The organism is Pedobacter aquatilis (genome assembly GCF_032678405.1).
In the GTDB taxonomy this organism is placed as follows: Bacteria; Bacteroidota; Bacteroidia; order Sphingobacteriales; family Sphingobacteriaceae; genus Pedobacter; species Pedobacter aquatilis_A.
The window spans coordinates 519,043-749,728 of the sequence record NZ_JAVTSJ010000002.1 but is presented as its reverse complement, the minus strand read 5'-3'; the positions used below and the strand labels follow the sequence as shown (position 1 = coordinate 749,728).

The 230,686-nt window shown below is 37.7% G+C and carries 218 protein-coding genes and 2 tRNA genes (2 of these 220 running past the window's edge); 103 read left to right on the top strand and 117 right to left on the bottom strand.

Going from position 1 to position 230,686, the window contains the following annotated elements:
- Nucleotides 1–1,188, bottom strand: partial view of a TonB-dependent receptor gene (locus tag R2R71_RS08800; RefSeq protein ID WP_316830893.1) — the 5' end (the start) only. Its footprint begins 1,767 nt before the window's first position; the window shows 1,188 of its 2,955 coding nt (coding positions 1–1,188); the start codon lies at nt 1,186–1,188; its stop codon lies beyond the left edge, outside the window.
- A 423-nt stretch (nt 1,189–1,611) separates the two neighbouring features.
- Nucleotides 1,612–2,637, bottom strand: a complete 1,026-nt coding sequence (locus R2R71_RS08795; protein ID WP_316830892.1) for a LacI family DNA-binding transcriptional regulator — start codon at nt 2,635–2,637, stop codon at nt 1,612–1,614.
- Between the two features lie 265 nt (nt 2,638–2,902).
- Between R2R71_RS08795 and R2R71_RS08790 the strand changes: the two genes are divergently transcribed.
- On the top strand, nt 2,903–3,262 hold the full coding sequence (locus tag R2R71_RS08790) for a response regulator transcription factor (RefSeq protein ID WP_316830891.1): 360 nt from the start codon (nt 2,903–2,905) through the stop codon (nt 3,260–3,262).
- A gap of 2 nt (nt 3,263–3,264) precedes the next feature.
- Here the strand turns inward: R2R71_RS08790 and R2R71_RS08785 are convergent, their stop codons facing one another.
- Nucleotides 3,265–3,621 carry a DUF6717 family protein gene (locus R2R71_RS08785; protein ID WP_316830890.1) on the bottom strand — a complete coding sequence of 119 codons (357 nt, stop codon included), beginning with the start codon at nt 3,619–3,621 and terminating at the stop codon, nt 3,265–3,267.
- A 62-nt stretch (nt 3,622–3,683) separates the two neighbouring features.
- Here R2R71_RS08785 and dinB point away from each other — a divergent pair, with 62 nt between their 5' ends.
- The 4 genes from dinB to R2R71_RS08765 all read left to right on the top strand — a co-directional run bounded on the left by dinB (nt 3,684) and on the right by R2R71_RS08765 (nt 7,152).
- A complete protein-coding gene (dinB, locus tag R2R71_RS08780; protein ID WP_316830889.1) occupies nt 3,684–4,784 on the top strand; it encodes a DNA polymerase IV in 1,101 nt (366 codons plus the stop codon).
- Between the two features lie 76 nt (nt 4,785–4,860).
- Nucleotides 4,861–5,613: a 5'-nucleotidase C-terminal domain-containing protein gene (locus tag R2R71_RS08775; protein WP_316830888.1), complete on the top strand. Its 753-nt coding sequence runs from the start codon at nt 4,861–4,863 to the stop codon at nt 5,611–5,613.
- Nucleotides 5,591–6,529, top strand: a complete 939-nt coding sequence (locus tag R2R71_RS08770; RefSeq protein ID WP_316830887.1) for a metallophosphoesterase — start codon at nt 5,591–5,593, stop codon at nt 6,527–6,529. Before R2R71_RS08775 ends, R2R71_RS08770 begins: the two co-directional genes overlap by 23 nt.
- Before the next feature lie 47 nt (nt 6,530–6,576).
- Entirely contained in the window at nt 6,577–7,152 is a 576-nt protein-coding gene (locus tag R2R71_RS08765; protein ID WP_316830886.1) for a hypothetical protein, read from the top strand.
- Nucleotide 7,153: 1 nt separating this feature from the next.
- Here the strand turns inward: R2R71_RS08765 and R2R71_RS08760 are convergent, their stop codons facing one another.
- Nucleotides 7,154–8,044 (bottom strand): winged helix-turn-helix domain-containing protein, encoded by an 891-nt coding sequence (locus R2R71_RS08760; protein WP_316830885.1) that lies wholly within the window; start codon nt 8,042–8,044, stop codon nt 7,154–7,156.
- 138 nt (nt 8,045–8,182) lie between these two features.
- Here R2R71_RS08760 and R2R71_RS08755 point away from each other — a divergent pair, with 138 nt between their 5' ends.
- Nucleotides 8,183–9,331: a two-component regulator propeller domain-containing protein gene (locus R2R71_RS08755; protein WP_316830884.1), complete on the top strand. Its 1,149-nt coding sequence runs from the start codon at nt 8,183–8,185 to the stop codon at nt 9,329–9,331.
- Between the two features lie 44 nt (nt 9,332–9,375).
- Here the strand turns inward: R2R71_RS08755 and R2R71_RS08750 are convergent, their stop codons facing one another.
- Entirely contained in the window at nt 9,376–10,023 is a 648-nt protein-coding gene (locus R2R71_RS08750) for a DUF1349 domain-containing protein (RefSeq protein WP_316830883.1), read from the bottom strand.
- A 115-nt stretch (nt 10,024–10,138) separates the two neighbouring features.
- On the opposite strand from R2R71_RS08750, the gene R2R71_RS08745 reads away from it, so the two are divergent.
- Nucleotides 10,139–10,891 carry a response regulator transcription factor gene (locus R2R71_RS08745; protein WP_316830882.1) on the top strand — a complete coding sequence of 251 codons (753 nt, stop codon included), beginning with the start codon at nt 10,139–10,141 and terminating at the stop codon, nt 10,889–10,891.
- On the opposite strand, the gene R2R71_RS08740 is transcribed toward R2R71_RS08745, so the two are convergent.
- The 3 genes from R2R71_RS08740 to R2R71_RS08730 all read right to left on the bottom strand — a co-directional run bounded on the left by R2R71_RS08740 (nt 10,888) and on the right by R2R71_RS08730 (nt 12,182).
- Complete coding sequence (locus R2R71_RS08740; protein WP_316830881.1) at nt 10,888–11,802, bottom strand: VOC family protein; 915 nt, start codon at nt 11,800–11,802, stop codon at nt 10,888–10,890. The genes R2R71_RS08745 and R2R71_RS08740 overlap by 4 nt on opposite strands.
- 143 nt (nt 11,803–11,945) lie before the next feature.
- Nucleotides 11,946–12,019 (bottom strand) — tRNA-Asn (locus tag R2R71_RS08735).
- An 89-nt stretch (nt 12,020–12,108) separates the two neighbouring features.
- A tRNA-Asn gene (locus R2R71_RS08730) sits at nt 12,109–12,182 on the bottom strand.
- 144 nt (nt 12,183–12,326) lie between these two features.
- On the opposite strand from R2R71_RS08730, the gene R2R71_RS08725 reads away from it, so the two are divergent.
- Nucleotides 12,327–13,247: a PfkB family carbohydrate kinase gene (locus R2R71_RS08725; protein WP_316830880.1), complete on the top strand. Its 921-nt coding sequence runs from the start codon at nt 12,327–12,329 to the stop codon at nt 13,245–13,247.
- Nucleotides 13,248–13,323: 76 nt separating this feature from the next.
- Here the strand turns inward: R2R71_RS08725 and R2R71_RS08720 are convergent, their stop codons facing one another.
- From R2R71_RS08720 to R2R71_RS08710, 3 genes are read right to left on the bottom strand one after another with little or no spacing between them, the layout of a single operon-like run.
- Complete coding sequence (locus R2R71_RS08720; RefSeq protein ID WP_316830879.1) at nt 13,324–14,919, bottom strand: MFS transporter; 1,596 nt, start codon at nt 14,917–14,919, stop codon at nt 13,324–13,326.
- A complete protein-coding gene (locus R2R71_RS08715; protein ID WP_316830878.1) occupies nt 14,912–15,970 on the bottom strand; it encodes an HlyD family secretion protein in 1,059 nt (352 codons plus the stop codon). The genes R2R71_RS08720 and R2R71_RS08715 overlap by 8 nt, the downstream gene beginning before the upstream one ends.
- A 1-nt stretch (nt 15,971) precedes the next feature.
- Nucleotides 15,972–17,306: a TolC family protein gene (locus R2R71_RS08710; protein WP_316830877.1), complete on the bottom strand. Its 1,335-nt coding sequence runs from the start codon at nt 17,304–17,306 to the stop codon at nt 15,972–15,974.
- A gap of 85 nt (nt 17,307–17,391) precedes the next feature.
- Between R2R71_RS08710 and R2R71_RS08705 the strand changes: the two genes are divergently transcribed.
- Nucleotides 17,392–18,219, top strand: a complete 828-nt coding sequence (locus R2R71_RS08705) for an AraC family transcriptional regulator (protein ID WP_316830876.1) — start codon at nt 17,392–17,394, stop codon at nt 18,217–18,219.
- On the opposite strand, the gene R2R71_RS08700 is transcribed toward R2R71_RS08705, so the two are convergent.
- The 3 genes from R2R71_RS08700 to R2R71_RS08690 all read right to left on the bottom strand — a co-directional run bounded on the left by R2R71_RS08700 (nt 18,200) and on the right by R2R71_RS08690 (nt 19,959).
- Nucleotides 18,200–18,448, bottom strand: a complete 249-nt coding sequence (locus tag R2R71_RS08700; RefSeq protein ID WP_316830875.1) for a cytochrome b5 domain-containing protein — start codon at nt 18,446–18,448, stop codon at nt 18,200–18,202. The two genes, R2R71_RS08705 and R2R71_RS08700, sit on opposite strands and share 20 nt — an antisense overlap.
- A 289-nt stretch (nt 18,449–18,737) precedes the next feature.
- The gene (locus tag R2R71_RS08695; RefSeq protein ID WP_316830874.1) at nt 18,738–19,430 is read right to left on the bottom strand and encodes a lycopene cyclase domain-containing protein; all 693 of its coding nucleotides are present in this window, start codon (nt 19,428–19,430) and stop codon (nt 18,738–18,740) included.
- Nucleotide 19,431: 1 nt separating this feature from the next.
- Entirely contained in the window at nt 19,432–19,959 is a 528-nt protein-coding gene (locus R2R71_RS08690; protein WP_316830873.1) for a hypothetical protein, read from the bottom strand.
- A 146-nt stretch (nt 19,960–20,105) separates the two neighbouring features.
- Here R2R71_RS08690 and R2R71_RS08685 point away from each other — a divergent pair, with 146 nt between their 5' ends.
- A complete protein-coding gene (locus R2R71_RS08685; protein ID WP_316830872.1) occupies nt 20,106–21,587 on the top strand; it encodes a phytoene desaturase family protein in 1,482 nt (493 codons plus the stop codon).
- A 300-nt stretch (nt 21,588–21,887) separates the two neighbouring features.
- Here R2R71_RS08685 and R2R71_RS08680 read toward each other — a convergent pair whose 3' ends face one another.
- From R2R71_RS08680 to R2R71_RS08665, 4 genes are all read right to left on the bottom strand, one after another.
- On the bottom strand, nt 21,888–22,418 hold the full coding sequence (locus R2R71_RS08680; protein ID WP_316830871.1) for an RNA polymerase sigma factor: 531 nt from the start codon (nt 22,416–22,418) through the stop codon (nt 21,888–21,890).
- A 132-nt stretch (nt 22,419–22,550) separates the two neighbouring features.
- Entirely contained in the window at nt 22,551–23,567 is a 1,017-nt protein-coding gene (gene murB, locus R2R71_RS08675) for a UDP-N-acetylmuramate dehydrogenase (protein WP_316830870.1), read from the bottom strand.
- 48 nt (nt 23,568–23,615) lie between these two features.
- Nucleotides 23,616–24,062 (bottom strand): hypothetical protein, encoded by a 447-nt coding sequence (locus R2R71_RS08670; protein ID WP_316830869.1) that lies wholly within the window; start codon nt 24,060–24,062, stop codon nt 23,616–23,618.
- A gap of 59 nt (nt 24,063–24,121) precedes the next feature.
- Nucleotides 24,122–24,565, bottom strand: a complete 444-nt coding sequence (locus R2R71_RS08665; protein ID WP_316830868.1) for a sterol desaturase family protein — start codon at nt 24,563–24,565, stop codon at nt 24,122–24,124.
- A 164-nt stretch (nt 24,566–24,729) separates the two neighbouring features.
- Between R2R71_RS08665 and R2R71_RS08660 the strand changes: the two genes are divergently transcribed.
- The 5 genes from R2R71_RS08660 (at nt 24,730) to R2R71_RS08640 (ending at nt 32,198) form a co-directional block, all read left to right on the top strand.
- Nucleotides 24,730–25,335 (top strand): TetR/AcrR family transcriptional regulator, encoded by a 606-nt coding sequence (locus tag R2R71_RS08660; RefSeq protein ID WP_316830867.1) that lies wholly within the window; start codon nt 24,730–24,732, stop codon nt 25,333–25,335.
- Between the two features lie 93 nt (nt 25,336–25,428).
- Nucleotides 25,429–26,769, top strand: a complete 1,341-nt coding sequence (locus R2R71_RS08655) for a TolC family protein (protein WP_316830866.1) — start codon at nt 25,429–25,431, stop codon at nt 26,767–26,769.
- Nucleotides 26,770–26,772: 3 nt separating this feature from the next.
- The gene (locus R2R71_RS08650; protein WP_316830865.1) at nt 26,773–27,837 is read left to right on the top strand and encodes an efflux RND transporter periplasmic adaptor subunit; all 1,065 of its coding nucleotides are present in this window, start codon (nt 26,773–26,775) and stop codon (nt 27,835–27,837) included.
- A 75-nt stretch (nt 27,838–27,912) separates the two neighbouring features.
- Nucleotides 27,913–31,089, top strand: coding sequence for an efflux RND transporter permease subunit (locus tag R2R71_RS08645; RefSeq protein ID WP_316830864.1), 3,177 nt, complete (start codon nt 27,913–27,915; stop codon nt 31,087–31,089).
- Between the two features lie 302 nt (nt 31,090–31,391).
- Nucleotides 31,392–32,198, top strand: coding sequence for a hypothetical protein (locus R2R71_RS08640; protein WP_316830863.1), 807 nt, complete (start codon nt 31,392–31,394; stop codon nt 32,196–32,198).
- 8 nt (nt 32,199–32,206) lie between these two features.
- Here R2R71_RS08640 and R2R71_RS08635 read toward each other — a convergent pair whose 3' ends face one another.
- The 3 genes from R2R71_RS08635 to R2R71_RS08625 all read right to left on the bottom strand — a co-directional run bounded on the left by R2R71_RS08635 (nt 32,207) and on the right by R2R71_RS08625 (nt 35,616).
- Nucleotides 32,207–33,406 (bottom strand): MFS transporter, encoded by a 1,200-nt coding sequence (locus tag R2R71_RS08635; protein WP_316830862.1) that lies wholly within the window; start codon nt 33,404–33,406, stop codon nt 32,207–32,209.
- A 175-nt stretch (nt 33,407–33,581) separates the two neighbouring features.
- Nucleotides 33,582–34,988: a dihydrolipoyl dehydrogenase gene (gene lpdA, locus R2R71_RS08630; RefSeq protein WP_316830861.1), complete on the bottom strand. Its 1,407-nt coding sequence runs from the start codon at nt 34,986–34,988 to the stop codon at nt 33,582–33,584.
- Nucleotides 34,989–35,217: 229 nt separating this feature from the next.
- Entirely contained in the window at nt 35,218–35,616 is a 399-nt protein-coding gene (locus R2R71_RS08625) for a hypothetical protein (protein WP_316830860.1), read from the bottom strand.
- A 146-nt stretch (nt 35,617–35,762) separates the two neighbouring features.
- Here R2R71_RS08625 and R2R71_RS08620 point away from each other — a divergent pair, with 146 nt between their 5' ends.
- Both R2R71_RS08620 and R2R71_RS08615 read left to right on the top strand, forming a co-directional pair.
- On the top strand, nt 35,763–37,778 hold the full coding sequence (locus tag R2R71_RS08620; RefSeq protein ID WP_316830859.1) for a sensor histidine kinase: 2,016 nt from the start codon (nt 35,763–35,765) through the stop codon (nt 37,776–37,778).
- Nucleotides 37,771–38,403 carry a response regulator transcription factor gene (locus tag R2R71_RS08615; RefSeq protein WP_316830858.1) on the top strand — a complete coding sequence of 211 codons (633 nt, stop codon included), beginning with the start codon at nt 37,771–37,773 and terminating at the stop codon, nt 38,401–38,403. The genes R2R71_RS08620 and R2R71_RS08615 overlap by 8 nt, the downstream gene beginning before the upstream one ends.
- A gap of 2 nt (nt 38,404–38,405) precedes the next feature.
- Here R2R71_RS08615 and R2R71_RS08610 read toward each other — a convergent pair whose 3' ends face one another.
- The gene (locus tag R2R71_RS08610) at nt 38,406–39,572 is read right to left on the bottom strand and encodes an esterase-like activity of phytase family protein (protein ID WP_316830857.1); all 1,167 of its coding nucleotides are present in this window, start codon (nt 39,570–39,572) and stop codon (nt 38,406–38,408) included.
- A 91-nt stretch (nt 39,573–39,663) separates the two neighbouring features.
- The gene (locus R2R71_RS08605; RefSeq protein ID WP_316830856.1) at nt 39,664–40,518 is read right to left on the bottom strand and encodes a DUF6515 family protein; all 855 of its coding nucleotides are present in this window, start codon (nt 40,516–40,518) and stop codon (nt 39,664–39,666) included.
- 197 nt (nt 40,519–40,715) lie between these two features.
- On the opposite strand from R2R71_RS08605, the gene R2R71_RS08600 reads away from it, so the two are divergent.
- The 5 genes from R2R71_RS08600 to R2R71_RS08580 all read left to right on the top strand — a co-directional run bounded on the left by R2R71_RS08600 (nt 40,716) and on the right by R2R71_RS08580 (nt 47,692).
- Nucleotides 40,716–42,584 (top strand): CocE/NonD family hydrolase, encoded by a 1,869-nt coding sequence (locus R2R71_RS08600; RefSeq protein WP_316830855.1) that lies wholly within the window; start codon nt 40,716–40,718, stop codon nt 42,582–42,584.
- Between the two features lie 6 nt (nt 42,585–42,590).
- A complete protein-coding gene (locus R2R71_RS08595; protein ID WP_316830854.1) occupies nt 42,591–44,465 on the top strand; it encodes a CocE/NonD family hydrolase in 1,875 nt (624 codons plus the stop codon).
- A gap of 100 nt (nt 44,466–44,565) precedes the next feature.
- A complete protein-coding gene (locus tag R2R71_RS08590) occupies nt 44,566–46,224 on the top strand; it encodes a M1 family metallopeptidase (protein ID WP_316830853.1) in 1,659 nt (552 codons plus the stop codon).
- Between the two features lie 169 nt (nt 46,225–46,393).
- Nucleotides 46,394–47,125, top strand: a complete 732-nt coding sequence (locus R2R71_RS08585; RefSeq protein WP_316830852.1) for a head GIN domain-containing protein — start codon at nt 46,394–46,396, stop codon at nt 47,123–47,125.
- Between the two features lie 120 nt (nt 47,126–47,245).
- On the top strand, nt 47,246–47,692 hold the full coding sequence (locus tag R2R71_RS08580) for a DUF1572 family protein (protein ID WP_316830851.1): 447 nt from the start codon (nt 47,246–47,248) through the stop codon (nt 47,690–47,692).
- Between the two features lie 6 nt (nt 47,693–47,698).
- Here R2R71_RS08580 and R2R71_RS08575 read toward each other — a convergent pair whose 3' ends face one another.
- Together R2R71_RS08575 and R2R71_RS08570 are read right to left on the bottom strand one after the other, a co-directional pair.
- Nucleotides 47,699–48,589, bottom strand: coding sequence for a hypothetical protein (locus R2R71_RS08575; RefSeq protein WP_316830850.1), 891 nt, complete (start codon nt 48,587–48,589; stop codon nt 47,699–47,701).
- 97 nt (nt 48,590–48,686) lie between these two features.
- Nucleotides 48,687–49,391: a DUF2490 domain-containing protein gene (locus R2R71_RS08570; RefSeq protein ID WP_316830849.1), complete on the bottom strand. Its 705-nt coding sequence runs from the start codon at nt 49,389–49,391 to the stop codon at nt 48,687–48,689.
- 242 nt (nt 49,392–49,633) lie between these two features.
- Here R2R71_RS08570 and fabV point away from each other — a divergent pair, with 242 nt between their 5' ends.
- From fabV to R2R71_RS08540, 6 genes are all read left to right on the top strand, one after another.
- On the top strand, nt 49,634–50,827 hold the full coding sequence (gene fabV / locus R2R71_RS08565) for an enoyl-ACP reductase FabV (protein WP_316830848.1): 1,194 nt from the start codon (nt 49,634–49,636) through the stop codon (nt 50,825–50,827).
- Nucleotides 50,828–50,900: 73 nt separating this feature from the next.
- Nucleotides 50,901–51,440: a GNAT family N-acetyltransferase gene (locus tag R2R71_RS08560; protein ID WP_316830847.1), complete on the top strand. Its 540-nt coding sequence runs from the start codon at nt 50,901–50,903 to the stop codon at nt 51,438–51,440.
- Nucleotides 51,441–51,662: 222 nt separating this feature from the next.
- Nucleotides 51,663–52,115 (top strand): cold shock domain-containing protein, encoded by a 453-nt coding sequence (locus R2R71_RS08555; protein ID WP_316830846.1) that lies wholly within the window; start codon nt 51,663–51,665, stop codon nt 52,113–52,115.
- Between the two features lie 264 nt (nt 52,116–52,379).
- The gene (locus tag R2R71_RS08550; protein WP_316830845.1) at nt 52,380–52,502 is read left to right on the top strand and encodes a hypothetical protein; all 123 of its coding nucleotides are present in this window, start codon (nt 52,380–52,382) and stop codon (nt 52,500–52,502) included.
- A 73-nt stretch (nt 52,503–52,575) separates the two neighbouring features.
- On the top strand, nt 52,576–53,262 hold the full coding sequence (locus R2R71_RS08545; RefSeq protein ID WP_316830844.1) for an SIMPL domain-containing protein: 687 nt from the start codon (nt 52,576–52,578) through the stop codon (nt 53,260–53,262).
- Between the two features lie 97 nt (nt 53,263–53,359).
- On the top strand, nt 53,360–53,674 hold the full coding sequence (locus tag R2R71_RS08540; protein ID WP_316830843.1) for a hypothetical protein: 315 nt from the start codon (nt 53,360–53,362) through the stop codon (nt 53,672–53,674).
- A gap of 162 nt (nt 53,675–53,836) precedes the next feature.
- Here R2R71_RS08540 and serS read toward each other — a convergent pair whose 3' ends face one another.
- A complete protein-coding gene (gene serS, locus R2R71_RS08535) occupies nt 53,837–55,108 on the bottom strand; it encodes a serine--tRNA ligase (RefSeq protein WP_316830842.1) in 1,272 nt (423 codons plus the stop codon).
- A gap of 115 nt (nt 55,109–55,223) precedes the next feature.
- Here serS and rsmI point away from each other — a divergent pair, with 115 nt between their 5' ends.
- The 7 genes from rsmI to R2R71_RS08500 all read left to right on the top strand — a co-directional run bounded on the left by rsmI (nt 55,224) and on the right by R2R71_RS08500 (nt 60,184).
- Nucleotides 55,224–55,937, top strand: a complete 714-nt coding sequence (rsmI, locus tag R2R71_RS08530) for a 16S rRNA (cytidine(1402)-2'-O)-methyltransferase (RefSeq protein WP_316830841.1) — start codon at nt 55,224–55,226, stop codon at nt 55,935–55,937.
- Between the two features lie 33 nt (nt 55,938–55,970).
- Nucleotides 55,971–56,615 (top strand): PH domain-containing protein, encoded by a 645-nt coding sequence (locus tag R2R71_RS08525; RefSeq protein WP_316830840.1) that lies wholly within the window; start codon nt 55,971–55,973, stop codon nt 56,613–56,615.
- Nucleotides 56,616–56,681: 66 nt separating this feature from the next.
- Nucleotides 56,682–56,975, top strand: a complete 294-nt coding sequence (locus tag R2R71_RS08520) for a GIY-YIG nuclease family protein (protein ID WP_316830839.1) — start codon at nt 56,682–56,684, stop codon at nt 56,973–56,975.
- A 72-nt stretch (nt 56,976–57,047) separates the two neighbouring features.
- A complete protein-coding gene (gene lnt, locus R2R71_RS08515) occupies nt 57,048–58,673 on the top strand; it encodes an apolipoprotein N-acyltransferase (RefSeq protein WP_316830838.1) in 1,626 nt (541 codons plus the stop codon).
- A gap of 4 nt (nt 58,674–58,677) precedes the next feature.
- Nucleotides 58,678–59,139: a DinB family protein gene (locus R2R71_RS08510; RefSeq protein ID WP_316830837.1), complete on the top strand. Its 462-nt coding sequence runs from the start codon at nt 58,678–58,680 to the stop codon at nt 59,137–59,139.
- Between the two features lie 14 nt (nt 59,140–59,153).
- Complete coding sequence (gene lspA, locus R2R71_RS08505; RefSeq protein WP_316830836.1) at nt 59,154–59,669, top strand: signal peptidase II; 516 nt, start codon at nt 59,154–59,156, stop codon at nt 59,667–59,669.
- Between the two features lie 98 nt (nt 59,670–59,767).
- Complete coding sequence (locus R2R71_RS08500) at nt 59,768–60,184, top strand: OsmC family protein (RefSeq protein WP_316830835.1); 417 nt, start codon at nt 59,768–59,770, stop codon at nt 60,182–60,184.
- Between the two features lie 58 nt (nt 60,185–60,242).
- On the opposite strand, the gene R2R71_RS08495 is transcribed toward R2R71_RS08500, so the two are convergent.
- From R2R71_RS08495 to R2R71_RS08485, 3 genes are all read right to left on the bottom strand, one after another.
- Complete coding sequence (locus R2R71_RS08495; protein ID WP_316830834.1) at nt 60,243–60,920, bottom strand: helix-turn-helix transcriptional regulator; 678 nt, start codon at nt 60,918–60,920, stop codon at nt 60,243–60,245.
- Nucleotides 60,921–60,995: 75 nt separating this feature from the next.
- Nucleotides 60,996–62,636, bottom strand: a complete 1,641-nt coding sequence (locus tag R2R71_RS08490) for an NAD+ synthase (protein WP_316830833.1) — start codon at nt 62,634–62,636, stop codon at nt 60,996–60,998.
- A 44-nt stretch (nt 62,637–62,680) separates the two neighbouring features.
- Nucleotides 62,681–63,355: a porin family protein gene (locus R2R71_RS08485; protein ID WP_316830832.1), complete on the bottom strand. Its 675-nt coding sequence runs from the start codon at nt 63,353–63,355 to the stop codon at nt 62,681–62,683.
- 27 nt (nt 63,356–63,382) lie between these two features.
- On the opposite strand from R2R71_RS08485, the gene gldB reads away from it, so the two are divergent.
- Together gldB and R2R71_RS08475 are read left to right on the top strand one after the other, a co-directional pair.
- A complete protein-coding gene (gldB, locus tag R2R71_RS08480) occupies nt 63,383–64,417 on the top strand; it encodes a gliding motility lipoprotein GldB (protein WP_316830831.1) in 1,035 nt (344 codons plus the stop codon).
- A 95-nt stretch (nt 64,418–64,512) separates the two neighbouring features.
- Nucleotides 64,513–65,283, top strand: a complete 771-nt coding sequence (locus tag R2R71_RS08475) for a patatin-like phospholipase family protein (protein ID WP_316830830.1) — start codon at nt 64,513–64,515, stop codon at nt 65,281–65,283.
- Between the two features lie 134 nt (nt 65,284–65,417).
- Here R2R71_RS08475 and R2R71_RS08470 read toward each other — a convergent pair whose 3' ends face one another.
- Both R2R71_RS08470 and gcvT read right to left on the bottom strand, forming a co-directional pair.
- Entirely contained in the window at nt 65,418–66,134 is a 717-nt protein-coding gene (locus R2R71_RS08470; RefSeq protein WP_316830829.1) for a 2-phosphosulfolactate phosphatase, read from the bottom strand.
- A gap of 66 nt (nt 66,135–66,200) precedes the next feature.
- Nucleotides 66,201–67,280, bottom strand: a complete 1,080-nt coding sequence (gcvT, locus tag R2R71_RS08465; protein ID WP_316831001.1) for a glycine cleavage system aminomethyltransferase GcvT — start codon at nt 67,278–67,280, stop codon at nt 66,201–66,203.
- Between the two features lie 132 nt (nt 67,281–67,412).
- Here gcvT and R2R71_RS08460 point away from each other — a divergent pair, with 132 nt between their 5' ends.
- A complete protein-coding gene (locus tag R2R71_RS08460) occupies nt 67,413–68,474 on the top strand; it encodes a DUF4932 domain-containing protein (RefSeq protein WP_316830828.1) in 1,062 nt (353 codons plus the stop codon).
- Here the strand turns inward: R2R71_RS08460 and R2R71_RS08455 are convergent.
- The gene (locus R2R71_RS08455) at nt 68,471–69,673 is read right to left on the bottom strand and encodes a glycosyltransferase family 4 protein (RefSeq protein ID WP_316830827.1); all 1,203 of its coding nucleotides are present in this window, start codon (nt 69,671–69,673) and stop codon (nt 68,471–68,473) included. The two genes, R2R71_RS08460 and R2R71_RS08455, sit on opposite strands and share 4 nt — an antisense overlap.
- 21 nt (nt 69,674–69,694) lie before the next feature.
- Nucleotides 69,695–70,303, bottom strand: a complete 609-nt coding sequence (locus R2R71_RS08450) for a ribonuclease HII (protein ID WP_316830826.1) — start codon at nt 70,301–70,303, stop codon at nt 69,695–69,697.
- Between the two features lie 78 nt (nt 70,304–70,381).
- Between R2R71_RS08450 and R2R71_RS08445 the strand changes: the two genes are divergently transcribed.
- Entirely contained in the window at nt 70,382–70,729 is a 348-nt protein-coding gene (locus R2R71_RS08445) for a TfoX/Sxy family protein (protein ID WP_316830825.1), read from the top strand.
- Here R2R71_RS08445 and R2R71_RS08440 read toward each other — a convergent pair.
- The 3 genes from R2R71_RS08440 to R2R71_RS08430 are packed head-to-tail and all read right to left on the bottom strand — an operon-like array spanning nt 70,719 to nt 73,949.
- Nucleotides 70,719–71,858, bottom strand: coding sequence for an ABC transporter permease (locus R2R71_RS08440; RefSeq protein ID WP_316830824.1), 1,140 nt, complete (start codon nt 71,856–71,858; stop codon nt 70,719–70,721). The genes R2R71_RS08445 and R2R71_RS08440 overlap by 11 nt on opposite strands.
- The gene (locus R2R71_RS08435; protein WP_316830823.1) at nt 71,858–72,994 is read right to left on the bottom strand and encodes a glycosyltransferase family 2 protein; all 1,137 of its coding nucleotides are present in this window, start codon (nt 72,992–72,994) and stop codon (nt 71,858–71,860) included. Before R2R71_RS08435 ends, R2R71_RS08440 begins: the two co-directional genes overlap by 1 nt.
- Nucleotides 72,972–73,949: a hypothetical protein gene (locus R2R71_RS08430; protein ID WP_316830822.1), complete on the bottom strand. Its 978-nt coding sequence runs from the start codon at nt 73,947–73,949 to the stop codon at nt 72,972–72,974. The genes R2R71_RS08435 and R2R71_RS08430 overlap by 23 nt, the downstream gene beginning before the upstream one ends.
- Before the next feature lie 41 nt (nt 73,950–73,990).
- Here R2R71_RS08430 and ruvC point away from each other — a divergent pair, with 41 nt between their 5' ends.
- A complete protein-coding gene (gene ruvC, locus R2R71_RS08425) occupies nt 73,991–74,575 on the top strand; it encodes a crossover junction endodeoxyribonuclease RuvC (RefSeq protein ID WP_316830821.1) in 585 nt (194 codons plus the stop codon).
- Between the two features lie 98 nt (nt 74,576–74,673).
- On the opposite strand, the gene R2R71_RS08420 is transcribed toward ruvC, so the two are convergent.
- The 3 genes from R2R71_RS08420 to R2R71_RS08410 all read right to left on the bottom strand — a co-directional run bounded on the left by R2R71_RS08420 (nt 74,674) and on the right by R2R71_RS08410 (nt 77,122).
- Complete coding sequence (locus tag R2R71_RS08420; protein ID WP_316830820.1) at nt 74,674–75,522, bottom strand: DUF4349 domain-containing protein; 849 nt, start codon at nt 75,520–75,522, stop codon at nt 74,674–74,676.
- A gap of 558 nt (nt 75,523–76,080) precedes the next feature.
- Nucleotides 76,081–76,299 carry a hypothetical protein gene (locus tag R2R71_RS08415; RefSeq protein WP_056087881.1) on the bottom strand — a complete coding sequence of 73 codons (219 nt, stop codon included), beginning with the start codon at nt 76,297–76,299 and terminating at the stop codon, nt 76,081–76,083.
- Nucleotides 76,300–76,357: 58 nt separating this feature from the next.
- Nucleotides 76,358–77,122 carry a 5'-nucleotidase, lipoprotein e(P4) family gene (locus R2R71_RS08410; protein WP_316830819.1) on the bottom strand — a complete coding sequence of 255 codons (765 nt, stop codon included), beginning with the start codon at nt 77,120–77,122 and terminating at the stop codon, nt 76,358–76,360.
- A gap of 188 nt (nt 77,123–77,310) precedes the next feature.
- Here R2R71_RS08410 and R2R71_RS08405 point away from each other — a divergent pair, with 188 nt between their 5' ends.
- Complete coding sequence (locus tag R2R71_RS08405; protein ID WP_316830818.1) at nt 77,311–78,018, top strand: hypothetical protein; 708 nt, start codon at nt 77,311–77,313, stop codon at nt 78,016–78,018.
- Between the two features lie 82 nt (nt 78,019–78,100).
- Here the strand turns inward: R2R71_RS08405 and atpG are convergent, their stop codons facing one another.
- The 8 genes from atpG to R2R71_RS08365 all read right to left on the bottom strand — a co-directional run bounded on the left by atpG (nt 78,101) and on the right by R2R71_RS08365 (nt 84,213).
- Nucleotides 78,101–78,985, bottom strand: coding sequence for an ATP synthase F1 subunit gamma (atpG, locus tag R2R71_RS08400; RefSeq protein WP_316830817.1), 885 nt, complete (start codon nt 78,983–78,985; stop codon nt 78,101–78,103).
- A gap of 87 nt (nt 78,986–79,072) precedes the next feature.
- Entirely contained in the window at nt 79,073–80,647 is a 1,575-nt protein-coding gene (gene atpA / locus R2R71_RS08395) for a F0F1 ATP synthase subunit alpha (RefSeq protein ID WP_316830816.1), read from the bottom strand.
- A 137-nt stretch (nt 80,648–80,784) separates the two neighbouring features.
- Nucleotides 80,785–81,324, bottom strand: a complete 540-nt coding sequence (gene atpH / locus R2R71_RS08390; RefSeq protein WP_316830815.1) for an ATP synthase F1 subunit delta — start codon at nt 81,322–81,324, stop codon at nt 80,785–80,787.
- 92 nt (nt 81,325–81,416) lie between these two features.
- Nucleotides 81,417–81,911 carry a F0F1 ATP synthase subunit B gene (locus R2R71_RS08385; RefSeq protein ID WP_316830814.1) on the bottom strand — a complete coding sequence of 165 codons (495 nt, stop codon included), beginning with the start codon at nt 81,909–81,911 and terminating at the stop codon, nt 81,417–81,419.
- Nucleotides 81,912–81,997: 86 nt separating this feature from the next.
- Nucleotides 81,998–82,210 (bottom strand): ATP synthase F0 subunit C, encoded by a 213-nt coding sequence (gene atpE / locus R2R71_RS08380; RefSeq protein ID WP_025144011.1) that lies wholly within the window; start codon nt 82,208–82,210, stop codon nt 81,998–82,000.
- Between the two features lie 42 nt (nt 82,211–82,252).
- The gene (gene atpB / locus R2R71_RS08375; RefSeq protein WP_316830813.1) at nt 82,253–83,383 is read right to left on the bottom strand and encodes a F0F1 ATP synthase subunit A; all 1,131 of its coding nucleotides are present in this window, start codon (nt 83,381–83,383) and stop codon (nt 82,253–82,255) included.
- Nucleotides 83,384–83,397: 14 nt separating this feature from the next.
- Entirely contained in the window at nt 83,398–83,787 is a 390-nt protein-coding gene (locus R2R71_RS08370) for a hypothetical protein (RefSeq protein WP_316830812.1), read from the bottom strand.
- Nucleotides 83,788–83,988: 201 nt separating this feature from the next.
- Nucleotides 83,989–84,213 (bottom strand): AtpZ/AtpI family protein, encoded by a 225-nt coding sequence (locus tag R2R71_RS08365; protein WP_316830811.1) that lies wholly within the window; start codon nt 84,211–84,213, stop codon nt 83,989–83,991.
- A 106-nt stretch (nt 84,214–84,319) separates the two neighbouring features.
- On the opposite strand from R2R71_RS08365, the gene R2R71_RS08360 reads away from it, so the two are divergent.
- The 3 genes from R2R71_RS08360 to uvrC all read left to right on the top strand — a co-directional run bounded on the left by R2R71_RS08360 (nt 84,320) and on the right by uvrC (nt 91,252).
- Nucleotides 84,320–87,091: a gliding motility protein gene (locus R2R71_RS08360; RefSeq protein ID WP_316830810.1), complete on the top strand. Its 2,772-nt coding sequence runs from the start codon at nt 84,320–84,322 to the stop codon at nt 87,089–87,091.
- 1 nt (nt 87,092) lies between these two features.
- Nucleotides 87,093–89,333 carry a transglycosylase domain-containing protein gene (locus R2R71_RS08355; protein WP_316830809.1) on the top strand — a complete coding sequence of 747 codons (2,241 nt, stop codon included), beginning with the start codon at nt 87,093–87,095 and terminating at the stop codon, nt 89,331–89,333.
- A 116-nt stretch (nt 89,334–89,449) separates the two neighbouring features.
- A complete protein-coding gene (gene uvrC / locus R2R71_RS08350) occupies nt 89,450–91,252 on the top strand; it encodes an excinuclease ABC subunit UvrC (RefSeq protein WP_316830808.1) in 1,803 nt (600 codons plus the stop codon).
- A gap of 66 nt (nt 91,253–91,318) precedes the next feature.
- On the opposite strand, the gene gldN is transcribed toward uvrC, so the two are convergent.
- The 7 genes from gldN to R2R71_RS08315 form a co-directional block, all read right to left on the bottom strand.
- Entirely contained in the window at nt 91,319–92,236 is a 918-nt protein-coding gene (gene gldN / locus R2R71_RS08345) for a gliding motility protein GldN (protein ID WP_316830807.1), read from the bottom strand.
- Nucleotides 92,237–92,243: 7 nt separating this feature from the next.
- Nucleotides 92,244–93,779: a gliding motility protein GldM gene (gldM, locus tag R2R71_RS08340; protein ID WP_316830806.1), complete on the bottom strand. Its 1,536-nt coding sequence runs from the start codon at nt 93,777–93,779 to the stop codon at nt 92,244–92,246.
- A 40-nt stretch (nt 93,780–93,819) separates the two neighbouring features.
- A complete protein-coding gene (gldL, locus tag R2R71_RS08335; protein ID WP_316830805.1) occupies nt 93,820–94,626 on the bottom strand; it encodes a gliding motility protein GldL in 807 nt (268 codons plus the stop codon).
- A gap of 54 nt (nt 94,627–94,680) precedes the next feature.
- Nucleotides 94,681–96,009: an SUMF1/EgtB/PvdO family nonheme iron enzyme gene (locus tag R2R71_RS08330; protein WP_316830804.1), complete on the bottom strand. Its 1,329-nt coding sequence runs from the start codon at nt 96,007–96,009 to the stop codon at nt 94,681–94,683.
- 223 nt (nt 96,010–96,232) lie between these two features.
- On the bottom strand, nt 96,233–97,003 hold the full coding sequence (locus R2R71_RS08325; protein ID WP_316830803.1) for a uroporphyrinogen-III synthase: 771 nt from the start codon (nt 97,001–97,003) through the stop codon (nt 96,233–96,235).
- A gap of 14 nt (nt 97,004–97,017) precedes the next feature.
- Nucleotides 97,018–97,968 (bottom strand): DUF4271 domain-containing protein, encoded by a 951-nt coding sequence (locus R2R71_RS08320; RefSeq protein ID WP_316831000.1) that lies wholly within the window; start codon nt 97,966–97,968, stop codon nt 97,018–97,020.
- 143 nt (nt 97,969–98,111) lie between these two features.
- The gene (locus R2R71_RS08315) at nt 98,112–98,489 is read right to left on the bottom strand and encodes a helix-turn-helix domain-containing protein (RefSeq protein WP_316830802.1); all 378 of its coding nucleotides are present in this window, start codon (nt 98,487–98,489) and stop codon (nt 98,112–98,114) included.
- A gap of 108 nt (nt 98,490–98,597) precedes the next feature.
- Here R2R71_RS08315 and R2R71_RS08310 point away from each other — a divergent pair, with 108 nt between their 5' ends.
- Nucleotides 98,598–99,200, top strand: a complete 603-nt coding sequence (locus R2R71_RS08310) for an FMN-dependent NADH-azoreductase (RefSeq protein ID WP_316830801.1) — start codon at nt 98,598–98,600, stop codon at nt 99,198–99,200.
- Nucleotides 99,201–99,243: 43 nt separating this feature from the next.
- Here R2R71_RS08310 and R2R71_RS08305 read toward each other — a convergent pair whose 3' ends face one another.
- A complete protein-coding gene (locus tag R2R71_RS08305) occupies nt 99,244–99,759 on the bottom strand; it encodes a DinB family protein (protein ID WP_316830800.1) in 516 nt (171 codons plus the stop codon).
- A gap of 437 nt (nt 99,760–100,196) precedes the next feature.
- Here R2R71_RS08305 and R2R71_RS08300 point away from each other — a divergent pair, with 437 nt between their 5' ends.
- A complete protein-coding gene (locus R2R71_RS08300) occupies nt 100,197–100,979 on the top strand; it encodes an alpha/beta hydrolase (protein WP_316830799.1) in 783 nt (260 codons plus the stop codon).
- Nucleotides 100,980–101,024: 45 nt separating this feature from the next.
- Here R2R71_RS08300 and R2R71_RS08295 read toward each other — a convergent pair whose 3' ends face one another.
- Entirely contained in the window at nt 101,025–101,597 is a 573-nt protein-coding gene (locus R2R71_RS08295) for a hypothetical protein (RefSeq protein ID WP_316830798.1), read from the bottom strand.
- A 218-nt stretch (nt 101,598–101,815) separates the two neighbouring features.
- Between R2R71_RS08295 and R2R71_RS08290 the strand changes: the two genes are divergently transcribed.
- The gene (locus tag R2R71_RS08290; protein ID WP_316830797.1) at nt 101,816–104,326 is read left to right on the top strand and encodes a zinc-dependent metalloprotease; all 2,511 of its coding nucleotides are present in this window, start codon (nt 101,816–101,818) and stop codon (nt 104,324–104,326) included.
- 51 nt (nt 104,327–104,377) lie between these two features.
- Here R2R71_RS08290 and tssD read toward each other — a convergent pair whose 3' ends face one another.
- Nucleotides 104,378–104,875, bottom strand: coding sequence for a type VI secretion system tube protein TssD (tssD, locus tag R2R71_RS08285; protein WP_316830796.1), 498 nt, complete (start codon nt 104,873–104,875; stop codon nt 104,378–104,380).
- A gap of 169 nt (nt 104,876–105,044) precedes the next feature.
- Here tssD and R2R71_RS08280 point away from each other — a divergent pair, with 169 nt between their 5' ends.
- Nucleotides 105,045–105,269: a CDGSH iron-sulfur domain-containing protein gene (locus R2R71_RS08280; RefSeq protein WP_056087622.1), complete on the top strand. Its 225-nt coding sequence runs from the start codon at nt 105,045–105,047 to the stop codon at nt 105,267–105,269.
- Between the two features lie 52 nt (nt 105,270–105,321).
- On the opposite strand, the gene R2R71_RS08275 is transcribed toward R2R71_RS08280, so the two are convergent.
- Complete coding sequence (locus tag R2R71_RS08275; protein WP_316830795.1) at nt 105,322–106,161, bottom strand: AraC family transcriptional regulator; 840 nt, start codon at nt 106,159–106,161, stop codon at nt 105,322–105,324.
- A gap of 85 nt (nt 106,162–106,246) precedes the next feature.
- Here R2R71_RS08275 and R2R71_RS08270 point away from each other — a divergent pair, with 85 nt between their 5' ends.
- Nucleotides 106,247–107,188 (top strand): NADP-dependent oxidoreductase, encoded by a 942-nt coding sequence (locus R2R71_RS08270; RefSeq protein WP_316830794.1) that lies wholly within the window; start codon nt 106,247–106,249, stop codon nt 107,186–107,188.
- 62 nt (nt 107,189–107,250) lie between these two features.
- Here the strand turns inward: R2R71_RS08270 and R2R71_RS08265 are convergent, their stop codons facing one another.
- The gene (locus tag R2R71_RS08265; protein ID WP_316830793.1) at nt 107,251–107,547 is read right to left on the bottom strand and encodes a Dabb family protein; all 297 of its coding nucleotides are present in this window, start codon (nt 107,545–107,547) and stop codon (nt 107,251–107,253) included.
- Nucleotides 107,548–107,727: 180 nt separating this feature from the next.
- On the opposite strand from R2R71_RS08265, the gene R2R71_RS08260 reads away from it, so the two are divergent.
- Nucleotides 107,728–109,653, top strand: a complete 1,926-nt coding sequence (locus R2R71_RS08260) for a carbohydrate-binding domain-containing protein (RefSeq protein WP_316830792.1) — start codon at nt 107,728–107,730, stop codon at nt 109,651–109,653.
- 54 nt (nt 109,654–109,707) lie between these two features.
- Here R2R71_RS08260 and R2R71_RS08255 read toward each other — a convergent pair whose 3' ends face one another.
- Complete coding sequence (locus R2R71_RS08255; protein WP_316830791.1) at nt 109,708–110,511, bottom strand: AraC family transcriptional regulator; 804 nt, start codon at nt 110,509–110,511, stop codon at nt 109,708–109,710.
- A 128-nt stretch (nt 110,512–110,639) separates the two neighbouring features.
- Nucleotides 110,640–111,515, bottom strand: a complete 876-nt coding sequence (locus tag R2R71_RS08250) for an oxidoreductase (RefSeq protein WP_316830790.1) — start codon at nt 111,513–111,515, stop codon at nt 110,640–110,642.
- Nucleotides 111,516–111,671: 156 nt separating this feature from the next.
- On the opposite strand from R2R71_RS08250, the gene R2R71_RS08245 reads away from it, so the two are divergent.
- The 4 genes from R2R71_RS08245 to R2R71_RS08230 all read left to right on the top strand — a co-directional run bounded on the left by R2R71_RS08245 (nt 111,672) and on the right by R2R71_RS08230 (nt 114,258).
- Nucleotides 111,672–111,869, top strand: a complete 198-nt coding sequence (locus tag R2R71_RS08245; protein ID WP_316830789.1) for a hypothetical protein — start codon at nt 111,672–111,674, stop codon at nt 111,867–111,869.
- A 117-nt stretch (nt 111,870–111,986) separates the two neighbouring features.
- Entirely contained in the window at nt 111,987–112,421 is a 435-nt protein-coding gene (locus tag R2R71_RS08240; protein WP_316830788.1) for a MarR family winged helix-turn-helix transcriptional regulator, read from the top strand.
- 17 nt (nt 112,422–112,438) lie between these two features.
- A complete protein-coding gene (locus R2R71_RS08235; protein WP_316830787.1) occupies nt 112,439–113,698 on the top strand; it encodes an MFS transporter in 1,260 nt (419 codons plus the stop codon).
- A gap of 2 nt (nt 113,699–113,700) precedes the next feature.
- Nucleotides 113,701–114,258 carry an isochorismatase family protein gene (locus R2R71_RS08230; protein ID WP_316830786.1) on the top strand — a complete coding sequence of 186 codons (558 nt, stop codon included), beginning with the start codon at nt 113,701–113,703 and terminating at the stop codon, nt 114,256–114,258.
- Between the two features lie 70 nt (nt 114,259–114,328).
- On the opposite strand, the gene R2R71_RS08225 is transcribed toward R2R71_RS08230, so the two are convergent.
- Nucleotides 114,329–114,706, bottom strand: coding sequence for a DoxX family protein (locus R2R71_RS08225; RefSeq protein WP_316830785.1), 378 nt, complete (start codon nt 114,704–114,706; stop codon nt 114,329–114,331).
- Between the two features lie 100 nt (nt 114,707–114,806).
- Here R2R71_RS08225 and R2R71_RS08220 point away from each other — a divergent pair, with 100 nt between their 5' ends.
- Complete coding sequence (locus tag R2R71_RS08220; RefSeq protein ID WP_316830784.1) at nt 114,807–115,202, top strand: helix-turn-helix domain-containing protein; 396 nt, start codon at nt 114,807–114,809, stop codon at nt 115,200–115,202.
- A gap of 74 nt (nt 115,203–115,276) precedes the next feature.
- A complete protein-coding gene (locus R2R71_RS08215) occupies nt 115,277–115,726 on the top strand; it encodes a hypothetical protein (protein ID WP_316830783.1) in 450 nt (149 codons plus the stop codon).
- A 188-nt stretch (nt 115,727–115,914) separates the two neighbouring features.
- Here the strand turns inward: R2R71_RS08215 and R2R71_RS08210 are convergent, their stop codons facing one another.
- The 6 genes from R2R71_RS08210 to R2R71_RS08185 form a co-directional block, all read right to left on the bottom strand.
- The gene (locus R2R71_RS08210) at nt 115,915–116,799 is read right to left on the bottom strand and encodes a glycoside hydrolase family 16 protein (RefSeq protein ID WP_316830782.1); all 885 of its coding nucleotides are present in this window, start codon (nt 116,797–116,799) and stop codon (nt 115,915–115,917) included.
- Nucleotides 116,800–116,853: 54 nt separating this feature from the next.
- Nucleotides 116,854–118,275, bottom strand: a complete 1,422-nt coding sequence (locus R2R71_RS08205; RefSeq protein ID WP_316830781.1) for a PKD domain-containing protein — start codon at nt 118,273–118,275, stop codon at nt 116,854–116,856.
- A gap of 11 nt (nt 118,276–118,286) precedes the next feature.
- The gene (locus R2R71_RS08200) at nt 118,287–119,795 is read right to left on the bottom strand and encodes a RagB/SusD family nutrient uptake outer membrane protein (protein ID WP_316830780.1); all 1,509 of its coding nucleotides are present in this window, start codon (nt 119,793–119,795) and stop codon (nt 118,287–118,289) included.
- Nucleotides 119,796–119,807: 12 nt separating this feature from the next.
- Complete coding sequence (locus R2R71_RS08195; RefSeq protein WP_316830779.1) at nt 119,808–123,164, bottom strand: TonB-dependent receptor; 3,357 nt, start codon at nt 123,162–123,164, stop codon at nt 119,808–119,810.
- Nucleotides 123,165–123,379: 215 nt separating this feature from the next.
- On the bottom strand, nt 123,380–124,552 hold the full coding sequence (locus R2R71_RS08190; protein WP_316830778.1) for a FecR family protein: 1,173 nt from the start codon (nt 124,550–124,552) through the stop codon (nt 123,380–123,382).
- A gap of 153 nt (nt 124,553–124,705) precedes the next feature.
- The gene (locus R2R71_RS08185; protein ID WP_316830777.1) at nt 124,706–125,284 is read right to left on the bottom strand and encodes an RNA polymerase sigma-70 factor; all 579 of its coding nucleotides are present in this window, start codon (nt 125,282–125,284) and stop codon (nt 124,706–124,708) included.
- Between the two features lie 173 nt (nt 125,285–125,457).
- Between R2R71_RS08185 and R2R71_RS08180 the strand changes: the two genes are divergently transcribed.
- The 3 genes from R2R71_RS08180 to R2R71_RS08170 all read left to right on the top strand — a co-directional run bounded on the left by R2R71_RS08180 (nt 125,458) and on the right by R2R71_RS08170 (nt 127,895).
- The gene (locus tag R2R71_RS08180; protein WP_316830776.1) at nt 125,458–125,760 is read left to right on the top strand and encodes a helix-turn-helix transcriptional regulator; all 303 of its coding nucleotides are present in this window, start codon (nt 125,458–125,460) and stop codon (nt 125,758–125,760) included.
- An 11-nt stretch (nt 125,761–125,771) separates the two neighbouring features.
- Entirely contained in the window at nt 125,772–126,872 is a 1,101-nt protein-coding gene (locus R2R71_RS08175; RefSeq protein ID WP_316830775.1) for an NADH:flavin oxidoreductase, read from the top strand.
- Nucleotides 126,873–127,007: 135 nt separating this feature from the next.
- On the top strand, nt 127,008–127,895 hold the full coding sequence (locus R2R71_RS08170) for a pirin family protein (protein WP_316830774.1): 888 nt from the start codon (nt 127,008–127,010) through the stop codon (nt 127,893–127,895).
- On the opposite strand, the gene R2R71_RS08165 is transcribed toward R2R71_RS08170, so the two are convergent.
- Both R2R71_RS08165 and R2R71_RS08160 read right to left on the bottom strand, forming a co-directional pair.
- Nucleotides 127,892–129,085 (bottom strand): hypothetical protein, encoded by a 1,194-nt coding sequence (locus tag R2R71_RS08165; protein ID WP_316830773.1) that lies wholly within the window; start codon nt 129,083–129,085, stop codon nt 127,892–127,894. The genes R2R71_RS08170 and R2R71_RS08165 overlap by 4 nt on opposite strands.
- Nucleotides 129,082–129,705, bottom strand: a complete 624-nt coding sequence (locus R2R71_RS08160; RefSeq protein WP_316830772.1) for a sigma-70 family RNA polymerase sigma factor — start codon at nt 129,703–129,705, stop codon at nt 129,082–129,084. Before R2R71_RS08160 ends, R2R71_RS08165 begins: the two co-directional genes overlap by 4 nt.
- A 175-nt stretch (nt 129,706–129,880) precedes the next feature.
- Here R2R71_RS08160 and R2R71_RS08155 point away from each other — a divergent pair, with 175 nt between their 5' ends.
- On the top strand, nt 129,881–130,729 hold the full coding sequence (locus R2R71_RS08155) for a hypothetical protein (RefSeq protein WP_316830771.1): 849 nt from the start codon (nt 129,881–129,883) through the stop codon (nt 130,727–130,729).
- A 65-nt stretch (nt 130,730–130,794) separates the two neighbouring features.
- Here R2R71_RS08155 and R2R71_RS08150 read toward each other — a convergent pair whose 3' ends face one another.
- Nucleotides 130,795–131,193 carry an HIT family protein gene (locus tag R2R71_RS08150; RefSeq protein WP_316830770.1) on the bottom strand — a complete coding sequence of 133 codons (399 nt, stop codon included), beginning with the start codon at nt 131,191–131,193 and terminating at the stop codon, nt 130,795–130,797.
- An 86-nt stretch (nt 131,194–131,279) separates the two neighbouring features.
- Nucleotides 131,280–131,753 (bottom strand): transcription elongation factor GreA, encoded by a 474-nt coding sequence (greA, locus tag R2R71_RS08145; RefSeq protein WP_316830769.1) that lies wholly within the window; start codon nt 131,751–131,753, stop codon nt 131,280–131,282.
- Nucleotides 131,754–132,030: 277 nt separating this feature from the next.
- Here greA and R2R71_RS08140 point away from each other — a divergent pair, with 277 nt between their 5' ends.
- A complete protein-coding gene (locus tag R2R71_RS08140) occupies nt 132,031–133,908 on the top strand; it encodes a M1 family metallopeptidase (RefSeq protein WP_316830768.1) in 1,878 nt (625 codons plus the stop codon).
- 55 nt (nt 133,909–133,963) lie between these two features.
- Here the strand turns inward: R2R71_RS08140 and R2R71_RS08135 are convergent, their stop codons facing one another.
- Nucleotides 133,964–134,440, bottom strand: a complete 477-nt coding sequence (locus R2R71_RS08135; RefSeq protein WP_316830767.1) for an OsmC family protein — start codon at nt 134,438–134,440, stop codon at nt 133,964–133,966.
- Between the two features lie 188 nt (nt 134,441–134,628).
- Nucleotides 134,629–135,558 (bottom strand): NAD(P)-dependent oxidoreductase, encoded by a 930-nt coding sequence (locus R2R71_RS08130; RefSeq protein ID WP_316830766.1) that lies wholly within the window; start codon nt 135,556–135,558, stop codon nt 134,629–134,631.
- A 219-nt stretch (nt 135,559–135,777) separates the two neighbouring features.
- Here R2R71_RS08130 and R2R71_RS08125 point away from each other — a divergent pair, with 219 nt between their 5' ends.
- The 3 genes from R2R71_RS08125 to R2R71_RS08115 all read left to right on the top strand — a co-directional run bounded on the left by R2R71_RS08125 (nt 135,778) and on the right by R2R71_RS08115 (nt 139,714).
- Nucleotides 135,778–138,270, top strand: a complete 2,493-nt coding sequence (locus tag R2R71_RS08125) for a TonB-dependent receptor domain-containing protein (protein WP_316830765.1) — start codon at nt 135,778–135,780, stop codon at nt 138,268–138,270.
- 89 nt (nt 138,271–138,359) lie between these two features.
- Entirely contained in the window at nt 138,360–138,914 is a 555-nt protein-coding gene (locus tag R2R71_RS08120) for an NUDIX hydrolase (RefSeq protein ID WP_316830764.1), read from the top strand.
- A gap of 56 nt (nt 138,915–138,970) precedes the next feature.
- Nucleotides 138,971–139,714, top strand: a complete 744-nt coding sequence (locus R2R71_RS08115) for a lysophospholipid acyltransferase family protein (protein ID WP_316830763.1) — start codon at nt 138,971–138,973, stop codon at nt 139,712–139,714.
- Nucleotides 139,715–139,718: 4 nt separating this feature from the next.
- On the opposite strand, the gene R2R71_RS08110 is transcribed toward R2R71_RS08115, so the two are convergent.
- Together R2R71_RS08110 and R2R71_RS08105 are read right to left on the bottom strand one after the other, a co-directional pair.
- Nucleotides 139,719–140,468, bottom strand: a complete 750-nt coding sequence (locus R2R71_RS08110) for a LytTR family DNA-binding domain-containing protein (protein ID WP_316830762.1) — start codon at nt 140,466–140,468, stop codon at nt 139,719–139,721.
- A gap of 61 nt (nt 140,469–140,529) precedes the next feature.
- On the bottom strand, nt 140,530–141,561 hold the full coding sequence (locus R2R71_RS08105; protein WP_316830761.1) for a sensor histidine kinase: 1,032 nt from the start codon (nt 141,559–141,561) through the stop codon (nt 140,530–140,532).
- Nucleotides 141,562–141,805: 244 nt separating this feature from the next.
- On the opposite strand from R2R71_RS08105, the gene R2R71_RS08100 reads away from it, so the two are divergent.
- From R2R71_RS08100 to R2R71_RS08045, 12 genes are all read left to right on the top strand, one after another.
- Nucleotides 141,806–141,979: a hypothetical protein gene (locus R2R71_RS08100; RefSeq protein WP_316830760.1), complete on the top strand. Its 174-nt coding sequence runs from the start codon at nt 141,806–141,808 to the stop codon at nt 141,977–141,979.
- Between the two features lie 5 nt (nt 141,980–141,984).
- Nucleotides 141,985–142,893, top strand: a complete 909-nt coding sequence (locus tag R2R71_RS08095; RefSeq protein ID WP_316830759.1) for an ABC transporter ATP-binding protein — start codon at nt 141,985–141,987, stop codon at nt 142,891–142,893.
- A 2-nt stretch (nt 142,894–142,895) separates the two neighbouring features.
- Nucleotides 142,896–143,693 carry an ABC transporter permease gene (locus R2R71_RS08090; protein ID WP_316830758.1) on the top strand — a complete coding sequence of 266 codons (798 nt, stop codon included), beginning with the start codon at nt 142,896–142,898 and terminating at the stop codon, nt 143,691–143,693.
- Between the two features lie 188 nt (nt 143,694–143,881).
- On the top strand, nt 143,882–145,474 hold the full coding sequence (locus R2R71_RS08085) for a M28 family metallopeptidase (RefSeq protein WP_316830757.1): 1,593 nt from the start codon (nt 143,882–143,884) through the stop codon (nt 145,472–145,474).
- Between the two features lie 592 nt (nt 145,475–146,066).
- A complete protein-coding gene (locus R2R71_RS08080; RefSeq protein ID WP_316830756.1) occupies nt 146,067–146,579 on the top strand; it encodes a hypothetical protein in 513 nt (170 codons plus the stop codon).
- A gap of 32 nt (nt 146,580–146,611) precedes the next feature.
- Nucleotides 146,612–147,265, top strand: a complete 654-nt coding sequence (locus R2R71_RS08075) for a hypothetical protein (RefSeq protein ID WP_316830755.1) — start codon at nt 146,612–146,614, stop codon at nt 147,263–147,265.
- 29 nt (nt 147,266–147,294) lie between these two features.
- Entirely contained in the window at nt 147,295–148,023 is a 729-nt protein-coding gene (locus tag R2R71_RS08070; RefSeq protein ID WP_316830754.1) for a sensor histidine kinase, read from the top strand.
- Nucleotides 148,024–148,026: 3 nt separating this feature from the next.
- Complete coding sequence (locus tag R2R71_RS08065) at nt 148,027–148,668, top strand: response regulator transcription factor (protein ID WP_316830753.1); 642 nt, start codon at nt 148,027–148,029, stop codon at nt 148,666–148,668.
- 108 nt (nt 148,669–148,776) lie between these two features.
- Nucleotides 148,777–149,154 carry a BlaI/MecI/CopY family transcriptional regulator gene (locus R2R71_RS08060; RefSeq protein ID WP_316830752.1) on the top strand — a complete coding sequence of 126 codons (378 nt, stop codon included), beginning with the start codon at nt 148,777–148,779 and terminating at the stop codon, nt 149,152–149,154.
- Complete coding sequence (locus tag R2R71_RS08055) at nt 149,151–151,154, top strand: TonB family protein (protein WP_316830751.1); 2,004 nt, start codon at nt 149,151–149,153, stop codon at nt 151,152–151,154. Before R2R71_RS08060 ends, R2R71_RS08055 begins: the two co-directional genes overlap by 4 nt.
- Before the next feature lie 5 nt (nt 151,155–151,159).
- A complete protein-coding gene (locus R2R71_RS08050; protein ID WP_316830750.1) occupies nt 151,160–151,525 on the top strand; it encodes a TonB-dependent receptor plug domain-containing protein in 366 nt (121 codons plus the stop codon).
- A gap of 120 nt (nt 151,526–151,645) precedes the next feature.
- On the top strand, nt 151,646–152,380 hold the full coding sequence (locus R2R71_RS08045) for an energy transducer TonB (RefSeq protein ID WP_316830749.1): 735 nt from the start codon (nt 151,646–151,648) through the stop codon (nt 152,378–152,380).
- A gap of 345 nt (nt 152,381–152,725) precedes the next feature.
- Here R2R71_RS08045 and R2R71_RS08040 read toward each other — a convergent pair whose 3' ends face one another.
- The 3 genes from R2R71_RS08040 to R2R71_RS08030 all read right to left on the bottom strand — a co-directional run bounded on the left by R2R71_RS08040 (nt 152,726) and on the right by R2R71_RS08030 (nt 156,264).
- Nucleotides 152,726–153,496: a succinate dehydrogenase/fumarate reductase iron-sulfur subunit gene (locus R2R71_RS08040; protein ID WP_316830748.1), complete on the bottom strand. Its 771-nt coding sequence runs from the start codon at nt 153,494–153,496 to the stop codon at nt 152,726–152,728.
- An 88-nt stretch (nt 153,497–153,584) separates the two neighbouring features.
- Nucleotides 153,585–155,564: a fumarate reductase/succinate dehydrogenase flavoprotein subunit gene (locus R2R71_RS08035; RefSeq protein WP_316830747.1), complete on the bottom strand. Its 1,980-nt coding sequence runs from the start codon at nt 155,562–155,564 to the stop codon at nt 153,585–153,587.
- Nucleotides 155,565–155,583: 19 nt separating this feature from the next.
- A complete protein-coding gene (locus R2R71_RS08030; RefSeq protein WP_316830746.1) occupies nt 155,584–156,264 on the bottom strand; it encodes a succinate dehydrogenase cytochrome b subunit in 681 nt (226 codons plus the stop codon).
- 323 nt (nt 156,265–156,587) lie between these two features.
- On the opposite strand from R2R71_RS08030, the gene R2R71_RS08025 reads away from it, so the two are divergent.
- Complete coding sequence (locus R2R71_RS08025; RefSeq protein WP_316830745.1) at nt 156,588–157,703, top strand: thioredoxin family protein; 1,116 nt, start codon at nt 156,588–156,590, stop codon at nt 157,701–157,703.
- A 66-nt stretch (nt 157,704–157,769) separates the two neighbouring features.
- Here the strand turns inward: R2R71_RS08025 and R2R71_RS08020 are convergent, their stop codons facing one another.
- The 10 genes from R2R71_RS08020 to R2R71_RS07975 form a co-directional block, all read right to left on the bottom strand.
- Entirely contained in the window at nt 157,770–157,961 is a 192-nt protein-coding gene (locus R2R71_RS08020; RefSeq protein ID WP_090984599.1) for a cold-shock protein, read from the bottom strand.
- 112 nt (nt 157,962–158,073) lie between these two features.
- Nucleotides 158,074–158,697, bottom strand: coding sequence for a tetratricopeptide repeat protein (locus R2R71_RS08015; protein ID WP_316830744.1), 624 nt, complete (start codon nt 158,695–158,697; stop codon nt 158,074–158,076).
- Entirely contained in the window at nt 158,685–159,830 is a 1,146-nt protein-coding gene (locus R2R71_RS08010; protein WP_316830743.1) for a hypothetical protein, read from the bottom strand. The genes R2R71_RS08015 and R2R71_RS08010 overlap by 13 nt, the downstream gene beginning before the upstream one ends.
- Nucleotides 159,809–161,962, bottom strand: a complete 2,154-nt coding sequence (locus R2R71_RS08005; RefSeq protein ID WP_316830742.1) for an urea transporter — start codon at nt 161,960–161,962, stop codon at nt 159,809–159,811. Before R2R71_RS08005 ends, R2R71_RS08010 begins: the two co-directional genes overlap by 22 nt.
- Nucleotides 161,963–161,966: 4 nt before the next feature.
- Complete coding sequence (locus R2R71_RS08000; RefSeq protein WP_316830741.1) at nt 161,967–163,310, bottom strand: hypothetical protein; 1,344 nt, start codon at nt 163,308–163,310, stop codon at nt 161,967–161,969.
- Nucleotides 163,311–163,360: 50 nt separating this feature from the next.
- Entirely contained in the window at nt 163,361–164,428 is a 1,068-nt protein-coding gene (locus R2R71_RS07995; protein ID WP_316830740.1) for an ATP-grasp domain-containing protein, read from the bottom strand.
- A gap of 21 nt (nt 164,429–164,449) precedes the next feature.
- Nucleotides 164,450–164,692, bottom strand: coding sequence for a PqqD family protein (locus R2R71_RS07990; protein ID WP_316830739.1), 243 nt, complete (start codon nt 164,690–164,692; stop codon nt 164,450–164,452).
- A complete protein-coding gene (locus R2R71_RS07985; RefSeq protein WP_316830738.1) occupies nt 164,689–165,390 on the bottom strand; it encodes a LytTR family DNA-binding domain-containing protein in 702 nt (233 codons plus the stop codon). The genes R2R71_RS07990 and R2R71_RS07985 overlap by 4 nt, the downstream gene beginning before the upstream one ends.
- 15 nt (nt 165,391–165,405) lie before the next feature.
- Nucleotides 165,406–166,593, bottom strand: a complete 1,188-nt coding sequence (locus R2R71_RS07980; protein ID WP_316830737.1) for a sensor histidine kinase — start codon at nt 166,591–166,593, stop codon at nt 165,406–165,408.
- 46 nt (nt 166,594–166,639) lie between these two features.
- Nucleotides 166,640–167,149, bottom strand: a complete 510-nt coding sequence (locus R2R71_RS07975; protein ID WP_316830736.1) for a hypothetical protein — start codon at nt 167,147–167,149, stop codon at nt 166,640–166,642.
- Between the two features lie 321 nt (nt 167,150–167,470).
- Between R2R71_RS07975 and R2R71_RS07970 the strand changes: the two genes are divergently transcribed.
- The gene (locus R2R71_RS07970) at nt 167,471–167,815 is read left to right on the top strand and encodes a four-helix bundle copper-binding protein (protein ID WP_316830735.1); all 345 of its coding nucleotides are present in this window, start codon (nt 167,471–167,473) and stop codon (nt 167,813–167,815) included.
- Between the two features lie 58 nt (nt 167,816–167,873).
- Here R2R71_RS07970 and R2R71_RS07965 read toward each other — a convergent pair whose 3' ends face one another.
- Complete coding sequence (locus R2R71_RS07965) at nt 167,874–169,433, bottom strand: S1C family serine protease (RefSeq protein ID WP_316830734.1); 1,560 nt, start codon at nt 169,431–169,433, stop codon at nt 167,874–167,876.
- Nucleotides 169,434–169,745: 312 nt separating this feature from the next.
- Between R2R71_RS07965 and dapF the strand changes: the two genes are divergently transcribed.
- The 7 genes from dapF to R2R71_RS07930 all read left to right on the top strand — a co-directional run bounded on the left by dapF (nt 169,746) and on the right by R2R71_RS07930 (nt 181,104).
- Complete coding sequence (gene dapF / locus R2R71_RS07960) at nt 169,746–170,528, top strand: diaminopimelate epimerase (protein ID WP_316830733.1); 783 nt, start codon at nt 169,746–169,748, stop codon at nt 170,526–170,528.
- Between the two features lie 396 nt (nt 170,529–170,924).
- Complete coding sequence (locus R2R71_RS07955; protein WP_316830732.1) at nt 170,925–172,094, top strand: efflux RND transporter periplasmic adaptor subunit; 1,170 nt, start codon at nt 170,925–170,927, stop codon at nt 172,092–172,094.
- A 41-nt stretch (nt 172,095–172,135) separates the two neighbouring features.
- Nucleotides 172,136–175,315 carry an efflux RND transporter permease subunit gene (locus R2R71_RS07950; RefSeq protein ID WP_316830731.1) on the top strand — a complete coding sequence of 1,060 codons (3,180 nt, stop codon included), beginning with the start codon at nt 172,136–172,138 and terminating at the stop codon, nt 175,313–175,315.
- Nucleotides 175,316–175,326: 11 nt separating this feature from the next.
- Entirely contained in the window at nt 175,327–176,727 is a 1,401-nt protein-coding gene (locus R2R71_RS07945) for an efflux transporter outer membrane subunit (protein WP_316830730.1), read from the top strand.
- Nucleotides 176,728–176,926: 199 nt separating this feature from the next.
- The gene (locus tag R2R71_RS07940; RefSeq protein WP_316830729.1) at nt 176,927–179,818 is read left to right on the top strand and encodes a DEAD/DEAH box helicase; all 2,892 of its coding nucleotides are present in this window, start codon (nt 176,927–176,929) and stop codon (nt 179,816–179,818) included.
- Between the two features lie 120 nt (nt 179,819–179,938).
- A complete protein-coding gene (locus R2R71_RS07935; RefSeq protein WP_316830728.1) occupies nt 179,939–180,256 on the top strand; it encodes a DUF2892 domain-containing protein in 318 nt (105 codons plus the stop codon).
- Nucleotides 180,257–180,321: 65 nt separating this feature from the next.
- The gene (locus tag R2R71_RS07930; RefSeq protein WP_316830727.1) at nt 180,322–181,104 is read left to right on the top strand and encodes a DUF1080 domain-containing protein; all 783 of its coding nucleotides are present in this window, start codon (nt 180,322–180,324) and stop codon (nt 181,102–181,104) included.
- A 72-nt stretch (nt 181,105–181,176) separates the two neighbouring features.
- On the opposite strand, the gene aat is transcribed toward R2R71_RS07930, so the two are convergent.
- Nucleotides 181,177–181,809 carry a leucyl/phenylalanyl-tRNA--protein transferase gene (gene aat, locus R2R71_RS07925; protein WP_316830726.1) on the bottom strand — a complete coding sequence of 211 codons (633 nt, stop codon included), beginning with the start codon at nt 181,807–181,809 and terminating at the stop codon, nt 181,177–181,179.
- Between the two features lie 73 nt (nt 181,810–181,882).
- Here aat and R2R71_RS07920 point away from each other — a divergent pair, with 73 nt between their 5' ends.
- Nucleotides 181,883–183,325, top strand: coding sequence for a DUF1800 domain-containing protein (locus R2R71_RS07920; RefSeq protein ID WP_316830725.1), 1,443 nt, complete (start codon nt 181,883–181,885; stop codon nt 183,323–183,325).
- A gap of 51 nt (nt 183,326–183,376) precedes the next feature.
- A complete protein-coding gene (locus R2R71_RS07915) occupies nt 183,377–184,576 on the top strand; it encodes a DUF1501 domain-containing protein (RefSeq protein ID WP_316830724.1) in 1,200 nt (399 codons plus the stop codon).
- 44 nt (nt 184,577–184,620) lie between these two features.
- Here R2R71_RS07915 and R2R71_RS07910 read toward each other — a convergent pair whose 3' ends face one another.
- Nucleotides 184,621–184,974: a hypothetical protein gene (locus R2R71_RS07910; RefSeq protein ID WP_316830723.1), complete on the bottom strand. Its 354-nt coding sequence runs from the start codon at nt 184,972–184,974 to the stop codon at nt 184,621–184,623.
- Between the two features lie 107 nt (nt 184,975–185,081).
- Between R2R71_RS07910 and R2R71_RS07905 the strand changes: the two genes are divergently transcribed.
- Entirely contained in the window at nt 185,082–185,450 is a 369-nt protein-coding gene (locus R2R71_RS07905) for a YccF domain-containing protein (protein WP_316830722.1), read from the top strand.
- Here R2R71_RS07905 and R2R71_RS07900 read toward each other — a convergent pair.
- Nucleotides 185,447–186,424, bottom strand: a complete 978-nt coding sequence (locus R2R71_RS07900) for an App1 family protein (protein WP_316830721.1) — start codon at nt 186,422–186,424, stop codon at nt 185,447–185,449. The two genes, R2R71_RS07905 and R2R71_RS07900, sit on opposite strands and share 4 nt — an antisense overlap.
- Before the next feature lie 59 nt (nt 186,425–186,483).
- On the opposite strand from R2R71_RS07900, the gene R2R71_RS07895 reads away from it, so the two are divergent.
- Nucleotides 186,484–187,338: a diacylglycerol/lipid kinase family protein gene (locus tag R2R71_RS07895; protein ID WP_316830720.1), complete on the top strand. Its 855-nt coding sequence runs from the start codon at nt 186,484–186,486 to the stop codon at nt 187,336–187,338.
- On the opposite strand, the gene R2R71_RS07890 is transcribed toward R2R71_RS07895, so the two are convergent.
- The 9 genes from R2R71_RS07890 to R2R71_RS07850 all read right to left on the bottom strand — a co-directional run bounded on the left by R2R71_RS07890 (nt 187,335) and on the right by R2R71_RS07850 (nt 194,558).
- On the bottom strand, nt 187,335–187,724 hold the full coding sequence (locus R2R71_RS07890) for a hypothetical protein (RefSeq protein ID WP_316830719.1): 390 nt from the start codon (nt 187,722–187,724) through the stop codon (nt 187,335–187,337). The genes R2R71_RS07895 and R2R71_RS07890 overlap by 4 nt on opposite strands.
- On the bottom strand, nt 187,724–188,377 hold the full coding sequence (locus R2R71_RS07885) for a TonB family protein (protein ID WP_316830718.1): 654 nt from the start codon (nt 188,375–188,377) through the stop codon (nt 187,724–187,726). Before R2R71_RS07885 ends, R2R71_RS07890 begins: the two co-directional genes overlap by 1 nt.
- 29 nt (nt 188,378–188,406) lie before the next feature.
- Nucleotides 188,407–189,093 carry a peptidoglycan DD-metalloendopeptidase family protein gene (locus R2R71_RS07880; protein WP_316830717.1) on the bottom strand — a complete coding sequence of 229 codons (687 nt, stop codon included), beginning with the start codon at nt 189,091–189,093 and terminating at the stop codon, nt 188,407–188,409.
- Nucleotides 189,093–189,725 carry a PAQR family membrane homeostasis protein TrhA gene (trhA, locus tag R2R71_RS07875; RefSeq protein WP_316830716.1) on the bottom strand — a complete coding sequence of 211 codons (633 nt, stop codon included), beginning with the start codon at nt 189,723–189,725 and terminating at the stop codon, nt 189,093–189,095. The genes R2R71_RS07880 and trhA overlap by 1 nt, the downstream gene beginning before the upstream one ends.
- Nucleotides 189,726–189,731: 6 nt before the next feature.
- A complete protein-coding gene (gene rbfA / locus R2R71_RS07870) occupies nt 189,732–190,109 on the bottom strand; it encodes a 30S ribosome-binding factor RbfA (protein WP_316830715.1) in 378 nt (125 codons plus the stop codon).
- A 107-nt stretch (nt 190,110–190,216) separates the two neighbouring features.
- Nucleotides 190,217–191,404 (bottom strand): GTPase HflX, encoded by a 1,188-nt coding sequence (gene hflX / locus R2R71_RS07865; RefSeq protein WP_316830714.1) that lies wholly within the window; start codon nt 191,402–191,404, stop codon nt 190,217–190,219.
- Nucleotides 191,405–191,680: 276 nt separating this feature from the next.
- A complete protein-coding gene (gene trpC, locus R2R71_RS07860; RefSeq protein WP_316830713.1) occupies nt 191,681–192,463 on the bottom strand; it encodes an indole-3-glycerol phosphate synthase TrpC in 783 nt (260 codons plus the stop codon).
- 86 nt (nt 192,464–192,549) lie between these two features.
- Complete coding sequence (locus R2R71_RS07855) at nt 192,550–193,131, bottom strand: aminodeoxychorismate/anthranilate synthase component II (protein ID WP_316830712.1); 582 nt, start codon at nt 193,129–193,131, stop codon at nt 192,550–192,552.
- Between the two features lie 29 nt (nt 193,132–193,160).
- Complete coding sequence (locus R2R71_RS07850) at nt 193,161–194,558, bottom strand: anthranilate synthase component I family protein (protein ID WP_316830711.1); 1,398 nt, start codon at nt 194,556–194,558, stop codon at nt 193,161–193,163.
- Nucleotides 194,559–195,067: 509 nt separating this feature from the next.
- Between R2R71_RS07850 and R2R71_RS07845 the strand changes: the two genes are divergently transcribed.
- Nucleotides 195,068–195,280 (top strand): helix-turn-helix transcriptional regulator, encoded by a 213-nt coding sequence (locus R2R71_RS07845; RefSeq protein WP_316830710.1) that lies wholly within the window; start codon nt 195,068–195,070, stop codon nt 195,278–195,280.
- Here the strand turns inward: R2R71_RS07845 and R2R71_RS07840 are convergent.
- Entirely contained in the window at nt 195,277–195,720 is a 444-nt protein-coding gene (locus R2R71_RS07840; protein ID WP_316830709.1) for a cytochrome B, read from the bottom strand. The two genes, R2R71_RS07845 and R2R71_RS07840, sit on opposite strands and share 4 nt — an antisense overlap.
- A gap of 113 nt (nt 195,721–195,833) precedes the next feature.
- Here R2R71_RS07840 and R2R71_RS07835 point away from each other — a divergent pair, with 113 nt between their 5' ends.
- The 5 genes from R2R71_RS07835 (at nt 195,834) to R2R71_RS07815 (ending at nt 205,700) form a co-directional block, all read left to right on the top strand.
- Entirely contained in the window at nt 195,834–198,863 is a 3,030-nt protein-coding gene (locus tag R2R71_RS07835) for an amidohydrolase family protein (RefSeq protein WP_316830708.1), read from the top strand.
- A complete protein-coding gene (locus R2R71_RS07830; RefSeq protein ID WP_316830707.1) occupies nt 198,853–200,175 on the top strand; it encodes an amidohydrolase family protein in 1,323 nt (440 codons plus the stop codon). The genes R2R71_RS07835 and R2R71_RS07830 overlap by 11 nt, the downstream gene beginning before the upstream one ends.
- A gap of 254 nt (nt 200,176–200,429) precedes the next feature.
- Nucleotides 200,430–203,612: a TonB-dependent receptor gene (locus R2R71_RS07825; RefSeq protein WP_316830706.1), complete on the top strand. Its 3,183-nt coding sequence runs from the start codon at nt 200,430–200,432 to the stop codon at nt 203,610–203,612.
- 105 nt (nt 203,613–203,717) lie between these two features.
- On the top strand, nt 203,718–205,472 hold the full coding sequence (locus R2R71_RS07820) for an ABC transporter ATP-binding protein (protein ID WP_316830705.1): 1,755 nt from the start codon (nt 203,718–203,720) through the stop codon (nt 205,470–205,472).
- A gap of 12 nt (nt 205,473–205,484) precedes the next feature.
- Nucleotides 205,485–205,700, top strand: a complete 216-nt coding sequence (locus R2R71_RS07815) for a PLDc N-terminal domain-containing protein (RefSeq protein WP_316830704.1) — start codon at nt 205,485–205,487, stop codon at nt 205,698–205,700.
- Between the two features lie 245 nt (nt 205,701–205,945).
- Here the strand turns inward: R2R71_RS07815 and R2R71_RS07810 are convergent, their stop codons facing one another.
- The 6 genes from R2R71_RS07810 to R2R71_RS07785 all read right to left on the bottom strand — a co-directional run bounded on the left by R2R71_RS07810 (nt 205,946) and on the right by R2R71_RS07785 (nt 212,407).
- Complete coding sequence (locus R2R71_RS07810; protein WP_316830703.1) at nt 205,946–207,229, bottom strand: MFS transporter; 1,284 nt, start codon at nt 207,227–207,229, stop codon at nt 205,946–205,948.
- A gap of 93 nt (nt 207,230–207,322) precedes the next feature.
- Entirely contained in the window at nt 207,323–209,428 is a 2,106-nt protein-coding gene (recG, locus tag R2R71_RS07805; protein WP_316830702.1) for an ATP-dependent DNA helicase RecG, read from the bottom strand.
- Nucleotides 209,429–209,433: 5 nt separating this feature from the next.
- A complete protein-coding gene (locus R2R71_RS07800) occupies nt 209,434–210,336 on the bottom strand; it encodes an EamA family transporter (protein ID WP_316830701.1) in 903 nt (300 codons plus the stop codon).
- A gap of 2 nt (nt 210,337–210,338) precedes the next feature.
- Nucleotides 210,339–210,719, bottom strand: a complete 381-nt coding sequence (locus R2R71_RS07795; protein ID WP_316830700.1) for a RidA family protein — start codon at nt 210,717–210,719, stop codon at nt 210,339–210,341.
- 91 nt (nt 210,720–210,810) lie between these two features.
- Complete coding sequence (locus R2R71_RS07790) at nt 210,811–210,948, bottom strand: DUF6728 family protein (protein WP_231729815.1); 138 nt, start codon at nt 210,946–210,948, stop codon at nt 210,811–210,813.
- A gap of 97 nt (nt 210,949–211,045) precedes the next feature.
- Nucleotides 211,046–212,407, bottom strand: a complete 1,362-nt coding sequence (locus R2R71_RS07785; protein WP_316830699.1) for an OmpA family protein — start codon at nt 212,405–212,407, stop codon at nt 211,046–211,048.
- Between the two features lie 172 nt (nt 212,408–212,579).
- On the opposite strand from R2R71_RS07785, the gene R2R71_RS07780 reads away from it, so the two are divergent.
- Nucleotides 212,580–213,869 carry a Xaa-Pro aminopeptidase gene (locus R2R71_RS07780; protein ID WP_316830698.1) on the top strand — a complete coding sequence of 430 codons (1,290 nt, stop codon included), beginning with the start codon at nt 212,580–212,582 and terminating at the stop codon, nt 213,867–213,869.
- Between the two features lie 68 nt (nt 213,870–213,937).
- Here the strand turns inward: R2R71_RS07780 and meaB are convergent, their stop codons facing one another.
- Nucleotides 213,938–214,843 carry a methylmalonyl Co-A mutase-associated GTPase MeaB gene (gene meaB / locus R2R71_RS07775; protein WP_316830697.1) on the bottom strand — a complete coding sequence of 302 codons (906 nt, stop codon included), beginning with the start codon at nt 214,841–214,843 and terminating at the stop codon, nt 213,938–213,940.
- A 71-nt stretch (nt 214,844–214,914) separates the two neighbouring features.
- Here meaB and R2R71_RS07770 point away from each other — a divergent pair, with 71 nt between their 5' ends.
- From R2R71_RS07770 to R2R71_RS07745, 6 genes are all read left to right on the top strand, one after another.
- The gene (locus R2R71_RS07770) at nt 214,915–215,793 is read left to right on the top strand and encodes a glycosyltransferase family 2 protein (RefSeq protein ID WP_316830696.1); all 879 of its coding nucleotides are present in this window, start codon (nt 214,915–214,917) and stop codon (nt 215,791–215,793) included.
- Nucleotides 215,794–215,865: 72 nt separating this feature from the next.
- Nucleotides 215,866–216,924 carry a glycosyltransferase family 1 protein gene (locus R2R71_RS07765; protein WP_316830695.1) on the top strand — a complete coding sequence of 353 codons (1,059 nt, stop codon included), beginning with the start codon at nt 215,866–215,868 and terminating at the stop codon, nt 216,922–216,924.
- A gap of 43 nt (nt 216,925–216,967) precedes the next feature.
- Nucleotides 216,968–217,768 (top strand): DUF5672 family protein, encoded by an 801-nt coding sequence (locus R2R71_RS07760; RefSeq protein ID WP_316830694.1) that lies wholly within the window; start codon nt 216,968–216,970, stop codon nt 217,766–217,768.
- A 172-nt stretch (nt 217,769–217,940) separates the two neighbouring features.
- Nucleotides 217,941–219,782, top strand: coding sequence for an ABC transporter ATP-binding protein (locus R2R71_RS07755; RefSeq protein WP_316830693.1), 1,842 nt, complete (start codon nt 217,941–217,943; stop codon nt 219,780–219,782).
- Between the two features lie 5 nt (nt 219,783–219,787).
- Nucleotides 219,788–220,705, top strand: coding sequence for a glycosyltransferase (locus R2R71_RS07750; RefSeq protein ID WP_316830692.1), 918 nt, complete (start codon nt 219,788–219,790; stop codon nt 220,703–220,705).
- A 132-nt stretch (nt 220,706–220,837) separates the two neighbouring features.
- A complete protein-coding gene (locus tag R2R71_RS07745; protein WP_316830691.1) occupies nt 220,838–221,935 on the top strand; it encodes an acyltransferase family protein in 1,098 nt (365 codons plus the stop codon).
- A 165-nt stretch (nt 221,936–222,100) separates the two neighbouring features.
- Here the strand turns inward: R2R71_RS07745 and infB are convergent, their stop codons facing one another.
- The 4 genes from infB to R2R71_RS07725 all read right to left on the bottom strand — a co-directional run bounded on the left by infB (nt 222,101) and on the right by R2R71_RS07725 (nt 227,450).
- Nucleotides 222,101–225,130, bottom strand: coding sequence for a translation initiation factor IF-2 (gene infB, locus R2R71_RS07740; RefSeq protein WP_316830690.1), 3,030 nt, complete (start codon nt 225,128–225,130; stop codon nt 222,101–222,103).
- A 59-nt stretch (nt 225,131–225,189) separates the two neighbouring features.
- On the bottom strand, nt 225,190–226,434 hold the full coding sequence (nusA, locus tag R2R71_RS07735) for a transcription termination factor NusA (protein ID WP_316830689.1): 1,245 nt from the start codon (nt 226,432–226,434) through the stop codon (nt 225,190–225,192).
- A 2-nt stretch (nt 226,435–226,436) separates the two neighbouring features.
- A complete protein-coding gene (rimP, locus tag R2R71_RS07730) occupies nt 226,437–226,901 on the bottom strand; it encodes a ribosome assembly cofactor RimP (protein WP_316830688.1) in 465 nt (154 codons plus the stop codon).
- 120 nt (nt 226,902–227,021) lie between these two features.
- The gene (locus R2R71_RS07725) at nt 227,022–227,450 is read right to left on the bottom strand and encodes a hypothetical protein (protein ID WP_316830687.1); all 429 of its coding nucleotides are present in this window, start codon (nt 227,448–227,450) and stop codon (nt 227,022–227,024) included.
- Nucleotides 227,451–227,468: 18 nt separating this feature from the next.
- Here R2R71_RS07725 and R2R71_RS07720 point away from each other — a divergent pair, with 18 nt between their 5' ends.
- Entirely contained in the window at nt 227,469–227,813 is a 345-nt protein-coding gene (locus R2R71_RS07720) for a phage holin family protein (protein WP_316830686.1), read from the top strand.
- 129 nt (nt 227,814–227,942) lie between these two features.
- On the opposite strand, the gene R2R71_RS07715 is transcribed toward R2R71_RS07720, so the two are convergent.
- From R2R71_RS07715 to panD, 3 genes are all read right to left on the bottom strand, one after another.
- Nucleotides 227,943–229,082, bottom strand: coding sequence for an acyl-CoA dehydrogenase (locus R2R71_RS07715; protein ID WP_316830685.1), 1,140 nt, complete (start codon nt 229,080–229,082; stop codon nt 227,943–227,945).
- Nucleotides 229,083–229,416: 334 nt separating this feature from the next.
- Complete coding sequence (locus R2R71_RS07710) at nt 229,417–230,391, bottom strand: lysylphosphatidylglycerol synthase transmembrane domain-containing protein (RefSeq protein ID WP_316830684.1); 975 nt, start codon at nt 230,389–230,391, stop codon at nt 229,417–229,419.
- Nucleotides 230,392–230,395: 4 nt separating this feature from the next.
- Nucleotides 230,396–230,686, bottom strand: partial view of an aspartate 1-decarboxylase gene (gene panD, locus R2R71_RS07705; RefSeq protein WP_316830683.1) — the 3' portion only. 60 nt of this gene lie beyond the right edge of the window; only the last 291 of its 351 coding nucleotides appear in the window; the start codon falls outside the window, past its right edge; it ends in the stop codon at nt 230,396–230,398.

Sequence of the window (230,686 nt, the reverse complement as noted above, 5' to 3'; positions counted from 1 at the left end):
ATTTGCAGCATATACAGGCTTAGTTGGATCAAATTGAATCGCTGCACCAATAGCACCATCATTTGGATATTGAGATTCTGTTAGTGAACCTTTTAGGTTTAAATCGATTTTTAGATGATCGGTAAACAATCTTGGAGATAATGTTAATGCACCAGTTGCTCTTTTCAAATCGCTTCTGATTACAACCCCTTGCTGATCTAAATAACCGGCAGAAACACGGTAAGGAACACCTTTGAATGAACCTGCAATACCTAAGTTATTATCAGTTGTAAAAGCTGTACGATAAATTTCATCCTGCCAGTCGGTACTAGCGGTACCTAATAAAGCTTTTTGTGCAGCACTACCATTTGCGTTTACGTAAGCACGAACCTGATCGGCCGAAAGTACTTCAACCTTTTTGGCAACTGTTCCAATAGAGTTATTTGTGCTGAAGTTAATTTGCGGTGCACCAGAACCACCTTTTTTAGTAGTAATTAAAATTACACCATTCGAGGCTCTTGAACCGTAAATTGCTGTAGCATTTGCATCCTTTAAAACCGTGAAGGTTTCAATATCATTTGGATTGATTAATGACAGCGGACTTGGTGCATTACCGATAGAGTTACCACTGAACGGGACACCATCAACTACGATTAGGGGATCGTTACTTGCGTTTAACGAAGCACCACCACGAATGCGGATTGTGCTACCACCACCTGGAGAACCACCACCTGAAGTAATGTTAACACCAGCTACTTTACCCTGAATTAACTGTTCAGGTGTAGTAATGGTACCTTTTTGAAAATCTTTTGAGCTAACTGTGGTAATTGACCCTGTTAAGTTTTTCTTTTCTGCTGTACCGTAACCGATAACAACTACTTCATTTAATTTTTGTGCATCAGGAACCAGTTGAAAAGTTGCTGTTGCATTTGCTGTAACATTAACGGTTTTATCTAAAGTTTGGTAACCGATAAAACTTGCTGATAATGTTAGGGAGCCATTTGTTAAACCTGCCAGTTTAAAATTACCATCACCATCAGTTGATGTACTTCTGGTTGTTCCTTTTACATAAATGGAAGCACCAGGTAATGGTTGGCCGGTCTCATCAAGCACTTTTCCGGAAACAGATCCAGTTTGTGCTTTTACGATTAATGCTGAGAAAACTAACAGCATCAAAAGCCCCTGTTTTAACAGGTAAAATACTTTCATATTCGAAGCTCGTTTAAGTATAAAAATTTGGTTAAATATTATAGTGATTTACACACTGGACTAATTTACAGAGCGAAATGATAAATCAAAATTTATTTAAAAAATATATTTTGAGGTAAAAACAGCGGCATTATTTTAGACAAAAAAGTTGTCTTTTTTAAACTTTTAATTTTCACATAAATTAACATTGAATTTTACATTAAATTGAATATCAATTAATTACAAATGTTAAATTTTAAAATAAAGTGTAATTTTTACACTAAGCTATTTTTGAAGCTATTTCCGGGAACGTTCCCGATTTTTTCAAGGTCTTCACCTCTGTTTTTTCGGGAACGTTCCCGAAAAAACCACAGAATTCTGCGTAAAATACACTAAGTGAGGATTTTTTTTGATCAAAAACAGCTCTGAAAAAGAGGCTGTTTTTTAGTGTTTTTTTGGTGAATTTGAGGTCGAATTTCTCATGATAATTTTCGACTGTAAAACCTGCTCAGATGGCAGCTTTTTGTCCCCTTTTGAATCAAGAATTTTGAATAACATTTTCGCAGCTTCGGTACCAATTTCGGTAGCCGGCTGGGTTATGGTTGTGAGCGAGGGGTTTAATAACGGAGCGATTTCCAGGCTCGAAAAACTAATCACCTTTAAATCTTCCGGAATAGTGATCCCCAAATCATAACAGGCATAATAGGTGGCAAAAGCCAAACGTTCTACTGATGTAAAAACGCCATCGGGCTTTAACTGGGTTAATGCATTTTTTATGATAATACTGTTTTCTTCGTAACTGTTGCTACAATCAACAATCAATTGCTCATCGAAAGGTATATTATGCTTGGCTAAAGCATCAATATATCCTTGCATACGTGTTTTACCAATGGATAAACTTTTGTTTACAACCAGATACCCTATCCGCCTACAACCTTGTTCAATTAAATGTTCAGTTGCCAGAAAGCTGCTGTCATAGTCATTGGTTATCACCCTTGGTGTTTCAATATCTTCGTAAATCCTATCGAAAAAAACCAATGGCAATCTTTTTGCACCAAATTTATTAAGGTAATTATGATCGTTTGCTTCACCAGAAACCGACATAATGATACCATCAGCCCTGCCGTTATGCAAGTGACGGATGAAGTTTACTTCTTTATTGTAATCATCATCGGTTACATAAATCAAAATATGATACCCATTTTCACGGGCAACACGTTCGATACCATGAATAGCCTGCGAGAAATAATTGTTCGCGAGTTCAGGAACAATTACCGCTATGGTTTTACTTTTCTGCTCTCTTAAGTTACTGGCGTAATGATTAGGCTGATAGTTTAATTCTTTGGCTTTTGCCAAAATGAGCGCTTTAGTCGCAGCGTTAATATCACTGTTATCCCTAAATGCCCTCGAAATAGTAGAAGTAGATAAGTTTAGGGCTTCCGCTAATTTCTTTATATTAATACTATCCATCTGGGATTAAAAGCTAAATATGACTAAAACAACGCCGTAAATATAAAATATTAATAAACGAATGCATCGATATTTTTACAAATCAACCTTAAAATTAAAATGCCCCTTAGGTAGTATGGAAACTCATACTAGCATGTCTGCTACAGGCAGGTTAAAAAATAATCTATATTTATAAAACAAAACTGAAGGTTTAAACATTAATACTGTAAATTATCAAAAAATGTCTTTATTTCAAGAGACAACATAGGGCACTACGAATTAATCAATGGAAAATAAACGAATACTTATTGCAGATGATGATGAAGGTATAGTTGATGCGGTAATTATGATACTGGAAGTAATGGGCTACAATGTAGATTACACCTATGATGGAGGTGCTGTATTGGATGCTGTAAAGAAAAAACCAGATCTGATTCTACTCGATATCTGGATGAGTGGCCATGATGGACGCGACATTTGCAAACAACTTAAAAGCGACCCGGAATATAAAGAGATTCCGATTTTAATGATTTCTGCCAGCCGGGATATCAGACAATCTGCATTAGATGCCGGTGCTAATGATTTTATGGAAAAACCATTTGAAATGGATTCTTTACTAAATAAGGTTACGCATTTGATTAACTAAGTCTACTTTTTCAATTCTTTAAAATAAATAACTTCAGGTAGTTGCCTGAAAACAAATTCGGTTACATGGCATAGCAAGAGTTTGTGGTTAATATAATTTCCTCTAAAATTCTCCAACATATAATCACCACCGCCGCCTAAATTTTCTTCGCGGGCGTAAACCAGGTTTAAAATTTCAGCATCTGGCAAATGTTGGTCAGCCATTAGCAGCTTACATTCATTTCCTGAACTTGCAATCCAATCCAATAGCTGGTCAGCACCTTCTACCATTTGCAAATCGGCGATATTCCCTCCCCATTCCGGGATATCAGCATACCATTCGCCCTTTGTATTTTTATAAAACCTGATGGTTCTTTCCATATTTTGTAAAGAAAAAAAATCTAACGGAATAATCAGGATAAAATCCCGAATTTTAAAAATCCATGTCCGAAGAAAGTCCAGCCATCGTCAGAAAGATTATCCATATAGACATGGATGCTTTTTATGCATCCGTGGAGCAGCGTGATTTTCCGGAATACCGTGGCAAAGCTCTTGTGGTTGGTGGTAAACCCGACAGCCGTGGTGTTGTAGCGACGGCAAGTTACGAAGCCCGGCAGTATGGGATCCGTTCGGCTATGTCATGTAGTAAAGCTTATCAGCTGTGTCCCACGGCAATTTTTGTGTACCCGCGGTTTGATGCCTACACTGCTGTTTCTAAAGCAATCAGGGAAATATTTAGCCGATACACAGATATTATCGAACCGCTTTCGCTGGATGAAGCCTACCTCGATGTTACTGAGGATAAATTAGGTATTGGCTCCGCAATTGATATCGCCAGATCAATAAAAGACGCCATTAAGAACGAGTTGAATTTAACTGCTTCGGCAGGTGTTTCGGTAAATAAATTTATTGCCAAAATTGCATCAGACATGAACAAGCCTGATGGCCTAACTTTTATTGGCCCTTCTAAAATTAAGGGTTTTATGGAAAAACTTCCGGTTGAGAAATTTTTCGGTGTTGGTAAAGTTACCGCCGCCCGAATGAAAGCCATGCAAATTATAACAGGCGCCGACTTAAAAAAACTATCCGAGCAACAGCTCATTGCCCAATTCGGCAAAACAGGTAAATTCTATTACAAGGTTGTACGCGGTATAGATGAACGCCCGGTACAAGCCCACCGTGAAACAAAATCTGTTGGGGCCGAAGATACTTTAGCCGAAGACACTAATGAAGATTCAGTAATGCATTCTTTGCTGCAACAGATTAGCGTAACGGTAGCTAATCGATTGGAGAAATATAATCTCAAAGGCAAAACTGTAACCCTTAAAATAAAGTTCGGGGATTTTAAACAGATTACCCGAAGTCGCTCTTTTTTAAACCCACTTTATAAAGCCGCAGATATTTATACGGAAGCCATTAAACTGCTTCAGGAAGCTGAAATTGGCTTAACGAAAGTACGCTTGCTGGGGATAACGCTTTCTAGATTTTATGATGATGTGAGTCTTGATCAATCAAAAGACAATCAACTCGAATTTGAATTTTAGCGATAAAGAATATCAATTTTGCTACACAAGAACTGTGATTACTTTATTAATATATATTTATCGCAGATTTTCATACATGATTAAAAACTTCTACTTTAAATCATTCTTTATTGCCGCAATGGCTTTGCTGTTTTCCTGCAAATCGCACTTCGATTTGGTTAGGGCAAATAGAAATCAATATGCCATCAACAGTGCGGTACCTGCAGATTCTGCCGTTATCAAAACCTATCTGCCCTACAAATTAAAAATGGATGAGCAGATGAATGCTGTTATTGGCCGAACAGACAGTGCCCTGGTTAAAACCCGAGGCCCTGAATCAAGGCTTGGTAATTTCTTTGCTGATGCATGCCTATCAGAAGCTAAAAAAATTGATAACACAATTGATTTTGCGATGCCCAGCACAACCGGCGGTTTACGAAATAGCTTGCCAAAAGGCGACATCAAACTATCGAATGTTTTCGAATTAATGCCATTTGAAAATGAACTGCTTGTGCTGAAATTAAAAGGGAAAGACGTGCTGGATTTATGTAAATTCATCGCCCAAACTGGAGGTCAGCCGGTTTCAGCACTAAAATTAAAAATTGAAAATAAAGCCCCTGTCGAAATTCTGATAAACGGAAAAGCTTTTGATGTATCCAAAACTTATAATGTTTTAACATCCGATTACATTGCGGGAGGTGGCGACGATTCTTTTGGAATGGCCAATCCACTTGAAAAGAAAGTGCTGAAACTGAAAGTTCGTGATGCGCTAATTCAGTATATTAAAAATCAGACTTCGGCAGGAAAAACTATAACAGCCCAACTAGATGGAAGAATCGTTGCTAATTAACAGAAGAGGCTTTATTAAAGCCGGCGGAATTGCTACAGCAGCAATGGTTGTTGGTAATCCGTTTAATTCGTTTGCAGCAGGCGATGTTAAAAAACTAACTATTCTGCACACGAATGATGTACATAGCCGAATAGAACCGTTCCCCATGGATGGTGGCAGAAATCAAGGCCTTGGTGGCGTTGCCCGCCGTTCGGCTTTAATTAAGAAAATACGTGCGGAAGAGGAACAGATATTATTGCTCGATGCGGGAGATATTTTTCAGGGCACACCTTATTTCAATATGTATGGTGGTGAGCTTGAAATTAAACTGATGAGCCAGATGGGCTATGATGCCGCAACCATGGGGAACCATGATTTTGATAACGGCATCCATGGTTTCTACAAACAATTGCCTAACGCAAACTTTCCGATACTAATCAGCAATTACGATTTATCAAATACCATAATGAATAAATCGACAATGCCTTATAAAATCTTCAAAAAAGGCGGTTTAAAAATTGGAGTTTTCGGTGTAGGGATTGAACTCGAAGGTTTGGTTAACAAGGTAAATTACGGTGATACAGTTTACTTAGAACCTATCCAAAAATCAAACGAAATAGCTTCACTTTTAAAAAATGATTTGAAATGCGACCTTGTAATTTGCCTTTCTCATTTAGGCTACAGCTATCGCGATAAAAAAGTTTCTGATAAGATATTGGCCGCAAGCACAAGGAATATCGATTTAATCATCGGTGGCCACACCCATACTTTTATGGAAGTACCTGAAGACATCAAAAATCTCGATGGCAAAATTACAACCATAAACCAGGTTGGATGGGCAGGTATAAACTTAGGCCGTATCGACTACTATTTCGAGAAGAAAAAAGACACAATCAGCAAAGAATCAACACAATACCAGATAAACAATACAATTTAATTCAAAAAAATACTTAACTTACCTTGTCAGAATTAAAACAAGCTTTCATGAAAGGCATCATCGCAAAAAACGCACATGCACTAACGCAGGAGTTAGACTGGCTGGCGGAAGTTATTGATACAAGTATTAAATTGTATTTCGGACAAGAAAGCCGATACAAAAGCATTTTCGACATTCAGCCACCGGATATGACTTTCGATGAATCTTTTTATGCCGAAATAATTAAAAGGGATCAGACTTCGTTATCAGAAAGAATTGTTTTGTTATTGGCGTTGGCTCCACATGTCAGGCCAGAAATGCTCGACGTATTTTTAATCAGGAATAAAGAACTGGATAGTAACTACACTATATTTGGCGGCGTAAAGGATAATAAATGCAATGGATTTATCCCGACCGGCGAAACCGCTGCTTTTATTTTAGCAATGCATGATCTGGAAAGCAGGTTTGATTTGTTTAACCTTTTCTGTGAAGATCATTATTTCAGCAAAAGAAATATTTTAACCATTGTAAAACCTAAAACTTTCGAACCTTACCTATCAGGCGCATTAATTATTTCATTGGAATATTTGAGTTACTTAACTGTGGGCTTATCTAAATTTACAGCCGTACATGCTGATTATTAAGCTAAACAAGCTCCAGTTTATACCCCTTACCGTGTATATTAACCAGCTGAACAGATGAGTCTTGTTCTAATTTTTTGCGGAGTTTTGAGATAAACATGTCCAGGCTTCGCCCTACAATCACGCCTTCATCTTCCCATATTTCTTTCTGTAACTGGCTCCGTTCAATAATCGTATTAGGCGATTTTGCAAAGATCAGCAACAACTTACTCTCTTTACCTGTAAGCTCAATCGTTTTTTGTGCACCGATCAGCAAGCGTTTTGAAACATCGAATTTTAATGTACCAACACTTAATAAATCATTTTTTTTACCGGGTACTGAAACCTTTTTTCCTTTAAACGATCTGGAAATGAGAAGCCCGAGGAAAGCAATCAGTGGTATTCCCCCGCCAAGCAAATAACCTTTCTGAACCGGTGTAATTCCATTGCCTTTAAATATTAAATCAATACGATAGCAGCTAACTGGCTGTTTTCTACCCGAGCATGGAACAAGATTATCTTTTTCATTTTTCGACATCGAATACCCATATACAACCGCCTTATCCGAGCAGTTTAAAACATTAACGATATAATCATCCGTAAGGTTATTGTTTGCCAGTGTTGCACTTACTATTTTTACGAGCGAATCAGGATGGAAAGTAAAATCCTTTTCAAACCTGATTTGATAATCCGTTTCAGAAACCCTTTTTACAGGAAGTACCCTTGATGTACTGTCGCCAGACTGCAACAGGATTTCGTGCCCGATTTTCCTTAATATAATTTCTCGCTTTGCTAGGTCAAATTCACTTTCGCCGGTAAAACTGAATGCGGCACAACCTATACTGATTAATGCTAAACCTAATGCTGCAATCAGGTATTTACCTTTACTGTTTAAGGATAACATATTACACTTCATTTTGCCGGTATGATTTTACAAAGTTTACAATTTATTTTACAATAATAAAGAAAGCTAACTTACTATTGATGAATAAGTTTGCAAGCAGATATCATTCACAGATTACAATACGGTTTTCCAGTAATGATTAACCCGAATATGAACAATAATTATTTATATCAGAAATTACTGTGCTTTTTACTGCTTTCGCTTTTAACTTCTGCATTAGCTGCACAAACGGCTCCTAAAATTGCTATCGGCGTGAAAAGTATGAAGCTAATCATGCCAAAAGGTACAAATCCTTACACAAATATCCGATTCAGTTTTCAAAGTAAAAATGGCGACATGTGGTTTGCCACAACTGGTGCGGGTGTATACAAGTATGATGGTAAGGTTTTTACAAATTTCACTAAAAAAGATGGCCTTACAGATAACGTAGTGTATTCAATTTACGAAAGCAAAAACGGAAAAATCTGGTTCGGAACCAATAATGGCGTATGTATTTATGATGGAATAAAATTTACCGCATTTCATCTGCCGGGCATGAATAACAAAAGCTTTCTGCCAGATAAAAAATGGTCAGATCTTAAACCCTCTTTAAACTCGCTTAAAGTATTAAAAACTGTTTTGAGCATAGTAGGCGACAAAAACGGAAACATTTGGCTTGGAACCGAAAACATGGGACTATATCGTTACAATGGAAAAACATTTGCAAATTTTAAATACAATGGTAAAAACTGGAATGCCACACCAAATGACAGCTTAATGTACAACGATGGAAATTATCTTAATGGCATACAAACAATTTTGGCAGATAAAGAAGGAAATGTCTGGTTCTCTACTATCGGCAAGGGAGGTATCTTTCGTTTTGATGGTAAGACTTTTAAAGATTTCGCTGAAAGCAAAGACTTAAATAAAGCAGGTGCATTTTGCATGTTAGAAGATAGAAATAACAACATCTGGTTTGGAACAGAACAAAATGGTGTGTTTAAATATGATGGTAAAACAATTACAAACTTTAATGAACAAGATGGTTTTTGCTTTAAAAACATTACCTGCATAACAAAAGATAAGGCGGGCAATATTTGGTTTGGAAGCACACAATTTAATGATTCAGGCAGAAAAGAAGGTTGCATAACCATCTACAATGGCAAAATATTTAAGCGTTTAAATACGAATAAATTAAGTAATACCTCTATATGGAGTATTTATGAAGATAAATCTGGTTATATCTGGTTGGGGATGAGGGCTGCGCAGCTCTACCGTTACGACGGCAAAACTTTCATAAATCTTTCGCAGGCAAATTAAAATATCCTATTCTTGCCGTTAATCTGCAGGAATAGGATACTTTTCTATTGATGCGCTTTAAGCCATTCGAGCCTACGCTGGTCGGGCAGGTGTTTAACCTTAAAGTTTTCGAATTTGGCCTCGAATCCATTACCATCAGGGCTTGCTGCCATTAAGCCAATGCTTACCGGAGCGTTATCTTGCAAAGGCGCATTTCTGGTCATGATATAATTTTTATCATCAAGTGAATAAAAAATTTCAACTGCGTCAAGCCTCCGAACTACCTTAATCCATATAAACGGAGGAGCCTTTTCAAGAGGAAGAACACTCCAGTCGCTCTTCTCATGTGTAACAACCGTACTCACATTAAACTTTCCGTCAACAAACTCCACTCCTGTCTTAATATAATTTTTGTAGTCCGTACGAATCATTAAGCCCATTTGGTCGAATCGGGCTTTGTAAGCACCGGTTAGTTTTACCTTAGCTTCAAATTCACCTCCATAAGTCGTGTAATAAAACGGAGCATCATCCACCGTAAAGCCATAATGCGCTATCCGCCAGTAATCACTGTTTGGTGTAACCTGCATTATTAAACTGTTATTTTTTATTTGCCATTGCTCGGGTTCATTAAACCATTGCATTTTTTCGAGACTTTGAGCCATCAATTTATTCATACTGAAAATCAGCACCAAAGCCAAAAGGATTTTTTTCATATTGATTATTTAAAAGGTTAAGTTAATTCATCATCCTAATTAGTAAGTTCGCAAAGTTATTCACCATTTAAACTCGATTCAATGGTAAAAAATAACCATAGCACAGCCAGAAATTATGCGTGATCTGCTCGATATAAAATTATTTTCTCAGCCATTTAATGTTGACGTTAATCCTGAAGCCAAACTCGATACCGGTAAATACATCGCCCGGATGTATAGCGAACTGGAAAATTGCATTAGTGTACTCAGTGATTTAAAATCGAGAAAAAGCTATATGTATTATGGTGCATTTGCAGAAACATTAGGCCTTAATCAAACGGTAGAAGAAATTAAATCGATATGGGAAGATGAATTACTTAATAAAGTTCATCCCGAAGACTTACAAAAAAAGTATCGCCTCGAATTTCAGTTTTTTCAGTTACTAAACGACATTGAATCAGCGGAAAGAATGGATTATGAGGTTATCACAAAACTTCGTATTAAAAACAGTGATGGAAAGTATATCCAGGTGAAACATCGGTTGCTTTATATAGGCAATTCGGTTGATGGGACTACCTGGCTTGCCTTATGCCTTTACAATCCGATTTATGATCATCCGGAATTTGAAATACCACAGGGATTGATTATTAACAAAAAATCAGGAAAGATTATTAATCACGACCTCGAAAAATTTTCCTCTATTTTATCTGAACGGGAAAAAGAAATCCTCCAGCTCATAAAACATGGTAAACGAAGCAAAGAAATAGCTACTAAACTATCGCTGAGCATTAATACGGTAAATCGTCACAGGCAAAATATATTTCAGAAATTAAATGTTACCAATGCTATGGAAGCTTGCCGGGTGGCCGAAACAACAGGTCTGTTTTAATATTTTTCAGTGCCACTATAAGCATCGGCGATAATTTTTAAATCAAACCTTTTCATGGGCAAATAAGCTTTGGTAACACGTTCAATTTGAGAGGCCGTTCCATTTTTCAGCACTTCTTCCATCAGGGTTGAGCTAATCTGCCAGCTGAGGCCGAACTTATCTTTTACCCAGCCACATTGCTCAGCACCTGGATCTGCAGATAAAAGATCTGAATAATGATTAATTTCCTCCTGATTTTCGCAGGGAACCATAAAAGATACCGCTTCATTAAAAACGAATCCATGCGGATGAGCACTATCCATTGCCGCCAGCCAGGTTTGATTGATATAACAATCGCCATACAATAACGTACCTTTCTTGTCTTCTCCCATATCTTCCGGGCGGGGAGCGATATTGCCCCGTCTGCCATCAGTAAAAACAGAACAATAAAAATCGATGGCTTCGAGTGCCCTTCCGGCAACTTCACCTGTAAATAACAACGAAGGGATAACAACAGGACGATCTTCGCCTTGCGGATTACTTAATATCAGTTGCCAGGATAACCCAAACCGATCCTGAACCCAACCATAATGTTTGCTAAACGGATATTTATCCAGCGGCATCAAAACCTTACCACCATCAGCAAGTTTATTCCAAACTTCATCGAGTTGATCCGCAGCTTTATCATCCTTTGACGGGTCGAAATTAAGAAAAAGAGAAATTGAAGGATTAAATTTAAAATGTGGCCCTGCACTGATTGCCATGAAAGGTTGGCCGGCAATTTCAAAATCTACAATATCGCAATCACCTGATGGTGTATTTTGTATCTGACTAATGAAATTGATTTTAGAATGAGGAAGCAGCGAGGTATAAAATGCTGCAGCCTCTTTTGCCTGGTTATCAAACCATAAATGTATCTTGATAGGTAACATAATATCAGGTATTTATTTAATAAACAGCTAATTAATTTTTTTGTTTATAAAGAATGGTTAATCCTGGATAAAGCAAGATACAAAACAGACAAAATAAAAAAAGCCCCACTCGGACGGAGTGAGGCTTTGCTTGAATTATCAAGCTCCTTCTGCTGGGCTCGAACCAGCGACCCTCTGATTAACAGTCAGATGCTCTAACCGGCTGAGCTAAGAAGGAATTTTTATTCCGGTTATTATATTAAGTTTCGCCAAAATCATTTGACAATTTTTTCATAAAAAATCCCCACATTGCTGTGAGGATTTTTGCTCCTTCTGCTGGGCTCGAACCAGCGACCCTCTGATTAACAGTCAGATGCTCTAACCGGCTGAGCTAAGAAGGAATCCGGCTTTCCATCAAAACGAGGTTTATTAAGCCTTTCAGCAAACATGCCCTTGTTCGTTTTGGGAATGCAATATTAGGGCTTTTAAATTATTTATGCAATATTTGCAGTGAAAAATTTTAAAAAAAATTAAACAAGATTTATATGAGCTTGATAATCATAGGTACTGTAGCTTTTGATGCTATTGAAACTCCTTTCGGAAAAACGGATAAAATTGTTGGTGGAGCAGCAACTTACGCAAGTTTAGCCGCATCTTACTTTTATAATAAGGCAAAAATTGTTGCTGTTGTGGGCGAAGATTTCCACAAAGCCGATATTAATACCTTTACCGAACACGGAATTGATACCGAAGGATTACAAATCAAAGCTGGTGAGAAATCATTCTTTTGGTCGGGAAAATACCACAACGACATGAACAGTCGCGATACTTTGATCACAGAATTAAATGTGTTGGAGAATTTCGACCCGATTATTCCGGATAGCTACCAGGATTGCGAATACCTGATGTTAGGTAACCTGACACCACAAGTGCAACAAACGGTTATTAAACGTCTTAAAAACCGCCCAAAATTAATCGTAATGGATACGATGAACTTTTGGATGGATATAATGATGGACGATTTGCTAGAAACCATTAAATTGGTTGATGTTTTAACAATTAACGATGCTGAAGCCCGTCAATTATCTGGCGAATACTCATTAGTTAAAGCAGCCCAGAAAATCCTTTCTATGGGACCAAAATACCTGATCATTAAAAAAGGTGAGCATGGTGCATTACTATTCCACGAAGATCAGATTTTCTCAGCTCCGGCATTACCATTAGCCGAAGTTTTCGACCCAACAGGCGCCGGCGATACTTTTGCAGGTGGTTTTATCGGATATCTGGCAAAAGTTGGCACAATCAACTTTAACAATATGAAAAATGCTATTATTTATGGCTCTGCCTTAGCATCTTTCTGTGTAGAAAAATTTGGTACAGAAAAATTATTGAACCTTACTGAAGATGAAGTTTCTGCAAGGATTCAGCAGTTTGTAAACCTAAGTTCATTTACAATAGAACTTTAGTTTTATATTTATTGTCACTTTGAGCTTGTTGTAAGTTAAAATGGACTTCAACAAACTCAAAGTGATAATCTATTCTCTAGAAACCCACCGCTGCCGGCTGCTTATTCCTTAAGTTAATTACGGTCCTGCTGATTACAGGCTGAAAAGCAATCAGCACAATAGAAATGAAGCAAAGAACAGCGATCCATTCATAATAACTCACACAGAATTCCAAAAAAGTTTGCTTTTGTAAAGCTTTATTCAATAAGCCAACAGCGGCTTTGCCTGCTTCGTCTTTTGGCATTCCCCTACTAAGTAAAGCCGACTGATATATTTGTAATCGTTCAGAGAGGCTATAATCAATCATCGAAAGGTTTGCACGCAAGCCATCACTATGCTTCCCCTTGAAATACAACTGAAAGAAATTGATTAAGGCCAGGCTTAAACTGAATGTAGAGAAACGTACAAAAATACCCACTGAGGCTGCCGACCGACTACTCTTATCAGGGACAGAAGACATGATAAACATTACAATCGGCGACATTACCATGCCTGCACCTACACCCTGAAGAAATAAAGGGATGTAGAAATTATTCGTTCCAGCTTCAGCAGCGAACAATAAACACATCCAAAGAAAAAAAGCAAGAAGCAATGTGAAACCAGCAATCCATAAAACCCTTAGATGCTTTTGCTTCGTCAAGAAACGGATAGCTATTAACGAACCCGCTACCACACCGGCAATGTTGAAAATCATAATTTCATTGGCATGCAGTGAATCCATTCCAAGTACATTGATGAAATAGGATGAAGTAAGCGAAAATGCTCCGCGGATAATGTACAAAATCACCAGAAACACAATACCAATGGCAAAGTTTCGCGATTTAAAAACACTTAAATCAACTGCCGGCCGCTTCAAGGTTTTCTGCCTTGCAAGCGAAACTGCAAACAGGAATAAAATAGAAGCAATTGAAAAAACAATACTAGAATCATCGAGCCAATCACGCTCCTGACCATAAATCAGCACGTAAGCAATTAAAACCAGCATGATAGAAAACAACACAAAACTCATCCAATCAATTTTGTATAGCGGCACTTTTCTTTGAACGTGTACGCGGTTCATCACGCTAAAAAGCAAAACGGCACTTGGTAAAAAACAGAAAATAATGGCTTTATAAATCACATTATATTCAAAATTCTCTACAATTGGCACAGAGAACAAAGCCGTAATTGGTGATACACAAAGAATCATTCCATAGAAAATGGTGTAGCCAGTTTCCTTTGCATGTTCGGATTTTAAACGACTAAACAGCAGGTTTAACGATATACTTGTTAAGCCACAGTTTACAATCCCCTGTAAGAAACGTAAAGCGAAAATCAACCACATTTCACGTACATGATAGCACCAATAAGCAATTGCTATTTCCAGTATAATACAAATCAAAAGGTAATCTTTAGTGACTACACGAGCAAAAAACCTACGTTCCACAACTGCAAAACTAGCTACGGCCGCATAAAACATTAATAATGAAAACTGAACATCAGATGGTTCAGCGCCGTAATAACCAGATGCGGCCAAACCATCGGCAGTAGACAATGCAAAAAGCAATACCGATGAGAGCAAAACAGCAAAAACACTGGTGATAACAAACCACTCCGGCACCCTTGCTTTAAAAATTGGCAAAGTATTAGTCATTACGTTTTACTTTAACACTTGCACTCATTCCTGCACTTAGTAGTGTAAAATCTTTATCTGTTTTTTCCAAACGAATACGAACAGGGATACGCTGTGCAATTTTCACGAAATTACCAGTAGAGTTATCTGGAGGCAATAAAGAAAATCTTGAACCAGTTGCGCCAGAAAGTGATTCGATCTTGCCAGTAAATAATTCGTTAGGAAAAGCGTCAACCGCTACATCTACCTTCTCACCTACATGCATTTTAGCGATTTGTGTTTCCTTAAAATTAGCAACAACCCATTTCCCAGCGCTGCGGTCTACAATATAAGCAATGGTCTGTCCGGTTTGCACCAACTGACCAGCCTGAATGGTTCTACGCCCCATTTTACCATCATACGGCGCTACAATTACCGTGTATGAAGTATTTAAGTTATTCCTTTTCACAACCGCTTCTCGTCTTTTAATTTCCGATTGCAACACATCGGTTTGTGCTTTAATATCGTTGGTTTTTGATATCGCAGTTAAATAATCTTCCTTAGCCGCATTATATTCAGCTTGTGCAACTTGTAGCGCACTTTCAATAGTTTCAAGCTGTTGGCGGGTAGCCGACTCTGCATCATACAATTTTTTATAACGGGCGTAATCGCTCTGAACTTTCCAAAGTTTGGCTTTAGCTGCTGCAATTTTAGCTTCTGTAACTGCAGCTGTACTCTGTGCTGTTTTAACATTACTTTGCTGAACAGCAACCTGTGCCTTTGCATTCATTAAAGATGCAGCTGCTTCATCCTGCTGAACCGTATAATCATCATCATCAATCAATACAAGGGTATCGCCTTTTTTAACTTCCTGATTTTCTTCAAATTTTACCGCTTTGATATAACCACTGACACGTGCAGTTACCGGATTAATGTATTCATCCACCTGTGCATCATTGGTTTCTTCATATTTCATATAGCCCAATAACGTTTTACCTCCCCAGATTAACAATACAACGAGCACAATTAATGCTATTATTGTGGTGATTCTGCTGATGATTTTATCGGCCTTACTTTGTGTTTGTGTGTTCATTTTATAGATTTCCTACGGCTTTTTGTAATTGATAATATTGGATTTTGGCATTCACCTTGGCTGTTGTTAACTCGAACTTCGATTGCAGAACCTGGGTTTCTGCATCAAGCAAATCGGTTAACAGTGATAGTTGGTTGAAATAGGTATTTTGCACAATACGATAACTTTCACTTGCCTGTTTAATGTTTTCTTCGGCAACTGTAATTCGCTGCAACGATTCCTTATACCTAATGTAATTTTCCTCTACCTCCTGATAGATCTTATCTTTCACATCCTCATCTTCAACAAGCTGTTGCTTTAAGCGAATCTGTGCTTCCTTAACTTTATGTTGATTGGTGTACCACGAAGAAATGGGGATTTTTAACTTTAAGCCCATCATTCCATTGCTATAAAGTGATAAGGCATATGGATAAAACTGGATTTGCGGGTAAGCATAAGCATATTCGCCAAAAAAGCCCAGTGTTGGCAAAGTATTCGACTTAACACTTTTCAATTTCAGCTTGGCAAGCTCATGTTCTTTTTCCGAAGCTTCCAATTTAAAAGATGAGCTATGTGCATCATTTAAATAATCTCCTAATTGTTTCAATGCAATTGCATTAGTTTCGTTATCGCTAATTTCAGGAACTAATAACAAGTTGCTTTCCCTTCCAATTAAAATATTTAGTTTCTGATTAGCAATCCTGATGCTATTTTTAATTTCGGTAAGCATCATTTTCTGTTTCGACAAACGTAGCTCAGCCCTTAAAACATCGCTTTTTAAAACCGTACCATTTTTATAGAGTTGATTAATTTCTGCCAACTGCTTTTCTCGGTCGCGAATGTCTTGTTCTAACAAATCGCTATAAGCATTATTCCGGTAAACATCATAAAAATAAACCGCAGCAGTGTAGTGAATTTCCTGCTTACTTTCATTTTTAAGTACCTGACTTAGCTCAGCTTCCACCTTGGATGCTGCGATTTCAGTATTGGTTTTGCCTCCGTTGTAAAGATTCATGTAGGCTTCTGCACCAGCTTTATAATAGGTAGAAACCACAGGAAACTGCGATGGTGTATGGAACAAACCGTTTTCGTAAATCGGCAAAGGAAACACATAAGCATAAGTTCCACCCGCAGAAACTTCCGGCAACCGCTCAGCCTTACTCACATTTACATGTGCATCAGCAGCCTGAACATTTAAACCCTGTATTTTTAGCTTTTTACTATTACTATCGGCCATTTCCCAGATTTGATTAATGGTAAAATGGTTGTTATCGGCATTTTGTGCATAGGTAAAAATAGATGACAGAAGAAAGGTTATGCACAACCAAAATGTTCTTCTATGCTTTATAAAATTCATATCCGTTAATTAATGATGCAAATTTCGATAGAGATTTGTTTCTTTGTTTTATCTAAACCGACAGATATTTATTCAAACCAGCCAAATGATAAAAGTTAGCAACGAAGATCTTTTATTTGCAATCGACGAAAAACCAGAGACCATGTACGTTTGGCATAGCAGGTTCGAAGACCGATTTCAAGACCACACACATTTAAAAGGACAGCTTACTTATGTTGAGGGTGGCATTATTTTTTTGTACACTAAAGAGAAATCTTACTTTTTGCCAGCAAGGCATTATGTATGGATACCTGCAGGCGTAGAACACCATTTACAACATCGCTACCAGGCAGCAATTGTGCGGAATATTTATTTCGATACAACAACCGACGAAGAAAACCCTTTCTACAACCAGATTGGCATTTACCCCGTTAATAATTTGTTGCTCGAAATGTTTTTGTTCTCTGAAAGGTGGAATGGAAATATCGAACCTAAAACAAAGGAATACGATTTCCTCAACACACTTAAAAACATTCTGCCGGTGGTAAGCGAACACCCTTTGCCTATTGCATTGCCAACTACCGAAAACCAGCGGTTGCGCCCTATACTTAAACATATTATCGATCATTTATCCAACGATACTTTAAGCCTGGAAAGTGTTGGCAAGGCCATGGGATTTAGCGAACGTACCTTATCACGTCTATTTCAATCGGCAATGGATATTTCATTTTTCCAATACCTGAAACTGGCGAGAATGATAAAAGCAATGGAAAAATTACTGGAAAGCGACGCTACCATAAGTGAAATCGCTTACGCGGTTGGTTACAATAGCATTTCATCGTTTAGTAACACCTTTTACAAAATGGTGGGGAAAAGACCGTCCGAGTTTAAGGAGCTTAAGCAGGCAACCTTAACTAAAATAAATTTGGTGTAGACAGTACAGCTATCGGGCTAAATTTTTCAAAAACTGCTTCAGTATGTGGTGCATCAGGCAATTCGTCGGTTAAATCCTGCCCTGCCCAATGCTCGTAATGTTTACCATTTCGCCATAACCGGCTCTCGGTCATATCGTAAATAAAACCTTTGTAAGCCACCCAAATTTGTGGTTTATCCTGTCCGTTTCTTAAAGCAAGTTGTTGTTTGGTGTAAACCGGTAAATCCATTAAAGTTATTTTTTCATCAGTAGCGCAGAGCCTGTACAAAAGTAATAACTTCTTCCCGCTTTTTGCTTTTACGCTTCGCTTACTCGTTCCTCGTTGCTGCAGGGTAACGCTTCAATCGGGGCTAATTTGCCCTGGCAGTATTTCATTTTAACGGTTTGCAGGGCGCAGAAACCGATGTTTATAAACCTGATTGTAATGGAAAGCACGCAAACGAGGTACGAGTGCGGACTTGTAACGAAAAGCAGGACCATAGGCCGCCATAAGCCTTACCCATTCTTTTTCAAAAAAATTATATCGAAGAACTTTTTATCGCCTTACGTTTAAAAACCTCGTATAAGTAAATATTCATTAATAGAAGCCCCATGAGGTAAAAATGGTCTTCGAAAGGAATTGTACCAACTCTGAAACCTAAGTTCTCCTTGTCGTTATACAGCACAACTGGTATCGACGTTAAAAATCCGTTTACAAGGTAAAAAGGAATCAGTGAGACAAAATAAGCCCGGTAAAACTTGTACATAAACCGATGCTCGGTATTGATGTATTCTATATAAACCAGTAAAACGAACAAAAAACCAAAGTTAATTACCGTGTACCACCGGTTATGGGCAAAAAATAAAATGGCTATGCAAAGCCCCAGAAACAAGTTACTTAATGAAAAGCTGAATTTCTGCAAATCGTTTTTAGGGAAGTAAACATTAAGGCATTCGTAAATAAAAATACAAGCATAAGGAACAGTAAGGAAAAAGAGAATTTCTTCTAAAGGCAGGCCGAGCAGCTTAATTCCAACAATATAATCAGGATTAAAGGACCAGACATTTAGCTTAACAAATAATAAATCCCAAACTAAAAAAACCAGACCTGTTAACAGTATTGCCGGCAAAACAAATTTCCATTTACTAAAAAAGTGAACTTTTTTATCGAAAGATAAAACCAGTGGAAAGAAGATTACGCCAATATTAATAAGCAGGTAGATGTAATTCATTTTAGCTAAACTTTTTTAAAATCTTTATTTCTTCAGAGGTACAACGTTTGCTATCAATCATGAACCTGGCAACGTTCTTTATTAATTCTTCATCGGCCAACCCAAAATTACGGTTTTCGTAATGTTTAATAATTTCTTTTCTGTCTACCGGTAAATCTTTGCTAAAACCTAAAAAACCGGGTGTGTAATGCTCTATAGAAAAGCGCATAAACCGGATTTCCATATTCTCTTTATCCATATCAATGGCCTTTTGCATGGTTCTCAACGAAACCTTAACATACTTAATTTTATTGTAAGGATTCCAGGAATGTTTGGCTTTTAAGGCTTCTAATGTACCGCAATAAGCTGTAATTAGCGCTGTTTTATTTGGCAGCTTATTAAGTTTGGTATAAACAGAATCGGTAAGCTTTGAGCTTTCAACAGCTTTAATCAAATCTGTTTTTAGAACTGAAATTTCTTTTGGCGATAGTTGCGCCTTACAGATTTGCATGGAAACAAGCAGGAAAAATAAAATGCGTAGGTTATTCATCTGTTAAAACAAAGGTATGAAAAGAGAATTGGTTTCCTTAATCTACGCTCTTGTTTGGCTGCACATAAAGTAAATGAGTGGGAACAGAAAAGTATGAATCGAAAAATGCCTGAAACAAATCGCTAAAAAATCGCTTTATTTACGCAATGGATAAAAAACCGAAAGTTACCATCATCGGCGCTGGTTTTGCAGGTTTAGCGGCGGCTGCGGTTTTGGCTGCTGATGGTTTTGATGTTGCTGTTCTGGAAAAAAACGAAATGGCGGGTGGAAGAGCCAGAACCTGGGAAAAAGATGGCTTTACTTTCGACATGGGGCCAAGCTGGTACTGGATGCCCGATATTTTCGAAAACTTCTACCAGCAATTTGGCAAAACGACATCTGATTTTTATGAGCTAAAGCGCTTAAATCCTTCTTACCGTATCTATTTTGGGAAAAATGATACCTTAAATGTTCCGGCTACGCTTGAAGATTTATATAAATGCTTCGAAGAACTAGAGCCCGGCAGCAGCAATAACCTCGATACTTTTTTGGAACAAGCCAAATATAAATACGATGTAGGCATGAACGAATATGTTTTCAAACCTTCTCATAGCGTTATGGAGTATTTCGACCCAAGATTAGCCATTAGCGGAATTAAGCTGCAGCTACTGGGTAATATGAGGAAACATGTTCATCAGTTATTTAAAAATGAAAAGCTGAGAAAATTGTTAGAATTTCCGGTTTTATTTTTAGGGGCAACACCACAAAACACACCTGCATTGTATAGTTTAATGAACTATGCCGACCTGGTTTTAGGTACCTGGTATCCAATTGGAGGCATGCATAAAGTTGTTTCTGCTATGCAAAACATTGCAGAGGCTCAAGGTGTAAAATTTTATTTCGATACAGAAGCAGAAAAAATAGAAGTAAAAGATAAGGTAGCTACGGAAATCGTTACCAATAAAGGCAGTTTTAAAACCGATTTTATTATTGGCAATGCCGATTATCATCATATTGAGCAACAACTTTTAGCAAAAGAGAATCGCAGGTACACCAAAAAATATTGGGAAGGCCGAACAATGGCGCCATCATGCTTGCTTTTTTATATTGGGTTAAATAAAAAACTAAAAAACATACTCCATCACAACTTATTCTTCGATGAAAATTTCGACGCACATGCCGAAGAAATTTATACTGAAGCAAAATGGCCGTCAAAACCATTATTTTATGCCTGCTGCCCTTCAGTAACCGATACTACTGTTGCGCCTGATGGCTGTGAAAACCTTTTCCTTTTAGTTCCACTGGCGCCCGGATTGAAAGATAACGAAAGCAAAAGAGAAGAATACTTTAATATATTGGTTAAAAGATTTGAAGAACTTACCCAAAACGACATTAGTGATAGCATTTTATTTAAGAGAAGTTATGCCATGAACGATTTCGTTGAAGACTACAATGCATTTAAAGGAAATGCGTATGGTTTAGCAAACACTTTGAAACAGACAGCGTTTCTAAAACCAAAGATGAAAAGTAAAGTAACAAATTTTTTATATACTGGTCAATTAACTGTTCCAGGACCGGGAGTACCCCCTGCAATCATTTCAGGACAGGTTGCGGCAAAAGAAATAAAAAAAAAGTTAAAAAAAGCTTGACAAACTTAAAATTTCCCTTATCTTTATAACCACAAAACAAAAACACTGCAAAATAACCATTAAACACGTATTTATTCGGTGTTTGCAATTGTTTCGAAATTAGAGAGAAGGAATACTGTTGAAATAAAACATAAGAATCAACTAACCAAATATATGATAAGCAAAAAGGCCCGGATTTATTCCAGGCCTTTTGCTTTTACGGCTTTTTGTGAAGATTTATTTTCAATATCACAAGAATAAGCCATGGAAATAAAAAAGGCCCAGATATCTCTGAGCCCTTCATTTTTCATTAGATGTGTTTTAAGCCATTTCTGAAATAGCAATATCTTTTGAATATGTTTTTAAATATTTTTTCAAAATACCCCTTGCAACGTGGATACGTGTTTTAACTGTTCCAATTGGAATATTCAACATATCTGCTATTTCGTGGTATTTGTATCCTTCAAAATAACGAATAAATGGAACATAATACTCTTCAGGAAGCTGCGCCAATGCTTTATCAATATCCCCCAACACAAACTTACTTTCTGCCTGGTTTTTAGCGGCACTATAAGATAAATTAGCAGAAGAGATGTCTTCACTCTGTGTAATTAAAGTGTTTGTTTTAACCAAACGACGGTAATTATTGATAAAAGTGTTTTTCATGATCGTAAATAACCATCCTTTTAAATTCGTACCCTCTTTAAACTTGTTGTAATAAGTTATTGCTTTCAACATGGTATCCTGAACCAGGTCATTTGCGTCTTCAGCATCTTTTGTAAAATTTAAAGCGTACGATCTAAGTGATACAGAGTGATGGTTAACCAGATGATTGAATTCAAATTTTGTCATGATATTTAGCTTTAGGTAAGATTTAAAAAACAAATGATTTGTGTTCTATTCTGTTATTACCTAAACAAACTTAATACCAAAAATTTCTGGCACGGTGCCAAAATCTTGTTATTTAATGCAATCGGGTTTTCGTCACAGGATATTTACTTCCCGCTCTAAAGTAACACCAAAAGTACTTTTAACACTGTCTATTATCTGTGAAGAAAAATCGTACACTTCTTTGCCTGAGGCATTTCCATGGTTAACTAAAACCAAAGCCTGGTTTTTCCAGGTTCCTGTATTCCCGGCGATCTTACCTTTCCAGCCACATTGCTCGATCAACCATCCGGCAGCGAGCTTAATTTTATCGTCAGCTGTAGGGTAATGTACCACATCGGGGTGTTTAGAAACAACTTCGGCAAATTCGTACTTTTCTATAACCGGGTTTTTGAAAAAACTACCGGCGTTACCGATTGTAGATGGATCAGGCAATTTACTTACCCGTATATGTGAAACCGCGGCAGAAACATCTGCAATACCAGGAATTTCAATCCCTCTTTTTTCGAGCTCAGCCTCAATAGCACCATATGAAGTATTTACCTTTGCCTCGGCTTTTAAATTAAAGGTTACCGAAGTAATGATGTATTGCCCTTTTAAAGCACCTTTAAATATGCTTTCGCGATAACCAAAATGGCAATCGGCATAAGAAAAAGTTTTTATAAGGCCGGTTTTGATTTCGAAAGCGGTACAACTTTCAAAAACATCCTTTAACTCTACACCATAAGCACCAATGTTTTGTATAGGCGATGCGCCAACCGTGCCGGGTATTAAACTCAGGTTCTCGACCCCTGCATAATGATGTTCTACACAATAATTCACAAAATCATTCCATACCACACCAGCACCTGCTGTAACTTTTATTATATCAGCTTCAACTTCTGAGCTTATCCCTTCAATGCTCATTTTTATTACAAGTCCATCATAGTCTTGTGTAAATAAAATATTGCTTCCCCCGCCAATGATTAAAAGCTTGTTACTTTTTACCAGGGGGTTTCCGAATAACGTTTTTAAATCCAATTCGTTAAATATTTCAGCAAAGAATGCAGTTTTAACATCAATACCAAATGTATTGTAAGGTTTAAGCGAAATATTCTGTTGAATTTGAAGCATGTTATTTTGTGTTGTGCACAAAAGTAAGAATTATGGATAGAAAATCAGTTAAGGCATTATCTTAGTTATCGCCTTATCAAAATTAACGCTTAATGTTTCGGCCTGATTACCCTCTATTTTAACTCCTGTTAACTTCCAGCCAATAAATTCGGGTTTCTTTTTTGCCAAATCAAGCAACTGATACCTTTGCTTAGTTAAAGCAGCACTAATCTGCCCAACACTATCAGACTCCTTTTGGCTTAAATGTTCTATCTGACTTTCTAGGACAGCAAGAACAGAATCAAGCTCCTTTCCTCTCTTTATACTATCAGCATAAGCTTTTGGTGAGATATTATACAAACTATCGAGATTGGATTGGTCAAAATTGAGTTTTTGTACAGCATTTTCATATTTGGCTTCCACTAAATCGATAGCCTTATCTTTATCTGTTTTCCTGACGCAAGAAGACAATACTGCTAGCATTAAACCAAATAGCAGCTTTTTTATTTTTATCATATATTAAATTAACGGATAAACTAAAAGTAAAGAGAGAGAACAATGACTTCCTTTATTAACTATAATTTATCGAGTGTTTTCTTATTTACAAACAATAACCCAAAGGCTTTACTATTGTTTTTACCTATATTTTTATGGTGAATTTTGTGTGCCTTTCTTATTGAACTCAGATACCTGTTATTACTTTTAAAGGTTTTGAAACGTCGGTGAATAAACCAATCGTGAATAACAAAATAAATCAGTCCGTAAAGGGTAATTCCGAGGCCAATAAAAAAACGATAGCCAAACACTTCTCTATCGATATACATCAGGTAGAGCGAAATTCCGGCAAATAACAACGCAAATAAATCATTCCATTCAAATAAAGATTTTGTTGGCTGGTGGTGACTTTTATGCATAAACCACAGCACGCCATGAAACAAATATTTATGAATAAACCACGATAAGCACTCCATCAAAAAGATAGTAAACAGGACGATTGAAAGGTAAATTAAGGACAGCAAATTTTCAGGATTAAATTCATAAAGATATATAAACCAACGAAAAGCATTTTAAATGTCATTAAATTGTAACGATATGACAATTTATTAATCGGTTGATTAACTATTAAAATTTTAGCATTATTTTTGACTAAAATATTAAAAAAGTCAGAAAGTAGAAAAGTAAAATGATTGTAGCCGATAAAAAGCGAGAACAAATTATTGAAGGAGCTATAAAACGCTTTATTCATTTCGGAATTGGTAAAACAACAATGAATGATATTGCGGAAGATTTGTCTGTTTCAAAACCATCTCTTTATTATTATTTCCCTGATAAAAGAAGCCTTATTGTTGGGGTTATTGAGAAGGTTTTTACAGATTACTTTGATTTATTAAAAAAGAAATACAATCCGGATGATTCGCTGGAAAACATTTTATTTCAAACGATAGACATTCGCAATACTTTTTTCATGAAGTATTTTATGTTAAGAATATCTGAAGGTTTACCAGATATTTTTAATGATGATGCCATGAAAAAGAAACTTACTACGCTTAAGGATTCGGAAAAAGTATTCTACGCACAAATTTTCGAAAAAGCACAGGAAAAAGGCGAAATAAAACACCCAAACATGGGGCATGTTGCTGAGCTCTACCTGGAAAGTTTAATGGGATTAACAAACATGTGTATCATGGAAATTGGAAAAGATTTACTTCCTGATAAGAAAGCAGTGAACAAAATGGCTCAAAAGCAGAAAGATCTTTCAACTATTTTTACAAAAGGACTAAAAGATTAAAACAAAAAACGATAGCAGAAAAGAAACGTAACAATTTACATAAATCTGCCATCTCATATTAAATAAGAACCCAAAAACAAAAAACAATACATTATGCTTAGAGTAAAACTGGTAAAATTAATGCTCATACTGATTACCGGCATGGCTTTACCTCAGTTGGTTGCCGCACAACAACGGCTAACCTTAAAGGAGGCACTAAACTTTGCACTCCAGAACAATGCTAAAATCCGTAAAGCGAAATTAGATATCGAAGGAGGAAGGTACAAGGTACAGGAAGTTAGAGCGCAGGCATTACCTCAAATTTCTGGTACTGCAGGCTTAACTTACAACCCCATTATCGGACAACTGGTTGCTAACTTCGGCGGACAAACCCAGGCTATTAAATTAGGTCAGAACTGGAATTCATCTGCAGGCGTTCAGCTTTCGCAACAATTGTTTAATCAACAGGTATTTACTGGCTTGCAGGCTGCCCGTTCGAGCGAAGAGTATTATAATTTAACTTCGCAACTTACCGAAGAACAAATTATTGAATTAGTAGCCAACAACTATTACCAGGTTTTGGTTAACAGAGAACAGCTCAATGTAATCGATACCAATATCAAAAATGTGAAAACTGTTGAGAAAGTAATTTCAAATCAATTCAAAAACGGTTTAGCCCGAAAAATCGACGTTGACCGGATCAGTGTAAATTTAACCAACCTCAACACACAACGCGATCAGGTGGTTAATGCGATAACGCTATTAGAAAATCAGCTCAAGTTCTCTATGGGAATGCCGGTTTCTACACCAATAGAACTTCCAGCTGCAGAACTTACGCAGGTTTCACAACTGCCTGTTTTTACGGACTCGGTTGACCTGGCGAACAGAACGGAAGTTAAATTACTCAACAACCAGGACAAGCTATTAAACCTTCAGCGCAAAGCTTATCTGGCAGAGTATTATCCATCACTATCATTAACCGGAAATTATACGTATTCAAGCCAGAGCGACGGTTTCGATTTCTTAAAATCAAATGCAGCAGCAATTGGTTATGGTGCATCGGCGGTTGGTTTAACCCTAAAAGTTCCAATCTTCAACGGCTTTTTAACGCGTTCGAAAGTTCGCCAGGCTAATGTCGATATCTTAAAAGCAAAAGAAGACCGCAAAGAATCAGTTAATTCCCTGAACCTTGCTTATGAGAATGCTAAAATCCAGTTACGTGATAATTTAAACACGATAAATGCACAACGTAAAAATGTTGATTTAGCACAGGAGATTTACAAAAGCACACAAAACAATTATAACAACGGCTTAGCTACATTAACCGATTTACTGGATACTGAAAATTCGCTAACCGCATCGCAAAACAGCTATACACAAGCATTATTAAACTATAAAATAGCTGAAATACAATTAATAAAATCAAACGGAAATATTAAATCGCTAGTACAATAAAAAATGAAAAGAGTAATTACCATCGTAATAGTTGTTGCAGCAGTATTAGGCCTTATTGCCTATATATTAACCAACAACAAGAAAAAAGCGGAAGAAACAACTGCATTTATTGCCAAAGGCAGTGGCGCGGTTGCCGTTAAATCGGCTCCTGTTGAGCGTAAAGAGATCAATTTGGATTTTACCGCAAACGGAACCTTTGCTGCTAACCAGGAGTTAAACTTCATGGCAGAAAACTCTGGCCGTGTTAGCAAAATTTTTGTTGAAGAAGGTAGTCGGGTGAGTAAAGGAACTGTATTAGCAAGAATTGATGCAGAAATTTTAAATACCGACAGAGAAACAGCAGAAGCTACTTATCAGAATGCTGTGAAAGATTTAGCCAGGTATGAAAGCTCATTCAAAACCGGTGGTGTTACACAACAGCAAGTAGACCAGGCTCGTTTAAACACCCAGAACGCTAAGCTTAAGTTACAACAACAACAACGCAAGTTAAATGATGCGAATATCAGATCATCAATTAACGGTGTTGTGAATAAGAAAATGATTGAAGTTGGCGCTGTAGTAGCTCCCGGAACGCAATTATTTGAATTAGTTGATGTTTCTAAGTTAAAGTTAAAAGTAAACGTAAACGAAAGCCAGGTTGCTAATTTAAAAATTGGCGATGCTGTTCAGATTCAGTCTTCGGTTTTTCCTGATGATAAATTTACAGGTAAAGTAACGTTTATTGCAGCAAAAGCTGATGAAACCTTAAACTTTCCAATCGAAGTTGAAGTAACCAACAATGTTAAAAACAGCTTAAGGGCTGGTATGTATGGAACTGCATTATTCAAATTCCCGAAACAAGCACCTGCCATTCTGGTTCCTCGTACAGCTTTCGTTGGTAGTGTAAGCAGCAACGAGGTTTATGTTTTAGATAAAGTGAAAAATACTGCTCAAACACGTAAAGTTGTTTCCGGACGTATTTTAGGTGAGAATGTTGAAATTTTAGATGGCTTAAAAGAAGGTGAAACAGTAATTACCAGCGGACAGATTAACCTGAATGATGGTACACCTGTTACAATTATCAAATAAGCTAACAGCGTAGCACCTACATAATACTAATTACGCAATACAGACGGGCAATTGTCCGTCTCTAAAAAAAAGAAAATGAAAATTACAGACATATCCATAAAACGACCGTCGTTGGTAATTGTGGTTTTTACCGCACTAACCTTGATGGGTTTATTGAGTTATTTCTCATTGGGATACGAGCTTTTACCTAAGTTCTCTCCAAATGTTGTATCTATCTCAACTATATATCCTGGTGCTTCGCCAAATGAGGTAGAAAGTACAGTAACTAAGAAAATTGAGGATGCGGTTTCTTCGATGGAGAACATCAAAAAAATCAATGCAAATTCATATGAAAGTTTATCGGTTGTTATTATTACGCTTACCGATAAAGCTGAAATTGATATAGCATTGAATGATGCGCAAAGGAAGGTTAATGCCATTCTTGCTGATTTACCTGATGATGTAAAACAACCCTCATTGAGTAAATTCTCATTAGATGATTTCCCGGTAATTACCATGTCCGCTTCAGGAAACATGGACGATATTTCGTTCTATGATTTGATGGACAAGCGTATTGCACCAATCATTTCCCGTGTTCCGGGTGTTGCCCAGGTGAACTTAATTGGTGGTTCAGAACGTGAAATCAAAGTATCATTGGATGCTAAAAAGATGCAGGGTTACGGCTTATCTGTTCCTGCGGTTCAACAGGCAATTTTAGCTTCCAATTTAGATTTCCCTACCGGAAGTGTAAAAACCAAAGCGCAAGACATCCTGGTTCGTTTATCTGGTAAATACGCTAACGTAGCCGAAATGCGTAACCTGGTAGTAAGCACCAGCAAAGATGGCGCTCAGATTCGTTTAGGCGACATTGCTGATGTTCAGGATACACAAAAAGAAACAGAGAAAATTGCCCGTATTAACCGTGCCAATTCCATTGCTTTACAAATTATTAAACAGAGTGATGCAAATGCGGTAACAGTAAGTGAGGGAACTAAAAAAACCATCGAGCAACTTAAAGCCGACTATAAAAACATTGGCTTAGACATTAAGATTGTTAACGATAGTTCAGTTTATACTTTGGAATCAGCTGATGCCGTAATTCACGATTTAATGCTGGCGGTTGTACTCGTTGCAGTGGTAATGCTTTTCTTCCTGCATAGTTTACGTAACGCCGTAATTGTAATGATTTCGATTCCGGCATCCTTAATTGCAACCTTTATCGGTATCGCTCTATTTGGCTATACATTAAACCTGATGTCGCTACTGGGTTTATCCCTCGTTGTAGGTATTCTCGTGGATGATGCCATTGTGGTTCTGGAGAATATTCAGCGCCATATGGAGATGGGTAAAAACAAAGTAAGAGCTGCTTCTGATGCGACCCGCGAAATAGGCTTTACGGTTGTTTCCATCACTTTCGTAATCGTGGTAGTGTTCTTCCCTATTGCTGTAAGTACGGGTATGGTAGCCAACATTCTGCGCCAGTTCTGTGTGGTGGTAATTATCTCAACTTTATTATCGCTGGTAGCTTCATTTACCATAGTACCACTAATTTTCTCTCGTTTTGGTAAATTGGAACGTATAGAAGGTAAAAATTTGTTCGGCCGTTTTATTTTATGGTTTGAAAAACAATTGCACCGTTTTACAAAATGGATCACCGGTTTACTTGAATGGACATTAAAACACAAGGCACTTACTTTGGTAATGATGGTTGTGATGTTCTTCTCTTCATGTGGTTTATTGGCTGGCGGATACATTGGTTTTGAGTTTTTCCCGAAATCGGATAAAGGTGAGTTCTTGTTGCAAATAGAAATGCCTAAAGACGTTTCATTAGAGCAGACCAACTTCTACACACAAAAAGCCGAGGATTACTTAAGCAAACAAAAAGATGTTATCCAAACCATTACAACGGTTGGTCAATCGAGTGAGGGTATGGGTGCAAGTACATCTACTGCTTACAAATCGGAAATTAACGTTAAGCTGAAGGATAAGAAAGAAAGAGGCAACATCTCTTCTGATATTATTTCAACAACATATACCCGTGAGTTAGAAAAAATACTGGTTGGAGCAAAAATTAAAACCGTTCCGATTGGTATCTTAGGAACTGCAGATGATGCCCCGATCCAGTTTGTGGTAATGGGTTCTGAATTAGATAGTGTTTTGGCTTTCGCACAGAAAGCGGAAAAAGTATTGGCTAAAGTTCCGGGAGCAACACAGACCAAGCTATCAGTTGAGAAAGGAACACCGGAAATTAACGTTAAGGTTGATCGTGATAAAATGTCGGCCTTAGGTTTAAACCTTCAAACTGTCGGGGCAACCATGCAAACTGCCTTCGCAGGGAATACAGATGGTAAATTCCGTCAGGGCGAATATGAATACGATATTAATATTCAATACCAGGATTTCGACCGTAAAGACATCGATGATGTACGTAACCTTATCTTCACTAATCAGGCAGGCCAGCAAATTAAACTTTCGCAGTTTGCCGAAATTAAAGAAGGCTCGGGACCAAGTTTATTGGAACGTTTAAATAAATCGACATCAGTAACGGTGAAAGCACAAACAGTAGGTGTGCCTACCGGAACAGTTGTTACCAATTTCCAGAAAGAATTGGATAAAATGAAAAAACCTGCCGGCATCAGCTTCTATTGGGCTGGTGATCAGGAAAACCAGAGTGAGGGTTTTGGTACATTGGGTATTGCTTTATTAGCGGCTATTGTATTGGTTTATTTAATCATGGTTGCCCTTTATGATAGTTTTGTTTATCCATTGGTAGTTATGTTCTCTTTACCACTGGCCTTAATCGGGGCTTTGCTTGCCTTAGCCTTAACCAATAACGCCTTAGGTATCTTTACCATTCTAGGTTTCATTATGCTGATGGGCTTGGTAGCAAAAAATGCGATTATCCTTGTCGATTTTACCAACCAGATGAAAGCGCAGGGCAAATCTACACACGAAGCTTTAATCCTTGCTAACCACGCACGTTTACGCCCGATTTTAATGACAACTATTGCCATGGTAATTGGTATGTTGCCTATTGCATTGGCCAGTGGTGCCGGTGCCGATTGGAAAAACGGCTTGGCCTGGGTAATTATTGGTGGTTTAACCAGTTCATTATTCTTAACTCTTGTGGTGGTACCAGTTATGTACCAGATTTTCGACAACATGCTTCATAGATTTGGATTCGATAAAAAAGGTAAATCAATTGACGAATTAATGGTTGAACCTTATGACCATAAAGATGTTAATGAATACGATTTAGATCACGGACATTAATATAAAAACATCAAGATTAACAATCAAACCCGGAGCTGCCTCCCAAAAGGCAGCTCTTTTTTTATATCATATTTTTTTTGAAAAGAAGGGCTTGCATTTCATAGTTTACTGTAGCCGGGCTGTTCGCTAAATCTTTTTTGCTCGAGAGCAACTCACGAAGTCCGCATAAAAATTAAAAGTAAACTTCGCAAGTCTTATTATTGAGCAAAAAAGAATATCGCTTCCATCCCGTTTATGCACACGGTATCCTGCAAAAACCCTGAAACAAAACAAAATATTATATCCATTTGTATATTAGTGATATGCTTAAAATCATCCTCAGCGCATTACTTGTAAATTTTGCACTAATCGCTTACGCTCAGCACCCTCCGGTTTTCGACGCAATGACCTCCGATTCTTCTTTCATTAAGATTTACGATTTAAACATCAACCTGGTTAAATACAGCTACAAACCTAACGGCATCAGGTTCCTAGTTGTTCACGACAATGAAGATACGGGTGTAAAGGCAGGTTTTGAGTATATCCGCTGGAGCGGTGGAGAATTGGTAGATAGTCAATACGGTGGTGTTCGCGATTATAACTTCAGTTTCATGGATGATATATATCGGATCGACCCGAATGCGATCTACACCGAACGCGGCATTAATACGAGGTTAAAGAAGGATGAATTCAGCTCCAGCGAAGTGGAACAAGCATTAAACGCTGCCGGAAAACAGATTATAAATTTTTATGATCCTACATCATTAGGCTATATTTTAACCCTGCATAATAATGCCGATGGTGGCTTTGGTATATCTTCTTATCTACCCGGATATGAATTATCCAGCGCAGCTGATTCTGTGTATATTAATTTTGAGATGGACCCCGATGATTTACTATATGTAACCGATTTGAGGCTTTTTAACAGTTTAAAAAAGGCAAATGTTAATGTTATGCTCCAATCTAAATTTGTAGAAAACGATGGCTCATTATCTGTTTACGCCATGCAAAATAACATCCCCTACATTAACGTTGAAGTACAGCATGGTCATTTTGATGAAAATTTAAGGTTAATCGAACTTGCAATAGCTGCTTTAAAAGAACATAACCTTATAAAAAAGCCCGACTGATCTTTTTATTATGCTATAGCCTTAATTTTGGCAACTAAAAAGCTAACAAACAAACCAAAACAACCAATAACCGCATAAGAATATTGCAGGCTTGATAAGGCAGAAATATAACCAATCAGCGGGGGCCCCATCAGAAAGCCCAGGTAACTTACGCTGGAAACCATGGCAATCGCAATACCAGGGGCTACTTTTCCATTTTTCCCTGCAACACTATAAACCGTTGGCACAATGCTCGATACACCCAATCCGACAAGCATAAACCCAATAGTAGCCGGAATAATATAGGGCAGAAATACAGAAAGAAACATACCACTTGATATTATTAAGCCACTTATTTGAATTGTCTTTTTTCTTCCAACCTTTTCAATAATTTTATCACCAACGAAACGTCCGGTTGCCATCATCACCATGAAAGATGCATAGCCCAGAACCACTAGCGATGAAGGTGCTTTAACAATTTCCTTAAAATAAACACCACTCCAATCGAACATGGCGCCTTCGGTGGCCATACTGCAAAATCCTATTACACCAAGTTGCAGCAATGCACCTTCTGGCATGGTAAATAACTTTGGTTTTCGCTCAGTTTTGGCACCCTTACCAGGTACCAGGTGTTTGTAGTTTAACAACACATTGATCCAGATTAAGCCGACGATAATCCAGAAATGATAATATGGATTAATGTGAAGATTAATCATCAGCAACCCCACCAATGCCCCGGCAAAACCGGCAATACTCCAGGCACCATGAAATGAAGTCATAATTGGCCGCCCAAATAATTTCTCAGCCTCCGAACCTTGAGTATTTACTGCAATATTGCACATGTTACCAACTATACCGAATAATAGCAGAAAGCAGGCGAGTTGCCACTGCGCCGTTGCCAGCCCGAGATTGCTTAGCGCTAAAACATATAATGGTGCCGTAATGGTTAAGATTTTTTTACTCCCATATTTGGTTACCAACCTGCCTGAAACCGGCATCGTTACCAGTTGTCCTAGCGGCAAAGCAAGTAAAATACTACCTAATTCACCATCCGATAAATTTAAGCTATGCTTAATATCAGGAATCCGGCTTGCCCATGATGCGAAAGCAATTCCCTGCCCGAAATAAAATAAAGAAACCGCAAGACGAATGCGGTTTGGAGAGCTTTGTACTACAGGTTTTATTTCTGTTTGATTAGTTATTTCCTGATTTGTGTTTACTTCTTCCAAAATACAATTTTAAATGTGAGCGGGATTACGATGCAAAGGTCTTTAAATCATTTGTAAATCGGAAAAATTTTACCATTTATAACACATCTTTTTGCCAACAAAAAAGCCGGCTAAAATGCCGGCTTTTGTATTTGAAAAGTAATACTAAAACAAGGTTAGTATACCCTACTTTACATTAAATATGTATCGCTCTGTTATCGGTTGCAGCTAGGGCAGCTTCTTTTAACGCTTCAGTGTATGTTGGGTGAGCGTGGCAGGTACGTGCAATATCCTCAGCAGATGCGCGGAATTCCATTGCAATGACCGCTTCAGCAATCATATCTGCGGCACGCGGGCCAATCATGTGTACACCTAAAACCTCATCAGTTGCAGCATCAGCCAACACTTTAATAAAACCGTCGGTATCCATACTTGCTTTCGCACGGCCACTTGCTTTAAAAGGGAAAGAGCCCGCTTTATATTTTGTTCCTTTTTCTTTCAATTGTTCTTCGGTTAAACCCACAGAAGCAACTTCTGGCCAGGTGTAAACAACACCCGGAATCAGGTTGTAATTAATATGAGGTTTTTGTCCGGCAATGGTTTCCGCAACATAGGTTCCTTCATCTTCTGCTTTGTGGGCTAACATTGCACCCGTAATAACATCACCGATAGCATAAACACCTTTAACCGAAGTTTCTAAGTGTTCGTTAACAGGAATTTTCTTTCCTCGTTCTTCAACTGTAATGCCAATTTTATCTAATCCTAAACCTTCAGTATAAGCCGTACGACCGACTGCTACGATGCAATAATCAGCTTCTAAAGAAATGGTTTCACCTTTTGGTGTTTCAGCAGTAACGGTTACTACCTTACCTTTTGTAGTTGCGCCAGTAACTTTATGTCCCATGTAAAATTCCATCCCTAAAGATTTCTTTAAAACACGCTGAAGTTCTTTACCTAAACCGGCATCCATTGTACCAATAATTGACGGTAAAAATTCAACTACTGAAACTTTGGTTCCTAAACGGGCATAAACCGATCCCAATTCTAAACCAATTACACCACCACCGATAACAACCATCGATTTTGGCACTTCTTTAATATTTAAGGCTTCTGTTGAAGTAATGATACGTTTTTTATCGATTGGTAAAAATGGCAATGCTGTTGGTTTAGAACCTGTAGCAATAATTACATTTTTGGCTGATAAGGTTTCTGTTGAACCATCACTTTTAGTAACAAGGATAGTATTTTTATCCACGAATGAGCCAACGCCTTCAAACGAGTCGATCTTATTTTTCTTAAACAAATAGGTGATACCAGCCGTATTTTGCGCTACAACATCATCTTTACGGGCGATCATTTGTTTCATATCAACTTTAAGATCTTTTAAGTTGATACCGTGAGTAGTAAAAGTGTGTGCAGCATTGTGAAAGTGCTCTGATGAATCTAACAAAGCTTTTGACGGAATACAGCCAACGTTTAAGCAGGTACCTCCAAAAGTTTTATATTTTTCTATAACTGCAGTTTTTAAACCTAACTGAGCACAACGGATTGCGCCTACATAACCGCCCGGCCCAGAACCGATAACAACGACATCGTATTGCATAATTTCTTTAGAATTTTGATTGTTCAAATGTAGGGAAAAAAGCCCGAAAGCTGAAAATACAAAAGCTTAAAGCATAAGGCTAAAAGCATAATTTCTCGTAAAAACTGTTTAAAATCTGACAATTCTAATTTCGTTATAATATGAGCTTGGTTACAACGAAAACAGGCTTCGAATTATCGAAGCCTGTTCCTTACTCATTTTTTAAAAATTTTGAGGCGATCGTTTAAATTTAAAATTGGTATGAGGCAGATGCACTTAATATGGCACCGCTAGAAGTTCCTTCTTTCTTTAATTCCCCATCAACATAAATTTGCGCTTTAAGCGTTGAATTCGCATTTGCACCTGTAGCACCCGACGCAATATTCAGCGTGATAGTTCCTGCGGGAACTGTAATTTCAGGACTAGTCCAACTAGTACCACTTAAACTTGTTGACGTTGTCGCATTTGAATCATAGCCATAAACAACGGTTGAGATACTGCTTCCAGCTGATGCTTCGAGTTTAAACACAACTTTATGCGATGTTTTAGACGGACCTACTTCGTTATCTTTTTTACATGCGAATAAGCTCGTTACCATTACAAAGGCGACAAATGAAAGCACCCAGGTTTTAATTTTTCTGTTTTTCATAATTAGATTTCAATAATAGATACGCAAATAAACGAAGACACGTTCTACCATACAATAACCTTAAATTGGCATTTTTTTCTACCTGCTTTCAGGTATATTTTTGTCCAAATTTCTATTTAAGAAATAAACCTTGCATTTTTATTTGAATGAGAAATCACATCTTCCTACTCCTTCTTTTTATCAGCATTAGTTATAGCGGCAAAGCACAACTCAGTAAAAGTGATCAAAAATATGTAGACAGCTTAAATAAAGTGTTAATCGGAAATCTTCCGGATAGCGCTAAAGCTGCTGCCAGTTTTAACTTGGTAAGTTTTTGGGCTGACACCGATAGCTTGAAAGCTGTTACAGCATTAAATAAAGGACGCAAATTTGGCGGAAAGGACCCTTTACTATCTGCAAAATCATTCTGGTTTGAATCAATGGTATATCAGGATCGTGATTACGAAAAGGCACAAAAGCTATTGATAAAGGCAGATGCTCAGCTACAAAAATTTGAAAACAAGAAAATCTACAAAACCAGATCAATGGTGTGGCATAACTACAGCCTGATTTTGCAACATAAAGATGATATGAAAGGTATGATTGATATCTTAATCCATCGGGTTATACCATTATCAAAAAAGGCCGGCGATAAGGTATTTCTTGGTACGGAATACATTTCTGTGGGAACCGTCTTTTCAAACCTGGGGCAATTCGAAAAAGCAATTCCTTATTTTAATCAGGGTATTAACCTCTTAAAAAATGTTCCGCCAGGGCAACGTTACCTGCTCATTAATGCCTATATCTCTATTTCAGACAATTATTGCCAAATCAAAAACTATAAGTTAACCAATTACTACCTCAACCTTACTAAAACTACATTACAGGAATCAGAAGGCAGTGAATTCGGATCAACACTCGACATATTTTGGCTTGAATACTACAAAGGATTAACGCGTTATTCGGTTGCGACAAAAAAATATACCGAAGCTTTAGCGAGTGCGCAAAAAGCAATTGAACTCGCAACAAAAACAAAAGATAATTACTCTTTACAGGAAACACTTTTTGAAAAATACAAAGTTTTCTTCGCCCTAAAAAAATATTCTGAAGCAAAAAACATACTACTTCAAATTATCGACAAAGCCGAATTTAACTCATTGGCCACGAATTCACAAGCGCTAAAACAATCAATGGCTGAAGTAAATTTTGCTACGCACGACTTTAAGGAAGCTTATTTATGGCTAAAGAAAAGCAACGACTTAAAAGACAGCTTGGATGAAAATAAATTGAAAGAAGATATTAATGCACTTGAGCTTAGGTATAAGGAAAAAGAAAATCGACAAGAAATTGCAAACCTAAATATAGATAAGGCACAAAACGCTTTAATAATAAAGAAGAGCAAAACAACAACATTATTACTAATTGCGGCCTCCTTTTTTCTATTAGTCATTATTATCTTATTACTTATATACTATCGCAACTACAAAAAACTTGCAGAACAACGAGCCATAAACTTCCAACAACAAGTAGCCGATTTGGAGCAGAAGCAACAGCTAGAAATTGGCAGGGCAATGCTTAATGCTGAAGAAAAAGAACGAAATCGGGTTGCTCAGGATTTACATGATGGTTTGGGCGGAATGCTCTCAGGTTTAAAAATAAATTTATCTAACTGGGCAAAACAGCGGGAAACGGAACTACCTGATGTAGAATTACAGCGTATTGTTAAACAATTGGATGGCTCTGTTACAGAACTTCGCCATATTGCCCGAAATATGATGCCTCAAACCTTGCTTAAGTTTGGCCTGGAAGTCGCCTTAAAAGACCTTTCAGAATCGGCAATGAGCAATGAAGTTCATGTCGATTTTCAGGCTTTAAACATCTCAAAAAACATTGCACTCGAAGAACAGATTATTATTTATAGAATCGTACAGGAAATGCTTACCAACACGTTGAAACATGCTAAAGCCAGCGAAGTAGTATTGCAATGCAGTGAGAATGAACATTATTTTTATATAACAATTGAAGATAATGGTATTGGTTTTGACACCGCTATCTATAAAAAAGGCCTGGGACTGGAAAACATTAAAAATCGTGTAGCCTACTTAAGAGGTTCATTCGAAATTGATTCTCAACTGGAAAATGGCACTACAATAAACATAGAAATTCCGATACGTTATGAGTGATAAAATTAGATTGGCCATCGTTGATGATCACCCTATTGTGATTCAGGGAATAGTTTCCCTCATTAATAATCTGGAAAACATGAATGTGGCTGGCAGTTTTGAATCTGGCGCAGCGCTCATCGATTTCTTAACAACCAACAAATTAGATATAATTTTATTAGATATCATGTTGCCGGATATTAATGGTATTGAATTATGTGCCCAGATAAAAAAAATATCGCCGGAAACGGCAGTTATTGCGATTAGCAACCATACGGAGCGAAGCATCATCATGCAAATCCTGCAAAACGGCGCTAGTGGATATATTCTTAAAAATGCATCTGTAGAAGAACTTCAGGCTTGTATGGAATCTGTCTTAAAGGGTGAAATTGCCTTTAGCAAGGAAGTAATCGAAATTATTGCAAAACCATCGGTTAATGATTTAAAAGGACGGCCCAAGTTTACTAAAAGGGAAAAACAAATACTTCAGCTAATTGCACAGGGAAAAACTACCCCTATTATAGCTGAAGAATTATTTTTAAGTCCACTTACTGTAGAAACTCATCGAAGAAATATGATGCAGAAACTCGATGTTAAAAATTCTATTGAACTAATAAACATTGCTACCGAGCAATTGCTGATTTAACTTTAAGGTATTACTTCAAAAAGAAAAAACTGCTGTGTTTGGGTTTTAGAGAAGTTGTTATCTACACAAAAAATTAAGCTATCATGTCCATTAGGTAATTTTGGCCCAAAGGTTATACCCTCGAAATTATCAATATGCATATTTAAGGTATCGAAATCGAAGAGTAATTTCTTATTCAATGGTTTTGGTGGATTCTTAACGAATGACTCATTATTGATTTCATTTTCAGCATCCTTTAAATCAACAAGATAAAGTTTTATAAAGGTATGATCGTCATGCCCTTTAGCCCAGGCCCTTTCCATTACTAACAAAGTATGCTTATTAACGGCAAGGATTTCTGAAATGCCGTTAATATTCCAATCGCTTTCAACAGTTGGGTTTACCGGCAATTCGCCAAGGTTATAGGCATACTGGGCTACATTTTGCTTTCTTGCAACATCAAATTTCAAAATACGCGTTAAAGCTTTATCGTAACCAAATGCTGCCTGCCGGCCATCCTGGTATAAGGGTTCTTCTAAACTTGCATACAAACTTTTATAATTATCAGCATAGCTTAATCCTTCAAAAAAGGCATTTTTGCGTACACCAAAAGCCTTTTTTGTGATCTGAAAGCCCTTAGGCATTGGCACGGTATCTAAAAATTTGCCATCAACCGAGATAAAAGTTAAAGCGGGCTGAACAATTGTAGTATCAGTAGGACGATATAATCTTTCACCTTCATTACTCCAAACTAATCTGTTCCGCGTTGGATCGAACCTTACCGACTCTGCATCGGCTTTCGAATTTTTACCGTACTGATATTTTGGATATTCCTCCCCATTCTTTTGTAAGATAAATTTAACACCCGTTAACTGGACAGTGTCTATCTTATTATCTTTAATCTCAATTTTTGCAGTATAAATTCTTGCCGGGCTAAATTGCGATGGGTCATCACTAATTAAAAAATATTGGTTGCTTTTCACATCATAATCAATTCCCGATAAACCACCAACCAAAGTATTTTGAAAGTTTTGGTTAAGTGGCATTACATAATCGCTCAGGAATTTTATTGATGATATAGTAGTTTCTTTTTGAGTAGCTATGTTTTTATTAACAGAGCAAGAGGTCAGCGATAAGCAAAAAATGATATAAACAAGCTGAATGCTAAAGGATAGTCTTTTCAATTTCATTCGTTTTAAGCTGTAAAAATATAGATTTTGATTAAATAAAAAACCGCTTCGATATTAAATCGAAGCGGTTTGAAATTATAATTAATACTTATTAAAAAAGCTTTCCTATTACACGGTAAGTTGTTGTATTACCATTAATTACTTCTTCATAATAAACATCATCAGGAGAAACATAATATTTTTCATTTTTAATAGTCACCTCCCTGCACCCTTCTGGCAGCACATTAATGATATCACCAATCTGATGTGTGTCTATCGGGCCATCGGTCGTATTTAACACCCCGTCTTTTCCGGCAACAATATAAACTGCCTTACCGTCTTTGTTAGTACCTTGTGTGTAGTAAACACCTTTATATTCGTAATAATCAACACCATCAATGGTTACCAGATTTGCATCTGAAGGCAGGTTTGGTACTTCTGCACCAACTGGTGGTACAACCACCTGGTAATTATCATCAAACTGGCGGTAAAATAAACCACCTGAATAATAATACTGGTCTGGCCCGTAGTAAAAAGGATAATAGCCGAATGGCAATACATTTAAACGGAAACCGATAAATGGCCTGTAATAATTATAATAGCCATAATATGCTCTGCCTCTGAACCCCGGGCGATAGCCATAACCCGGGCGATAGCCATAGCCAGGTCTGAAACCCGGATTTGGCCGGTATCCGGGGCGTTCAGGTCTTCCGGGGTTAGGCCTTCCTATACCTGGGCCGTAACTACCGCGGTTTGGTGCCTGGGCAATCCGGTTTCCTGAAGGTGCCTGCATAGATGGCTGCCTTGAACCACCGCCCCTTGATGGTGCAACCGAACCTGAGCGGCCACCACCATCACTGCTTCCTCCTCTACTTGGTCTTTGAGCACTTGCATGTTCAATGCTTAAAGTTGTCACCATCGCTGCTACAGCGAAAACAACCAATCCTTTATTTAATAAGCTCTTCATTTTATTATGTTTAAATCAATTGTATATATGACGATGAAAATTTGCAAAAGATTATCGCTTAACAATATTTAACTAAATTCTGATAATGGAATGACGAATCTATTATTTCACATCCTAACAAACCTTTTACGGGATGTTTTTTCTAATCAACTTTGATTAATCCTATATTTAAATTTTATTCCAAAAACCTAAACAAAATGAACTTCAGCAGAATTTTCGGCCTCTTAATTTGTTTGTTTTTATCAAATGAATTATTGGCCCAACAATCCGATTCGGCATTTGTAAGAGAGAACTATACCAAAATAGAACGTCAGATACCCATGCGTGATGGTGTTAAACTTTTCACCTCAATTTATATACCCAAAAATCAAACCAAAAAATACCCTTTTCTGATTAACAGAACACCTTATACTGTTGCGCCATATGGCGAGGATAAGTACAAACTTAGTTTAGGTAATTTCCCGGCAATGATGCATGAAGGATTTATTTTTGTTTACCAGGATGTTCGCGGTAGATGGATGAGCCAAGGAACTTTCGAGGATATTCGTCCGCAAGCATTAACCAAAGGAAAAAATGCAATCGATGAAAGTACCGACACTTATGATACAATAGATTGGTTGGTAAAAAACATTAAAAACAACAATGGCAATGCCGGTATTTATGGCATTTCGTATCCAGGGTTTTATTCAACAACATCATTGCCAAATGCACACCCGGCGCTTAAAGCGGTTTCTCCACAGGCACCTGTTACCGATTGGTTTATCGGTGACGATTTTCACCATGGAGGCGCATTATTTTTAATGGATGCTTTTAGTTTTATGAGTGGTTTTGGTGTTCCAAGGCCGAAACCTATTACGCCTGATAAAGGCCCTAAAGGCTTTCAATTCCCCATTCAGGACAATTATCGTTTTTATCTGGAATCAGGTTCAGTTAAGAACTTAAAAGACAAATATTTTGCCGACAGCATCAAATTCTGGAATAACTTATTTAAACATCCAAACCTTGATACTTTTTGGAAAGCCCGCTACATCCTTCCGCATTTAAAAAATGTGAAACCTGCAGTAATGGTAGTAGGAGGTTTTTTTGACGCAGAGGATGCTTATGGAACATTTGCAACCTATAAAGCCATCGAGAAGCAGAATCCTGGAGCAAACAACATATTAGTTGCAGGCCCATGGTTTCATGGCGGATGGGTTCGTAGCGATGGTTCCTTTCTGGGTGATATTAAATTCGGAAAAACAACCAGTATTGATTACCAGCAACAATACGAATTGCCTTTTTTTAAACATTATTTAAAAGGTGAGGGTGATTTTAATGCCGCTGAAGCAAACATTTTTGTAACCGGAAGCAACGAATGGAAAAAATTCAGCGCCTGGCCACCTAAAGACGTGGAAACAAAAAATCTTTACTTACAGCCAAATGGAAAACTGGCTTTTGAAAAAGTAGGAAGAACCGATAGCTGGGATGAATATGTAAGCGACCCAAATAATCCGGTGCCATACCAGGACGGTGTACAGGCAAAACGTACCCGAGAATACATGATTGACGACCAGCGCTTTGCAGCCCGCAGGCCCGATGTAAAAACTTACCAAACAGCTGTTCTAACCGAGGACATTACCTTTACCGGCCCTGTTTTGGCCAATCTCGTGGTATCGACAACAGGAACTGATGCAGACTATGTAGTGAAGTTAATTGACGTTTATCCTGAAGATGAACCAAATCCGACTCCAAACCCGGAAAACCTTATTATGGGTGGTTATGAAATGCTTGTTCGTGGCGAAATTTTACGTGGTAAGTACCGTAACAGCTTCGAAAAACCTGAGGCTTTTGTTCCGGGAGCAATTACAAAAGTAAACTATGCATTGCCTGATGTGGCCCATACTTTTAAAAAGGGACACAAAATCATGATTCAGATTCAAAATTCGTGGTTTCCTTTAGCAGATAGAAATCCACAGAAATTCATGGATATCTATCAGGCTGAACCTTCAGATTTTCAAAAAGCAACACATCGCATTTTCCATGATGTTTCCAATAGTTCTTATATAAGTGTATCTGTTTTAAAATAATAAACAATGAAATATATCCGTTTAATCATCTCCGTTCTGGTTATATCAGCTTCAGCAAGCTTTGCTCAAACCAACGGCAATTACCCTAAAGAAAACTTTACAAAAAAAGAAGTTTACATAACCATGCGTGATGGTGTAAAACTATTTACCGCTATTTATACACCTAAGGATGCAGCTAAGGATAAGAAATATCCGATGATTATGCAACGCACCTGTTATAGTATAGCGCCATATGGCGAAGACAAGTTTCCTGCCCGCTTAGGCCCGTCAGAGCTAATGATGAAAGAAGGATATATTGTAGTAATGCAGGATGTTCGCGGACGTTACAAAAGTGAAGGCACTTTTACCAATATGACACCTGTTATCGATAACAAAAAAGCAAAAACTGATATTGATGAAGGCTCAGACACTTACGACACCATTGACTGGCTCGTAAAAAACATACCAAATAATAACGGTAGAGTTGGTCAGTGGGGAATTTCCTACCCGGGATTTTACACCGCAGCAGGTATTTTAAGTAACCACCCTGCACTTAAAGCCTCATCGCCACAAGCGCCGATTTCTGATTTTTTCTTTGACGATTTTCACCATAACGGCTCATTTCTTCAAAGTTACTTTTTTACATTTCCAACATTTGGCGTACAAAAAACAGGACCAGAAACTTCATCATGGTTCAACAACCAAACTATTAAGCCTAATACAAAAGATGGCTACCAGTTTGCCCTTGATTTAGGCCCGCTTAGCAACGCAGATAAGTATTATAAGGATAATTTTTTCTGGCAGGAAACAGTAAATCATCCAAATTATGATGAGTTCTGGCAGAAAAGAGGCCTGTTAAAACACTATAATAATACGGTTAAACCTGCAGTTATGGTTGTAGGTGGCTGGTACGATGCGGAGGATTTGTCAGGCCCGTTGAATATCTATAAATCGATTGAGAAGAAAAATCCCAATGCATATAATACCATCGTAATGGGGCCTTTTGGTCATGGAAGATGGAGCCGGGAAACCGGACACACGATGCATAGCAATGTTTACTTTGGCGATAGTATAGCTACCTTCTATCAGAAAAACATTGAAGCTAAATTCTTCAACCATTTCTTAAAAGGTAATGGCGATAAAAATTCAGGATTACCTGAAGCATATATGTATGATACCGGTAAAAAAGGTTGGGAAACTTTTGATAAATGGCCTACGGAAAAAGCCAGCAAACAAAAACTTTATTTAAGCGCCCATGGAAAATTAACGATGAGTGCTCCCTCAACTGCTGGTTCCGTTAATTACATCAGCGACCCTTTAAAACCAGTTCCATATACGGAAGATATTACAACAACCCTTGGATTCACACCCCATAATTACATGAGTGAAGATCAGCGTTTCGCCGGACGCAGGCCAGATGTTTTAGTATTTCAGACTGATATTCTGGAAAATGATATCACCCTAGGTGGCGAAATTATGTCGCACCTAAAAATTGCCACAACAGGCACAGATGCTGATTTCATCGTAAAACTGATTGACGTTTATCCTCCTGATGAACCGAATAATCCTTATATGCCGAACAAAAACATTACCTTAAGTAACTACTGGCAAATGGTACGTTCGGAAGTTATGCCTGCTCGTTTCAGGAATAGCTTTGAAAAACCCGAAGCGTTGGTTGCTAACCAGAAAACAGATGTAAATTTCCGTCTTCAGGATGTATTGCACACTTTCAAAAAGGGGCACAGAATTATGGTTCAGGTTCAAAGTACGGCCTTTCCTTTATTTGCCCGTAATCCGCAAAAATTTGTAGATAACCCTTATAAAGCTACAGAAGCTGATTACATCAAAGCAACGCAAACTGTTTTTAACGACAGTTTTATCGAAGTTGATGTGATTAAGTAAATAACATCCAACATTGTGAGGCACGAAGCAATCTGAAACAAGAGATTGTTGTAAAAATAAGATTGCTTCATGCCTCACAATGACGAAAATGAAAATCAAAATGAAAAAACTGCTTATTATAATTGCATTTGCCTTAGGCATAACTACCTCCAATGCCCAAATGCTTGGAAAAAACCAGGTAAATTCCAGGGCCGACAGCCTTCGCGGCTTTCTCAGCCCCTTACGTACCTGTTATGATATCAATTATTACCACCTTGATGTTAAAATAGATATCGACCAGAAATCAGTTAGCGGAAGTAATGAATTTAAGTTCACGGCAACTCAGGATTTCACTAAACTTCAATTTGATCTGTTTTCCAACCTAAAAGTTGAAAAGGTAATCTATAATGGTGCCGAACTCCCTACAACAAGAGAATATAACGCTGTTTTTGTAACCTTTCCTAAAACAATAAAGAAAGGCAGCAAAGATAAATTTACTGTTTTCTATTCTGGCAACCCAACAGTTGCCCGCAATGCACCATGGGATGGTGGCTTCATTTTCAAAAAAGACGCTGCAGGGAATCCCTTTGTTTCGGTTGCCTGTCAAGGTTTAGGCGCCAGTGTATGGTGGCCAAACAAAGACCACCAGAGCGATGAAGTAGACAGCATGTTAATCAGCATAAGCGTACCGAAAGAACTGCAGGAAATTTCGAATGGCAGACTTAGAAATGTAGTCGATAAACCAGATGGTTACAAACAATACAACTGGTTTGTGAATAACCCAATTAACAATTATGATGTTACTTTTTATATCGGCAAATACGCACACTGGACAGATAGTTTTGATGGTGAAGCCGGAAAATTAAGCTTAGATTTCTGGGCTTTACAAGTAGATAGCGCTAAAGCCCGCCCGCACTGGGATGCTGATGTGAAGCCTATGCTTAAGTGCTTCGAATATTGGTTTGGACCTTATCCCTGGTATAAAGATGGGTATAAATTGGTTCAGGCACCTCATTTAGGCATGGAACACCAAAGTGCAGTTGCGTATGGCAATCAGTTTAAAAAAGGCTATCTCGGACGTGATTTAAGTAAAACCGGGCATGGTTTAAACTGGGATTTTATTACCATACACGAGAGTGGTCACGAATGGTTTGGAAATAGCATCACCTCAAAGGATATTGCCGATATGTGGATTCATGAAGGATTCACCAATTATTCGGAAGTTTTATTTGTAGAGTGCAGCGAAAACAAAGCAGCAGCAGATGAATATGCGATCGGGCTTCAAAAAATAATTCGCAATGATATCCCTGTAATCGGCCCTTATGGCGTAAATAAGGAAGGTTCAGGCGATATGTATCCTAAAGGCGCAAATTTAATACACACCATTCGCCAGTTAATTAATAATGATGAAAAATTCAGGCAAATTCTCCGTGGATTAGGAAAAACTTTCTACCATAAAACCGTTACTACTGCAGAAATTGAAAACTATATTTCGAAACAGAGTGGCTTAAAATTGGATAAAGTTTTCGACCAGTATTTACGCTACACTAAAATCCCTGTTTTAGAGTATAAAATCGACAAAGATGTTCTTTCTTATCGCTGGATTACTGATGTAAAAAGTTTTGATATGCCTGTAAGGGTTACGCTTAAAGCGGGCGCATATACCTTAATTAAACCTACAAACAGCTGGAAAACAATTAAAATTGATGCCAGCGTTACGGCTGATAATTTCAATAATGATCCGCTGTTTTATGTTGGCTTAAAAAAAGCCACCGAATAAGCTAAAAGCTTTATATCTTAAAACCCACTGCTAAATGCAATGGGTTTTATTTTTTAGTAAGATTTTTCTAAGAGAGTGCAACTTTTTAAAAACGCTGTCGTCTTATAATAAAAACCTAATCACATACACGCCTTAGATTTTCAAAAACGAAGGCTTAATTTCTACAACAATGAAAAAAATATTCTCAATTTTATTTGTGGCGGTATTGTTCACAACTAGCTTCAGTGCAATAGCAAACTTTCCTGTAACCACTAGCACATCAAAACTTTCGGGCGATGAGCGTGATGTTAAAAATTTTAGCGGCGTAGCTGCCGGCGGCCCAATTAATGTTGTAATTACGTTAGGAAGCACAGAGAGCTGCCGTTTTGAAGGTGATGAAGATGCCATCTCAACCTTAATTACAGAGGTAAAAGGAAACGTTTTGATTATCCGTCCACAAAACAGCTGGACAAGCTGGGAGCATAAATACGAAAACAAAAAAATTACAGCTTATGTAACTGCAAAAACCATAACCAGCTTAACGATGAGTGGTTCAGGAAACATGAGTGTTAAAGGAAATGTTAATTCAAAAACACTTTCTGCAACATTAAGTGGTTCAGGTTCGATTACTACAAGTGCTAACGTTGATGATTTTAACGGTGTAATCAGCGGCTCTGGAAAACTAAACATTAACGGTTCTGCAGATGATGCAAAAGTAGTAATCAGCGGTTCAGGTAATTTTTCCGGTAAAGGATTATCGGTAAATAACCTTTCTACAACAGTTAGTGGCTCCGGAACAATCGATATCAAGGCCGAACAAACCATCAGAGCGGTTATCAGCGGTTCGGGAAATGTTAATTACACAGGGAACGCTACAGTTGAAAAAACAGTTATCGGCTCAGGAAGAGTAAGAAAAATATAAATCAATTAAAAAAGATTTTTCAAACCCTCGAAATAACTTTCGGGGGTTTTTTATTGTTTTTTATCCCGTTACGAATAGAATTGCCATGCTTATAATTAACTTGGCAATAAATTCTTCGTCATGCTAACGGAAACATTAATTACCCTTTTTAAGAGAGATCTCAACAGACTTAAATATGAAATTGAATTATATAAAAACGAAGCCAATATTTGGATAGTTGATGGTGACATTTCAAATTCAGCCGGCAATTTATGCCTTCATTTGATTGGAAATTTAAACACCTATATCGGTGCTACTTTGGGCGGAACAGATTACATCAGAAATCGTCCACTTGAGTTTTCACTAAAAAATATTGCGCAGCAAGAACTGATCAGCAGAATAGAAGAAACAATAATTGTTATTGAAGGATCTTTAGAAAAAGTAACTCAAACAGAAATTGAAGAGGAATATCCTATGCTTGTGCTAGAACAAAAAACATCTACTGCATTTTTTCTCGTTCATTTGGCAACACATTTAGGGTATCACCTTGGCCAGGTTAATTATCACCGAAGGTTATTAGATAAATAGTCTTGGTTAAAAATGAACCCCGATTGTCCAAAGGTTTTCCAGGTAATTAATTTTTTGACTTGCTTTATCATATTCATCCCAACCTGTGGTGTGTACATTGGTTAGATTTGTTGCACCAACCTTAGTTGTATTTTGAAGATAAACATTTTTCCAGACGTAGAATTTCAAACCAACTTTAGCCGAAATGCCGTAACCAGAAATGCTAAAATGGTTATTCCTGCCGAGTCCAAAAAGGCGAACATCAGAACGTGGAACCATTAAACCGCCACCTATACCTGTTTCTAGTGTTAGTGAAGTATTTCCTCCTGGCGCAACCCAGATATCATCATAGCGTTCAATTTCAATATTTGCGTAATTAAAGCCATCGGTATGCTCGTAAGTAAGCATGGCTTCTTTTACATTAATCAACTCTCCATTATAATCGCCTGCCAAGGCACCCGTTGACACTTTTTCTGGAGAAATATTTGTACCAATGTGGCCGGTAATAGCAACCGTTTGAGGAATATCCATCACATACTTCATGTGATCCCAGCCAATTGAAATACTGTAATTGTCTTTTATAAAATAGCCTAAGCGGATATTGTACTGAGGAACTGTAATTAAACCTGGATTTAGGTAATCCCAGCTTAACTTAGATTGTCTGTCGTGGGCGACAACGTCTTTTAAAGTAAAATCATAATTCGGCCCCTGGAATCTGATATCACTTTTGCCATACCATGAGCTATTGTAGCCCCAGTGGAAATAAAAATCACCTTTCCTGGAATCTTTTCTCCGATGTTCCGGATTGAACAGACTTTTGGAAGTTGGTGTAATATCTCTAGTTGTTGTTTTAACTTCCTGGGCTTGCATCCGCTTGCCAAACAATAATGCCAAAAATAGGATCGAAAATCTTTTCACGAGGCAAATTGAACAAAAAGCCACAACTATTACAAATGCTTTAACGTTTTTGTAATCACTGCAATACGAAAAATGACTTTAAATCATTAAAACGATATTAAAATCTTGTATAAACAGCCAGCTGAATTATACTATTGTTCGTATGGTTTGAGGTATTTTTAACGGCCTGATTCATATAGCCAGCCTCTAGGTCAATCTTCTTAGAAAAACGATAACCAGCGGCCAGGTACAAACGATTTTGGTCAAATACACTGTTATTAATTTTTGCATTATTCTGCAGGTTTAAAAATAACTCATTTTGAAGTGCAAGGAAAGGTCCGTTTGTAAAGCTTGCTTCTTTTTTTTGCAGTGGCTGAATTAGCCTGAAAAAATACCTGAACCTTTGCGAAAACACATCTTCATTTGCACGTTCAATAAACCGTTGTTCGACCCTGAACCTATGACTTGCAAAAACAGAGCCCAGTTTATGTGTGTAGATATATTGTTCGAAAATGCGATGCTCGTGTAAAAAAGTATTGGGGCTGCCATTAAACTGGTTTTGCGTAGTTTGCCATAAATAACCTAAGGCAACATTATGCTTATCGTTAATAAAATACTGAACTGCCGGCCTTACCAAAGTGTTGCGTACATATTTCCAGTCGTCGGCTGAACGAACTTGTAAATCGAATTGCAAGCCCCACTTTTTATTAAACTTTGTGTTGTTTAAAAACATAAACCAGCCCGTATTCTGGTATTGTGTTTGGGCAGAAAGCTTTCCTAATGCCATGATGGAAATCAAGGCCAGCAATAATATTTTTCTCATAAAAAGATAATCCGGTTTATCTGTTAACCGCTAAATTAACAGAAAATAGAGAAAGCTAAACATTAACTTAAATTTAATATCAAAACAACATTTAACCTTTTGTATTTATAAGGTAACGAATGTGTTTATTTAAATTTCATTTAGCTGAAAGCAATTAAAAGATTTATCTTCGTTAAAGATTTGGCTTTTATTATGTTTTATAAAGGCTGGTTTTAAATTACAAAACGTAAAATAAGAACAAAATGATTATTGAACCGAGAATGAGGGGCTTTATCTGTTTAACAGCACATCCAGATGGTTGCGCTCAAAACGTAAAGAACCAAATTGAATATGTAAAATCGAAAGGTGCTATAAACGGGCCTAAAAAAGTATTGGTAATTGGTGCTTCAACCGGATTCGGCCTGGCATCACGTATTGCTGCAGCTTATGGTTCTGACGCAGCTACAATCGGTGTATTTTTCGAAAAAGCACCATCGGCTGGCAAAACGGCTTCTCCGGGCTGGTACAATAGTGCGGCTTTTGAAAAAGAAGCACATGCTGCAGGTCTTTATGCAAAAAGCATTAATGGCGATGCTTTCTCGAAAGAAATCAAAACAAAAACAATTGAATTGATTAAAGCCGATTTAGGCCAGGTTGATTTAGTAATTTATAGTCTGGCTTCTCCGGTTAGAAAACATCCTGACACCGAAGTTTTACATCGCTCAACATTAAAACCAATAGGCACAACCTATACCAATAAAACGGTCGATTTCCACACCGGCAATGTAACAGAGGTTTCTATTGAGCCGGCTACACAAGAAGACATTGAGAATACTGTTGCCGTAATGGGTGGTGAAGATTGGGCAATGTGGATTGATGCTTTAAAGGCAGAAAATTTATTAGCAGATGGCGCCACTACTGTGGCATACTCTTACATTGGTCCTGCGCTAACAGAACCTGTTTACCGTAAAGGAACCATTGGCCGTGCTAAAGATGATTTAGAAGCTACAGCTTTTACAATTGCCGATAAATTAAAAGATATTAATGGAAAAGCTTACGTTTCGGTAAACAAAGCATTGGTAACACAAGCCAGTTCTGCAATTCCTGTTATTCCTTTATACATTTCGCTGCTTTACAAAATCATGAAAGCAGAAGGCATACACGAAGGTACAATAGAGCAAATCCAACGCTTGTACGCCGATAGATTATATACCGGTGGTGATGTTCCTGTTGATGAAAAAGGAAGAATCAGAATCGATGATTGGGAAATGCGTGATGAGGTGCAGGCGAAAGTTGCAAAACTTTGGGAAGAAGCAACCACCGATACTTTACCCGCAATTGGCGATTTAGCTGGCTATCGGTCTGATTTCTTAAGCTTATTTGGCTTCGAAATTGATAAAGTAGATTATCAGAAAGACGCTAACGAAGTAGTAGAGATTGAAGGGCTGGTAGAATAAGCTACCGAATTAGATTATATTGCTAAAAATTTATACGGCTGGCTTTTTAGCCGGCCGTTTTTATACCTGAAAGATGAACTTTGATTTACAACCCACATTAACAAACGACCTGCTAAAAGTTGTTCCGCTGAAAATGGAAGATTTTGAAAAACTTTTTAGTGTTGCATCCGATCCCCTAATATGGGAGCAGCACCCAAACAAAGACCGTTATAAACGTGAAGTTTTTGAGAATTTTTTCAAAGGCGCCATTGAATCCAAAGGTGCTTTTATTGTTTATGATAAAGCTAGCGGTAGTGTTGTGGGTAGCTCAAGGTATTATGATTTAGATGAGGAAAATAATTCCGTAGCAGTAGGCTACACTTTTATTGGCCGTGATTTTTGGGGTAAAGGGCATAATGCTGCGTTGAAAAAACTGATGCTCGACCATGCTTTTCAGTTTGTAAATAAAGTTATTCTTCATATTGGCGCTACTAATTTCCGATCGCAAAAAGCTACCGAAAAATTGGGAGCAACCAAAGTTGGCGAACTAGAAGTTGCTTATTATGGCGAACCTGTTAAATGGAATTTTGTATATGAAGTGGAGAAAGAGAAGTGGGAGAAAAAAAATAGTTAAGTAGATACCACCGAAGTAGTTCATCAAATTCAAGATTAGCTTTACCCCTCTTATTTCCACAGTAACCATCGTGATAAGAAATGTGCACAAAATAGTATATCCGAATATTTTATAGCATTTCATGTAGTGCCTGACGGAATAAAATCGTGTTTTCGTTTTAGTATTGCTATCTTTGTATAATTCTCCCTTTAACTCATCTTTCAAAAAAACAAAAACATCAATATGGCGAAATCGCAGGCAAGCTACAGTAAAAATGAGAACGAGAAGAAACGATTGCAAAAGCAAAAGGAAAAACAGGAGAAAAAAGCTGAACGCCAGGCAAATGCAAAAAAAGGGTTAGCACTGGAAGACATGATGGCTTATGTTGATGAAAACGGAAACATTTCATCTACTCCACCGGATCCTAAAAAGATGAAAGTTATCAATACTGAAGATATACAGATTGGCATTTCCAGACAAGAAGATATTATTGATGAAAACCCGGTAAAAAAAGGAACCGTAACTTTCTTTAACGATAGTAAAGGTTATGGTTTTATCAAAAATACGGATACACAAGAAAGCATATTTGTTCATGCTAATGGCTGTTTAACGCAAATAAAAGAAGGCGACAAGGTTACTTTCGAAGTAGAAATGGGCCAAAAAGGACCAACTGCCGTTAAAGTTTCAAAAGCTTAGTTCAATTTCAATTATTCCGTAAGCTGGAAGAATTTATACAAAGTTTCTGTTGCACAGGGTTTAATAATCACTTATATTTCCGAATATTTAAACATAAACCTAACGCATTTTTTCACTTACCCTCTGTAAATCTTCAATTTCATATCCACTTAATGGCTTTTCTTAGCCATTAAAGGACGCGTTTAGCTTCTTTAATAGCAGCACTTTTTTTTAAAACCGAACAGAAAATACTTTTTTTTTAGCAGTAATCCTGAATATGCTGTCATGCTGAGGCACGAAGCATCTGCAACCTATGAAACAGATTCTTCGTACCTCAGCATGACAGATGCAAATGACGGGATTGAATACTTCCAAATGCTGAGAACGGTTCATTTTCAAAAAAAATAAATATTTTTAAAATATCGGTGTGGAATTTGTGTAGTTATAACATCATTATAACACACACAAAGAAAATACAATTATGAAAAAGTTAATAGCAATTGCACTGGTTACATTTTTAGGTTTATCATCAGCGATGGCCCAGCAAGTAGATTTACGCAGAAAAATTAATGTTAGTGGTTCTGCAGAAACAGAAGTTACACCTGATATTATTTACATCAGTATTTCGTTGAAGGAATACCTGAATGGCAAAAAGAAAGTAGAAATTACAGAACTGGAAAAGCAACTTTATGCAGCAGTACAAAAAGCTGGTATCGCAAAAGAAAACTTAACCATTAGTAATTTAAGCAGCTGGAATTATGCTACTGAGAAAAAGAAAAATCCTGATTTTTTAGCGAGTAAACAATACCGTTTAAAAGTAAGCGATTTGAACAAGTTTAATGCTTTACTTGAGGGAATCGATGCTAAGGGAATTGCCAGCACCAACATTGAAAGCTACGATTACTCAAAAATTGAGAACCTGAAAAAAGAATTAAAAATTAAAGCATTGTTAGCTGCAAAGGAAAAAGCAGCCTACATGGTTGAAGCCTTGGGAGATAAACTGGGTGGTGTAATTGAAATACAGGATGGTGGCGACAATGTTATACAGCCTGTTTACAGAAATTATATGATGAAAGCTGAAGCTGCTGATGCTGGTAGTGCCCCGGAGATAGATTTTAAAAAAATTAAGTTAAACTTCACTGTAAATGCTGTTTTTGAGATTAAATAGTGTGTTTAACAATTAAATTAACGCTTTAAAAAACCTACCAGAACATTTTGGTAGGTTTTTTGTTAGGATAGACATTGAACACTAAAAATTTAATATTATGAAAAAATTCATTTACACATTAGCCCTTATTTTTTCTTTAGGCGTTAGCTTTAACTCAGTACAGGCTGCTGAAACAAAAGCAAAAAATCCTTCTGAATTAACCACTGAACAATCTGCACAATTGGAAAAAATTAAAACCCGTGTAGAGGAAATCAGAGAGATGGACAAATCTAACTTAACTAAAGCTGAACGTAAGGCTTTACGTAAAGAGCTGAAAGAAATGAAAAACCAGGCTCGTGCAATTTCTGGTGGTGTTTACCTTTCAGTAGGTGCAATTATCATCATTATCTTGTTATTGATTTTGATTTTATAAGCGAAAAAATTCATCTATCCTATATAAAACAAAAAGCTTTGCATTACTGCAAAGCTTTTTTTATTAGGCGTATGTTGTTGCGAATTGGCACAATGAACCCATCTTACCCTCTTTCGCACATATTCATCATTTTAGTCCTTATAATGATGAATAATCAAAAAGTTAATCAATTATATCAAAGCCTGTATATTTCACCAAGGCCTCCGGAATCCTGATCCCATTTTCTGTTTGATAGTTCTCCAGAATCGAAGCTACAATACGTGGCAATGCTAAGGCACTACCATTTAACGAATGTGCCAGTTGCGCTTTCCCTTCTTTTCCTTTGAAACGGAGTTTTAAACGGTTAGTTTGATAAGTTTCGAAATTTGAAACCGAAGAAACTTCCAGCCAACGTTCTTGTGCAGCACTCCAAACTTCCATATCGTAAGTCATGGCAGAGGTAAAACCCATATCGCCACCACATAGGCGCAATACACGATAATGTAATCCTAGCGCTTGCAATAAAGATTGAACATATTTGCTCATATCTTCCAAAGTTTCGTAAGACTTATCAGGATGTGTAATTTGAACAACCTCAACCTTATCAAACTGGTGCAAACGGTTTAAACCACGAACATGTGCTCCGTATGAACCCGCTTCTCTACGGAAACAAGGCGTATAAGCCGTATTTTTAACTGGCAAGTCTTCTTCTTTTATAATTACATCGCGGTATAAATTGGTTACCGGAACCTCGGCAGTTGGGATTAAATATAAATCATCAACGGTAGAGTGATACATCTGTCCTTCTTTGTCAGGCAGCTGACCTGTTCCAAAACCAGAAGCAGCATTTACCAGGTGCGGCACCTGCATTTCTTTATAACCTGCAGCAGTAGCATGATCTAAAAAGAAATTAATTAAAGCACGCTGTAATCTGGCACCTTTACCCTTGTAAACCGGAAAACCTGCACCAGTAATTTTCACACCTAACTCAAAATCTATAATATCATATTTTGCGGCAAGTTCCCAGTGCGGGAGCGCTTTAGTAGGCAGCTCGGCCGGTGCCCCATGTAAATAAACAACTTCATTTTCCTCTGCAGTTGAGCCCTTTGGCACCAGGTTGTAGGGCAAATTAGGTAACTGAACAACCAGATTAAACTGTGCTGTTTCCAGCTCTGTTAATTTTTCAGTAAGATTTTTAATGCTTTCTTTATGTGTTGCGGTTTGTGTCTTAATGGCTTCTGCCTCATCTTTTTTACCGCTACGCATCAAATCGCCAATTTGTTTGGCAGCTGCGTTCGCTTCAGCGGAAATGTTATCAAGAGCAGTTTGAGTGGAACGACGCTCCTCATCAATTTTGATGATTTCATCGACCAATTCAGGTTGTTTAAAATTACGTATACTTAAACGTTCTAAAACTTTCTCTCTATTTTCGCGGATATAGTTAACTTGCAGCATTATTTAATTTTTTTCACAAAGATAATAATTAAGTCGTCATTGCGAACGTAGTGCGGCAATCTCTCTCAAAAGATTGCTTTGTTATTTTACTCGTAATGACAGTGAATTTTAAAATATGGATGGCAAACTATTCCTCGTACCCACGCCGATAGGCAATCTGGAAGACATGACTTTTAGGGCGATCCGAATTTTAAAGGAATGCGATTTAATTCTGGCAGAAGATACCCGAACAAGCGCACCAATGCTTAAACATTTCGGCATTGATAAACGTGTATTTTCCCATCACCAGCATAATGAGCATAAGGCTACATCAGAAATTATAAAGTTTTTAAACGAAGGGCAAAAAATAGCCTTAATTTCCGATGCTGGCACACCTGCGATTTCGGACCCTGGCTTTTTCCTTGTCCGCGAAGCCATTAAAAATGATATTGCTGTTGAATGTTTACCCGGTGCAACGGCTTTTGTTCCAGCTTTGGTAAACTCGGGCTTGCCTGCTGATGCTTTTTCTTTTGAAGGTTTTCTACCGGTAAAAAAGGGCCGCCAAACCAAGTTCAAAAAACTTGCTGAAGAAGAACGCACCATTATACTTTATGAAAGTCCGCATCGTTTATTGAAAACGCTTGAAGAATTTGCACAGTACCTTGGCGAAGACAGACAGGCATCGGTTAGCAGGGAATTAACAAAAATGTTTGAAGAAACAGTTCGCGGAACATTAACAGAAATAAAATCACATTTCGAGAACAATACTTTAAAAGGAGAATTTGTAATTTGCATAGCAGGGAAACCGGCAACAAAAAACAAAAACAAGTATGATGATGCAGAAGATTAGCATCGACAAATTAACAATCAATTTAAAAAAATTATGATTAGCATAGATAGATTCCTTAGTGACGAGCAAGACCCGAAGGCGGTTGAAAAAGTTATTGGAAAATTAAACGACCTGTTAACATCGGGTGAGGAGATTTTATACTTAGGCGTACAGAAGAAACCTGCGGTTAACCTATTACCTGATAGCATTGCCATCACCAATAAACGTATATTTTATTGCGAACCAGGTAATCTTGGCTTAACCATGAATTTTAAAGATATTTCGTGGAAAAGCGTGAAGGAAGTATCCTTTAAAGAAGAATTTTTCGGTTCGAAATTTATCTGTGTGCCGCAGCATGGGGAAAATATTGTTACAGAATTTATTCCCAAAGTTCAGGCACGAAAATTACATCAGGCAGCAAACCAGCAGTTAGAAGCTTATAAAGAACTTTTACATCAGCAAAAGCTTGAAGAAAACAGGGCCATGGCATCTCCAATCAGTTTCTCAGCACAACCTTTTGCTGATACAACTCCTGTTGAAACACCTGCACCCGAACCAATTCAACTGGCAGAAGTTGTAGAAGAACCTGAAGATGAAACAACTTTAAAACTACGTAAGCTAAAAACCCTTTATGATAAGCATTTGATTACACAAGAAGAGTACGAAGCTAAGAAAGCTGCTATTTTAGATAGTTTGTAACTCAAATTGCATATGGCCTTCGTCACCCTGAATTTATTTCAGGGTCTGGCGTAAAATAACTAACTCATGGAAAGAGGTGGCTGCGTTTACATTTTAACAAATAAAGCTTGCAAAGTTTTATATATCGGAGTTACCTCAGAATTATTATTTCGAATTAAAGAGCATAAAGAAAAATACTATCCAGGTTCGTTCACAGCGAAATATAATTGTGACAGACTAGTTTATTTTGAACAATTTAGTACCATAGAAGAAGCTATCGCTAAAGAAAAGCAATTTAAAAACTGGAAAAGAGCATGGAAAATTAATCTGATAAATAGTTTTAATCCTTTATGGGATGATTTATTTAACAATCTAGAATAAAATAATACAATTTCTTGAAAAGATGCTGAAATGAATTCAGCATAACGAAAAGAGAAGGAGTTAGCCGAACAAATGAAATCCAAACAAACTTACCTGCTTGCTTTATTAAGCGCATTTTTACTTTGGCTGGCCTGGCCACCAATACCGTTTACAACACCATTGCTCCTTATTGCCCTGGTTCCATTATTCATTGCATTAGAAAACATTGCTAATAAAGGATTAAAAAAAACAGGCAAAAGGATATTCTTAACCGCGGGCTTAACCTTTTTACTCTGGAATACCGCATCAACTTATTGGGTTTATAATGCAATAAGTGCTTACAATACAGGTTTTATTGGAACAATAGTGTCTTTTGTTGTCTCTTTAATCCCTTATGGTTTAGGCGCCTTATTAATGACTTTTGCTTTCTGGCTTTTCTACCGCTTAAGCAGGTATTCCAATAAGAACATCGCTTATCTAGGCCTGATTTCATTTTATATCGCCTTAGAATATTTACAGCAAACCTGGGATTTGGCATTCCCCTGGATGACTTTAGGAAATGGTTTTGCAGGCATGCACCAACTGGCGCAATGGTACGATTATACAGGCGTTTATGGTGGCTCGTTCTGGATTTTACTCAGCAATATCCTTGCTTTCGAAGCTTATAAAAAACTGAGAACGCAGAGCGGTTACGTAAAGTTTCGTGCATTAGCAATATGGATATTAGTGGTTATTATTCCTGTCGGAATTTCATTAACAAAGTATTTCAACTTCGAAGAAAAGGGTACGCCAAGCAATGTTGTAGTTGTTCAGCCAAATATAGATCCCTATCAGAAACTGGAAAACATTCCGCCTGCAGAACAAATTAAGATATTGACCCACTTGTCAGATTCAGTTGGACAAACCAACACAGAATATTTTATATGGCCCGAAACGGCTGTACCAAATTATGCTGATGAAGACCGAATACGGACCAATCCTGATTTTATAACGTTGCAAAACTTTCTAAGTAAATACAAAAACGGAAGCTTAATTACCGGAATAGAAAGCATGAAGTTTTACCCTGATAAGCGTAATATTTTTACAAAATATAGTCCGGATCTGGGTTTCTTCGATAATTACAATACTGCCATGCAGGTAGAAAATTCTGCTAATGTTCAGTTCTATCATAAATCGAAACTGGTTCCTGGTGCAGAAAAGATGCCGTTTCCGAAAGTATTTTCTTTCATGGATGGCATATTTGCAGAGCTTGGTGGAAGTGTTGGTGGCTGGGGCTGGCAGGATAAACCAAGTGTTTTATATGCACAAAGTGGTATTGGTGCAGCTCCTGTTGTTTGTTACGAAAGTTTGTGGGGCGATTGGATTGGGCAGCAGGTTAAAGATGGTGCTCAGTTTATTGCTATTATTACAAATGACGGCTGGTGGGGAAATACTTCAGGGAAATCACAACATGAAATGTATGCCAAGTTAAGGGCTATTGAAACCCATAGAGCCGTTGCCCGTTCAGCCAATACCGGAATTTCATGCTTCATTAATCAACGCGGTGATATAACTAAGCACACTAAATGGTGGACCAGAACTGCAATTAAATCGGACATTTATTTAAACGATGAAATAACTTTTTATGTTAAAAATGGCGATGTGCTAGCGAAATTATTAAGCGCCATCGCAGTTATACTTGCATTAATTATTCCGTACAAAAAATGGATTAAAAAATAAGCTCATGCTTAAACAACAATACGAATTTGTACTAATGTCCAGAAATACAATGATGGAATATGTTGAAACCATTTCCGAAGAAGACTTTCTTCGTGAAAACAGTTCATTTGGACGGGGTTCAATTCGTAATTTGCTGGTACATATTTGCGATACCTACGCTTCATGGATTGGCGAAAGGGCATTGAAAAAAGAAATCAGCTACAAACCATTTAATGCTTATCAAAATTTTAACGATTGCCGGGCATATTTCGAAATCATTGATAATTATATTAGTGAATTCCTAAGTAAATTTAGTGCCGATTATATAAGTGCGCTATCTATTAGCAGGAACGAAAAAATAATCGGGTTAAGTCCGTTAAAACTTTTCACTCATGTAATCACTCAGGAATTTCATCACAAAGGACAAATCATGACGTTAAGCAGGCATTTAGGTTATATTCCTGTCGATGCTGATATTATCCGCTAAACAAATTTTAAGCATTGAAACATTCTATTAAAATTATATTATTAACCTTTTTTCTACTCCTGAATATTGGATGCGATCAGGTTTCGAAAATTATAGTAAGGCAAAAAATCAGCGACTATGAGCGGATCACTATTATTAAAGATCGGTTTACTATCCTTAAAGTAGAAAATAGCGGTGCATTTTTAAGTCTTGGCGATCAGTTGCCCTACGCATTTCGCCTGATTGTCTTAAGCGGACTATCTGTTTTATTTCTTGGTTATGGTTTATATTTTCTATTTAGTAAACGTAACCTGCAAAGCAGTGTACAAATTGCACTATGTTTTTTAATTGGCGGAGGGATTGGCAATCTTTATGATCGGATTGTTCATGGCTCGGTAACTGATTTCATGCACATGGACTTTTATTTTTTCGAAACCGGAATTTTTAATTTCGCTGATATTTCTATTATGATTGGTATCGGGATTTTACTTATCCAATCCATAAAATCAAAAGCAAAGCCCATGAGACATACAGCGGCAGATTTAAATTGAGTTGCATAAAACCTTAATATTTAATTGCATTTTTTAAACAAACATATAATTATCTTTAGGTGTTTAGAAACTAAAAAATCAACCAAAAATAAAATCCAATGAAAAGAAATGCAACAGCCGTTTGGCAAGGTTCAATTAAGGAAGGTGCGGGCAATATTACCACACAAAGTACAACCTTAAACAATACTCAATATTCATTCAATTCGCGTTTTGCCGAAGGAGTTGGTACAAACCCTGAAGAATTAATTGCTGCAGCGCATGCCGGTTGCTTTACCATGAAGCTTTCAGCTAATTTAGGCGAGGCTGGTTTTACTGCCGATAAATTAGAAACTAAATGCGAAATCAATTTAGATCCATCAAAAGGTGAGATTGTTGAGTCGCATTTAACATTAACAGCTACTGTACCTGGATTATCAAAAGAAAAATTTGACGAGCTTGTTGCTGATGCAGAAAAAAACTGCCCGATTTCGAAACTATTGAATACATCAATTTCAGTTGATGCGACTTTAGTATAAAAACATTTAAGCTGAACTTGTTCTACATTAAAAACAAGTTCAGCTTATTTTAACTCAATTAAATTAAATCAAAAGCCCTGGCATATTGAGAAATCTCGAAAGAAGATTTTATGCCAAGTTTATCTCTGATATTCCTCCTGTGCGTATCAACAGTGGTAGATGAAATATGTAACTCTTCAGCTATTTCTATCGAGCTTTTACCCAAGGCAATTTCTTTCAATATTGTTTTTTCACGTTTGCTTAATTTTGAAAAGTTTGTATAATTTTTCCGAAGGAAATCATTTTCCTTTAAAAGCCTGTCGGCCTTTGCTGCCATGTGGTGCATCGCATCTATTGGAATGGAAATCGTAATCGAAACCAATGGCTGTCCAGCCTTATCTCGTAAAAATATTTTAGTGCTCGATAAATGCCAATGCCAATTATCTTTACCAGGAAATTTTAACTGCTGGTAATAACTCAAAGAATCTTCATGATGATTACCATGCATAAAAGCGGCAATTTTAGGCACATAATCTTTAGCATCTTCTTCGTTAAAAAACCGGCTATAATATTGAGCGTTTGTAAGGTTACAAACTTCATCAAGCGTTAGCCCCAGTTGTTTTAAGCCTTTATCACTCATGTAAACAACCGTCCAGTTTGATGTTTCGTGTAAAATTACAACACCTGGAATCTGGTTAAATGAATCAACATGTTTATTAATTAAGTTACGTATTTCTGCACTTAGCTTGTTCACCATGACCTGAGGAGTTAATGACAGCAACTAAAATACTGAAAGTTAACTACATAACAACACCAAATTACGCAATAATAATTAGGCCAGATATTTCCCCACTATTGGCATTCTTCGGCCCATTCCAAAAGCCTTAGGCGATACCCGAAGAATTGGCGGCGTTTGATAACGTTTAAACTCTGCAACGTTTACCATTTTTAAAATCCTTTTTACCAATGCTTCATCAAATCCGTCAGCAATTAACCTGGCCGAACCTTTTTTTAATTCGATATGTCCGTATAAAATCTTGTCGAGGATATCATATTCAGGGAGAGAATCTGAATCCTTCTGATCGGGCCTAAGCTCAGCCGATGGTGGTTTAACGATGGTATTGATTGGAATAATTTCCTTTTCTTTATTAATATATCTCGCCAGCTGGAACACCTGCGTCTTATAAACATCGCCAATTACACCTATCGCACCACACATATCCCCGTATAAAGTGCCGTAACCAACAGCACATTCACTTTTATTGGATGTGTTTAGCAGAATGTAACCAAATTTATTGCTCATTGCCATCACTACGGTTCCGCGAATCCTGGCCTGAATATTTTCTTCGGTTAAATTAAAAGGTAATCCTTTAAACGCTGGAGCCAGCATACTATCGAAAGCTTCAGCAGCATCTTTAATCGGAACAATTTCATGCATACAACCAATGTTATTGGCTAAATCCAATGCATCCTGAACAGAATGGTCAGAAGAAAATTTCGACGGCATTAAAACAGCCATAACATTCTCCGCACCCAAGGCCCTGCAGGCTAAAGCGCAAACCACAGCCGAATCTATTCCGCCTGACAAGCCTAAAACTGCTTTGGTAAAGCCCGATTTTTTAAAGTAATCCTGTATACCAAGTATTAAGGCATCATGAATTTGTTCGATATCTGTTGAACGTTCAGGTTTCGGATATTTGTTACGGACGCTTTCAACTTCTGTCAAATCAAAAACTTGTAAATCTTCTTCAAAGTATTTCATTTCGGCTTTTGTTTCGCCATCAGCATCGAAAACTAAAGAACCGCCATCGAAAATGATTTCAGTTTGTGCACCAACCTGGTTTACATAAAAAACAGGTAACCTATACTTTTTCGCATTATCAGAAAGTACTTTTATGCGTTCATCATCATGCGTGTAAGAAAAAGGTGAAGCTGCGATATTAATCATCACATCAGGTTGCTGCTTAATCAGTTCATCCATTGGATTAGATACGTATAATGGATTATCGTTAATATTCCATAAATCCTCGCAAATGGTTAATGCAATTTTTTTGCCTTTGAAATCAATACAATTAAATGTAGTAGCTGGTTCGAAATAGCGATACTCATCAAATACGTCGTAAGTTGGCAGTAAAGCCTTTTTTGTTACAGCTTTTACTTTTCCATCCTCAATAAAATAAGCGGCATTAAATAAATCTTTACCTTGTAAAACATCGTTACGAACAGGCAAGCCAACAATACATGCTATATCTGTACAATGTTTCGCAATTTCTTGTGCAGCGCTTTCACAAAGTGAAATAAACTCATCAAATTCCAGGAAATCTCTCGGCGGATAGCCACAGATAGCAAGTTCGGCAAAAACAACGAGTTCGGCTCCTTTACTTTTAGCCAGTTGAATATTACTGATAATTTTAGCTGTATTGGCTTCAAAGTTGCCAATGTGGTAATTGAGTTGCGCTAAGGCTATTTTCATTTTTGTTGAATCAATTAGTTTGTAAAGCGTAGCATTTCTAATACTTAGAAAAACACGCCAAAATTTAGGGCCAGGTAATGGTTTTTGGTATCTCTGCCCGAATTACTTGTAATATTAGTAAAACCATTGTTAAAGGTTAGGCCTGCAAGAATACTGGTATTACCCGAAATATCAAATTCACCGCCACCCCCAATAACCAGGCCTGCACGGTAAAATCTTGTCCAGTCCGAAATATTCTGGTTATCGCCAACTTTAGCGCCATTTCTTACAGCATCTTGCTTTGCACTTATATTAAATGCGTTTGATAAACCAAACTGGCCATACCATCGTTTTCCATCAGTTTTAAGCGTTTTAAGTTTTACGGTAAGTGGTAATTCAATATATTGTAATTTATATTTTAAATCGTATGTTACCGGATTAGTTGAACTGCTGGTTGCATTGTAAGGGAGTACATTTACTTCAGTACTTTTCCCGTTAATTGTAGTTATTGTTAATGCTGTTGAAAAACTATAATTGGGTGCGAAATTAAAATCACCCATTATACCATAAGAAAAACCCAGTCCAACGCCTTCTGTTTTACCCTGTTCAGGTTTAATCCACCCGATGGTTGGTGTAGCAGTTAGCCCTAACCTGAAACCATAGCCAGGTCCGCTGAAATTTTGTGCCCAAACACCAATACTTAAAAAAGATAAAATTAAAATTGTTGAGATTCTTTTCATAGTTATGTCTTTATATATTTGTTATAAATGAAGTATAACGTAAAACACACGCAAATTTATCTATTTTTTCTTTTTGCACTTGCATTTATTTCCTGCAAGCAAAGCAACAGACCAGATGTAAGCGATATTAAGGTTGACATTAAGATCGACAGATTTGACAATGAATTACTTGCAGGAAAAGGTAAAGATATTGAACAAACGAATAATATACTTGCGAAAAAGTACGGTTTCTTTTACGATGACTACATCCATAAAATGGTTGGAACGCCAGAATATGCCGGGCCTGAGATTATTGCCACACTTTACAAAGACCCTGCGTATAATGATCTAATGAAAGAAGTTGATAGTGTTTACACCACGTTAAAGCCACAGGAAGAAGGATTAACAGAAACTTTTAAATACATTAAATATTACTACCCAAAAATAAAAGTACCACGTTTCATCACTTTTGTTTCGGGGTTTTCATATCCAACACCCATTGGTGAGGGTTATCTGGGAATAGGCTTAGATACTTTTTTAGGCAAGGACAGCAAGTTTTACAGGGGAATTATTGAGAGTGTTCCATTATATATGTCCAGACGGTTTACGCCTGAAAACATCGTTCCACGGGTTGCTGAAACTTTTGCACATGAAGAACTTTTTCCAGAACCAGATGCAAACCGAACCCTCTTATCGAAAATGATTTTTCAGGGTAAAATACTTTATTTCCTGGATCAGGTTTTACCAGAAAACATTACTGATTCTACAAAGATTGGCTACACCAGCGACCAGCTTGGCTGGGCACAGAATTTCGAGCAGGATATATGGGCATATTTTTTAGAAAACAATACACTTTACGAAACCGATTACCAGAAAATTCAGGTTTATTTATCTGATGGCCCCTTTACGCCAGGTTTAGGCGAAAACAGGGAGTCGGCGCCAAAATTAGGTGTATGGACAGGATGGCAAATTGTTAGAAAGTACATGAAAGAAAATCCAAAGGTTACATTACAGGAGCTCATGGCAGATAATGATGCACAAAAGATTTTGAATAAATCGAAGTACAAGCCCAAAAGAAAATAGTTTGCAGATTTTAAATTGCCAGGAGTAAAAATTATTTTTCTGCAACAATTCTGCAAATTAACCATCTAACCATAAATCAACAGTTAATCAGCATTATGAAAGTCGGTATAGTTTTATCAGGGGGAGGAATAAGAGGCATTGCCCACTTAGGCGTACTTAAAGCATTTAGCAATTTAGGCATTACGTTCAGCCACATCAGCGGTACAAGTGCAGGTGCAATTGCCGGTGCTTTTTTTGCCGCAGGTATCGATCCTGAAGAAGGGCTGAATATCTTCCTTAAAACAAAACTATGGCGTTTTGTAAGGCCCGCTGTTGGCTCACTGGGCTTAATTAATATTGAAAACACTGCCTTAATATTAAAAGAATATTTCCCTGAGGATTCGATTAAGAAATTAAAAATTCCACTAACCATTGCTGCTGTAAATTTTAGTGAAGGCCGTTTGGTTTACTTTAAAAAAGGGCCTTTAATCCGCTCGATACATGCATCGAGCTGTATACCTGGTATTTTTAAACCCATTATGATTGACGGGCAAATGTATGTTGATGGCGGAATTTTAAATAATTTCCCTGTTGAACCTTTGATGGAGAATTGTGATTTTATCATCGGTTCATCCTGTAATCACCTTAAACCTGTGGATAAAATTACGGGAATCACCAATTTAATGGGCCGTGCAGGCGTTATGTCCATCAACCATGATATGGAACGTAAAGCCAAATTCTGTAATGTAATGATTGAACCAAAAGGTTTGGGTGCCATTAGTACATTTGACATGAAACGTGCTGAAGATATTTATTGGCTGGCGCACGAAGAAGCATTAATTACAATAAAGAACAGCCCTACGATTTCGGAATTGATAACGAAATGATAAACAGAAGCTATTTTTATAACCAAGCTTGTCATTTTGAGGAAAGTCGAGAAATCTTAATCAATTGAAGAACCTTCTTTCAGCTTATTACGTGATAATAAGCTTAGATATCCAAGGATAATTAGTTGATTTATCTATGGTTTCAAAGCGACTAATCTTTCTCCTTCCAAAACAGGAATTGCCGAGCATACATTTAACTGAAGGCAAAAAACAACATCCTCTTCAATGTTCAATTGTGCCAAACGATGACTATGGGAAGATTTGTGTAAGTATTTTCTTAAATCATCTTTTGCCAATAAGTACAAATCTTCAGCAGCTACGCTTGAGTCATCGAAATGTTCGAAGTTTTTTCTCAGCCTATTTACAACGGCACCAGCAAACAAGGTATCCTCCAGATTAAACTGGTCTTTCCAACCGGCACACAACAGAAGTACATTTTTATCTTGCGAGGCTAAATAATCACAAAGTGAATCGAGATTTAAGAAGGCCCCAATCACTACCTGGTAAGCGCTTTTATTTGCCAAATGCAATGCTTTGGTTCCGTTGGTTGTAGTTAATACGATTGTTTTGCCCTCAACTTTTTCTTTGGTGTAAGAGAAAGGGGAATTCCCAAAATCATAGCCTTCTACCACCTCACCATTTCGCTCTGCAGCAAGTAGATAACCTTTATCGGCATAAGCTAAACAATCATCAACATTGGCTACAGGAATAATAGCTTCTGCACCGTTTTCGATGCCATAAGTTATCGATGAAGTTGCCCTTAAAATATCAATGACAACAACAATGCTCTGATCGATATCGTATAAGTCAATCAATGCGGGCGTTAAACAAACTTCAATTTTTTTTGACACGGAAAAAAAGTTAAAGGTAAAGGTTAAAGGTCTGAGCAATTATACTGAACCTTTAACCCTTAAACCCTATTTATAAAAAGGGAACTTAACTACTTTTGCTTTAATTGGCGTATTTCGGATATTAATAAATACTTCGGTGCCTTCTTTAGCAAAATCTTTAGCTACATAGCCCATTCCAATTGCCTTTTGCAAAGAAGGTGCTTGTGTTCCTGAAGTTACTTTACCAATGATATTTCCAGAGGCGTCAGCAATTTCGTAATCGTGACGAGGGATACCCCTGTCTATCATTTCGAAACCAACCAGTTTTTTCTGAACGCCAGCTTCTTTTTGTGCTTGTAAAGCTTCAGAATTGGTGAAGGTTTTAGCAAATTTGGTAATCCAGCCTAAACCTGCTTCAATTGGTGAAGTAGTATCATCTATATCATTTCCGTATAAACAGAAACCCATTTCTAAACGTAAAGTGTCGCGGGCACCAAGACCAATTGGCTTAATATTGTAAGCTTTACCAGCTTCAAAAATGGCATCCCATATTTTATCAGCATGTTCGTTTTCGAAATAAATCTCAAAACCACCAGCACCTGTGTAACCTGTAGCAGAAATTACAACATTTTCAACACCTGCAAAAGTACATTTTACAAAAGTGTAGTATTCCATTGAAGCCAAATCTACATCCGTTAAGGTCTGTAAAGCATCAGCAGCTTTAGGCCCCTGAATGGCCAATAAAGAAGTTTTATCCGAAATATTGTGCATTTCAACAGCCTTATCATTAAACTGCTGAATCCAGTTCCAGTCTTTTTCTATGTTCGATGCATTTACAACCAGCATGTAGGTTTTTTCATCGATACGGTAAACTAAAAGATCGTCTACAATACCACCATCCTTATTAGGGAGGCAAGAATATTGCACTTTACCATCATAAAGTTTCGAGGCATCGTTACTGGTTACACGTTGAATTAAATCCAAAGCATCATCACCCTTTAAAATAAATTCGCCCATGTGGCTAACATCAAAAACGCCAACGCCATTACGCACTGTTGCATGTTCTGCATTAATACCCTCATAGGTTACGGGCATATTATAGCCTGCAAATGGAACCATTTTAGCGCCTAAAGCGATGTGTTTTTCTGTTAAAGCGGTGTTTTTCATCATATGTAATTCTTGCGGGCAAAAGTACTAAGAAAATGGTAAAATTATACGTTAAAGTTTAAAGCTTTAGCCTGAACTTTATATATTGCGAAACACCAGATAAACTTAGCCGTAACTTAAACTCAGAAGCTTATGCCTCAACAAATCCGTTTTAGAAGAACGTTCCTGATCATTTTTCTGATAGGCTGCTCGCTGCATTCCTTTGGTCAAAAGCTTTTTTCGGTAAAAATTGATCCAAGAGTTGAAGCTGCAAGTATATTCTTTACACTTGCAACTGTTGATACCGTTGATGTAAAACCAACACCCTCAACTTACTTTAAGGCTGTAAAAGATTTCTTTAAGGTTTATAATCACCATCCATCACTTAACTGGTATAGAAAATTAGATACCTGGGATGGGCCCGACATGGCTTCAATCGGGCTTTTTCTTACAGATAAATATCCTTTTAAATTAAAGGTAAAACCTGATGTAAACTATATCAGAAGTGCACCAATTGATACCTTTTTGTTGTATTTCAATAGATTTTATAAAGAATGTAAGGTTGCTGACTTTCTCTCTAAACATCACAATGAATATCACTCGATTTGCACACATGGTGAAAAGGTTATCGGCGATAGCAAGATATTGGACTATGTGAAAACTTTTTTTACCTCAAAACAAAATGGCGAATTTATTATTTATGCCGATGTACTAAACAACCATGGTTCGAATGCAATAATATCCGAAAATGAAGGCTTTGAGGGAAAAATAATTTCCAAAGCCGGGTATATTAATGATGCATCAAAAAAATTATCTGAAAATAGCCCGGTTATTTTTGAACCGGCGCTAAATGTTGTAGCACACGAATGCAGCCACATTTACCTGAATAACTTTACAAAGTTGTACTTCGACAGGCTTGTAAAAATTAAAAATCATTTTCTCACCTTAAGCTCCGGCAAGGTATTGAATGAATTGCAATGGGAAAATGAAATGAATGAACTCCTTGTTAGGGTTGCTGTAGCCAAAATACTGGAGGATAAATTTGATCAGGAAACGGCAACGAAAGAGATAAACAATCAGTCAATTCATTTTAAATGGGCAAAAGATTTATATAGTTTCTTTAACAATTATACTTCAAATCGTAAGAAGTATAAAAGTATCGAAGATTTTTACCCGGAAATTATAACCTTTCTGGAAACTAAAGCCGGAAGTTAAACAGCGGCTAGTGTTTCATATATCTTTAGCATATTGCCGGCAACCAAATCAACGGCATGATCTTTTTCTACAGTATTTCGGGCATTTTCGCCAATTTCCATCCAGCGTTTTGGGTTAATGATACATTGCAAAATAGAACGGTAAAATTCATCAGCAGTATCGGCAATTAAAATATCATGACCATGCCTGCAGTTTATTCCCTCAGCAGCGGTAGTTGTGGCGATAATACATTTCTTCATTGCCATACCTTCAATAATTTTCACCCGCATTCCCGTTCCTGAAATTAGAGGAACAATCATTATGGCTTTGGAATTCATGAATTCTACAGCATCAAAAACTTCGCCTTCAACAATCAGGTTATCCGAATCATACTCAAAAAAATGCTTTTGCATATTTTTACCGGCGATATAAAAACGAAGATCCTTATTTAATTTCTCGATATCCGGCCAGATATCATCGAGAAACCATTCGAGTCCTTCCTGATTTGGCCTCCAGTCCATCGCTCCTAAATGAAAAAGCGTAGGGAAACTGGTTTTTGATTTATCGACTTTATATCGCGTTAAATCAATTGCCACGGGAAAAACCGTCATTGGAATTTCGCAGCCAAATTTGATAATACTCTGCCTGTCTGGTTCGCTGATTGCAAAAATGTGATGGAAGCGGTTAATTTGTTCGGTTTCGTAAGCTTTTAGCCTTTGGGCTAAAAACGCCAGGTATTTCCGGCGTATCAGGAAGCTTTCTGAATAGGAAAGTCGCTCCCACATGGTAAATTCAATATTGTGTGCCCGGTAAATCAACTTGGCACTGCTGTTGGCCTTTACTACATCGAGGTATGGAACTACAAAAAGTCCTTCGAACTGAATGATATCGAATGTGTTTTCCCTTAATAAATTTTCGAGCTGCCGGGCGGCATCTTCGGTAAAATACCTCGAAACATTGTACGATTCATTGGTAAAAATGTTAAAGAACGCCGACCACATATTTACGCCGGTATCTATATCCTGGCTATAAGTTTTAACTTGTTCAAAAACGGGGTCGGAAATATCTTCTAAATCAATTCTTACATTTAAAGGATTTAAACTAAACAAAGTGATATCTGCACCAAGTTGCAGCAATCCTTTCATGGTGTTATAAACCACAATTGGATAACCACTGTTTGGCGGGAAGGGAATCCGCTTAGTAATTAACAGAATTTTCACAGTGTGGTGAAAATACGAAATTTAGACTGTTTTAGAAAACAAATCGAGTTGCGGATTACTTACGTTAAAGGTTTTTCTGTGAAAAGGAGACAAGCCAATTTCAATTACTGCCTTGCGATGTGCGATGGTTGGATAGCCTTTGTTTTGCTGCCAGTTGTAATGCGGATAGTCTACATGAAGTTTACTCATGTACTCATCGCGATGTGTTTTTGCAAGAATTGAAGCTGCCGCAATATTCAGGTATTTACCGTCGCCTTTTACAATGCAACTGTGCGGAATCTGCGGGTAAGCCTTAAATCGGTTTCCATCTATAACCAGGTATTGAGGTTTTGTACGAAGTTGTTCGATCGCCCTGTGCATTGCTAAAAACGATGCATTAAGAATATTAATCCTGTCGATTTCTTCATGATCACAAGAAGCCACCGCCCAGGCTAACGCTTCGCGTTCTATAACGGGCCTGAGTAAATCCCGCTGCTCGTGAGATAACTGTTTTGAATCGTTCAAACCTTCGAGCACAAAGCCTTTAGGTAAAATTACAGCCGCTGCAAAAACAGGTCCAGCCAGGCAACCCCTTCCGGCTTCATCGCAGCCCGCTTCTATAAATTCTTCCTGATAACAGTTTAATAACATTAACGCAAATTTAATTATTAACGGACAAATTTTGTTAAACGGACATCGATTGAGTAAATTAGTTTTAAACAATTGATCATGCCTTACAACGAAAACTTGGCAAACCGCATTGCCGAAAAATTAATCCACCTCCCCGATGTTGAAGAAAAGGAAATGTTTAGTGGTTTGGTTTTTATGGTTAATGGGAAAATGTGTATTGGTGTGATGAAAGATAAAATAATGCTTAGAATCAATCCGGAAAGCCTGGACTCTTTAACCAATGTAGACGGCTGGGAGCAAATGACCATGGGTAGCAAATTGATGAACGGTTACATTTTGGTTACGGAAGATGTTATAAACCAAAACATGGCACTGGATTTCTGGATTAAATTAGCTTTGGATTTTAATCCGCTGGCTAAAGCTTCAAAGAAAAAAACTAAACGCTAACGTTTTGCCCTTTTACATCGAATGCATCTCTTAAACCGATGGCCAGAACGTTAAATGCATAAACAGTTAACATAATTGCCAGACCCGGCAAAACGGCCAGGTAAGCAGCATCCATAATAATATAACCGTAATGTTCTTTAATCATACTTCCCCAGCTCGGCATAGGGGGTTGTGCGCCAAAGCCCAAAAAGCTTAAGCCTGTTTCGAGCAAAATAGCAGAGGCAAAGTTCGACGAGGCCACAACGAGTATCGGGCCAGCGATATTTGGCAATATGTGCTTAACAATGGTTCTTGAAGTACTAAAACCGAGCGCTTTAGCCGCCTCAACAAATTCAACTTCTTTTAGCGCCATTACCTGTCCGCGAACCAGCCGGGCTACATCCACCCAGGTTGATAAACCCACAGCAATAAAGATTTGCCAGAAACCTTTACCTAAAGCAAATGAAATTGCAATAACCAGTAATAAAGAAGGTAATGACCAAACCACATTCATAAACCAGCTTATTGCGGCATCAGTTTTGCCACCGAAATATCCCGCAATGGCGCCTAAACTAACGCCAATAAACAATGATATTAAAACGGCTATTAAGCCAACCGATAACGAAACACGTATTCCTAAAATTAAACGGCTCAGCAAATCACGTCCGTAAATATCGGTACCAAGCAAAAAGGTTTTCTTATAAATATTGTTCTTTTTGAATAAGGCTTCCGGTGTTTCATTTTTTGAGGTAATTACACATTCCGGACATAAGTTTTTCAACTCGTACCTGGTTTCCTTTGCTTGTTCTTCGCCAATAAATTCAGTCGCAAACACATCATCACCAGAAATCCTGAAAGAAGTAATTGGAATACTTTTGAAAAGGGGCTTCTGCCCGTTTAACATTCTTTCGAAAAAACCAACTTTATCAATATGGTCGTATCGTTCAATAATCATAAATGTAAACGTGGTGCCAGGTTTTTCCTTAGCAATCTGAACCTTTTGATTGTTTGCATTTGGTGAATCATCCGGCATTATTAAATAACCCAAAATGCCCATAAACATCAGCAAGGAAATAAAAATAAGACCTATTAAGGCAAGTTTATTTCGCCTGAACTTTAACCAGACTTTCTTTGATGGGCTATTATCCATTACCTAACCATTCTGCCTTTCCAATTGTATTTTCCACTGTTTCCAGCAATGCCGATATAGATAATGTAGAGGATGTGCAACACATTTAAAATAGGGATTAATATCATCAGGCTTCGCCTTTTGGCAAAACCAGTTACGTTCCATAAAAATAAGCTTTCTAAAAACATTTTAACCAATAACTGGTAAAATGTGACGGTTAAAAAGCCAGGAAGAAATAACCCACTTATAAAATTAACGAGAATGCTTAGGTTAAATACCCATACAAAAACACCTAAAACAATTATCGCCTTATTTTTATAGCGTGTGCTTTTCGAAGCCCAGCGCTTTCTTTGCTGAATAAAAGCGCTCAGGTTTTCTTTTGCATGTGTATAAACAATAGCTTCACGGCTTTTTAAAAAACCGATCCTGTCAGGATATTTGGCGGCAATTTTATGTAGTAACAACTCATCATCACCCGATGCAAGGTCATCAATTCCGCTAAAACCACCTACTTCATAGAATGTAGTTTTCTCATAAGCTAAATTCGCTCCATTACAGGTTGATGGCGACTTATTTCCAATTGTTGATGCACCTAAACCAATGAGGTATAAAAATTCAAGCGATTGTAAACGTTCAAATAAGTTTCTCTCCTGAAAATAAGCCACGGGCGAAGAAATCATCTTATAACCTTTTTCTTCGTATAACCCAACAATAGTTTTCAGCCAGTTTTCGCCCATCCGGCAATCGGCATCGGTAGTAATAATTAAATCGCCCGAGCAGGTCCCTATTGCCGTTTGTATCGCTTTCTTTTTGTAAGAATTTAGCGCCCTATCTTCATTTAACCGAATCAACCTGACATTTCTATCAGCATAACTCAAAACGATTTCTGCTGTTTTATCTGTAGAGTGGTCGTCGATAATAATAATTTCTGTTAATTTTTTTGGGTAACGCTGCGTTAAAAGATCATCTATGGTTTTACCTATATTTTGCTCTTCATCACGGGCTGCTACAATAATGGATACTTTCGTTTGAGCGGCTATTTCTCTAGGATTAAAATAGTTTAGTTTTTGCCACCCCCGGATAAAAGTTAAAACCAGGGCTCCATAAACCAGGGTGAGCAAAGCAGAAAATAGATTAATTAGATTTAGGTGTTCCAAAAAAATTGAGTTTAAAAACGAAATAAGTGCCTAATATAGCAGGAATAATAATATTTATTAACCAAATACTTGCCGTACACGCGATAACTGCAATATCGTGGTGTGTGATATAACCAAAAAAGTACGATGCAGTTATACTTCGTATACCAACATCAAACAAATCCAAAGATGGTAGCGTAGATTGAACAAAAAATAAGATACTGATCATCATCAGAATATCGGTATAATGCAATCCGGGGATAAGCCAGATAAAAAGGATGAAATACTGTGAACTAAACACTATATACCGGGCAAGGCAAAACATTAATATTTTAAATAATTCGCCTTTTTTATAGCGGCCTAAAATGCTGTAAAACTTTTTGTATTTCCTGGTGAATTTAAAGGATAACAGCATCCCGTTTAGCCATTGGATATTGAAATAGAAAACTGCAAAAAACAAACAGAAGACAACTACAACAACCTGGATGGCAAAAAAAAGACGGTAATCTAAATCGATAAATTTGTAGATAAATACACTCAATGCAATTGCCCCAAAAATATTGGTTAATACCAGCTGACCGATATTTCCAACGGCCATCGCAACTACACCGACTATACGCCGTTTAGGAGACAAAAAGAAAACCCGTCCGCCGTATTCGCCCAAACGGTTTGGTGTAAAAATGGCCAAGGTTAAACCGCAGAAAACAGACTCTATAGCTTTGTAAAAACTAATACTTTCTATCCGGGCCATTAGATGTTTCCATTTTGCGGCTTCCAGAAACCAGTTTACAAACATCAGCAGAAAAACAAAACCGATTACACCTATAATCTCTGCCTGAGGAAGCCCGTTTAATAGTGACTCGAAATTTTTCAGGTTTTTATTTGCGGCAATTTTATGGTAGATAAACCAGAATGCAAAGACTACAATTGCTGCTTTAATAACGAATGATAATATTTTTTTATTCCTTGCTGTCAAGTTTATCTTATTAGTTTGCAAATATGCTTAATATTGCTGTAATGTTAGCTGAAAAAAAGGAACGGATAATTATGGGCATCGACCCGGGTACAGCGGTGATGGGTTATGGCATAATTTTAGAAAAAGGGAACAAAACAGAACTAATTAGTTTGGGTATTGTGAAAATGACACACCTCGATGATCCTTTCTTAAAACTCCAGCGGATTTTCGAAAAAACGGTTGTACTTATTGACCAGTATAAACCGGATGTTTTGGCGATTGAAGCACCTTTTTATGGAAAGAATGTTCAAGTACTATTAAAACTGGGCAGGGCACAAGGCATTGCAATTGCCGCTGCTCTTTCAAGAAATATTCCGGTAACAGAATACTCACCACGAAAAATAAAACAATCGATAACGGGTAATGGCAGCGCCACTAAAGAACAAGTTGCGGCCATGCTACAACGTTTATTAAATTTTAAGGAAACACCAGAGTTTTTAGATGCAACAGATGGTTTGGCCGTTGCGGTTTGCCATTCTTTTCAAAAAATAACTGCGGGAGGAAAATCTAAAACCTATTCTGGCTGGGAATCATTTGTTAGCGACAACAAGAGTAAAGTTAAAGGTTTGGTGGTGAAAAAGAAGTAATTTACATTTTTCGAATCTGCTAACAAAGTCGTCATTGCGAGGCACGAAGCAATCTCTTTTGCGAGAAAGATTGCTTCGTGCCTCGCAATGACGAAGCTTCAAACTCTTCTTGCTTTATAATATTTAAATGCAATAACTCCTAAAACTGCTGCCAAAATTAACATCCACAAATTTGACAGGGCTAAAACAAATTCCATAAAAATACTCCAGCCATTTAAAATATTTAACCATAAACGGGTTGCAAAAGCGGGTTTGTAATCTGACAAGGTATCATTAGCTACTACCATTGTTTTTACAGTATTGTCTTGATAAAAATTCAGTGTAATATTACTGTATTTCACCTTGCTATCAATCAGCATATTTTCTATTTTTTTATCAATTAAATCATCTTTAATCAGCATCGATGTTTCTACATTCGGGCTCTTTTTTGTGGCTAGTTTATTGATTCTGCTAACTGCTTCAATACGATTTTCGGCCTTTAATTTATTAGCCAGATAAGCAATGCTCTGGTCATCTAATTTTAACGATTGATTATCAACAAACACCGCCATTTTTGCTACTGTATTCGTAAATTCATCTAATTTATCTGATGGCACTTTTGCAACTAAATATCCTTCAGTTCTATACGAGGTTATTTCTTTTAACGAATCTGTAGATTGTTTTACCTTATCAGTTTCTTGTACTACACTTTGAATGGAAAACTCGGCTACAGTGCCACCTTCGGCCTTAATAGCTTTACTTAGTTTCTCTTTAGTATTTTGAACATCCTTTACACGAAACCGCATATCGGCAGTTTTTATAATTTTTTCAGCATTTCCCTGGTTGGCAACAGAAATACTGTCTGCAGCTATGGCGGCAGTTGGTGCGACAGATTCATATTTTTTTTCTGCATTCTGGCAGCCAAACAAGCCTAAAATTATGGCTATAGCAATAATATTCCTTTTCATGATTCGATGATTTTAAGTTTTTAATCATTTTAAAATATTACCTAATGGCCATTAGATATTTTTGACGTTCTGGTTAGTTTAATCGTCTTTTTCCCTTTATACAAAAAAGCGATTTAGGTAACCCATTTTGTTATGATAACCGAATAATGAAAATGGAATTCAGTTTTTTTTAGGAAAGCAAATGTAGTTTTGCATTGGTTAAAGCAGTCCCGCCATACATTCCAATCTTTTAAAAAAACTCCTGTACTGCTGAGGCACGAAGCATCTGCAAGAAATAGAACAGATGCTTCGTACCTCAGCATGACAGGATATTAAAGGTTGCTGCTATTTTAAAAGTATTTTCATTGCTGTCGGGTTTAAAACAGATAGGTTTACCTAAGTAACCTAAACCTGATAAAAGCGACAGCCCCGAAATGCAATGAGGGCTACAGCGTTTAGCAGGGCTATCGGTACAAAAGTGTGCAGCACCTTGCTTTTCTAAAAATAATACTCATAAAAAACAAAAAAGCCAATTACGTAACTAACATAATTGGCTCTTGTATTTAGAGAGAAAATATTTTATGCGTCTAAAATTTTGAATACACCTTTAATGCTGATTATTGCACCGATGAAAAGAATAATCCATGACACCAAAGATAAAACCCAAGAATCGAATGCAAAACGTGCATAAGTACCAACCATACAAACCAGTACTCCAAAAATCATCATTTTATAAATTCCTGGCTGGTTAGCCGTTTTCATACTTTCTGTATTGTGCTTTAATTCGCTGTTCTCCATAATGTTTATTTTTATGATGCAGCAAAAGTAATACTTATTGCTGAATATATTATAAAGTTTAGTAACTTTTTAATTGTTCTAAACGTTGTTTTGCTTTTTCTTTATCACTTAAATTTTCACCTTTATATAAGGGTTTTTCCCAATCGCCATACATTGGGTTTGGAAGTACAATAAATTGGGTACCGAAAAGCTGCTGATGCTGGTTAACCTGCTCTATTGTATTTTTTTGTTCGCGATAAAAAACATTCGAAAAATCACTTAAATTATCGCCGCAAAGCATGAGAATATTATACCTTTCTGCAATTTTTTGCCTGCGTGGCTCTTTATTTGAAGTTCCCTGAGAAACCAATAAGTGAGCTTCATCTGCATAAGGAAATCCAAAAGTCTGTAAATTTTTAAGAGTGGCAGCATGATCCTTTTCATCGCGATTGCTGAGGTAAAATGTTTCGATATTTTTTGTTGCCGCAAATTTTAAAAATGCCAGGGCACCTGGCACTGTATCTGCTTTTGCAAGATTTGTCCATTCCGTCCAATCAGCCGGATTATAACTTAAGCCTTTTTTTATTTCATGTCCCTGAAAAGGTGAATTGTCTAAAACAGTTTCATCAATATCAACGATTACACAATTTGGCTTTTTACTTGTATCTGCCCATAAAGCTTCCTTTAAAGATAAGCGTGCAAAATTATAGGCTTGAAAACATAAGGCCGTGTACTCGCCTGATGTTTGTTGCCAGAGTACGGCATTGGTATAATCTCTTGCCGGCGACTGTGCTTTAAGCACAAATGGAAGGCAGCTTAGTGCAATAATTATGTACTTCTTCATATTTTCAAATTAGTATACAAAGATATTAAACTCCTTTTGAAGCATAAGCTACCATGGCGGTACAAATACATTTAATTATCAATGCATTAACAAAACACCACAAATAATTTACAGTAAAACACATAAGTATTAATTTCTTAGTTGAAGGATTTTCTTACTTTTAAGAACACACAAATAAAATCATTACTATGAAACCAAAAAATTTACTAGGGCTTGGAATAGCCTTACTTTGCCTTTCTGCATGCAAGAAAGAAAATCCATCCGTTGAGCCACCTATTGTGAAGCCTGATGAAACTGAAATAATCAGAGATAGTGCTTCTTATTTAATGGACGGGAAGCTTTATACTGCTTCGAGGTATTCCAGTGGCTGGAAAGCTTCTAATCTTCAACCAAATGCTAAAGTTGATTCTATTGTAAAAGGTGCTTATTACATATCCGGAGATAAAGACTCGGTGATGTATTCAAAAAATTATGCAATTTATAACAACACGCAGAAAATTGAGTTTATCTTCATCAAAAAGTATAAAAAAACAATGACTAATGGCTTTTTATTTGAGCCAAATAATATTAAAGATTTTTATGCCGCTGGTATACGAAATTATGCATTGGATTATGAGCGAACCAACAGCCAGAATGGTATAGCTATTATTGTATCCAATCAGGGATCGTATAAAACATATGGTTCTGATTCATTTCGAACCCCACCTACCTTAAGTGCCGATGCTCAAAAAAACTCGAAATTTGAAATCGTAAGTATTAAAAAATTAAAATCGGGTTTATATATTTTAGAGGCCAAATTTAATGCAACCGTTTACGATAGTAATAACGCCAGTAAAGCTATAGACGAAGGATATCTGAAGATAAATTTAGGATTATTAGACGAGTATTATAAATAACAAAAAAAGCCCATTTCAATTAAGAAATGGGCTTTCATATTTTAAGGAACTTAAGACTTTCGACTCAAGGCTCCAAACTATTTTATCCATTCAATGCTGCTGCACCACTTACAATCTCCGTTAACTCAGTTGTAATTGCTGCCTGACGAGCCTGGTTGTAAGAAAGTTTTAAGGCTTTCAATAACTCACCTGCATTTTCAGTTGCTTTATCCATTGATGTCATACGTGCGCCATGTTCAGATGCGTGAGAATCCAACACCGCTTTGTATAATTGAATTTTAATCGATTTCGGAATTAACTGTTCCACGATTTCTTCCTGCGAAGGTTCCAGAATGTAATCTACATTCGTAGCTTTAGCATCAGTAGTTGCTGCTTCTGCCTTAGGTAAAGGCAACAATTGTTCGGTAGTAATAAACTGAACTGCAGCATTTCTGAAACGGTTGTAAACCACTTCTACTTTATCAAAATCACCTTTAACAAAACCAGCCATAATAGCATCGGTAATTTTGGTTACGTTTTCAAAAGTTAAAGCAGAATACACTTCGTTATTGTTACCAATTACATTGTACTTACGTTTTTCGTAAAAATCCTGTGTTTTTTTACCAATAGAAATAATGCTTACGTTACCGTTTTTCAACTGTTCGCTATATTTCTCAGCAATTAAATTATTGGCCGCTTTAATTACGTTCATGTTAAATGCACCAGCTAAACCACGGTTAGATGATACAGTAACAATTAAAACCTTATTGGGCTCACGCTCTTGGATAAAAGGCGATGAAGATCCCTCTAAACTTGCCGAAAGATTCTCTAAAATTTCCTTCAGTTTCGTTGCATAAGGACGCAAAGCGATAATTGCATTTGTAGCACGTTTCAACTTAGCCGCCGAAACCATTTTCATAGCTTTGGTGATCTGCTGTGTTGATTGTACCGATGCAATCCGGTTTCTTACTTCTTTTAAATTAGCCATTCTTTATTTAGATGTGAGATGTGAGATGTAAGATGTGCGACGTTTAAGTCTACATCTCATATCTCAAATCTCATGTCTCAAATCCTATTAATATTTACTTGAAATTTCTTTTGCTACTGTATCTAAAACTCCGGTAATGTTGTCATCAAATTTACCAGCTTTTAAGGATGCTAAAGTTTCAGCATGACGTAGCTCTAATTGAGTTAAGAATTCATTTTCAAATTCTTTTACTTTATTAATCGGAACATTACGCATTAAGTTTTTAGTACCTGCATAAACAATTGCAACTTGTTTCTCTACAGTAAATGGAGAGAACTGCGCTTGTTTTAACATTTCTACGTTACGTGCACCTTTATCCAAAACCGATTTTGTAGCTGCATCTAAATCAGAACCGAATTTAGAGAAAGCCTCTAATTCACGGTATTGAGCCTGATCTAACTTTAAAGTACCTGCAACTTTTTTCATCGATTTAATCTGAGCATTACCACCCACACGTGATACCGAGATACCTACGTTAATTGCCGGACGGATACCTGAGTTGAATAAGTTCGACTCTAAGAAAATCTGGCCATCAGTAATCGAAATTACGTTGGTTGGAATATAAGCTGATACGTCACCTGCTTGTGTTTCGATAATTGGAAGTGCAGTTAATGAACCACCACCTTTAACGATATGTTTAATCGACTCAGGTAAATCGTTCATGTTTTTAGCGATATCATCGTTAGCGTTGATTTTCGCAGCTCTTTCCAATAAACGACTGTGTAAGTAGAAAACGTCTCCAGGATAAGCTTCACGGCCCGGTGGACGACGAAGTAATAAAGATACCTCACGGTAAGCAACAGCCTGTTTAGATAAATCATCATAAACAATTAATGCTGGTCTTCCTGTATCACGGAAAAATTCGCCAATTGCTGCACCTGCAAATGGAGCATAGAACTGCATTGGAGCAGGATCTGAAGCCGAAGCAGCAACAACAACTGTATATGGTAAAGCACCGTTTTCTTCCAAAGTACGTACAATGTTAGCTACGGTAGAGTTTTTCTGACCAATAGCAACATAAATACAGAACACTGGCTGGCCTGCTTCATAAAACTCTTTTTGGTTGATAATGGTATCGATACAAACGGCAGTTTTACCAATCTGGCGATCGCCAATAACCAACTCACGCTGACCACGACCGATTGGAATCATCGCATCGATTGCTTTAATACCAGTTTGTAAAGGTTCATTTACCGGCTGACGAAAAACTACACCTGGTGCTTTACGCTCCAAAGGCATTTCGTAAGTATCGCCAAGGATTGGACCTTTACCATCTAAAGGCTCTCCTAATGTATTAACTACACGGCCAAGCATACCTTCACCAACATTAATAGAGGCAATTTTTTTGGTACGTTTAATTGTATCACCTTCTTTGATCTCGTCTGAAGCACCCAAAAGTACCACACCAACGTTATCTTCTTCAAGGTTTAATACAATACCTTGTAAACCGTTTGCAAATTCAACCAACTCACCCGATTGAACTTTAGTTAAACCGTAAACACGGGCAATACCGTCGCCCACTTGCAACACGGTACCAACTTCTTCCAGTTCGGTTTCTGATTTGAAGCCCGCCAATTGCTGTCTGATAATTGCCGATACTTCGTCTGGTCTTACCTCTACCATAATTTTAATTTATATCTTTTTATAAATGTTTAGTGCTTAGCGCATGGCGCTTGGCGTTTTCCCTGCCATACGCTTATCGCAATATTTTTATTAGCTTTTAACACAGGGCATTTTATACCATGCATTACTGCCATGCGCTATTGCGCAAATTCTTTTTTAAGTTTAGTTAATCCGCTGGCAATACTTGCATCAAATTGCTTATCACCAACTTTTAATATGAAACCGCCAATTAGTTTTTCGTTAACCTTTTCATCAACGATAACCTCATTAGCGCCTAATTCCTTTTTAACAATAGCTACAATTTGCTCTTTAGCTGCAGCACTTAATACCGTTGCTGTAGTTACATCAGCAGTGACAATTCCTTTAATGGCATTGTATTGTTGTACAAACTGTTTTGCTGTAGCAAATAAGATAGCAGAACGACCTTTGGTTACCACAACCTTAAAGAAAGATAATGTTAACTTACCAACCTTATCTGCAAAAAGACCATTTAAAATACCAGTTTTTTTATCTAAAGGTACAATCGGGTTCTTTAATATTGCCTCTAGTTCAGGGGTTTGATCAACCACTTTTTCAAAAAGAACCATATCATTATAAGAAGCCTCTAACGCGTTATTTTCAACGGCTAAGTCTATTAATGATTTGGCATATCTACTTGCAACTTTAATTTCTGACATATTTTTAGGTGTGAGATGTGAGATGTGAGATGGAAGATTTGAGAATAAGTCTCGTATCTAATATCTAATGTCTCAAATCTATTTTCTCAAAACTAGTTTAATTCAACGTCCTTTAACAAGTTAGCCACTAAAGCTTCTTGTTTTGTTTTATCATCTAACTGGGTACGTAAAACACGTTCAGCAATTTCTAACGATAACGTAGATACCTGATCTTTAACTTCAGCAAGGGCAGCTTTCTTTTGGTTTTCGATTTCAATTTTTGCTTTCTCAATTAATTTCGAACCTTCAGTTTGCGCTTGGTTCTTAGCCTCGTTTAAGATATTATCTTTTAAGGTTTTAGCTTCCTTTAAAATTTCATCACGCTCAGCACGGGCTTGTTGCATTAAATCCTGGTTCTGGCTGGTTAAACGGGCCATCTCCTGTTTTGCCAATTCAGCTTTGTTTAATGCTTCATCAATACTTTGCTCACGCTCGTGTATAGCACCTAAAATAGGTTTCCATGCAAACTTTCTAAGTATAATCAATAAACAGATGAATGCTATCGAAGTCCAAAAAACCAATCCTATGCTTGGGGTTACTAATTCCATTTTATCTAATTTTTAAATACAATCTTTTAATAAGGTCGGGTAAAGAACCAATCGTTAATTACCCAACCTAATTTTTTCAGTGATTATTAACCGTTTAAGCCTAATAATGCAACTACCACACCGAATAAAGCAGCACCCTCGATAAGGGCAGCAGCGATAATCATTGCAGTCTGAATTTTTGATGCAGCTTCTGGTTGACGAGCAATACCTTCCATTGCTTTACCACCTACTTGACCGATACCGATACCTGCACCGATTACTGCTAAACCGGCACCGATTGCCGCGATTGAACCTACCATAACTAATTTAATTTATATTAATTTGTAAAAAATAGTTTTCTATTAATGATGTTCTTCTACTGCCATACCAATAAACAAGGCAGTAAGTAATGTAAAAATAAAGGCCTGTAAAAACGCTACTAGTAACTCTAACACATCCATAAACAATACGAATGCAACTGAAACCGGGGCGATAGCCAATGTTTCGAAAATAAATATTAACGATATTAAACTTAATACGATAATGTGACCTGCGGTAATGTTCGCAAACAAACGAACCATTAAAGCGAAAGGTTTAGAAATAATACCAATAACCTCTACCACAACCATTAAAGGCCACAACCAGAAAGGAACATCAGGTAAAAGAATGTGTTTCCAGTAGTATTTGTTACCATTGATATTTACAATAATCAAAGTACCCAAAGCCATAACGAAAGTTAAAGCAATATTACCCGTTACGTTAGCACCTCCCGGGAAGATTGGAACTAAACCCAATAAATTGTTAAACCAGATAAAGAAAAACACCGTTAACAAATAAGGCATAAATTTATTGTACTTATGTCCGATGTTCGGTTTAGCGATATCATCCCTCACAAAAACAATAATAGGTTCGATTAAAGACTGTAAACCTTTAGGTGCTTTACCAACACGTTTTCTATATGAACCAGCTACCGAGATAAACACAATAAGAATTAACAAGATTGCAACAAACATAGCCGCAACATTCTTAGTAATAGAGAAATCAAGAACTGATTTACTTGCTTCTTCATTAATTTTACCGTCAGTCCCAACCACTTTAACATGATCTTCTTCTAAGCGATATGTATTATATTTTCCAGCATAATCATGCTCACCATGATGAAAATTACCAGAAGAAAAAACCTCTAAACCCTGAGAAGTATATAAAATTACCGGAAGTGGCAATGATGTGTGTCCCCATAGATGCCACATGTGTGAATCAGCAATGTGCTCCATGATTACTTTTGTAGGCTCGAATTTTTCTTTTCCGTGCGCTACAGCTTCATGCTCACCAGAAACAGCTTCAGCAGTTTTAGCAACAGCACTATCAACAGGAACAACAGCACTATCAGCTTGAGCGAAAGTATCAATTTTGATAGATAAAAACGCGACTAAAAGCGTAAAAACAACAATTACCTTCTTAACTTTTGATACTAAAACTTGGTTACAATCCATTTATTGGCAGATTTTTACTTTAAATTTTGGTGGCGCAAGTTACGTAACAAACAGTATATTTCAAAGACTGAAAACAATAAATATAAAGAAAAAAAATTTAGGAGAAATACAAGCCCAATTCCCTTCTCTTTTATACTGTAAATCAACACAAAAGCCATACAAAAAATCATCTTCACCGCAATCGATCCCATAATCGCCATAATTCCAACTTCGGGATCTTTTTTTATGCCAATATCAACAAGCATATAAGCGATATAAGTTATACCTGCAAGGAAACCAAACAGGAGCCAAAAATTGTTAACGAAAAGTTTTGCGTCAGGAAATACCATAGGCAGAATTGCAATGATGCCTATTAATAATCCAACAAATATCAAATAGGAACTGGTAAATTTGGCTAGACTCAATGGAATATATTCTTTGCAAATGAAAACTTTGGCAAAGATAAGGTTTTTAGTATCAAGTAACTAGTAAGGATGGGTAAATATTGCGTGGGAGGTTTATTGCTTAAATGTTTAAAGCGGTTAATCGGTTAATTGCATCAATAGCGTAAATATATGAGTATTATTGAATTGCCAAATTGTTAGTTTAACTAAAAAAACTAGAAACTAATTTCTTGTTACTTGCTTAATGGCTTGGTAGAGCGCAATCCCCACCCCTGCTAATGCAAAAGCCGCTGTTATTAAATTGGTCTTGCTGTTTCTGTGCTCATCAATTTTATAACCTATAAAAGTTAAAAGACCAATGGTTGCAATCATCTGAAAACCTATGGCCGAATATTTTGCAGCAGCATTAACTTTTTTTTCACTATTTTCATCTTTAGGCTTTTCCATTTGTTAATGCAATAATTAAGTTAACTTTGAATAATTAAATTTGTTCTGGGTAAAATATTTTTACCCAAATTTTGTTAATTGGATATAACTAACGCAATTTTTATAGTTGAAAAAATACGCCGGCAAAACCTTACATCTTTTAGTATTATTTTTCAGTGCTTTCTTTATATATGGCTGTGTTGCCAATAAAGATACTGCCGTTGACCGTAAGATGCAAAATCTAACGGCAAGGTATAACTATATCTATAACTCAAATGTTCTTCTAACAGAATATAACGAGGGTTTGTTACAAACTTATTCTGATAATTATGAGAAAATTCTACCGGTTTACTTAGATCCAGAGCCGCAGGTAAACTTAACATTATCGCCAGATGTGCCCAACAAATCTTTAGATGAAGTAATTTTTAAAGGCCAGACCATTATTAATGAAAAGAGCTTCAGCAATTATATTGATGACGCTTATATGCTTTTAGGTAAAGCCAATTATTTAAAAGGTAATTACTTTATCGCTTCCGAATATTTCGATTACACGGCTAAAACATATAAGAGCAACTTAAAAACTTTCATTATGGCCATGAACTGGAAAGCCAGAAGCCAGATGGAGTTAAATAATATGGTATATGCTGATAAGATTTTAGACACCATGTTGCGTGCCGCAGATGAGTTGAAAAAAGACTTACCAGAGCCACTGGCAACAACGGCGCAAATGCGTATCTACCAGAAAAGAAATAAGGAAGCTATTTTATTACTACAGGAAGCAATAAGAACAGCGAACGAAAAACAATTAAGAATCCGTTGGCAGTATATCCTTGCTCAGTTGCAGGAAAAAGAAAATGATTTGCAGAATGCCTTTATCAATTACACAAAAGTTGAGAACAGTAATGCGCCTTTCGAAATATATTTCCATGCGAATTTACAACGTATTAAGCTAAAGGCATTAATTAGCGGTTATAAAGTAAATGAAGATAAGGCCTTGCTTGCGCTACTAAAGGATGATAAAAACTTTGACTACACCGACCAGATTTATTATCAGGTTGGTGAATTATTTTCGAAGGAAGGAAACTTTATAAAGGCTGAAGAAAACTATCAGAAATCGGCTCAAAAAAGCACCAAAAACCAAAATCAAAAAGCTCTATCTTATTTACGCATTGCGGATTTAAACTTTAACGAATTCAAAAACTACATTAAGGCTAAAGTTTATTACGATAGCACTGTAATGATTTTACCCAAAAATTTTCCCGATTACGATAACATCGTAAAAAAAGCCGCGAACCTCCAGTACCTGGCCGACAGGTATAATTTAATATCAAGAGAGGATACATTGCAAGCCATTGCAAAGCTCCCCGAAAGTGAAAGGGCGGCGAAAATAAAAGATTACCTGAGACCAAAGGTTGAGGTTTCGAGTATTCCGAACACAAACGTACAATCTTTAAATAATTCGGGTTTCCCAACACAAAATGTGAGTGTTTCAGCTAACAGCGGAACCACCAATACCTTTTACTTTAACAACAATGCGGCAATAAGTGCTGGTTTTAATGATTTCAAAAAGCGTTGGGGAAATAGGGCTTTGGAGGACAACTGGCGCCAGAGTATTCGTAGCTCCGCACAGGAAACAAACCAAATACTGGCCGGAGGAAAGGTGGCAAATTCGGCTAACCAGGTTAGCGATCCGAATGCACAGGCAAATGCAGAGCAAACTTCGTTAGAACAGCAGTTTACAAGTGCTTTACCGCTTAGTCAGGCAATGGTAACGGCATCCAACCAAAAAATTATCGATGCCTACTTTGAAATCGCAAGTTTTTATCAGCAGGAATTAAATGATAAAGCAGAAGCAAATAAAGTATACCTCGAACTACTGAGACGTTTTCCCGACAACAATCACCTTGCCGCAGTTTATTACAGTTTGTACCTGAACTATAAAGGAAACGACGAAGGAAAAGCAAACGAATACAGGCAGTTGGTTTTAACAAAATTTCCTGAATCAAATTTCGCTAAAACCATTCTAGATCCATCATATTCTGCCAAGCAAGATGCATTGGAAAACAGTATCCATCAAAGTTATAATTTAACCTTTGATGCCTATGCTAAAAAAGACTATCCCAACGTGATTAAGCAGGTTAACGAAAATATTGCCGCTTATCCAGCTAGTGACTTAGCGCCTCAATATGCCTATCTGAAGGCTATTGCGATAGGAAGAACCAATAAAGTTGATGCGCTTTTAACGGAATTTAACCTGATCACAACACTTTATCCCAACGATTTAATTATTACACCACTCGTAAGAGATCATTTAAAATACATAGAGGCAAACTTAGAAGAGTTTAAACAAAGGCCCGTTGCGCTTATCTATTTTGATGCAAATGAACCAAGGTTTGTAAGCCAGGCAAAACCTGCTGATACAAAGCCAAAACCAATTGAAAATATTAATGCAGCTGTTACAGTTAAAACCAATGAAGTGGTAACTAAAACAGTTGAAAAACCAACTGAAAATAAAGCAGATGCACCAAAAATTACCAGTATATTTAGTACTGCAACTTCAAATACTTACTATTATGTTATAGATGTTGCAGATGCTTCCTTAACTTTGAGCTCTTCCAGGTTTGGAATTGGTCAGTTTAACCGTGGGAATTATCCTGACAACGATTTGGCCCATAAATTGGTAGAGTTAGATGATGACCAGCTTATTTATGTAACCAGTTTTGTTGATCTGGAAGATGCCAAAATCTACGAAGAAAGTATTAAAGGCCAATTGAAGAACATAATGAAAGTGCCTTTAAACAAATACAAAAGCTTCATCATCAGTAAAGAAAATTTCGAAAAACTAACAGATAGAATTCGGATTAACGAATATCTGGAGTTTTACAAAAACAATTATTAAAATGAATAAATCTCTTTCTGCGAATAAATCCCTTTCAGCAGCCGATATTAAAAGGTACAACCTTCGAATCTGGAAAATAGTTATTGGTGGCATTGCAATATTCGCCATTTTTATTTCCATGATGGGCTTTGGTCTTTTCGGAAGTTTACCCTCCTTCAGAGATATTGAACACCCTAAGAGTAACCAGGCATCTGAAATTATAGCAGAAGATGGCAGAACGCTTGGGACTTATTTCGTACAAAACCGTTCTAACGTTAGTTATAAAGAAATCTCGCCTAACGTAATTAATGCCCTTATTGCTACAGAAGATACTCGTTTTAAAGAACATTCGGGCATTGATTTTCAGCGTACTTTTACCATCATTGGGTATAATTTAATCGGTAGAAAGCAGGGAGGCAGTACCATTACGCAGCAACTCGCCTTAAACCTTTTTTCAGAAGAAGGCAGAGAGCGCAACTTTTTTAAACGTGTTATGCAAAAGTTTAAAGAGTGGGTTGTTGCGGTAAAACTCGAAAGAAATTATACCAAGGAAGAAATCATAACAATGTATTTAAATACAGTTGATTTCGGTAATCAGGCCTATGGGATTAAATCGGCAGCCAGGGTTTATTTTAATACAACACCCGATAAACTTACTGTACCGCAAGCAGCTACACTTGTAGGAATGCAGAAGGGAATTACCATGTACTCGCCTACCCGCAACCCTGAGCGTTCAAAGGCACGAAGAAATACCGTAATGTCGATGATGGTTAAGTCTGATTTCTTAACACAACAACAATTTGATGAAGAGAAAGGAACGGATTTAAACCTTCATTTTAATGCAGCTACAGTAAATGATGGCATTGCACCTTATTTCAGGTCGGTGCTAAAAAATGATATCAAAGGCATTTTTGAAGAACAAGGTATTACCAAACCCGATGGAACACCTTATGACCTCGATCGTGATGGTTTAAAAATTTATACAACGCTTAATTATGATATGCAGCAATATGCTGAGGATGCCCAAAAGGAATACATGAAAGTACTTCAGGAGCAATTTATCAAGAGCTGGAAAGGCAGAAACCCATTCAAAGATAAAGCTTTACAAATTGAGCAGGGCATAAAACGATCTGACCGATATAAGGCAGCCAAGCTGGAGGGCAAAACCGATGAAGAAATTACTACTGAATTCAATACCCCGACTGACCTGACTATTTTTACGTGGAAAGGAAATTTAGATACCACGATGAAGCCAATTGATTCGGTTCGTTATTATAAAATGCTCTTACGTAATGCGATGATGAGTATGGACCCAACAACAGGTTATGTTAAGGCATGGGTTGGTGGCATCAATTACGAGCATTTTAAATACGATCAGGTTAAAATGGGAACACGTCAGGTTGGTTCAACAGCCAAACCATTTACCTACACTGTGGCAGTAGAAAATGGCATTTCGCCATGTTTAACTGTTCCGAATGTGCCGGTAACGATTGAAGGTTACGGAGAACCATGGACACCGAAATCTTCGGGTACACCACTTGCCGGTTCCATTACTTTACAAAAAGCACTCGCATATTCGCAAAACTACGTTACGGCCTATGTAATGAAAGAGGTAGGGCCAGTCGCCGTATCGAGCCTGGCAACCAAAATGGGGATACCAAATGTTCCGCCATATCCATCTATCGCATTAGGTACTTTCGATGCTTCAGTATACAATATGGTTGGGGCTTACGGAACTTTTGCTAATAAAGGTGTTTACACCAAACCCGTTTATTTGCTTAGAATTGAAGATAAAAACGGAGTTGTTTTATACTCACAAAAAGCAATACCTAAACCTGTTATGAGTGAAGAGGTGGCTTACGTTATGACCAGGATGCTCAAAGGTGTTGTAACAGGCGGTACCGGATACAGGCTTATAGGTAAGTATAAAGTTAATGCACCAGTTGGCGGAAAAACCGGTACAACCCAAAACAATTCAGATGGTTGGTTCATGGCAATAACGCCTCAGCTGGTAACCGGTGTTTGGACTGGCTGTGAGGATAGGGCATTCCACTTTTTAAGCACAAGCCAGGGTGAAGGTGCCAATACAGCACTGCCAATTTTCGCCGGTTTCATAAAAAGAGTTTATGCAAATCCTAAGTTAAAGATAAGCCATGCCGATTTTGAAGCACCAAAATCTGGTATATCCATTGTATACGATTGTAATCAATATCAGAAACAAGAAGAAGGTACAAACGAGCTGGATGAAAAATTAGGCTTTTAATTAAGCATATGCATTGGTCATCAATTAACGATGAGCCAGGTTTATTATCAAAACAAAATTAATTGTAAGTTTTCCTGTAGAGAGCCTTTCAATTTCGAACCCTATTTTGCATTTAAATGAGCAGTTTCGACCATAAAACAGCATTAACGGCTATTCCCCATAAACCGGGTGTATACCAATACTGGGATGCAGATGGAAAGTTAATGTACATTGGGAAAGCGAAAGATTTACGAAACCGTGTTAGCTCTTATTTCAACAGTGATAAAAATCAATTCAATGGTAAAACACGCGTTCTGGTTTCCAAAATCAGGAAAATAACATTTACCATAGTTGATACCGAGATTGATGCCTGGCTACTTGAGAACAGTCTAATTAAAAAGCACCAGCCAAAGTTCAATATCAACTTAAAGGATGATAAAACTTATCCCTGGATTATCGTTAAAAATGAACATTACCCAAGAATTTACTGGACCAGAAAGGTTATAAAAGATGGCTCTACCTATTTTGGCCCTTATGGTTCTATAGGTATGATGCATACCATATTAGATTTAATAAAGGAAACTTATCCTTTACGAACCTGTTCCTTGCCATTAAATGATAAAAATATTGCTGAAGGTAAATTTAAAGTTTGCCTTGAATATCAGATAGGCAATTGCAAAGGACCTTGTCAGGCATATCAGGCTGAAAGTGATTATGATAAGAATATTGGCGAAATTAAAGAGATCCTGAATGGTAAAATAGGGAATGTTATACGTGAGGTTAAAAGTGTAATCAAAAATGCTTCTGAAGAGCTAAATTTCGAGCTGGCCCATCAGTATTCGCGAAGATTGCAGGTTTTAGAAAAATACCAAAGCAAATCGACCGTTGTAAATAGTGCAATTACAAATGTGGATGTAGTAAGCATTGCTTCGGATGACCGCTATGCCTTTGTGAATTACCTCAAAGTAATGAACGGTACAATTATCCAGACCCAAACCATCGAAGTAAAAAAGCAGCTTGATGAAAGTGACGATGAAATTTTAACACTTGCTTTGCTTGATTTCAGGACCAAATTCAGCAGCACATCAAAGGAGATTATTGTTCCATTCGAACCTTCTCTTGAAGATGAAAGTTTAAAGTTTACCGTTCCGAAATTGGGGGAGAAAAAGAAGCTTTTAGAATTATCACAAAAGAATGTACTGTTTTTTAAGAAAGAAAAGTTAAACCAGTACGAAAAACTAAATCCCGATTTACGTACCGACCGTATTCTAAGCACTATGCAAAAGGATTTACGTTTAACACAACTTCCACAGCACATCGAATGTTTCGATAACTCGAACTTTCAGGGTAAATATCCGGTTTCGGCTATAGTAGTTTTTAAAGATGCTAAACCATCAAAGAAAGACTACCGCCATTTTAATGTTAAAACTGTAGAGGGGCCCAATGATTTTGCCACAATGGAAGAAGCGGTTTTCCGCAGGTATAAACGTATGCTTGAAGAAAACCAACCATTACCTCAACTTATTATCATTGATGGCGGTAAAGGTCAGCTTTCATCGGCCATGAAGAGTTTAAAGAGCTTAGGCATTGATAAGAAGGTAACAGTAATCGGCATTGCCAAAAGATTGGAAGAATTATTTTATCCCGGAGATTCTTACCCCCTTTATCTTGATAAAAAATCGGAAACACTTAAAGTAATTCAGCAACTTCGCGATGAAGCGCACCGTTTTGGCATTACGTTCCACAGGAAAAAAAGAGATCAGGGAACATTAAAAACAGAACTCGAGCAGATTCCTGCTATTGGAAAAACCACTGCCGACAAACTTTTAACGCATTTTAAATCAGTTAAGAAAATTAAAGAAGCAACTGAAAAAGAATTAAGTGAAGTGCTGAACAAAAAACAGGTGAATACTTTATTAGCTTATTTTAAAAAGGAATAGTCACATTCTTTTTTCAGGAAATTTCCAATGAACAAAAAAGGCTTCGAAAATTCGAAGCCTTTTTTGTTAGTATTCCCAGAGTCCTTGTTCGTAATCAAGAACTGATTTTTTAATTCTTTCAGATTCCATTAACCGCTCTCTTGGATCGGTAATAATATCCCTTAACTTGTTATCCCCAGGATTAGATTCCTTAACAATATAGCTGCTAAATAAACGACGGATGAAAAAATCGTCAAAGCTTAAAGTAGAAGCATCGTTATTTGTATTAATTAACCTTTTGTGGGCAATAATCGGTCTTAATTCGTCATAATTAATCCAGAACACAGGTTGCCACTGCTTAGAAGACTCCACAAATTTCATTGGAGCAATACCAACAATTCGTGGTTCGAATATCGAACGCTTAACGTCGAAAATCCAGTCTTCTTTGATTCTGAATTTCAAGAAAGACTCCGGATTAAGATCATTTGCAACAGTTTTTACTGTACCCGCTTTTGAATCAGTAACCTCAACAGTTCCTGCCGCCTGCATAAGTGCAGTATCAGCAGTTAAAGGGTTTGTAAAAGCATCGTCTTCGTTATTTAAGGTATCGAAAGGCGAATAGGCGGTAAGTTCTTCAGACTTTACAGCTGCAATCAAAACATCAATTAATCTTGATTTAGGAGATTTAAGAGAAGAGTTCACAGTATCACGAAGATCAATTTCTCTCCAGATACGTTTTGCATAGAAAACATCCTCTTCGCGTACATCTGCTAATGGAACCATTACGGTACTATCAATATCTTTACGGGCATAGAAACCATCTCTTGGTGGTACTTTCAGCTTTTTCTTTACTGTTAATTTCTTAGCGCTATCTACTGGCGCAGCAGTACTAACAGTCGATTTAGGAGTAGTAGTAGTTGCAGTAGCCTTCTTTTTAAGAGGGGTTTGTGCAAATACAAATCCTGTTGATAAAACTAATACAGCAATGCTTAAAATCCTTTTCATCTTATACTTATTTTACTGTAAATGCTAATGAAGGCAATACATTCTGACGGCCATCAGGGCCAACAGATACGATATCTTCGAAAAACACTCTTGTTCCCGGAGTTATTGAATTTATAGCAGCCTTCACAGGTCCTGCAAATCCGCCGCCACTACCCGAAATGGTAATCGCATCCGAACGTGGTTTTATAATTGTTAATTTATAACGCTGAATTTTGAACTTAACATCAAAAGGGAAGTCTTCTAAATCAGCTTCAATTTCCGATTCGCTTTTCAACTGAACAGAAGCAATGTCACCTCCAGCTCTTCCTCCAACTTTAGCAGTTGGTTTAGGAATAGCTTTCACCCGGAATTTCTGTGAACCAAGGCTAATGGTTTTACCCGCATTTGATGCAGAAACATTGATAGAAACTTCTGAACCAACTTGCGAACCACTTGCCAACACATTATATTTTCCGGCACCGGCTTTACTTATCGATGCACCTGAAGCACTTGCATTTACACTTTCAAGCGGAAAACCTGCTGCCGATACTGAAAACGGATTCGGAATACCAGCATAAATAACATTCATTTTATCTGATGATACGCTAGCAGATGGTTTCGCAACCTGATAAGTTTGTTCAGGTGTTTTATATTCTTTAATCTGTCCATCAGTTTGGCGCACACGAACGGTACCTACCCATTTGAAAACACCTACACTTCCTGTACTACCTGTATAAGTTCCCTTACCATCTTTAACAGCTAATTTTCCACCACCAACTGTAATATCAGGATTAGACCTTGAATCACTTGCTGTTAAAAATACTTCAGCAGTATACGGTTGCCCTTGAATAACATATGATGTTGGTGCAACTGCAACAGCCGCAAACTTATCAATGTTAACAACAGCCTTATCCATGTTACCGAATAGCTTTTTAATTACTTCAGCCTCTGCATTTTTTGTATCAGCTTGTAGCTTGGTTAAATTAGTCATTGCAGCTGTTAAGGGGGTTCCTTCACCAAAGTTCACTTCTTTCCAATCACCCTTACCTTTTCTAATAGGGTCTTTAGCTTCTAATGAAAATGAAACTCCACCTTTGTCTGCCGGATCTAATAAAGCAATTAGTTTCTGACGGGTTTCATTAATTTTCGCTTTTAATTTATCGCCCTGGCCCTGGTTAATCATAATACCAGTAGCGATATCCATGTTTTCTCTACGCTTTAAATCGCCAGTTAAAGTATCAATGCCGTCGCCAGCCTCAGTAAACTGCTTTTTAATTCCTTCAATAAAGTTATTCAAGTCATCAGCAACAGCCCTGGCCTGCTTTGCACGCTCGTATATTGGTTGAGCACGTGCAGGTTCCTCTTTTAACTTTGAATTTTCAAATGCTGAAAAAAGTTGATTTATACTTAAATTAACATTATCACGGGAAGTAGCTAAACTATCGTTAATGTTTTTAAAAGCATTCAATATTGTATCTGATACGTTTAAGGCCAGCATAGCTAACAATACCAAATACATGATATTGATCATTCGCTGCCTGGTTGTTTCTTTTCCGCCTGCCATTTTTTATGTAGCTTTCTATTTAAATTAAAAACTAAATAAACTATACGCGTGGACTGTTCATAGCCGATAGCATATTACCATAAATCGCGTTTAGCGATGATAAGTTTTTAGCCAACTTATTAACTTCTTCTTTAAACTGTTTAGAATCTTCCATCGACTCATTAAAGTTTTGCATCGTAAGTGATAAGTTAGAATAGAATTTATTCATCGATTTCAAGTGTGCACTCGAATCCTGTAATTCCAATTCGTAAACCGCATTTAATGCTGATAAGTTTTTAGCTAAATTAGTTACCTGATCATGATAAGCCTGAGAATCTACATTACTATCGCCCATTGCTTTTAAATTAGCTGTGGCTTTTTCGAAAGAAGCGCTCAAATTATCGAAACCAGCTGATGCTGTTTTTACCTTACCTGTAAATTCATTTGTAGCCAAAGATGCATCTGCAACATTCGAGATAGAAGCTACCTTATCGCCAAAAGTACGTAAACCATTACCTAAACTTTCAATTAATTCAGGACCTACTTTAGCGTCTGATAACATTTTATCTAAAGCTGCTGTATTTGGAGAAGCCACTGCCGCAACTGGTCTGGCCGACGCGGTAGGTAGTTCACCAGCAAAATCTGTTCTTAATTCAGGATACACTCTTTCCCATGCTGGTTCTGGTTCAGGTGGGAAGAAACCTGTCAGGAAGAATAAAAAAGCCTCTACTCCAAGTCCAACGCCAATGGCGATGTTACCAAAAATTCCACCGATGTGCAGAATTTTAAATAATGCCCCGATAATTACAATACTCGCTCCCCATGAAATCGCTACGTGTAACCAACTTGGTTGTTTCTTTGCTGCCATAAAATTTTGTTAATGTTTTTCTTTTAGTTTTTAGTTTTAGTTTGTTTGGTCTGTTTAGCTTTTGTTTCTTAAATCTGTACCATATAATGATGATACACATCTGAAACCGATATAAGATCTTTGCTGGTCCTGATATTCATATGTAGATACTGCATTCTGAAGAAAATAGCCGGTATCTTTCCATGAACCACCTTTAACCACTTTACGCTTTAAATATTTGCTATCGTCTTTACCTGCAACATAAGTGAAGTTCGGACTTAAATCGTGTAACAATGGAGCAGCAGATTTATTATATGCTGTTTGTGTCCACTCAGCAACGTTACCCGACATGTTATATAATCCATAATCGTTCGGGAAATAAGAACGTACGCCTACAGTGTATATACCTCCGTCGCTTGAATAATCTCCGCGACCTGGTTTAAAGTTAGCCTGTAAACAACCTTTAGTATTTCTGATGTAAGGGCCACCCCAAGGATATTTTGTTTTAGTATTACCACCTCTTGCTGCATACTCAAACTCCGACTCAGAAGGTAATCTGTAATCAGCCCTGGCATTAGCAGGCATTTTTCTGGCAGAAGCTACACCTTGATAAAGTTGTGTACGCCAGTGAGAGAAAGCCTGGGTTTGTTCCCAGCTTACACCAACAACAGGATAATCATCATAAGATGGGTGGTTGAAATAACCACGAACCATTGGGTCGTTTTGAGAATAAGAGTAATCTGTTTTCCATACCATTGTATCAGGATAAACAGCAATGGTATATCGGTCTATATAATCCTGACGTTTGCTGTTTGGATCCTTATGACCCAAGGCAGCTTTATCAAAATTCAGGATGCCATAAGTATATTCTAATTTACGAACATCAATCTCTTTTTTGCCTGGTAAAGCATCAAGCCCAGAATAATACATGTTATCCAACTGACTTGCATTAGCGGCATTTGCACCTTTACCTTTTCCACTCCAGATACCCGATCCATTACCTACTTTTCTCCAGTCGATATACTTCTCACCTCCAAGCGCTCCGGCTGCAGCACCTTTTTGAGTCATCATATATTGCTGAGGGTATCCCATCATAACAATTGCAATTGAATCACGCACCCACTTGGTGAACTGGCGATACTCTGCATTTGAAATCTCTGTCTGATCCATAAAAAATGCAGGGATCGTAGTCATTCTGCTTGGCCCGGATTGCGAAAACGTAATATCTTCATCCGATCCACCTAGTGGCGTATGCCCAGGGGGAATATAGACCATGCCCAACGGAATGCGTTGGTTTTTAAATTTTCGGTTGTAAGAGCCTACAAGCTCACCCTGGCCACCATGACCACAGCTTGCGAGTAATACAGATACGCCCATTATAGCTAGAAAGTAAATTTTCTTCATATAGTAATTATAGTGTACAAAACACAATTAGCAATTGTATCAAAAATGGGTTAAATAAACAACAAAAAATAAAATTTTACACGAAAGTACCTTTATTAGGGTATAAGAATGTTTTTTTAACATATTAAACCTAATATTTTCGTTACAATTCGCGGCATTATCTTGCTATAACTCAAAAAGTTGCAGTTTATTGTCGCTTAATAATAAAATTTAGAGGGAATCCTTACTTATTAGATACTTTGATGTAATTCTCAATAGCCATAGTCATTGATGGCACACCTGGTGTAGGTGCAGCAATATCAACAATTAAGCCCATATCCGTTACAGCCTTACTTGTATTTACTCCAAACGCTGCAATTCGAGTATTATTTTGTTTAAAGTCAGGAAAATTTTTAAACAGCGATTGAATGCTTGATGGGCTAAAGAAAGCAATTACATCATAAAACACTTCTGCAAGGTCAGAAAGATCACTTACAACCGTTCTGAATAATACCGCAGGAGTAAAGTTATAACCACTTTTTTCTAAGAACTTCATGGTATCCTCAGTAGCTACATCAGAACATGGATATAAAAACTTTTCGTTTGCATGTTTTTTTAACACTTCAGCAAGATCGGCAGCCGTTTGTTTACCAAAGAAAATTTTACGTTTTCTATACTGTATGTATTTTTGGAGATACAATGCTATTGTTTCAGAAAGACAGAAATATTTTAATTCTGCAGGAACATCATAACGCATTTCCTCACATATCCTGAAGAAGTGATCGGCAGCATTTCTGCTTGTAAAAATAACTGCAGTAAAATCAGCTAAATTGATTTTATCCTTTCTGAAATCCCTTGCAGGCACACCTTCTACGTGAATGAAAGATCTGAAATCAACTTTAAGGTTATGCTTTTTAGCTAAATCGTAGTAGGGAGATTTTTCTGTTTCAGGCTTCGGCAAAGTAACCAAAATACTTTTCACTTTACGGATTCTAGAGTCGTTCTTTTCTTGCATTTTCCTTTTTTCTGTTACAATCCTATCGTTTTAATTAGTATTAAAATAGGGCATAATTCGAGGGCGCAAAAGTACAGAATTAAATGCATTTTAGAAAACTTATTATTAGAAAGTATCGTAATACCGGCTCTTAATAATTGAAATGCAAAAATAATCACTAAAAGCAAGATAGCCAACGCGATATAAACAACACCATACTTTAAAGGTGACAGTGCGAATGCAACAACTAATGGAATAAAAAGCAATGAAGCATTAAAATAACTCAGATAAAGTATCGAAATATACTCATTTACAGGTCTTTGCACATTAAACAGAAATCCAAGAAATCTTAGAATAATTAATTTCAATGCATAAAACAAAATAATTGTAACAGAAATACTGAAGAAAAACCTAAAACCATCCTTAGCCTGATACATATCATAATATTGAGCAACAAGGAAGAAAAACATTCCTAAAATGAATCCGAATTGTATAAACAATAGCAAAAATGGCCAAGAGCTAAACAAATTATCTTCTTTATTGATATTGTTTAGAATTCGATTGCTAAAAAAGGACTGAACAATTGCAGAAAGCTGTTTGGAAAACGCATTTTTTAATATCGCAAATACAACAAGCATAATAAAAATAAACCCCAATAGCCAGGCATTCCCTTTTGGAATAGCATGCCCTAACTGATAAGGGTTTTCCTTCTTTTTTAAATGCTGATATTTTTTATGCCATGCATTTAAATCTAAAACAGGAAAAACATATTCTTTTTCAATACTATCAAGTAAAGCGTTTTTATTAATCAAACTATCAGGCAAAACCCAAGAATGTCTGATGATAGAATCGGTAACAATTTGCTGCCGAACCAGTGTTGCCGAATCTGGCCTATATCTTTTGTACTGATATTTTACAACCGAATTGGAATCAATTTTAACAGGAGTTTGCTGTGCAGCAAGAAATTTTGCAGGCAACAAAAACATTAATAAAATGAAAATAAATCTCGGCATGCTTTAAATCAAATCTTAATCCTGCAAAAGTAGTCGAATAATCATTGTTTACCTAAAGAAAAGTAGGGATTTAGCATATGTATAAACATGCAGTGTGATAATTTCCATTAACTCATTCAAGATTGCTTTCTCATGCTTTGCTTAACCTTTTCTCTATGTTGTGCTCCCCAACTACTTAATTCGGCTAAAACATTTTTTAAAGTATGACTATAATCTGTCGCTTCATAAATAATAGTAACCGGTGTGGTTGGATAAACATTTCGTTTAATAAAATCATTAAGCTCCAGGTCTTTTAACTCATTAGCCAACACTTTAGAAGAAATTCCGGAGACTTCATGCTGGATTTCATTAAAGCGTTTAGCAGATTGTACTAAAGAGAGAATCAAAGCCAGTTTCCATTTACCATTTAATACATATAGAGCATCGAGTACATTTTTAAGGGAGTCACCGCATTCAGCTTTGCTCGGGAGTAATTGGTTTTTAACGACTTTCATGTCAACAAAGATAATCACTTACCTTAATGTAAGCGCTTACCTTTTGGTAACGAGTAACTTTTTATCAGCAACCAGCCCTAGCTTTGCTTTTGTAAAATAATTAAAAACATGAAACACATCCTTCATTTAAAATCGAGTATACAGGGCGCCACATCTTATAGCATAAAATTAGGCGAAGCCATTGTTAAAGAGATTGAGCATAAATATCCTGGCAGCACGCTTGAAGAGCTAAACCTTGTCGATATCGAAATCCCTCATCTTAGCCAGGAAGTTCTTCGAACATTTTTTATCCCAACAGATCAGCTTAATGTTAATGAAAAAGAGTCTATCAAGCTATCAGATCAATTAGTTAAACAATTATTTAAGGCTGATATTATTGTAATCGGCGCTCCTTTAATTAATTTCACGATACATTCTTCGTTAAAAGCCTGGATTGACCACATTACCAGGGCAGGGATAACATTTGGATATAGTGAAAACGGACCAGTTGGCATGGTACAAGGGAAGAAAATTTATGTGGCCATGTCTTCAGGCGGTATTTATTCAGAAGGCCCAGGCAAAGCGAACGATTTCGTGGCCCCTTACTTAAAAGCTTTTTTAGGTTTTCTAGGAATGACCGACCTTACCGTATTTCGTGCCGAGGGATTAAAAGTACCCGGAATTAAAGACACTGCATTTGCTAAGGCTGTTGAAAGTATAGTGATAGATTAATAAACTTAGTGTTTGCGCATTAGCTTAATTACTGGTGCGCAAATTAAACTCCGTTATTTTTTACTACCGCAGCTGTAACCATCAATTGCCCTACATGGCGCATGGTATGTTCGGCAGCGTGAACAAGCAATCCGATAACTGTTGATGGCAGTCCGGCACGACCTATACCTCTGAAATCTGCAAGTGTCGATTCATCGGTTATTTTTATTTGTGCTAAAGCAACATCAACCTGGTTATTAAACCGATTCACCAAATCCTGTACGGTATAACCATTTACTGAATCTTTACCCTCTTCCGCGAGCTGTTCAAATTGAAATTCAGAAAGTTTTTCGTTTCTAGCATAGGTAAAAACCCGGTCTAAAACGCCACTTAAATGTTGTAAGTGAAACCCAGTTGAGGCCATCCCCGCAGGACGAACCCAAAGCAATTCGACTGGGAACTCAAACATATATTCATTTACTTCTTCCCTTGCCTGTAATAGTGCGTGGGCAACAGGCTGTAATAATGCAAGTATTTCGGGTAATGGACCGCGTTGCCAAACTTCTAACTTTTGCGACATCTTATCTTCAGATTTTCTTTAAAGATATATTGATTTTAACCAAAAATTAAAGTTAAACAGAATATCAAGATTAGCCATAAGATCAAAATACCTACAAATAAAGGCTTCATCCTGCTTTTATTATTCTTCGCTGCAACTACCGAGGTCAATCCGAATAAAAACTCTAATGCTATTTCTATCATAATCAGCAATTTAAACTAAGATACAAAATAGCAAACAGTTGTTACAACTTAACTTATTTAATTGTCTTGTTCCGTCCCCTACTTTGTCTCAACTAAACCTTTTTTTGATCTTTAGTTTCACCTAAATTTGATTAACCGAAAATTGTTATGGCGACAAAAAGGAAAAAATTATCCAACCTAATCGTTATTTTTATGTTAGTTGAATCACTTTTATTTTTATGGTCTACGCCCGCGGTGGCGAAGAGAAGTAATAACATGAATAAAAATATTATTACCGGTTATGCGCCAGTAAACGGCATAAAATTGTACTATGAAATCCGTGGCGAGGGCAACATACCTTTGGTGTTAATACATGGGGGTGGCTCGACTATTGAAACTTCCTTTGGAAATCTTTTGCCACTACTTTCTGATTATGGTAAAATCATAGCTGTAGAATTACAGGCCCATGGACGAACAAGCGATAGAAACCAACCTGAAACTTTTGAGCAAGATGCTGATGATGTTGCAGCCTTACTTAAGTACCTTAAAATAGAAAAGGTGAACATCCTGGGCTTTAGCAATGGCGGAACGACAACTTTACAAATCGCAATCAGACATCCAAAAATCGTAAATAAAATAATACCCGTTTCGGCAAGTTATAAACGCGATGGACTAATAGCAGGCTTCTTTGATGGCATGCAAAATGCTTCTTTGGACAATATGCCCGAACCATTGAAAAAAGCTTATCTCAAAGTAAATCCAAGTGAAAAAGGATTACAAACAATGTTTGAGAAAGATAAAAACCGAATGCTAAATTTTAAAGATTATGCTGACGAATCTATGAAATCGATTAAGGCAAAGACTTTACTCATTGTTGCCGATAAAGATGTAATTACTGTGCAGCACACGATAAAAATGTCGGAGTTAATTCCTGAGGCAAAATTGATTGTTTTACCAGGCGTTCATGGCGAATGTATTGGCGAAATTTGCACAACGGTAAAAGGAAGTATTCAGCCAAAAGCTACAGCAATGCTGATTAAAGAATTCTTAAAAGCATAAATATTCGAAATCCTACATAGACTTCGAATATTTATTGATAAGGCATTATCGTATTTTAACAGATTTCACTAAATATCCGTTGCTCCTGTTATTAGGGTCGTGCACAACAGTTGCATCAATTAAAACTTTTGCCGCGTACCCCGAATCCGTTTCAAATTTCTGCCGAAGTGCCAAAACATCTTCGAGTTGTTTTTTAACTGCATCATTTTCCGGTCTGAGAATGTAATTACCGTAGTAAAAAACCTGGTTGTCCAAACGGAAAGCAATTGTTGTAGCGAAAATATTGTTTGTTTTTAATGATATATCGAATGGTTCTGTCCCCGTATAAATATCCTTGCTAATTACCTTAACAAATTTATACCACCTGCTTGGGCCATCCATCGGTGCAACATCAGGTATATAAACCGTTGCCCTAACTTTGTAGGTATAACCCAGTTCTCGTTCATCAAATCCTTCAAGATAAGTTGATGCCAATGTTTTTTCTGGTAAAGTGTAAATCATTTGCTGCCCCGACACCGCATAATGATCAACAAATAGCTCAACAACCTTTCCGTTTTCAGCACCTTTCTTGCATCCAAAGGATAATAACGTTAAAAGTAGTAATGGTAAATAGCGCATGTTTTCAGAAATTTTAGTACTCTTTTAAAGATAAACGTTATTTAGTTTAAAAACGCTACTCCGAAACTCAAAAAATCACCAAAAATTAATTTGACTGCGCCATCAAAAAGTTACGGAGCTAAGCAACTGTTAATCATCCTTTAAATTATATTTGTTATGCAAATCGTTGTAATTCCAATAATAGTATTTGTATCCTTCGAACCAAACAACTATCCCATATGACTAAAAAACTTTACGCTTTGGCACTTATTGTGCCCTTATTTTCTTACCATCCATTGCAGGCACAAACTGCTCCCACGGGCGAAAGGGCGCAATCGCCAGCCCCTGCAACTAATATTGCTGCTTTTACAAAAGATTTCAAAAAACAGGAAGGCTATTTTAACTTCTATTATGATGAAAAAACCGGAAAGGTTTTTCTTGAGCTAGATCAGTTTGACAAAGACTTTCTTTACTTCAGCTCATTAACTGATGGAGCGGGCAGAAATGCTGAGCGTGGCGGTGCTTCAACAAACGTTGCACGCTTTATTAAAGTTGGCCCTAAAGTTTTTCTACTTGAGCCTAATCTTGCTTATCGTGCCGGCAATGGGAATCCTGATGAGATAAAAACTGTTGAAGGTTCATTTGCAAAATCGGTAATCTGGGGTTTCGCTCCCGTTGCTACTGAGGGCAATAAAACCTTAATCGATTTGACCCCTTTTATTATCCGTGACAGCCAGAATATTGGTGGAATTATGGGTGCACCTGCTTCTTCGGGAGGCGCAGGTGGAAGAGGTGCTGCAGCAGGAGGCGGGACCTATCGTGTAGATGAAACCAGGTCGGCAGTTTACCTGCCGAACACTAAAAATTTCCCAAAAAACACCGAATTTGAAGCCATGCTTACTTTTACTGGAGGTGCACCAGGCGGAAGAGGAAATCTGGCACCCGATGCGAATGCAGTTACGGTTAGGATGCATCAGTCTTTTGTAGAGTTACCTGATGATAATTTTAAACAACGGAAATTCGACCCTCGTTCGAGTTACCAGCTTTTTAGCTATACTGATTTTTCCGCACCAATGTCCGAACCCTTGATAAAGCGTTTCACACGCAGACATCGGCTGGCGAAAAAAGATCCAAACGCCAAAGTAAGCGAAGCGGTAAAACCGATTGTTTATTATATCGACAGAGGCGCTCCTGCACCGATAAAAAAAGCGTTAATTGAAGGTGGTGCATTCTGGAATGAAGCTTTTGAAGCCGCCGGATACAAAGATGCTTTTCAGGTGAAAGAACTCCCGGAAGGCGCCGATCCAATGGATATCCGTTATAACATAGTAAACTGGATTACCCGGGCCGGAAGCCCAAGGGCTTTTTCTTATGGCTCATCTTACAGCGATCCAAGAACAGGTGAAATTATAAAAGGAGTGGTAACCTTAGGTTCCGACCGCCATCGCCAGGATTATTTAATTGCCGAGGGTTTGCTTCAACCTTATACCGACGGCAAACCTGTAAGCAAAGCTATGGAAGAAATGGCAATTGCCAGAATAAGGCAATTATCGGCACATGAAATTGGCCATACGCTCGGTTTAAACCACAATTTTGCAGCAAGCCCTAAAGAACGTGCTTCGGTAATGGATTACCCCTTTCCTAGAATAAAGCAAAGAGCTGATGGCAGTATTGATTTATCTGATGCTTATGCAAAAGGCATAGGCAGCTGGGATAAAAGGGCTATTATATGGGGTTATAGTGATTTCCCTAAAGGAGCTGATGAAAATACAGAGCTGGATAAAATCATGAACGAGACCTTAAAACAAGGCTTCCAATATATTCCCGATATTGGCGGATATACCCATCCAAATGCGAACCAATGGGAAGATGGAGAAAATACCATTACAGAGCTAAACAGGCTGATGAAAATCAGGAGGCAGGTTCTCGATAATTTCTCAGAAAAGGCAATTGTTAAAGATGCCCCAATGGCAACGCTTGAAGAAGTTTTAGTACCGATTTATTTACTTCATCGTTATGAAATAGAGGCGGTTGCAAAAAATATTGGTGGACTTTACTTTACACATGCAGTTAAAAATGATGGTCAGAAAGCGACTAAAATGGTTGAACCTGCACAACAGTGGGCGGCTTTTGACGCATTACTTGCAACAGTTAGTCCCGAAGCTTTAGCTCTACCTGAAAGCTTAATTCAAAAAATTCCTCCACGCCCTTCGGGTTATCCTGCATCTGCAGAAACCTTTAGTGGTTACACCGGTCCAACCTTCGACCCGATTGCTACCTCAGAAGCCGCTGCAAATGAAACGATTTCTTCTTTATTAAACGCCGAACGTGCATCCCGTTTGGTAGAATATAACTCACGCGATTCGGAACAACCTGGATTAATGGCTGTAATTGAAAAACTGGTTGCAAAAACGTGGAAAGCAGAACCGGTATCAGGCTACAAAGGGCAGTTACAGGTTATGGTGAATAACCTTACGTTAAAATACCTGTTGCAACTGGCTGCAAACAGCCGTGCTTCTGAAAGTGTTCGAGGTGAAGCCCTTTTGGAGATTGCGGAGCTAAAATCGTGGATGAACGGAAGGCTAAGAGAAGCTCAACCAAAACAAAAAGCCAACATTCTTTATGGCTTATCGCAAATTAAAGAATTTGAAGAATCACCTTCAAAATTCCAGCCTGAACCTGCACAGGTAATGCCTCCAGGTGCACCAATAGGTATGGGAGGCATGGATTTTATCGACGACTGGAAATAAAAGCATTGTGCAATAAAAGCATCAATCGAGAATGATTGATGCTTTTATTTTCTAAACCGACTTCAAATCATCAGCTGCCGTTATTCCGCCATCTACCCAAAGCCATTCTATTTTCTCGTAGGTAAATGATACTTCTTCATACTCTACATATTTTACCAACTCAGGGTCTTTAACGTTAGGCATAACAAAATGAATATTGGTTATTCTGACATTTGTTAGCCGAACGGTATATTTTTGCACTTCAGTACCAACACCCGTAGCAGCTTTAGCCTGTGGCCCCCAGAATTCAAGCTTCCATTCGGTAATAAAATCATTTGTAGTAAGGGCGCTGTATAATAACGGGCTCGATTTGTCGAGCTCTTTGGTAATAATAAATGGCGAATGAACTCTTCTGCCAATAGCTGCTCCTGATGCCGGATTTGTTGGAGTGCTGACCTGATGGCTGGCCGCAATGACCAGAATTTTATTTTCTTTTCCCTTTTGTATAACCGAGCCTTTAATTTCACCCGTTCTTTTTCCTTTTAGAGATAAATAAGCGTTAAGTGCCATAATCGTTCTGATTAGTTTTAAAATGATTAGCTAATTTAAATATACTGATTACTAGATTATTAAGCAAACAGAAACTATCTGAAACAGCGACAAGAGAACGGTTCTAAATTAAAATGAAATTACATTCCCGGCTTTAATTGTTCTAATTTTGAGGCAAACAAAACATAATATGTCTAAGACAAAGCTTACAATTAACAATAACGGTTCAGTTAAAATAGAAGGCGATTTCGAAATCGTAGATAGAAACGGAAACGAATATGGCTTACAGGGAAGAACGGTTCTTTCAATTTGCAGATGCGGCCTATCTAAAAATAAACCATTTTGTGACGGCGCACATAACGGCCATTTTGAGCACGAAGCAATTGCATTTGATCTTCCTCCAAAAAAAGTTTAATCTTTCACATTTCATCATGCCGGATAGCATTTGGCATGATGAAATGATTTTTCTACATCCTCACCAACCTTCGGTATTCTTTCGGGCTACTCACCTTTTGCCTCCTGAAAAACTTATTAAAATGGCTCTCGTCAGTAAAGCCAAATTCGCTAGCAATTTCATTCAGGCGCTTATCGCTAAATTGAAGCCTGTGTTCAATAAGCTTCGTTTTATAATTGGTAATGTATTGCTGCAATGTTTCATTGGCATGTTTTTTAAAGTATTTACCGAGGTACGATTCAGATAGCTGAAATTTATCGCTTATCGCTTCTGCTTTTAATTTTTCGGGGTAATAAATATTATGTTGTATGTATTGCAGAATATCCATCGCCTTTTCTTCTACCCCAACATTAACCTGCTCAGGCAAATATTTAGCAATATTACGGGCAACAACAATAATTAATGTATTAATGAGCTGTTGAATCAGTTCCTGGTTGTAAACATCTTTCTGTTCATATTCTTCTTTAATAGAAGCCACAATTGATGAAACAAGTTTTTTATCGCGTTGATTTTTTAAAATACAACCTGGCTGGTGGTTGGCATTTTGTAAAATAAATTCCAGCCTTTTCACATTTTCACTTAAAAGACCACTGTTTTTCAGGTAGATATCGGTAAACTTCAGAAAGAAAAATGCAGTTGTTTCTTCCACCTCAAAAGAGTGGCAGTCTTCTGGTGTAAGCAGAAACATGTGTTCGGCATGATAAGAAAATTTACTTTGGTTAATACATTGCCTACCCTTACCCGATTGAATGTACACCAGTTCAAAAAAATTATGTTTATGCTCTAACTTAGGGCAGCTATCCAGTGTTTGATAAACTATAGAATAAGGTTCGTATAAATTTTCTCTTGCCATAGTTGCAAAAATACCAAATTAAAGAAAACATATACCAATTAATTAATTTTTATTGGTATAATTTTGATTAATAAATTTTAGAAAAATGAAAGCATTAATTTTAAATGAATTCGGAGGTGTAGATAATCTCATCCCAACCGATATAGAAATTCCAGCTATAAATGATGATCAGGTATTGATCAAAGTGAAATCAATCAGTATAAATCCTGTTGATGCGAAAACAAGAGCAGGTAAGGGTATGGCTGCAAGGATACAAGATAAACTGCCTGTAATTCTGGGATGGGATATTTCAGGCGAGATTACCAAAACAGGCACGGCAATTACTGAATATAAAATTGGCGATGAGGTTTTTGGGATGCTTGCTTTTCCCGAACTGGGAAACGCATATGCCGAATATGTGGTTGCCAATCCATCAGACATTACCTTAAAACCAAAAAACATCAGCCATAATGAAGCTGCTGCTGCAACGCTGGCACCCTTAACCGCATGGCAGGCTTTAACTGTTCATGGCAATGTTAAAGCTGGCGACCGGGTATTTATACATGCAGGATCTGGTGGCGTTGGCCATTATGCCATACAACTTGCCAAACATTTAGGAGCTTATGTTATTGCCAGTTCATCTGCGGCCAACAGGGACTTCGTTTTATCAATAGGTGCAGATGAACACATCGATTACCAGGCGAAGCATTTTGAAGAAGTTGTTAGCAACATCGACTTCGTTCTGGATACTTTTAGTGGCGACTACATTGACCGTTCATTAAAAATCTTGAAGAAAGGCGGGTTAATTGTGAGTATTGTTTCAAGCTTAAATCAGGATGTTGCTGAAAAAGCAGCAGCCCTTGGTATTACCGGAAAAAACATGTTGGTATATGCCAGTGGCGATGAAATGAAAACGCTTGCGGCCTTATTGGAAAAGGGAATACTAAAATCTCATGTATCAAAAACCTATTCATTTGATCAGATACCAGAGGCGCATCTTCAGATAGAAAGTGGAAGAACAGTAGGGAAAATTGTTATCGAACTTTAAAGACAGATAAAAAATTAGCCTGTAGAAATTAAAAAATCTACAGGCTATAGCGATGCTAATTATTATTCAGCATCGTAAATAATTACTTTCTCAAACAAGCTGCGGAATTCTTCTAAGAATGCTTTATGCAAATCGTGTACCTGATAAACATCGTGTGCAGCTAAATCTTCGAAAAACAATATCAGGCTGAAGGTATAAGTTGTATCAACAACAGCCCTTTCAATAGGTGCTGGTGTTCCAACATGGAAAGTTTTAACCACTTCAATTTTTTCAAGGCTTTCCAAACCTTTACGGAAAGCGGCCTTTTGTTCATCAGTGGTGTCGGCTTTTAGCCAGAATAATACGTGGTGTGCGATCATGAATTTAATTTTTTTCAAATATAAGGATATGCCACAAGCAGCCTGTTTCTAAATGTAAAATTATGCCTTAACTATATTTTAACACTTTAATCGATTCAATTCAGCCTTTCGTAGAGTCTTAACATTTTCATTCAGCAGCTAATTATAGTTTAGTAATCATATATAAACTGTAACCTGAAGATGAAACCATCTAAACTCCTTTTGCTTTCAGCATTTGCTGTCACTTTGATCTTTGCATTTTCGTCATGCAAAAAGTCATCTGACGATGAAACAACTACCACCACTACCGATACCTATGCCACAATAGAAACCAATACAAAAGATACCACAGTTACAAACGCGGTAGTGATTAGTTATGCCAGCAATGTAGCAACCGTTACAAATCCTTATGCTTCATCGGGTGTAACAATAACAAATACAAACGGAAAGGTAATTATTACTTCAACAATCCCTTCTACTGAGGTTAATTATGTTATTTCAGGTACTACCACAAGTGGTTCGGTAAAAATATACAGTGATTACAAATTTGGTGTGGTTTTAAATGGGGCCGATATTATTAGTACCGATGGCCCGGCTTTGAACATACAATCCAGTAAAAAAGCAACGGTTACACTGGTAGGCGAAACTGCCAACAGGCTAATTGATGGCAGTACTTATACCGCAAGCGGGACTGAAGATATGAAAGGCACTTTCTTTAGTAACGGACAATTGGTTATCTCAGGAAATGGACGTTTAATTGTAAAGGGAAATTATAAACATGCAATCTGCAGTGATGATTACATCGACATTAAAGGAGGGGTGATAAGTATAACAGGCGCCGTATCTGACGGAATTCATGTGAATGATTATTTTCAGATGGAGGGAGGTTCTTTAAATATAACATCTTCAGGCGATGGAATTGAAGCGGAAGAAGGTTACATTCAAATTGATAAAGGAATTTTAACTGTTTCAAGTGTTGATGATGGCCTTGCTGCCACTTATGATGGTACAGATTCATCAATAGATCCTTCCGTAAAAATCAATGGCGGAACAATTACCATCACAACGACCGGACAAAGCGGCGACGGGATAAAAAGCGAAGGTGCTTTAACCATTAACAGCACTGATGCTATAAAATTAAGTATCTCTGGGAGCGGAGCCAAAGGTTTTCATACCGGAAAAGACTTAACCATTACCAATACAAATACCACCATTGTAACCAGCGGTGCAGCATTTTACGACACAACCGATAAGGACATTTCATCAGCTTCTGGTATAAAAGCCGGTGGTAATTTTAAAATGGATAAAGGTACATTAGCCATTACCAGTTCAGGAAGTGGCGGCAAAGGTATAAGTGCTGATGGAACACTGACCATTAACGATGGTACGATTACAGTGAACACTACAGGTGCCAAATTTACTTACGGAAGCGATGACACTGCTGCCAAAGGAATTAAAAGTGATGGAAATTTAACCATTAACAATGGTACAGTTACCGTACGTACAACCGGTACCGGCGCAGAGGGTTTAGAAAGTGGCGCAATTTTAGCCATTAATGGTGGAACAGTAGAAGCTGTAGCCTATGATGATGGCCTGAATGCTGCTTCGCAAATTGTTATCAACGGAGGAACCATTTATGCCTATAGTACATTAAATGATGGTATTGATAGTAACGGTACCATTACTGTTACCGGAGGATTAATTGTTTCATCGGGTTACACAAGCCCTGAAGAAGGCTTTGATTGCGATAATAATACTTTTAAAATAACCGGTGGTACATTAATTGGTATTGGTGGCGCCTCGAGCACACCTACGGCAAGCGTGAGCACGCAACCATCGGTTTTATTTACCAGTACAGCATCGGCTGATCAGTTAATCCATGTAGAAAATGCGGCAGGTACAGATTTGTTTACTTTCAAAGTTCCAAGATCTTACGCCTCGAAAATGACGTTGTTATTTAGCATGCCAGGGCTAGCATCCAATACAACATATAATATTTATACTTCCGGTAGTGTTACTGGCGGAACAACAATATACAGGGGTTTGTACTTAGGATCGACCTATACAAAGGGTACTTTACTAACAAGTTTCACCACCAATTCTATGGTTACTTCGGCAAGTAAATAAGATTTTTTCATAGTGGTTTTTACGGGCATCAACCAGAAGTGGTTGGTGCTTTTTTTATGCCGTTAACTTTGACGGTGCAATTCCGTACGCTTTTTTAAATGCAAAGGAAAAATGCGAAAAATCCTTAAAACCAACTTCCATATAAACATCAGCTGTTCTCCAGCCTTTTTCTTTTAACAGATAATGCGCATCCGCAAGCCTTTTTTGCTGAATCCATCTATTTGGTGACGTATTAAAAATTTTTTCAAAATCTCTTTTGAAAGTTGCTAAACTTCTCCCGGTTAAATAGGCAAACCTCGAAATATCAACGTTAAATTTATAATGCTCATTCATATAAGCTTCCAGGTCTATTTTGCCGGGTTCGGTAAAATCAAACAAAACATCCTTTAATTCCGGATTGGTTTGCAACAAAATCAGTATCGCTTCCTTAACTTTTAATGTTACAAGTGCCTGGTTTAAAGTGCTGTCTTTTTCCAGATAAGGTTTAATCGAGTCCATATAATTAACCAGCAATTTTTTTGGTTCTAAACCCAATCCGAAAATAGTATTATCGGGGTGTTCCATCTGCAAACGATATTCGGCACTGACAGCTTTCAGATTCTCCTGATCGAGAATAATTGATACTGATTTATATTCGCCGTTGGCCGATGGGTACTTGGTATATTTTGCCAGCTGGTTTCGCCTGAAAAACCTGAAATCTCCCTCTTTAAAAACATGTTTTTTACCCCCAATAAATATCTCTGATGAGCCAGAAATAATATATCCGAAAGTATGATTAGGAATAAACTGCTCACCCTCACTGCTTTTTTGCTGGTAACAGGAGTAAAGAATTCCGGTACGTTCTATATGATTTGCCATGAGGCTAAAATAAGGTTTAGAATTTCAGTAGTTTCTAATTTTAAGTCAAATTTTAAAATCAATTAGAGCCTGTTGAAGATGCTTAAACAGGATCTAACTGATTTTGTTTTCCAGTAAGAAAAAAACAGTTACCGTTTAATAAAGGATTTGCCCAAATCGGTATCGAAAAAATTTGTGGATTCATCGTGGTCGGTTGACAAACTCACCTCCATCCATTTTTCCATTTCAGCAGTTCTTACTTCATCAGCGTGTTTTAACATTCCAATTGCCTCGCTACCTAAAACCAGATGAACTGGCGGTGCTGGGTGTTCTGCCAGATTAAGCATAACTAATGCTGCTTTTTGCGGATCGCCAGTTGGCACAAAATTTCCACTTTGAAAGAGTTCAGTTCGTTTATCAACCAATTCATAACCCTCAATTCTTGGTGCATAAGTCATAGAGTCGCCAGCCCAATCGGTACGAAAACCTCCTGGTTCTACACTCGTAACCAAAATACCTAAAGCAGCAACCTCTTTTGCAAGTACTTCACTAAAACCACTTAAGCCAAATTTTGCTGCCTGGTAAATGCTCACACCAGGATTACCTACACGCCCGCCAATTGATGAAATTTGCAAAATCCGTCCTGATTTCTGTTTGCGCATATGGGGTAAAACAGCCCTGGTAATTTCAATTGGTGCATATAAATTTGTTTCCAGCTGACTTCGAACCTGCTCATCTGTAAATGCTTCTGTAGCACCAACAATTCCAAAACCAGCGTTATTAACCAAAACATCTATTCTTCCAAAGTGCCCAACAGCAGCTTCAATTACCAGATGAACCTGATCATAATCGGTAACATCTAAAGTCAGCGGCAACAACTGTTCTTTATATTTTTCAGCCAAATCCTTTAAGGCGTCTATATTTCTGGCGGTAGCTGCCACTTTATCTCCTTTTGCTAAAACTGCTTCTGTAAGGCTTCTTCCCAATCCGCGGGAACTGCCTGTTATAAACCAAACTTTTTCCATTGTTATATTTTTTGTTTAAGTCAAAGTTACAGTGGTTAGTAAAACAAAATTTTGCCAAAAAGCTCAATTAATTTTGTTAAAAAGCTCACGCTCCTGTGCAGCAAAAACTAAGCCCTGGTATTTAATGTTTGATAAAAGATTAATTGAATATGCCTTATGGGAAAAAAGAAAGCTGCAAGTAAAAAAGGTGGCAAAAAGAAGAATAAAGGGACTAAAAAAAATAAACTCGGCGTTAAAAATTCGCTGGTAAATAACATCAATGCTCGAAAAAAGAAAGGTAAATCGCGATCAAAAAAGAAATCGAAAATCAGTAAAAAGGCCTATAAGAAAATGCAGGAAGGCTGGAAAAAGTAGCTTTATCTAATACTATCAGCTTTAAATCTTTTTAATGTCAAATAGTATAAACATCAGGAATCAATTAAAATTTTGCATTACCTTTGTAAGGTAAACTTATAAGTTTTACTTACAAATATGAGCACAGAAAAAAGTAACCTAATTGCTTCAGAACTTCGCCCGGTTTTAGCCAGATTAAACCGGAAACTGCGTAAGTTATCTCCATCAAATACGGTTCTGTCTCAAACAGAACGTTCGGTTTTAGTTTTGCTCGAGCAACATGATTATTTATTATCGGCAGAACTAGCGGTGCTTGAGAAAATCACGCCCCAATCTATGGGAGCATTACTAAATCATCTTGCCGAGCTTAATTTAATTTCCAAAACAGCATCCGAAAGTGATAAGCGAAAAGTACATATATCGCTTTCTGCTACCGGAAAAGAAATGCTCGAACAGGTAAGGCACGAACGCGACGAATGGTTAGGTAAAGCTATTGCAGAAGTTTGCACAGAACAGGAACAGTTAATTTTAAAAGAAGCTATAGGTCCTTTAACAAAACTGGTTAATTATTAATCAGATGGCCTTAAATTATGAACATCAGTACATTCAATGCATTTAAAAGTCGAAATTACCGCCTTTATTTTGGTGGTCAGTCCATCTCTCTAATCGGAACATGGATGCAAAAAACAGCCGTAAGCTGGGTGGTTTACGAGCAAACACATTCTAACTTCATGCTTGGGCTCACGCTCTTCGCCAGTTTATTCCCATCTTTTATTTTCTCCTTCATAGGCGGTGTCGCATCCGACCGCTACGACAGGTACAAGCTCTTGTTAATTACCCAAATCGCTTCAATGATCCAGGCAATCCTGATGACGGTTTTAATCTTCACTAAACATTATGAAATGTGGCAGATTATTGCCTTAAGTGCATTGCTTGGCTTAATCAACGCGTTTGATGTTCCGGCAAGGCAATCGCTTGTTTATGAAATGGTTGACAACAAAGAGGACTTACCCAATGCACTGGCTTTAAACTCATCGATGGTTAATTTATCAAGATTAATCGGCCCCGGTTTGGCAGGCCTGGCATTAGAAAAACTTGGTGACGATGTTTGTTTCGGACTTAACGCAGTAAGTTTTATAGCTGTTATCGGTTCTTTATTAATGATGCGACTGCCGAAATATGTTTCCAAACCACATACTAAAAATATAATGGGCGAACTAAAAGAAGGTTTCGCCTATATAAAAGAAACACCATCAATAGCCTATATTTTAATTATGCTGGCGCTGATTAGCTTATTTGTTTTGCCATTCAGCACTTTAATTCCAGTTTACGCAAAAGATATTTTTCAGGGAACGGCCTCAACATTTGGTGTTATTGATAGTGTAATTGGCCTGGGCGCTTTCTCTGGGGCTATATTTCTAGCTTCATTAAAGCCAGGCAAAAATCTTCGGAAAATATTGGCAATCAATACACTGATATTTGGTGCAGGCCTGGCTTTATTTTCCCACACTACCTTTTATCCTGCTGCATTAATTTTTGCAACCATTTCAGGTTTCGGTATGATGTCTCAGATAACCATTAGCAATACATTAATTCAAACCACCGTCGATCCGAATATGAGAGGCCGCGTTATTAGTTTCTATGCCATGGCTTTCTTTGGGATGCAACCCTTAGGTGGCTTGTTAATTGGTAGTATATCACAGTTAATCGGCACACAAAACACCGTACTTTTTCAGGGAGCGATAGCTGTGCTGATGGGTTGCTTATCGTACAGAAGGTTATATAAAGGCGAAATTAAAAACAGACAAACCGTTAAACCCGTTAGTGAACTTGTACTAGAAAAAATATAGATATGATTACAGAGATAGATAAAAATACCGCGCTGGTTTTAATTGATTTGCAAAACGGAATTACTGCGATGCCGGTTATTCATAAGGTTGAGCATATTTTACAAAACGCAGCAACATTGGTTGACGCGTTCAGGGCTGCACAACTGCCAATTGTAGTGGTTAACGTAAACCCTGCAAGTACTATTTTAAGAAAAGATGCCAAACAAAACTCTTTCGAGCCAACAACTGAATGGCTGCAAATTGCTGAACAGATTAAAACAAAACCTGAAGATATATTCATTACCAAACAAACCTGGAATGCATTTACCAATCCACTCCTTAATCAAGAATTAAAGCAAAGAAAGATAACAGGAATTGTTTTAGCGGGAATTTCTACAAGTATTGGTGTAGAAGGAACTGCCCGGAATGCGAATGAGCTAGGCTATAACCTTACTTTCGCGGAAGATGCAATGACAGATTTATTCGCAGATGCACATGAACATAGCCTGAAACGAATTTTTCCAAGAATTGGCGAGGTTGGCAAAACAGAAGATATCGTTCAGCTGTTAAAAAATCTTTAATTCCCACAGAAAACCAAGATTTCCGCAGGTTATCACATCAATATCCTGCGGAAAATCGTTTGGAGAAAAATTAAGGCTTCGTTACTACTCTTAGTCGGCAATAAGTAAAATAAGACAATAAAAGCACCGCTAAAAATACCACCGGTCCAAACCGGTTCGCAATTGGATCGCCTGATGCAGTGTGTGCGATAAAAGCAGAAACAAACACAATGGCAAAACCAGCATAGGCCCACTCCTTTATTTGTCCCTTAACCGGTGCTAATAAAATCAGTGCACCTAAAATTTTTGCTATGCCCAGCTCAATCCTAAAATAATCTGGAAAACCTAAATGTTGAAAGCCCTTTTTTACCTCAGGATTACTGAAATAAGAATAAGCCGAAAAAATCATCATCAGTGATACTAAAACTGTTGATATCCAATAAATAATGTTAACTGTTTTTGAGTTCATGTTCTTTTTTTGCTGCAAACATATTTACTTTTGCTATCAAAAGGATACTACTTTCCCAAAGGATAGCGGTATCGTTTATGAAAGCTATTACCTTTGAGCTATGTCTTTTAAAAAAGGAAATCATACAAAAGAGAGTTGCAGCGCCAGCTTAAACGCGGTGAAAGATGCACTCTATGTTTTAAATGGGAAGTGGAAATTGCCTTTAATTTTAAGTTTAAAGGATGGTCCGATGCGTTTTAACGAAATCCAAAAATCACTAGGAGAAATTACACCGAAAATCCTATCTAAGGAACTGAAAGAATTAGAGTTAAATGAATTTGTGGTACGTAAAGTTTTCTCAACAACTCCGGTAACAGTTACTTATGAACTTACTGAATATAGCGCCACTTTGGATAAAGTAATTGATGAATTGAGAAACTGGGGCATGCAACACCGTGAAAGATTGGTAACGCACAGAAAGGCTGATTATGTTTTGGAAGAAGCAGAGGCCTCTTAATTGTAAACAAAGTTTAAATAAGGGAATTACATGATTATTTGTAATATCGGCTATCTTTGCATAAAATAAAAGCAATGGCGGTATTACATAGAAAAGAAGAAAAAATTCAGGCAGTATTGGGTAGGTTGCCTAAAAAATATACTGAGGAACAATTTGTAGAGATGTTTATCAGACTTTATTCTAAAGATTGGGGGAAAATCAAATCAGCTTATATCAAACAATCTCAAGATAAAGAGCCAGGAACAGTAATTAACATGCCAAAGCCTGAAATTTATTTAAAACAGGTGTTAGCTAATTATTTGCAACAAGCTGATGCTCCTAAAGCTGAAGAAATTAAAGAAGAAGTGATTGCTGAGCCGAAGAAAAAAGTTGCTGCAAAAAAAGTGGTAGTAACGGAAGAATCGGCTATAGATGTTAAAAAAACCAAGGCTCCTGCTAAGAAAAAAGCAGAAGTTACTGAAGAAATCTCTGCGGTGGAAAAGAAACCGAAGGCCACAGGGAAAAAGCCAGCAGCAAAAAAGTAAAAATATTTTAAGGCATATATAATAAATCGCCTTTTTGGTTGTTTATATATTTGAGAGCGTTAATTTAGATGACGGGGATAGGTCGGTATGATTTATCCCCGTTCCTTTTTTAGGACTTTTCTCAAGGCTATCCATAAAAAAAGCCGTCTCCTTATCAGAGACGACTCCCAATTAAACTAACCTGAAGCCTATTTATCGATCATTTTATAATACCGAACATAATCGACTTCCATTTTTTGAGGCCAGATGGAATCATCTACGCCTTGTGCTCCACCCCAATCGCCACCAACTGCGACATTTAAAAGGAGGTGAAATCTTTTATCGAAAGGCCAGACTTTATAACCTGTTCCTTCATTGGCAAATTCGAATACCTGAACACCATCATAGAATCCCCTGATGGCATAAGGTGTCCAATCTACCCGATAAAGATGAAAAGCAGTGCTTGCGCCTTCAATTTTTTTAGTGATGGTTTTTTGTGTATTTATCTTAAAATAATAAGCTTCGGTATGCGTGGTGAAGTGAACATTATCCTGGTCATAACCTACATGCTCCATGATATCAATTTCACCTGATTTAGGCCAATCGCCGTACGTTCTGTCTGTTGGTAACATCCAGATTGCCGGCCAGGTACCTTTACCAGACGGCAATTTTGCTTTAATTTCGAAACGGCCATATAACGCATCGAGCTTACCCCGTGTCACCATACGCGATGAAGTGTAGCCCATTCCGCCCATACTTTCCTTTTTAGCGGTTATGGTTAAGATACCATTAGCTACGCTGGCATTATTGGTGGTATTGGTATAATATTCCAATTCGTTATTACCCCAGCCGCCACCGCCTGTATCATAATCCCAGTTAGCCGGTAAGGGTGCTCCCGAATTTGTAAATTCGTCGCTCCAGGCTGGTGTTGTTTCAAAACTCCAGTTTTTATCAACAGGTACAGTAACCACTGGCGGTACATATACCGGACCATCTACGCCACCAGAACCTTTAGAACATCCTGCCAGAGCCGTAGCCACAACTATAAAAGCGCTAAAAATTTCTTTTTTAAAATACTTCACTGAATCCATCATTGTTAAAATTAAAAGGGCAGTTTGAAAAACGTTTTTCAAACTGCCATATTTCTGCTATTTAAATTCGAAATCGTCAATATAGAATATTCCGGGATTTGGATGTCCTTCTCCACCTAACTGAACAACAATTTTATCATACAAAGTCTGGCTTGCAGAAGCTGAGTAATCAAACTCTAACTGTACCCAGGTATTGTATTGTGCAGCAGTAATAGTTTTTACAATCTCAATTTGAGTAGTGTATGCATTTCCACCTAAAAGCGAATTCTGCAATTTTACCGAAACAGTTGGTGCAACTTTGGTGAAATCGTTTCCGCCAGGAATAAACACTTTAAGTCTCACTTTATTCTTAGCTGCCAAATCAAAACGATAAGGCATTGTTATGTTAATATTTCCATATTGACCATCGTTTCCGGTTCTTTTCTCATAATAAGCCACTTTTGATGACGTATTTAAAGGAAATCTTGCCGGGTTATCATAGTTTCTATTAAAATCCATGTTTTCCGCAATCCAGGCCATGCCGGTAGCAGATTGGAAATCGTCAGATAAATTCGCAGCCTGAATTGGTTTTTGTACAGGAGGAACAACTGGCCGTACATAACCTTTTCTGATTAATTTTAAATACCAGGCATTTCCGGCATTAGATTTATCGCCACATCTTAACCACATTTCATCTGCTGTAAGCGATAAAATCTGATAAGATGAAACACCTAAATAATAAGAAATAAATCCATTGTTACTTAAGTTGATGTATTTGACACCATTTACATCATTCAAAATCCAGGTTAAGTTGGTTGGTGGTGTATAATTTACCGTTGGATCATTACTGCCTGTAGGCCCGCCAATACCAGGAGCATTCGATGCGTTTGCAAATGTTGTTCCGTTGTTTGCGTAAGTGTATTTAAGTGAAGTAGCCCCCATCGCAAAGGTCATTTCATCATCGTAAAAACCTAAGCCAGCTTTTTCATTCGGCCCTGCCTGATACCAGTCTGGTGCCTGAGAAGTTATTGGCCCAACGCCTAAGTGCCCTGGTTGTGTTTGATCGATAACCCAGGTTTTACCCGCAGCATTTGATAATCCACCAGAAAGCAAAGTATAAGCCGGATCGCTTAACATACTTGTGTTTGTTGCTGCAATTGTTATCGTTTTGGTTGTAGAAACAGAACCACCATCTGCAAGTACTGTTAATTTAATGGTATAGGTACCAGCAATCGGGTAAGATGACTGTACGTCGTTACCATCGGCAGTTGCACCATTCCCAAAATCCCAATGGGCATTAATGCCATTATAAAGGCTTTTGAAGTTTACAATATTCGGATTGGTGGTAGTTGGCGTCGAAGTAAACTGAATTTCTGCCGCTGTAGGTGGTACACCAATATCCTTTGTGGTTTCACTTTTCTTACACGAAACCATAACACTCAATATCAAAGCCAGACTAAGCCAGATTGATACTTTTATCTTGTTTTTAAATAATTTCATTTCAATGCTGATTAATTATAACCTGGATTTTGTTTAATTAGACCTTTGGTAACTTCAATTTCATTTAAAGGGATAGGCAGGTATTCGCTTTTTCCAGCTTTAAAACCCTGTGAACCCAGAACAGCCACTGCTTTCCCAGTTCTCACTAAATCAAAGAAACGGTGTCCTTCGGTTGCCAGTTCCAATCTACGCTCAGCGTAAACATTATCAAGCGTAGCTGGAATAGAAGCTAAACCTACCCTTGCCCTAACGGCATCAAGTAATTCTTTTGCACGGGTTGCGCTACCACCTGATCTTAATAAAGCTTCGGCCTGCATTAAGTAAGTATCAGCTAAACGAATCTCAATTTCATCAATTGGCCAGTTTTGCTCTGCAACACCACTCGCTGAACGGAATGCTTTTAAAGGCGCATATTTTTTGATGAAATAATCAGTGTTTTGATAACGGGCATTGTAGGTTGCACCGGCAGCTTTTAAGGCTGCACCATCAATAATTGTTGCTGCAAAACGTGGGTCGTTTTTCATCACATTTACCAAATCAAGCGTTACCGGGCAGAAACCCCATCCACTTGAATAAGTATCGCCATTGTAGCTATCCATACCAACAAACTGGGTTCCAACGTTACCTTCACCGCCGTTAATGTAGCCCCAATCAGTCCAGGCAGCATTATTTGAATGCGGAATTTCTAAAATCGATTCTGCGTTGAATTTATTAGCAGGATTAAAGATATCAGCATAATTAGGAAGCAATGAATAACCATAAGGATTACCCACACGGTTTATATCTTCAAATAAAGTAGCCGCTTCAGTCATTTTAGCATTATCATTCTGATAAAGTAAAACTTTACCCAACTGGGCTTTCGCCGCTCCTTGTGATATTCTTCCTTTTTCTGCAGATGAAATTGTTTGTGGCAAACCAGGGATGGCATCTCTCAAATCTTTTTCAATTTGTGCATATACCTGAGCCGGAGTAGACTGAACCTGCGTGTAAAGTTCACTTGTTTCTAAAACTTTGGTAATCAAAGGAACATTTCCGAACCATCTAACCAAATCAAAATAGAAATAAGCCCTTAAAAATTTAACTTCTGCAGTTACACGTGTTTTAAAAGCCGCACTTAAAGTTGTAGCCTTATCAATTTTACTTAAAATAACGTTGGCCCGGTTAATACCCGAGAAATTTTTATTCCATAAACCAACTTGCGGGCCAAGGCTCGAGTTCATGTTAAAGTTATCATAAGCCACCCAGTTAGGCTGATCGGATGCATTACTACCGCCTGCAAAACAATCATCAGATGCAGCACTTAGTAATGGCATTTTCATGGTGTAACCACCAGTAGTACCCCACTGTGTAACATCGTAAACGGCTATCACACCTTGCATAACTTCCGTTTCATTTTTGTAAAAGTTATCTTCAAGAGCTGTTCCGCGTGGCGTTAGCTCTAAATAATCCTTCTTACACGAAACAAAAACAACCATAACAGCAACTATTGCCATCAGGCTTTTAAGATTTTTATTGTTCATCTTTTCCAATAATTAAAAACCAACATTTAAACCGGCAAAAAATGTTCTTGCCTGCGGATAAAAACCACGGTCAACACCATAACTTCCACCACCAATTTCCGGATCGTAACCTGTGTATTTTGTAAATGTTACCAGGTTATTTGCCATTACATAGAATCTTACCTTATCCAAACCTGCTTTTTTAACCAGATTTTTAGGAAGTGTATAACCAAGCTGCAAAGTCTTGATTCTGAAATAAGAACCACTTTCCAAGAAAATACTCGAAACGCGACTGTAGTTCTGGTTAGTATCATCTAATGTTACCCTTGGGATGGTATTACTTGTTCCTTCTCCTGTCCATCTGTTTAAAATTGCTGTTGTATAATTTGCTGTAGGTAAGTCAAATCTTCTTAAAGCATTAAAAATCTGGTTGCCGGCTACACCTTGTCCAAGAACAACTAAATCGAATCCTTTGTAAGCAAGGTTCACAGTCATACCGTAAGTAAAATCAGGAGTTGGATCGCCTATGATTTCGCGGTCATCGTTATTAATTTGTCCATCGCCATTTAAATCAATGAATTTAATATCACCTGGTTTAGCGTTAGGTTGAATAAGCGCACCACTTGCACTTTTGTAATTGTTAATCTGTGCCTGATTCTGGAATAAACCATCGCTTCTGTAGCCATAGAAAGAGCCAATTGCATGACCAACTTTTGTACGGGTAATTTCCAAAGCCTGAGGCGTAACGGTTTGTCCGCCTAAGTATTCTTTATCATCACCTAAGAAATCGATGTTATTTTTAACGAATGCGCCATTTGCATTAACTTTTAAAGAGAAGTCTCCGAAACGTTTAGTGTAACCCAATTCCAGCTCGAAACCTTTGTTCGATAAATCGGCGATGTTACCGATTGGCCCTGCATTACCTACATAACCCGGAACAGCAATTTGTAACAACATACCGGTCGTTTTCTTCTTGTACCAATCTGCAGTTAAGGTAAAGTTGCCGAAAAGGTTCATGTCTAAACCGATATCAGTTGATGAAGTTTGCTCCCATTTCAAATCCGGATTTGATAAAGCATCAGGACTCACACCATTATTTAAACCCGCTGAAGTACCTAAAGTATAGTTTCTACCACCACTAACGGTAGATAGATACCTGAAATCTCCGATATTATCATTACCCACAACACCATAAGATCCTCTGAACTTTAAGAAGGTTACATAGTTGTTTTTAGGGAAGAAATCCTCTTTACTGGCAACCCATCCAACTGATGCAGAAGGGAAATAACCATACTTATTGTTAGGACCAAAACGTGATGAACCATCTCTGCGGACAATACCTGTTAAAAGATATTTTTCATCGTAGTTATAAGTTAAACGGGCAAAAGCTGAATTTAAAGTATTTAAATACTCACCACCATAAAACACATCATTTGCTCTCGAAACAGGAAATTGTAATGAAGCGTCTTTAATATTGTTCACTGGGATTCCATCTTTGCTTCCACCCTGGGTCTCACCTCTGTTCTTCTGGAAAGAATAACCGATTAAACCTGTAACATTATGTTTCGCTATCTGCTTGTTATAGCTGATGGTATTTTCCAGTGAATAGAAAAGCCCTCTGTTCGAGTTTCTGTTATATGATGTTATTGTAGTTTGGTTAATAGAGTTTAGGTAGTAAATCGGAGTAAAACCCTCACTTCCCCAAAAAGCTAAATCTACACCACCTTGCGACCTCACTTTTAAGCCTTTGATAATTTCTGCTTCGACAAAAGCATTCGCAACTACTTTATCCGACCAGCCATTACCCTGTGCAACCTGTAAAGCTGCAACCGGATTCAAAATTTCTGATTGCGCATATTGCGAAATTCCATAAGGGAAACCAGCTTCATTTCTAACCACAGGGTTTCCGATATATGGAGCAGCCCCGTATTTTGCAGGATCTGTTTCTACAAACGGCGTAATCGGGTCGATGTTAATTGCCCTGTTTAAAGGTGAGCCATACTCTGTATTTGTACCAACACCAACTGAATTTGTACGGGTATAACCAATGGTTTGTCCGAATTTAATCGCTTTGGTTATCTGATGTTCTGAGTTAAAACGGGCAGTAAATCTTTTGTATTGTGAATTACTTGTTGCAACAATACCTTCCTGGTCGAAATAACCGAATGAACTGTAGTAAGTAGATTTATCACCTCCGCCACTAATGCTCAACTCGTGATTTTGAATTCTTGCATCGTTATTAAATACAGCGGCTTGCCAGTCTGTTCCAACACCTAAGGCAGCAGGATTTGGAAATCTTGGCGTAGTTAAACCAGGTGTTTTTGCATATTCAGCTTCGTTATAAATTGTAGCGTACTGTGTAGCGTTTAATAAGTTTAATTTTCTTGATGGTGCCTGTGTTCCTAAATAAGTATTATAATTAACAGCCATTCTGCCGTTTCTGCTACCTTTTTTAGTGGTAATAATGATAACACCATTAGCAGCTCTGGCACCGTAAATTGCACCCGAAGCAGCATCTTTTAACACTTCAATAGATTCGATATCAGCCTGGTTCAGGTAATCGATACCACCACCAACCTGCACACCATCAACGATGTATAAAGCTTCACTATTGTTAATTGAAGTTGTACCACGGATACGTAACGTTGCACCCTCACCTGGCTGACCAGATGCAGTTGTGATTGTTAAACCAGAAGTACGGCCTTGTAAAGATTGTTCCACACGTACAACCGGCATGTTTTCTAAATCGGTTGCTTTAACCTGCGAAATTGCACCGGTTACCACACTTTTCTTTTGTGTTCCATAACCAATAACAACTGCATCGGCAAGTACACCTGCCTGCGGTGCAAGCTGAATAGTTAAATCGCCGTTTGAGGTTGCACTAACCTCTTTGTTTTCGTAACCAATAAAAGAAACTACAAGAATTGCATTTTCTTCAACAGTTTTTAAAATAAATGAACCCTGTGCATCAGTTATTGTTCCCTGATTAGAACCTTTAACTTTTACGCTTGCACCAGCCATTGGTGCCCCGGTTTCATCAACAACCTTACCTCTTACATCTGCGTAAGCACGTAAAAGCAAAGGCGAACCATCCACCGATTTCCTGTGGATGATAATTGTATTATTTTTTATGGTATATCCAAGCGGCTGTTCGCTAAAAATCTGTCTTAATGCCTCTTTGATATCTGTATTTTTAATATCAATGGTTACGGGTTTAGCCTCTTTTAAAAGCTCCGTATTATATAGAAAGCTATAGCCTATACTTTTGTTTAACTTGCGAAAAACCTTTAGCAATGCTGTGTTTTTTTCAGAAAGCGTTACATTCTGCGCTTTGGCAGCATAACTGATTTGAAGAAACGTGGTGATTAATAAGACAAATGTCAATTTCATAATCAACAATAATTTAGATAGTCGGCCCTTTGGGTTGGGCAACCATTCAGTATAAAAATTCATATATTTGGTTATTAGGTTTAGAATAGTTGTATCTCACAAAATTTTACGATTAGAATAAAGCCTTAATTTATGCCGGGAGCGTTGCCGCGCTTCCGGTTTTTTTTAGTTAAGCTATATCCTGAAATCATCGCTAAGGATGAAGAAAGTATACGTTATGGCATAACTAAAATCCTCCTTTCTTCAATTTTAAAATGAACATCTCCAGTAGCCTGTAAGGTTTCCAGAACTTCATTTACACTGTTGAATCTCGAAATCCTACCACCAAAAAGCTTATCCATTTTGGCATCTCGATAGGTAATATCTACATTGTACCAACGGGAAATTTTATTCATAATGGTTTGTAAATTCTCATCATTGAAACTGAAAAAGCCGTCTTTCCAGGTAACCGCATCTTCAGCATCAACATTCCTTACCAAAACAGAAGGCGATGATGCTGAAATAACCGATTGCTGACCCGGCTTTAACAGACTTGACGCTAAAGAATTAAGGTTTAAAATCCTGACACTTCCTTCAAGCAGTGTTGTCTTGTTGGTAGGTTCATCAGCATAGGCATTAATATTAAAGTGTGTACCTAAAACCTCAACCTGCTGGTTTCTTCCAGCAGCGATTTCACTATTTACCTTAAATGGAACCCGGCTACCTTTTCTGTTTGATAATTTAGCTACTTCGAAATAGGCTTCGCCTTTTAACGCCACAATTCTTTCCTCGCTATTAAAAGTTGTTGGATACCTCAAAGAAGACTCTGCATTTAACCAAACACTGGTACCATCGGGTAAATTAACCTGGTATTGTCCGCCTCTAGGGGTTTCTATCGTATTAAATGAGTTTTTGGCTTTAGTTGCTGATGTTGAAACAATGGTATAAATTAATTCGCCATTTTTTGTTTTGGTAATGTTAATACCAGCTTGCTTGGCAATAACGCCATTTGTTGCATCAGTTAAAGAAATTTTGGAGCCATCTGCCAAAGTAAGCGTTGCCTTATTACCTCCTGGCTTAATAACATTCTGTTTATTGTTGCTTAAACTTTGTGCAGTAAATTGTCTTTCAATTTGATTTTTAACAACAAAACCAATGAAAAATAATACAACCGCTGCAGCAGCAACTTTTAACCATAAAGAATATTTGAATTTCGACTTAAGCTCAGTTTGTTCTTCTATAGCCTGCCAGATCTGATTTCTGGCATCAATAATGTCTTCGTGTTTTAAATCAGATATTTTTGATTCGAGTTCGGAAAGATGCCACGACTCTACCAAAGCTTTTTCCTGCTCCGTACAAAGTCCAGCTCTGTATTTCTCTAAAAGTTTTTCAACTTCAGGTTTATTCATCACTACAATATATTTGGCTAATTAAATACATGTAGGTTAAGTAGTACTGAGGTAGTAGATGTTGTAAAAATATTTTTAAAATTTATCGTATCTTGTTGATTTACAATAAAAATAAAATTAAAAAAATAAACACGATCAGTCTTAAGAAAAAGATTAGCGGATTAATAAAATGATGGCAAGCGATATAAATGATGTTAGTTTTAAGCGCAGCACTTTTAAGGCGTTGCTCATTTGCTTTTTAACGGTTTTATCAGACAGGTGCAGAATTTCGGCTATTTCTTTTTGCGAAAGGTGTTGTTGTCTGCTCATTTCGAAAATTTGCCGCATTTTTGCCGGTAGCAGGCTAACTTCTTTTTCAATAATCTGTGCAAATTCTTTTTCGCGGATATAATTATCAGTTATGCAATCACCTTGGTCAATAAAGCTTTCGAGCGATTGTAAATAATTCGATTTTGATTTATTTTTATCCAGCCAATCGAACACTTTATACCGTACTGCGGTATATAAGTAAGCCGATAATTGGGATTTGATTTTAATATCCGGATTGCTCCACAGATAGACAAAAATTTCCTGAACTATATCCCTCGCATCTTCCTTATCAGAAACCAGTTTACACGCATAAACATATAACAAACCATTAAAACGCTCGTAAATTTCTTCAAAAGCATACCTATCTCCAGACTGAATTAGACCGAGTAGTTCGTTGTCAGTTAATGAATCGTAGTTAGACATTGGTTAGAATGATTAAACGAATGTAAGCATTAGTTTAAGTTAAATCCTAACATTTTTTTTGATAACAAAATTATTTAAAACGTTTTACAAACGTTTATTACACTGTTTTACATCCTATTGTAATCTTTAAAAGAAATATTGGCATATCGGGAAAAGTCGATATACATTTGTTCATGGATCAGGTAGAAATCTTTAAAGCACTCTCAAACAAAACCCGTTTACAAATATTAAACTGGCTTAAAACCCCTGCAACACATTTTCCCGACCAACCAAATGCCGACTTCGAAAACATTGGTGTTTGCGTGGGGCAAATACAAATTAAGGCAGGTTTATCGCAAAGTACCATTTCCGAATACCTTTCAATTTTACAACGTGCTGATTTAGTCTGCGCCACCCGTGTTGGGCAGTGGACTTACTACAAGCGTAATAAAGAAGGTATTGAACAGCTAAGTAAAATCATTCATTCCGAATTATAAATCATAAAAATATGAACACAGATAGTTTATTCAGACCATTTGCGCTGAAAACATTAAATACAAAAAACAGAATTGTAATGGCTCCAATGACACGTTCGTTTTCACCTGAGGGTGTACCGACTACAGCTGTTGCCGAATATTACGCTAAGAGAGCAGTCGGAGAAGTAGGCTTAATCTTATCAGAAGGAACCGTAATTAACCGACCTTCATCATCAGCCGATCCTAATATCCCACATTTTTACGGTGAAAAGGCATTAGCTGGCTGGCAAAAAGTAATAAATGATGTTCATGCGAAAGGCGGGCAAATGGGGCCACAAATCTGGCACCAGGGTATTCATGCCAATCATGCTTCAGGCTGGTTGCCATCTGCTCCATTCGAAGGGCCTTCAAGCTTTAACAGTCCGGGTTTTGAGAATGGTGTAGCCATGACAGATGCTGCAATTGCAGATACGATTGCAGCTTTTGGCCAGGCAGCAGCAGATGCCAAGGCCTTAGGCTTTGACACGGTAGAAATTCACGGTGCACACCAATACCTGATTGACCAGTTTTTTTGGGATGCAACGAATAACCGTAAGGATATTTACGGCGGAAAAACACTTGCAGAGCGTACCCGTTTTGGTGTAGAAGTTATTAAAGAAGTACGTAAAAGAGTTGGTGAAGATTTTGCCTTAATTATTCGTCTTTCGCAATTTAAACCTGCTGCATACGATTTTAAATTGGCTAAAACTGAGCAGGAAATGGAACAGTGGCTAACGCCCTTGGCTGATGCCGGAATTGATATTTTTCATTGTTCGCAACGCCGTTTCTGGGAACCAGAATTTGAAGGCTCAGACTTAAACTTTGCCGGTTGGGCAAAAAAATTAACCGGAAAAGCAACTATTTCCGTAGGTTCAGTTGGTTTGGACGGTGATTTCTTTGGTGCATTTGCGGGCCAGAGTTCTCAGCCAAGTTCACTTGATGAATTGGTTCGCAGAATGGACAGGGGTGATTTCGATTTAGTTGCCGTTGGTCGTCCGCTCTTAGCTGATTCGCATTGGGTTGAAAAAATCAAAAACAACCGCACTGAAGAGCTGAAAGGCTTCAGTAAAGAAGCACTGGCGGAATTGGTGTAAGCCATTATTGCTTTTTTAGATTTCGTCATTGTCAGACACAATTTAATTCCGGCAAATCAGGAAAGCAATTGTATCTTGCAATGACGATTTTTTTATGGAGTTTTCTTAAATTCACCTCATCAAACGAGAAACTACATGTCGAATATAAAATTGATTATTGATGAACGCCCGGCCAGTATTGGCAATTTCATGGTTGGAAGATTGTTACCTTTCAGGGAAAAACGGATGGTTGGTCCATTTTCATTTATCGACCACATGGGGCCGGCGGCGCTAAACGATCACGAAAACCTTGATGTTCCACCACATCCACATATCGGTTTATCAACACTTACCTTTTTATTCGAAGGGGAAATCACCCATAAAGATAGCTTGGGCAGTAATGTTGTAATAAAACCCGGCCAAGTTAACTGGATGACTTCCGGTAGTGGTATTGTTCACTCGGAAAGAACACCTGAATATTTAAGACAGAGCGATAAAATGCTACATGGCTTACAAATCTGGGTAGCTTTACCTAAAGCTTTGGAGCAAATGGAGCCGGAGTTTTTTCATGTCGAAGCAGAAGATATACCTCATTGGGAAGAAAACGGATTAAGTTTCAAACTCATTGCCGGAGAAGCCCTGGGTAAGAAGTCGCCCGTTCCTGTTTACAGTCCGCTTTATTTTATCGAAATAAAAAGTAAATCAAAACAAAAGGTAAATATCGGCGATGGTTTGTTTGGAGAAAGTGCACTTTATATTTTAGAAGGCGTAATTGAAAGCGAAGGCAATATTTTTGAGCCTAAGCACATTCTTATTGCTAACAACGCCAGGCTTTGCGAATTCGAAATGCACGAAAACACAACAGTCTATATTTTCGGCGGAGAACCTTTCCCTGAAGAGCGTTTTATTTACTGGAACTTTGTTTCATCAGACAAAGAATTGATAGAAGAAGCAAAAACTAAATGGTTAAATCAAAGCTTTAAACCAGTACCTGGAGAAACAGATTTTGTACCATTGCCGGTTCAAAGCATCAGAAAGCCTTAGTTTACCCTTTTAAACAAATTCATATTTACCGAAACCGCAACACCTGTTGATGAAAGTTTGGTATTTCCATAGCCGATATCGGTTAAAGGGAGTTTCATGAAAGGGCGGGCACTAACGCTCAGTTTGCTGTTTATTTTATGCTGAAATTCGACACCAATATTTGCCACACCCAGATAGTGCTGGTTTTGGTTTCTCACTTCGTAACTGGCTGGTCCTGCATAACTGGAATTATAAGTGTAGTTATACTTTTCTTTAAGCATCAAATAGCTAGATAAGCCCGTACTAACCGTTATCGAATTTCTATTGCCATCGAAAATTCTATAATTTACATTCAATGGGATATCGAGTACATCGCAGTTTGCATGGATGTTTGATGGCTCGACTTTAAAAACATAAGTGGTATTGGGATTGTAAAAACTAAAATCAGACTCATAAATTTTCTTTGCATAAGCCGCTCCTGTGGTAACACTCAAGCGCTTAGTAAGTGAAAAAGTCAATTCAGCTCCAATGCTTCCACTTAGATTACTACGGCCAGAATATTCAACTGAAGTTAAATCAGGCGCAGCCAGAATACTTAATACAAACCTTGATTTACCTGACAAATTCTTAACTATAACCTTCTCTTTAGGTTTACCAAAATCTGTGGCAGTGTTTTTTGGAGTATTGAAAACAGCCTCCTGACTAATATTTTCTATTGATAATTTTGTGTTCGTAGCGAGCAGGCTAGCTGCAAGTTGATTATTATTTTTAGCTAATTCTGGTGCAATTACGTTACCTGTTTCAGCTGTTTTCATCAATTCATTTGGTACAAAGTGATTTGCTTGAGGTTTTATTGCTTCAGCTAAAGCTACTTTTTTATCCAGGCTCTCTCTTTTTCCTCCCGCTTCGGTTACCTCGTCCTTTACTTTATTATCAGCATTAGGTTTAACATTCTGCTTCTGCTCTATTTTATTTTTTATAGCAGCATTATCGTTCGGTTTCTGCGCATTAGGTTTTAGCAAGAAAAATGCGATTACTAACATTGCAGCAACACCGCTCAATGCCGTAAACCAGATTAAAGGTGCAATCCTGCGCTTTGGTTTTGGATGTAAGCGTTCCTCCAGCGCTTCCCAATGGGCTTCGTTGAATGGAATATCGGGATGCTCCAATCCTTCTCTAAACAAACTATCTATATCTTTCCCTTTTTTCATTTTGTGTTTGTATTAAAATTCACCCTCACATGGCTGGCATCAAATGCAACCATTTTTCTTTCATAAGCATTTTCAACAGGCGGCTTTAGCATGTCCTGAAGTTTTTGACGGGCCTTAAATAAATTTGATTTCGAGGTTCCCACAGAAATAGAAAGCATTTCTGAAATTTCCTCATGCGAATAACCATCTATTGCAAAGAGGTTAAAAACCGTTCGGTAGGCAGGCGTTAACTTTTGAATAAGCGCTAGTAAATCTTCGTAAGCCAATTTTGAATATACCGATTGTTCCTGAATAATTTCATCATGTTCTGTAATATCCAGGTGGTCTGCAAATTTTAAATTAGCCCTGTAATAATCAATAGCAGTATTGGTTATTATACGCCCAAGCCATGCCTTGAATGGCTTACCTTGTTCGTATTTATCAATATTTTTAAACACTTTAAAAAACCCGTCATTTAGTATCCCCGCAGCATCCAGCCTGTCGCTGGCATAACGCAAACAAATGCCCATGGCAAAGCCATAGAAATGTTTGTAGATAGCCTGTTGTCCATCTCTTTCATTTCTAATGCAGCTGTTTATGTAACTTTCTATAGCATGTTCAGTATTGCGGATAGGGGCCACTAATTCTCCTTTCTTAAAACACTATACGGTTAAAAAAATAAAAGGTTGCCTTAAATTAATATTTTTTTTTTCAGATAAGCAGAATTTATTTTTTCGAAAAAAGGTAAGCTTGCTGGGCAACCTTTTGATAATGGCTGGCGTAACAGTAAAAACTAAAACATTAAACAAAATCGTTATGCTAATCTACTTTAAAAGAAATCTAACCGCCGTGCTGTGCATGGCATTAGCAATCGCATCGTCTTGTAAAAAGAGTACCGACAATACTGTTCCCAAAAAGGGAATCCAGCTTGCCACTGATGCGAAATTTGGAACCATAATTACCGATAATTCGGGAAAAACCTTATACATGTTCGCTAATGACGTTGCAGGAGTACCCACCTGTACCGGAGGATGTGAAACCGTTTGGCCACTATATTACTCAGCAGATATCAGTACTGATTTAAATGTTAACCCTGCCGAAGTTGGTGAAATTACCAGGGCTGATGGCCGTAAACAAAGTACCTACAAAGGTTATCCACTTTACTATTATCAGAGCGATGCCGCTACAGGCGATATTAAAGGTGATGGCGTTGGCGGCATTTGGTTTGTTGCGAAACCCGATTATTCATTAATGCTTGCCAATGCACAAATGACTGGATTAAATGGAAAACTTTACACCAGTACATATGCGGAAGGCACAGGATTAACGAAATACCTTACTGATGGAAACGGAAGAGCACTTTACGCCTTTTCGCCAGATAAAAACAATAAAAATACGTTTACAAAAGCTGATTTAAGTAATAATACTATCTGGCCGGTTTTTGAAGCAGATTTAAAAAGCCTGCCTTCCATTATCACAAAAGATATGATAGCTACAATTGATGTTTTTGGCAAAAAACAACTTACTTACAAAGGCTGGCCGCTATATTACTTTGGACAAGATACTAAACGGGGTGATAACAAGGGTTCAAGTGTGGGCCCGGCACCAGGTTACTGGCCAATGCTTAATGCTGCAACAACGGTTGCACCTTCAGCTACACCATAAAGATACCATGAGTTGAACGACAGGGTAGATGAGCCGGCTGATGTAATGTTAGTCGGCTTTTTTTATTATTCCTGTAATAAAGCCTGTTTTATTTTTTCAGCAGCTTCAGCAAGCTCCTCCTGTGTTGGCTTTAGCTTTTCCTTGGCAAAATTCATGTCGCTAACGCTATTCATGGGAATAAGGTGAATATGTGCATGTGGTACTTCCAGGCCAATTACCGAAACACCAACCTTTTTGCAGGGGAAAGCAGCTTTAACACCTTTAGCCACAATTTTAGCAAACATCCATAAGCCAACGTAAAGATCCTCCTCCAGGTCGAAAATATAATCTCTCTCAACTTTTGGAATCACCAGTACATGGCCTGCCGTTAACGGCTGAACATCTAAGAAAGCTAAATATTCTACAGTTTCGGCAACAACATGTGCGCTAATTTCGCCGGCAACAATTTTTGAAAAGATAGTCATAAATAGGTAGAAGGTTAAAGGTGTGAAGATTGATGGTTTTAATAGCGGAGTGATGACGTTACGTCTTAAATCCTCCGCCTTATACCTTATCTCGAGATTTCCAAAACTTCGAACTGCATTTTACCTGCGGGCACTTCAATTTCGGCAAATTCGCCAACCGATTTACCCAGTAAACCTTGTGCAATTGGTGATTTAACTGAAATTTTTCCGGTTTTCAAATCGGCTTCGCTTTCTGCAACAAGTTGATAAGTCATGGTTGCATTATTTTTTACGTTTTTAATTTTAACGATTGATAAGGCCAACACTTTGGTAACATCAAGCTTTGATTCATCAAGCAGACGCGAATGCGCAAGTGTATCTTCTAATTTAGCAATTTTAGCTTCATGTAAACCTTGTGCTTCTTTAGCTGCATCATATTCGGCGTTTTCAGATAAATCGCCTTTATCACGAGCTTCAGCAATTGCTTTTGCAATAGATGAACGCCCTTCAGTTTTTAAATAATGTAATTCTTCTTTAAGTTTTTCTAAACCTTCTTTGGTATAATAGGTAATCTCTGCCATAGCTCGTTTCTTTCTTTAGTCCTATAAAAAACAAACAAGACTACATAGGTGGTTTCCTACATAGTCTTGCTTCAATTATAACGAAGATAAAATGCTGAAATTACAAAAGCAAATAAATAGCCAGGATTTTTATGTTTTAAGCATTTGGATTGTTCTAATGCACACTTATCTATTGATGCTAAAAATTAATTCCTCGTTTTTCTGCCACTTACACGGGAAATTATATTCATCTAAAATTCGTCCATTATTTTTAGCTTAGTCAAAATTATTCAGAAAAATGAAAAAGTTATTCTCTTTGGCCCTTTTGGCTTACCTGGGAAGCACTATGGTTTCGGCCCAGGAACTTTATATGCCCAGAAACATTAAAGCAGCATATGCAAAAGGTACACGCTCAGTGAGCGGAAAACCTGGCCCCAATTATTGGCAAAACCATGGCAAATACAACATGGATATTAAAGTAGATGCCAATACGAAAATAGTTATTGGAACGGAAGAAATTATTTATAGCAATAACAGTAACGACACACTAAAAACACTGGCCATACGCTTTGTTAATAATTTACATAAACCTACATCACCGAGAAGTGGAAATGTAAGTGAAGATTTTCTAAGTGCAGGTTTAAACATATCAGCTTTTGCTGTTGACGGCGAAACCATTGCCGTTAATACTAAAGATTGGGGTACCGTGGGCAACGTAAGGCTAAAAAAACCACTGGCTCCGAAAGCTAAAATTACAGTTAAGATAGATTGGGATTATCCTTTATCAAAACAAAGTGGCCGCGAAGGACAAATTGATGCAACTACCTTTTATGTTGCTTACAGCTATCCGCGTATTTCTGTTTATGATGATTATAACGGATGGGACAGAATTCCACACACTGACAGGGGCGAGTTTTATAATGATTTTAACGATTATAATTTCTCTGTTAAAGCACCTAAAAACTTTGTGGTTTATGCCACGGGCGATTTACTAAATCCCGACGAAGTTTTACAACCCGAAATTGCTGCAAGATTAAAAAAATCATATATCTCAGATGAAATTCAGCACATTGCCAACGAACAGGAATTGAAAGCAGGTAAAGTTACCTTACAGAAAGATTGGAATACCTGGAAATTTACAGCTAATCATATTACAGATGTGTGTTTTGGTTTAAGCAGCACTTATTTGTGGGATGCGGCAAGTGTTGTTGTAGATTCAAAAGCAAACAGAAGAGTAAGTACGCAGGCTGCTTATAATGTTAATTCGAAAGATTTCCCTAATTCCGTAAAAAACAACCTGTACGCACTTAACTGGTTTTCAAATAACTGGCCAGGTGTTCCTTACCCATTTTCGAAAATGACAGCCTTTCAGGGTTTCGCAGATATGGAATATCCTATGATGGTTAACGATTCTGACACCGGTGATCCTGTTTTTGCACAATTGGTTCAAGACCATGAAGTGGCACACACATATTTTCCTTTTTACATGGGTATTAACGAAACCCGTTATGCCTACATGGACGAAGGTTGGGCAACAACGCTTGAATATTTAATCGGCATTGCCGAGCATGGCAAAGAAGCTGCGGATAAATTTTATAAGGCATTTAGGGTTCAGCGCTATATTAATGATAAATCGGCCGAAGAAGACCAGCCAATTATCTCAATGTCGGATCAGGTTTCAGGTTCAGGGTATGGCAATAATTCGTACGGTAAAGCCTCCTTATCTTACCTTGCACTAAAAGATATGCTGGGCGATGATTTATTTAAGAAAGCCCTTCACCATTATATGGATAACTGGAACGGCAAACATCCTATCCCATGGGATTATTTCAATTCAATGAATACGGGCGCAGGCCAGAATTTAAACTGGTTTTTCCAGAACTGGTTCTTTACCAATAATTACATCGATTTGGTTATTAGTAAACCACAGATTTCAACAGGAAAAGCAAGTTTTGTAATTAAAAACGAAGGTGGTTTTGCAATTCCTTTTGATATCCTGATTACCGATACTGAAGGTAAAACAGAAACTATACACAAAACACCTGCGGTTTGGAAGACAAACCAAAAGGAAATGACTATGACGATTAACACTAACAGAAAGATAAAATCGATTAAGCTGGATGGTGGTATATTTCTAGATGCTACACCTTCGGATAATGTTTATGAAGTAAAATAATTCTTTTTTTGCAGTTTTCAGTTGATGTTTTCGCTCAACTGAAAACTGCAAATTTTTAACTATTTTCTGCTTTGCAGCTCGCCTGGTGCTTAACAGGAAAATTAAGCGAATTGGCAATGAAGCACATTTTATTTGCCTCTTGATGCAAAGATTCTGCCAGTTCAAAATGTGCTTTATCAGCAATTAAAACCTGCGGATGCAAAGTTACTTCCCTAAATTTACCGCTTCCATCAGCCGACTCTTCCATCGTACCAACCGCTTCATCCTTATAGTCGATTACAACAATTTCGTTTTTTGAACATAGATGAAGATACCATAGCATATGACAGCTCGAAATTGAAGCCAGAAGCAAATCTTCGGGATTATGCCTCGATTTATCACCCAAAAAAGCAGAATCTGAGGAGCCCGAAATATCAGCTTTACCGTCTACTGAAATTAAATAATCACGATCGTATGATCGGTAATCCATTGTTCCTGAGCCTTTATTGCCCGTCCAGGTTACCGTGGTTTTGTATAAGTGGTCTTTCGGCATGATATAATTAGTTAGAATGTATTGTCAATTTAAGAAATTAAGATCGATTTGCGTTAGCTTTTTTTAAGACATTTTGCATCATTAGAAGCCCCGAAGTAATTCCATGCGGCTTTGAAAACGACAACTTTTACATTCCCTGTGCCACTCAACATACATATTTACACCACCAACCGTAAAAGGATAAGACCTTATAAGTTTAAATCTTTTAATTTTTCTGCCAATACCTCCGAAATTTTCCGGTACGAATCGAATGTCCAACCGCCAACATGAGGTGTCAATATCACTTTATCGTTGATTTGTAATGCCTTGTACCAATCCTGTTCACCCAAAGCCGGAAATTTTTCCGTTTGCAGCACATCCAAACCAGCACCTAATATTTTCCCAGATTGTATACTGTTCAAAACCGCCTGTGTATTTACAATTTCGCCCCTTGCAGTATTGATAAAGAATATCGGCTTTTTAAAATGGAAAAAATATTCATCATCAACCATCTGCCTTGTTTCAGTTGTTAAAGGAATATGTAGGCTTAAAACATCACTGTATTTTACAATTTCTTCCATACTTACTTCGCGGGCAAAAGCATCAGTAAAACCAGTTTTATATTTATCGTAAGCCATAACATCAACCTCAAAACCGGCAAGTTTTTTTGCAAAGCTTTGCCCCATAAAACCGTAACCGATAATTCCTACTTTCTTACCTTTTAGCTCATAACCACGGTTGCCTTCCCTATCCCAAATACCATTTCTGATTTCAATATCTGCCCTGCGGAAATTATTCATCAAAGATAAAAGTAAACCTGTAGCATGCTCACCTACCGCATCGCAATTGCCCTCAGGCGCATTAATTAGTTTTATATTACGCTCAAAGGCAATTTTCTCCTCAATATTATCCAATCCGGCACCTGCACGTGCAACAAATTTCAAATTTGATGCGGCAGCAAAAATTTCAGCATCAATCCTGAATTTGGTCCTGACAGCAATACCATCGTAGGCAGCAATTTTAGCTAAAGTTTCCTGACGGGTAATTTTTGGCTCATCATCAACCTCATACCCTAGTTTAACCGCCTGTTCTTTAAATGCCGGATGCAGGTCATCAACAATTAATATTTTTTTACTCATGATAAGGCAAAAGTAACATTTTATGAATTTTGATTTAGTTTTTAATAACACTGCGATGCAATATTATTCGCTTCATTAAGAAGCAACTAGGTTAAATTGAAAACCACAAAAATATTACTGTAAAACAGCTGTAATAAAATAGTTACGGCACTTTTTTTAAACTTCATTGCCGTTTCTTTGTCACTCTTTTAGAAAACTACAAAAACACGCAAGAATTTAATGAGACTTTTACAATCAAAAACAATAAAAATAACTACGTTCTTACTATTCCTTTCTCTTGGTTTATTTGCACAAACAAGCAACAAAGCTAAAATTACAGGTGTATTAAAAGATGCCAAAACCCAGGAAACTATTCCTTTTGCAACAGCCGTTCTGATTAACAAAGAAACTAAAGCAAATGTTAAGGTTGCACAAACTGACATGAATGGTGCTTTCACCATGGCTGATTTACCTTCAGGAACATTTACATTTAAAATAAGCTTTGTAGGTTACCAAACGATGGTAAGAGACAATGTTAACATAACTGCAGCCACAACTACCTTAAATTTCGGTGAAATTAAAATGAATGCATCAGCAGGTAATGTTTTGAAAGATGTTACCGTTACCGCACAAAAATCAGCCATACAAATGGGTATCGATAAAAAGGTATTCTCGGTTGATCAGAGTTTGGTGAGTGAAGGTGGTTCGGCCGGCGATTTATTACAAAATGTTCCTTCTGTTTCTACAGATATGGACGGTAACGTAAGTTTACGTGGTTCGACTGGCGTTAAGGTGCTGATTGATGGAAAACCATCGCTAATTGCGGGCGGAAACGTTGCGCAGATTTTGCAATCTATTCCGGCAAGTTCAATCGAGAACGTTGAGGTAATCACAAATCCATCAGCAAAATACGACGCTGAGGGCCAGTCGGGTATTATCAACATTGTATTAAAGAAAAACACAAAATTAGGTTTCAATGGTTCTGCTGCATTAACTGCAGGTAACCGCGACAACTACAATGCAAATACAAATTTGAGTTTCCAGAACAGCAAAGTTAACGTTTATGGTAACTATAGTTATCGTTATGGAAATCGTGTAGGTGGCGGTTTCCAGGATATTACCTATAAAAATACAACAAGTTCTACAGCTTTTGCGAACCAAAATACGGTTTCGACTTCTTTAGATAAAGGGCATAATGCAAAGGCCGGAATCGATTATTACGTAGCACCGAAAAGTGTGTTAAGCTTATCAGGAGGCTTCAATTCACGTGAAAACGACCGTAATGAGTTGATCGATATCAGACAATTAAGTAGCTCGAGAAGCCCTGTTTTAATTAGTAACAGGAATAACGTAACAAGCGGAACCGGTAACAGTTACGATCTGAATTTTGATTACAACCAGAAGTTTAAAAAACCTAAGGAGGAATTAACATTCAATTTTGGATATTCTACAGGAAACAATGATAACGACCAGACTTACAATACTAACGTTACCAATATAAATGGATCAGCTGCAAACTTAAATAGAAGTTTACAACGTACTTTTAACACAGGTAATAATTCAAACTATAATATTCAGGCTGATTACTCATTACCAGTTGGTAAAGCCGGAAAAATTGAAGCAGGTTACCGTAGCCAGATTCGTTTAGGCGATAACGGACAGTATGCAGATTCGGTGCTCACAGCAACCAACGTGTACGTTCAAAACAATAAGCTGATTAATAATTTCGACAGTAAGGATCAGGTACATGCGCTTTATTTCAATTACCAAAATCAGATTAAAGACTTTGGTTATCAGTTGGGTTTAAGAGCTGAAGACGCTCGTTTAGATACACATCTTGAAGGTTACAGTAACAACGTGCTTACTTCAAGTGCAGGTAACATCCACTATAAAAGATTATATCCAAGTGTGTTTTTAACACAAAAGCTTGCGGGTGAAAATACGATTCAGCTAAGCTATACCAGAAGAGTTAACCGCCCGAGACCATGGGATACAAACCCATTTCTTGATGTTTCTGACCCATTAAATTACAGAGCAGGTAATCCAAACTTATTACCTGAAGACGTGCATTCCTTTGAATTAGGTTACAGTAAATATTTCAAAAAAGTAACCTTAACTTCAAGCTTATACTACCGTCAAACAAATGATGTAATTCAACGTGTAAGAAGTACGCCTGATGCAAATGGAATCATAACATCGACTCCACAAAACTTATCACGCCAGATTAATAGTGGTTTAGAATTAATTGGCCGTTTTGATTTAGTTAAAGCATTAAACTTTACGACTAACGTAAACTTGTATCAAAGCAAATTCTTCGGAGATGACCGCTTTAATATTGCCACAAGCAGCGGTTTTAGCTGGAATGCAAACATCACGGGAAATTTAACAGTGGTAAAAAATGTTTCGGTTCAGGTTCGTGGCGATTACCGTGCTCCTGAAGTAATGGCACAGGGAAAACGAAACGCAATGTATGGTATTGATGGTGGTGCGAAATATGATTTCCCAAACAAAAAAGCATCGCTTAGCTTTAACGTAAGAGATATCTTCAATACAAGAAGATGGAGTATGACTACAGAAGATGCTTCAACGATTGTTGATTTCCAACGCCAGATGCAGGGTACAATGGGAAATTTAACCTTTTCGTACCGTTTTGGAAAAACATTGTTTAATAGCACCAAGAAACCTAAAAAAGAAGATCAGCAGGAAAACAGACCTGATGAAGGTTCTTTCTAAATTTAGAAAAAGCGTTTTGATAACTCAAAACGCTTTTTTTATGTCTGTTTAAATTGAAGATATTTTATTGCTAATGCCTATTTTGCAGCATGGAAGAAACCAACCCCTGGCAAACGCTGGAAAGCGAAGTTAAATACAACAACAACTGGATTCAGCTGACTGAACACCAGGTAATCAATCCTTCTGGCGGAAAAGGTATTTATGGTGAAGTACATTTCAAAAATTTCGCTATTGGCATTTTACCTTTGGATGAAGCGTATAATACCTGGCTGGTTGGCCAGTACCGCTATCCGCTTAAAGCTTACAGCTGGGAAATTCCCGAGGGCGGAGGCCCACTAGGCGAGGAGCCGCTGGATAGTGCAAAGCGGGAACTACTTGAAGAAACAGGGATGAGTGCTAAAAACTGGAAAGAAATTCAACGAATGCACCTGTCAAACTCGGTGAGTGATGAGTTGAGCATCATATATGTTGCCACAGGTTTAATCCATGGCATAGCCATGCCTGAAGAAACAGAGCAGCTTGTGGTGAAAAAACTTCCATTTGAAGATGCTTATCACATGGTGATTAAGGGAGAGATAACCGATTCTATGAGCGTTGCCGCAATCTTAAGAGTGAAGCTGATGATGTTAAAAGGTGAGTTATAATTTCGCCCTTTAGCATTCAAACATATCATTATCTTTGTGCTGATTAAATCAGCCACATGAATAAGTTTTTCGGTTATATTTTAAGCCCAGTATTTTATATTTTTTTCGGCTTAATGCTTTGTATTTTTCACCCTATTCAATGGGTTTGCATTAAGGTTTTTGGTTACAAGGCTCATAAAGCATCGGTTGATGCACTTAACTTTTTCTTAACCTACTGTCAGTTATTTCTGGTTAACTCCATCACCTTTAAAAATGATTTCGAATTGCCAACCGACCGGCCAATTATTTTTGCAGCGAACCACCAAAGCATGTACGATATCCCGGCACTGATTTGGTTTCTAAGAAAACATCATGCAAAATTCATCTCCAAAATTGAATTAGCCAAAGGCATTCCTTCAATATCGATTAACCTGCGTGTTGGTGGAGGTGCAAACATCAACAGGAAAGATAATAAACAGGCTATCTCAGAAATTATAAAATTAGGCCGCCGGATGAAGGACAACAACTGGAGTACCGTTATTTTTCCGGAAGGAACCAGGGCAAAGGACGGGCAGGTAAAAACCTTTCAGTTTGGGGGTGTTGCGACTTTATTAAAAGTTGTGCCTAATGCACTTGTTGTGCCGGTGGCGATAGAAAATTCCTGGAAAATTGTTCGTTACGGGATGTTTCCGTTAACTAGCGGAAATGCTTTACGCTGGACGGTTTTGCAACCTATTGAACCAGGTGAAAAAACACCAAACGATATTACCTTAGAAGCTGAAACAGCTATCAGAAAAGTTTTAGGCCAAGCTTTGAACTAACTTACTAAATATTCTTATTCCCGATTACCCTGAAAAATTCATCCCGGTAGGTATCGCCAACGGGGATAATTTTTTTATTGATGGTAATGCGACTGCGCTCAATGCTTTCAATTTTATCTACAGCGACAATATAAGATTTGTGCACCCTGATAAACTGACTCTGAGGCAAGGCTTCTTCCATTTTTTTCATACTCTGCAAAGTAATAATGCGCTCATCCTTTGTGAATATCGAAATGTAATCTTTTAAACCTTCTATGTATAAAATATCGTGCAGGTATATTTTCTGGATTTTATGTTCTGTTTTAACGAAAATAAAATCCTGCACCGGATTAGGTGACCCAGCAAAAGGCGCAGGCGTAATTAATGGCTGAATTTGCGGCGGAGCGGCTTCAGCAGGTTTGGCCTGGTTATGCACTTTTTCTACAGCCTTATAAAAACGGTCGAAAGCGATTGGCTTTAAAAGATAATCAGAAACATTTAAATCATAACTTTCCAAGGCATACTGCGGATAAGCTGTAGTTAAGATATAGTGGCATTTATTTCCGGCAATTTTTAAAAACTGTATTCCGGTAAGCTCCGGCATCTGAATATCAAGAAAAACCAGGTCTACTCCTCCACCCTGAACAAGTTGTAAAGCTTCAATGGGATTTTCGCATCTTTTAACCATCGTTAAAAAGGGAACTTTTGAAATATAATCTTCCAAAATATCGAGCGCTAAGGGCTCATCATCAACAACAATACAGTTTAAGTTCATTTGTAGGTAGCTATAATTTAATTCAACAGATAAATAAATCGTTTGTATTCTGGTTTGCAATTTAAATATCAATCATCAATTCGCAGGTGTAATGAGTAGCCGAATTTACAACATTTAATTTATATCTGTCAGGGTAAATAAGTTGCAAGCGACGCTCAACATTGGTTAAGCCTACACCACCATGTGCGTCTTTATTCTGGTTATTCTTTTTGTTAATAACACTGAAATGCAGGATTTTCTGGTTGGCAATAATTTCTATTTTAACCGGTTCAGAAGGATCCGTAACCACACCATGTTTAAATGCGTTTTCTACAAAAGAGATTAACATTAAAGGAACAATTTTTTGATCATCAATTTCGCCATTAAGCGTCATTTCTATATAAGCTCCATCTTTAAAGCGGATTTTTTGCAACTCAATATAATTCTTCAGGTAATCTACTTCCTTACTTAAAGAAACGGTAGGCGTATTGCTCTCATAAATCATGTAACGCATAATTTCCGAAAGCTTCATAATGGCATCAGCCGTTTTATCCGATTTCTGGTAAGCCAGAGAATAGATATTATTTAAAGAATTAAAGAGGAAATGTGGATTTAACTGAGATTTCAGAAATTGAAGTTCCATTTCACGGCGTTCGCTTTCAAGATTGCGTTGAACCCGCTGACTTGAGAACCAATCAATAATTAAGCTAATGATTGAACTGCTGACCAGAAAAAATCCACATGAAAAAGCACTATTTATTGCAAAAATGTTTACTGAAAACTCCTTAATTTTCCCATCGAGTTTATATTTAAGTAGCTCTTCAGGATTTAGTACTGCAATTACAGTTTTTATTAAAGTTGCAGCTACTATTAATAAAACAAAAGAGATTACAAAAAATGAATATCTCTTATTCTTTTTTATAAACTCCGGTATTAAAATGATGTAATTAATATAAAATATAGATACATTAATAATTCCAAATACGCCAAAAGTTAAAAAGAAGTCTTTTAGCGTATGGGGTTCCTTCTCGAAGAATAATGCCAATCCAATAATTAACAAAATTATTCCCCAAAAGATGGTGTGTAATATTATCGGCCCCTTACTTTTTTTCATATTTAATATACTATATGCAGACTTTAAGCCTGCAAAAAATGATTCAACCAAAATAAATAAAGAAACTAATATTTAACTACACAATCTACCAACGGGCATTTTTTTTCTACGAACGGCCGAATAGGCAAATTTTATCGACAAACGCCAAAAATGTCCGTTCATCTATAATCTTTAACACTTGGTATAATACATTTTAGCACGATTATTTTCTTGTGTTTCTTTGAACTATCAAAACGAAACAACCATGAAAAAGTTAGCAAACACATCACCATTTTTACTTTTATTATTACCAGTATTTATGATGATTATATTAACCCTTACGATTAACACCAACCAAAACGATAACGGAGAAATTGTAGTTAAACCTGCTAAATCTTCAACTTCAATTGTAAAACAGGCTACTGCTATTTTTAACTAAATAGGATGAGCAATTTCGCAATCGAAACCGTAGGGTTAAACTATAACTTCGGGAACCAAACCGTTGTTAAAGATTTATCGCTGCAAGTACCTAAAGGTAGCATTTACGGTTTTCTGGGGCCTAATGGTGCTGGTAAAACCACGACAATAAAAATATTACTAAACCTGCTTCAGTCGCCAGCTGATCAGGTTTTTCTTTTTGGCAAAGAAATTAACGCAAACCGCATCGCTACGTTAAAGCGTGTAGGTGCTCTTGTAGAGCAACCAGCAATCTATGGTCATTTAACAGGCAAAGAAAATCTTATAAACCGCTGTATTCTATTAGGCATCAGAAAAAGCAAAGCTGATGAAATGCTCAAGCTTGTTGGTTTGACAGAAGCGGCTAATAAAAAATCGAATAAATACTCTTTAGGCATGAAACAAAGGTTAGGCATTGCGCTGGCACTTGTTTCTGACCCGGAATTATTGTTGCTCGATGAACCGACAAACGGATTAGACCCTAATGGCATTATCGAAATCCGCAACCTGATGATTGAACTGGCTTCAGAACATAAAAAAACTATTTTGGTATCCAGCCATCTCTTAGCCGAAATCGAACGTACGGCTACACATGTTGGTATCATAAATAAAGGCGAATTATTATTTCAGGGAACTATCGATGAACTGCATCAACTGAGTAAACCTATGCTGGAAATTGAAGTTGACAACATCGAAAATTCAGTTTCTGTATTATCAGATGCAGGCTACGAGATTGCAGAGCATACAGCTAAAAAAATATTAATTCCCTTTACCTCGGCAAAAGATAGCGGGGCAATAAATACCCTTCTGGTAAAGAATGGCTTTATGGTTACAAGCCTTTATCAACAAAGAAAGGATTTAGAAAACCTATTCCTTGACATAACCAAACCCAACTAACTATGCGCTCACTATATATTTCCTTAGTTTCAGAGTTTTATAAGTCGAGGAAAACACTCGCATTCTGGGCAGCGATTTTGCTTCCGGTAGTAATCTGTAGCCTTGTTTCATTCGGTTTTTATTCAAGTTCTGAAAAGGTATTAAAAATGAATTACCCAGGCCTGATGTTATGGGCAAGATACAGTGGTGCTACATTAAATGTTATGGGTATGTTGATTATGCCCTTTTATGTAATTTTCATGGCTTTTTCGGTAAATAACATTGAACATAAAAATGATACCTGGAAAACATTATTTGCGCAGCCTTTAAACAAATTTTCTATTTACGCGGCCAAATATGTTTATGCGGTGTTGCTTATTTTTATTTGCCTGGTTCTATTTGCCGCTTTAACATATGGTTTTGGCTACATGCTACAGGCGCTGATCCCTAAATATACTTTTAACCAGTATAACCCTTCATCGTTTTTAATTAATTCTTATGCTAAACTTTTCCTTTCGTCACTTGGCATTTTATCCTTTCAGTTAATTTTGAGTTTAATCTGGGCAGATTTCTTAAAACCGATGGGTATTGGTTTCATCGGAACGATTATGGGAATTGTTACCGCTAGTCTTAACTGGCAATATGCTTATCTAATCCCCTACAGTTTACCTGCACTTGCACTGAGAATTACAAAAGTAAAACCAGGTGGAGATCCTTTAGCTTTTGATGTTTTTACACAAGAAATATGGACAAGTTTAATTTATGCTATTGTCCTCTTTGTTATCGGTTACTTTATTGTATCGAAAAAGAGTATTAAATAATAATCAACCACCATATTAATTACCCGCATTCACTAAAAACGACTTGCGGGTTTTTTAGTTAAAAAAAACTCCAAATATTCACATCGAAATGTGTTGAAATGTTAAATCTCATGTAAAAATCTCATGGTAAAGGCTATTAATCTTTTATTAAACTTATTTTAGATAAAAAATACCAAACCTAACTTAAAATGATAAAAAGATTTACAAGTACAGCATTCGCTTTGGGCTTATGCATGTATTCCTTTGCACAGGAAACGCCCGATGCAGCCATTGTATCACAAATCAGAAAAGAAGGATTAGAACACTCGAAAGTAATGGATATTTCATTTAACCTTACTGATGTTAATGGTCCTCGTTTATCGAACTCACCTGGATTAAAAAGAGCGCAGGAATGGGCAATGAAACAATTAACAGAGTGGGGATTAAAAAATGCTCATTTAGAAGCCTGGGGAAATTTTGGTAAAGGTTGGCAGGTTGATAAATATTATGCAGCAACAACACTACCTTACTATCATGCAATAATTGCTTCGCCTAAAGCCTGGACTCCGGGTACAAATGGTCCGATAAAATCGGATGTTGTATTGATAAAAGCAGATAGTGTAGCTGATCTGGCAAAATACAAAGGTAAATTGGCTGGAAAAATTGTTATGATGGATGCCGGAGCACCACTTACCAGCGGTATCCGACCAGATTTCTCCCGCTATGCGGATACAACTTTAGCCAAAATGGCCGAAGCCAAACCAGCGGCTGGTGGCCAGAGAGGACCTCGTCCAGGCGGTGCAAACAACATGATGGCACAAATGATGAAAATGCGTGAAGTTCGTGCAGCAATGAGTGCTATGCTGGTTGAAGAAAAGGTTGGGCTAATTTTAACTTATGCCCGTGGAGGACAAGGTACTTTCTTTACAAGCAATGGCGCTTCATATGCTTTAGATGCTAAACCGGTTTCACCTGAACTAGAAGTTGCAGCAGAAGACTACCTACACATTTTGCGTTTACTACGTGCAGGCAAGCCTGTTGAAGTGGAAGCTGATATTAAAACTTCTTTCTATGATCAGGATCCTCAAGGCTACAACGTAATTGCTGAAATTCCGGGTACAGATAAAAAACTAAAAGATGAGCTGGTAATGATTGGCGGCCACTTCGATTCTTGGCATGCAGGTACTGGCGCAACAGATAATGCAGCTGGTTCAGCAGTGATGATGGAAGCCATGCGTATTTTAAAAACAATTGGTTTTAAACCTAAACGTACAATTCGCATTGCTTTATGGAGTTCAGAAGAACAGGGTTTATTTGGCTCAAGAGGTTATGTAGCTAAACACTTCGGCGATCCAAAAACCATGGTGCTGACCCCAGATCAGAAAAAAATATCTGCATACTATAATTTAGATAATGGTACCGGAAAAATAAGAGGTGTTTATTTACAAGGCAATGAGGCTGCCGGCCCTATTTTTAAAAGCTGGTTGGCACCATTTGCAGATTTAGGTGCTACTACAATTACAGTAAGCAACACAGGCGGTACAGATCATCAGGCATTTGATGCTGTGGGCATTCCGGGTTTCCAGTTTATTCAGGACCCAATGGATTACAATACCCGTACACACCATAGCAATATGGATACTTACGACAGATTGGTTGAAGATGATTTGAAACAAGCGGCAACAATTATTGCTTCTTTCGTTTACAATACATCACAGCGTGATGCTCAGATTCCAAGAAAAGAGCTTCCAACTGCGCCAGCAGCTGCTGCACCTGGCACTCCAGCGCCAGCTCGAAACTAATTACACCTTAACTAAATAATAAGAAAAAGGCCTCCGGATTCCGGAAGGCCTTTTTCATGGATTGTTTTTCATAATCCTGACTAAAACTAATACTTTCAGGAATAACTCCTGCAATCTTGTAGCAGCCTCTTCAGAATCATCATTAAGATGAATCCGAAAAGCTGTCTGAATTTGGGGTTTGAGAGGCGTGCTGAATAAGCAATATTCTTATTTTTTCAACTATTAACCTGTTGATGTTATTTTTTTTATATTTCCCAGTATAAAACGACATGTTTAAACTTTAACATTATGCACAAGTCATTTTCAGCTAATTTTCTTTAAAAGTTTAAGTAGGCAAATTTTATATGTAAGATTTGAATGTTTTTCATTGATTAACATCAGCCTGAAACTACTGCTTCGTCTAAATCAAAATCATTATCACTCAAATTATTTATGTTTGGTCTATTCAAAAGTAATGGGAATCTGCAATGACTAGCCTGCATAAAACACCCTTTTATTCAGGGTATTTTTACGGTATTGCTACAGGGGAATTTAACGTTTGATAAATTGGGTATTTATCCCCAATTTTAAGAATTAAACATTCAAACAAATTATGATCAATAATCCCCGTGCCAATGAAGGCACAGACAACACCATCCCTGTAGACATTGCAAAGAAAATGACGGCTGCTTATAGAGAAAGTCAAAGAGAAAATGCGAAAACCTATACTAAAGCCGCGTGGTTTCCGGCAACACAAATCACACAACTTGCAGAAAAAGTAGCAAAATTTGATGGCGATGGTGTACGCATGTATTTTGGAAGATATACTCAGGAAATCATCGATGCTATAAATAAACTTGGTTATGGTGATAAGATTCCGGATACTTACGCTGAAATGAATACGATCCTTTTTGTAGTGACTAAAGTAATTGACGGCAAACCTAAAACAGATTATTTCACAGATAAAGTTGGACATGGGCACGGGCATGATCACGGACATGGACATGGACACCATAATAAAGTAGCAGATAAAAAATTAGGAGATTCACCGCTTCCAACTGATCCGGGTAACAGGGGGGATTTATGCCCACCAGACTGCGATACGACCAGTGAATTAATGGGGTAAATATTAAGCTTGTTATTCCTAAAATAAATCTAATGCTGAGTCTATTCTCAACGAACTCAATTATTGAAACAATATGCCTTTTCTTTGCGCTTTATTTTTTAGCTAAAGATAAACTGGGATTCTGGAAAATTGTAGTCATTTATATGATTATAGTACCATTTACAGAATTAACAGGAAAACATATTGCCAGGGTTTATCATAACAATATCTGGATATACAATGTTTTTAGTTTGTTTGAAGCAGCGTTTATCTTATATGGCTTAAATTATTTTCTAAGCGATTTTACTAAAAAAATACAAAAGTGGATAATTGCAACATTCATTATAATTATCATTGCTTTTGTTGCCCATATTATAATATCAGGCATTACGATATATAACACATTTATGGTTAGTATGATGTCTATATTTTTTGTTATCTATGGGCTAATTTACTTTTATCTGCTATTAATAGATGAAAATTATATCGACTTAAAGTTCCACCCTGCATTCTGGTGGGTTGGCGGTGTGCTGATATTTTATTTTGGCAGCACATTGGCTAATTTTTTTGAGGACTACTTCAGAATTAAGATATATGGAAAAAGTACTTTAAGATATTTTATTTACACAACCATTAACATATTTTTATATGGTTTTTGGTCCTATTCTTTTATATGCAGAGCCCGCCAACGCAAGTCTTTTCTTTAGTTATTCTGGCATCAATAGTTTTTCTATTGATGCCATTTTCCTTACTACTCTATATCAGATCTTACAATCGCCATAAAAAAAATCATATTGTAGAGAAAGAAAATATGCGCCAGAAATTTGAGGCAGAAATTTTAAAAACGCATATTGAAGTTCAGGAACAAACCATGCAAACCATTGCAACAGAACTTCATGATAACATTGGGCAGCTTTTAAGTTTAACCACTTTAACGTTAAATTCCATTAATATTCCGGAGAATGAAAAAGCGGCAGAGAAAATCGGGAATTCGCTCTCTCTGGTAAACAAATCGATTAAAGAGATCAGAGAGTTGGCTAAAATCTTACATGGCGAGCAAATTGTTGAAGCTGGTATTGGTTTCGCAATTGAGCAGGAGATTAACTGGTTAAAACGGATCGGCGCTTATGAACTTCATGTAAATAACGATTTACTGGATAATAAGATTTCTTCGCCTGATAAGGATTTAATTATTCTACGGTTACTTCAGGAAATTATCAATAATATTATCAAACACGCACAGGCAACTTCAATACACATCGATACCTGTTTAAAAAACAATGCACTTCTTTTAACGGTAAAAGAAAACGGTATCGGTTTTAATTATGAAGAAGCCAGGAACAAAAAATCAGGAATGGGACTTTCATCGGTTCAAAAACGGGTAGAGATGATTCAGGGGAAAATCGATGTTAACTCAGCTCCTGAGCAAGGCACATCTATTTTTATCGAAATCCCATACCCTTAATTTATGCAGAAAGAATCTTTAACCATTGCTATTGTAGATGACCATACGCTTTTTCGCTCCGGACTAGCAACCCTTTTATCAGAATTTGATGAAATAAACGTAGTTTTCCAGGCAACAAACGGTATTGATATGCAAAAGCAAATCGCCTTACATCCAGATGTTCAGCTTATTTTAATGGACATTAATATGCCTATTATGGATGGATATGCCGCTACCCGACATGTAAAAAAATCTCATCCGAACGTTAATGTACTGGCGCTAAGTATGCACGAAGATGAAAATGCTATTATCGGCATGTTAAAAGCAGGTGCGGGCGGCTATGTATTAAAAGGCTCTACACCTTCTGATTTGGTTATTGCTATTAAAGCGGTAATAGACAAAGGTTTCTTTATTAATGAGATGGTTTCGGGCAGGTTGCTTTTCTCATTGAAACAAGATGAACCAAAACCGTTGATAACTGAAAAAGAGCTCACATTTTTACAGCACTGCAGCACTGAACTTACATATAAAGAAATTGCTGAATTGATGAATATTAGCCCCCGAACGGTAGATAATTATCGTGAATCCTTATTTGCGAAACTTAACATCAAAACACGAACCGGCCTGGTTGTATATGGAATAAAACATAATCTTATAAAGATATAGATTTAAATAGCTGAAAAATACTCTGCTAAAAATTTGCATAACTAATTGATTAGTTTTAACTTTAATATCAAAGACACATTTTGTCTTTTCCTATAATCAAAAAATAAAATGGATATTAAAGATTTAACAAAGGCCGAAGAACAAATAATGCAGGTTTTATGGCAATTGGAAAAAGCATTTGTAAAAGAGGTAATTGACGAGTTACCCATTCCAAAACCTGCTTATAACACAGTATCAACTATTATCAGAATTCTCGAAACTAAAGGTTTTATTGGTCACGAAGCTTTTGGCAAGGCTCATCAGTATCACCCTTTAATCAGTAAAGAGGAATATAAACGCCATGCAACAGAAAAATTATTAGGTAATTATTTCGAAAACTCTGTAGAGAGCATGTTCTCCTTTTTCGTAAAAGAAGAAAAACTGGATTTAAGTGATGTGGATGAAATTTTAAAAATGATTAATAAAATTAAACACACTCCAAAATGAGTTTCGCCCATTACCTTCTGCAGGTAAACTTATATCTGATTGTTTTTTATGGTTTTTATAAATTACTCTTAGATAAAGAAACCTACTTTACATTAAATCGCATTTACCTGGTTGCAGCAGGTTTTTTATCGCTTTGCATACCATTTATACGATTAGAATGGCTTACAGAGCAAAAAGCTGCCCAACAGGTATACACTACCGTAAAATGGGATGCTGTTTTGCAACAAGCCACAATTGTAACAGAAACGCATGAAGGTTTTAACTGGGGCAACTTACTGGTGTATATTTACTGCGGAGGGATTTTCTTTTTCTTTTGCAGGTTAATTTTTAATCTTCTTCAGGTTAATAAGCTAATCAGAAATGCTAAAGATGGTTCTGCATTTTCATTCTTTGGCAAGAAGGTAATAGACTTGGCCTTACCACAAAGTGGCGTGATTGACAGTCACGAAGAAGCACATATTAAACAATGGCACACATTAGACATTTTATTTTTTGAGCTGATTGGAATTATTACCTGGCTAAATCCGGTTATTTATCTCTACAAAAAAGCGATTAAAAACATTCATGAATTCCTGGCTGATGAACATGCCGCTAAATTTCAAGGAGATAAGGCAGAATACGCAATGCTTATTTTAAGTAAGTCTTTTGGCATAAGCCCGAATGCTTTAACCAGCAATTTCTTCGACAAATCTTTAGTTAAGAAGCGTATTTATATGCTACATAAAGATCGTTCAAGAAAAACGGCTATATTAAAGTACGGTATATCTATACCGTTATTTGCCATTTTTATTGTATTCTCATCTGCTACTGTGCGCAAAAATGAAAAACTTATCGCATTTACAGATCAAATCCCTTTGGAAAAACCCGTTGAGCTTGTTGAAGAAATGGTGACAAAACCAATTCAGTTTACCTATGCAACGAAAGCACCGAAGGTTGCGGTAGCAAGCACAACGGTAACAAACGATTGGAAAGATTTCTATAAATTCTTAGCTAAAAGTCTAGTTTACCCTAAGGATGCGCAGGAAAATGATCTTCAAGGTAATGCATTAATTAAATTTACGCTCAGCAATGGTAAAGTAACCGACCTAAGCACTAATGCCGATTTAGGTAGAGGTTGCGATGAAGAAGTTATGAAAGCTGTTTTGGCATACAAAGGCTTTAAGGAAGTTGAAAATGGGAAATACGCTTTAAAAGTGGCTTTCAGATTAGACGGTTCTACCACAGAAATTCAAAACGAAGCAACCGGCGATATCAAAGGGCATAAAGAATTAGCGCAATTAATTGTTACGGGATTCGCTCCTTCATCAAACACAGCTACTGAAGAGGTTGTAAGCAAAGAAAAAGTTTACGACTTTGTAAGCATTGAAAAAGTACCTGAATTTCCGGGAGGAATGAATAAATTCTATGAGTACTTAAGCAAAAGCATCAAATACCCTGAATCAGCTCAAGATAACAATGTACAAGGGAAAGTATGGTTATCGTTCACTGTTGAAAAAAATGGCAACCTTACCGACATTAAAGTTACCAGAGGATTAGGTAGTGGAACAGATGAAGAGGCAAAAAGAGTTTTGGAAGAATCTCCTAAATGGATTCCGGGTATTCAGAATGGCAAAGCGGTCCGCGTTAAATATAACATTAACATCAACTTCACACTTGATTCTTCAAAAGAAAAACCGACTTCAAACAAGCCATCAACAGAGAATACAAAATTAACCCTGAATGGGATTAAAAATTTTGATGGCAATAACAGCCCATTGGTAATCTTAGATGGTGAAACCCAGGGGAAGAATGCATTAAAGTATATCAATCCCGAAACCATTGAATCGATTTCAGTATTAAGAGATGCAAGCGCAACGTCGCTTTATGGTGCAAAGGGAACAAATGGCGTAATTATTATTACTTCAAAAACTAATAAAAACAGCATTTTCAGAAAACCGGAACTTTCTGAGCTTACTATAGATAAGGCAAACAATCATATCGGTTTAAAACCTAGATTTTAATAGTTATGAAAAAATTATTCTTCATCTCTGCTTTACTAATTGGCAGCTTTTTCAATTGCTTGGCTCAAAGTGCAGAGGCGCCTGCTGAAAGTAAATCAGGTATATCGTTAAACAACAACCCTAAAATTATAATCCGTGGGTTGGCTTCTTCCAAATTAAATGAGCCTGTTTATGTTGTAGACGGGCAGAAAATAGAAAAGGAAGAAATGAATTCGTTTGATCAATCGAAGATTGAAAGTATAGTTATATTAAGGAAAGACAATACCTCAATTGCATTATATGGGCCACAAGCTAGTAATGGAGTAGTTATTATTACCACCAAGCTACTTAAAAAGCCAAAAACTCCAGATAGCACTTCAGATAAAAATTAGCGCCACTTATCCATAAAGGTTCATATAAAATTATCTAATTTTTCATTGTTAAAATGAGAAATAAGGCTACACCTTTGCCAAAAATTCTAACCATATAATAATAACATAATTTTAATTCTGATGAAAAAACTAACAATTTTACCTCTATTATTTATCATGTTAGTGATAAGTAGTTCAGAAAGCAAAGCACAGAAAATTTATGACTTTGTATCTGTTGATAAGGTTCCTGAATACCCTGGAGGCATAAAGAAATTTTACGAATATTTAGGCCAGAATATTAAATATCCGGCTGTTGCCAAGGCCAATAAGACATCGGGCAAGGTTTTTTTAACATTTGTTGTTGAGGAATCGGGTAGCTTAACAAATGTAGAAGTTACCAGGGGCTTATCTAAAGAAACGGACGCAGAAGCACTGAGAGTATTCAAAGCATCTCCAAAATGGAAGCCTGGAATTGTAAAAGGCAAGCCTGTTCGGGTAAAATATAACATAAACGTTAATTTTGATGTAGATGGAAAAGCCCCAGCAGATAAAAGCGCTTTAAAAAGCAATAACCATATTAAAGATCCGCAATTTCCTGGTGGCCAAACTAAGCTTTACAGTTATTTAGCTAAGACATTAAAATATCCAAAAATAGCGCAAAAAAACAATGTACAAGGAAAGGTCTTGTTATCATTTTTCGTAGAAACTGACGGATCAATTTCAGCTGTCGAAGTTGTAAAAAGTTTATCTAAAGAAACAGATGCCGAAGCCTTAAAGGCAATTAAAAATGCTCCGAAGTGGATACCAGGTACCGATGCTTCAGGAAAACCAGCAAGAATTAAATACAATCTACCTATAAATTTCACAATTTCTTAAAAGTAAATTAGTTCAGAAATTAACAGCCCTCAGAAAACACAAAGCCCCGACAAAATTGCCGGGGTTTTATGTTTTCTCTCCTGTCTCGGAACAATAAATTTAGAAAATCTTTAATGTATATGCAAATATTACAGAATAAAATTTTTAATTAAGCAAATTATTAATATGCTAACATAAAATTATTGCCATAATTGCAAATTATAATTTGTTTCGTTTTTATCAAATCAGCTTTCATATCTTTCTGTTCCATTACCTATATTTTCGAAATCCATAAAAAATAAAAAGCCCCAAACATGTTTGAGGCTTAAGAATTCCGGAACAATCCGGAATGCACAGTATATTTTTTTAAACCGTTTCTTCTGAAATAAATTTAGCAGAAGCGAAATCGCGGTTCATGCGAGCAATATTTTCTAAGGAAATACCTTTAGGACATTCCGCTTCGCAAGCGCCGGTATTAGTACAATTACCGAAACCTTCAGCATCCATTTGAGCTACCATACTCTGCACACGACGATAACGTTCTGGCTGACCTTGAGGCAATAAAGCCAATTGAGATATTTTTGCAGATACAAATAGCATTGCTGATGCATTTTTACAGGTAGCAACACAAGCACCGCAGCCGATACATGCCGCAGCCTCAAAAGCTGCATCAGCCTGCATTTTAGGAATTGGCAGGTTATTGGCATCCTGAGCATTACCGGTATTAACCGAAATAAAACCACCTGCCGCAATAACCCTGTCAAATGCAGAGCGATCTACAGTTAAATCTTTTACTACCGGAAATGCCGCTGCTCTCCATGGTTCTACCACAATGGTATCGCCATCTTTAAAAGAACGCATATGTAACTGGCAGGTCGTAACAAGATCTTTTGGTCCGTGAGGACGACCATTGATGAACATTGAGCACATTCCGCAAATACCTTCACGGCAATCGTGATCAAATACCACAGGCTCTTCACCTTTATTGATAAGATCCTCGTTTAACACATCGAACATCTCCAAGAAAGACATATCCGGAGAAATACCAGATAATTTGTAATCAACCAAAGCACCTTTGGTATTGTTATTTTTCTGACGCCAAACTTTTAGCGTTAAGTTCATATTTCCTGTACTCATGATATTGAGATTTAAGTATCAAGTAGCGAGAATCAAGTATCAAGATGACTAAACTCAAGTCTTGATACCAGATACTTGCGTCTTGCTACTATTTATAACTTCTTTGTGCTACTTTAATATTTTCGAACTTCAACTCTTCTTTATGTAGTTCGAAGTTTACACCTTCTTTAAACTCCCAGGCCGCAACGTATGCATAGTTTTCATCGTCACGTAAAGCCTCACCCTCTTCAGTCTGGTATTCTTCGCGGAAGTGACCACCGCAGCTTTCGTTACGGTTTAAAGCGTCAATACACATTAACTCACCTAATTCTATAAAATCAGCCACACGGCCCGCTTTTTCTAACTCTGTGTTTAATTCATCAACAGCACCAGGAACACGAACATTACTCCAGAATTCAGCACGTAATGCCCTGATTTCTTCAATCGCTTCTTTTAAGCCTTTTTCGTTACGGGCCATACCACATTTTTCCCACATAATGTGGCCTAAACGTTTGTGGAAGTGATCTACAGATTTTGTTCCTTTAATATTGATAAGTGTATCTAAAATACCTTTTGCTTTTGCTTCCGCTTCCACAAATGCAGGGTGATCTGTAGGAATAGCCTTGGTAGAAATTTCTTTTGACAGATAAGCACCAATTGTGTAAGGAAGAACGAAATAACCATCGGCTAATCCTTGCATTAATGCTGATGCACCTAAACGGTTTGCACCATGATCAGAGAAGTTTGCTTCACCAGTACAATATAAACCTTCAACGCTGGTCATTAAGTTATAATCAACCCATAAACCACCCATTGTATAGTGTACCGCCGGATAAATACGCATAGGCGTTTCATATGGATTCTCACCAGTAATTTGCGCATACATATCGAAAAGGTTACCGTATTTCTCTTTAATAACTTCAGTACCCAAACGCATACAGGTTTCCTTGTCAGGATTATGGTTACCAGCCTTTGATGCTTCTATTTTACCATAACGTTCAGTATTAGCTTTAAAGTCGAGGTATACTGCTAATTTAGAAGCACCTACGCCATAACCTGCATCACAACGTTCTTTAGCAGCACGGGAAGCCACATCACGAGGAACAAGGTTACCGAAAGCAGGATAGCGACGCTCTAAATAATAATCTCTTTCATCTTCCGGAATATCCTGAGCTTTACGGGTATCATCTTTCTTTTTCGGAACCCAGATACGACCATCGTTACGTAACGACTCCGACATCAGGGTTAATTTTGATTGGTGATCGCCCGAAACAGGAATACAGGTTGGGTGAATTTGTGTATAACAAGGGTTTGCAAAATAAGCGCCTTGTTTATGTGCTTTCCAGGCAGCAGTTACATTACTACCCATTGCATTGGTTGACAGGAAGAATACGTTACCATAACCACCTGTACCTAATACCACTGCATGACCGAAATGACGCTCAATCTCCCCGGTAATTAAGTTACGAGCAATAATACCACGAGCTTTGCCATCAATTTTAACAACTTCAAGCATTTCGTGGCGGGTATACATATCTACTTTCCCCATACCAATCTGGCGTTCTAAAGCAGAATAGGCACCTAATAACAATTGCTGACCAGTTTGCCCTGCTGCATAAAAAGTACGCTGAACTTGTGTACCACCAAATGAACGGTTATCTAATAAACCGCCATATTCACGAGCCAATGGCACACCTTGTGCTACACACTGATCGATAATATTGGCACTTACTTCGGCTAAACGATGCACATTGGCTTCGCGGGCACGGTAATCGCCGCCTTTAATTGTATCGTAGAAAAGGCGGTAAACGCTATCACCATCATTCTGATAATTTTTTGCTGCGTTGATACCTCCTTGTGCGGCAATAGAGTGTGCTCTTCGAGGCGAATCCTGGAAGCAAAAACATTTTACTTTGTAACCCATTTCGGCCAGTGTTGCCGCTGCCGAAGCACCTGCTAAACCTGAACCTACAACAATAACTTCGATGCTTCTTTTGTTTGCCGGGTTAACCAAAGGCACAGAAGACTTATATTTTGTCCATTTTGTGGCTAAATCGCCTTCTGGAATATTTGAATTAATATCTGACATATCTCTTTTGTGCTAAAAACTAATTAATAATACCAAAGTGAACAGCTAGAGGCATTGCGGCAAAAAGAACCGAGATGATAATAGAATACCAAACACCTACACTTTTAATGATACCGTTATATTTAGAGTGATTCCAACCTAAAGTTTGAAACGCTGATGCAAACCCATGTAATAAGTGGTAGCAAAGTGAAATCATAGACAAAACATACAATGCCACAATTAAAGGGTTTTGAAAAGTAATACGCATTACTGCATATAAATCTTCATGACCGTTTGCATCTACAGTCGGGATGCCTGTAAAACGGGATACCACCCAAAAGTTAGCCAGGTGAACAATCAGGAATATTAACAATAATGTTCCCAGTAAGCCCATTGAACGGCTGTACCATTTACTGTTTGCCTTACCATCATTAACCGCGTATTTAACAGGCCTTGCTTTTTGATTTTGAAGGGTCAATCTTAACGCTTGAAAAATGTGCGCCAATAAACCAACAAACAACACAATTTCACCAGCTCTGATGATCCAGTTTGTTGCCATAAAATGTGCGCCAACATTGAAGGTTAATCCTCCATCGTTAAGAAAAATTAACGCGTTGATACCGCAGTGTACAATTAAAAAGAGCACCAGGAATAAACCTGTAACACCCATGATGAATTTCTTCCCTATTGATGAAGAAAATGCATTTCCGAAACCACTCATTTGATTAGGATTTATATCTAAATTTCTTGCAAAAGTATTTAATTATGAGTTTAATTTATAAACGATTATGACAAAACAACGATAAAACATTTATTTAGAAACATTCTAAAGCTTAATCGTAATAATTCGAAAGAAATTACCATGATATATACTTGATAATACCAGAAAGTCAGCCTTAAATTTCTGAAAGAAATTGATTGTAATGCAAATATTATGGCTGTTAAAACCCTAGCTAGTTGCTCTTTAGCTGAAATAGTTTGACAATTAAAATGATTGCTTTTGTATAACTAAGTTTTTCGTTATATTGCATTACCAAATAAAATATGATGAAAAGACTGCTCTATAATTGTGTAATAATACTTTTATTATTGTCAGGCTGTACCTTCGGCCCGTCAACTTTAACTATTGAAACTAGGAGCTTCCCAAAAAATTCTGTTCTCAGCGTTTATAGTCCCTCGACCGGCGCCACCTATCTAACCGAAAACATCATCAACAGCAAACAAAATCTTAAAATAAACCTTAAGAAAAAAGGCTATGCTGTTTTAAGGGCAGAAATAATTGGCGGAGCAAGGCAAGAGTATTGGTTTTACCTGAATGGCGATGATTACGATGCTGTTTTCGATTTCAATGAAAAAAAGTATCCCTTTATAAATATTAAATCAGAAGAAAATAAAGAATTTAAAAATTACTATGAAATTTACTACAACCTGAGTGGAAGCATTATGGATAGCTTAGCAAATGCACAGGTTGAACTTGATAAATCGACCCGAGAAAACGTAGAAGAAAAAGCGAGGGCTTTGGATTACTGGATGGAAAAAAGAAACACAAAGCAGTTGAACGTTATTGAAACTTTTGCAAAAAAACACCCGAACTCAAAACATACGCTGTTTTTACTTGATCAATTAGGAGAAGTAGATACGAATACGGGCACTTACGTTTCTATTTTTAATGGGTTAAGTAATGAAGTTAAAGAAAGTAAAGCAGGGAAAAATTTTCTTGAACAAGTTACCAGAAAATCAAGAATGATGGCAGGCAGAATAATGCCAGATATTGAAGGTGAAAGCCCCAGCGGAAATGCATTTGAGAAAAAAATCCTTAAAAAAGTAAACCTGGTTATTGTATGGACATCCTATAATACCAAAACAAGAAAGAACACAAAATTTTTAACCGAACTTTATAATGATCTAAAAACCAAGGATGTAGAATTTATCGGTGTTTCTTTGGATAAAAATAGAAACTGGTGGGTTAACGTAATCAGGGACGACAAATTGATATGGCCGCAATTTTCAGATTTAAAGGGAGCACAATCGCCTAATGCCAAAAATCTGAGCGATTATAATGTTCCTTATTTCTTTATTATTGATAAAGATGCAAGAATATTAATGAATAATGATTTACAGCCCGATTTTATTCGGGCAGAAATAGAAAAAAGACTTTAGTAATTAAACATAAAAAAAGTCCCGGTATGTACCGGGACTTTTTACGATTTATATGTTCGAGTTTTCTTAAGCTACTTTTACATTTACCGCGTTTAGGCCTTTTCTACCTTCTTCTACATCGTAGTTTACGGTATCATTCTCGCGAATGTTATCGATTAAGCCTGAAGCATGAACAAAAATTTCGGCATCACCATTAGATGGGATAATAAATCCGAAACCTTTAGTTTCATTAAAAAATTTTACTGTTCCTTGTTGCATTATATTGTATTTTAATTTGCGCCAAAGATATGTTTAAATCACTATAAATCAATTTTTTATTTTATAAGATTTAAATTAATTCTAAATACATTGAATAATTGGCTATTAAAGCTTATTTCGTGGCCCTATTTAACCCGTCAGTGCTTGATGAATCACCGGGTTTGATCAGTAAAGCCCTTTCAAAACAACCTTTCGCTTCTGCTTTTCTCCCAGAAAAAAGTAATGCCCAGCCCAGCATGTGGTTACCGTCATAATCGAAAGGATAGGCGCCAACAACTTTTGCAAAATATTTAGAGGCGGCAGCATACTGTTTTCTGTTGTAAATAATGACCCCCAACCAGTAATTGGCTTGTGTATTTTCCGGGTCGATTTTAAGAATGCTATTGTATTGCTCTGTTACTTTATCCCAGTTACTTAATAAGGAGAGCGGTTTAATTAGCCCAAATTTCGCCTCAACAGCATTTGGACGGATATTAACGGCTCGCATATAATAATTTTGAGAAGCGGTATAGTTTTTTGCTAAATAGTACAACCAACCAATCCGGAGATTTGTCTCGTAATTGCCTTCGGCGTAAAACGGCATAATATCGCTGATCGCCTCTGCGTAGTTTTTCTTACTTTCTTCATTGTAACTATTTTGAAAAGCCTTTTGTAAGGCCGCATTGCTTTGAGCTTTTAACTCAAAAACAGATAAGCTAAGCATAGCAAATACTGTAAATCGCTTTAAAAATTCCATGTAATGCCTCCGTTAATTGAGTGTTGTAAATAGTTAAATCTAAAAATATTATCGGATTTACGCTCAAATGTATAATTCAATCCTAAAAGTAAGTGTTGTTTTAACAAAAAATAACAATTTCCACCAACTTTAAACTTTGTTTTATCAAAACCATTATAAATATACAGCGCATCGGCTTCAGCATAATTATATTGATTCCCTAAAGTAACCACCCCTTCAACCCATAGATTACGTATGGGCTTAATGCCAAATGTTTGCTGAAAAACCGGATTTGTATTGTTCAGAACATCAACAAATGATATTCGGCTGGTACTGTAAAAATTTAAATTCCCGGTTATATACTTTATAAATTTGATATTATATTGTCTTGTCTGCTCATCCCCAATTTGTGATAAAATAACATCACCTTGCAAATCGTTACCGCTATCAGCATAGCGTATACCTAATAAACCGACATTGTTTTGATAAATCAACTGTCTTAGTTTCGAACGCATGTAATGATAAGCACCTACAAAATTGATTTTCCTAAAAGGGGTATAATTTATTTTTGCATAATAACCAGGTTGCGCTATATTATCATCTCTAACGGGTTGATTAAAATAAGTAAACGAAGTAGATAAATTAAGTTTATAATTTAGTTGAAAATCGATAAATGCTCTGGAAATTACTGAATTACCACGTTCGTAAATATTGGTGAATTTGACACCACCTTCCAAACCTGCAGAAATTAATTTAAACGAATTTAAGCGTTCACCCTCAACAATATTTGTATCTAATTTAGATGCGAGGTAGCCAGCATCTTCAATTCTGTTAAGATAAATATTACAGAGGTATGAATAGTATACAGCAGTTTGATTGCGCTTATCGGTTTCTAAAACTTTATCGTAATGTTTCAAGGCTTCGCTATAATTTTGCCTTACTAAGGCAGCGTAAGCCATCCTTAACCTTAATAAAGAAAAATCTTCGCCACTACTTATTGCTTCATTTCCAACATCAATAAGTTGCTGCCATTCTGATGCATTGAATAAGGAGAGCGTAATGCTATCCGTTTTTTGGTATGTGCTTACCTGTGCTTTGCTAATTGATATAAAAACAATTAAAAGCAGGGCTGTTAATTTAAATCTGAATCCCATTTTACTTTTAGTGTTTTGTTTTTATACCTGATGTCAATTGTATTAATACCTTTATTATCAATCTGGATTTTAGCTTCCAGATAAGATTTAGTGTTACCAAAAACATGTAGTTTTGCTCCGGCATTTATTGTTACTTCATCAACACTGGTTAGTGTAGAATTATGATACGCATCTTTAGTAAAGCTATAAAATGGTGCTACTAAATCCTGCAGCCACAACCCAGGCTTAAAACTTTCAGCATCAGTGGCATAAATATCTTTAACCGGGTGTATAGAATAATTAACTTTGTACGCAGCCCTATAAAAAAAGAATAACAAAGAACTTCTCAATCCATAGAACCTGGTGAAATAGAAAACATTAGCATTATTTACAAAGTAAGCCAATGCACCATTTTCATGGCAGAAAAAATACATACAGTTAAAATCATCTGTAAAAACTTCCCAGGTTTCCACTTGCCCATTATCACCTGAAATCCTGGCAACAAAACCTGGCTGAAAGTTGAAAGCATGTTTCAAATAAGGGTTAATTTCAGGCGATTTTACAATATTATCTTCTACGGGAATTTCAAACGACTTTAATTCGTTGGTTTGTTCATCAACAAAATAAGCAAAAGGGTATGCAAAGGTTTTAGATCCGATAAATGGTGTAGTTTGCACCTGAAAATGAAGATGAGGCTCCGGCGAACGTCCTGAATTTCCACAAAGCGCTATAATATCGCCTTGTTTTACATAATCACCGGCTTTTACTTTTACCGAATATTTTTTGAGGTGAGACACTTTGGTATATAATCCTTCGGCGTGTTTAATTACCACGGTATTTCCCCAGTTTTGTTGTAGATTAACCTGCCCGATGGTGTTATCATCTATGTGGTTAATTATTTCCTGTACAAAACCATCTGCCGCAGCTAAAACCGGTTTATTAAAGCAAAAATAATCTTCAGGTCTAATTCCAGGCAATTCGTAGGTTTTATTATCTATATCTTTAAGTACAAAATCCAGCGCTTCATTCCATTCGCCCTTATGCGTAATGGTTCCATTATATGCCTGAGAGACAGTCCATGAACCCATAAACGGCAGATTAAGTGATATATATTTTAAATCTTTTAATCTTTCCCTCCCGTTTAAAAACTGATAAAGATTTGTTTCAGGTGAGTAGTTCTGAAATGCAGTTAACTGCAATTTGCCCGGTGATTTGCGAAGCATAAAAAAATAAAGCAAGCTTATTGTTACCAAACAAAAAGGCATGGAAAATACCGGTAAACTATAGGTTACTAAAATTCTGGAAATTCCGTTAAGCACCAAGAAAATAAAAGGTATAGAAGCTATTGCCCACAAATAAGAACGCCATGATGGAATGAGGAAAAATCCTCCCATTGCACAACTTATCATCATAAAGTTTGCGCCCAAATGGTAATAACTTATTCCATCAGGGTAGGTGCCGGTTAAATGATTAATAACGCAAGCCGTGATAAAACCGATGACCAGTAAGCTAAAGCCAATTCTTGAATGAATAAAAAATCCGATACTAATTAAAATACCTGCCAATACACTATTCTGGAATAAAACAGCGCTTACCGATTTAAAAAATAAGGCCATATACATCGGCATTTTTAACTGATCAAAAGAGTGGCAAAACCTGGTGAAATGTGATGGAACTGTGGTTGTTAATTCAAAAACAAGCGAACTCCCTTTTTGCATTAAGCCCATTCCTGCGTAACCATTGGCCGCAATCAAAACTATCCAGAACGTAATTACAAATGGAACAGATAAAGTTGGTAAAGAATATTTCCCTAAAAAGGAAGTTAAGTTAACGCTTAACACAACGCAAAGTAAACTTGACGCTAACAGCCATAACCAGAATGCATAGTTAAAACTATAGAATGTTCCGAAACCAATACCCAGCAACAACGAATTAAAACTATATAGTCCAGATTTTATGTTTTCCTTATTGAAGCCTAAAGCATTTACCAAAACTAATGCCCCAAGCATACAAACCAGACCTGATATACCTGCGTTGAAATTTAATAATGACACCAACAACAATAAAATACCTAAAATCTTATTCTGCGAAAAGAATAAAATTGCGTAGCTGTTTAAAGCTGAGCTCAGGTAATATTGCAGGTGTTTTTTCAAGTTGTTATTTCAAATAATCTGGCAATTGTTCCATCATTTCTAAATATTCCAATGTTTCTGGTTTTCTGATTAAATGGCTTTTGGCATGTTGATCTATAAGCACTATGGCAGGACGCATGTTTATAAATTGCATCCACTGGGTCATATTATAAGCACCAACTTTATGCACCACGACATTATCACCCGTTTCTAAGAGGGGCAGGGTAATGCTTTCTCTAACTACATCAATATTCATACATAATGGCCCAAATAAAACTGTATCTTCAGTATATTGACCGGCTTCCTGTGCTACGCTGATTTTATGGTCGTACCAATTTGTGGTAAACAGAATGTTAACACCAAAATCCATAATCGTAGCCCTTCGTCCGTCGCTCAGGCGCTTATTTGCGATAACACTTCCGATTAGAAACCCTGCATCATCAATTAAAACACGTCCACTTTCTAAAATGAGTAATGGAAGTTCATCAGCTGAAAAACCGAAAGATAAAATGGTATTGGTAATGGCATCGGCAAAATCCTCCACAGATGGTACAGTATCAACCCCTGGCAAATAAGCCCCTTTTAAAGTATTTGTTGATGGAAAACCGCCACCTAAATCTAAATACTGGACCTGTGTTTGAAGCTCTGTTTTACAACGGCTGGCTAATGTGCAAAGTTTGTTTGCAGCTACCGCATAAGCAGCTGTTGAAAGCATAAATGTACCAATATGGCAATGCAGGCCTACAAGTTCCAAGTTTTTTGCTGACGTAATTTTATTAATTGCGGTCCATGCCTGGCCGTTTTCATAATTAAAACCAAACCTGTCCCATATTGGATAAACACCGGTATCGAAATTTACCCTGATGGCAACTTTAGCTTTTTTATTTATTTGTTCGCAAATGCGGATAATCTGATAAAGCTCATCGAAATGATCGATATGGATTAATGAGTGATTTTCGATAGCAAGAATTAAATCTTCTTCTTTTTTATCGGGGCCATTAAAAATAATCTGATTACCAGGCACGCCATTTCCAAGGGCTTTATGATATTCGAAACCGGAAACAACTTCAGCCCAGCTTCCTTCCTGATGAAAAATCCGGCAAACGGCATTTAAGTAGTTGGTTTTATAGCTCCAGGCGAACTGAACCTTTGGATATCGGGTTTTAAATGAACGAACAGCTGATTGATAATTTCTTCTGATTTGCTTCTCTGATAACACAAAAACCGGCGAACCATAATCTGCAACAAGATTTTTTACCAAAACGCCATCAATATCTGTTACCGGATCGAAATCAGTTCTTGTACCGAATTTATTCATAATTCCGGTATTCATCTTTCTAATGGTTGGTCGTTCGTATTTTTGTTTCATTTAATTTGTTCTCAGGTAGCAGGATGAGCTACATTTAAAACCTATTTACCTTACAACTCTCCAAAAGCCGATAACTTTTGGAAATCCTCTACATCAACAATGTTATCCCAGGCATAGCGGATAAACATTTTACCTGCTTTATAGCCATTAAATTCTGCTACAGGTTTGCCCAAAGCTAAATCTACAAGAGCCTTTGGCTGGTTTTGCCCCGCAGCAACGGTTAAGTAAATCCACGCTGGAAATCTAGGATTTACCTCCATAATGTATAAGTCACCATTATCTTCACGCATAATTTCGAGTTCGAAACCGCCTTTCCATTTTATGGCTTTTGCAAAATCTTTTGCAAGTTTTATTAGCTTTTCATCTTCAATGGTTATTCCTGCCCAGGCTTTACCCTTTTCTGTAATATAGAGTTTACGCATAGGAATAACACTTAGGGTATTCCCTTCCCCATCCCCTAAAACCGCAATATTTATCTCTGTTCCTTTTATAAATTTCTGTATGATAATTGGCAAACCCCATTTCGCATGGAGCTTATGAAAAGCTTTATATGCATCGGCTAAATTCAGAACAGTATGCGCTTCGTAAAACTTTCCTTTAACCACTAAAGGAAATCCAAATTTTGTTGTGGCATCGTTAATTTCCACCTCTTTAAAAACCACCTCATCAGCCGGAACATTAAAATCGAATTTATCGCCAAAGTCCTTTAAATTCACCTTATCGCGTGCTTCAAGTTGCTGATGCGTTGGCAAAAATGTATTAATACCAATTGCCTTCAAATCATCCGCAATTTTGATGAAGTTGTATAATTCTGCATCAAAATTCGGAATCAGCACATCTATCTGTTCAATGTCCTGAATCTGTTTTATCCTATCCATTAAAGCGTTAACGCCGGCTGTGGGGTAAGGAATCCTGTATGTTTTATTTACTTCATCCCGAAGATAAACTGCGGGTTCCAATGTTTCGTAAGCCAAACCTATTATGCGTAAACCTACTCCAAACCCTGCACGTAAAGCACGGATAACCGCCAGCCCCGGGCCGGGATTATCATTGGCATTTAAACCTGTAACTGCAATAGTTAAGGTTTTAGCCTGTTTATGATCTGGAGAAACGTACATGATTAGTTGTTTGGTTTTTGGTTACAAATCTAACAGATTCGCTTCCTTAAGTTGCTGCATGTAGTCGTCCCAGTCACGGTCTAGCTGGCACGACTCAACCTCATATTTATCTAATATTTTCTGCTTTATCTGTTTTTCGTCTTCGCCCTGCTTCATTAAGCTCAAAATCTCAGCGGCAATGTTGTTGCTCGTGAAAGAATCGCCTGTAGTAGGATTAAAAATGAAACCATTTTCACTCGTTGCAATATTAGCTTTCAGTTTCATACGCCTTTCTGTTGATTTATAAAACTACTGTAAGCATCTCCTATTGGCAACTCAGCATTGGTAAGGTTCACTTTTCTGTTGTGGATAGACTTTATCTTGTTTAAAGCAACGATAAAACTTCGGTGTATCCTTGCAAATTGATCCTCAGGTAATTTTTCCAGAACCTTTTTCATCGTCATCAATGTTAAAATAGGCTTATCGTTTCCGATGATGTAAATCTTCAGGTAATCGCCCATGCTTTCGATATATTCCACATCGCGAAGCAAAATTTTTATCATTTTATACTCTGAGTACACATATAAACTTTCATCGTTTGTGCTCTCTTGTGCTGCATTTTTATATTTATGAAAATCGATGGCCTTTTCTACCGCAGCGGTAAAACGGGAAAAATCGATAGGTTTTAAAAGGTAATCGATTGCCTGCAATTCATAGCTTTCAAACGCATAGTTACGGTAAGCAGTGGTAAATATAATCATTGGGCTGTTAGCCAAACTTCTTACAAGTTCTACACCAGTAATGTCGGGCATATTAACATCCACAAAAAGTAAATCTACAGGATTTTGTTTCAGGTATTCGGCACCCGAAAGTGCATCTTCAAAAACCTGCACCATTTGCAGACCCGGGAACCTGGCCACGTAATTTTTTATTAGCTCCAAAGCCAAAGGTTCATCATCAATAGCAACGCATTTTAAAGCCATAATTTAATTTTTTGGTTAGCAATTTACGCAAAGGTTTACCGAAAACATTTCGTTACCATTATTAATATTTAATTTAAAACGGTTTGGGTAAAGATGCTCAAGCCTTTGGCGGGTATTTACAATACCAATACCTGTACGTTCTAAATTAGTTTTATGCTGATAAATTTTATTCTCACAAGTAAAATCAATTTTATCGGCTTCTATACTTAAGTTAATATTAATAACGGTTTTTTCTTTCTTGGTAACACCGTATTTAAAAGCATTTTCAATGAAAGTCATGAAAATCAGTGGAGCGATTTTTTTGCCACTTGTATCACCACGAACATGGAAATTAATTTCTGCATCGGCACCCAGGCGTAAGCGCTGCAGCTCGATATAATCGCGTACACAATCGATTTCATCTTTCATCATTACAAAATCCTGCGTTACATCATCAGTAACGTAGCGCATAATGTTCGAAAGTTTCATGATACTTTCCGAGGTGTGCTCGCTATTGATAACCGATTGTGTATAGATGTTATTCAGGGTATTAAAAAGAAAGTGTGGGTTGATTTGGGCTTTAAGAAAAGATAGTTCGGCCGTTGCCTTTTCGGCTTCTGCCTTTACTACTTTCGATTCGGCATTCTGCCAGCGTTGTACAGTGCTGGTTGCAATACTCAACCCCATAATCATCATAAAAATAAAGAGACTGATAACATCAATATTTTCTGACTGGTGCAAATCAAGAATACCATTAGGCTTTTTAAGATTTGGGTCCTGCATGCGTAAATCTTCGTTAGGCAAAGGGCCAAAAGGCATGCTAACATTTGGCCCAATGGTGGAATCTTTACCGGGTTGCAATGATTGATTTAAGCCCTTCGGCTGCGAACTTTGAGGCCCTGCCAATGCAGCCATAACACTTTTATTATGCCCCAGCAGATTATCGTACGGTTGCGAATAATAAACAAAGCCAAAAAGCAGTAAAACAACGGCACTGTAAATTACATATCGCTTTTTAAACATTAGCCTTGGCACTAAAACCAGGGCATTAACGTAAAACATTAGCATGTAAGTAAGACAGAAAAGCCAATAATATGGCGATGCAAGCAGCAGGAAACTACTTTGACCCGATTGTTCGTTGTTAATGAACAATAATGGAAAGGTTAAAAATAAAAGCCAACCCGCTACATGGATGATAAAAGTTGGTGTTTTAAAGCGCTGCATGCTACAAATTAATAATAATTTTTCCGGCTAAGCGGAAAGAAACTTTTTAGTTGTAAACCAATTCCCTGGTTTTTTCATAATTAACAACCAATTCGTCAGTCATTTTAACCATAAAGGTTTGATTAAAACTTCCTTTAACATCATAACTTAAAATAAGCATGTCGCCTACAATTTCATGTAAAATTAATCGCGGACTGGTATAGGTTAACGAAACCACATGACCTGCCTTATTCAATAAATCGGATGCAAAAATATGTAACTCGGCCCAATCGAAAAGAACCGGACGGTTATTAGTATCGTATAAAACTGGCATTTTATTCTCCAACGATTCTATGCTATTCATTACTGAATAATGTAATTTCTGATGTAAATTTTGTGCCTTTTCATTTGCATTACACATTTGCGAAAAGGTATGTAAACTATGATTTAAGCTATAATTTTTCGATTTCTTCTGAAATTCTTTATATGTATCATGATAGATTCTTCGTTCAAAATCTGTTTTGCACATGAAATTAAAATACTGTTTAGCGCTGAGGTTGATGTAAGCTAAAGCCATAAGATTCGGTTTTAATTGCTGATTCAAATATGATTAATAAAAAGTCCTTTAATTATAGAGTATCGGTAAACGCTGATATTCAATCGGTAAATGCTAAACTAAAATGTGATTATGAATTTAGAATGAACATGTCCTGTTATAAAACGAGCGAATTGGATAAATCGCTTCATAAGGGTAAAATAAATCGATAATGCCGATAACCTTTCTTGGCAAGTTCCATTACGGCAACAACTTTATTAACAAACAGGATATTTTCAAAACACTTTAAAATTGAGCGGGTTATTAATTTATAAAACATCAGTAACCAAAAACATTGAGAGAATGGAAACGAGGAAAAACCACGATTTAATCCAGGCTTTACTGGATTGCGCACTCGCTTGTGAGCATTGTGCTTCATCATGCCTGAAAGAAGACGATATCAATATGATGATTGATTGCATTAAGTTAGATAGAGATTGCGCAGATATTTGCACACAGGCAGCAAGATTGCTGCAAAGGGATTCGATTATTGGCCACCAGTACCTGTTATTGTGTGAAGAAATTTGCAGATTATGTGCTGCTGAATGTGTTAAACACGATCACGAACACTGCAGGCAATGTGCCGCAGCCTGCGAGGAGTGCGCCGATGCATGCCATGCTAACCATGAACCAATCCATCAGGATTAGTCATAAAAAAAGGGTTCTGAAATAAATCAGAACCCTTAAATCATTAAATCTTATTTAATTACTGTGCAGGGAAACTGAAACTGAATGTTCCACCATCTGGGTTTACACCCGACATATAAATCATATTATTTCTGGTTTGTGGTAACGCTTTTTGTACATCAGCCACTGAATTTACCGCCTGTCCGTTTACTTTAGTAATAATTAAGCCTTTTTCAACACCAATATTATCGAAAGCTTTTCCGGTAGTAACCGAGCTTACAACAACACCACTATTTACACCATATTTAGATTTTTGTGCTTGTGTTGCCGGAACAAAGGTTGCGCCTAATTTCGAAACCTCAACGCTTTTTGTAGCGGCAGTTTTTGTGTTTGCACCTAAGCTTGCATTATCTTTCAATGTAACGTTGAAATCTTTTAGCTCGCCTTCTCTAAGTACTGTTAATTTAATTTTATCACCTGGATTTAAACGTCCGATTCTTTCCTGTAAATCTGGTGAATCGTTAATTACAACACCATCCACTTTCTTAATCACGTCGCCTGCTTTGATACCTGCGCTGGCTGCACCACCACCTGGCACTACATCGCTAACATATAATCCACTGATTTCTTTTGTTTTTAATGCTGGTGAATTATCCGCACTTAAAGGCTGAAAACTTACACCAATATATCCACGTTTTACAGTACCGTATTTCATAAAGTCATCAACAACCTTACGGGCAAGATTTACAGGAATTGCGAAACCATATCCCTGGTTATATCCGCTTTGCGAAGCGATTGCAGAATTAATACCTACTAATTCTCCGTTAGCGTTTACTAATGCTCCGCCACTGTTACCAGGATTAATAGCCGCATCGGTTTGAATAAATGACTCGATACTTGTGTTTTGAGCCGAAGCCGGTAATTTACCTGTACGGTTAAGTTCTTCTACTTCTGATTCAGATAGATTATTCAACTGCTCTTGTTGTTGCTCACGGCCAATAATACCGATGCTACGGTTCTTAGCACTAATGATACCGGCAGTTACAGTTGTGTTTAAGTCAAGTGGAAAACCTACAGCCAAAACCCATTCACCAACCTGAACGTTATCAGAATTACCCATTTTTACAACCGGTAAACCTGTTGCATTTACTTTAATTAAAGCTAAATCTGTATTTGGGTCGCGGCCAATAACTTTAGCTTCAACTTTACGCCTGTCAGTTAAAACTACTTCAACTTTTTCTGCATTTTCAACAACGTGGTTATTGGTAACAATGTAACCGTCCTGACTGATAATTACACCTGAACCTGATGCTGCTCTTGGCTGGCGTTGCATCTGGCGACCACCGCCTCCGAAGAAATCTTCCATCATATCGAAAGGCGAAGAACTTCTTCCACCACCTGATTTTGAAGCATACGTAGTTTTAATGTGAACAACACCTGGTGCAACCGCAGCTGCCGCCTGGGTAAAATCTGTTGTACCTGCCGATGATACTTTTAATGGATTGCTGGCAAAGTAAAGATTCTGTTTCTCCGAAATCGTACTACCTGCCTGGTTACTTTCAAATAATTTGTAACCTCCAATTGCTGCTGCCCCACCTATAAAGGCAGCTAACACGGTAATTCCTAATATTCTTTTCATGTGTTTAATTATATTTTTTTTTAAGCCACGATTATAATAAGCTGTATCGCTAGCTGATTGTTTGCTTACAATAATTCGTTTGTTAGTTTAAAAGGTCGCCAGAGCATTTATTCACTTTGATTTAAGCAGAATGCTCAGGCAGTTTTTATCTGCTCAAATTTTCTTTAGTAAGTTTATTCAAATTTAATACCATATAAACGATATTTGTATCTCCAAAGCACTTAAGGCAGTGTTAAAAAATGTTAAATTAAAAAACATAAACCACTAAGTAGCATTTGCAACTCAAATTTTGCATTAAATAATGAAGATTAAATGAAAATCAATTTCTTAAAATATCAGGGTGCAGGCAACGATTTCATTTTAATAGACCATACCATGAGTCCTTTAAAAAACATCGATAATAACCTTATAGAACAGCTTTGCCATCGCCGTTTTGGTATTGGCGCTGACGGGTTAATGTTTGTAACCAAGCACGATCATTACGATTTTGAGATGCATTACTTCAATGCTGATGGAAAATTAGGCAGCATGTGCGGCAACGGCGGCAGGTGTATCGTTGCTTTTGCAAAACACCTAGGAATTATCGATCGGGAAACAAACTTTTTGGCAGTTGATGGTCCGCATTATGCCAGAATTTCAGAATCAGGTGATTGGGTTGACCTCCAGATGATTGATGTTGACTCGATTACAAACGATGGCGAAGCATTTGTTTTAAACACCGGTTCTCCGCATTACGTAGTTCAGCAAAGTAACCTAAGCGCCTTTGATGTTTACTCGGCAGGTAAAAGTATCCGCTACAACGCTACCTATAATGAAAAAGGCATTAATGTAAACTTTGTAGAAGATAAAGGCGACCATCTATTTGTACGCACCTATGAACGCGGTGTAGAAGATGAAACCTACGCTTGTGGAACGGGTGTAACGGCCGTGGCTATGGCAATGGCAAAACACAAAAATTTAACTGGACATATTAAAACGGATATTAAAGTTTTAGGAGGCGATATTAAAATAGAGTTCGACTACGATGGCAACACCTTTACCAATGTCTTTTTATGTGGCCCGGCCAAACTTGTGTTTGAAGGAGAAGTAGATTAACAGAACCCTTTAATTGAATTTGCGCCCACTGTAGTAAGCATAGGGATTAAATAGTGTATTTTACACACTATCTTAAACTCAAATCGCCTGATTTTCCAAACATCACTGGTATTAAAACAGTACAATACAAAGCCGTTTAACAGCTTTTAACATCTGTCGCAATTTATTTACACACACCAAAAAAGCACTTAATCAACTTTAAAACAGCTATTTAAATACATTTCTGACCATTTCAAGACACAAAATAAATCAATCGATTGATTAAATGACAGAATTTGGACAGACTTATTTTTTTTTAGGCTCTATTTTTGGACACAAATCGCGAAAATCGAAACAAAATTTTTGATAACGCTTTTTACCCCGGAAATTAAATTTAAACACACACAAGAATAGTCCATGAGAAAAGTAACAACTCTCTTTTTTGGTATCAGCATTGCTATGGTTTTAGCATCGTGCGGCGGCAACGATGATGCAAAAAAGGCGGCAGCTGCAGCAGCGGCTGGTCCACAAGCTTACCCGGTATTTACCGTTAGTGCACAAACAACAGAATTAAATTCAGATTACCCGGCAACCATCGAAGGTATTCAAAATATTGATGTCCGCCCGAAGGTGGATGGTTTCATTCAGAAAATACTGGTAGATGAAGGTGCGGTGGTAAAAAAAGGCCAGTTACTTTTCACCATAATGGCACCACAATACGAGCAGGAAGTAAGAACTGCCAAAGCTGCAATCAGCAGTGCTGAGGCCGATGTTGTTGCCGCTCAGCTTCAGGTTAATAAAACGAAGCCACTTGTAGAGAAGGATATCATCAGCAAATACGATCTAGATGCTGCCCAATTAACTTTACAAAGCAAAAAAGCAGCATTAGCACAAGCAAAAGCTGCTTTGGTAAACGCTCAGGTAAACTTAAGTTATACCTCAATTACCAGTCCTGTTGATGGAATTGTAGGCAGCATCCCTTTCCGTAACGGAAGTTTAGTTAGCAGCTCGAGTACTGAACCGCTAACTACGGTATCAAACACCTCAAAAGTTTATGCATATTTCTCACTTAACGAAAAGCAGCTTTTAGATTTTTCGAACACCTATAAAGGAAATACCCTGGCACAACAAATGAAAAATATCCCGGCCGTTAGCCTGGTTTTAGCTGATGGAACGGTGTACGCCCAAAATGGGAAAATCGAATCGATTAACAGCCAGATTAACACCAACACTGGTTCTGCCAGTTTAAGGGCAACATTCCCTAACCCGATTGCTTTACTAAAGTCGGGCGGAAGTGCTTCGGTTAGAATCCCTCAAAAAGTTGAGAACGCAATTTTAGTTCCGCAGAAATCTACTGTCGATTTGCAAGGGAAGAAGTTTGTGTATGTTTTAGGCGATTCAGCAAAAATTACCAGCACCGAAATTCAGATTATGAGTTTAGCTAAGGATAAGTTTTATGTGGTTACCAAAGGATTAAAGGCAGGCGATAAAATTGTTCTGGAAGGCTTCCAATCGTTAAAAGATGGTGCTAAAATAAAACCAGAAGAAAAAAGTGCCGATTCAGTTTATTCTGATATAAAAAAATAACGATTCCTTAGATCGTATATCACCAATCGTAATTAAAAATTATGTTTAAGAAATTTATAGAAAGACCGGTTCTGTCTACGGTTATATCCATCATCATCGTAATTCTCGGTGTTTTAGGTTTAGCCACATTACCGGTTTCACAATATCCTGAAATTGCACCACCAACCGTGCAGGTTTCTACTTCATACCAGGGTGCCAACGCCGATGTGGTAATGAACAGCGTTGTTGTTCCGCTCGAAGAACAAATTAATGGTGTGGAAGACATGACATACATGACTTCCTCAGCCAGTAACGACGGTACGGCTACCATTACGGTAAACTTTAAATTAGGTACAAATCCAGATTTGGCTGCGGTTAACGTTCAAAACCGTGTTGCAAGGGCTACAAGTTTATTACCTGCCGAGGTTACAAAATCGGGGGTAATTACTGCGAAAAGACAAGCAAGTAACGTATTAATTTTTGGTTTGTATAGTGATGATCCTTCTTACGACCAGAAGTTCTTGCAGAACTATGCAAACATTAACATCATCCCGCAAATTAAACGTATTAATGGTGTGGGTGATGCAAGTGCTTTCGGAACGTTAGATTATACCATGAGAATCTGGTTAAAACCTGATGTTATGGCGACCTATGGTTTAGTTCCAGGCGACGTTAATACAGCTTTGGCCGACCAAAACGTTGAGGCTGCTCCAGGGCAGTTTGGCGAGCAGGGCAACCAGGCTTTTCAATATACCTTGAAATATACCGGCAGGTTAAAAGATGAGGCACAATTTGGCGATATCATTATTAAAACGGCCTCAAACGGACAAATTCTTCGTTTAAAAGATATTGCGAGAATAGAGCTTGGTGCACAAAGTTATGCCAGTTCGGTTAAATTTAACGGCAAACAGGCATTAGGTATCGCGATTAACCAAACTGCAGGTTCAAATGCAAAGGAAGTAATTGAAAACTCGATTAAAACTTTAGATGAAGCTCAAAAATCTTTCCCTAAAGGTGTTCATTACTCTACATTGGTTAACGTTAATGACTTCCTTGATGCATCAATTGAGAAAGTAATCCACACTTTAATCGAGGCATTTATCCTGGTTTTCCTTGTGGTATTTATTTTCTTACAGGATTTCCGTTCTACACTAATCCCCGCCATTAGTGTTCCGGTAGCTATTATAGGTACATTCTTCTTCCTGAGTTTATTTGGTTTTACCATTAACTTACTTACGCTCTTTGCACTTGTACTGGCAATTGGTATTGTGGTTGATGATGCCATTGTAGTGGTTGAGGCTGTGCATGCCAAACTTGATGAAGGTTATACCGATGCCAAGAAAGCAACAATAGATGCAATGGATGATATCAGTGGTGCAATTATTTCCATTACGTTGGTGATGGCAGCGGTATTTATCCCGGTTAGTTTTATATCTGGTTCATCAGGTGTATTTTACAAACAATTCGGTTTAACACTCGCCATTTCCATTATCCTGTCTGCAATTAACGCTTTAACTTTAAGTCCGGCTTTGTGCGCTTTGTTTTTAAAACCGCATGCAGATGAGCATGGCAAGAAGAAAAATTTCCTGGAACGTTTTTATGCTGCATTTAATACCGGATTTGATGCGGTAACCAATAAGTATAAAAAATCGGTAAGTTTCTTATCGCACGCGAAATGGATTGTAGGTTTGATTATTGCATTCTTTACTGTTGCATTAATATGGACCATGAATACAACACCTAAAGGTTTCGTACCTAATGAAGATTTAGGTACTGTAATGTCAGATATTTCATTGCCAGCCGGAACATCGCAGGAAGAAACCAATATCGTAATTGCAAAAATCGATAGCATCGCACACGGGATTCCGGAAATCAGAAACACCTTAAGGGTTGTGGGCCGTAGTATGATCAGTGGTTCAGGAAGTTCTTACGGTATGGTAATTTCAAGACTAATTCCCTGGAATGAACGTAAACGTGATGTGAAAGCTATCATTGGTGAGCTCTTTGCTAAAACCGCTAATATTAAAGGTGCTAAAATCATCTTTTTTGCTCCGCCAACCATTCAGGGTTTCGGTACGAGTGGTGGTTTCGAGTTTCAGTTACAGGATAAAACCGGAGGCGATATTAAAAAGTTTAACGAGATAGGTAATGGATTCCTGGCTGCGCTGAGTAAACGCCCTGAAATTCAGTATGCCTCAACATCATTTAACCCTAACTTCCCACAATATCAGATTGATGTTAATGTAGCCAAAGTAAAACAGGCAGGTTTAACTGTTGCCGATGTTTTGGGTGTAATGCAAGGTTACTATGGTGGTGTTTATGCCTCTAACTTTAATAAATATGGTAAACAGTTCCGTGTAATGTACCAGGCTGATGCTGCTTACCGTGCTAACGAACAAACCTTAACACGTATTTTTGTCAGGAATAGTTCAGGACAGATGGCTCCTGTTTCAGAGTTTATTACGTTAACCAAAGTTTATGGGCCACAAGCAATTTCACGCTTTAACCTGTTTACCTCAATTTCTGTAACAGGTAACCCGAATGCGGGTTATAGTTCAGGTGATGCCTTAAAAGCGGTGCAGGAAGTAGCTGCAGAAAGCTTACCTGCTGGTTACGGTTACGAGTTCTCAGGTTTATCACGTGAGGAAATGAGTAGCGGTAGCCAAACAGTGTTCATCTTTTTACTTTGTGTGGTTTTCGTGTACTTCTTACTTGCTGCACAATACGAAAGTTATATTTTACCATTAGCAGTATTAATTTCATTACCAGTAGGTTTAGCCGGCGTATTCGTTTTCGATAAAATATTTGGTATCGATAATAATATCTATACACAGATTACGCTCATCATGCTAGTTGGTTTACTAGCGAAAAATGCCATTTTGATTGTAGAGTATGCGGTTGACAGAAGAAGAAAAGGCATGAGCATTACCAATGCGGCCATTGATGGGGCAACAGCACGTTTGCGACCAATTTTAATGACCTCTTTCGCCTTTATTTTAGGTTTATTACCACTGATGTTATCATCGGGTGTTGGCGCATCGGGTAACAAATCTATTGGTACAGGTGCCGTTGGTGGTATGTTAATCGGAACACTTTTCGGGGTATTTGTTATCCCTGCTTTATTTATCATCTTCCAGGGCCTTCAGGAAAGAGTGAGCAATAAATCGCCTTTTGATGAAGGAATTGAAAAAGAGCAAACACCTGAAGAATACGAATTAGCAACAGCTAAAAGTAAACACTAATTTAACAGAACATGAATTTCAGATATAAGTATTCTATATTAATCGGTTTTACCATACTTAGCCTGAGTGCCTGCGTAACTAAAAAATACGAACGCCCTCAGCTTACAAGTGAAGGTTTATACCGTGATAACAACACAACAGATACAACTACCATGGCCGACTTGCCATGGAAAAATCTGTTTTCTGATACTACGTTACAATCTTTGATTCAGCTGGGGATAAATCAAAACCTCGATTTAAAACAAGCGATTGAACGTATAAAAATTTCAGAAGCAACATTACGTCAGAGCCGTGCAGCATTTTTGCCAAGCTTACAGGCCGATGTTTCTGTAACCGATAACAAAGCTTCTGCGGCTGCACAAAATTTCCCTGCAGGAATAAACATTAACCTGGAAACCCAAACCTATAAAGCTGCACTAAGCACAGCCTGGGAAGCGGATATTTGGGGCAAACTTAGCAGTGCGAAACGGGCAGCTTATGCCACACTATTACAAAGCGACGCGGCAAAGCGTGCTGTTCAAACGCAATTAATCGCTACAATAGCAACGAGCTACTACACTTTATTGGCTTTAGATAAACAACTGGCTATTACGGAGCAGACTATAAAAATCAGAACCCAGGATGTGGAAACCATGAAGGCTTTAAAAGAAGGTGCAGTGGTAAATGGAGCAGCTGTGGTACAAAGTGAAGCAAATTTATATGCTGCACAGGTTACATTGCCCGATTTAAAACGAAGTATTAAAGAAGCTGAAAATGCTTTGAGCATTGTACTGGCGAAAGCACCAGGCACAATTAACCGTACAACTCTGGATCAGCAGGTACCTTATGCAAATTTACAAACCGGTATCTCAGCACAGCTGTTGCAAAATCGTCCGGATGTAATTGCTGCAGAGTTCGGATTCAGGTCTGCATTTGAGAACACCAATGTTGCTAAAACTTATTTCTATCCGGCTTTAACTTTAACAGCCTCGGGTGGTTTAACCAGTTTACAATTGAGTAATTTTTTTGATAACTCTATTTTTTACAACCTGGTTGGAGGTTTAACACAACCGATTTTTGCCAAAGGTGCCAACAAGGCACGTTTAACAACGGCACAGGCAAATCAACAGATTGCATTTTACACTTTCCAGCAAACGCTTCTAACAGGTGGACAGGAAGTATCGAATGCCTTATACGCTTATCAGACTGCTGCTGAAAAAGAGGAAACCAGGGCAAAACAAATCGCGTCTTTAACAAAAGCAGTAGACTTTACAAAAGAATTACTGCGTTACAGTTCTGCAACCAATTACACCGATGTATTAACTTCTGAGCAAAGTTTATTAACGGCACAATTAAGTGGCATTAATGATAGATTACAAAAATTGCAATCGATAGTAGAACTTTACCGTGCCTTAGGTGGCGGCTGGAAATAGCATCAAAATAATTAACTTACAAAAGGCATGCTGATTCATTTCAGGATGCCTTTTTAGTTTGAGGCCCGCCTCATGATTGGTATAAACAAAAACAGCTTTTTACAGCTATTTTTCAGTTAGTTTTTTTGATGTAATCTTAAAATATTGTAAGTTTAAAGTTTTTTAAGCGGGTAGCTTTTAAAAAATTTTAACTCAATCAATGTTACGTGTAGATAGCGCTAAAAACTGTAAAGTTGTGTACTCTTTGTGCAAACATGAGTATTTGGGCTATCTGATTGAGCCTCATGTTGTTCAGCTTAATCCTCAAGGCGATTTCTCTTTTACTTATCAAAGAATTTTCACGCATACCGCAGAGGAATTCAACGCCTGCTTAAGTGAAATCGATTATAAGCTGATTAAAATTCTTGATGATATCGAACAGGATTCGCTCATCAAAAAACATTATAAAAAATTAATAAGGCCAACTGAATTTTTCACCAAAGTTTTTGATGACAAATTTTATGAAAACGTTAGGCCCAAAATAGAGAAAAAACTTGCCGAGGCGCTCGAGCTTTTAAAAGTTAAAGATGAGCTTTACCTGATGGATAAAGATGGCTGGCCTGTTGAACGCAAAATTGAACTGGCATCAGAACCGGCTTCAATACTTTTCCATTTCCGCAGGAACGAAACCGAAACACGTTATTTCCCTACCATCAAGTACCAGAACCTGCGCATAGAATTTATGTTCAAAGAAGCGCAAATCATCAGCAATAAGCCTGCCTGGCTGTTACTTAATGATGTGCTGTACTTTTTTGATCAAGATATTGAAGGAAAAAAGCTTCAGCCATTTTTAGCCAAAAGATACATTGCCATTCCAAAATCAACAGAAGCTACGTATTTTGAAAAGTTTGTAGCCCCGCTGATTGAAAAGCACCATGTTTACGCCGAAGGTTTTGAGATCAGGACAGAGCAGTTCGAAGCAATACCCGTTGTAAAAGTATTATATGTTGATGGTGGCTTATCGCAGATACAATTGTATTTCAAATATGGCGAATACATTTTCCCGGTTGAAAATGCGCATAAGGTTACGGTCAGACTGGAGGAAACCGCCGATAATTACATTTTCCATCGCATAAAACGTTCTGCCGATTGGGAGAAAAAACAATTTGCCTTACTCTTATCATTAGGATTAAAAAAAACAAGTTCGCTTTTCAGCAACCTTGAAGTTATTTCTGCAGAAGAAAACCCAAGCTACGCAGCTATAAACTGGGTAAATGAACATATCGAAATCCTCGAAGCTTCGGGCTTTGAAATTGAGCAGGCAACCGGACAGAAACGCTTTGTTTTTGGTGCCAGTAAAATCGACCTTGAAGTTAAAGAAGGTAACGACTGGTTTGATATAAATGCAGTTGTTTGGTTTGGCAAATACCAGATCCCTTTTTTATCACTAAAACAACACATTCTTCACAAAAGGAGAGAATTTACGCTTCCAGATGGTGAAATCGCGATAATCCCTGATAAATGGTTTACGCAATACGGGAGTTTATTCAGCCTTGCTGAAACTGGTAAGAATTTAAAGCTTAAAAAACACCACATTGGCCTGATTAATGATTTGGCTGAAGACAGTTTGGCTAATGTAACCCTCGAGCGCAAGCTACAGCGCCTAACCGATTTCGAAGATATTGCCGACATGCAGATGCCTATAAACTTTAAAGGTAATCTACGCGATTACCAGAAAGCCGGTTATAATTGGTTTAGTTTTTTACGCGAATATAATTTTGGTGGTTGCTTAGCAGATGACATGGGTTTGGGTAAAACCATACAAACCCTCGCCATGCTTCAGAAGGTTAAGGAAGATGACCAGCTTGCAGAAACCCACACCACCTCATTGATCATCATGCCAACTTCGCTGATTTATAACTGGCTTACGGAGGCAAAAAAATTCACCCCGAAACTAAAAATTCTTGCACATACAGGCACAAACCGTAACAAGGATGTGGCCAACTTTGCCAACTACGATATTATTATAACTACATATGGCGTTACGAGAGTTGATATCGATGAACTAAAAAACTTCTATTTCAACTATGTAATTTTGGATGAAAGCCAAAACATTAAAAACCCGGCATCAAAGTCTTTTAAAGCAGTAAAAAGCTTAAAATCAAGGCACAGGTTAATATTAAGTGGTACGCCGGTAGAAAACTCTGTAGGCGATTTATGGTCGCAGCTGACATTCTTAAATCCAGGCTTACTTGGAACACAGGCGTTTTTCTACGAGGAATATGTACAAGCAATTGAGAAGAAAAAGGATGAAGAGAAAGCCAGAAAGCTACAATCGATAATTAAACCCTTTGTTTTACGCAGAACCAAGGAACAGGTTGCAGCAGAGTTGCCGCCAAAAACAGAGCAGGTTATTTACTGCGACATGAGCGAAGACCAGGCGGCTTACTATGAAAAAACCAAATCTGCTTACCGCAATGATTTATTGCAAAGTATGGATGATGGAACTTTTGCACAAAAGCAGGTTCAGTTGTTGCAAGGCCTAACAGCTTTACGCCAGCTGGCCAACCATCCGATAATGATTGATGACACTTATGTTTCTGATTCAGGAAAGTTCGAAAATGTAATCCACACGCTCGACAACGTATTAAAGGGCGGGCATAAAGTGCTTGTATTTTCTCAGTTTGTTAAGCACCTTGATATTTTCAAGCAACACTTTGAAAAAGAAAATATACCCTTCTCTTACCTTGATGGCGCAACAAGAAACCGCGGTGAAATTGTTTCAGCGTTTCAACAGAATGAAGATTTAAAGGTTTTTCTAATTTCTATAAAAGCCGGTGGTGTTGGTTTAAACCTAACACAGGCTGATTACGTTTTCATTTTAGACCCCTGGTGGAATCCGGCGGTTGAGCAACAGGCCATCGACAGAACACACCGCATAGGCCAGGATAAAAAGGTTTTCATCTATAAGTTCATCGCAAAAGATACCGTTGAGGAAAAAATTCTTGCCTTACAAAAACGCAAAAAATCGCTTGCCAATTCATTAATTACTACAGAAGAAAGTTTCTTTAAATCTTTAAGTAAAGAGGATATCAGGGATATTTTAAAGTAGATTATTTTCTTAAGGATATACAGAATAGCATGTTAATCTTCGTGCATGCCAAATACTAATCTTTATTCATTTAAAACCCATTCAAATTCTGTTTGTTATATAAGTAAAAATATTACGATCATGACAAACGAAGATTTAAATACCACGATAAATAACATTAAAGAAGCCTGGAGATATCCTGAGCTATATGAAAACGTTTCCCGCTCTGAACGTTGGCTTTCAGGTGCAGCAGGCACATATTTAATTTATAAGGGCTTAAGCGGTTTATTTTCACACCCTGTTTTAGGCTTAACAGGTGCAGCAATCGGTGCGGGCTTACTTTACAGGGGAATAACGGGATATTGTCCGATGCGGGATATTGCTGAACAACAAAAGGAAAGCATTGCTCCCGACGAAGTTATCTTAACTGAATCTTATTTTGTTGATGATTTGGCGTAATAAATTGAATACTAAATTTTCATTTATTAATAATTCGGTTAACTTTAAACAGTTAATCTGTAATTATGAGCAAATACGCATTATTATTTATTCCAGCATTCTTTTCAATGCAGGCAATGGCACAAGATAAAAAAATCGACCCGGCCAAAGATCCTAAAACCACCGAAGTTTGGGAACCTGTTCCAAAAGTGGTTACTCCTGGTAATTTACCTCAGGAAGCGCCGTCTGATGCCATAGTTTTATTTAATGGCAGAAACCTTGATGCTTGGCACTCTGTAAAAGACCCTTCAAAACCTGCCGGATGGACGATTGATGATGGTTTCTTTACCGTAAAAAAAGGAACTGGGAATATTGAAACCAATAAAAAATTTACCGACTACCAGCTTCACCTGGAGTGGAAAATACCTGCAAATATTTCAGGAGAAGGGCAAGCACGTGGTAACAGCGGTGTATTCCTTGCCTCTACAGGTGGTGGCGATGATGGTTATGAAATCCAGATCATGGATGCCTACAATAATAAAACTTACGTGAACGGCCAAACCGGAAGTGTTTACAAACAGGCTACTCCTCTGGCAAATGCCAATAAAAAACCAGGAGAATGGCAGTATTACGATATTATCTGGAATGCGCCACGTTTTAACGAAGATGGCAGCTTGTTGAAGCCAGCTAGTGTTACGTTATTTTTAAATGGTGTACTACTTCAGAATGGTTATGTTTTAAAAGGTGAAACAAGATATATCGGTGCGCCGCAATACAAAAAACATGGTCCTGCATCAATTAAGCTTCAAGATCATGGCGACCCTAGTCCTGCCATCAGCTTCAGAAATATCTGGGTAAGAGAGTTATAATTTAACCCTTACAAACAAAAAAGCCTCGATTTTCTCGGGGCTTTTTTTATTTTATAACAACATCCCTAATGTTTATTCTGCCTTTAAAATAGTCATATAAGTTTTCCGGCTTATCATTTTCGCACCTAAACTCAATAAATGATCATTTGGCAACTGGCAGTCAATTAAACGGATATCCGTTTTACTTAAATAAATAAGCGCTGCTTTTGAGGCATTGCTCACATGGCTAAACATACTTTCGCCACAAAAAACATGGTTAATTTTTATCCCGTATAACCCACCAACAAGTACATCACCAAGCCATACTTCCACACTGTGGGCAAAGCCGTTTCGGTGCAAATTAATATAGGCTTCCTGCATTTCATTTGTTATCCATGTTCCATCTTGTCCTGCCCTGGGCGTAGATGCACAGTTTGCAATCACCTCGGCAAAGGCTTTATCAAAAGTTATGTTAAAAACTTCATCTTTAATTACCTTTTTCATGCTCTTGCTAATCTTTATCTTCTCGGGATAAATTACGCACCGCTGATGGGGTGAGTACCACAAAATCGGATCACCCTCGCTAAACCAGGGAAAAATACCATTTGAATAGGCCAGAAGAAGTCTTTTCAGACTCAAATCTCCTCCAACTGCAAGCAGACCATCCTCTTCTGCCAATGCAGGATTAGGGAAACTTATATCATGATCTAATAGTTGAAAGAACATATATTAAAATGATTAACGAAACAAAGATTAAACCCCCGCGTTTTAAATAAGTCATACTAATAAAACTGTCATTATGAGCCCGAAAGATAATTTCTATAAAGTAAAACATCTTTACAACCGTGCTGGCTTTGGTATTTCCTATACTGATTTACACAAATTAAGTAAAAAAAACTTCAATAAAGTTGTTGATGGCTTATTTAAAGAGCCAAAGGAGAAGGATGATATTACCTTAATCGACAATGAGGCATCTAAACAGCAACTCTTAATGCAGGCAGGTTTATATGCAAAAAAAGATCTGACAGACGAAGAGAAAAAACAACGCCAGGAAATTGTGCGGATGCAAAACGAAAAAAGCAGGGATTTAAATATCGCCTGGGTTGAAAAAATGATTAATACGCCTAGTCCGCTCAGGGAGAAAATGACACTCTTTTGGCATGGTCATTTTGCATGCCGCAGCAACAACCCCATGTTTGCGCAGCAACTCAATAATATTCAAAGAGCAAATGGTTTAGGAAGTTTTAAAATCCTTCTTGTAGAAGTTTCAAAATCGCCTGCAATGCTACAGTATCTGAATAACCAGCAAAACAGAAAAGGTAAACCAAATGAAAATTTCGCCCGCGAGCTTATGGAATTATTTACGCTAGGCAGGGGAAATTATACAGAACAAGACATAAAAGAATCGGCACGTTCTTTTACCGGCTGGATGTACGATAAAGACGGTTCATTTATCTTCAGGCCAAACCTGCACGATACTGGTACCAAGACCTTCTTTGGAAAAATCGGCAATTTCGACGGTGAAAACATTATCGAGATCATATTAGATAAACCCGAAACGGCAACTTTTATAGCACGTAAAGTGTATAAATTTTTTGTTAACGATAACCCCGATGAGGCACATGTACAGGAACTAGCCACCCATTTCTTCAATTCTAAATACGATATTTCAGAATTAATGAAGAAAATGTTTACTTCCGACTGGTTTTACTCGGCCGAAAATGTAGGAACCAAAATTAAATCGCCTGCCGAATTTTTAGTTGGCTTAAGCCGCGAATTTTATGTTACCTACAATAAACCACAGGTGTTAATTCAATTGCAAAGCAGTTTAGGGCAATATTTATTCAACCCGCCAAATGTAGCCGGCTGGCCAGGTGGACAAAGCTGGATAGACAGTTCTTCGCTAATGTTAAGGATGCGCATTCCATCTTTAGTTTTAAATGATGGACAAATCGATTTTAGCGGCAAAGCAGACCCTGAGGATGAAGCCGTGATCGCACAAAGCAGAACAGCTACGATTAATGCGAACATTAAAACTAAACCCAAATCGTTTGTTGATGCAAAAGCTGATTGGCCGAAATTTTTAGATACCTTACCAAAGGGGATTAAACCAGTAGAGCTTGCTGAATTTTTACTTCAACCTAAGCTGAACGAAAAAATCACAGGTATGATTAGCGATAACAAAGGATTAAGAAGCACATCGGTAGAACTTGCAAGTATGCCCGAATATCAGCTTTGTTAGTTTATAAATATTGGAGGTTTTTACTGAAATCATCATCAAAAATTTAAAAGGATGGACAGAAGAAGTTTTTTAAGAAATACAGGTTTTGTTGCAGCAGGATCACTTTTCGTTCCGGCATTTATGAAACCCCTGGAGGCAATGGCGCTTGATGAGCTAAGTCTTTATAAAAATCTGGTTGTTGTACAACTTTCTGGCGGTAACGATGGATTAAACACCGTTATCCCTTTTGGAAATGACATTTACTACCAGAAAAGGAAATCAATAGCCATTAAACCTGAAGATGTGATCAAGATGAATGACATGCAGGGCTTAAACCCCAATATGGCCGCTTTGCAGGAAATCCATGACCAGGGCTGGATGACAATCATTAATGATGTTGGCTACCCTAATCCCGATCGTTCTCATTTCCGTTCGATGGATATCTGGCAAACCGGGAGTGAGAGCAACCAGTTTTTATCAACCGGATGGATCGGACGCTACCTGGACAGCAATTGCCAAACCTGCAAATTCCCTTACACAGCCATAGAAGTTGATGATTCGCTTTCGCTTGCCATGAAGGGGCAAACTAAAAAAGGAATCGCATTGAAAGATCCGGCGGCACTTTTTCGCAATACCAACGATCCGTTTTTTAAGGCGATGCTCCAGAATGATAAAGAACATTTAGATGAAGACAATTTAGGCTATCTGTACAAAACCATGATTGAAACTTCATCGTCGGCAAGTTATATCCAGAATACCTCTAAAATTTACCAGAACAAGGCAACTTACCCTCAATCGGGCTTTGCCAACCAGTTAAAAACAGTTTCGAAATTTATTTCTTCGGGATTAAAAACCAGGGTTTACTATGTTTCGTTAAGTGGTTTTGATACGCACGTAAACCAGTTGCAACAACAAGGCAACCTGCTTAAACAATATAGTGAGGGCATGGCGGCGTTCTTGAAAGATTTAAAAACAAACAACAAGCTTGATGATACGTTAGTTGTTACTTTCTCTGAATTCGGGCGCCGCGTTGAACAAAATGCAAGTAACGGAACCGATCATGGAACGGCAAATAACATGTTTATTTTTGGCGGTAAATTAAAAAAACAGGGAATTTTTAATGAGGCACCTAATTTAAGCGACTTGGATACTGGTGATTTGAAATATCAATTAGATTTCAGACAAGTTTACGGTACCATTTTAGATAAATGGCTTGACGTAAATAATGCTGATATACTGAATAAGAAATTTAATACACTGGATTTCATCTAACTAACAAGGTCGCTGTAATACGGCGACCTTGCTAAAATCAACTATTATATTTTTTTCAGCGTGTATTTAGTATAGCTGTTGTCTTTCCCACTTTGTATTTCACGGGCTTGAAAAAGTTCATAACCATAGCTTTTCATTTTGTTTACGCAATCTAACAGGGAATTAAACTCAAGCTTTTTACCATTATCATCTTTTATGAGTGAATTTTCTCTTGATTCCATTAACTGTCCATAATTTAGCCTTATTCCTACCTTATCGCTAAACCATATTACATCTTCATAAATTTCAATATAGGGTGTGTTAATCTCCGTTAACCTTATACCGTTAACTTGCTGGGCCTGGCTTTTGGAAAAGGCAAAACAGGCGACGACCGTCGCCATAATAAATAATTTTTTCATAATGGGTTTCTTTTGTGTGTATCCTAAAATAAAAAAATTATGCTTCGCTTATACGCTTTGGATGTAACAAAGTTGATTTCAGTTTATCTTAACCTTAAAAAGCAATAATGAATTTTTTAGGCAATATTATCTGGATTATTTTTGGTGGAATTTTTATTTTCTTCGAATACCTGATTGGAGGGCTAATCCTATGCCTTACAATTGTTGGCATTCCATTTGGCATTCAATGTTTTAAATTTGCCATAGTTGGCCTGGCTCCTTTCGGTGTTAAAATAAAAGATACTTCTTCAAATACAGGTTGCCTATCAACAATAATGAATATCATCTGGATTTGCTGCGGAGGTTTATGGATTGCTTTAACACACTTCTTTTTTGGCATTTTACTATGTCTTACCATTGTAGGCATACCTTTTGGCCGCCAGCATTTTAAACTAATGAACCTTGCATTTACGCCTTTTGGCAAATCGATAAGCTAGTTAATCAGGCCAATTTGTTTAGAATGTTCAATAGCTTCAGCGCTATTATTAAAAAGACATACGCGGATATTTTTTACTTCAGCTTTTTTTAGTGTGGATTGTGTTTCTTCTTTTTTTTCGGGGCGTATATTGCGGATATAAATAGCTTCGATATTCTGCGGATATTTCTCAGCAATGGCGGTATAAATAGCCGGATCCTGTTGAGAGTTATCGCCAAAGAAGATAAATTTCTGGTTTGGAAAAGCATCGAGAATGCGCATCACACGGAGCAGCTTTCCTTCGTGCCCTGTTTTCCCGGTTTTGATTAAATCTTTCCATCGCTTTAAAGTATTCAATAAAAAAGCACCATCCGGCAGTTTATTAAACCTGAACGTTTCTAAAAGATAATCGTACAAATTCCACTCACTACTGCTAACATAAAAAAAAGGGTTAGGTTGGTCGGCAGCTGTATGGGCCAGTGCCAGTTGCTGATAATGATTAGCGGCATCCGGAAATGTTTTCCGGGTATGTGGGTTTTTTATAAAAAGCTCTCTTAAGCGTCTTCCGATTGTAGCAGAATGAGAAACCATTACCGTATCGTCAACATCAGAAATAAAAGCGTATTGTGTAATGTGCGGGACATAAATTTTACCCTCACCAGTACTCAATACATTTCCCTGCTGATCAAGTGCCTCTACTTTTACGAAATGCCATCCTGCTTTAACATCTTGTGCTGCTTTAAATTCAAACTTAAAAAAACCATCCCCTTCGGTTTTATTGCATATCGTCTGATCGAAAAACTGCAACCTTACCTGCACAAAGGGATAGGGTTTTAAAACGAATAACTTTAGCAGATGAACAATATTTGTAAATAGATTATTGCTGTAAACCTGTTTATTTTTAGCCTTTCGTTTAAAGACATGGCCATATACCACAAGATTGTGTGTGTGGCCATATCCATGGTATATCTTCAAGCTTACAGATTTATTCATCATAATTAAAACAGAGATTCATATTAAGTTGTTTTGGAGTAGCCTTAACAGGTTTAACATTTATGAAATTACTGTTTATTATTAACCCGGGTTCGGGAAGCCACAACATCAACTTAAAAGAAGTAATTACAAAGCATTTCGAATCGAAGGATGTTGAAACAGACTTGTACGAATTGCCCGATGACTGTTCAATTGAAAAAATAAGGCAAAAAATTAAAAGTGCCAAAGCGGATAAGGTTATAGCGGTAGGTGGCGATGGAACGCTTAAACTTGTTGCCGAATGTTTGCTGAATACTGAAACACCTATTGGAATTATTCCGGCGGGATCGGCCAATGGGATGGCAAAAGAACTGGGTATTCCAACCAACATTACCGAAGCACTTAACTTCATTGAAACCGGGAAGCCGGAAAAAATTCATGTGGTTAAAATAAACGATGAAATATGCATTCACCTTGCCGATTTAGGATTTAATGCCTACCTGGTAAACAAATTCGATACACTTCCTGAACGTGGCATGTGGGGCTATGCAAAAGCCACCTGGCATGCCTTATGGAACCATAAAAGAATGGATGTTGAATTAAAACTTAAAGGCGAAACCATAAAATCGAAAGCGGCTATGGTAGCCATTGCGAATGCGACTATGTATGGTACAGGCCTAAAAATAAACCCTAATGGAAAGTTAGATGATGAGCTTTTTGAAGTGGTGCTGGTTAAAGACTATTCCTACCTCGAGATACTGAAAATCTGGGTAACCAGATTACCTTTCAATCCTGAAAAAATAGAAGTATTTCAAACCTCAGCGGTGAAAATTTCCTCGAAACATAAAGCACATTTCCAGGTTGATGGCGAATATATTGGCAAATTAAACACAGTTGAAGCTAAAATTCTGCCCGCAGCAATTTCTGTAATCATTTAAAAAAGCTGTTTGTGAATCCTGATGGTGAAATATAACCGGAAAAACTCTGCTATAAAACATATTTTAAACAGTATGTCGAACCAGGTCTGGTTCAGGTTTAACAATTCTGGTAACATGGTAATAAAACCAATTGAAAATACCCAGACAATTAACCTGAATGGGAATTGTATATAATAGGCGATGAATCCAAATTTGCGTACAAGTAGTAATCCTGCAGCAGAGATAAATAACAATACAAACATGGGCAAGGTTAATATAACTCTTGTTTGCGATAAAACCTGATCAGGGATTTCTTTTAAATGGGTAATAATTTCCCAAAAAGGTTGAGCCAGAAGGCCGATACTGATAATATCTAAAAGGCCAAAAAATCTAATTGCTAAGCGCATTATTTACAATATTTCGAAAGGTAATCATCAGCCTTGTCGCTACCTAAATTTTTAACAAGATTAAAATCTTCACAGGCTCCTTGCTTATCGCCCTGTTTTATTTTTTTTAGCCCTGTTTTGATTATGCCGTCCAGGTATTCCTCATCAATACCAAGCTGAGATTTTATAGCAACAATCTGCGCTTCCTGGCCAGGTTTTGCCTGTGCTTTATTTTTATAGAAATTAATTACGGCATTGGTTAAACCTTCTTCTGCCTGATAGGCTACAATAGATGCTTTTATTTCGTTGCTGCTTTTACCTTCACAGTCATAGCCCGATAGTTTAAAATTTACCGGAACAACAACGGAAATTGTAGTATCATAACCTGCAGGAACCTGCCATTTACCACTACTTAACCGTACCAGCCGAAGGGCTTCGTCATCCAGTTCGGATATAATTCCTTTGGTAATTTTCGATGCGTAAACCTTGCCGTTCTGATCAAGTTTAAAGCTTACATTTACCGTTCCCTGTATGCAGTTTTGCTTAGAAAACTGAGGATATATGGTGTTATTCCTAAGGAATGACGAGAAACCCGATGGCCCGCTTTTAAACTGCACCTGTGCTATTGCACAACTGCAAAAGAAAATCAGACTTAGGGTTATTAATCTCTTCATTACTCTAATTTACTAAAATAAGCTGTAAATTAATAAAATGAATATGCAAGAATTAAGTTTGCATCAGGGCAATTTGCAAGGTATTTTTCTCTTTCACTAAACTTACAAACTCCAGGAAAATCGCCACTAAAACCTTCCATATCTTGTATTACCTGAAAGTGGAGATGTGGTGGCCAGTAACCATTTTCCTCTTTTGCGCCCAATGTTGCAAATTGCTCACCTGCAGCAATAAATTTTCCATTTTCTAGGCCATTTAAAGAAGCTAGACTTAAATGCCCGTAAAGCACATTAAACTTAAAACCATCGATATTATAAGCCAGGATAATGGTTGCGCCGTAATCGCCAAAATTATTGTTGTTGGCAAAGCTTTGAACCTTTGCATCATAGAAATTATAAATCGGTGTGCCGGCGGGAGCCCAGATGTCTACACCTAAATGTAATCTTCGCGGTTCTTCTCCGGTATCAAAATGCACACTTCTCGAATAAATGGTTCTATGTTCATTGTACCCACCTATACCATAACGGGCATTGGCCATTTCAATTTTCTGCTCAACCCAGGCTGAAAACAAATCCGTATTAACCAATATATTATCTGTTAATTCGGTGTTGTTTGCGGTAAAATCGAACGGCAAAAGCTTATCTAGTCCTTTATTAAAATCGATTAATTTTTTAATCGATGAAGCATTGGCTTTTATAACCTGATCGAAAGTTTTCATTAACCTCTAAAGATATAAACGTAGTTATAAATGTAATGTGAAAGCGCACCGCCTATTACAAACAAGTGCCAGAGCTCATGACTATGCATCCACCTGAATAATTGTTTGTCTTTGGCGTAATAGTAAGTGCCACCAATATAAAAAACACCCCCAAGTAAAAGCCAGAAGATTGCGCCAATGGGTAAAGCGCCAAGCATTTTCTGCAACAATGGTACAATCAGGCAGCCCATTAAAATGTAAATACTTACTGAAATGGCTGTACTTTTTAAACGGTTAAAGATTTTTAACAAACAGCCTGTAATGGCAACAAGCCAGACAACAGCAAATAAGCCCCAGCGTAGCCAGCCATCAAAAACCAGTAATGCTGTGGGCGTGTATGAACCGGCAATCATTAAATAAATGCAGCAGTGATCAAACTTTTGCCAGAACCGTATACCATAATCAGTTGCCGGATAGCCATGATACATCGCACTTACACTAAAAAGAATAAAAGTACCTATACTGTAAATCCAGGCGGCGGTAAATTCGATAGGCGTGTTACACTTAAGCAGTAAAAAATAACCTGCCGGAACAGCAATAAGCGCAGGAATAAAATGCGTAAAGAAATTAACTGGTTCCCTAAGCTTTCTCACAAATAGTTATTCGCTTTCTTCGTCCTTTTGTCTTGGCTCTTTGGCAATCTTTTCGAAAAGACTATCCATACGTTCTACATATTCGTTGGTATCATCAACAAAAAAGGTAAGCTCAGGAACAACCCTTACCTGGTGACGTATTCTGGCGCCTAATTTATACCTGATTTCGCCGCTATGCGCATTTACGGTGTTTATTGAGAGTGTTGTATTATTGGTATTGAAAAAACTTAAATAAACCTTTGCAACGGCTAAATCTGGCGAAACCCTTACACGGGTGATCGTTACCAGTGTATTTGGCAAAAATGATCCACCTTCACGTTGAAAAATCTGTGCTAATTCTTCCTGTAGTACTCCTGCAAATTTCTGCTGACGTTTACTTTCCATAACTTTTATTTGTCGTCATTGCGAGGTACGAAGCAATCTTTCTTTAGGTGTGATATAGTAATACACTTATAGATTGCTTCGTACCTCGCAATGACGGATTAACTTTTCTAATATAACAAATTATCATACGGATACCGCGCTGTATGAACCGCTTTTACCTTATCGTACAATAATGTTTTAAACTCTTCTATATTTTCCTTTTGCGTAGCCGAAATAAATAAAACCGGAACCTTTCCATGGCTCATCCAGCTTTTCTTGAATTCCTCCAGGGTTAGTTTTCCATCCCCATCTTCATCTTCTACTTCTGGTGAAACATAGGCATCAATCTTGTTAAAAACCAAAATCATGTCTTTATCAATAGCACCAATATCTTTCAAAGTTTCATTAACCGTATTTATCTGATCTTCGAAATTAGGGTGCGAAACGTCCACCACATGAACCAGGATATCTGCCTCACGAACTTCATCAAGTGTAGATTTGAAACACTCTACCAGATGGTGTGGTAACTTACGGATAAACCCAACGGTATCAGACAACAGGAATGGCAAATTTTCAATTACCACCTTTCTAACTGTGGTATCCAAAGTAGCAAAAAGCTTGTTCTCTGCAAATACTTCCGATTTCGAAAGCATGTTCATAATGGTCGATTTACCAACGTTTGTATAACCAACCAACGCAACACGTATTAACTGCCCCCGGTTTTTACGTTGCGTTTCATTTTGCCGGTCGATATTTCTTAAACGCTCTTTTAGCAGTGAAATTTTATTTAAAATAATCCTTCTATCACTTTCAATCTGCGTTTCTCCCGGGCCACGCATACCAATACCGCCTTTCTGACGCTCCAGGTGTGTCCACATACCGGTTAGGCGTGGCAAAACGTATTGTAATTGTGCTAATTCTACCTGTGTTTTAGCCTGTGCAGTTTGTGCCCTGTTGGCAAAAATGTCCAGAATCAGGTTACTGCGATCTAAAACTTTAACGCCTAGTTCACGGTCTATATTTCGCAGTTGCGATGGCGATAATTCGTCGTCGAACACGACGGTATCAATTTCCTCTGATTTAACGTACGCTTTAATTTCCTCAAGCTTACCCGTACCAACGAAGGTAGCACGCTCCGGCTTGAGCATTTTTTGCGTAAAAATCTTCTCCACTTTCCCTCCTGCGGTATCAACCAAAAAAGCAAGCTCATCAAGATACTCTTTTGTTTGTTCGTCCTTTTCGCCCGGTGTAACCACACCAACCAAAATTGCCCGCTCCTGCTTTATCGCAGTATCATAAAATTTTTGTTTTCCCATGTAATTGTAGCAAATATACGAAATTTGCAAACGAGTAATTTCATTTACAAACCATGGACATGTAATAAAAGTTTTAGTGTTTTCGTCATTATCCACTTAGCCTGACGGGAGCTGAAGAAACGTCTTTCCAGCCTGTCCTCCTGAGCGAAGTCATGTCATCCTGAGCAAAGTCGAAGGACTAATCCCAACCTTATTGCGAAACACGATTATAGAACTTCAAAGCCTAAAGCTGTAAAACTTAATTTTTCCGTGTTTCTGTGGCTAAAAACTTAATAGCTATATCTGAGCCACAAAATCCTGAATCGCTAAACCCGGATTATCAGTTTTCATAAAGTTCTCACCGATCAGGAAGCCATTAAAACCTGCAGTTTTCAGCTCCCTTATCGTTTGCGGATTGCTAATTGCACTCTCAGAAATTTTCAAAAACTCATCCGGAATTTTATTTACCAAATCAAATGAAGTCTGAAGATTAACGGTGAAATCGCCAAGGTTTCGGTTATTCACGCCTATAGCATCCAGGTTAGGACAAATACTCCTATCGAGCTCTTCCTGGTTATGGACTTCAAGCAGTACGTTTAGCCCCAGATTCTGAGCAAACTTACCGAAATCACTCACTTGTTTCGGTGTTAAAATAGAAGCTATCAGCAGGATAATGTCAGCACCCCAGGCCTTCGCTTCTAAAATCTGGTATTCATCAATCATAAAATCTTTCCGCAGTATCGGGATATTATTCGCTGCCCTGGCCGCCAGGATATCATCAGTTTTACCACCAAAGAAATCTACATCAGTTAAAACAGAAAGTGCCGAAGCGCCTGCATTATTGTAAGCCTGTGTAACTTCAGCAACATCAGCAACACCATTTATTAAACCTTTAGAAGGCGAGCGGCGCTTAAACTCGGCAATAATACCTGTTCTGTCTTCGGCGAGCAGAAACTCTTTAAAAGAATAGGGCGTTCGGTTAAAATAAACCGATTGTTCCAGTTCCTTTACCGAAACCAGGGCCTTTGCATCAGCAACTTCTTCTTTTTTGCGAAGTACAATTTTATCTAAAATATTCATATAATTCATTGATCGTCATCGCGAGGCACGAAGCAATCTTTACTACAAAATAGATCGCTTCGTGCCTCGCAATGACGGTTTATATTCTAAGAAGTCAGCCAGTTTTCCATCATCTGCTTACCATGCTCAGTAAGTACACTTTCCGGATGGAACTGCACGCCACGAACATCTAAGGTTTCATGTCGTAAGGCCATGATCTCGTTTTTATGGTCTCTCGCTGTAATCTTTAGGCATGACGGGAAATTTTCTTTACTCACTACCCAGCTGTGGTAACGGCCAACATTTATGGTTTGCGGGCACTCCCAAAATAAAAACTCATCGCCATCTACCACCGTAACCGGTGTTGCTATGCCATGCATTGGTCGGCCAAGGTTTAACAGTGTCCCTCCAAAAACTTCAGCAATAGCCTGCTGCCCTAAACACACGCCAAAAATACTTTTGGTGGGTGCATAGGTTTTAATTACATCCAGCAATAATCCAGCCTCCTCAGGTATTCCGGGTCCTGGTGAAAGCAAAATTTTATCGAACTTTTCTACATCCGCCAGTTCAAATTTATCGTTTCTCCATACTTCGGCTTCGTAGCCAACCTCGTTAATTAAATGAACAAGGTTATAAGTGAAACTATCGTAGTTATCAATTACCAGAACCGTTTTTTTATTATCACTCATTATAAATTGTAATTCGTAAATTAAAAATCCTAAATATTTTTTGCCATTTCTATGGCTTTGCGCAAGGCAGCAATTTTGTTGTTCACTTCCTGCATCTCTGTTTCAGGAACCGAATCTGCTACAATACCTGCACCTGCACGGTAATGCAGTTCATTATTTTTACTCATAAAAGTCCTGATCATAATGGCATGGTTAAAATCTTCGTTAAAACCCATGAAGCCTATTGCGCCGGCATAAAAATTACGGCCCAGCTTCTCATTTTCATCAATCAACTGCATGGCTTTATATTTTGGGGCGCCACTTAAAGTTCCGGCCGGATATGTATCTGCCACCACTTTAAAAGCAGTTACGTCATCCTGCAAGTGACCACTCACCTTGCTCACCAGGTGAATCAAATGCGAATAATACTGTACCTCCTTAAAAGATTTTACTTCAACACGGTTACAATGCCTGCTCAGGTCATTACGGGCCAGATCAACAAGCATAACATGTTCAGCACTTTCTTTAGGATCTTGCTCCAACTTCCTTGCCTGTTCTGCATCTTCAATGTCATTTCCACTGCGTTTAAAGGTTCCAGCTATCGGAAAAATATTGGCTGTATTGTTTTTAATGGTAATCTGTGCTTCTGGCGACGAACCAAAAAGTTTAAAATTCCCGTAATCAAAATAGAAGAGGTATGGAGAAGGGTTTATGGAGCGCAGGCAACGGTAAACGTTAAATTCATCACCAGTAAATGCTTGCTTAAAAGCCCTTGAAGGCACAATCTGGAATACATCGCCCCGGTAGATGTGTTTTTGCAGTTTTTCTACCAGCTGGATGAAGCCCTCGTCAGTGAGGTTCGATGATTCCTCCCCTTTAATCTGGAATTTATATTCAGGATAATTTTTATTCTGGATCAGATACTCCATTTTCTCAAGCCCGCCTTCTTCTTCTCCTTCGAAAGAATTTTTGAATAAGGTTATCTCATTTTTAAAATGATCGATAGCAATGATATAGCGGTACAAATGATACTGCATCTCCGGAATTTCATCTCCTTCGGGCGTTTCTGAAGTGAATTTAATATCCTCAAAATGCTGCACGGCATTCCAGGTAAAATAACCAAACAAGCCACTGCTAATAAATTTAATCTCCGGTATTTCAGTTTCCTTAAACTTATCTTTAAAAGCCGAAATTTCTTCAGTTAAGTTTTCGCTTTCTGTTATTTCAACCGAACCGTCAGGAAAATAGCTTTCCAATCGCGAACCCCGTAAAATAATGCCTGCAACCGGATCGGCACATACGAAACTCATCGAGTTTTCGCGACTGTGGTAATCAGAACTCTCCAGTAAAATGCTGTTTGGGTAAACATCACGTAATCGCAGGTAAATGCTTACCGGGGTTGTTGTATCGGCAAGTAGTTTTTTGTATGTGGTATTAATCTTAAACATTCTCTATACGTCTTTGCGAGGAGGGACGACGAAGCAATCTCTCCTGTTGTTAATTTATTAATAAATAAAAAGCCCGGCGTGTGGTTCTACGCCGGGCTTTAATGGTTCTTTTTAAGGTTTAGGTTGATAAAAATATTTTCCTCATACGCAGCCGGCGCAATTCTGTTTTGAATTACTTTGCCAAAGCCATGTATGTATATTGTTGATCATGAGCGACAAAAATATAAAGAATTTTGAAAAATGGAAATTATACTGAATTTTTATTTTGAATTTGATTGAAAAATTTATGCCTATCAAGATATACCCATGATATAATGTAAAAGCTACCAACAGGTTTCCGTAATTGTAACAGCGAATCAGCGGCCCTAAAATATACTTATTCGGGCATAGCGCAAACCATATCAGGTTTAAATTAAACACTATATGGTTAATTTAAACAAATTATAAATAAGAAAAACATGTAATTTAGCAGTATCCTTTCATCCCGTGGATTTTAAAACTTACGCACTATGGATGAAAGATTTTTTGCACCAATAACCTGGCGCATCAGGGAGTTAAGAAACAAAAAGGGGTATAGCCAGGAGTATATGGCTACAGCATTGGGCATATCACAAAATGTATATTCCCGAAATGAGCGAAACGTTAAGAAAATGACCCTGGAACGGTTGTTTAAAATTGCAACCATTTTAGACACAACGGTTGCAATTTTACTGGATATTTAAGAAACTCCGAAGAAACTTCTTCCCGGAACATCTTTAACCATTAATAGAATGGTTACAATGATTAAAATTAACGCAAGTCCGAAAAACACGGAAATTGTACGGTGTTTTGCAATGGCTTCTGCTGCCTTCTTCGATTTGGAATTTCCAACGGTAATCAAAATAATGGCTAGAATCATCATACTGATATGTTCCATTTTCCAATAGCGCCCAACCGCATTGCTGCTATCTGCTTTATACCAATCGCCTACAAAATATAGTACCAAACCAATCAGCAGCTGGATATGTGCACTAATCAGGGTAAATACATTTAGTTTTCTATTACCTTTGGTATAGCTTTTATTACCAAACCAGCCCGAAAGTGCCTTAATTACAGCAATTAAAAGCAAGATAAAAACAATATAGCGCCATCCTGAATGCGCACTTTTTAAAATCTGATACATAGTGGTTATTTTTTGTTCATCAAAAGTAATGATTAATTGTAAAAAATAGGTTAATAAGCAATTTGGAGCGTAATTTATATTAGTTTTAAACAAAATAAACCCCTAAACATATTATGAAGAAAATTTTACTCGCCTTTGTGCTGGTATTTTCCTCTGCAATTCTGTTTGCCCAGCAAACCACTTATCCCGTTAATGGCTCTTACGATACAAGACCGGGAATGTTTGCATTCACAAACGCAACAATTGTAGTAAATGCCAACCAAACACTGTCAAATGCAACATTACTGGTTAAAGGTTCAACTATTCAGGCTGTAGGCGCTGGATTAGCAGTGCCAAAAGGCTATGTAATTGTCGATTTAAAAGGAAAATTCATTTATCCTTCTCTTGTTGATGCCTTTACCAGCTATGGTCTTCCTGAAGCAACTGTTCAAGGACGTGGCTTCGGTGGTGGCGGTCAGCGTCAGTCTATTTTTGTTTCAACAAAGAAAGGCGCCTATGGCTGGAACGAATCCATCAGACCTGAAACTTATGTAAAAAGTATTTTCACGGTAGACAGCAAAAAAGCCGATGATTTACGTAAAGCCGGTTTCGGAAGTGTTAACTCCATTAACCGCGACGGTATCGCCCGTGGGGTTTCTGCTGCCGTAACCTTAAATGAAGGTTCGGACAATAACGTTTTCCTGAAAGACCAGACCGCAGCAAACTATTCTTTCAACAAAGGAACTTCATCCAACGATTACCCAACTTCTTTAATGGGTTCTATTGCTTTATTGCGCCAGACTTACTACGATTCGCAATGGTATGGCAAGCAAAAAGATGAGTATAACATTTCACTCGAAGAGTTTGGCAAACAGCAAAACATGCCTCAGATTTTTGAGGTTGACGGATGGGCAAATGTACTTCGTGCTGATAAAATCGGGAAGGAATTCGGCAAACAATACATCATTAAATCAACAGGCGATGAATACCAGCGTATTAACGAAGTTAAAGCAACAGGTGCCAGCTTAATTATTCCGCTGGCTTTCCCTAAAGCCTACGATGTTGAAGACCCTGCTGAAGCCAGAAACATTACTTTAACGCAAATGAAAGCCTGGGAACTGGCACCAACAAATCCAGCTGCGCTAGAAAAAGCAGGTATTAAATTTGCCTTAACTTCTTTCGGTCTGGAAAATACACGCGATTTCTGGGCAAATATCCGCACTGCAATTGATAATGGTTTAACAGAAAAACAAGCATTAAAATCAGTTACTGAAATTCCGGCATCCCTTTTAGGCATCAGCGATAAAGTTGGTTCCCTTGAAAAAGGAAAAGTAGCCAACTTCCTGATCTCTTCAGATAACCTGTTCAAAAAGGAAAACATCATTTTCGAGAACTGGGTTCAGGGCAAGCGCTATATTGTTAACAAGATGGACGTTTCTGATGTTCGCGGAACATATAATCTTAACGTTGATGGTATTGCCGGCACTATGTTGCTAAAAATTACCGGAACAGGTGGCGGTTCGGCAGCAGCCATTGAAAGAAGTGGTGCAGATAGTGTAAAAACTACAGCTACATTTACCAGAAATGGCGACTGGGTAAGCATTGGCTTTAACTTAAAGAAAAACCCTAAGGGTGATGTTCGCTTAAGTGGTTATTTAACCGCGGCAAGCCCTTTAACCTTTAAAGGAGAAGTAGCGTTGCCTGATGGAACTTTTGGTAAATTCACCGCAACCTACAAAGAAGCAGGCAGGGAAATGCCTAAACGCGATGAACCAAAACCAGCACTGGCAACAGGTACTTTACTTTATCCATTCGGCGCATTCGGAAATGCTGAGTTACCTAAACAGGAAAATGTTTTAATTAAAAACGCTACCGTTTGGACCAACGAAAAAGAAGGTATTCTTCAAAATGCCGATGTTTTACTCGAAAACGGTAAAATCAAAGCTGTAGGTAAAAACTTATCGGCCGGTAATGCAAAAGTGATCGACGGTACCGGAAAACACGTTACGGCCGGTATAATTGACGAGCACTCACACATTGCCGGAAGCGGTGGTATTAACGAAGGTGCTCAGTCGGTTTCTGCCGAAGTACGTATTGCTGATATTATCAATTCGGAAGATGTTAACATTTATCGCCAGCTGGCGGGTGGTGTTACTACTTCTCACATCCTGCACGGCTCGGCAAATCCAATCGGCGGACAGTCGCAACTCATTAAATTACGTTGGGGTAAAGCACCTGAAGAGTTAAAGTTTGCAGGAGCCGATGGATTTATCAAGTTCGCCTTAGGTGAAAACGTTAAGCAAAGTAACTTCGGTTCAGGTGCCCGTTTCCCGGTAACACGTATGGGGGTTGAGCAAACTTTTGTTGATGAATTTACACGTGCCAAAGAATACGAAAAAGCAATTTCTGCAAAAGGCAGCAATGTTCGCAGAGATTTAGAATTGGATGCAATTGTAGAAATCCTGAATAACAAACGCTTTATTACCTGCCACTCTTATGTTCAAAGTGAAATTAACATGTTAATCCATGTTGGCGATAGCTTAGGCTTCAAAATAAACACTTTCACACACATTCTGGAAGGCTATAAAGTGGCTGATAAAATGAAGGCACACGGCATTGCAGGTTCTACCTTCTCTGACTGGTGGGCTTATAAAAATGAAGTTGCCGAGGCAATTCCTTACAATGGAAAAATTATGCATAACGTTGGTATAACTACTGCCTTTAACTCTGACGACGCTGAAATGGCCCGCCACTTAAACCAGGAGGCTGGTAAATCTGTACTTTATGGTGGCGTACCGGAAGAAGATGCCTTAAAATTTGTAACACTTAACCCGGCCCGCATGCTACATATCGATGATAAAGTAGGAAGTCTAAAACCAGGTAAAGATGCAGATGTGGTTGTTTGGTCGGCAAATCCATTGTCTATTTATGCTAAAGCCGAAAAAACTTTTGTTGATGGTATTGCTTATTGGGATATCGAGAAAGATGCGCAAACCATTAAGGCGCAACAGGCAGAAAAAGCTCGTTTAATTCAGAAGATGCTGGAAAGCAAAAGCAGCGGTGTACGTACACAGCGTCCGTTCGGCAATGCACCACGTCTTTACAATTGCGAAACTTTAGAGGATTATTCAGCAGAATTAAATGAGAAAGAACATGCACAATAATATAAAGTATTTAGTTAGTCTGGCTTTATCAGCATCAAGCCTGATGTGCTTTGCACAAGCCAATATATCGCCGGCAAAAAAACAAACCAAAACCATTGCCGTAACCGGGGCAACCATACACGTGGGTAATGGTACTGTAATCGAAAACGGAACAATTGTGTTCAGCAATGGAAAAATTGTATCTGTTTCAGCTGGCGGACAAGCACCTGTAGATGATGTAGTACGCATTAATGCCAGTGGCAAGCACATTTATCCGGGATTAATTGCGGCAACAACCAATTTAGGTTTAACCGAAATTGAAGCCGTTAAAGCAACACTTGATTTTCAGGAAATAGGCGATTACAATTCACATATCCGTTCTATTGTAGCCTATAATACCGATTCGAAGGTGCCGGCAACGCTACGCAGCAACGGTGTTTTAATGGCTCAACCAACCCCACAGGGTGGAACAGTTTCCGGAAGTTCGTCGGTAGTACAGCTCGATGCCTGGAACTGGGAAGATGCCGCTATTAAAACGGATGATGCTATGCACATGACCTGGCCGGTAACCCCTCGTTTCAGGGGAGGATTCGGTGGTTTCGGAAGAGGTCCTGCTGCTTCGCCTGAAATGTTAAACGAGCGTACACAGGCCGCAATCAGCCAGTTAAACTCTTTCTTCGCCGAAGCTAAGGCTTACTCAGAAATTGCAAAACCCGAAGTAATCAATACACGTTTCGAGGCCATGAAAAAGGTGTTTTCGGGCGCTGAGAAACTCTATATTGCTGCCGAAACCCAAAAGGATATCGTAGCATCGGTAAATTTTGCAAAAAAATACGGCATTACCCCTGTAATTACCGGAGCCGATGAAGCTTATTTAATCATCGATTTCCTACGAGACAACAACATTACCCTGATTGTTAAGCAGCCACATGCTTTACCTAACAATAATGACGATGATGTTAACATGCCTTACAAAAATGCAGCTATTTTAGCCAATGCAGGCTTAAACGTGGTACTAAGCATTGATGGTTACTGGCAACAGCGTAACCTGCCTTTTATGGCTGGTACCGTTACGGCCTGGGGGCTTGATAAAGAAAAAGCCTTATCTACAATTACCCTTAACGCCGCAAAAGCAATGGGTGTAGATAAAACCACCGGAAGTATTGAAACAGGAAAGGATGCAACTTTCTTCATTTCGGCAGGTGACGCTTTAGACATGCGCACCAACAAGGTTGAACAGGCTTTTATTCAGGGAAGAGATATTAACCTCGATAACCTGCACAAACAGCTCGACAAAAAATTCAGCGACAAGTATATGGCTGATAAGAAATAAGAAAAACTTATTTTATTGATAAACCCCACCATCGATTTATTTCGATGGTGGGGTTTTGTTTTAAAGTCGGTTGGTAAAAAACAATAAATAACCCTTGCTGGCGCACGCCTGTGAGAGAATAACCGAAATAAGAAATACTTATTTTAACATTGGAGCTCAAAAAACAACAATTCTGCAAGCATTTCTTAATCTAAAGGCGAACTTCAGTTAACACAGCAGTAACAACTTTGCACCATAAAATCAGAAAACTAATCATGGTCAAAAATTTACTACTCGCAGTATTAATGCTGTGTTTTTGTGTTTCCAGTTCTTTGCGGGCACAAACCACGCAGGCATCAATTTCCGGTATTGTTACCGATGAACAAAAGAAACCAATTCCTGGTGCATCTGTTCAGGTTAAAAACAACTCGACAGGTTTTACCACCAGAACTTCAACCAATGCCCAGGGAGAATACACTTTCAAGGAACTTCCTTTGGGTGGTCCTTATTCAATTAAAGCTTTATTTGTTGGCTACGGCGAGCAAACCAGAAGTGGTTATATGCTAAACCTTGGCGATGTGGTAAAAGTTACCATTTCTATGCAGGAGGCCGCTCAAAATTTAGAAGCTGTACAGGTTGTGGCTTCGGGATTAAAAAATAAAGTACAGAATTTTGGTGCATCTACAGAGATATCAGCCAAAACCATGAACCAATTACCTGTAAATGGCCGTAACTTCTCAAACCTTATGGATTTATCTCCACTAAGCCGTGGCGGTGGTATCTCAGGTCAGCTAGGCTCTTCAACAAACTATACCATCGATGGTATGAATGCAAAAAACCCAACCTCTGCAGGTAGTACAACCAGCAGAAGTGGTGCACCATATTCCATTTCAATCGAGGCAGTACGCGAGTTTAAAGTAGTTACCAACCAGTACGATGTTACTTACGGAAGAGCAGGCGGTGGTTCGGTTACTGCAGTTACAAAATCGGGTACAAATACCACCAGCGGTAGTGCTTTCATGTACGGAAGGGCAGATTGGTTAGCAAGCCCTTACGATATCAGAGGAATTAAACGTGATAACGATTTCTCAACCTATCAGTACGGATTTACTTTAGGTGGCCCTATTATCAAAGATAAACTACATTATTTCGTAGGCTTAGACCATCAGAAAGATTCCCGTCCGCTCATTATTGCCGATGTTAATGGCCCTGCAGATGAAGCCAGATTCAGAATCACAAACAGCACTTTATCACAATTCTTAAGCATCGCCCGTGCAAAATATGGTGTTGCCAATACACCACAATATGGTACTTTCGATAAAAAACGTGGCTCTGATGCAGCATTTGCACGTATAGACTGGCAAATTAACGACAGAAACCTGTTAACCATCCGTGATAACTATACTAATGACAGAAATCCGTTGGGTTTAGCAGATAACACGGCAGTTAATTTCTATGAGAGTTATGGTAATGATAAAAACGTTGATAACAGTTTACTGGCAACCTTACGTTCGACTATCAACAGTAAAGTAACCAACGAATTAAAAGTTCAGCATTTATATACCTTCCAGGCGAGTACACAAAACGACCAGCTAACTTATGCAATTCCAAGGGCAATCGTTGGTAACGTCCAGTCGACTTTATCTGATGGTTCTGCAGCGAATACTTCAATCCAGATTGGTGGTCACCGTTTCGGACAAGAGGGCTTCACCAATAATGTATTCCAGTTAGTAGATAACTTCTATTACAACACCGATAAAATCAGATATACTTTTGGTGTTGATGTAATGTATACCAATGCAAAATCTTTATATGGCAGTGAAGTAAACGGACGTTTTGAATACACCAATTCAACCGCAGGTTCATCATTACAAAATTTTGATAACCTGATTGCAAACAGGTTTTACCGCGAAGTGCCATTAGTTGCCGATCCAACAGTTAAAGCCGGTATCTGGAATGCTGCCGCTTACGGACAGATGCAGACTAAACTGGCTAAAGGTTTAGAATTTATCGGAGGTTTACGTGTTGATTACAGTATCTATCCAAAATCGCCATTAAACCAAACATTATTTAATGCAATCGGCGTGAGAACAGATAATGAGCTTAAACAATTCTTAGTTCAGCCAAGAGTTCAGTTCAACTGGGATATTAATGAAAACAGAACAGACTTTGTTCGTTTCGGAGCAGGTATTTTTGGTTCTGACATTAATAACTACATGACCATTAACAACCTTACCTTTGATGGAAAGCATTTTGCAACTGTTGATGTTTTTGGTGCCGATGTACCAACGCCGAATTTCATCGGATATAGAAATGGTGTTTCTGCACCAACCTTAGCCGCATTACAGGTTCCAACCATTAACACTTATGCTGAGGATGCAAAAATTCCGGTGGTATACAAAGCCAACTTATCCTACAGTAAATTAATTACCGATAAATTAAAAGTAGGTATTACAGGTTATGCAACCTTAGGCCGTAATAACTACATGTACGTTGATAGAAATATGGCTGCTAATCCTTATTTCACTTTACCTAATGAAGGAAACAGAGGTGTGTTTGTTCCAACCATGCCAAGTAATGGCTCTGCAGATTGGAAAACAGGCCGCTTAACCAATCTTTTTGGCCGCGTGTTAGAGTTAAACAGTAAAGGTAAGGTTAACCAGTTCGCAGTGGTTTTAGACGCGACATGGAACTACTTTAAGGATGGTGAAATTTCAGCAAGTTATACCTGGAACGATGCAAAAGACAATACATCATATAACGGTAACGTAGCTAACACAGCAACCCTTTCATTACCTGTAAAAGATGACCCAAGAAACCTTAGCCAGATGTCATACTCTGATAACCAGTTCAGAAACAAGGTTGTAATTTACGGTACTTTACCAACATTCTGGGGTGTAACTGTTGGTGTTCGTTATTCAGGTATTGGTGGTACCCGTTATACCTTATTATCAGGAGCAAATAACAATGGCGATTTCGTGGCAACTAACGACTTAGCTTTTATATTCGACCCGAATAATACAAGTGTTCCACAGAACGTACGTACAGGTTTACAAAACTTATTAAACAATCCTGATGCAAGTCAGAGTTTAAAAGACTACATTATTAAATATGCCGGACAAATAGCAGAACGTAACGGTGGTATTAATGATTTCTTCGGTGTGGTAGATTTAAGGGTAAGTAAAAAATTCAGACTTTATAAAACCCATACCCTTGAAGTTTCTGGCGATATCTTCAACTTCGCCAACCTGTTGAATAAAAAATGGGGTGTTAACGAGAGTTTAGGTTCGCAGGCGCTATATGCATTAAACGGAACAGCGGCTACAGCTACTGCACCAGCAGTTCCAAACTACGATGCCACAACGCGTTCATTTAATTATCGTGTAAATAATTCAGGTATCGTTACACCATCAGGGAACCCTTACCAGTTCCAGATTGGTTTGAGATACGGCTTTTAGTCATCGAAAGCTATTCCGTATCTTTTCGGAAAGTCATAAAAAAAGGGAATGGATTTATATCCGTTCCCTTTTTTTATTTTTGTAGCTACAAACAACAAAACTTTCATGGGATTACTACTCGACTACCTGAAAAGCCACAAGTGGATTGTGGTTTTGGCATTATTGCTTGCAGGTTTAAATATTGGCTTTTCTTTAATGGACCCTTTCATTACGGGGAAAATTTTAGACAGGTTCATCAACAAAAAGGATACGTTAAGCTACAGCGAATACCTTTGGGGTTCGATAGGACTTATTGGCCTTGCCATTGGTGCGGCTATGGTTTCGCGTATTGCAAAGAATTTCCAGGATTATTTCACAAGTGTTATCGTTCAGAAAGTAGGGGCAAAAATGTATGCCGATGGTTTACAGCACTCGCTAAAATTACCCTATCAGGTTTTTGAAGATCAGCGCAGCGGCGAAACTCTTGGTGTGTTACAAAAGGTACGTCTGGATTCTGAAAAATTCATCACTGCTTTCATCAGTATTTTATTTGTAAGCTTAATCGGGATGGTTTTTGTAATTGTATACTCGGTTTCTGTGAGTTATAAAGTTACCCTGGTTTATTTTTCTGCCATTCCAATCATTAGTTTCGTGAGCTGGTTTTTAAGCCGTAAAATCAAGATTATACAACGTTCAATTGTTGGGGAAACAACCGCTTTAGCCGGTTCAACCACTGAATCATTAAGAAACATTGAGCTGGTAAAAAGTTTAGGCCTGGCTGATCAGGAAATTGAAAGGTTAAATAAAACAACTTATAAAATCCTGGGGCTGGAACTTAAAAAAGTTAAATACGTTCGCAGTATGAGCTTTGTTCAGGGAACAACAGTAAATCTTGTACGCAGCACCATGGTACTTGTTTTATTATTGCTGATTTTCGATAACACCATCTCGGCAGGGCAATATTTAACTTTCCTGTTCTATTCATTCTTTCTTTTTGGTCCGCTTCAGGAACTTGGTAATGTGATCTTGGCCTGGCGTGAAGCAGAAGTATCACTGGCCAACTTTAAAAAAATTCTGAGCACGCCTATTGACAAAAAACCAGCAAACCCTATATCCATAGAAAAAATTAACGAGCTTACTTTTAAATCGGTAAGCTTTAAGCACCTTACCGCAAACAGGAACGCCCTGGAAAACATTTCTTTCGATACCCATAACGGACAAACCATCGCATTCGTAGGTCCATCGGGTTCCGGAAAATCTACGTTGGTTAAACTTTTGGTTGGTCTTTATCCGGCAAAAGACGGTGAAATTCTATATAATGGTATTTCCAGTAACGATATTGATCTGGATGCTTTACGCGAAAAGATAGGTTTTGTAACACAGGATACACAGCTATTTTCGGGAACAATAAGAGAAAACCTGCTTTTTGTTAATCCAACCGCAACGGATGAAGAATGCTACAAAGTACTGAACCAGGCTGCCTGTCAAACTTTACTGGCAAGGGCTGATAAAGGTTTAGATTCGTTAATTGGTGAAGGTGGAGTAAAAGTATCAGGAGGTGAAAAACAACGCTTATCAATCGCCAGAGCGCTTTTACGTCGACCGGATATTCTTGTTTTCGACGAAGCAACCTCTTCACTTGATTCGATTACAGAGGAGGAAATCACAAAAACCATAAGATCGGTTTCTGATTTGACCGACCACATCACAATTTTGATTGCACACCGCTTGTCGACCATTAAACATGCCGATGTAATTTACGTTCTGGAAAAAGGACATATTATTGAGCAGGGAACGCATGAAGGCCTGATTGCACAAAATGGTTTATATCAGGCCATGTGGAGGCAACAAATCGGCGAGAGAATTGTTGAAGAAGCATAATAAATCTTTAACATGTTACTTGCACAAATACAGAGCAATCAGATTGCTGTCATCATTATCATTACCGCCATTCTTTGGCTGGCACTTATCTTAACCGCATTGTACCATATATCGAGAAATTCAGGAATGGGTTTCTCGGTAAAAGTACTTTGGTTTATTATCATATTACTGGCGCCATTCTTAGGTTCGATAATATACCTGATGTGGGGCAAGAACAAGAACTTTTAAAAGAACTGGTTTTCATTAGCTGGCACAGCAACCGATAGATTTGAACCTGATTGTACGGAAATACTTTTAAAATTGCAGCAATCCCGAATATACTGTCATGCTGAGGCACGAAGCATCTGCAACCGATGAAACAGATGCTTCGTACCTCAGCTTGACAGACGTTTTTAAAAGATTGGAGGAAAAGCAGGACTATGCTTAAATTTTAGCACGTTCCTGCCTTTTCAAAATCAAAATTTATATTTTATTTAGCTTTTGGCAGTTTGTTCGTTAATATCCTGCAAACTTAACTTCGTCAACGATTTCGTTTTTAACCAGGTAACGAATGCAATACCAATTGTCATACTGCCACCGAACACAACCGCAGGCACCAGCGTAAGCAATTTAGCGGATAAGCCAGATTCAAATTCACCAATCTCATTCGAAGAACCAATAAACATACTGTTAACGGCTGAAACACGCCCACGCATTTCATCAGGTGTAAGTAATTGCATAATTGTTTGGCGGATAATTACACTAACACTGTCAAAAGAACCTTCCAGGAAGAGGAAGAATAAGGTTAGGTAAAAGTTTTTCGACAGGCCATAGCAGATAATACTTAATCCAAAACCTGTAACTGCAATAAGTAAATTTCTCCAGGGCTTGCCCATTGGCGAGAAACGCGTCATGGCAAGCATGGTTATTACCGCCCCTGAGGAAGCCGCACCACGCATCATGCCTAAACCAAATGAACCAAGGTGGAACACATCTTTAGCAAACATGGGCAATAAGGCTACAGCACCCCCAAAAAATACAGAAAAAAGGTCAAGGCTCATGGCCCATACCATCATCTTCGTTTTAAAAACAAATTGAATACCTTCTTTTAAGCTATGAAAAATATTTTCTTTAGGCACATAGGTCGATGGGTGCTTCTTAAAGGTAAAAATGCAGGTAAGCGAAATCGCAATCAGCACAACAATAACACTGTATGCAGCCGTTATTCCCCATAGCCAGTTTACCAAACCACCTACCAGCGGCCCGATAATAGTTGCCAGCTGCCAGCTGCTGCTATTCCAGGTACTCGAATTAGGGTAAAGTTCCTTAGGCACAATCTTCGCCATGAGCGAGAAAGTTGCAGGCCCAAAAAATCCCCTTGCCAATCCGATGCAAAACACCAGACCATACATAATCAATACAATTAAATCTTCTTTAAGATGAAGGTATTTACTGGTTACCAGCAGCATGATAATAGAGGCCAGTAAAACCCCCGAAAATATTTTGATCAGTAATCCTCGCTTTTCACTTTTATCGGCTACATAACCACCATATAAGGCTATACCAATTGCCGGTATTGCTTCGCAGAGGCCAACAAGTCCAAGTTTTAGCGGGTCGTGGGTTAAATCATAAATATGGTAGCCGATAACTACCGCCTGCATCTGGTAAGCGAGGGTAAAGAAGAAACGCATGCCTAAGAAAGAACGGAATTCTTTGTAGCGTAAGGCAGCAAAGGGGTCGGGTTTTACAACAACGGAGTTGGGGTCTGAATCTGTCAATGGATTTAATTTAATACTGCAAAACTACGTGTTGCGAAATAAAATCTGCAATCGAAATCAAAACTTGTAAGGAAACCTTACCAATAAATGATATTAAGAGATTTTATCGAAAGAAATACCTCTTTCCAGTTTCTGCAGATGTGATTTAAGCTGGGCATGTTCTGGTTTTTCCAGTTTCGGATCGGTTTCAAAAAGCTCGATCACCGTATTCCGGGCAGCCGAAAGAATTACCTGATCTTTCGCCAGGTCGGCAAGTTTTAAATCAAGTACGCCGCTCTGCTGTGTTCCGGTAATATCGCCGGGACCCCGAAGCTGCAAATCAATTTCCGATATTTCGAAGCCATTATTTGTTCTCACCATGGTTTCCAAACGGATTTTACCTTCCTTACTCAGTTTATTCCCGCTCATTAAAATACAAAAAGAATGGTCAGAACCCCGGCCTACTCTTCCTCTGAGCTGATGAAGTTGTGATAAACCAAATCGTTCAGCATTTTCAATAACCATTACGGAAGCATTTGGCACATTAACCCCCACCTCAATTACTGTAGTGGCTACCATAATCTGGCTCTTGCCATCTATAAACTGTTGCATTTCAAATTGCTTATCGGCATTAAGCATCTGCCCGTGTACAATGCTGATCTGGTAATCTGGCCTGGGAAACTGATAGCTTAACTGCTCAACACCGGCTTCGAGATGAAGCAAATCTAATTTCTCGCTTTCTTTTATCAGTGGATAAACGATATAAACCTGCCTGCCTTTGGCAATCTCCTGCTTCATTAATCCGAACATTCTGAGCCTTTGTCCCTCAAACAAATGTCTGGTATCAATTGGCTTTCTTCCTGCAGGTAATTCATCAATCATGGAAACATCTAAATCGCCATACAGCGTCATCGCAAGTGTACGCGGAATAGGAGTCGCCGTCATCACCAGTATATGTGGTGGAATTATATTCTTCCTCCAGAGTTTGGCACGCTGTTCTACGCCAAAACGGTGTTGCTCGTCAATTACTACTAAGCCCAAGTTCTTAAACTTAACCTTATCTTCAATTAAGGCATGCGTTCCGATGAGGATATCGATTTCACCGCTTTCAAGCTGTTCGTGCAGCATTGTCCGCTCTTTCTTCTTTGTGTTTCCGGTTAAAATGGCAACCTTAACCAAATCATCTGTAACCAGGCTTACAATAGATGCATAATGCTGGCGGGCCAATATCTCTGTCGGTGCCATCATACAAGCCTGATAACCGTTATCATTCGCCAGTAGCATACTCATTAAAGCAACAGCGGTTTTGCCGCTTCCCACGTCGCCCTGAACTAGCCTGTTCATCTGTACACCACGTTGGGTATCGATACGGATTTCCTTTATCACCCGTTTCTGTGCATTGGTTAGTTCGAAAGGTAAAAATTCTTTATAGAAGCGATTTACCTTATCACCAACCTTATCAAACTTAACACCTTTAAACTTTAGCTGTCGCAGTTGTTTGTTGTGTAATAACTGGAGCTGTATAAAGAATAATTCCTCGAATTTCAACCGCCTTTCAGCAGCATTCAGATCAGCCTGGTTTTTTGGGAAATGAATGTTTAGCAAAGCTGCTTTCTTATCCATTAACTGATACTTTGCGAGGATATACTGTGGTAAATTTTCAGGAACCTGCGGGATTACCTGATCCAGTAAGCCGGCAATTAACCTTTGGATACCTTTCGAATCAAGGGTAAACTTCTTCAGTTTCTCCGTAGAATTATAAACAGGTTGTAAGGTTAAATTTCCTCTGCCGGCAGGTTTATTCTGGTACAGCTCCAGTTCAGGATGTGAAATACTGAAGGTTCCATTAAACAGATTAGGTTTGCCGAAAGCTACATAAGCCGTGCCCACGGTAATATTATCCTCAACCCATTTCAAGCTTTGAAACCAAACGAGTTCCATAATACCCGTTTCATCTTTAAAAACGGCTACGATTCTTTTGGTTCGCTTTTCGCCAATTACCTTTTTACTGATTACACGGCCAATTAGCTGTATGTATTGCGAATCAGGGTTGATTTGGTTGATCTTAAAATACTTTGTCCTGTCGATATACCGGAAAGGGTAATGTCCCAGCATATCCTGAAAGGTGAAGATACCAAGGTCTTTTTTTAAGACATCAGCACGACTTGGCCCAACACCTTTAATGAATTCAACTGGAGTATCTAAAACCGAATTATACAAAGGAATTACTGTTTCTTGTAAACAACACTTTTTAGCAATTGTGCATTAAAAATAATAATCGATAGCAGTAAAAGCAAGTAGGCGAAAAGCTGGTGCATATCGATTTGCTCTTTAAAATAGAAAAATGCAACCGCAAAAGCAACAATGGGGTTCAGGTAAATCAGGATACCCAGTGCCGATGAAGGCATACCCAATAAAGCATAAGAATTTAAAAATAGTGGAATGATGGTAAAAACAATCGCAATTAAAAATATATGTCCCCAGAAAAAGGTATCAGTTGGAAAAGAATCGGAACTAATCAAATACATCGGTAACATAATCAAACCCGATAAAACTAGCTGCACACCCAGGAAATTAAACTTATCTACATTGCGGATTACTTTCAATACGATAACGTAAAGTGCATAAAATGATGCAATCACTACCGCCCAGGTTACCTCATACAGTGAACCGGTAGCAAGTAATAAAATGCTAATCAAAGCAATAGCTATAGCCAGTATTTTAGTTTTGCTAAGTTGTTCTTTAAGGATGATAAATCCGCATAATGCAGTAATAAGGGGGCAAACCATGTATGCAAATGCTGCTGCTTTCAGGCTTACACTATTTACCGCATAAATATAGGTAAACCAGTTGCCGGTAATCAAAAAGGCCGCCAAAAGAGTGAGCAATAAAAGTTTTCCTTTCTCAGCAGTACCTAGGCTCTTTAGGTGGAGTATATCCTTTTTCAATGCTTCCCTTCTGAATAAAAGGATTGTTAACCACACCATTAATATGGAAATAAATATCCTATAATATAAGATTTCCTGCGGTGGGAAATGTTTTATATTCCGAAGCGGGATAGACATTGTTCCCCAAATTATGTAAGGAACAATGCCTGCCAGAAAATATTTGCTTTTACCTGCAGCCAAAATTATCCTGCGATGGCAATTACAGAGATTTCAACGTTTACGTTTTTCGGAAGTACCGATACCTGAACAGTTTCACGTGCAGGGAAATCCGCAGAAAAATACTGCCCGTAAATTTCATTTACTTGTCCGAAAGTACCCATGTCGCTTAAGAAGATGGTTGATTTAACAACATTATCAAATGTTAATCCGGCTTCAAGCAATACCGCTTTTAAATTACGCATTACCTGATGGGTTTCTTCTTCGATATTGCCAATATTAAGTGCCCCGTTTTCAGGATTAATAGCAATCTGGCCTGAAATAAACAGAAAGTTACCGGCTTGTACAGCCTGGCTATATGGTCCTATCGGTGCAGGAGCATTCGTGGTATTAATAATTTTTTTCATCAGTATAAATTTATTTTTAAAGGTGATGTAGCGATCAGATTTATTCATTCCATTGTATGGATTGAATAAATCAACGATATTTTGTTAAGAATTATTTAGCAAGCCACTGGATAAGCTTGTAGATGATACCGGCAAGAAAAACGGAGATGGCTAATGCATTAATAAAATGCATAATTTTCAAATTAATATTATTTGGCCTGTTGGGATCTTTTTTCCTGAAGAAATACATACACAAACTTAATTAAAAAGGCTTATATCAGGAATTAAAAGACACAAAAAAAGCCCCGATAAATATCGGGGCTTTTTTAAGTTTTTATATTGAAATACTAGTTTCTAGCAGTTTCAACACGACGGTTTTGGATACGACCTTCTTCAGTATCGTTTGAAGCAATTGGATTAGCTTCGCCAAAACCTTTAGTAGCAACTTGACTAGCGCTAACGCCAGAGTTTACTAAGTAAGTTTTAACAGAATTAGCTCTGTCTTTAGATAATTTCAAGTTATATGCAGCAGTACCTTCGCTTGAAGCATAACCGTTTACAGTTACTTTACCACCGTTTTCACGTAACACTGAAGATAATTTATCTAAAGTTGGATATGATTCAGTTTTTAAAACTGAAGAGTTGAAATCAAAACCGATTTTTTCGAAACCAGTTACAGTGCTAGTAGCAGCAGCTGGCTCTGGTTTTGGAAGTGGACAACCTGAACCATCAACAGCAGTACCTGCAGGAGTTCCTGGGCATTTGTCGAATTGATCAGCAACACCATCACCATCAGTATCTTTTTTCAAATCTTCAACAGATTTTTCAACAGCAGATACACGGTTTTTCAAAGCTTCAACTTCTTGACGTAAAGTTGGATCTTTTAAATCATCATACATTGTAGCTAATGGGTTAGTCCACTCTAAGCTAGGTTTAGCAGAAGAACCTAAAGAGAATTCTAAACCAGCATAACCGTAAGAGAATTTATCTTTAGTAGTACCTTGAGCATAGATTCCGTCGAAGTTATCAGCATCGATAAAGTTCATAGTGTAACCTAAGTTGAAGTTAACACGCTCAGAAACTTTAAATTTAACACCAACACCTACTGGAATATACATTCCTTTTACGTAATCTTTAGCAGCGTGTGGATCACCTGCAGGACCAGTAGCTTTACCTTTCCAGTCAACAACTGTACCGTTAGTATAAGTTACTTTCGGAGCGTAAGCTAAATAACCAGCACCAGCAGTAACGAAGAAACCTACTGAATTCTCACGACGTAAGAAATCGATAGAACCTACGTTAACAACACCACGTAAATCTACAGCATATTGTAACTGAGTTTCATATTCTTTAGCAGTTGCGCTACCAGTAGCAATTGGGCCGTTAGTAGAAACGTTTGAACCTGAAACTTTACCACGTAATCCGTTTAATTCTAAAGCGAATGAGTGACCTAATTGTTTACGGATGTTTAAACCGTAACCTAAGTTTACATCCCATTGGTTAAAATCGTTAGAACCGCCGATAGCAACAACTGGAGCTAAAACACCACCGTTAACACCAATCGACCATGTTCTGTACTGTCCTCTTCCACCAAATACCTTGGTAGAAGAAGTAGTTGCAGGAGTTTCCTGAGCGACAGCAAGAGAAGCTACTCCTGTTAATGCCACTAAAGAAAGTGCAACACTTTTCTTTAAAGTAGAATAATTCATAATCTTTTTTCTTTTTTAAGGGTTAAACAATTTAATTGATTAATTTTTTAGTAACTGCAAAATTAAACAAAATATTAAATTTTCAAACTTTTATACAAACTCCGTTCCAAACTTCACTATAACTAATCATTTTGTTACTTTTGGCCGTTACCCATTCTAGAATACAATAATTATGAAATACCCGCAAATCAACCAGGATTTATTCATCTTAAACCGAAATAATTTTGCTAAGCATTTAAAAAAGAACTCATTAGCTATCTTTCAAGCGAATGATGAATTCCCGCGAAGCGGCGATCAGAGCTTTATTTTTAAGCAAAATCCTGATTTATTTTATTTGTCAGGAATCGACCAGGAGCAAACAATTTTACTCTTATACCCTGATTGTCCTAATCCATTGTACAGACAAGTCCTGTTTTTAAGACAGACAAACGATTACATAAAAGTATGGGAAGGTTACAAGTATACTAAGGAGCAGGCAAAGGCTGCATCAGGCATCGAAAGCATTTACTGGCTTGAAGATTTTGACAACATTTTACATAGTATTATCCACTATGCAGATCATATTTATCTGAACACAAATGAAAATGATCGTTATGCCCATTCGGTTCCTTATCGCGATATCCGTTTCATAGAACAAATGCGCAATAAATATCCTTTACACCATTACGAACGCTCGGCTCCGATTATGCGTGAACTAAGGGCTGTAAAATCAGATATCGAGGTAGATTTAACTAAAAAGGCTTGCGGAATGACTCGTGATGCCTTTGTCAGGGTATTAAAATTTATTAAACCTGGGGTTAAAGAATATGAAATCGAAGCTGAAATCATTCACGAATTTATCCGTCAGGGTGGAACCGGCCACGCCTATACGCCAATTATTGCATCGGGCCCAAATGCTAATATTCTTCATTACAATGATAACAACCAGACTTGTAATGATGGAGATGTAATACTTTTTGATTTTGGTGCAGAGTATGCTAATTATAATGCAGATATGAGCCGCTCGGTTCCGGTTAATGGAAAATTTACCAAAAGACAGAAAGACGTTTACAATGCTGTTTTGCATGTAATGAAAGCTGCTACAAAATTACTCGTTTCGGGAACAGTGTGGAATACTTACCACGAAGAAGTTGGTGAAATCATGACCGAGCAATTAATTGGACTTGGATTAATCTCTGCAGCGGATGTTAAAAACCAGAACCCTGCATGGCCAGCCTATAAAAAATATTTCATGCATGGCACTTCTCATCATTTAGGCATTGATGTGCATGATTTTGCTAACCGTTATACTCCTTTTGCAGCCGGAAACATTTTAACAGTAGAACCAGGCATTTATATTCCTGAAGAAGGTTTGGGTATTCGCCTGGAAAATAACATACTAATTACCTCAACAGGTAATATCGACTTAATGGCAGACATTCCGCTGGAAGCAGCAGAAATTGAAGACATTATGAACAGCTAAAAAGCACAGCTTTATACGGCTGCGAACCGTTCAAGATTGTAATGATTAATTAATTCAGCCACGAACAGTTAATCATTAAGTTCAATAAATCGATCCGCAAAGCGATAAACATTGAAACCATTTACTTTTAAAGCTTCGTGAATTTCTTCGCGGAGCTTTTTTTTATCGATAGCCTTCATCTTATTATGTTGGATAATTTTCCATGCCCGTTCAGCAAACAGGAAAGTTCTTTTTTGATTATCATGGTCAACAACAGGCTTTATAATCCATTTATACAAATCGGTGATACCTTCGTTTTTATCAGCTACCGTTTTTAATACAGGAATGGTTTTGGTGCCTTGATGAACTATTTTTTTCAGGTTATTGGCAAAAGTAGTGGCTCCATCGCGATCGGCTTTATTGACGACAAAACAATCGGCAATCTCCATTAATCCTGATTTTATATTCTGGATCTCATCGCCCGATTCGGGAACAAGTACCACAACGGTTTTATCAGCCAGGCCAGCAATTTCCACTTCCGATTGACCAACGCCCACCGTTTCTACTATAATTAAATCAAAATTTGCAGCTTTTAACACATCAACCATTTCTATGGTCTTAGCCGAGATACCACCAAGTGCCCCTCTTGTAGCCAGCGAACGGATAAAAACGTTTGGATTATTAAACTGCGTGGCCATCCTGATTCTATCGCCCAGTAAAGAGCCATAATTAAAGGGCGAAGTCGGATCTATAGCCAATATGGCCACCCGCTTACCTTCAGCAACAAACTGACTGGTTATTGCATTCACCAAAGTGCTTTTCCCAGCACCCGGAGGCCCGGTAATACCCAAAACAATCGCCGGAATATTGCTTTCCAAATCTATAAGAACTAAACCGGCAGGGTCAATATCATTCTCAACCAAAGTTAAAACCCTTGCCAGAATCCTGTAATTACCTTGCTTTATTTCGCTTAAAAGAGTTAGATGGGTATTCATCAATAAAACTATATTTGTACAAATTAACAAAATTATAAACCGGATGATGGTTTATACAACAAGAAATTTAAATGAAAGTTACCGGATTTACCTTTATCAGAAATGCCATCGCAAACGATTATCCGGTAAGGGAAGCCATACTTTCGGTTTTATCGCTATGCGATGACTTCGTTGTTGCATTGGGAAATTCTACTGATGAAACATCGGCATTGGTTAAAAGCATCAACCCTGAAAAAATAAGAACCATTGATACCATTTGGGACGACAACCTAAAAGAAGGAGGCTTCGTATTTGCCGATGAAACCAATAAAGCACTGGCTGGAGTAGATAAAGATGCCGACTGGTTAATTTACATTCAGGGCGATGAGGCGATCCATGAAGACTACCTACCCATCATTAAAAAGGAAATGGAAGCGGAATTAAACAATGATAAGGTTGAAGCTTTGCTTTTAAAATACAAACATTTCTATGCTTCCTACGATTATCTGGCTGAATCGAGAAGGTGGTACCGCAGAGAAGTGCGCATTTTAAAAAACCTTCCGAGCATACATTCTTATCGCGATGCCCAGGGTTTCAGAATAAACGACAGAAAGCTGAAAGTTAAACTTATCGACGCCTATGTTTTCCATTACGGTTGGGTTAAGCCGCCGAAAGGATTACAGGGAAAGGTGCGAAACTTTAACCAATATTACCAAACGGAAGAATGGATTGAACAGCATTACCCTGTTCAGGGTAGCTTTGACATGCATAATGCCGACAGGCTAGTTCATTTCAAAGGAACACACCCTGCTGTTTTGAAACCCAGGATTGAAGCGGCTAACTGGAAATTTGAACAAGACTTAACTAAACAAACGCCTAAAATGAATTTCCGGAGAAGATTCCTCCAGAAAATAGAAGATTTGACAGGCTTGCGCTTATTTGAGTACAGGAACTATAAAATTGTGAAGTAGCTTCCCGAAATATCATTTTTAAAAACTTCTTATCTTTGCGGAGATATTTAATTTATACATTAGCTTATTACAATGTCAAAACCCTCGATTTTAGTTACTTTCGATTCGATGAAAGACCCCAATTGTGGCTATTTTTCATTTGGAAAAGGACTCGGCAATGCATTGCTGAAACAAAATCATGAGCGCTTCAATCTTAAATTCTATCTTTTTAAGAACACAGAATATCAGTTTAATGGTCTTGTACCAATACAGTATCTTTCTATTTTTGACAAAATAATATTTAAGGGTAAAAATGATTTTGATGTTGTTCATCTATCAGATCAAACGTGCAGGCTGAGGCCAAATAAGGTGGTAGCCAAAACTATCATGACCATTCATGACATGAATAAGGTACATCTTAAATTCAGTAAACCTCATCGCATAAAGGCCTATTTAAAAAGGCTGGGTAATAAAATCGCTAAAGTTGATAAAGTAGTTTGTATCTCCCAATTTGTAGCTAATGATGTTCTGCATTATTTTCCGGAGGCTAAAGAAAAAGTCAGTGTAATTTATAATGGAGCTGAACAACTAATCGCAAAAAAAGATTATAACCCCAGCTTCAATCCTAATAAAAAATTTTTATTCACAATTGGATTATTATCGGTGCAAAAAGGATTTCACTTGCTACCTGCTTTGTTGCAGGATAACGATTATGATTTGATTATCTCTGGAAAAGAAACGCCACATAAAGAACGAATTCTAGAAGAAGCAAAAAAATACAATTGTTTAGATAGGGTTCATATTACAGGCCCGATCAGTGATGATGATAAAGCGTGGTATTATCAAAACTGTAGCGCTTTTCTTTTCCCATCAATAGCGGAGGGTTTTGGCCTGCCAATTATTGAGGCCATGTACTTTGGCAAGCCTGTTTTTCTATCAAAATACACTTCATTGCCCGAGGTTGGAGGTGATGCTGCCTATTATTTTGATAGTTTTGATGCCGAACACATGCAAAATGTTTTTACTTTGGGGATGGAAGACTTTAGTAAAAGGGACAGAGCTGCTGAAATGATAAAACAGGCCGAAAAATTTACCTGGGACATTGCAGCGAAACAATACTTAAGCCTCTACGAGGAATGTTTGATTAAATAACACCTAATATCCAAACTGGAATTTTGTATTAATAATTGCCAAATTGAAGAAAGTTGCAGTAATTATTCCTTTTTATAAATCGGATATATCGGATTATGAGAATATTTCGCTTCAGCAATGCAAGAAAATTCTTGCTGATCACGACATCATAATAATCAAGCCCGAGAATTTGGCTTTACCACAAATTGCAAAAGATCTCCCTGTTTCTAAAACGGTTAGTTTCCACCCAGGCTTTTTTGAAAGCATTTCGGGTTACAATCAACTGATGCTTTCAGGAGAATTTTATAAAGCATTTTTAGATTATGAATACATCCTGATTTACCAGATGGATTGTTTTATTTTTAAGGATGAATTAAATTACTGGTGTGATCAGGGTTGGGATTATATAGGAGCGCCCTGGATCAAAAAAACATACCATAAAAATGATATAAGTTTATTTTTTTCTAAACTTAAATATCAATTTGGCGCAAGGTTTAAAAAGTTTGATCAAAATGAACCTAATCAGTACCAGCTAGATAACCGGGTAGGTAACGGGGGGTTTTCTTTAAGACGGGTAAGTAAGTTTTACGATCTTAGTTTGCTTATGCAGCCCATCATCAGTCATTATTTAAATTCAAAAGGAAACCTGCATAATGAAGATGTTTTCTGGAGTATTGAAGTTAACCGTGAAAAAAGAATTCTTAATATCCCCGATGCTGCAACTGCGCTCCGGTTTGCCTTCGAAGTCCCTCCCGTTAAACAAGAATTCCTGAATGAAGGCCTATTACCTTTCGGTTGTCATGATTGGGATCGTTATGCAGATTATTGGCGTAATATCTTTGGCAAACTTGGTTACAAAATTTGATTAATAACCAAATGTTTACGCTTATCATATAAGCAACCTGTATTTTTTAAATTCAGTTTATTCCTAAATCCGATTGGTTTATCAGAAAACCGTACATTTGCCAAGTTTTAATTAGATTTTTTTGGGTTAGCAATAATGCATTCCCCATCTTACATATTCGATTTTTCATAAAATGAAGACTTATTTTCGTTTATTATCCTTTGCTAAACCGATAGAGAAATTTGCAATCCCTTATGTTATTGCTACGCTTTTATCTATACTGTTTGGAACATTTAACCTAGCTTTACTTTCACCATTATTCGAGACTCTCCTAAATGCGAATAAAAATAATAATTTACCAAAGCCCGAAACCCTTACTGATAAAGCAACGCAGTCTTTTAGTTTGTTAGGTAAGTTAAGAGAACTTGTAACCGATTCCATCGCAAAATATTCAGTAGAGAAAACATTATTTTATGTATGTGTTGTTATTGTAATTTCAGTATTGCTTTCCAACCTATTTCGATACTTTTCGCAAAGATTTATGGAAGATTTAAGGGTGCATACTTTACTTAACTTCAGAAAAAGGGTCTTTAATAATGTAATGAATCTGCATGTTGGTTTCTTCAATAATGAACGGAAAGGAGATATTATTTCTAAAGTAGCTTCTGATGTTCAGGTTGTACAGTTTACGGTAACCAATACTTTACAGGTTGTATTCAAGGAGCCTGTAACCTTAATTGTGTATGTCGTTTTATTGTTTAACATCTCGGCAAAACTTACGCTCTTTTCATTGCTGGTTATCCCTGTATCTGCTTTCATCATTAGCAAAATTGTTAAAAGATTAAAACAGCAAGCTAAAGAATCACATGAATCTTTTGCAAAAATGATTGGCTTTCTGGATGAATCGTTAAGTGGGATTAAAATTATTAAAGCCTTTAATGCATCTGAACGGATAAAAGATAAATTTAACCAGGAGAATATTTTTTATTCTAACTTAATGAGAAAAATGGTTAGGAGGCAACAATTGGGCTCTCCAGTTTCAGAGTTTTTAGGTGTACTAATGATCGCTATAATTGTGTGGTATGGCGGAACATTAATATTACACCAGGATAAAAATGCACTTGCTGCCGCCGACTTCATTGCGTACATTGCTATATTCTCGCAGGTAATGCGTCCGGCAAAAGCCCTTACCGATTCGTTTAGCGGCATACATTCGGGTATTGCAGCAGGCGAAAGGGTATTGGAATTAATTGACACCAAACCGGAACTGGTTAATAAGCCTGATGCTCAAATCCTAAATAATTTTAACACGTCGCTGCTTTTTGAAAATGTTAGCTTCAGCTATGGCGATAAACAAGTACTAAATAACATCAACCTTAACATTCAAAAAGGGCAAACAATAGCATTGGTAGGTCCATCTGGTGGTGGCAAAAGCACCTTAATGGATTTAATACCTCGGTTTCACGACCCAAAAACAGGCATTATTAAAATCGACAACCACGATTACCGCGATTTAACAGTAGAAAGTATTCGCGGACAAATGGGGACTGTTAATCAAGAATCTTTTCTGTTTAACGACAGTATCTTTAACAACATTGCCTTCGCTAAGCCCGATGCTACGGAAGAAGAAGTTATCGCAGCAGCTAAAATTGCCAATGCGCACGAATTTATCTTAAATACGGAAGCAGGTTACCAGACTTTCGTTGGCGACAGGGGAAACAGACTTTCTGGTGGCCAACGGCAAAGGGTTTGTATTGCAAGAGCAGTTTTGGCTAATCCACCGATTATGCTGCTTGATGAGGCAACCTCAGCACTCGATACTGAATCAGAAAAACTGGTACAGGATGCCTTGAATAATTTAATGAAAAACAGAACTTCAATTGTAATTGCGCATCGCTTAAGTACCATCCAGCATGCCGATAAAATTGTAGTAATAGATAAAGGTGAAGTAAAAGAAACAGGAACTCATCAGGAGTTAATGTCGCAAAATGGCTTGTACAAACGTTTAATAGAAATGCAAGCCTTTAACGATTAGATAAAATGAGTAACAATCCCCTAGTATCAATTGCTGTATGTACCTATAATGGAGCAATCCATCTTGAAGAACAGTTATTTTCTTTAGTTAACCAAACCTATAAAAACCTTGAAATAATTATTGTTGATGATGTTTCATCAGACAATACAATTGAAATTTTAGAGAAATTTGCTTCTGAGGATAATAGAATAAAGATTTATCAGAACGAAATTAACCTGGGTTATGTAAAGAATTTCGAAAAAGCAATCACACTTTGCCAGGGCGACTTTATTGCCTTGTGCGACCAGGACGATATCTGGGCAGAAGACAAAATAGCTTTACAGGTAAGTTCAATAGGAACATCTGCACTAATTTATCACGATTCTGAATTTATTTCGGAAACAGGTGATTCATTAAACTCGAAAATTTCTGACATCCTGAACATGTACCAGGGGAAATCGTCCTTACCTTTTCTCTTTAACAATTGTATATCCGGTCATAGCCTGATGATCAGAAGTGACCTTCGGGATAAATTTATTCCGTTAGATAAAAAATACTATCACGATTGGGCAATTGCCTTTACCGCCGGCGAACATGAGGGTATAAAATATATTAACAAGCCACTGGTTAAGTACAGGCAACACGCTGAATCCAATACAGATATTTTAAGAATAAAGAAGGAGAAGGTTAAGGAAAGTAAAATTAAGTTTAATGAAATTAAGCCCGATTGGTTAAGGTATTGCAGTAATAAAACTATTCTGCATAAAAACTATATTCTTAATATATTATCCTGCTTTACTGAAGACAGGCAAATAAAAAATAATGCCAGGTTAAAGTTATTCTCACTCTTGCTTGATAATTTTCATTTATTGTTCTATCTAAAGAAGAAAAGCATACTTAGTAAGATGAACTATATTCGAAAAATGTGCTTCAGGATTAATTAATAGACATAATTCCGCCCTTTTTAACTTTTATTTACACTTTCTGCAATAAAACTGTTATAAAGCAATCTACATCGGTTTTAATGATGTAGATTTTTTTTTAATAGCTTTGTCGCTCACCCATTATAAATTAATATGTCTGCTGATTTAAAAAAAGAAAAGACAAATTACGACTTCATAGATTCATTACGCTTTATAGCCATTATTACAATTGTTATTGAACACAGTTATATGTGGCCAAAATCACTTTATTTCAATACCGCCAGCGAACAATGGATACAAACCATTACCATGCAGCTTTTCAAATTCGGAACGGTTACTTTCTACATCCTGGCAGGTTTCCTTATTGGCGATAAAATTAAAACCACAAGTTCTTTAGCTTATTTAAAAAGAAGATTCGATGGTACTTTTAAACCATGGTTATTCTGGTTAACGCTGTTCCTTATTTTAATTTATGCAGATTTGACTGTAATTTACTTCAAGGGTGGTGATCCTCCCGGTGGAGATAAACCCTGGGCTTTCCTTGGTGATAAGCTTTACTACATTGTATTCGACACCAGTTTCTGGTTTATCCTAAATTTCCTAGGAAGTATTTCTATCTTACTGATATTCCGCAAATACCTCTATAGCTATAAATTAGGTATTTTTCTGGCTATTTGTTCATTCTTTTACTCTGTTAACCTTTATTATGAATGGATTCCGAGCAGGCATACCACTGCTGTTTTAGGCTTCGTTTTCTACCTGTGGTTGGGCGTAATCATGCACAAGTATTATGATCTGTTTAATGCATGGATCAAGAAAAGAAGTTTAACCTTACTCTGGATACTCTCCATTGCAACATTCCTGATTTCATGCGGCGAAAGCATTTATCTGATGAATTCAGGTATAACACATGCTGGTGAAAGGGTAGACCCTTACAATACCTTAAGGATCACAAACATTATATATTCGCTGGTTACCTTTTTACTTCTTTACAAAATCGGCAACCTGAAGTTTATCAAAAACCTTAATCCAAGGAGTACCACTTATGGTATCCACCTTATTCATTTTATAATCATTGCTCAAATACTACCGCTTATATTCAGGCCCTTACATATTTCTGCAGATGGCATGTCATCTTTAGATCTGGTTTTTATCCAATACGGAAGGTTTCTCTTTACTTATCTGGTAAGTTATTTATTGGTTTACCTGATTAATAAAGCCAATAAAATTAAATGGATAGTAGGACAATAAATCGTTGATTTAATAAAAAAATATCATCAAAAGGCCCTTTAAACCGGGTCTTTTTTTATGCCCCTACATTCATTGTAACGTAATAGCTTAATGCTGCTAAGGTACTTTTATCGCATAAAAAAAGTGGCCTTTCGGGCCACTTTAATTTATCTGTATAGAAAACTGTTAAAGTTTTCTTGCTACTTCTACTTGTTCGTAAGCTTCTACGATATCGCCAACCTCGATGTTGTTAAAGTTTAGAATGTTTAAACCGCACTCATAACCTTTTGAAACCTCTTTAACGTCGTCTTTAAAGCGTTTTAATGATGCTAATTCACCTGTGTAAACCACAACACCATCTCTTACAATACGGATTTTGCTGTTACGTGTAATTTTACCATCCAATACCATACAACCTGCAATGGTACCAACTTTAGTAATTTTAAACGTTTCACGGATTTCCACGTTAGCCACAATTTTCTCTTCAAATTCCGGATCCAACATACCTTCCATTGCCGATTTAATCTCATTGATTGCATCGTAAATGATCGAATACAAACGGATATCAATTTGCTCAGCTTCAGCTAACTTACGTGCACCTGTTGATGGACGAACCTGGAAGCCGATGATGATGGCATCAGAAGCAGAAGCTAATAATACATCTGATTCAGAAATCTGACCAACACCTTTACTGATTACATTAATCTGTATCTGCTCCGTAGAAAGTTTCAATAATGAATCCGATAAGGCTTCGATTGAACCATCCACATCACCTTTAACAATAATATTAAGCTCTTTAAAGTTACCGATTGCTAAACGACGGCCAATCTCATCGAGCGTGATGTGTTTCTGTGTACGTAAGCCTTGCTCACGTTGTAACTGCATACGCTTGTTTGCGATATCACGTGCTTCAGTTTCACTTTCTAAGGCATTAAATCGATCACCTGCTGTTGGCGCACCCTGCATACCCAATACCTGTACCGGTTGCGATGGACCTGCCGAATCTACTTTAGCACCACGTTCGTTAGTTAAGGCTTTAACACGTCCGCTGTAACTACCCGCTAAAATCGGATCACCAACTTTTAATGTTCCTGCCTGAACCAATACTGTAGTAACAATACCGCGGCCTTTATCTAATGCTGCCTCGATTACCGTTCCTGTAGCACGCTTATTCGGATTCGCTTTCAGCTCTAGTAATTCAGCTTCTAATAATACTTTATCTAAAAGTAAGTCTACATTTAAACCGCTTTTGCTCGAAATTTCCTGTGATTGGTATTTACCACCCCAGTCTTCAACCAGAATATTCATGGTTGATAACTGCTCGCGTACTTTATCTGCATTGGCACCAGGTTTATCAACCTTGGTGAAAGCAAAAACCAAAGGTACGCCTGCAGCCTGTGCATGGTTAATAGCCTCTTTTGTTTGAGGCATCACCGCATCATCCGCAGCAATAACGATAATGGCAATATCAGCAGCTTTGGCACCACGGGCACGCATCGCTGTAAAGGCTTCGTGACCCGGTGTATCTAAGAAGGTTACTTTTTTACCTGAAGAAGTGGTTACCATGTAAGCACCAATGTGCTGGGTAATACCACCCGCTTCACCGGCAACAACATTCGCTTTACGGATATAATCCAGCAATGAGGTTTTACCATGATCTACGTGTCCCATAATCGTAACAACCGGAGCTCTTTCGATTAAGTCTTCTTCTCTATCTTCCTCTTCAATTACATTATCCTCTTCTTCATCAGGTTTTACGAACTGGATTTCGTAACCAAATTCATCAGCAACAATGGTTAATGTTTCAGCATCTAAACGCTGGTTAATGGAAACGAACATACCAAGGCTCATACAGGTACCAATAATTTTGGTAACCGGTACATCCATCATGTTCGCCAACTCATTTGCAGTAACAAATTCTGTTACCTTTAATATTTTCGATTGCGATTCAAGCTCGTTTGCTGCTTCTTCAGCGCTAAATGCTACATCATCACGTTTCTGACGACGCAATTTAGCACGTTGCGCAAATTTACCAGACTTACCTGCTCCGCTTAAACGGGCAAGTGTTGCCTTGATTTGATCTTGAATTTCTTTCTCTGTAGGTTCTTCTTTAGGTCCGCTAGGTGCAGCATTTCTATTTTGGAAACCCGGTCTGTTATTATTTCTGTTGCCATGATACGGTGTTCCGCCTTGTCCTGCTGGTCGGTTCCCCTGGTATGGTGTTCCGCCCTGTCTGTTGCCTTGGTAAGGTTGACGAGGTTGTCCTGGTGCACCACCTTGTCCGGCAGGATTTTGACCTTGCTGGCCCTGACCACCATGTTGCCCTGGCTGACCAGGAGCTCCCGGCGTTTTCTTACGTTTACGCTTGCGTTTTGCCGCTTCGCTATCGCTTGATGAAGCTACCGGATTATTTCTTCTATCAGGTGTTGTTGGTAAAACAATTTTACCAATAATATTCGGCCCGGTTAATTTAACTGTACGGGCTTTGATTACCTCAGGTTCGGTACTTGCAGCTGGCTCAGGTTTAACCTCCGCTGGTTTTGGTGCTTCAGCTTTTGGCTGTTCAACAACTGGCTTAGGTTGCTCTTCAACCTTAGGTGCCGGTGCAGGTGCCTCTTCTTTTTTAACCTCTACAGGCTTCGGCGCTTCAGCTTTTGGTTGTTCGGCTACCGGTTTTGGTGCTTCTTCAACTTTAGGGGCTGGCGCCTCTTCCTTCTTAACAGGTCGGGTTTTAGGGTTAAGATCATTTAAGTCGATCTTTCCTACAACCTTCACACCAGGTAAATTGCCATCATCGGCCTTTTCTTCCGCTTTGGTTTCCTTTACAGGCTCAACCACTGGTGCAGCTGGTGTTTCAACCTTTGGTGTTTCTACTTTAGGTTTTTCTACCGGAGGAGTAAACGTTTGTGCATTTTTTATCAAAATCTCTTCGTTTTTCTCAAAGTCGGTATTCTTTTTCGGTGCTTCAGCTGGCTTTTCAGTCTCAGGCTCGTCACGACGTATTTTACCAATCACTATTTGTTTGGCTTCTTCTCTTACGATCTTATCTCCCTGATACTCTTTCAATAAGGCATCGTACATTTCGCCCGAAAGTTTAAACATAGGACTTTTCTCGGCTGAGAATCCCTTCTTGTTTAAAAACTCTACGGCCGTACCCATGCCAATATTAAGTTCTTTAATAGCTTTAATTAAAATGATTGGTTTGTCGTCTGACATCTAGCTCCTTTTATTTTTTATTTAATACAAAAGTAGTGTTTATTTGGTAATTACACCACTTATTCAAATTCTGACTGTAAGATCTGAACCACTTCTTTGATGGTTTCCTCTTCTAAGTCGGTGCGTTTTACCAAATCTTCTACTGAAAGTGCTAACACACTCTTAGCAGTATCGCAACCGATAGCCTTTAATTCATCGATGATCCAGCTATCAATCTCATCTGAGAATTCTTCTAAATCAACGTCTTCATCATTTTCTTCTCCTGCTTCACGGTAAACATCAATTTCATAACCGGTTAATTTTCCAGCCAGTTTAATGTTGTGTCCGCCACGGCCAATCGCTAATGATACCTGATCAGGTTTTAAGTAAACTGATGCATGTTTGGTTTCATCATCTAATTTAATAGAAGTGATTTTTGCCGGACTTAAAGCACGGGTAATGTATAATGAAATATTATTTGTGAAGTTAATCACGTCAATGTTTTCGTTTTTCAATTCGCGAACGATACCATGAATACGAGATCCTTTCATACCCACACATGCACCTACCGGATCAATACGGTCGTCGTAAGATTCTACGGCAACTTTAGCACGCTCTCCTGGTTCGCGAACAATTTTCTTGATGGTAATTAAGCCATCAAAAATCTCAGGAACTTCCTGTTCGAACAAACGTTGTAAGAACTCAGGAGCTGTTCTTGAAATAATAATTTTTGGATTAGCATTAATCATTTCAACCTTAGAGATTACTGCACGTACAGAATCACCTTTTTTGAAATAATCTGCAGGAATCTGCTCGGTTTTAGGCATTAAAAGCTCATTACCTTCATCATCCAGAACCAATGTTTCTTTTTTCCAAACCTGGTAAACTTCGCCGGTAATAATTTCGCCTACGCGATCTTTATATTTTTTGAAAATTTCGTCTTTCTCTAATTCCAACACTTTAGAAACCAAAGTCTGGCGGGCAGCTAAAATCGCTCTGCGGCCAAAACTTTCTAATGTAATCTGCTCAATATAATCGTCGCCAACCTCTAAACTTGGGTCGATCTGATTTACTTCAGCAAGTTCGATTTCTAAATCATCATCTTCAGAAAACCCGTCTTCCATTACTCTTCTGGTTCTCCAGATCTCCAAATCGCCGTTATCCGGGTTTACAATTACGTCACAGTTTTCGTCTGTTCCGTATTTTTTACGCAACATGCTACGAAAAACCTCTTCCAACACACTGATTACCGTAGGGCGATCTATATTTTTGAAATCTTTAAACTCCTGAAAAGAGTCGATTAAATTAATTGTTGTAGTACTCATTTTTACTTAAATGAAATTAACACACTTGTTTCTATTATATCATTAAACGGAACTGTTGTTTCTACTGCTACCGCTTTTTTTCCTTTTTCTTTAACTAACTCTTCAACAAGAAGATTACTTTCTGTAACTGCTAAAAGTTTGCCTTCTTTCTTTTGCCCGCCAACAAGCTTTATACTTATCGTACGCCCAATATTCTTATTATACTGGCGGATAAGTTTCAAAGGCTCTCCCACACCAGGCGAAGAAACTTCCAGGTTATAAGCCTGTTCAATTACATTTTCTTCTTCCAGATGAAAACCAACATGCCTGCTTATGGCTACACAATCCTGTATACTAATACCTTCATCGCCATCAACATGGATAATTAACTTGTTGTTTGGCAACATCTTGACTTCAACCAGAAATAACTCCGGCCTGTCTGCAATTTTCTCTTCTACGAGTTCTGCAACTCTCTTTTCTACCTGCATATTTAACCTGATTTCATAGAAAAAGGGGACACTGTCCCCTTCTCTTTTCTTCGATTACAATGCAAATGTACAAATTTTTCGCAAATAATCAAACTCTTATACAGGAATTTACATTCAAAACTAGCGCTTTAGCATTTGCCTTTGCGGCTCAAGGTTGTGTTTAATCGTTCCCTTAAAGAATTTACGCTTATCAGCAAAGCTAACTCCGATATAACTTTCAACCAGGTAGTTTTTACCTTTTACAAATTGTACCTGCGGTTTAAAAATTAATGAATCGCCATTTAATACTGTATGGCCTGAAACCTCCTGCTCATCCTGCAAATGATCTGTTTCACCGGGTATTAAGATTACCGACAGGTAATTAAGGGAGTCGGGATTTGACTGATAAGCTTTTTTCACTTCAAACAAACTGGCTTCATCAATATTTTTAACTACTATTGATGTGCTATCTTCTGAAAACTTAATCAGCGGTGCTTTGTTTGTATTGGAGCAAGATGCCAGGTTTATCGCAAAAATGAATACCAGCAAATATTTAACAGATTTAAACATTTTACTAAATTAAACATTATGAGATTAATTATTGAAGTCCTTTTAATGGGACTGGCATTTTATATTGGGGCAAAATTAGTTCCCGGGGTTAGTGTTGATGGCTACGGAAGCGCAATAATTGCAGCCATCCTTATCGCCATAGCAAACGCAACAATTGGCTTTATATTAAGGCTTTTAACATTCCCGGTTAATTTTCTAACCCTGGGTTTAATGTCTTTTATCATTACCGTGCTGATGATATTATTAGTTGATAATATGATGACCAGCTTTAACACTTCGGGCTTTTTGGCAGCTGCATTCTTAGCCATAGTTGTGGCATTAATAAAAGCAATATTTGGCGCTATCGCCGGAGAAAAAGAATAGGGAATGATGGAAGATTGAAAAGGGATAATGTAAGATGGAAAAGGGAAGATGGAAGAAAGTAAATGAGATTAATTCCATTTTACCTCTTCCATCATCCATATTTTACTTCTTTATAAAAACTCCATGGAGTTACCTGATCACTTCCCTTGAAATCACCATTTTTTGTATTTCTGAGGTTCCTTCATAAATCTGGGTAATTTTTGCATCACGCATCAGGCGTTCAACATGGTATTCCTTTACAAAACCATAACCACCATGAACCTGTACAGCCTCTACGGTTACATCCATTGCTACTTTTGAGGCATAGAGCTTAGCCATTGAGCCTGCCTGGGTGTAAGGCAAACCCTGGTCTTTAAGCCATGCGGCTTTATAAACCAATAATCTGGCGGCTTCAATTTGTGTAGCCATATCTGCCAGTTTAAAAGCAATTGCCTGGTGTTCAGAAATTGGCTTACCAAAAGATTTACGCTCTTTAGCATATTGGGTGGCTAGCTCAAAGGCACCCTGTGCAATACCCAAAGCCTGTGCAGCAATGCCAATCCGACCACCTTCAAGGGTTTTCATGGCAAACTTAAAACCAAAGCCATCTTCGCCAATCCGGTTTTCCTTCGGTACTTTTACATCATTAAACATTAAGGAATGCGTATCCGACCCGCGAATGCCAAGTTTATTTTCCTTCGGGCCAACCGTAAAACCTTCCATCCCTTTCTCAACAATGAAAGCATTAATACCTTTATGTTTTAACTCGGGATGGGTTTGCGCAATTACCAAATAGGTAGAAGCGGTGCTTCCATTGGTAATCCAATTCTTAGTACCATTAAGCAGGTAATAATCGCCTTTATCTTCGGCAGTTGTTCTTTGCGAGGTTGCATCAGAACCAGCCTCAGGCTCCGACAAACAGAAAGCACCTATTTTTTCGCCCGATGCCAGGGGTTTTAAATATTTTTCTTTTTGAGCTTCGCTTCCATAAGCTTCTAGCCCGTAACAAACGAGTGAATTATTTACCGAAACCACAACCGATGCTGAGGCATCAATTTTGGAAAGTTCTTCCATGACTAGCACGTAAGAAATTGCATCGAGGCCGCTGCCGTTGTATTTTTCATCAACCATCATGCCCAGGAAACCAAGCTCACCAAGTTTTTTAACTTGTTCGGCAGGAAATTTCTGGTGCTCATCACGTTCAATTACGCCAGGTTTAAGTTCATGATTGGCAAAATCCCGTGCTGCCTGCTGAATCATCAACTGTTCTTCACTTAATTCAAAATGCATAACATTTATGTATAAAAGGTTAGTATTTCAAATGTAGTATTAATTGATTAAAATACTATGGCTGCATAGTATTTATTTTATAAATTTTACAGTTGTTTCATTATCAGATAATCTGAAAAGCTTTCCATGTTTATCAATTTAAAGTGAAAAACTTTATGAGAATATTGTGAAAACAGGATGCTATAGTCGGGTTTGGGCCGGGGTTTGTTCGGGCTTAAGACGGATCTATGACAATCATACCCGAATGATTGCCCTCTTAATCCCGGCAAAAATCCTTACTAAAATCGGCTTAAAGCAATACTTCAGGTAAATAATTTCTGATGAATAATTTTTGTTATCTCCTTGAGGAAATTGTTTTGAAAAGGCTGAAACTACCTAACACCAATGTAAGCAGTACCTGTGAAGAGTGAATGATGGTTGCATATGCTAAGCCATCTTTAAAAGGGATTGCATACAACAGCAAGGCCTGGCTAACCATCCAGTGAAAGACGCCAATTCCACCTTGAACAGGTGCAGCCATTGCAAAACTAGAAAAAACCAAAGCGGTAAAGGCAGCATCAGCACCTAACCGGGCAGTAATCTGTATCGAAGAGAAAGCCAGGTACATAGACAGGCAGTAAAAAAACCAGATTCCAAAAGTATAGCACACGAACAATGGTTTATTTTTTAGCTTGCGATAAGAATTGAATCCCTGCCTGAGACCTACCATTACTTTTAAGAATTTTCTGCTTAACCGAGCCCTGACAAAATAAACTAGGGCCGTGAATAGTATAACAATCAATAACAATATTACTGCCAGCCACATGTAATTCAGTGTAGCTGCTTTAGCAACAAGACCTGTATAAATTACTTTGTAAAGAAAATCTGAAACAAGGCTGTACTGAAACAGCAACATCAGCACACCGGTTAAAAGCAACACCAATACGTCGATTAATCTTTCGGTAATCACCGTTCCTATGGAAGCAAACATCGGAACTTTTTCAGTTTTAAGAATTACTGAACATCGGCCTATTTCGCCAAAACGCGGCAAAGCAAGATTTGCAAGGTAGCCGATAATTACAGCATGATAGGTGTTCCAGAAATGAACCCGGTAATTAATAGATTGATAAAGCATTTGCCAGCGAAGGGCACGTAGAACGTGGGCAACCCATATCGCTATAGCGGAAAGCACTATGCATAAAAAATCTGCGTTTTTAATCTCCTGTGCTATCTTGTTCAAATCCTGACCTTTAAATGCCAGGTACAAAACGCCTATCCCTATTAAGAACAGGGCGATGTACTTAAGCACTGATTTGAGGTCGAATGTCACAAGATTATTTTAGCAAGTGATTATTATCATCGGGAAAAACAAGTATCGGATTATATTTTTTGGCTTCATCAATCGGCAAAGAACCGTAAGACATAATAATAAGGATATCACCAAGTTGTGCCAAACGTGCTGTAGCACCATTTAAACAAATGGTTCCGGTTCCACGCTCGCCTTTAATTACATAGGTTTCGAAACGGGCACCGTTATTATTATTTACAATCTGCACCTTTTCATTAGCGATAATGTTGGCTGCATCCATTAAATCCTCATCAATCGTAATACTGCCTACGTAATT

Coding starts and splice junctions, on each gene's coding strand:
- R2R71_RS08795 (WP_316830892.1), bottom strand. CDS start 2,637: ATGGATAGTATTAATATAAAGAAATTAGCGGAAGCCCTAAACTTATCT.
- R2R71_RS08790 (WP_316830891.1), top strand. CDS start 2,903: ATGGAAAATAAACGAATACTTATTGCAGATGATGATGAAGGTATAGTT.
- R2R71_RS08785 (WP_316830890.1), bottom strand. CDS start 3,621: ATGGAAAGAACCATCAGGTTTTATAAAAATACAAAGGGCGAATGGTAT.
- dinB (WP_316830889.1), top strand. CDS start 3,684: ATGTCCGAAGAAAGTCCAGCCATCGTCAGAAAGATTATCCATATAGAC.
- R2R71_RS08775 (WP_316830888.1), top strand. CDS start 4,861: ATGATTAAAAACTTCTACTTTAAATCATTCTTTATTGCCGCAATGGCT.
- R2R71_RS08770 (WP_316830887.1), top strand. CDS start 5,591: ATGGAAGAATCGTTGCTAATTAACAGAAGAGGCTTTATTAAAGCCGGC.
- R2R71_RS08765 (WP_316830886.1), top strand. CDS start 6,577: ATGAAAGGCATCATCGCAAAAAACGCACATGCACTAACGCAGGAGTTA.
- R2R71_RS08760 (WP_316830885.1), bottom strand. CDS start 8,044: ATGAAGTGTAATATGTTATCCTTAAACAGTAAAGGTAAATACCTGATT.
- R2R71_RS08755 (WP_316830884.1), top strand. CDS start 8,183: ATGAACAATAATTATTTATATCAGAAATTACTGTGCTTTTTACTGCTT.
- R2R71_RS08750 (WP_316830883.1), bottom strand. CDS start 10,023: ATGAAAAAAATCCTTTTGGCTTTGGTGCTGATTTTCAGTATGAATAAA.
- R2R71_RS08745 (WP_316830882.1), top strand. CDS start 10,139: ATGCGTGATCTGCTCGATATAAAATTATTTTCTCAGCCATTTAATGTT.
- R2R71_RS08740 (WP_316830881.1), bottom strand. CDS start 11,802: ATGTTACCTATCAAGATACATTTATGGTTTGATAACCAGGCAAAAGAG.
- R2R71_RS08725 (WP_316830880.1), top strand. CDS start 12,327: ATGAGCTTGATAATCATAGGTACTGTAGCTTTTGATGCTATTGAAACT.
- R2R71_RS08720 (WP_316830879.1), bottom strand. CDS start 14,919: ATGACTAATACTTTGCCAATTTTTAAAGCAAGGGTGCCGGAGTGGTTT.
- R2R71_RS08715 (WP_316830878.1), bottom strand. CDS start 15,970: ATGAACACACAAACACAAAGTAAGGCCGATAAAATCATCAGCAGAATC.
- R2R71_RS08710 (WP_316830877.1), bottom strand. CDS start 17,306: ATGAATTTTATAAAGCATAGAAGAACATTTTGGTTGTGCATAACCTTT.
- R2R71_RS08705 (WP_316830876.1), top strand. CDS start 17,392: ATGATAAAAGTTAGCAACGAAGATCTTTTATTTGCAATCGACGAAAAA.
- R2R71_RS08700 (WP_316830875.1), bottom strand. CDS start 18,448: ATGGATTTACCGGTTTACACCAAACAACAACTTGCTTTAAGAAACGGA.
- R2R71_RS08695 (WP_316830874.1), bottom strand. CDS start 19,430: ATGAATTACATCTACCTGCTTATTAATATTGGCGTAATCTTCTTTCCA.
- R2R71_RS08690 (WP_316830873.1), bottom strand. CDS start 19,959: ATGAATAACCTACGCATTTTATTTTTCCTGCTTGTTTCCATGCAAATC.
- R2R71_RS08685 (WP_316830872.1), top strand. CDS start 20,106: ATGGATAAAAAACCGAAAGTTACCATCATCGGCGCTGGTTTTGCAGGT.
- R2R71_RS08680 (WP_316830871.1), bottom strand. CDS start 22,418: ATGACAAAATTTGAATTCAATCATCTGGTTAACCATCACTCTGTATCA.
- murB (WP_316830870.1), bottom strand. CDS start 23,567: ATGCTTCAAATTCAACAGAATATTTCGCTTAAACCTTACAATACATTT.
- R2R71_RS08670 (WP_316830869.1), bottom strand. CDS start 24,062: ATGATAAAAATAAAAAAGCTGCTATTTGGTTTAATGCTAGCAGTATTG.
- R2R71_RS08660 (WP_316830867.1), top strand. CDS start 24,730: ATGATTGTAGCCGATAAAAAGCGAGAACAAATTATTGAAGGAGCTATA.
- R2R71_RS08655 (WP_316830866.1), top strand. CDS start 25,429: ATGCTTAGAGTAAAACTGGTAAAATTAATGCTCATACTGATTACCGGC.
- R2R71_RS08650 (WP_316830865.1), top strand. CDS start 26,773: ATGAAAAGAGTAATTACCATCGTAATAGTTGTTGCAGCAGTATTAGGC.
- R2R71_RS08645 (WP_316830864.1), top strand. CDS start 27,913: ATGAAAATTACAGACATATCCATAAAACGACCGTCGTTGGTAATTGTG.
- R2R71_RS08640 (WP_316830863.1), top strand. CDS start 31,392: ATGCTTAAAATCATCCTCAGCGCATTACTTGTAAATTTTGCACTAATC.
- lpdA (WP_316830861.1), bottom strand. CDS start 34,988: ATGCAATACGATGTCGTTGTTATCGGTTCTGGGCCGGGCGGTTATGTA.
- R2R71_RS08625 (WP_316830860.1), bottom strand. CDS start 35,616: ATGAAAAACAGAAAAATTAAAACCTGGGTGCTTTCATTTGTCGCCTTT.
- R2R71_RS08620 (WP_316830859.1), top strand. CDS start 35,763: ATGAGAAATCACATCTTCCTACTCCTTCTTTTTATCAGCATTAGTTAT.
- R2R71_RS08615 (WP_316830858.1), top strand. CDS start 37,771: ATGAGTGATAAAATTAGATTGGCCATCGTTGATGATCACCCTATTGTG.
- R2R71_RS08610 (WP_316830857.1), bottom strand. CDS start 39,572: ATGAAATTGAAAAGACTATCCTTTAGCATTCAGCTTGTTTATATCATT.
- R2R71_RS08605 (WP_316830856.1), bottom strand. CDS start 40,518: ATGAAGAGCTTATTAAATAAAGGATTGGTTGTTTTCGCTGTAGCAGCG.
- R2R71_RS08600 (WP_316830855.1), top strand. CDS start 40,716: ATGAACTTCAGCAGAATTTTCGGCCTCTTAATTTGTTTGTTTTTATCA.
- R2R71_RS08595 (WP_316830854.1), top strand. CDS start 42,591: ATGAAATATATCCGTTTAATCATCTCCGTTCTGGTTATATCAGCTTCA.
- R2R71_RS08590 (WP_316830853.1), top strand. CDS start 44,566: ATGAAAAAACTGCTTATTATAATTGCATTTGCCTTAGGCATAACTACC.
- R2R71_RS08585 (WP_316830852.1), top strand. CDS start 46,394: ATGAAAAAAATATTCTCAATTTTATTTGTGGCGGTATTGTTCACAACT.
- R2R71_RS08580 (WP_316830851.1), top strand. CDS start 47,246: ATGCTAACGGAAACATTAATTACCCTTTTTAAGAGAGATCTCAACAGA.
- R2R71_RS08570 (WP_316830849.1), bottom strand. CDS start 49,391: ATGAGAAAAATATTATTGCTGGCCTTGATTTCCATCATGGCATTAGGA.
- fabV (WP_316830848.1), top strand. CDS start 49,634: ATGATTATTGAACCGAGAATGAGGGGCTTTATCTGTTTAACAGCACAT.
- R2R71_RS08560 (WP_316830847.1), top strand. CDS start 50,901: ATGAACTTTGATTTACAACCCACATTAACAAACGACCTGCTAAAAGTT.
- R2R71_RS08555 (WP_316830846.1), top strand. CDS start 51,663: ATGGCGAAATCGCAGGCAAGCTACAGTAAAAATGAGAACGAGAAGAAA.
- R2R71_RS08550 (WP_316830845.1), top strand. CDS start 52,380: ATGCTGAGGCACGAAGCATCTGCAACCTATGAAACAGATTCTTCGTAC.
- R2R71_RS08545 (WP_316830844.1), top strand. CDS start 52,576: ATGAAAAAGTTAATAGCAATTGCACTGGTTACATTTTTAGGTTTATCA.
- R2R71_RS08540 (WP_316830843.1), top strand. CDS start 53,360: ATGAAAAAATTCATTTACACATTAGCCCTTATTTTTTCTTTAGGCGTT.
- serS (WP_316830842.1), bottom strand. CDS start 55,108: ATGCTGCAAGTTAACTATATCCGCGAAAATAGAGAGAAAGTTTTAGAA.
- rsmI (WP_316830841.1), top strand. CDS start 55,224: ATGGATGGCAAACTATTCCTCGTACCCACGCCGATAGGCAATCTGGAA.
- R2R71_RS08525 (WP_316830840.1), top strand. CDS start 55,971: ATGATTAGCATAGATAGATTCCTTAGTGACGAGCAAGACCCGAAGGCG.
- R2R71_RS08520 (WP_316830839.1), top strand. CDS start 56,682: ATGGAAAGAGGTGGCTGCGTTTACATTTTAACAAATAAAGCTTGCAAA.
- lnt (WP_316830838.1), top strand. CDS start 57,048: ATGAAATCCAAACAAACTTACCTGCTTGCTTTATTAAGCGCATTTTTA.
- R2R71_RS08510 (WP_316830837.1), top strand. CDS start 58,678: ATGCTTAAACAACAATACGAATTTGTACTAATGTCCAGAAATACAATG.
- R2R71_RS08500 (WP_316830835.1), top strand. CDS start 59,768: ATGAAAAGAAATGCAACAGCCGTTTGGCAAGGTTCAATTAAGGAAGGT.
- R2R71_RS08495 (WP_316830834.1), bottom strand. CDS start 60,920: ATGGTGAACAAGCTAAGTGCAGAAATACGTAACTTAATTAATAAACAT.
- R2R71_RS08490 (WP_316830833.1), bottom strand. CDS start 62,636: ATGAAAATAGCCTTAGCGCAACTCAATTACCACATTGGCAACTTTGAA.
- R2R71_RS08485 (WP_316830832.1), bottom strand. CDS start 63,355: ATGAAAAGAATCTCAACAATTTTAATTTTATCTTTTTTAAGTATTGGT.
- gldB (WP_316830831.1), top strand. CDS start 63,383: ATGAAGTATAACGTAAAACACACGCAAATTTATCTATTTTTTCTTTTT.
- R2R71_RS08475 (WP_316830830.1), top strand. CDS start 64,513: ATGAAAGTCGGTATAGTTTTATCAGGGGGAGGAATAAGAGGCATTGCC.
- gcvT (WP_316831001.1), bottom strand. CDS start 67,280: ATGAAAAACACCGCTTTAACAGAAAAACACATCGCTTTAGGCGCTAAA.
- R2R71_RS08460 (WP_316830828.1), top strand. CDS start 67,413: ATGCCTCAACAAATCCGTTTTAGAAGAACGTTCCTGATCATTTTTCTG.
- R2R71_RS08450 (WP_316830826.1), bottom strand. CDS start 70,303: ATGTTATTAAACTGTTATCAGGAAGAATTTATAGAAGCGGGCTGCGAT.
- R2R71_RS08445 (WP_316830825.1), top strand. CDS start 70,382: ATGCCTTACAACGAAAACTTGGCAAACCGCATTGCCGAAAAATTAATC.
- R2R71_RS08440 (WP_316830824.1), bottom strand. CDS start 71,858: ATGGATAATAGCCCATCAAAGAAAGTCTGGTTAAAGTTCAGGCGAAAT.
- ruvC (WP_316830821.1), top strand. CDS start 73,991: ATGTTAGCTGAAAAAAAGGAACGGATAATTATGGGCATCGACCCGGGT.
- R2R71_RS08420 (WP_316830820.1), bottom strand. CDS start 75,522: ATGAAAAGGAATATTATTGCTATAGCCATAATTTTAGGCTTGTTTGGC.
- R2R71_RS08415 (WP_056087881.1), bottom strand. CDS start 76,299: ATGGAGAACAGCGAATTAAAGCACAATACAGAAAGTATGAAAACGGCT.
- R2R71_RS08410 (WP_316830819.1), bottom strand. CDS start 77,122: ATGAAGAAGTACATAATTATTGCACTAAGCTGCCTTCCATTTGTGCTT.
- R2R71_RS08405 (WP_316830818.1), top strand. CDS start 77,311: ATGAAACCAAAAAATTTACTAGGGCTTGGAATAGCCTTACTTTGCCTT.
- atpG (WP_316830817.1), bottom strand. CDS start 78,985: ATGGCTAATTTAAAAGAAGTAAGAAACCGGATTGCATCGGTACAATCA.
- atpA (WP_316830816.1), bottom strand. CDS start 80,647: ATGGTAGAGGTAAGACCAGACGAAGTATCGGCAATTATCAGACAGCAA.
- atpH (WP_316830815.1), bottom strand. CDS start 81,324: ATGTCAGAAATTAAAGTTGCAAGTAGATATGCCAAATCATTAATAGAC.
- R2R71_RS08385 (WP_316830814.1), bottom strand. CDS start 81,911: ATGGAATTAGTAACCCCAAGCATAGGATTGGTTTTTTGGACTTCGATA.
- atpE (WP_025144011.1), bottom strand. CDS start 82,210: ATGGTAGGTTCAATCGCGGCAATCGGTGCCGGTTTAGCAGTAATCGGT.
- atpB (WP_316830813.1), bottom strand. CDS start 83,383: ATGGATTGTAACCAAGTTTTAGTATCAAAAGTTAAGAAGGTAATTGTT.
- R2R71_RS08365 (WP_316830811.1), bottom strand. CDS start 84,213: ATGGAAAAGCCTAAAGATGAAAATAGTGAAAAAAAAGTTAATGCTGCT.
- R2R71_RS08355 (WP_316830809.1), top strand. CDS start 87,093: ATGAATAAATCTCTTTCTGCGAATAAATCCCTTTCAGCAGCCGATATT.
- uvrC (WP_316830808.1), top strand. CDS start 89,450: ATGAGCAGTTTCGACCATAAAACAGCATTAACGGCTATTCCCCATAAA.
- gldN (WP_316830807.1), bottom strand. CDS start 92,236: ATGAAAAGGATTTTAAGCATTGCTGTATTAGTTTTATCAACAGGATTT.
- gldM (WP_316830806.1), bottom strand. CDS start 93,779: ATGGCAGGCGGAAAAGAAACAACCAGGCAGCGAATGATCAATATCATG.
- gldL (WP_316830805.1), bottom strand. CDS start 94,626: ATGGCAGCAAAGAAACAACCAAGTTGGTTACACGTAGCGATTTCATGG.
- R2R71_RS08330 (WP_316830804.1), bottom strand. CDS start 96,009: ATGAAGAAAATTTACTTTCTAGCTATAATGGGCGTATCTGTATTACTC.
- R2R71_RS08325 (WP_316830803.1), bottom strand. CDS start 97,003: ATGCAAGAAAAGAACGACTCTAGAATCCGTAAAGTGAAAAGTATTTTG.
- R2R71_RS08320 (WP_316831000.1), bottom strand. CDS start 97,968: ATGTTTTTGTTGCCTGCAAAATTTCTTGCTGCACAGCAAACTCCTGTT.
- R2R71_RS08315 (WP_316830802.1), bottom strand. CDS start 98,489: ATGAAAGTCGTTAAAAACCAATTACTCCCGAGCAAAGCTGAATGCGGT.
- R2R71_RS08310 (WP_316830801.1), top strand. CDS start 98,598: ATGAAACACATCCTTCATTTAAAATCGAGTATACAGGGCGCCACATCT.
- R2R71_RS08305 (WP_316830800.1), bottom strand. CDS start 99,759: ATGTCGCAAAAGTTAGAAGTTTGGCAACGCGGTCCATTACCCGAAATA.
- R2R71_RS08300 (WP_316830799.1), top strand. CDS start 100,197: ATGAATAAAAATATTATTACCGGTTATGCGCCAGTAAACGGCATAAAA.
- R2R71_RS08295 (WP_316830798.1), bottom strand. CDS start 101,597: ATGCGCTATTTACCATTACTACTTTTAACGTTATTATCCTTTGGATGC.
- R2R71_RS08290 (WP_316830797.1), top strand. CDS start 101,816: ATGACTAAAAAACTTTACGCTTTGGCACTTATTGTGCCCTTATTTTCT.
- tssD (WP_316830796.1), bottom strand. CDS start 104,875: ATGGCACTTAACGCTTATTTATCTCTAAAAGGAAAAAGAACGGGTGAA.
- R2R71_RS08280 (WP_056087622.1), top strand. CDS start 105,045: ATGTCTAAGACAAAGCTTACAATTAACAATAACGGTTCAGTTAAAATA.
- R2R71_RS08275 (WP_316830795.1), bottom strand. CDS start 106,161: ATGGCAAGAGAAAATTTATACGAACCTTATTCTATAGTTTATCAAACA.
- R2R71_RS08270 (WP_316830794.1), top strand. CDS start 106,247: ATGAAAGCATTAATTTTAAATGAATTCGGAGGTGTAGATAATCTCATC.
- R2R71_RS08265 (WP_316830793.1), bottom strand. CDS start 107,547: ATGATCGCACACCACGTATTATTCTGGCTAAAAGCCGACACCACTGAT.
- R2R71_RS08260 (WP_316830792.1), top strand. CDS start 107,728: ATGAAACCATCTAAACTCCTTTTGCTTTCAGCATTTGCTGTCACTTTG.
- R2R71_RS08255 (WP_316830791.1), bottom strand. CDS start 110,511: ATGGCAAATCATATAGAACGTACCGGAATTCTTTACTCCTGTTACCAG.
- R2R71_RS08250 (WP_316830790.1), bottom strand. CDS start 111,515: ATGGAAAAAGTTTGGTTTATAACAGGCAGTTCCCGCGGATTGGGAAGA.
- R2R71_RS08245 (WP_316830789.1), top strand. CDS start 111,672: ATGGGAAAAAAGAAAGCTGCAAGTAAAAAAGGTGGCAAAAAGAAGAAT.
- R2R71_RS08240 (WP_316830788.1), top strand. CDS start 111,987: ATGAGCACAGAAAAAAGTAACCTAATTGCTTCAGAACTTCGCCCGGTT.
- R2R71_RS08235 (WP_316830787.1), top strand. CDS start 112,439: ATGAACATCAGTACATTCAATGCATTTAAAAGTCGAAATTACCGCCTT.
- R2R71_RS08230 (WP_316830786.1), top strand. CDS start 113,701: ATGATTACAGAGATAGATAAAAATACCGCGCTGGTTTTAATTGATTTG.
- R2R71_RS08225 (WP_316830785.1), bottom strand. CDS start 114,706: ATGAACTCAAAAACAGTTAACATTATTTATTGGATATCAACAGTTTTA.
- R2R71_RS08220 (WP_316830784.1), top strand. CDS start 114,807: ATGTCTTTTAAAAAAGGAAATCATACAAAAGAGAGTTGCAGCGCCAGC.
- R2R71_RS08215 (WP_316830783.1), top strand. CDS start 115,277: ATGGCGGTATTACATAGAAAAGAAGAAAAAATTCAGGCAGTATTGGGT.
- R2R71_RS08210 (WP_316830782.1), bottom strand. CDS start 116,799: ATGATGGATTCAGTGAAGTATTTTAAAAAAGAAATTTTTAGCGCTTTT.
- R2R71_RS08205 (WP_316830781.1), bottom strand. CDS start 118,275: ATGAAATTATTTAAAAACAAGATAAAAGTATCAATCTGGCTTAGTCTG.
- R2R71_RS08200 (WP_316830780.1), bottom strand. CDS start 119,795: ATGAACAATAAAAATCTTAAAAGCCTGATGGCAATAGTTGCTGTTATG.
- R2R71_RS08195 (WP_316830779.1), bottom strand. CDS start 123,164: ATGAAATTGACATTTGTCTTATTAATCACCACGTTTCTTCAAATCAGT.
- R2R71_RS08190 (WP_316830778.1), bottom strand. CDS start 124,552: ATGAATAAACCTGAAGTTGAAAAACTTTTAGAGAAATACAGAGCTGGA.
- R2R71_RS08185 (WP_316830777.1), bottom strand. CDS start 125,284: ATGTCTAACTACGATTCATTAACTGACAACGAACTACTCGGTCTAATT.
- R2R71_RS08180 (WP_316830776.1), top strand. CDS start 125,458: ATGGATCAGGTAGAAATCTTTAAAGCACTCTCAAACAAAACCCGTTTA.
- R2R71_RS08175 (WP_316830775.1), top strand. CDS start 125,772: ATGAACACAGATAGTTTATTCAGACCATTTGCGCTGAAAACATTAAAT.
- R2R71_RS08170 (WP_316830774.1), top strand. CDS start 127,008: ATGTCGAATATAAAATTGATTATTGATGAACGCCCGGCCAGTATTGGC.
- R2R71_RS08165 (WP_316830773.1), bottom strand. CDS start 129,085: ATGAAAAAAGGGAAAGATATAGATAGTTTGTTTAGAGAAGGATTGGAG.
- R2R71_RS08155 (WP_316830771.1), top strand. CDS start 129,881: ATGCTAATCTACTTTAAAAGAAATCTAACCGCCGTGCTGTGCATGGCA.
- R2R71_RS08150 (WP_316830770.1), bottom strand. CDS start 131,193: ATGACTATCTTTTCAAAAATTGTTGCCGGCGAAATTAGCGCACATGTT.
- greA (WP_316830769.1), bottom strand. CDS start 131,753: ATGGCAGAGATTACCTATTATACCAAAGAAGGTTTAGAAAAACTTAAA.
- R2R71_RS08140 (WP_316830768.1), top strand. CDS start 132,031: ATGAAAAAGTTATTCTCTTTGGCCCTTTTGGCTTACCTGGGAAGCACT.
- R2R71_RS08135 (WP_316830767.1), bottom strand. CDS start 134,440: ATGCCGAAAGACCACTTATACAAAACCACGGTAACCTGGACGGGCAAT.
- R2R71_RS08130 (WP_316830766.1), bottom strand. CDS start 135,558: ATGAGTAAAAAAATATTAATTGTTGATGACCTGCATCCGGCATTTAAA.
- R2R71_RS08125 (WP_316830765.1), top strand. CDS start 135,778: ATGAGACTTTTACAATCAAAAACAATAAAAATAACTACGTTCTTACTA.
- R2R71_RS08120 (WP_316830764.1), top strand. CDS start 138,360: ATGGAAGAAACCAACCCCTGGCAAACGCTGGAAAGCGAAGTTAAATAC.
- R2R71_RS08115 (WP_316830763.1), top strand. CDS start 138,971: ATGAATAAGTTTTTCGGTTATATTTTAAGCCCAGTATTTTATATTTTT.
- R2R71_RS08110 (WP_316830762.1), bottom strand. CDS start 140,468: ATGAACTTAAACTGTATTGTTGTTGATGATGAGCCCTTAGCGCTCGAT.
- R2R71_RS08105 (WP_316830761.1), bottom strand. CDS start 141,561: ATGAAAAAAAGTAAGGGGCCGATAATATTACACACCATCTTTTGGGGA.
- R2R71_RS08100 (WP_316830760.1), top strand. CDS start 141,806: ATGAAAAAGTTAGCAAACACATCACCATTTTTACTTTTATTATTACCA.
- R2R71_RS08095 (WP_316830759.1), top strand. CDS start 141,985: ATGAGCAATTTCGCAATCGAAACCGTAGGGTTAAACTATAACTTCGGG.
- R2R71_RS08090 (WP_316830758.1), top strand. CDS start 142,896: ATGCGCTCACTATATATTTCCTTAGTTTCAGAGTTTTATAAGTCGAGG.
- R2R71_RS08085 (WP_316830757.1), top strand. CDS start 143,882: ATGATAAAAAGATTTACAAGTACAGCATTCGCTTTGGGCTTATGCATG.
- R2R71_RS08080 (WP_316830756.1), top strand. CDS start 146,067: ATGATCAATAATCCCCGTGCCAATGAAGGCACAGACAACACCATCCCT.
- R2R71_RS08075 (WP_316830755.1), top strand. CDS start 146,612: ATGCTGAGTCTATTCTCAACGAACTCAATTATTGAAACAATATGCCTT.
- R2R71_RS08070 (WP_316830754.1), top strand. CDS start 147,295: ATGCCATTTTCCTTACTACTCTATATCAGATCTTACAATCGCCATAAA.
- R2R71_RS08065 (WP_316830753.1), top strand. CDS start 148,027: ATGCAGAAAGAATCTTTAACCATTGCTATTGTAGATGACCATACGCTT.
- R2R71_RS08060 (WP_316830752.1), top strand. CDS start 148,777: ATGGATATTAAAGATTTAACAAAGGCCGAAGAACAAATAATGCAGGTT.
- R2R71_RS08055 (WP_316830751.1), top strand. CDS start 149,151: ATGAGTTTCGCCCATTACCTTCTGCAGGTAAACTTATATCTGATTGTT.
- R2R71_RS08050 (WP_316830750.1), top strand. CDS start 151,160: ATGAAAAAATTATTCTTCATCTCTGCTTTACTAATTGGCAGCTTTTTC.
- R2R71_RS08045 (WP_316830749.1), top strand. CDS start 151,646: ATGAAAAAACTAACAATTTTACCTCTATTATTTATCATGTTAGTGATA.
- R2R71_RS08040 (WP_316830748.1), bottom strand. CDS start 153,496: ATGAGTACAGGAAATATGAACTTAACGCTAAAAGTTTGGCGTCAGAAA.
- R2R71_RS08035 (WP_316830747.1), bottom strand. CDS start 155,564: ATGTCAGATATTAATTCAAATATTCCAGAAGGCGATTTAGCCACAAAA.
- R2R71_RS08030 (WP_316830746.1), bottom strand. CDS start 156,264: ATGAGTGGTTTCGGAAATGCATTTTCTTCATCAATAGGGAAGAAATTC.
- R2R71_RS08025 (WP_316830745.1), top strand. CDS start 156,588: ATGATGAAAAGACTGCTCTATAATTGTGTAATAATACTTTTATTATTG.
- R2R71_RS08020 (WP_090984599.1), bottom strand. CDS start 157,961: ATGCAACAAGGAACAGTAAAATTTTTTAATGAAACTAAAGGTTTCGGA.
- R2R71_RS08015 (WP_316830744.1), bottom strand. CDS start 158,697: ATGGAATTTTTAAAGCGATTTACAGTATTTGCTATGCTTAGCTTATCT.
- R2R71_RS08010 (WP_316830743.1), bottom strand. CDS start 159,830: ATGGGATTCAGATTTAAATTAACAGCCCTGCTTTTAATTGTTTTTATA.
- R2R71_RS08000 (WP_316830741.1), bottom strand. CDS start 163,310: ATGAAACAAAAATACGAACGACCAACCATTAGAAAGATGAATACCGGA.
- R2R71_RS07995 (WP_316830740.1), bottom strand. CDS start 164,428: ATGTACGTTTCTCCAGATCATAAACAGGCTAAAACCTTAACTATTGCA.
- R2R71_RS07990 (WP_316830739.1), bottom strand. CDS start 164,692: ATGAAACTGAAAGCTAATATTGCAACGAGTGAAAATGGTTTCATTTTT.
- R2R71_RS07985 (WP_316830738.1), bottom strand. CDS start 165,390: ATGGCTTTAAAATGCGTTGCTATTGATGATGAACCTTTGGCTTTGGAG.
- R2R71_RS07980 (WP_316830737.1), bottom strand. CDS start 166,593: ATGCAGCGCTTTAAAACACCAACTTTTATCATCCATGTAGCGGGTTGG.
- R2R71_RS07975 (WP_316830736.1), bottom strand. CDS start 167,149: ATGGCTTTAGCTTACATCAACCTCAGCGCTAAACAGTATTTTAATTTC.
- R2R71_RS07970 (WP_316830735.1), top strand. CDS start 167,471: ATGGAAACGAGGAAAAACCACGATTTAATCCAGGCTTTACTGGATTGC.
- R2R71_RS07965 (WP_316830734.1), bottom strand. CDS start 169,433: ATGAAAAGAATATTAGGAATTACCGTGTTAGCTGCCTTTATAGGTGGG.
- dapF (WP_316830733.1), top strand. CDS start 169,746: ATGAAAATCAATTTCTTAAAATATCAGGGTGCAGGCAACGATTTCATT.
- R2R71_RS07955 (WP_316830732.1), top strand. CDS start 170,925: ATGAGAAAAGTAACAACTCTCTTTTTTGGTATCAGCATTGCTATGGTT.
- R2R71_RS07950 (WP_316830731.1), top strand. CDS start 172,136: ATGTTTAAGAAATTTATAGAAAGACCGGTTCTGTCTACGGTTATATCC.
- R2R71_RS07945 (WP_316830730.1), top strand. CDS start 175,327: ATGAATTTCAGATATAAGTATTCTATATTAATCGGTTTTACCATACTT.
- R2R71_RS07940 (WP_316830729.1), top strand. CDS start 176,927: ATGTTACGTGTAGATAGCGCTAAAAACTGTAAAGTTGTGTACTCTTTG.
- R2R71_RS07935 (WP_316830728.1), top strand. CDS start 179,939: ATGACAAACGAAGATTTAAATACCACGATAAATAACATTAAAGAAGCC.
- R2R71_RS07930 (WP_316830727.1), top strand. CDS start 180,322: ATGAGCAAATACGCATTATTATTTATTCCAGCATTCTTTTCAATGCAG.
- aat (WP_316830726.1), bottom strand. CDS start 181,809: ATGTTCTTTCAACTATTAGATCATGATATAAGTTTCCCTAATCCTGCA.
- R2R71_RS07920 (WP_316830725.1), top strand. CDS start 181,883: ATGAGCCCGAAAGATAATTTCTATAAAGTAAAACATCTTTACAACCGT.
- R2R71_RS07915 (WP_316830724.1), top strand. CDS start 183,377: ATGGACAGAAGAAGTTTTTTAAGAAATACAGGTTTTGTTGCAGCAGGA.
- R2R71_RS07910 (WP_316830723.1), bottom strand. CDS start 184,974: ATGAAAAAATTATTTATTATGGCGACGGTCGTCGCCTGTTTTGCCTTT.
- R2R71_RS07905 (WP_316830722.1), top strand. CDS start 185,082: ATGAATTTTTTAGGCAATATTATCTGGATTATTTTTGGTGGAATTTTT.
- R2R71_RS07900 (WP_316830721.1), bottom strand. CDS start 186,424: ATGATGAATAAATCTGTAAGCTTGAAGATATACCATGGATATGGCCAC.
- R2R71_RS07895 (WP_316830720.1), top strand. CDS start 186,484: ATGAAATTACTGTTTATTATTAACCCGGGTTCGGGAAGCCACAACATC.
- R2R71_RS07890 (WP_316830719.1), bottom strand. CDS start 187,724: ATGCGCTTAGCAATTAGATTTTTTGGCCTTTTAGATATTATCAGTATC.
- R2R71_RS07885 (WP_316830718.1), bottom strand. CDS start 188,377: ATGAAGAGATTAATAACCCTAAGTCTGATTTTCTTTTGCAGTTGTGCA.
- R2R71_RS07880 (WP_316830717.1), bottom strand. CDS start 189,093: ATGAAAACTTTCGATCAGGTTATAAAAGCCAATGCTTCATCGATTAAA.
- rbfA (WP_316830715.1), bottom strand. CDS start 190,109: ATGGAAAGTAAACGTCAGCAGAAATTTGCAGGAGTACTACAGGAAGAA.
- hflX (WP_316830714.1), bottom strand. CDS start 191,404: ATGGGAAAACAAAAATTTTATGATACTGCGATAAAGCAGGAGCGGGCA.
- trpC (WP_316830713.1), bottom strand. CDS start 192,463: ATGAATATTTTAGATAAAATTGTACTTCGCAAAAAAGAAGAAGTTGCT.
- R2R71_RS07855 (WP_316830712.1), bottom strand. CDS start 193,131: ATGAGTGATAATAAAAAAACGGTTCTGGTAATTGATAACTACGATAGT.
- R2R71_RS07850 (WP_316830711.1), bottom strand. CDS start 194,558: ATGTTTAAGATTAATACCACATACAAAAAACTACTTGCCGATACAACA.
- R2R71_RS07845 (WP_316830710.1), top strand. CDS start 195,068: ATGGATGAAAGATTTTTTGCACCAATAACCTGGCGCATCAGGGAGTTA.
- R2R71_RS07840 (WP_316830709.1), bottom strand. CDS start 195,720: ATGTATCAGATTTTAAAAAGTGCGCATTCAGGATGGCGCTATATTGTT.
- R2R71_RS07835 (WP_316830708.1), top strand. CDS start 195,834: ATGAAGAAAATTTTACTCGCCTTTGTGCTGGTATTTTCCTCTGCAATT.
- R2R71_RS07830 (WP_316830707.1), top strand. CDS start 198,853: ATGCACAATAATATAAAGTATTTAGTTAGTCTGGCTTTATCAGCATCA.
- R2R71_RS07825 (WP_316830706.1), top strand. CDS start 200,430: ATGGTCAAAAATTTACTACTCGCAGTATTAATGCTGTGTTTTTGTGTT.
- R2R71_RS07820 (WP_316830705.1), top strand. CDS start 203,718: ATGGGATTACTACTCGACTACCTGAAAAGCCACAAGTGGATTGTGGTT.
- R2R71_RS07815 (WP_316830704.1), top strand. CDS start 205,485: ATGTTACTTGCACAAATACAGAGCAATCAGATTGCTGTCATCATTATC.
- R2R71_RS07795 (WP_316830700.1), bottom strand. CDS start 210,719: ATGAAAAAAATTATTAATACCACGAATGCTCCTGCACCGATAGGACCA.
- R2R71_RS07790 (WP_231729815.1), bottom strand. CDS start 210,948: ATGTATTTCTTCAGGAAAAAAGATCCCAACAGGCCAAATAATATTAAT.
- R2R71_RS07785 (WP_316830699.1), bottom strand. CDS start 212,407: ATGAATTATTCTACTTTAAAGAAAAGTGTTGCACTTTCTTTAGTGGCA.
- R2R71_RS07780 (WP_316830698.1), top strand. CDS start 212,580: ATGAAATACCCGCAAATCAACCAGGATTTATTCATCTTAAACCGAAAT.
- meaB (WP_316830697.1), bottom strand. CDS start 214,843: ATGAATACCCATCTAACTCTTTTAAGCGAAATAAAGCAAGGTAATTAC.
- R2R71_RS07770 (WP_316830696.1), top strand. CDS start 214,915: ATGAAAGTTACCGGATTTACCTTTATCAGAAATGCCATCGCAAACGAT.
- R2R71_RS07765 (WP_316830695.1), top strand. CDS start 215,866: ATGTCAAAACCCTCGATTTTAGTTACTTTCGATTCGATGAAAGACCCC.
- R2R71_RS07755 (WP_316830693.1), top strand. CDS start 217,941: ATGAAGACTTATTTTCGTTTATTATCCTTTGCTAAACCGATAGAGAAA.
- R2R71_RS07750 (WP_316830692.1), top strand. CDS start 219,788: ATGAGTAACAATCCCCTAGTATCAATTGCTGTATGTACCTATAATGGA.
- R2R71_RS07745 (WP_316830691.1), top strand. CDS start 220,838: ATGTCTGCTGATTTAAAAAAAGAAAAGACAAATTACGACTTCATAGAT.
- infB (WP_316830690.1), bottom strand. CDS start 225,130: ATGTCAGACGACAAACCAATCATTTTAATTAAAGCTATTAAAGAACTT.
- nusA (WP_316830689.1), bottom strand. CDS start 226,434: ATGAGTACTACAACAATTAATTTAATCGACTCTTTTCAGGAGTTTAAA.
- rimP (WP_316830688.1), bottom strand. CDS start 226,901: ATGCAGGTAGAAAAGAGAGTTGCAGAACTCGTAGAAGAGAAAATTGCA.
- R2R71_RS07725 (WP_316830687.1), bottom strand. CDS start 227,450: ATGTTTAAATCTGTTAAATATTTGCTGGTATTCATTTTTGCGATAAAC.
- R2R71_RS07720 (WP_316830686.1), top strand. CDS start 227,469: ATGAGATTAATTATTGAAGTCCTTTTAATGGGACTGGCATTTTATATT.
- R2R71_RS07715 (WP_316830685.1), bottom strand. CDS start 229,082: ATGCATTTTGAATTAAGTGAAGAACAGTTGATGATTCAGCAGGCAGCA.